The organism is Streptomyces sp. NPDC043878, from assembly GCF_056435735.1.
This window is the reverse complement of the sequence record NZ_JBWKDW010000004.1, coordinates 41,401-272,086: the sequence shown is the minus strand read 5'-3', so window position 1 is coordinate 272,086 and position 230,686 is coordinate 41,401. Positions and strand designations below refer to the sequence as shown.

Below are 230,686 nucleotides of genomic sequence, written 5' to 3'. Positions count from 1 at the left end.
TGGTCATCGAAGAACTGCTGGTCGGTCGTGAGATGCCGGCCGGGATCGGGGACTACATCTCGATCGAGAGTGCCGTCGTGGACGGGCGCGTCACGCATCTGGCGGTGACCGGCAAGTTCGCCCTCGCGGCTCCGTTCCGAGAGGTCGGACAGTTCTGGCCCGCCTTGCTGGACGAGGACATCCGGCGCGCGTCATTGAACCTCGCGACCGCCGGCCTTGCCGCGTTGGACGTGCGTCGGGGCGTGACGCATACCGAGATCAAATTGACACCCGACGGACCTCGCATCATCGAGATCAACGGTCGGCTCGGCGGCCACATCCACGAGCTCGCGCGACGCACCGGCGTCCCATCGCCGATCGAGATCGCGGGGACCATCGCGCTCGGAGGGGATCCGATGCCGTCGATGTTCAGTCCCCCTCCCGGGGTGTATTGGCAATACAACACGCCAGCCCCGCGGAGGCGGGCCCGGTTGGTGGCGAACGCCAATGCGGCCACGGTCACCGCTCTCGAGGGAATCTCGCAATACACGCCCTACTACCAGAAGGGCGATCTGTTGGACCTGGACGTCATGACCAATCCGCTCGATGTCATCTCCGGGTACTCGAAGACCCACGAAGAGATGCTGAAGCAGGTCGACAGGCTCCTCGACCACGTCGTCTATCGACTTGCCATGGACGGCACCGAATCCGCCGTGACAGCGCGGGAGTTGGCTGACATATGAATGGCCATGCAGATTTGGCGGGAGCGACATGACCTTCACCACGCCCGTGGAGCCGGCAGCGGACCTCGCCGATCCAGGATTCCACGCGGGTACAGCCGCGCACGACCACCTTCGGCAGCTCCGGCGCCATGACCCGGTGGCGTGGCAGCCTGCCCGCGATGGCGTTCCGGGATTTTGGAACGTGAGCAGATACTCCGACGTCGTGCAGGTGTGCAGATCGGCCGATGTGTTCGTATCCGGCCGGGGAAACGTGCTGAACACCCTGCTCGCGGGTGGTGATACGGCGGCCCAACAGATGCTCGCGGTCTCGGACGGTCCGCGCCATGCCGCGATTCGCAAGCTGCTGTGGAGGGCCCTTACGCCCGAGGCCCTGAGTCACACGGCCGACCGCGTCCGGGCCAACACCCGCGACCTGATTCGTCGAGCGGTCGCCGACGGGTCGTGCGAGTTCGCGCATGACGTGGCGGCCCATATCCCTCTCATGGCCATCTGTGATCTGTTCGGCATTCCAGCATCGGACCGGGCGTTCATCCTGCGCCACGCGAGTTCGGCCCTCAGCTCGGACACCGAGGAGCACGCGGCCGAGGAGAACTTGCGTTCCAAGAGCGAAATCCTGCTCTACTTCACCCGCTTCGTCGCCTACTGCTCTCGTCAGCCGTCGTCCTCGAGGTCGCCGCTGATGGATGTGCTCATCGACGGGACCATCGACGGCCGGAGTCTCCGGTCTGAGGAGATCATCTACAACTGCTACAGCCTGATCCTCGGCGGAGATGAGACGACGCGACTCGCCATGATCAGCGGGGTTCTGGAGCTCGTCCGTCGTCCCGATCAATGGACGCTGTTGAAGTCAGGGACGCCCATCGATGCGGCGGTCAACGAAGTGCTCCGATGGAGCACACCGGTCATGCACGTGGGGCGCACGGCCGGCGCGTCGGTGACGCTGGGCGCGCGTGACATCGTCGAGGGCGACCTCATCATCGCCTGGCTGTCATCGGCCAATTTCGATGAGGAGGAGTTCGGCGATCCTGCGAGCTTCGACGTGACGCGGGCGCCCAACCGCCACGTGACGTTGTCCCATGGTCCGCACTTCTGTATCGGTGCCTATCTGGCGAAGATCGAGGTGGCAGCCCTGCTGCAGACGATGCGCGAGGAAGTGCGCGAGATGGAACTGAGCGGCGAACCGCTCCCCATTTATTCGAACCTGCTCAGTGGGTATTCGAAGCTTCCCCTGCGGATGCAGTGACGAAGGATGGATATGAACCCTGAATCCAATGGCGCCGTCGACCTCAGCCTGACGGACATACAGCGCGTCTTGTCTCAGGTATGGGCCGACGTCCTCGAGACCGAGTCGATCGGGCCCGACGACAACTTTTTTGCTCTGGGCGGTAACTCCATGCTCGCGGTTCGAGCCATCGTTGATGCCGAGTCGCGCGGGATCGTCGCCACCCTCGTCGACATGCTGGGAAGCCCGACGATCAGGGAGCTCAGTCAGGTGGTGTCAGCGGTCGAGGATGCGCCCGACGGAAATTCGCTCTCCTCGGCACCGGCCATTGCGTCCGAGCTGGTGGCGGACGGCCCGCGGATCGGCCCGGCCAGCCTCTTGCAGCAAGGCCTCCTCTTCGAGTCCGAACTGCGGTCGGGTGCGGTGTACCTGGACGTGGTGTCCCATCGCGTCCGGCTTCCGTTCGATGAGACCGCTCTGCGCTCCGCGCTCGACATCCTCACAGCCCGGCACGAAACCCTGCGGACCGGATTCAATCTGACCGACTACGACGAGGTGATGCGCGTAACGGAGGCGTCGGCGACGATCCCCGTCCACGTGCACGACGCACGGACCGGCCGGCATGAAGTCGATCTCGCCGACGATGTCGCGTGCGCCGGCCAGGAATTCGCGTTCACCACGGCGCCGCTTCTCCGAGTCTGCGTCTCAGTGCCGGACGACAGCTCGTTCTGGCTCACCTACGGATTCCACCACGCCATCATGGATGGCTGGAGCGAGACGGTGTTCGCCTCGGAGCTCATGACCGGCTATGCGTCGATACTGCGGGGAGCGGTCCCGGATCTGCCGCCCACCGTAGCCGGCATGGATGAGCTGGTCCGACGCGAACGGGAGGCCCTGACCTCGCCCGATGCCCAAAAGTTCTGGTCGGCCTATGCCGCGTCCCTGCCCCGGGCACGCCCGCGGCCTGTCGGCGGCCAGACGGTGCGTACTCGCGCTGACGTCGACCCCGAGGTTGTAGCCGACCTCGTGCGCGCCGCGGCGCATACGGGACTTCCCGTCAAGAGCTTCACACTGGCCGCCCACCTCGTGGCGTGGGGTGAGATCCATGCCGTGGATGCCCCGTCGACGGGGGTGGTCATCAACGGGCGCCCACCCGTGCTCGGGGCGGAGCGGGTGATGGGACTCTTCCTGAACCTGCTTCCGCTGCACTGTCGTGCAGACGCCACGGGTACGGAACTGGTGCGGCGGGTCTTCGACGCCGAACGCCAGATCACCGCCTTCGGGAACTTCCCGTATCTGAAGATCAGGGAAATGGCCGGGCATGCGCTTTTCGACGGAGCCTTCAACTACGTCGAGTTCGGGAAGCGCCCGGAGGTCTGGATCGATGAAACCCGCATTGTGGACGCGACGAGTCTGCCCCTCCTGATCGAAGTCGTTCACGAGGCGAGCCGCGGTGCGATGCGGGTGGAAGGCTCGGCCAGCGCTCACTTGTGGACGAACGTGGACCTTGAGGCGATGACGAGTGCCTGCATCACGGCGTTGACCCGGATCGTCAGCGACGCGAAGGGCCCTCGGTGACGTCGGTGGGCGACAGTCAAGAACGCACGTCCACCAGTCGACGGACCATCCTCGTCGTCGACTACGTGGGCTTGAGGTCCGAGCCGCCGTTGACCGCGCTTCGCTTGGAGGACCATGGGTTCCGGGTGGTCGAGATCCTGAAGCCGCCCTATATCCGCGCCTTCGACGCCGCAGGCTACGCGTCCGCGCTCATCGAACCGCACACCGGCGCGGGTTCCGAGGTGGCGGCGGTCGTGACCTACTGCATGGCCGGGTCGATCGCGCAGGAGGTGGCGGCGAGGTTTTCGACCCCTCGCTACGAGGTGCCCCTCGTGGTCCTGGACGGTGAGCCGTCAACGGGCGAGGCGATCCGAGAGCAGTGGGGGACAGCCCTGCGACGTATCGCCCAGATGGTGGGCGCCGACGTCGCCGACGATGTGACACGCGCACTCCCCGATGACGAACTGCTCTCTCGGCCTCGCGAGATCGCCCGGGAGATCCACGACTCGATGACGTCGATCGGTGCGCAACAGCACCCCGACGGAGAGGGCCCCGGCGTCGCCAGGGATGTCGGGATCTTCGCTGAATGGTTCTCCGACTGGCTGGTCTATCTGATTGCCGCTCATAATGCTCAGTGGCCGTATTGGGGCGGGGATGTACTCCAACTGATTTCGAATTCGCATCCGGTGGCGGGTTGGGTGGGAAGCCGCTCGGAGGAAGTCGTCGAAATCCCGACGGACCGAGACGGCTTGGTGCTCGATCCAGGTGTAAAAGCGGCCGTTCTGTCGTTCTTGGCCGAGAGGATCAGGGATGGCAGGGGGTAGAGGATGAGCAGCAATCCGTTCGAAGATGACGAGGCGCAATTTCTTGTCCTGGTCAACAATGAGGGGCAGTACTCACTATGGCCCGCCTTCGCCGACAGGCCGCCGGGATGGAAGCGCGTCCTCGGGCCGGACGGGAGGGAGCCGTGCCTCGCTTTCATCGAACGTGAGTGGACGGATATGAGGCCGCAGTCGCTTCGCGATGTCGTGGACGAAGCGCCGGCGCGTCGGACATGACGTGCCATCGAAGAGTTCTCAACCCTGCAAAGCGCGGGCTTCTCGTGCGTTGCAGTTCGTCGTCTATGAGGAGGATTTCAGATGTCAGATGATCTGATGGAGTCGGACAAAATCAAGAATGACCGCGGCGTCATAGCGGAGAACTATCACGAGTTGCAGAGCATCGGCGCCATCGAGGCGGCTCGTGCGACCATGACGGTTCCGGGCGCCACACCCGAGGCCTTGCTCATCGGGCTCTATCAGTCATCGGAAATCGCCATGTACAACGTGGCCGATCTCCTCACGCGCGCCGGCGCAGATCTGGCATCGGGGGATGTCGATGCATGTGCGATCAAGCTGATGTGGGCCCGGAGCTTCCATCGGCTGCTGGTGCGGTTGAGCGGCGACGCCTTGCGCATCAGCAGCAACTGGCCAGTGACCGCGCCGCGATGGCCACTCCAGGACACGCCTGCTTTCACCGAGTTCACGAGTGCGCTGGAGTCGTTCGACGGCTCCTTGGCCGAGTTCGTCGACCGGGGGGAGCTGGACGTCAGGACCGTCATCTCTGAGGCGTCGTTGACCGACAGCGCGTATGCGATTCTTCACTGCGTGCGCGTCGTGAATCACGACGCGCGCGTGTGGGCCACGAATCTGGCTCGCGCGGTTCACCCCCAGCCAGCAGAGACGCTGGAGGCAGCGCTCGCCTCCTCCCATCTGCATCATGCCGTCCACGAACATCACCTGATCGGTGACACCTACTTCACGCAGTTCCGCGCATTGCATCAGATTCCCGAGCTCTTGGTCAGGGAGATCAACGATCGGCTTGAATTGGCGACCAAGGCACTGCGCGACGGCGATGACGCTCGCGCGCTCGAACTGCTCGACGGCGCCGCGTCGTTGTATCCCGCGATCGAGGCGTCGTTGCCGCCGATCGTGGACAATCTGAGTACGTTCGATTACCACCAGATCCGCGAGAATCTGGGGATGACGAGCGGCAGTCATTCCGTCGCCATGCGATTCCACCTGTTCACGGATCTGTATGAACAGTTCGCGCAGCAGGTCATGGCTCTGGAGGACACCGCCCTCGATGAGAGCGGCATTGCCCGGCTGAGGCGCCATGTCGCCGATCTGCGCGTCTTCATCTTCTCGTGGCGAGACATGCACCTGCACCTTCCGCGGAACAATCTCGGCGGGACGCAGACGAAGTCCTTGACGGGGGCGCCCGACGCGGTCAGGACCGTGCAGAAGATGCGGGACACTGCGGCGTCCGCGGACCCGACGCGCTCGCAGACACACGATCGTCCCGTGGTGGTCGCGGGACCTCTCGACGGCTATCTGGACGGCCCGAAGTCCTCGGACCAGCTACTCCTGTCGATCACCGGCGAAGTGACGCAAGCGAACTTCCGTGATGTTCAGGAGCGGCTGAACTTCTTCTCCCAGAGGCCGTCCTTCACGCGCCCTCCGCGACGTGAAGTCTGACCACCGGTGGCCTCTCAGTCGGCCGCGCCCGAGGAGTGGCCGCGTCATGAAGGGTGGATTCTGTCGTGAGCGCCAGTGAGGCACGAGGGCCCGTGCCGCCGAAGCAGGGGTCCTCCGCCGGGCACGCCGCCTATTGGGCGAAGGAGGTGGCCGACGTGCCTCAGCCCCTGCCCTTGCCGATGGATCGACCGCGCCCGTCACATCGGAGCCCCGACGTCGGGGTCGTCGGCGTGGAACTCACCGCCGACGTTCTGGGCCGGGTCGAGGCGCTGGCCGCTGCGCAGGGGGTCTCCCCGGCCGTCGTCCTGCTGTCCGCATGGGCGATGACGCTTCGGCGCCTCAGCGGGCAGACGACGGTGACGATCGGCGCACGGAACGTGCTCGGCGCCGAGGGGTTTTCGGGCGTGGAGGGCGGATCGAGCGATGACCGCTGGATACTGCGGGCTGACATGCCCGGCGACATCTCGTTCGGGGAGTTGCTCCACGCGGTGCACGACCGGGTCCAGGCGGCCCGACAGCACCGGGGTATGGCGCTGGACGACGTGGTCTCGGTTCTGGTCGTCGACCCGCCGACGGCCCATCTTCCGCTGACGCAGGTGGGGTTCGATTGGCACGACGGGGCCGACGGTCGCGACGGCCGTTCGGCGGAACCCGCTCCACAGCGGCTGGGAACCGCGCCGTTCGACGCGCGGATCGTCGTCTCGCCCCGTGACGGGGCGAGCCTTCGCGTGGACATCGTCTACGCCACGGACGTGTTCGACGCGGACACCGCGCGCCGGCTGGTGCGGTGTCTCGTGCGCGCGGCCACGATCGCAGCCGGCGATCCGACCGTGGCCGTGAACTCCGTCGACGTCATCGACCCGGCCGAGCGCCATCAGGTGCTCGATCTTGTGAATCAGACGCACGCGCAGGTGAACCCCGGCACGATTCCCGAACTCTTCGGACGACGGGTCATGACGAGTCCGGATGCCCCCGCCATCGCGTTCCGTGATGAGACGATCAGCTATCGCGATCTCGACGCCCGGTCCAACCGGCTGGCCCGTCTCCTGATCGAGCATGGTGTACGCACCGAAGTGGTCGTCGCCGTGATGTTGACGCGCTCTCCCGACCTCTGGACGGCGGCGCTGGCGGTCGCCAAGGCGGGCGGCGTCTACATGCCCGTGGACCCCGCGTATCCGGCGGAGCGCGTCGAGTTCATGCTGGAGGATTCGGGTGCGCACGTCATCATCGCCGAATCCGCGACGGCCGCACACGGGGCTGGTCGGTCGACGCCCGTCCTGCGGCTGGACGACCCCGCGCTGATCACCGCTCTCACGCACTGTGAGACGACCGCTGTGACGGACACCGATCGGCTGGCGCCACTGACGATGGCACACACGGCCTACCTCATCTACACGTCGGGATCCACCGGCACGCCCAAGGGAGTGGCGGTCACTCATCGGGGGCTGGCCAGTCTGCTGGCGGCGCAGATCGAGCGGCTGAGCGTCACGCCGGAGTCCAGAGTGCTGCAGTTCAACTCGCCGAGTTTCGACTCCTCGATATGGGAACTGTGCATGGCGCTGTTCTCCGGGGCCACCTTCGTCGTCGACACGCATGAACGGCTCGAACCCGGACAGCCGTTGGTCGACACGATCAGTGCGGCCGCGGTCACCCACGTCCTGCTGACGCCTTCCGTGCTCGCGGCGCTGCCGCTCGGCTCGCTGCCGAGCGTCTCCTGTCTCATCGTCGCGGGCGAACCGATCTCGCCGGAGCTGGTCACCGCTTGGTCTCCGCATCGGCAGATGGCCAACGCGTACGGTCCGACGGAGACCACGGTCATGCCGACCATGTGCGCGCATCTGGCCGACGGCCGCCCGCCGTCTATCGGTCTTCCGATTCAGAACAGTCGCGTGTACGTCCTGGACGAGCGAATCCAGCCGGTTCCCGTCGGCGTCGTCGGCGAGTTGTACGTGGCGGGAGCAGGTCTGGCCCGGGGCTACCTGGGGCGTCCCGCCATGACGGCGAGCCGTTTCGTCGCCTGTCCGTTCGGGGCGCCTGGCGAGCGGATGTATCGCACGGGAGACCTGGTCCGTTGGAATGCCGGAGGAGATCTCGAATTCGTCGGTCGAGTGGACACGCAGGAGAAAGTCCGCGGGTATCGGATCGAGTTGGGCGAGATCGAATCGGCTCTCATGCGGCATCCCGCGGTAGCTCACGCCGTGGTCGTGGTGCGCGATGTCGCCGGGTCGGCGGGTAGCAGGCAGTTGGTTGCGTATGTGGTCGGTTCCGACCCCGTGGGCGAGCCGCATGCGGACGAGACGGCGACCGGGGGCGCACGGCACGATGCGTGGGGCGGCGAGCTGCGGCAGTTCCTGGGCCGGCACCTTCCGGAGTTCATGGTGCCGCCGCTGTACGTGAAGCTCGATCGATTGCCGACGACCCCGAACGGGAAACTCGACCGATCGGCCCTCCCCGATCCCGGATCGCTCGACAGCGCCTACCGCGCCCCGCGTACTCCCGTGGAGCAGATCCTCTGCACGGTGTTCGCGGAGGTTCTCGACCAGCCGTTGGTGGGTGTCAACGACGACTTCTTCGCCCTCGGAGGAGAGAGCATCATGTCGATCAGGGTGGTTTCCAGGGTTCGTGGTCACGGGCTCGACATTTCCCCCCGCGACCTGATGGAGCAGCGGACGGCGGCGAAGCTGGCGCTCCTGGTGACCGACCCTGGGATACCGGTAGTTCGTTGAACTGGGCTTGACGGGCGGTCTGGCTCGCCGTACGACGGCGGTTCGCCGAGCCTGGGGGCGATCATGACTGCGCGTCGTCCGATTCCGGCCACACCGGGGCTGTTGGAGGAGTACGCGGCCCAGGCCAACGCCATCCTCAAGACCTGGCGCACCGCCCGGCGCCCCCGAGCCGCGGTCCGGCGCATCACCGGCCACAGCTTCCATGCCTCGTCAACGGCCCGGCCCGGCGGGCTTTGCACGCCAGGGCCGACACGGCGGCAGTGCTCCCCGCACCTGCAGGCAGGGAGCTGACGAGGGTGTGGACGGCTTGCCAGCGAGTGGATGGGGGCTCCTCAACCTGAAGGGCGGGGTGGTCACGGCGGGGAAGGAGTGGACGAATGACGGTGCAGTTCACGAGGTCCACTCACTGAAGCGACGGGCGGCCAAGGCGACGGGGCCCGTGCCCATCCCGCCTGTGCTGGTGCGCATGCTGCGCGAGCACATAGAGAGTTTCGGTGTTGCGCCCGATGGACGTCTGTTCCGCAATGCAGCCGGAAACTACGTCGATCCTTCCGCGTACGGCATCACATGGGGACGTGCGCGTGAGGTCGCACTGACTCTCGATGAACACGCCCTTGAGCTTGCGAAACGCCCCTACGACCTGCGCCACGCAGGAATCTCATTCTGGCTTGCCTCGGTGTCGACCCGGCAGAGTGTGCGCGCCGCGCCGGAAGGGCGCCTGACAGGTGAAGTGCCTGGTCAGGCGCCCTTTTTTGGCGTCTAGAAGAAGCCCAGTTTCTTCGCCGAGTACGACACCAGCAGGTTCTTCGTCTGCTGGTGGTACACGCTTCACACGTCTCTGACCGGCCAAAATATCCATGGGGGAGGCGGGCTGCGGGGCGCTGGTCCGTGTATGGTCCGGATCTTGGTAGAGCACCATGTCCTCGTAGTCGCCCTCGGGGTCGTGCGCCCCGTGAGCCGTGTTGCGGTGGTGCCTATGGAGCCAATCGCAACCGACATGGGTATTCCTGTTGTCCGCCCACAAGCCCCAATTGGCTGGTCAGGGGCGGTATTGGGTTGCTGACTCGCGCGTCTCGGTCCGGATCCTCGGCGTGGTCCAGGCTGGACGGGCAGCCCGCTTGATACCAAGGCGCGCCCTCGTCAGTGCAGTCCAGAGCTTCGCGGGCCGACGTGTCCAGTGGACTAGCAATTGAAGTGGGTTTTTGGACGGCGGCTTTCTATGCTGGCGTACTCGGGAGAACGGGGGCAAGGTGGGCAAGGGGCGGAAGAAGACCGGACGGACACCTCCTCAAGGGTTGGGCCGAAGACTCGCAGGTATGGACATGGCGAGTATGCAGGCTCTGCTCACTGCGGCGGGCGCCAGTCCCGGAACCCGGCACAGATGGTCGTCGGTCGGGTACCTCCTTCAGCAGCTGCTGGCTGCGCCGCCAACCGGGCGGACTTCCGCCAAGGCGGTGACCATGGGCGGGCTATTGGACGCATGTCGCCGGGAAGCGCCCTGGCTGGCTGGACTTGAGGATTTCGTTCCGGCTGATCCCCGCCAGGTTGTGCTCGCGCGGCTCGGTGACGAGGTGCTGCGGCTGGCTCCTGGCCAGGTGGAGAGGCCACTGGCCGACGTCACGCGGTGGAAGACGGTGGCTCACGCGACGGATTCGGTTCTTGTGCCCGAGCTGGGATTCGGGATCTCCGAATACGTCGAGGTGGGATTGCGGTACGCCGATCTGGCCATTCGGGCACTGGCTTCATCGTGGCCCGATGGGGACGTGCCGACAGAGGGCCCTGCAACGTTGACCGACGAGGAACTCGCGGCAGCACAGGTGCTTCTGAGCATGCCAGTGGACGCGACGGTCGCCCCCTCCGAGACACTGCGGAGCGCGCTCGACTGGGCTACCGCACAGGGGGAGTCGATTTACGACCCCGGTTCCCCGCAGAGCACGTTCGGTAGGTACCTGGCCGTTTCCCGTCAGCAGCCCGACGACGGCACAGCGAGATTCTGGCTCCCACTGGGCTTCCTGCCCGAAAGCCTGGGGCAGGGCGTCATGGATCTCGCTCGGCACGCCGCCACGGCAGAAGCGAACGTTAGCCTGCACTTTGCCCAGCTCACAGCCGAACGCGCACGCCGAGCTCTGTGGCGGTTCTCGGATACGATTGTCGGCCCCCCTGACACAAGCAGCGGCCCGGCTGTCTCCCCTCGCGACGTTGTGCAGTGGGTGGTGATGTTCGGCCCTGCCAGGGCGTTGCTGGTACAGCTCTTCGCGCGCCCTCATCTACAGGACGCTCCCTTCCGGGAGGAACCAGCAGTGCTGCGGATCAGCGAGCGTGCCCGTGCTCATCCGGACGAAGACGTTGTTGTGCCGCTGCCTGGTGGGTCCCTGACCCTTCCCGCAGGGACGGAGGTCGTTCCGCTGCTCCTCGTCGCATCTGCCGGACATCTGGTTGCGCCCCAGCGACCGGGCCTTGCCGCCATGTCTCTTGAGGATCTGCTCTGGGCTTCAACTACCGCGGACAGCGACACGGATCTCTATACCTTTTGCCGTGAGCTTGCCGCGCCGGACAGACCCCACATGATGGTCTGGGAGGCGTTTGACCTATGGGAGTGGTGGCGCGGCAACAGCAAGACGTTCTTCAGTGGTGGCAGGGCTCCGGACTTGATGATGGTCAGCCCTCACCACAGTGCCGCCGAGTGGGAACGCGGCCAGCGCCTGCAGGAGCTGGAGGAGGCGCTTGCCCTGCTCGCCCTGCCGGGAATCGACTCCTGGGATGCCCTGGACCCTATCGGACAGGGTCCATACGGGATCTACGAGTGGCGCCGAGAGCATGCGCATGAGCGGTCCGATGAGGTAACTCGATCGCCGGACCACGACCGACCTGACCTGTACGGCTGGCGGATCCGGGCCGGCACCCCTGCTGTGGCCGTGCGTTCCGCGCACCCGGCTTGGGGCGACGACCATCACCAACTTCTCCACGACCTCGCAGGCTCGTACGCCTTCGGCTTCGCGCAGGTAAATGATGCGTGGGAAGCGGCGCATGACGAAGCCTCGCCGGTCGGCTACATCCTCGAGATGCGGCCCGTTACGCTGGCCGAACGTGATCGCGCCGAATCGATCCGGGTCGGATCTGTCGCAGCACAGTCCAGTGCGTACGGCCAGGTGATCCATGCCGAGTTCCTTGTCGACTGTGAGTTGCTCGCGGAGCAGACTGACCATGACGCCGCAACTACGCGGGATGTCATGGCGCAGACGATCAAGTCGCTACTGGAACAAAGTGATCTGCCGCCGAGGAGGGTCGACACGGTTGCAACGGCTTGGCACGTCGCTCCGCCCACACTTGCAATCCGCATCATGACAGCGCCGGTAAGCCGTCCACACCTTGCCCGCCCGTGGCAGGTAGACGCCCATCTGGTGGCGACGGTGGACCAGGAGGTGGCCCGTGCTGTGCAGGCAGCGGGCGTCGCACCCGAAACGTACGTGGGCGCACAGGCCAAAGCGCTTGACCGTGACGTGCTGGCACCAGCCGCGTTGGACGCTCTGAACCGTCGTCTTGCTCAACACTCCTCCCACGACCTTGTCACCGTCGGGATGCGACAGATCGAACGCGCCTTGGCGACGAAGAATCAGCAATTCCGCGATCTCGAACAGGCCTCCCGCCTTCTCTCGGTGGCCTGGGACCCGCTGGAGCGCCAGGCAGAACTCGAGCAAGAACATCTGTGGCTGAGGCGGAGCAACGAAATCGCGATCGAAGCAGCCCTGCGTGCTCAACCCAATGGAAACCGCCGCGTGGATCAGTACGCATGGATGGAGATCACCGCCGCGGCCTCCGCCTATCTGGCCGCGACGATGCGGAGCGAAGCGATCCATCATCAGGTTCGCCCCACCGGACTGAGAATCAGCGGCGCATACGAGATCACCGTGGTGACCGACCTGGTCGATACCGATGCCGACGTCGAGTCGGGCAGCGCGGGCTCCCGGGTGTTCGATCTGGACCTTGGCGCGTTCAGACGGGCACGAGCGGCTCACATGCTCGCGGCTCCGGCGACGCCCGGCGGTCACGACCAGGGTGACGAGGTTGATTCACCCGCAGAAGTCGTTGACCAGGAACAGATCACCGAACTCGTCGATCCAACTGTTGACGCTGCCATGCTTGCCACGTACGGAGCATCGGTGAGCGATATCCTGCAGGTCTTGTTCTCGTTGGCCCACTGGCCGCTGGCACCTGACGATCCGGATGCTGTGGCCGCATCTGCAGATGTCGTACGGCAGCATCTGCTCGACACGTTGCGTCTCGCGGATGAGTCTAACGGACCTGCCCGTATCGCCGCTGCTCAGGGACTGCTCACCAGTACATCCTCCGCGCTGCGGGCTGTCGACTGGAAGCCGTGGCATGCGCGCAGCAGGCAGAAACGGCTGGTCGTCCAGCCCCTGGCCGAACTCACTGATGGCCGGCTCGTCGTGGGCCCGCAGCTCTGCTATGCGAGTGCAGGTATATACGGCAACTTCGTGGCCCAGGGAATCCTGCCCTGGACACAGCCTCCGCCTCCGCGTCTGGTGGCAGACGCTTTGGAAGCGGTTCGCGACCGCAAGAACAGAGCCCTTGAGGCCGAGGTGGCACAAACGCTCCGGGCAGCCGGCTACGTGGTCCAGGAGCGCATCCGGGAGCAGGATCCGCAGCGTCTTGGAGTCCCGTTGCTCCAGACCGAGATCGATGTAGTCGCTGGGCGCGCGGCCGACTCGGTCATCTGGCTGATCGAGGTGAAGGACCCAGCCGACGTGCACGTGACACCGGAGATTCGACGCCACCTGGACGGCTTCTACGTCGACCACCGAAAACCGTGTTACGCGACACAGCTCCAGCGGAAACTCGACGACCTCGCACCCTACGGTAACGAGGTGGCGTCAGCGCTCGGCTTGTCGCCGTCAGCTGAGGCGCGTGTGGTCAAGGCGATCTTTGTCACCCGTGCGCCGGTGCCAGCGGGATTCGTCGGTGGCCCCTTCCAATTCCACACCTTGAGGGATTTGGCGGCTGCTCTGGACGGCGCCACCAGCCAGCGGCCGGGAGAAGCTACTCCCGGCGGGACCAGTTCACCCAGCTGGGACCAGCCGTGATCACGAAGCGGCCCACAGCGGCAAGTGCCGAACAACTGCGAAGCGGAGGCGCCAGACGGTGATCGGCTCCACGACTAGGGGCACCATCACCGCTGGCCCCGGACGGGCCGGTAGATACTATTCGTCTCGGAAAGGGGGGATCTGGCGCATGGCCAGCACCGTTCCGTCCCGGCTGATTGAGACAACGCCGCCCCAGGTGTGGTCCCAGAACGTGCCGTGCTGTTTGGTCCTCCACGAGTGGACCTGCTGTCGGTAGGCGGCAATGTCGGCGTGCTGTTTGGGCTTGTCCCTGGTGACGAGGGAATTGAGTATGTCGGCTGCGACGCCGGAGAATGCCTGCACCCGGTTGCCGTTGAGCCGAAAGACGTGATCCGTGCCCTCGAACTTCTCGCCCAGCAGGGTGTAGTCCTGGTCCTGGACGCTGCCAGAGGCGGCGTGGGCGAAGCCCTGGAAGAAGTCACTGCCTTGGCGGGTGGTGAGGAGCGCGGCGGTGGATTCGCCGTCCCCGGCGAAGGCCGTCAGGCCGGCGGCTCCGACGCGGGCCAGGACACGCTGGAACCACTCGTAGTCCTTGGGGTCTTTGGGGCCGACTTGGCATCCGGGCTCGGAGGAGTCGGGGTCCTTGCCTTGTCCTGGTTTGAGTATGCCGATGTCCGGGTTCTTGCCGCCTAGGTCCAAGCCGATATTGGCGGTGGGGGTGCCGTCGGGGATGCGCAGCCAGCCGCCCGGGCCGTCGGCGTGCAGGGCGTGGACAGTGAGCGGGTCGGTCAGGGCGATCTCCGTGCTGAACAGTAAGGCCGGGGTTTCGTTCCATGCTCCGATGTGTACTCCGTCGGCGTGGACGGCTGCGGAGGCGAGCTGTTCGTATGCCTTCTGCCGGTCGCTGTGGTTGCCTTTGCAGGCGATGGGGATGACGCGCGAAGACTCGCCCGGCTTCCAGACCTCGGCGAAGAATTGCGGACGGTAGGGGTAGCCGACGGTCTTTGTTTTCGCCTTATCGCGACTGGTCAGCGTCCAGCCGGCCCGTAGCGCGGTGTCGGCACGGACGAACGAGATGCTGTGGTTCGGATAGCGGCGGGTGAGGATCTGTTCGCTGACGGCCAGTGCGAAGGCGTGTCCCAACTCCTCTGACTGCAACGCCTTGTAGTACATGGCGATCCGTTTGCCCTCGTCGGACAGGCCGAGCAGGTTGCCCTCCTGTGACAGGCCGAGCTGGGTTTCGGTATGGGCGCTGAGCGCCTGGCAGTACTTCAGACTGCCCCAGTGCTCGGCCAGTCCGCGTGATGCACCGCGCTGGGACAGTGCCAGCCCGCGGCCCAGGTGGTGCAGGATGTCCCAGAACGTCAATGTAACGGACAGGCCGACCTCCGTGCCGGGGAGCGGGCGCAGGCCTGGTTTGCGTCGCAGGGGCTCGTAGGTCTCTCCCGTCTTGGTCTTGCCCTCCTCCTGCCGCTTTTCGAACGTCTCGCGACGCTCCCGTTCCTTGTCGGCGGCAGCCTCGTCAACCTTGCCTACGAGCTCCCGCGTCGAGTGAACCGACACGGATACCTGCTGCCTGAGACTGTTCAGGACCTCTTCAGTCTGCGGAGTGCTTGCCACGACTGCCCTCCCCACGTCGGATGTCCCGGGCGACCACCGGCGGCCGACCGGTCACTCAGTCGAACAGCGGCGCCAGTGCGTTCGGGCCGGCAAGGATGCGCCAGGCGGGAATACGGACCACGCGCGCGACAGGACCGGCCTTCGCACCCCTACCGCCAGAGGGAAGCCCGACGAGCAGGCCGGCTCGTTCGTGTACCAGCCGAAGGTGTCGTGCCGGATCACGGTCCGGCCCGGGGCCGGTGTCGACGACTACCGCGGTGTTGCCTTCGGACGCGGTGACCAGCAGGTCGACGTGCTGTCCACCGACCAGTGCATCGCGTTCCAGCTCGACAACACCGCGCGAGGCGAGGACCTGCTGCACGGTGTCGGTGAGATCTCTACGGCGACGGTCCTGCCGGAGGCGAGGCTCTGGCGTGGGGGTTGGCTGCACACCGGTGCGCTGTGTTCGGTCCCACAGGAACGAGCGTGAGGACAGCAGGTGAGGGAGCCCTGTCTGCTGTTGCCAGTAAGGGTGGTTGCCTACGGTGATCAACTGGGATTTGGCGCGGGTGATCGCGACGTTCCAGAGGTTGACCTGGCTTTCCACCCAGTGGGCTGTTCGTGGCGGGGTGTTGGCGGTGGCCACCGGGCTGAGGATCATCACATCGCGCTGACCACCCTGGAAGGTGTGCACCGTTCCCACCCGGACCCGGTCGCTGCCGATCATGCTCTCCAGGGCGTCCTTCTGGGCACGGAACGGTGTCACCACGCCTACGGTTGCGCTCTCGGGCAGACGGTGAAGCAGTGCCCGCACGATGTCGGCCACCACAGTCGCCTCGGAAGGGTTGCGCCAGGACTTTCCTCCCGGGCCGCGTGCCGACTCGCCGGAGGGCACATTCGCCCAGGCCAGTACAGGGGCCACTTCTCCGGTGTCCATGAGATCGACCGCGGGTACCTGCTGGCGAACGTCGGTCATGATCTCCAGCGCACCGGAGTAGCAATGGCCATTGACGATGTCGGCGATTTCCGGGTGGCAGCGGTAGTGCTCGTCGAGCAGCAGCGCGGTCTCGCCGTTCTGTGCGGCGGCGTGGTACGAGGAGTGGACGTGGTAGGCGAGCCGCCGGTCCTCCAGCCAGGCCGCGCTCAGCCCCGCCCTGACGCGGGCCTGACGTTCCTGTTCCGGCGAGATGCCGGGGATGTGCGTCAGTTGCATCGGATCCCCGATGATCAGGGCCCTGCGGGCGCGGAACAGCAGGGGCAGCACCGCCGCGATGGAGCACTGGCTGGCCTCGTCGATGACGACCAGGTCGAAGAGTTTCGGATCAGGCCTCAACTGGCGCACCGCATGGGTGGTGATCGCCCACCCTTTCAAATGGCGCAGCAGGTTCAGCTGGCTTCGCTGGGTCCCTTTGCGCTGGCGCAACGTCTGAAGCCGCTGGTCCAACAGCGATCGCCCGCGGTCGAGTGCCTCCGCCGACACGGCCTCGCACAGCTCTGCGGACAGCTGGGCCCGTGTCGTGGCGCAGCCTGAACGCGCCTGGCGCACGGTCTCCTCGTCGTAGGCGAGCTGTGCCGGCGTGAGTTCACGCACCTGGCGATCCAGGCCGGTCAGATCCGCCAGGTCGTCCAGAAGGTCTGAGCCAACGGGCCGTTCCCCCACCCATGGGGGCAGTTGCAGCGCTGCATCGGTACCGGCAGCCGCGACGAGCGCCTTCATGGCGCGCGTCCGGCGCCAGCGCCCCCACCAGCCGCTCGCCGCTGCTGTTCGGCGTGCCCTCATTTCCCAGCGGGCCAGCGCCGAGAGGTCGCCGGATTGCCACAACCGTGACAGGAGCGGCACCGGAAGCTCGACCTTTCCGGCCAACTCGGCGCGCTGCGACAGCACCTGGGCCAGCCGCACCTCACCCTCGACCTGCCGTGCGGCCTGGTCGCGCAGCGCGGCGGCGCGCGAGCGGAGGTTGCGCAGTTCACCTGCCACGGTGGCGGAGCTGCGGCCGGGCTGGGCAGGCGGTGTGGACAGCAGTTGTTCGAGCTTTTCGGCTTCCTTGACCAAGGCGTCGACGTTGCCGGTACGCATCAGCAGGCCGGGAGCGATGTCGTCGCAGCGCTGGGCGACGACGTTCACCGCTTCGTTGTTGGTCGACGCCACCAGAACAGAGTCACCGGCTGCGACGCAGGTGGCCACCACCGAGGTGACGACCTGACTTTTTCCCGTCCCGGGCGGGCCGGTGGCCACGGTCAGCGGCTGCGTCATCGCGGAGACGACCACCTGCTCCTGACTCTCGTTGGAAGGCCCGGCCGCAACCACGAGCACGGGAGCCCCTATTGGCGCGGGGGTGCCGCCGTTCAGGAGCGCGTCCAGTGCCGTACCCGGGATCTCGTCCGTGCGGGTGGAGATGGCCAGGAGATTCTCCACAACGCCGTCGGTGGCGAAGCGCTCCACGCTCGACGGGGCCAGGATCACTGCGGCGTTGTGCGCGCCGGGACGCAGGGCCTCGTGGACCGAGTCCCCGCTCAGAGCGGAGGCGTCGAGCGGTTCAAGCTCCGGAAGTCCCAGGACGTCGAGCAACTCCCGTACGGCTTTGATCATCTGCGCGTCATTGCCGTGCTGCCACGTCGGCTGCCAACGGGCCAGCAACTGGGCAGCCTCGTCATCCGAGAGGAGCTCGGTCACCAGCTTGGTGTGCAGCGACGGAACCCCGCTGGGGCGGAGCACCGCGCGGCCACTCTCGTCCGGAGCCAACCCCATTTGCTGAATCAGCAGCGGGGCGATGCCCACGTCCGTGCGCCGAATGCCCTCGCCGCGGGAAGGGAGCGTGACGGCGGGATACCCGTACCAGTACTCGTGCTGATCGGCGGCGCGCCCTGCGCCATTCTTCGCCGTGGTGCCGCCTGAGCCGTGCGCACCGGGCAGATTCCTGGGAGCCGGCAGTACGGGGCTCAGACCGGATTGAACGGTCTCGGGTCCCTCATCCACCAGGAAGTACTGCGAGTTCCGTCCCGCCCGCCGGTCGGGCAGCATGCTCGCCGCGGCCTGGGCGCTCAGGCACTGTGCGTAATACCGCAGCAGGCGCTGCCAGTCGTTGGCGTTCTCACGGTCAGCCGCGACCCGCTCGCGGGCTTTGAGGTGAGCGGCCGACGGCGGGGGCGGTTCATGGGGCGGGGCGGGGAGATGGACCGGGCGGGCCACGGACCGGGCGAAGTGCAGCGTGTGGGTGGCGCGGATGGTGGACTTCGTCGGGCGTTGCTCCTCCGGCACCCCCTTGCGCACCATCTGCGCGGTCAGATATTCGAAGAGATCCTCCGGCGATATCCAGCCGCTGTCCTTGATCCGCCCGTTCCGCAGTCCTTCGACGATTTCACCGGTGAACCGCGAAGTGCCGAGCGTCGATCCTTCGGGAGCCATGGCGGAGGCGGCCTGCAGCGCGTCCGAGGCGGTGATGAAGTAGACGCCGGTGGGGCGCAACAGGGTGCTGCGCTCAGCCTCGTCCGATTCCGAACTCTCCCGGCCCTTGGCATGCCAGCCCTGGACGACGGAACCGCTTGCGCAGCAGTCGAGCAGCACGATTTTGGACGCGGCGCGGCAGGATTGCAGAGTCCGTTCCAGGAACTCCGCCGACACCGCCGTACGGGGCAGATCAGCAGGGTCGCTGTCGCGAGTGAGGAAGTACAGCTGGTTGTCGGCCTCGCAGAACGCCCCGTGCCCGCTGAAATACAGCATGGCACTCTCACTCTGCTGGCGCTCTTCGAGGAACGACTCGATGGCGTGCAGCATTTCCGCACGCGTCGGGTCCGGCACCATCTCGCAGTCGTTGTACTGGCCGATCTCCGTGCTCTGCAGAACAGCCGGCATGTAGTGCAGATCGGCACGGACCGCCGGAAGGTCGTGATAGTGCTCGCTGTCGTACGCGGAGACGCCGATCAAAAGGGCGTATCGATCGTTGTTTCGCACTCTCGGTCAGTCCGCCGTGGAGGTGTCGTCCCGGCCCGGCGCGCCGTTAGCCGTGCTCCCGTCCGGCGGCAGGGATCCCTCGGCCAGGAACCGTTCGAGGCGTGCGTCGTCCTCACGCGCCTCGCGGCCTGTGATGCGCAGAGTGGCTCCGTCCGGGCGGGTCGCGACGATTGTGCGCTGAGGGACCTTGGCCAGCCATACCTGGACGCAGGCCGCCGCGAACGAACCGGAGCTCAGGATCAGGCCGACGGCCTCAAAGACGTCGCCGCCCTTGTCGGTGCTCACCGAGGGACCGGCCGAGGGCAAGCGCAGGGAGGCCGCCGGATCCGTCTCCGACACCTCGGCCAGCAGTTCGCGGGCGTCGCTGCGAGCCCGCAGTGGATCGTCGTCGACCACGGAGATCAACAGGCGCGGCTGGCCTTTGCCGTCGTTGCTCACGCGTCCCCCTGCGCTGTCAGCTGTCGCCTCAGATGCCTTGGGAACGTACCTGACGGGCTAGCTAAGGAGGTGTGAACTTTCCGGAATCTGCCGGTAGTTGACGCGAAAGCTACTTTGCCCCCGCATACGTCTCAACCGGCGGACGACCGTCTGCCAGGGGCGCTGACCTGTGGCGATGCTCCGTTCGCTGCATCTGACCTGCCGCTATGCGTCTTTCGCTGCCTTTCAGGGTCATTCCGTGTTGGGTAGCTGATGCTTCCCGCATGCTTCCTGAAGCGCGTTGCGCGAGGCCGTGAACAGGGCATCTTCGTTGATATCGCCACTTGCTTCAGCTGGCGGGCATATGGTTCGCGAGGTGGCACTACTTTGGCGGGGCGCGGGAGACGTGCTACCCGGGAGATGGTCAGCAGGGGTATGGCAGTTACCTGGCGGCTGAGGCAGCGGAAGCGGGAAGAGCGGGGAACGTGGCGACGTGGTTTGAGCGAATGGCGGCCCTTCCCGGCATGCATTTCACGGGTAGTCCTGGTGTTGTTCGCGAGGCGCTGCCAGAGGCACGAGTCCGCCCCGAGGTGTCGTACGGATCACCGATGTGGCCGACCGCTGAGGGAAGTACGTCGGCAACGCCGGCCAGTCGGCATGTGCCCATAGAGGCGGACGGAGCGGACCTGGTTGCCCGGGTCTGGGAGGCGCTGGAGCTTCCCGGTGGGGCGATGGACTACCACTTCGTCCTGCAGGGCGCGGTTGACCGTTTGTGGAGCGGTCGGCGCTCATACCCTGAAGGGCTTGAGCTGCTTGAGGTGTTTGCGCTGCTGGACCTGGAGTTGATGGAGGCAGCCCCTCAGGCGGTGTCCTTCGACACCGGTCCCGTCCCGGAGTCGTTCGTGCATGTGACGTCCGTGGCCCGGCTCATTGTGCTGCTGGAACGCGAAGGCGCTCTCGAAGAAGCTCTCGGCGTGGCACAGCGGTTGGCCCGTTTCGGACAAGGAGAGGACGCGGTGGCCCGGCTGTCGGAGAAGGCCGGTGCGTTGCTGCAGGAAGATGCGGTTGGCGGGGCTGCATGAGCACGGGACTGGACCAGCTGATTCCTTCGGCCTCGTATCTGGAAGAGGCGTTCCTGCGCTGGGTGCTCACTCCGGCTGCCGAGCGGGGCATCGTGGCGTACGTGCGCAGCCAGCATCCGGTGACGGTCAACGAACGCACCTACCGGCTGGACTACCTGATCTCAGGCGAGTCGCTGCAACTGGCCGTCGAATTGGACGGGTTCACCTTCCACAGTGACCGGGGCGCCTTCACCTACGACCGGCTACGGCAGAACGACCTGGCCGCCACTGGACTGACGGTGCTGCGGTTTTCCTATGATGCGGTGCGCCTGGACACCGCGCGCTGCGTTGCCCAGCTGCAGACGATGCTGCGCCAGGATGCGGCGCTCGCACCGCTGGTGGTCGCCGTACCGCGCATCGTGGTCCCGGAGATGGCGGGGGATGCCTTGCGGGCGGCCGATCCGCCTCTGGGCGCTCAGCCGTCGGCCGGTGGGTCCTACTTCGCTGGTGTGCGCGCTTCGGTGGCCCGGGAGCCCTTGCGGGCGTGCCAGGACGAGGCTCTGGCCGCGCTGGCCAACTACTACGCGTCCGGAGGACGGCATGCGGCCACGGTGATGGCGGTCGGGGCCGGCAAGACCGCGCTGGGAGTGGCGGCCGCGTTGTCCTTCAGCAGGCGGCGGGCGCTGGTAGTGACTCCGGGCTCGGTCATCCGTGGCACGTTCGCCAAGGCACTCGATCCGGGTATGCCGGGCAACGTTCTGTACGGGCTGACGGGCGGCCCGCTGCTGCCGGGCGCCCGCCCGCCGGCCACGCTGGTCCTGGACAGGGACGACGGGCAGATCAGCCGGGTGAGCCGGCAGCGGCTGCTGGCCGCGGATGTGTTGGTCACGAACTTCCACGCGCTGGGCACCGGCGACAAGGACGGGGACCTGCTGGCCAAGCTGGAGCCGGAGGATGTCGACTTCATCGTCGTGGACGAGGCACACATCGCGGCCAGTGCCTCCTACCAGCGGCTGTTCGCCCACTTCGAGGGAGCACGCACCCTGTTGATGTCGGCGTGCTTCCAGCGCCTGGACGGCAAGCCGATCGACGCCGATGTCGTCTACCGCTACCGGCTGGTGGACTCCGTCGCGGACGGCTCGGCGAAGAACCTGCGTGTGCACCGGTTCGCCCCGGAGGCGGCGACGACGGTGTACGAGGCGGTGTGGCCCGACGGACGCCGCGAACAGATCGTGGGCCGTGATGCTCTGCTGGCCGCCCTGGGAGGCGAGCGGAAGATGGCTCGCATCACGGCGCAGTCCGAGGCATCGATCCGGCACGTGATGACCGTGACGCGGGCCTGTCTGGATGCCCAGGCCAAGCTGCTGGCCCCGGTCAAACCCAGGGCGCTGTTTGCGGCGATGGGTGAGGCCCATGCGCAGCAGATCGCCCGGATCGCCGAAGAGCACGGCATCCCCTGCGGCACGCTGCACCACACCATGTCGGCGTCGACGATCAAAGCCACCCGGCGGCGTTTCGAGTCCGACGCGGGAGACCTGCAAGGCATTGTGCAGCTGCGGATGCTCGGCCAGGGCTACGACTTCCCGCCCATCACCGTGGTGGTGCCGGTGCGCCCCTATGGCAGCTTCGGCGAGTTCTACCAGTTCATCGGGCGTGGTGTGCGCGTACTGAGGCATCCTGGCCTGGCTGTCGACCAGCAGTACCTGGACGTGGTCTGCCATGCCGAACTCGGCCTGGAGGACCATCTGGAGACCATGTGCGCGGACAACGACATGGATCCAGCAGTGCTGCTCGACGTCCCGCTGATCGACCCCACCACCCTGGAACAGGTACAGGACGGTGACGGCACTGGAGAGGCGGCCTCTGATGGCGCAGTCCCAGGCGGGGTTGATGCGTTCGTGCTGTACGAGCAGGGGCGTGTCGAACAGCGGGTGGTGCACGATCTGGGCCGGGTGGAAGCTCGGCGGGCGGAGCGGGAGATGCAGCTGATGGCCCAGCGCTACGCCGTCTACGCACAAAACACCGCGACGCCGATGCCGTTTGAACAGTTCGTCGAGTACATGCGGAGGCTGACCGGTGGCCATTGACGAGCCGCGCTGGTGGCAGCCTGTCATCGGCGCATCCCCCGAAGACGGGCTTGCCTTGGAGGCGGCTGCCGGGCAGCACCAGCGCTTCGCCGAGCTCGACGCGCTCGCGGCCCGGCTGCTGGCCGCTGCACTGAGAGGCCAGCGCGTGGCTTCGGTGATCAGAGGCAAAGGACCACAGGCTGCGGACAGCGTTGAAGTGCTTGGGCTCAGCGGGTCGGAGGAGGCTTGGTGCGTTGAGAAGTTCGGTGTGCGGGAGCAACAGCAACGCGGTGCGTGGTACCTGCCGCAAAAGCTCTCCGTGAAGGCAGGAGCAGTCAACCTGCCGCATCTGTTGCGCGAACGCGCCGCCCACGCGGTGACGTTGGCCACCGATGACACCGCTCGGGTCAGCGTTGTGGAGGGCGCGGACGCGGTACTGCTGTGGGCGCTACTGGTGCCGTTGTTCGAGGCGTTGCTGGAGCCGGTCCGGGTGCGGGCAGCCGGACCGGCCGGGACCGTCGAAGACCAACAGGAACAGTGGGCCGGTATCGAAGAACGCTACCGTCTGCTGGGCCTGGGCCAGGATGCGCTCGAGGAGTTCCGCTTCGGCGGCGGCTGGCACCGGCTGGACCGGCGCGGGCAGCAACGCGCCCGCCTCCGGCTCCTGGACACCCTCACCGCCACTGATCCTCTGCAACTCGTCACCCGCCACCGCATCCAGCAGACGCAGGCACTCATTGCCAGCTTCGTCAAGAAGGCCAAGGCCGGTACCGCTCTGGCCAGACGAGTCCTGACCCGGGCGCTGCAGCCGGTGGTCTCCGGCTACTTCGCTGGCAACTGGCTGACCGTACTGGACTACCTGCAGGCGCCACCGCACCCGGACGAGGAAGTCATCACCGCGCTGCCCGAGCCGCGCCTGTACGTGGGGATGTCCGCCCAGGCAGCTGGCATGGCCGCTGAGGCGGGCATCCCGGAGGACGAAATCCATGCCATGCTCGCGGCCTTCCTCGGTGGCCCGACCTCCCTTTCCCCCGTCGAAGAACGTGTTGCAGCCCTGCGTGGCTGGTGGACAGGCTTCGACCACACGCATGCTGTCCAAAGCCCTGGCATGCGGCCGCTATGGGGACTCGTCGACAACGAGATCATGTCCTTCGCCTGGCAGGACGACCATGGAATCACCCAGCAGCTGTACCGGCAGGTGCTGCCCGCCTCCGTCAACGAGCAGGTGGACCGCCTCTGGCAGTCGGTGACGCTGCAGCGCCACCCTGGCGCCATCGTCAGCAATCCCCGGCCCCACCAGCTGATGGCCCAAACGATTGGCCCCGCCCTGGAGTTCTGGCACGGTGTCGCGCTGACCGCCTGGTTCGTGTGCGAAGGCCCTTACTCCCGCGCCCCTCTGTCTGGTGTGGCTGACTATTACAACCGTCCCCTCACCGCGCTGCATGCCGTCGGCTGTCCTGTCTCGCCGGATCTGTTCGAGGAACTGCGCATTGCTGAGCGGCATTTGGGGCCGGAGGAGGAGATCGTCCGGGAGCGCAGGGAGCTACCGGTGGACACGGCGATCGGTTCCTTCACCCTGACGATGAGTCACAGCAGCGGCAGCCGCCGCGAAGGCTTTGAGCGGGTGCGTGACATCGTCACCCGCCATCGCCGTGCCTGGGCAGAGCAGTATCTCGACGCCTACCTGGAGGGGCGGTGGCGCGCCGCGTTGGAAGACGTTGCCCGTGCCCATCACCGGTTCGTGGCCGCGAAGGGCAAGCCGCCTACCTTGATTCAGTTCGCCCAGTTCGCCACCAACGCTGCCAATCAATGGACCGGTGGTGACCTCGGCGCCCTGTACACCGCGATCGGCGAGCCTGCTGCAGCCCAGCAACAGCGTCCGGCTCGTCTACTGCCGAATGACGGCCACGTCTTCGCCCAGCGCGTTTACACGGCGCTCGGCGGCATTGCCGTCGACAACGACCTCCGCATGAACCAGCCTGAAGAAGCCCAACGGCAGTGGCAGCTCAGCCGCCTGGCCGAGGAAAGCCTGCGCTATGTGCAGCTCTACGAGGCCCTCGGACATCCGCCTACACCTAAACAGTTCGGCGCCCACCGCCTGGCCTGGCCCTGGCCTGGTGAAGAAGCCGAAGGCTGGCCCCTCTTCCAGGACGCCCTCGCCGCGCTAACCGGTACCAGCCGACCCGCAGAGGCATCCGACGCGGATGCGGGCAAGGCTGCCCCAGAGGCACAGCACGAGGCCGGGAACGCGCTAGGCAAGGGCGCTAATGCCCATCTCGCATCCGAGCGGGTAATGGTGCGCGTCACCGCCACCGGTACGCCCGTTGATGTCTCCGCCGTCCTACTTACCCGCCACGGCAAGGTCCGCAGCGACCAGGACCTCGTCTTCTATAACCATCCCCACCACGAAGGAGTCCGCACCGACGGTGACACCATCACCGCGGAGCTGCCCGAGATTCCCGACGACATCCACACCGTGGCAGTCATCGCCAGCATCGACCTCGAATCCCAGCCCATGGCTGTCTTCGACCAGCACTCCACTTGGCGCGCGGACATCACCCAACCCTCCGGTGAAAGATTGTCCTTCGAGGCAGCTCCCTTCGTTTCGCGCGAGACCGTCGCCATCGCTGTGGAGGTCTATCGACATGGTTCGGGCTGGAAGGTGCGTGCTGTCGGCCAGGGCTACGACACTGGGCTGGCGGGCTTGGCCGCGGACTACGGCATCAACGTCGATTCCTAGTGCCGTTTGTCAAGCCGCTCGGGCCATTGGCGGTGTGAGCTCGTAGCATCGTCTGTCGCGCAGGAGAGCGCAGAGAACGTTGACCCTGGCGGCGGGCGAGCGCCATGACGGTCTGGGTGTGGCGTTTGCCTTTGGCACGTTGTGACCGATGGTTACCGAGTCGGGCCTTGGGAGCACGTGCCGCACGCGGTGCGGCCTCCTCTGATGCTGGTCAGAGTGAGTGTGATGTCCGTGTTGCACATGCAGCGGCAGCGCCACCGGTCGGTGGCTTTCCCGGGAGAGGGCTCCAACGGCTCGAACCCGGCGGAGCGCGCCTCCGCGGCGGCTGCCGCGGGATCGGTTCGGCCGCCGGGCGCAAGGCTGGAGGGAGGTCGCTCCACCGTGGCCCGGAGGTCGAGTACGGCCGTCTTGTCGGTGTCTGGGAGAACGAACTGTTGATCGCTGCCGTAGTTCTCGTCGGTGTCTCTGCGGAACCTCTTGAGGAGGAGCGGTAGACCGCACACGGGGTCCACCAAGGCCGCCACGGTGTTGTGCGGCCCCGGGCCCTGCTCGCGGGCATGGGTGGACTGCAGGACCATCCGTGCCAGCCCAGTACGGCTCCTCACGGTCGATCCGGGCCAGGACCATGGTGCGCTCGTCGAGAGAGTCGAAGCCGTGGGCGGCCAGGAGGGCCTGTGCGGTGCGTCTGCGCCTGCCGGGGCGTGCGACGACGGCGGTGGGGTGGGCGGGATGGACGCGAGGAAGACCTGGGCGTCGAGGCGGATGGGGCGTCGGGAGGAATGCCGGGCATGGAAGGCGTACTCGTTTCGGTCCCGGCCCGGTCGGCGGACGGCCGGGCCCGATAGTGGGTCATCGGTGGGCGCGCGGGCTGAGTAGTGCGGGCTGGGGCGGAGGACCGGTCGCGTGGGGCAGTTGCCCGCGGCGTGCCGGCTGGCTTTTGGTGGGAGCGGGCGAGGGTGTTGTGGCGCGCATCCAGCGGGTACGCAGGGAGTTGAGGTCGGCCAGGGCGCGGCGGCTGCCGGTGACGAACTGGTGGGGGGTGTTGGCCAGGTCGTCGGTGTAGGCGGTGATCCGTGCGGCGACCGTCTGGGCGCGGGCGAGGAGAGCGCGTTGGAGGATCTTCTCGCCCCAGTACTCGGGTGAGCCGGCGGGCGTGGAGACCAGGGCCATCAGGTCCTCGGGTGTCAGGGTGCCGGTGAGCACGCCGTGGTGCTGGGCCTCGCCGAGGACGGTGACGGGGTCGACCATGTCGCCGCGGTGGACCAGCGAGGTGATGGACTGCCAGAGCGCGGCGTGTAGCGGCAGCAGGAAGTCCGCCTCGGTCAGCCACCTCATGTGCTGGACCTCCGCCGGGTAGGCGGTGGTGGTCGCAAGGAGGAGGCGTTCTTCGTCGAGGTCCTCCTCGCTGGCTGGCCGTGGGACATCCGCAGGGAGTGGGGTGCGGGGGAAGGAGCCGGGGTGCGAGGCGAACTGTGCGGCGAGGGCGTCCAGGGCGACGCCGATGTCGTCGGCTATGCCGAGCGTCGAGGCGACCGGGTTGGGCAGGCCCGGGTCCGTTGCGGTGGACGCGAGACGCTCGGCGTGGGCGCGCAGAACCCTGCGGGCACTGTCGGCGCGGATCATCCTGGCGTACGCCGCCGCGTGCTTCGGCAGCGGGCAGAACTGGATGAGGACGTGAAGGTAGGAGGCGTTCAGGCCGGGAGCGTGCGGACGCGCCTGGTCCAGCACAGCGTTGAGCCAGGCGGTGTCCTTGGCATGGTCGGCCGGGTCGGGCGGCGGGAGCGTGCGGATCGCGGTGAACAGCGCGGCGTGGGTGTGGCTGTCGAAGAGGTGAGCGATCAGCGGCTCGGTGTCGGCCAGTCGCGCAGGTTCCAGGAGGAGGGCGCCAAGCAGGGCCTGCTCGGCGTAGTGGACCAGCGTCGGCACGCGGTCGAGGTCGTCGTCGGGTTCGGGGGTGTGGGGCATCAGGCGGCGAGCTTGAAGTCGTCGGGGTTGAAGGGCTTGTTGAGGTGCGGGGCGAGCAGGTGGGCTGCCAGGCGCGGGGGGACGGCGTTGCCGATCTGCGAGAAGGTCTGGCCCTTGTTGCCCTGCCACGGGTAGTTGGCGGGGAAGCTCTGCAGCACGCCTGCTTCCCGGGCGGTGATCTTGATTTTGGTCGGCGCCGCTCGCTGCTCGTCGTCCGGAAGGCCGGAGGCGGTGTCGGCGACCCAGGTGCACTCGTTGGCCCGGTGGCCGAAGAACAGGGTGCCGGCGGGCTCGTCGGCCCGGCGCACGGTGGCGTTGGTCTGGTTGTTGCTGCGCAGTGACCACGACCAGCGGTGCGCCTCGGCGGTGAACGTGGATGCCGGAGCATCTTCGGTGTGGTTCTCACCGGGCCGGGAGGCCAGGACGAGTTCGGCGTCGGGGTGTGGTGTCCAGGTGCCGCGGTCGCGGGCGTCGGTCAGGGTCTTGCGTGAGCCGGAGGGGAAGGGTTCGGGGCCGCCTCCCGGGCCGCCGCCAGCGCACACGGTGGGCACAGGACGGTCTGTGGCGCCCCAGCCCAGGGCTTCGGCCATGGGTACCCAGCGGGCGCGGCCGGGCCCGAACAGCGACTCCGGTTCGGCGGACTGTGCGTGGGTGGGCGGCGGAGGTTCGGCGGTGCGGGTGCGGGAGGCGAGCAGGATCGCCCGCTTTCTCGTCTGGGGGACGCCGTAGTCGGCGGCGTTGAGGATGCCGGTCCATACCGAGAATCCCCAGGCCCGCAGGATCGCCGCGTACTGCCGCCACAGGGGCAGGACATCGGGGACTTCTTCCATGAGCACCCACTCGGGCTCGCCCACCGTGTTGAGGGCGTGCAGGTAGCGCATGGGCTCGGCGGCCAGAAGGGAGCGCTGGTCCGCGCACGCGCCGAGCAGTTGCTCGCGGGTGTCGCGTCCGGCGGCAAGGTTGGCGACGGCCTGGTGAACGAGGGGCTGGTCAACGAGGCCGAGGCGCTTGCCCGCCATCGACCATGCCTGACAGGGAGGGGAGGCGATCAGCCCGAGGGTCCGGCCAGAGAAGATCCAAGCCGGATAGACGGCGACGTCGGTCCGGATCGTCAACTGCCCTGCCTGGGCACGGGTTTTGCAGGCCCACTCATCCCACTCCAGGCCCACATCTCGCGCGCCGAGGACGGTGAGCGCGTGGCTCCAGCCGCCGGGCCCGGCGAACAAGTCGAGGATGATCCGCCTCAAGAGGGCAACCCGAAGCAGAGCAGGCCGATGTGCCGGGTGGCGGCGAACAGGCAACTTCCATCACTGGTGATCCGGTGGTCGCGCAGCTCGGCGAGGACGGCATCCACGGCTTCGTGCGGCTCCATGTCGTCCAGGTCGGTGGGCTCGTAGGTGTGAATGGGCGCCTCCGTGGGCGAGTTGAGTGGGGGAAGGCGGGCGCGGACTAGGCGGCGGTGCCGAAGTCGGTCTGCTTCGGGGCGGCCTTGGCGACGGCGCGTTCGGTGATGCCCTTGGACGCGAGGGCGGAGGCGGCGGATAGATCGCCGGCGCCGGGCTCGAGATACCAGGGACGCAGGTCGAGCATGGCCGCGCGCATGCCGGTGGCGAATGCGAGCGCGGTGCCCTTGGGCAGGGCGCGGATGGCGTCGGCAGCCAGGATGCGTTCCTGCCGCATGCTGACGGACGTGGACTTGCCGGACTCGGAGGTCGAGGTGGAGGTGGTCTCGACGTCGTGGTCACCGATCAGGCGGGACAGCTTGTCAGCGAAGTCCGGGTCGTCGATGCCGGACCCGATGACCTTGATCGTGGAGGCGGACCACATGGCGTCCATGCCGGCGTCGCCCCAGACTTTCTGGCCCTGGCGGTAGCTCTGCAGGATCGTGATGGGGATGATCCCGCGGCTGCCGAGGTGGGAGTACAGGTCCGGCAGGTCCGAGATTTTGCAGACGTTGGCGGCCTCGTCGAGGATCGCCAGCATGGGCGGGTCGAGGCGTCCGCCGGCGCGTTCGGCCTGGGCGGTCGCGGCCCGCATCACGGAGTCCGCGCACGCGGCGATGAGGGCCGAGGCGCCGCCACCGCCGTCCTTCGACAGCAGATAGAGCGTGTCCTTCGAGGTGACGAACTCACTCGGCTTGAACTCCGCCACGTCCTTCTGCGGGGTCACCCATGTGGCGATCTCGCTGTTGAGCAGGGCGGCGGCGTACTGGCGGGCGGTCTCGTAGATCCCGTCGCGGGTCTCCGGCGGGCCCTCCACGGTGCCCTTCAACTGCGCGGCGACGGCGGCGAACCCGTGATCGCGCAGGACGTCCAGCGGGGTCCGGTCGGCAGGGAAGGCCAGCCACTGCATCACGTCGGTGATCGGCCGCTCGTCGAGCGCGGCGGCCAGGAACAGCTGCGAGAGGATGTTGGAGCCCGCCTTGGACCAGAAGTCGCCCTGCTGGGAGGCGTCCACGCTGGCGGCGAGGAAGTGGCCGGCGAGGCGGCCGGCGCCGTCGAGGGTCTTGGCGTCGGACAAGGGGTTCCACCACATGGCCCGTTCGGCGTGGGCGATCTGCTGCGGGTCCATCGACCAGGTCCGGCCGACGGCCGCCCGCGCGTCGAGCGTGGCCGTGTAGGCGTCGCCCGCCGCCTTGTTGGAGGTGAGCAGGACCGGGCCGGGTGCGTTGAGGATGGAAGGGATCGCCAGCGACGTGGTCTTGCCGGACCGCGGTGCCATGATCGCGACGGCGACGTCCTCGTACCCCATGCGCACTTCGTGCTTCGTGCCCTGGAGGTTGCCGAGCAGGATGCCGGTGTCAGCCGGCTCGAGGCGCTTGGCGTCCTTCAGACTCGGGCGCAATGATCTTGCCTTGGCGGTGATGGCCTTGGACAGCAGCGGCTCGATGTCCCGCTGCTTGGCCATCCCGGCGACGCGCTTCCTGCGTCCGCCGTTGCCGTCCTTGTGCCGCTTGTACAGCACGACGGCCGTGATCCCGAGTGCGAGTAGCACGGTGCCGGGCAGGATGCGGGTGCCCAGCAGCAGGGAAGTTTCGCCGAGGCGGGGCCACAGCTGGTCGGGATGGAGGAGGGCCTGCACGGGCTGATAGGGCGCGCGGGGACCGGTGTCGGTGGCCCAGGCGGTGAGGTTGCCACCCAGCCGCGCGCCCCGCGAGTCCTGCCCATCGTGATCAGCCTCCAGGAACACAGGGCTCCCGCAGACGATGTCCTCACACCTGCGGACCTGGCGGTGGGGTGTGACGGGCGCCGCATGTACCTGGCCGCCCCCGAGCGGGGCCAGCGCATCGAGGGCGTCGGGTTGCACGCGCTGAACCTCCACACGCACACTCCGCCGCTGGTGCGTTTCCTCACCGAGTTGTGCCGCGCTCAATGCGCGCAGGTCACCGTGTTCGACTGGGGCGCCGCGGTGGCGATGCCGTTCCTGCCGCGCCTGCGGTATGGGCGCACGGTGCTTGCCCCGGCCCGCTGGCGGCTGGAGGCGACCGAGTTGCCGGGCCGCGCATGTCCTTGGGCCGAATGGGACGCCGCCCTCACCGACTGGCGGGCTCGGCGGCGGCTACCTCGGCGGGTCTACCTCGTGGAGGACGACCGGCGTCTCCTCCTTGACCTCGACGAGGCCGGCCACCGGACGTTGCTGCGCCAGCACCTCGACCGAGTGGGCCCGACCGTGCTCGTCGAGGCCGCGGAACCAGGGGCGTTCGGTTGGTGCGACGGTCGCGCCCACGAGGTAGTGGTGCCGCTCAAGGCGATCCGGCCGCCGGCGTGGCCGGCGCTTCCTGTGCCCGCACCGGCTCGCGCCCTCTCCCCAGCCCAGATGCAGACCCCGGCCGCTTCGTCGGTGTTGCTGGCCACCTTGTATGGGGACGCTCGCCGCCAGGACACTCTGCTCTCCTGCCACTTGCCCGATCTGCTCGAACGGCTCGGTGGGCCGCCGTGGTGGTTCATCCGCTTCCGCGACCCCGAGCAGCACTTGCGTCTGCGCATCGTGCTACCCACGCCGGAGGCGTTCGCCGAGACGGCTCGAACCGTGAGTGGGTGGGCCGAGGAGCTGAGCGGCGCCGGTCTGCTGGCGGACTTGCGGTACCCCACCTCCTACCGGGAGATGGGCCGTTGGGGATCCGGCCCTGCATGGGACGCGGCCGAGGAAGTGTTTCGGGCGGACTCGCGCGCCATCCTGGCCCAGCTCTCGCAGCCGCGGCGCCCACACCAGCGCACGCTGGTGGCCGCACACACTGTCTCTATCGCCTCCGCGTTCCTCGGCAGCACTCAAGCCGGGATGCGCTGGCTGATCGACCACATCCCGCCCACAGCGCCCGTACCCGTACCGCGCCCGCAGTTCACCGATGCCGTACGTCTGGCCGACCCTGGCCACGACTGGGCGGCATTGCGCGGCGCACCCGGAGGAGCGGCGATCGTGTCGGCGTGGGCCGATCGCGACGCGGCGCTCGCCGCGTACCGGCGGCACCAGCCAGGTCCCCACACGCAGGGCATCGCCCTCGATGACGCCCTGACCTCACTGCTCCACGTCCACTTCGTACGGCACATTGCGGTGAACTTCCCTGAAGAAGAGGTCTGCCTCTACCTCGCTCGCGCTGCCGCCCTGGCCTGGACCGCCCGCACCACTGGGAGGACACGATGACCGCGCAGGCCGGGCTGGACCTGGCCGACGCCGTTGCCGAGCAGCTCGCCGACCCCCACACGGCGTACCTTGGGCCAGCGGTCTCTCGTCGGCAGCACCTTGCCTATGGCTTGCCCGGCATCGCGCTCCTGCACATCGAGAGGGCTGCGGCAGACCTGGGGCCGTGGCAGCGCGCCCACGACTGGCTCGCCGCCGCATCCCGCGAACCGCTCACCAGCGGCCCCGACAGCCACCCCTTCTACGGGGCGCCCGCCTTCGCGCACGCTCTGGCCTGCGCCGCCGATCACCTGCTCGGCGCCTACCAGCGCTCGCTTGACACTCTCGACCGACAAATGACTGACGACGTGAGGCGCCGCGTCGACGCCGCACACCGCCGCATCGATGCCGGACTCCTCCCAGCGCTCGCGGAGTTCGACACCATTCGAGGCCTGAGCGGATACGGCTCCTACCTCCTGCGCCGCAACCCTGGCAGCGCCGCCCTGCGTGCCGTACTCGACTACTGCGTACGCCTCACCGAACCGATCACACCCGACGGCGAGATCTTGCCCGGTTGGTGGACGGACACGGGGCCCTCGGGCCGCGCGGACGACCGTTTTCGAGGCGGACACGCCAACAACGGCATGGCGCACGGTATCGGCGGCGTGCTCGCGCTCCTGGCGCTCGCCGCCACGCAGGGCACCTTCGTCGACGGCCACGACGACGCACTGGGCCGGATCCTGCTGTGGTTGGACCGATGCCGAGAGGACACCGGCCGAGGCCCGGCGTGGCCGTACTGGGTCAGCCGGGACGAGCTGCGCACCGGCCGCCTCACCTCGTCCACGCCGACGCGGCCGTCATGGTGCTACGGCACCGCAGGCCTCGCCCGCGCCCAGCAACTCGCCGCCCTCGCCCGCGGCGACGACAGCCGTCAGCTGGACGCCGAGAACGCGCTCGTGGCCGCCCTCACCAACTCCGCTCAGCTCAAGGCCACGACGGACAACGCCATGTGCCACGGCTTCGCCGGCCTCGCCCACGTCGCCGCCCGCGCGGCCGACGACGCTCACCCCTCGACCGCCGGACAGCTCCGCGCCACGATCCCGGCACTCCTAGCCGCAGTCCACCCGCCGGACACCGACCCCGCCCACGCCGCCACGACGCTCATGCAGGACGAGGAGCGCGGACCTGGTCTGCTCGACGGCGCAGCCGGTATCGCACTGGCCCTCCTCGCGCCCAGCACCGCCGAACCACCCCGATCCAACTGGGACGCCTGCCTGCTCATCTCCTGACCCCGTCGACCGAAGGACACCCGCATGCCCCCGGACCGCTCCGACCGCTGGCAGCAACACAACATCACCTTCGCTGACCGCGAGAGCGCCCAGCGCGCGATCGTCGAACGCGTCGCACCTGTCCTCCTCGCCGCCGAAACGGACGGGCAGCTCACCGGCTGGTGGTTCATGAACAAGCAGCCCTGGCCGCTGCGTTACCGCGCGGACGAGCCTTCACCCGCCGTCGAAGCGCTGCTGAGCGACCTCGTCCAGGACGGCACGGCCGTGTCATGGCTGCCCTACGTCTACGAACCCGAGACCCACGCCTTCGGCGGGACCCAGGCCATGGGCGTCGCCCACGACCTGTTCCACAAGGACAGCCGCCACCTGCTCACCTATCAACCGGGCCCGGAGCAGCTGGGACGCCGGGAAACCGCCGTGCTGCTGGCAAGCGTGATGACGCGGGCGGCCGGCCTGGACTGGTTCGAGCAGGGCGACGTCTGGGCAAAGGTCGCTGCCCTCCGACCGGCCAACGGCCTTCTGCCTTCTGCGCGGGCCGCCGAACTGGCGCCCGCAATGCGGAAGCTGATGACGGTCGACGCCCAGAGCCTGTGCCGCCCGAACGGTCCGCTCGCCGGGCACAACGAGTGGGTCGCCACTTTCGAGCGGGCGGGCACCGTGCTCGCCGACCTCGCAGGCCGCGGCGCCCTCACCCGCGGTCTGCGAGCCGTCATTGCCCACCACGTGATCTTTCACGCCAACCGCGCCGGTCTCCTCCGGGACGACCAAAGCGCCATGCCCAACATTGCACGAGAGGTAATCATGGGAACGAGTGACAACACCGCGTCGACCGACGAGGCAACGGCCGAGACGGCTAGCGTCAGGGCGGTGAACACCGACACGATGGCCACCCCCACGGCTGACGCCGAACGTCTCCGCAACGCCCTGGTCGACCAGCTTCGCGCGGACGGGCACGCCCGCACGCCCGCCGTCGAGAATGCGCTGCAGACTGTGCCCCGTCACGTGTTCGTGCCTGACGCGTCACTCGAAGACGCCTACGCCAACGCACCAGTGCACATCAAGTACGACACCGGAGGCACATCGATCTCGTGCGCTTCCCAGCCGGGCGTCGTCGCCCTCATGCTGGACCAGCTCGACGCCCAGCCCGGCGAGCGCATCCTCGAACTCGGCGCCGGCACCGGCTACAACGCCGCTCTCCTCGCCCACCTGGTCGGAGAGAGCGGGCACGTGACCACCCTCGATATCGACGACGACCTCGTGCAGGGCGCTCGCGCACACCTGGCCGCAGCCGGTCTCACCAACGTCGAGGTCATGACCCGCGACGGGGCCCTCGGTTACGCCGAAGGAGCGCCGTACGACCGGATCATCGCCACCGTGGGCGCTCACGGCGTGCCACACGCATGGATGCAACAGCTCGCCCCCGGCGGCCGGCTCCTCGTCCCCCAGCGCCTGAAGGGCACCGTCTCCCGGTCCATCGCCTACGAGCAGCGCGACGGCCGATGGGTGTCTCTCGGCAGCGAAATGAACACCTTCATGCCGCTCCGGCGGGGCATCGCCGACGACGACCGCCGCGTCATCCCGCTCAGCGCAGACGGCACCGTCCGGCTTCAGGCCCCCGCTGGGCAGAACATCGACGCCGATGCCCTCGCAGGAGTCCTGGATCAGCCGCGCACCGAGGAGTGGACCGGCATGATGGTCCGCGCCATGGAGTCGCCGGAGTGGATGGAACTGTTCGTCACCTGTTCCCTTCCCTCCGGCCTCATCCGGATGCTGTTCCCCCAGAACGCCAAGGGCACTCTGCTCACGGAGGACCCCTACCCCTCGTCGACCGCAGCCGTCGACAAGGGCGCCATCACCTACCTGGCGCGACGCGTGTCGGAGAAGAAGACCCCCGAGGGCGACAAGCTCTGGGAGTTCGGCGTCATCGGCCACGGCCCCGGCAGCGACGAGCTCGCCACGAAGGTCGCCGACGCCATCCGCACCTGGGACCGCGCATACCGCGGTCGCGAGGCCACGTTCGAAATCCAGCCCCTCGACGCCCCCGCCATCGAGCAGCGCCCCGGACTCTTCGCTCTCGACACCCCGCTGAACCGCATCGCCGTCGACTGGCGGTGACGCCCCTTGCCTAGCGGTCGGTGCCCGCCGACGTATGGCTGGCGGGCACCGTCGCCCCAGCACTTCTCACTCACGCCCGGGGAACTCATGGACCCGCACGGACCCATAGCCCAGCGCTTCCCGCTCGTCGCCCGATTCCGGCCCGCCTGTCTGCCCTTGCCCGAACGTGTGGGCGGTCTCGTCGACCTTGCCGAGACGGCGGTGAAGAAGGGCGACCAAGGGCTCGCATCCGCTGTCTACAACCAGGCCGCGCTCATCGCCTCCGATCTCGGCCTGCCCGACCTGGCCCGCCAGATGTGTCACCAGCACGCCGCCGCCTACTTCGACGCGTGCCCCCTGCCCGGCATGAGCGCAATCCGGGGACTGGAACCGGTCGTCAACCTCGCCCGCCTCCAGATCCGCGCCGGCCACACCGACGAGGGACGTCAGCACCTACTCGACCTGTACAAGGCCGTCGAGGCAGGCACAGCTGCCCAGTTCGAGGGCGTCGCCGTACCGGCGGACCTCACTGCGACCGACGAGGACCGCCGCGAGGTCCGCGCGTGGATGTGGCGCGTGCTCCTCGCCGATGGGACCCGTACCCTCACGACCAAGGGCCGTTGGGCCGAGGCCAAAGCACATATCGAAGTTCACCACGGCGTAGGCAAACGGATGCTCGATGGGCGCCAAGTCGCCGTACTCGCCACCCTCGTCGCGGGTGACACGACATGGGCCGCTGCCCTCCTCGCCGACACTGTGCCCGGCGATCCGTGGGAGCAAGCCGTCACGGCCTGCCTCACCGTCCTGTGCCGCCGAGATGCCGGCCGGCTGGTCGACGGCCACCTGGCGGAATTGGTGACGACCTACTCCGAGCGGAAGGCCGAACCCGGGATGACCGTCTTCGACATCCGGCTCGGCCTGACCATCCTCGACGCGATCGGTTCAGCCGAGGCGCCCGGTGCGCACAACATTGTCGAGCAGCTGCACCGCAGGATGACGGAGGCTGAGGACGGCTACGCGGCCCGCGAGAATCTGCAGCACTCTCTGTTCACCGCGCTTGCTTCGGACCGGCAAGTGCAGGACTGCCGCGTTTTGGTTCGCGCCTGCGCCCTCGGGGCGGGGTCCATCCCCGACAAGCTGCAAGGACAGCTGACGTCGGCTCTAAGCGCCAGCGACATCGTGATCCGGGACGGCCTTGCGCGCCGCTCCAATTCCGGGCGTACAACTCGGTGATCTGCGTGAGTGATCAGCCAGGCACCCCCTTCCCTCAGACAGTTGTGCGCGCCCGGGATTTGGCGCCGACCTCGGTCAGCTGATCACTGCATCGCTTCAGCACTGGACCATCGGCATCGCATGCATCGGTCACCGTCCGGGAAGTCGGCCGCATCCACGGCGAGGATCATCAGGGGCGAGTGGGTCTGTGTGACGAGGCTCCGGGATTCGCCGACGGCAGACGAGGAAATGGCCCACGGGACTGGAACCCAGTCCGGGATCATGTCAACGTACAACGACCCTGAAAACACCAGGTCAGCCACGGGGTGCGGCATTGAAGGGCAGCCTGCGGAGGGGCTGGCCGCTATGGCGGTACGCATCCCGCGCTGCTCGGTCTCACGACCGCGTCCCGCTCCGAGGAGGTCCACCTGCCGAGTCCCGCCTTCCGATTCGCCCTCATCACGCGCCCTATGCCGCTTGGCATTGGCAGGGATTTGCTTGTAACGCGGTTACCCCGTGGCCGAGAGGTGCTTACGTACATCGCTGCGCACCACAGCACCGCAACGCGCCACGGAGCCTGGATTGTTGGCGCTGTGAGGTCGTAGGGCCCGTAACCTCGACCGGCTCACCGGCGGCAGGCTGCCCGTGCTCGTCACAGATGGCCACCCTCGCCCTCCGCTCGTACCGCCTGGCCTCGTGACCTAGGCGGAAACAGGCGCGATGAGCACGCCTTCGCAGTGCAGGGCGATACATAGCAGAAGATCCCCGGTTACCGAAACCGGGGATCTTCCAGAGCATTGATGGTGTTCGCATTCGGCTGTGCTTGGCGGTGGAGCCGTGGCGGACACAGTTGGCAGAGCCGGACGCATACGAGAGGAGATAGTGGGAGGCTGTTGCCAGCTGCTGCTATATCAATGACCAAGCTTTCATGCCCACGGCCACTGCTACTCGCTACACAAGGTCTCCTTCCGGACCGTTCGTATGTGCGCCGAGAAGAAATCATCCGTTGCATCTATACGTGATACCCGGCTGCGTCTTGTCGTCCACTCCGGGACGGCGGCCGCGCAGAAATTGGGATCTCTGCTGCATGCGATGCGCGCCTGGATTTCCGACATGAAGCCTTTCTTAATGTGAAGGTGATATTGCATGGCTCGTCCTCCGGCGCTGAAGCTCACCGAGGTTCTCGCGGAGATTCGTATGAGTCCGTCGGCGTTCTACCGAATGCGCGCTCGTGGGCAAGCGCCCCGCATGATCAAGTTGCCCAATGGTGAACTCCGGTGTCGTCGTGCTGACCTGGATGCCTGGTGGGACATGTGCGAGAGAGATACTGATAATTGGCGATGAGTTACAATGTCCGTTTCTGGGACATACGGGAGCGCCCCGATCGGCGCAAGCCGTTTATGGTCCGGTGGACGGTCAACGGGCGCGAAAAGTCAGAGTCATTCATGACCGTCGGGCTCGCCGACAGCAGGCGGTCAAAGCTGATGACCGCGGCTCGCGATGGTGAGCCCTTCGATGAGCACACAGGGCTGCCAGCGTCCGAGCTACGAGCTATCAAGCAGCGGACGACATGGTATGACCTTGCGCACGAATACCTCGACCAGCGTTGGGACCGCACACCGGGAAACACCCGCCGCACACTGGCCGATGCATTCGCCACCATCACGCCTGCCCTTGTGCGCTCTGGCGCGACCTATCCGGAGCCGCGGGTGCTGCGGCGAGCGTTGTACTCCTGGGCGTTCAACAAGAAGGCGTGGGAGAAAGAGCCAGTTGAGGAATGGCGGCAGGCGCTGGACTGGATGAAGCGGAACTCCCTGCCCGTCAGCGCTCTGGCGGAAGCCGATGTGCTGCGACGGGCGCTGGACGCCCTGTGTCTCAAGCTGGACGGCAAAGAGGCTGCGGCCAAGACGGCACGGCGCAAGCGGGCTGCGTTCAACGAAGTCCTCAACATTGCTGTGGAGAAGGGGTACTTTGCGGAGAATCCCCTCAACGGGCTCAGGTGGCACGCTCCAGCGGTCAACGAGGAAGTGGACCCGGCTGCCGTTCCCAATCCCGCCCAGATTGCCCGGCTGCTCACGGCGGTTGCCCAACAGCGCGGGCGCGGCCCTCACCTGGAGGCCTTCTTCGGCTGCATGTACTACGCGGCGATGCGGCCTGCGGAGGTCATCCATCTCCGGCTCGAACAGTGTCATCTGCCCGAGACCGGCTGGGGGATGCTCAACCTGTCGGGTGGCGTCGTCACGTCAGGCAAAGAGTGGACGGACGGCGGTTCGGTGCACGAGGTGCACTCCCTCAAGCGCCGTGCGGCTACCGCGACTCGGCCTGTGCCCATCCCGCCGCAGTTCGTACGCATGCTCCGCGCACACATCGAACGCTTCGGTGTGGCGCCGGACGGCCGACTGTTCCGGAACCAGGCCGGCAACTACGTGGACGCAGCTGCGTACGGCACAACGTGGGCGCGGGCACGGAAGTACGTGCTGACCCGTACAGAACTCGCCTCCAAGCTGGCAAAGCGGCCCTACGATCTCCGGCACGCCGGGATCTCGTTTTGGCTGTACTCCGGTGTGGACCCCGCCGAGTGCGCTCGTCGCGCGGGCCAAAGCATTGAGGTCCTCTTCCGCCACTACGCCAAGTTCCTGGACGGCGTCCGAGAACAGGCCAACCGCCTCATCGAGCAGTCCATGCAGGAGTGGGACCGCGTCAGTCAGGGCGCGGAGTCTGAAGGGTGAGTCGGCGTTTGGTCCGTGACTGGTCCGGAAGTACTGGTCAGGAGCGGGACAGCGGTGGGAGGAAGTGGGAGTTATGACGTAAGTCGGTCCTTGCCCCGGACGGGTCGAGAGGAAGGCGCCTGACGGGCAAAAGCCCAGGTCAGGCGCCTTTTTTCGTGCCTCTAGAAGAAGCCCAGCTTCCTCGGCGAATACGACACCAGAAGGTTCTTGGTCTGCTGGTAGTGCTCCAGCATCATCTTGTGCGTCTCCCGGCCGATCCCCGACTGCTTGTAGCCGCCGAACGCGGCGTGGGCCGGGTAGGCGTGGTAGCAGTTCGTCCAGACACGGCCCGCCTGGATCGCGCGGCCCGCCCGGTAGGCGGTGTTCATGTCGCGGGTCCACACGCCCGCTCCGAGGCCGTAGAGCGTGTCGTTGGCGATCTTGATGGCGTCGTCGAAGTCGTCGAACGACGTCACCGAGACCACCGGGCCGAAGATCTCCTCCTGGAAGATCCGCATCCGGTTGTCGCCCTCGAAGATGGTCGGCTGGACGTAGTAGCCGCCCTTCAACTCGCCGTCGTGCTCGATACGTTCGCCCCCGGTGAGGACCCTCGCCCCTTCCTGCCGGCCGACGTCCAGGTAGGACAGGATCTTCTCCAGCTGGTCGTTGGAGGCCTGCGCGCCGATCATCGTGTCCGTGTCGAGGGGGTGCCCGGGTTTGATCAGCTCGGTGCGGGCGACCGCCGCCTCCAGGAACTCGGCGTAGTGGCCCCGCTGGATGAGAGCCCGGGACGGGCAGGTGCACACCTCACCCTGGTTGAGCGCGAACATGGTGAAGCCTTCGAGCGCCTTGTCGCGGAAGTCGTCGTCCTGCGCCCAGACGTCGTCGAAGAAGATGTTCGGCGACTTGCCGCCGAGCTCCAGTGTGACCGGCTTGATGTTCTCCGAGGCGTACTGCATGATCAGCCGCCCCGTCGTGGTCTCTCCCGTGAACGCGACCTTCGCCACCCGCGGGCTGGATGCCAGCGGTTTGCCCGCCTCCACTCCGAAGCCGTTGACGATGTTCACCACACCCGGGGGCAGCAGGTCCGAGATCAGGCTCATCCAGTAGTGCAGCGAGGCCGGCGTCTGCTCGGCGGGTTTGATGACGACCGCGTTGCCCGCGGCCAGCGCCGGGGCGAGCTTCCAGGTGGCCATCAGGATGGGGAAGTTCCACGGGATGATCTGCGCCACGACACCCAGCGGCTCGTGGAAGTGGTACGCCACCGTGTCGTCGTCGACCTCGCCGAGGGAGCCCTCCTGCGCCCGGATCGCCCCCGCGAAGTAGCGGAAGTGGTCGATGGCGAGCGGGATGTCGGCCGCCAGCGTCTCACGTACCGGTTTGCCGTTCTCCCAGCTCTCGGCGACCGCCAGCGGTTCGAGATGCGCCTCCATCCGATCGGCGATCTTGCGCAGGATGGCGGAACGCTCGGTGACCGACGTGCGGCCCCACGCCGGGGCGGCCGCGTGCGCCGCGTCGAGCGCCCGCTCCACGTCCTCCGCCGTGCCGCGCGCGACCTCGGTGAACGGCTGCCCGTTCACCGGAGACGGGTTCTCGAAGTACTGACCCCGGGCCGGCGGCACGTACTCCCCGCCGATGAAGTGGTCGTAGCGCGCCTGGTAGGAGACGATCGCGCCCTCGGTGCCGGGAGCCGCGTAACGGGTCATGCTGGTGGCCTCCTTCAGAAGCGCTGCCCGCCGTTGGGCAGCTCTCGGCGCGAGGCTAGGAACCGGGAGGTTGCAGGGACGTTGCGGGTGCAGCGGGTGCAGCGGGCGTCGAGCGAGGGGACGGTGCGCGGGGCACGGACGGCCGGCCGGCCGGATGGACGGATGAATCGTTGGGAGGTTGGGCTGGACAGAGAGGATGAACGGTGGCCGGCTGAAGGGGGACGGATCAACGGGTTGACGACTGCCCGGGCCGGGGGAGCGGAGGCGGGCAGCCGACAGTCGGTCCGCCGATCGGTCAGTCGGCCAACCGGTCTGCCGATCACACTAGGTCGACCGGTCCGCCGCTCGGTCAGTGGTTCGCGGGACCCGGCCGCCGCGGCGGTGCCGTCAACTCGGCTTCCAGGGCGGCCAGCCGGGACCGCACCGAAGCAGTCGGACGCACCGCGGCGAGTGCCCGCCACACGTCGACGTCGTCCTCGCCCCAGGTCGCGTGCGCCCAGTCCGCCAGCAGGTCGGGATCGCGGCGGGCGATCAGCGCCGACCGCAGCCCGTCGGCCAGCCGGCGCCTGAGCCGTACCACGGCCGGGGCCTGGGACGCGGGCAACAGAGGACCCGGGTAGGCCGCGGCCGCCGCGGTGACCGCACCGCTTCGCAGCCGTCGCTCCACGGCGTCGACGTCGGACTCGACCGGCACCGTCAGCCGATAGGGCCGTGAGGCCAGCAGCCCGGCGCCGAGCACCCCGCGCAGCCGGGCCATCTCGACCCGAAGTGTCACCGGCGTCACCGACTCGTCCTCGTACAGCGCGCACAGCAGCTCGTCCCCGGTCAGGCCCTCCGGGTGGCGGGCCAGCAGCACGAGGATCTCGCTGTGCCGCCGGCTGAGTCTGAGCCCTCGGCCGCCAACGGTGAACCGCGCCTCGTCACGGCCCAGCGCGGTCAGCCCCGGACCGTCCGTCGCCTGCCGTACCGGGAGGAGCAGCGCGAGCTGGGACTCGGCGGCCCGCGCCACAGCCTGCACGAATCCCAGACTGTGCGGATGCGCGAGCCCGTCCCCGCCGGTGACGTCCACGGCGCCGAGCACCCGGCCGGTACGCGGGTCGTGCACGGGAGCGGCCGCGCAGGTCCAGGGCTGCACGCGCCGGATGAAGTGCTCGGCCGCGAAGACCTGCACCGGCCGGTCCACGGCGACCGCCGTGCCCGGCGCGTTCGTCCCGACGGCCGACTCGGCCCAGCGCGCGCCCGGCACGAAGTTCATCCGCCCGGCCTCACGACGGGTCGCCGGATGGCCCTCGACCCACAGCAGTCGGCCGTGTTCGTCGCACACAGCGAGCAGGTGCTCCCCGTCGGCCGCGAACGTGCCCATGAGTTCACGGAACAGCGGCATCACCCGCGCCAGCGGATGCTCGGCCCGGTAGGCGCCCAGGTCGCCGTCGGTGAGTTCCACGTCGGCGGTGCCGTCCGGTCCGACACCGGCCCGTGCGGACCGCCGCCACGAGTCGGCCACCACCGACCTGACCGGCCGCGGCACAGTGCCCGCGGCGGCGAACATCTCGTGCGCGCGGCGCAGCATCCGGACGCGCTCGGCGGGATCGGCCCCCGGCTCCAGGGCCACCCATGGCTCGGTCAACTCGGCCTCCCCGACGGCGATGCGGTTGGGGACATCGTCACTCCGGGGCGGGACGCCGACAACCTCTGGGACGCCGCCGTCCGAACGGCTGGACGCTTGTGGTCCGAATGGCTCGACATCGCCCGTTCGAGCAGCTGCACCTCGGCCGTCCACGGTGACGCGACAAGGCAGGCCGGCCCGAGGTGAAGTCGACCGGGCTCAGGCGAAGCCGATCGTCTCAGGCGAAGTTGACCAGTCTCAGGTAACCAACCCAGTCCCAGTTCGGTCCCGGGTCGGTGTGGTCGGAGCCCGGTACCTCGTGGTGTCCGATGATGTGGGCCCGGTCCTTCGGGATGCCGTAGGTCCGGCAGACCGCCGCCGTGAGTCTGGCGGACTGCTCGTACATGGCGTCGGTGAAGTAGGCGGGCTGGTCCACCCAGCCTTCGTGCTCGATGCCGATGCTGCGCGTGTTGTAGGTCCAGTTCCCGGCGTGCCAGGCGACGTCGGCCTCCCGGACGCACTGCGCCACATGCCCGTCCACCGAGCGGACCAGGTAGTGTGCGGACACCTGCTTCTGCGGGTTCTGGAAGATGGACAGCGTGTCGCCGTACGTCTCCTGCGTGACGTGGATGACCACCCGGTCCACGGGATAGGCGCCGGGGCGGTCGGAGACCGTGTAGTTGGACTGCGTGGCCGGCTGCCACTCGGCCGGCGGGTAGTCGACGGCCCGCGTCCCGGCCCCGGCCTTGGCCTCCGGGAGCAGGGCGTACGGGACGGCGGCGAGTGCGGCCCCTCTCAGCAGCAGGCGTCTGGTGAGTTCGGGTCGTGCGCGTTCCATGGACGATTGCCTCTCGACATGGGGAGGACGAGGTCTGTTCAGCGCCGCGGCGCTGCCGCGGTGTCCCGCAGGCGGGCGTGCAGTCCGCGGTGTGTCTCGCGCGAGGGGGAGCCACTCCTTGCGGAGCTTGGCCACGCAGGTGTGATTGGTGTCGGGCACCTTGGCCAACGGGGACTCCACGGTCTGGGTGGCGAACTGGTACGCGTCCATGTCGCTGAATCCGTGGTCGCGCACGAGTCAGTGCACCAGATCGAGCTGGGATATCCGGAACGCGTGCTCCAGTGGGCGCGCCGAACCCGTCGGGATGACGCGGGTGTCCGACTCGATACGCGGCCACGGGGTGGCGAGGCCCTTGAGCAGTTCGATGTTCACCATGGTGTTCATGGCGCACTCGACCGGGACCCCGCAGGTTTCCCCCTCGCCCTGCCGGGCGTGTCCGTCGTCGAGGCCGAGCAGCGCGCCCACGACGTTGACCCCGAGACAGCAGGTGACTCCGGCGCGCGTCTCCGGGGTGTGCAAGTTGCCGCCCTGGGCGTCGGGCATCAGAGCCGAGCGAACCTCCGGGTGCGCGGTGACCAGGCCCACCGTGCCGTGCGTGGGGTCCAGGGGCGGCTCGACCTCGAACTCACTGTCGCGGGCCCGGAACCGCCCGGTGCGGCGGCTCCGGTCGAGCTGCCAGATCCAGACGTGTTCCGGAAGGGCAGGCTGGAGCGTGGCCGTGGTGTACGTCGAGGTGAGGCCGCCGAAGATGCGGGTCACGAACCTGGCGCCGAACGTCCAGGCGTACTCGTGGGATTCGGGCCTCACGGTCAGGACGTGGGGCTCGCTCATCGCCGCACCGCCGCGTTCCGCGCAAGTCCGGTGGTGCGCCGGGAGACGTCCCGTGCGTCTGTCTCCGCCATGTGATTCCCCCTCGTACGCGCGGCACCTGGACGCCGCCGGTCGGACGGGTCGGGTGCGCCTCACGTGAATCACGGTACGGCCACTGCGGGTTGGTCAGAAGGACGTGCCACGCTTCCGTGGACAGCCGGTGGATTGTGGAGAACTTGCTCACCCGATCGGGTGAGCGGCCCGTTCCGCCACCGCCGCCGGATCGTCCAGCACCCCCCGCACCACCGAGTGCGCGGCCCCGAGCAGAGGGCCCTCGGGCCCCAGCCGCGACACGCTCACCGGACAGGCGGGCCCCGCCGTGCGCCGGTCCAACTCGGCCTGCAGGGAGGGGAGCAGCCAGGGTGCCAGCCCGGACAACGCACCGCCGAGCACGACGCTCTCGGGGTCCAGCAGGTTGACCGCCCCGGTCAGAGCGACACCGAACGCCTCCCCGGCGTCGCGCAACGCCCGCCGTACGTCCTCGTCGCCGTCCGCCGCACGCCCCGCGAGGAGTCCGACGCGGTCCTCGCCCGGCGCCAGGCCGGCCGCGCGCAGCACCGCCTCCTCGCCGGCGTACTGCTCCAGACAACCCCGTCCGCCGCACGGGCACGCGGGCCCCTCCGGGCGGACCGGCACGTGCCCCAACTCGCCTGCGAAGCCCCGCGTTCCGCGCAGCAGTCCTCCGCCCACAACGAGCGCCGCGCCGATGCCGATCTCCGCGGACACGTGCAGGAAGTCGCGCGGGGTGCCCTCGCCGAGCCAGAGTTCGGCCAGGGCGCCGAAGTTGGCCTCGTTGTCCACGGTCAGCGGGAAGCCGAACGGCAGCAGGGCGCCGAGGTCCGTGTCGTGCCAGCCGAGGTTCGGGGCGCGCACCACGGTCCGGGCGTCGCGCGCCACCAGTCCCGGCACGGCCACCGCGAGCCCGGCCGGCCACAGACCCTCGCGTTCCGCCTCGGCGACGACCCGGCGCACCAGCCCGGTGAGGGACTCGACCACCGGTTCGGGGGAGCTCCCGCGGTTCGTGCCGTGCCGTACGGCCCTGGCCCGCACCTCACCGCGCAGGTCGACCGCGCAGACCGCGAGATGGTCGACGCCGACCTCGGCGCCTATGCCGGCCGGACCGTGTCCGCTGACGGCGAGTGCCGAACCCGGCCGGCCCACCCTGCCGGGTCGCTCGGGGCCCAGTTCCTCGATGAGGCGCGACCGGATCAGTTCCTCGACCAGGGTGGACACCGCCGCCCGGGTCAGACCTATGCGTGAGGCGACAGCGGCACGCGAGAGCGGCCCCTCCGCGCTGACGGTGTGCATCACGCGCGCGAGGTTGCGGCGGCGCATGCCCTGCTGGGTGTCCGGCAGCGCGCGACCGGGACCGGCCGGGTGGGCCTCGTGTAGCGGTGCGGTCATGCCGGTCAGTCCTCGGTCGGTGTGCGTGTGCGTGCCCGTCAGTGCGTGTCCGTGCCGCGTGCCAGCAGCGGGGCCGCGTCGGAGAGTACCCCGGCGATCCTGGCCAGCGTCGGCTCGTCCCGCTCCACCGCGTCGAGCACGGGGCCGGCGGCCGTGTTCCAGCGCCGGGCGACCGCGGCGGGGTCCTCGCCGGTCAGGAGGGCGGCCGCCTGCGCCGCGGCGCCGAGCGCGACCAGTTCCCGGGCCTCGGGCACCTGCACCGGACGCCCGGAGAGCCGTCGCACGGTCTGCTGCCAGGCCGTCCCGCGGGCGCCGCCGCCGATCAGCAGCAGCGGGACCGAGCGGTCCGCGTCCTCGTCGATGACCAGGTCGAGGGCGCCCAGCAGGGAGTGCACGGCACCGTCGTAGGCGGCCTGGAGGAGCTGGCCGCCGGTCGTGTCGTGGCGCAGTCCGTGCAGCAGTCCGGAGGCGCCGGGCAGAGCGGGGGTGCGCTCGCCGTCCAGGTAGGGGAGCAGGGTCACGTCGGCGGTGGGTTCCACGGCCTCGCGGTCGAGCCCCAGGAGAGCCGCCACGCGGTCCACGGCGAGGGTGCAGTTCAGGGTGCAGGCCAGGGGCAGCCAGTCGCCAATGGCGTCGGCGAAGCCGGCGACCGTGCCGCTCGGATCGGCGGGGCGCCGCTTCGAGACCGCGTACACCGTGCCGGAGGTGCCGAGGCTCAGCACCGGCGTGCCGGGGCGCAGGCCGAGGCCGAGGGCGGCGGCCGCGTTGTCGCCGGTGCCGGCGGCGACCAGGGTGCCCTTGGAGAACGGCAGGTCGTGACTGTCGCGCACGGTGCCCGCCACCTCGCCGGGACGTACCACGCGGGGCAGCAGTGCGGCGTCGAGGCCCACGCGCGCGAGGATGTCGTCGTCGTACGACTCGGTCGCCGACGCCCACCAGCCGGTGCCGGAGGCGTCGCCGCGGTCGGTCGTGCCGAGGCCGGTGAGGCGCTCGGTGAGGTAGTCGTGGGGGAGGCGCACGGCCTTGGTGGCGCGGACCGCCTCCGGCTCGTTCTCGGCCAGCCAGGCCCACTTGGTGACCGTGAAGGACGGGCCGGGCACACTCCCGACGCGCTCGGCCCAGGCCTTCGGGCCGCCCAGTTCCTCGATCAGACGGCGGGCCTGCGGTGCCGAGCGCACGTCGTTCCACAGCAGCGCCGGTCGTACCGGTTCGCCGTGGCCGTCCAGGGTGACGAGGCCGTGCTGCTGGCCGCCGATCGACACCGCCGCCGCCTCGTGCGCCGCGTCGCCGCACTGGTGCAGCGCGTCGCACAGGGCGTCCCACCACTGGCGTGGATCGCTCTCGCGGCCCGCGCCGGTGGAGACGGTGTGCGCCGCCTGGCCGCTCGCCACGACCTGGCCGGTGGACGCGTCGACGACCAGCGCCTTGGTGGACTGGGTGGACGTGTCCACGCCGACGACGAGCGGACCCTCGGCTGCTGACATCGGGCTCTCCCTATTTTTCCGCGGCTCCGCGGGGACCTGACCTGGTGTTTTCGGGGACGCCCGGGCTGCGGTGCCCGGACCTCACTCCTTCAGGGACATCTTGTCCCTTCCCAGGGAAGCGTGGGCATACTAATTTGTAAACTGCCATGACGAAATAGTCGGAGCAAGCAAGGAGCCGCGGCATGAACTACCAGCCCACCCCCGAGGACAGGTTCACCTTCGGCCTGTGGACCGTCGGCTGGCAGGGAAGGGACCCGTTCGGCGACGCCACCCGCCGAGCCCTCGACCCGGTCGAGACGGTGCAGCACCTGGCCGGGCTCGGCGCCCACGGTGTGACCTTCCACGACGACGACCTGATTCCCTTCGGGTCCTCGGACACCGAGCGCGAGGCGCACATCAAGCGCTTCCGTGAGGCCCTCGACGCGACCGGCATGAAGGTGCCGATGGCGACCACGAACCTCTTCACGCACCCCGTGTTCAAGGACGGCGCTTTCACCGCCAACGACCGCGACGTGCGCCGCTACGCCCTGCGCAAGACGATCCGCAACATCGATCTGGCGGCCGAGCTGGGCGCCGAGACCTATGTGGCCTGGGGCGGCCGGGAGGGCGCCGAGTCCGGGGCCGCCAAGGACGTGCGCGTCGCCCTCGACCGCATGAAGGAGGCCTTCGACCTCCTCGGCGAGTACGTGACCGAGCAGGGCTACGACCTGCGCTTCGCGATCGAGCCCAAGCCGAACGAGCCGCGCGGCGACATCCTGCTGCCCACCGTCGGCCACGCCCTCGCGTTCATCGAGCGCCTGGAGCGCCCGGAGCTGTACGGCGTGAACCCGGAGGTCGGCCACGAGCAGATGGCCGGGCTCAACTTCCCGCACGGCATCGCGCAGGCGCTGTGGGCCGGCAAGCTCTTCCACATCGACCTCAACGGCCAGTCCGGCATCAAGTACGACCAGGACCTGCGCTTCGGCGCGGGTGACCTGCGTGCGGCCTTCTGGCTCGTAGACCTGCTGGAGACCGCAGGCTACTCCGGCCCGAAGCACTTCGACTTCAAGCCGCCACGGACCGAGGACCTCGACGGCGTGTGGTCGTCGGCCGAGGGCTGCATGCGCAACTACCTGATCCTCAAGGAGCGTGCGGCCGCTTTCCGCGCCGACCCGGAGGTCCAGGAGGCCCTGAGCGCCTCACGGCTGGACGAGCTGGCGCAGCCGACGGCCGGGGACGGTCTGAAGGCGCTGCTCGCGGACCGTGCGGCCTTCGAGGAGTTCGACGTCGAGGCGGCCGCAGCGCGCGGGATGGCGTTCGAGCGCCTCGACCAGCTGGCGATGGACCACCTGCTGGGCGCCCGCGGCTGAGGGCACGCGAGCGCGGGCGTGCGCCGCGGACCTTTTCGCGGCGCGCGCGGCGGGGGGCGACCCCCGCGTGGAATGCTCCGGAATCATGCGTTCCACGGCATGACTGAGTATCAACTCCCGTGCGGGGGTCGCGCTCTGCCGGATCCACCGCGACGCTTGGCGGTATGGCCATGCCCCCCGTACCGCCTCAGCCGCCCGGGCCACCGGGCGTCACGCCGCCGTCGGGCGGCGGTTTCGGACCGCCTCCGCAGTCGTACGGTGACTGGGCACCAGGTCCGCCCGACGGCCCACCCGGGCGCAGCGGTCGCCGCGCCCCTCTGTTCGTTCTCCTCGGCTTTCTCGTGGCCGCAGCGGCTGTCGTCGTCGTGGTGATGATGGGCTCGGGAAACGACGACTCGCCCCACGGGAAGTCGTCGCCCGGCAACGGGGCGAGCGCGAGCCGCTCTCCCGGATCGTCACCCGCCTTCCCGACCGAACTGCCCAGCAGCCTGCCCTCACAGCTGCCGAGCGGGCTGCCCAGTGACCTGCCGAGCGGCCTGCCCAGTGACCTGCTGAGCGACCTGCCCAGTGACCTGCTGAGCGACCTGCCCAGCGATCTGGAATCGCTCGTGCCGTCCCTACCGACCGACGCGCTGCCGTAGGCCGCCGGCGTCCTGCCGTGCGACGGCCGACGTGCCGCCGTGAGCGCGGCGGGCGTCTTGCCCCGACGCGGCTCCGGGCCTCGGACGCCGTGCGGCAGCCGCACGTAGGTCCCGGTCGTCTCGCTGCCGCTGTCGACCAGCCGGCCCTGCGCGTCGACCGCACGCGCACGATCAGTGGAAGCCGCCCTCCTGGTGACCCGCATCGCGGGCTACGCGACGCTGCTGCTCACGTCCATGTCCCCGCATCTCCGCCTCGTCCACCCTCTGGTGCGCGACCACTGCCAGGAGTTGGATGTCCCGTATGCGGAGACGGGACTCCTCGACTCCTGCAGGCAGGCGCTGCGCCACATGCACGCGGTGGGGCAGCCGCCCCGGGCGGAGTAGGCACCGGGCGGGTGACCGCCCACGAGGCGGGCGAGCGAACCCGGACCCGCGTGCCCCAGTAGGGGTTCATCTCAGGGGCGTCTCAGGGTCGCGGTTCGGAACCATGCGAAGCACGAAGCCGTTTTTCTGAGCAGAGAGCGGCTGTGGCCGCGGAGGAGGCGACGCATATGTCGAAGAACGCGAAGATCGCCGCAGGGGGTGTGGCGGTCGGGCTGATCCTGCTGATCTGGCTGCCCTGGTGGGCCGCGCTCCTGATAATTTTGGGGGTTCCGGCGGCCGCGTACCTCACGCTCGACCCCTCGCAGCGGCGCAGGCTGCGCCGCGTCACACGCAAGGAGCTCGGCCGCTGACGCACCCCGGCCCCGGCGCGCCACCCCGCGCGCGGCGCACCGGCGTCCGGGGCGACGCAAGGCGGGACCGGAAGGTCGTAGGACCGGCAGGCTGGGGGCCGACAGCCGGCACTGCGAACCCCGCCCCGATCCGCACCAGGAAGGATCCCCGCCGCGATCCGCACCGGGAAGGACCGGGGCGGAACCGCAGCGCCGTCAGCTGGGACGTACGGCCATCTTGTCGAGCGCTTCGAGGAGCGCCGGCAGCTTCGGCCCCCGGCCCACCGGCAGCACCTCACCGGGCTCCTCGTCGAGGAGTACGAAGGCGATGTCGTCGGTCCGGGCCACCAGCGACCAGCCGGGACCGTCCGCGCGCAGGATCCGGGCGTCTCCAGAAGCGAAGGAGGACCGGACACGACCGAGGGGCGGCGGAGTGTCCAGGTACGCGCGCGCCTCGGCGAGCACCCGCTGCACGCTGCTGAGGCCCGCCTTGCCGGCAGGGACCTGGTCCGTGTCCGCCGCGGCCCCGGTGGACCGGCCGCCCGGGCCGGGGAAGTCCGCTTCGTCGATCTGGTCCCGCCACACCGACCACCGCAGCGCGATCTCGTCGGCGCCCATGCGGCGCTGGGCCGGACCCCAGACGCTCGTGTCCGGCGGCGACAGCGGCGCCCCGTCCACCAGCTCGGGGCCGGGATCGTGCGGTGCGGGCACCCCCGGAGCCGCGACGGCGACAGCGAGGGGCCAGCCGGGCAGCGCGGCAACAACCGTGTGCTCCTGCGGCGACAGCTCGTGTTCCATGCCGCAGTCCCAGGACGCGATGGCGACCGCGACCAGCGAGACGTCGTCGATGACCACCGTCCAGCGGGCGCCTTCCCCGTCCTGGCCCAGCACCAGGCCGTACCCGTCGGCCAGCGGTGCCAGACCGAGTGCGGCGCAGGCTTCCGGATAGTCGTCGCCGAGGACGCTCGGGAATTTCGCAGGCGTCAGCAGTGCCGCCGTGAGCACATACAGCGCGTCGTCCGCGGCGGCGACGGTTTCCTCTTCCGTCCCTGCCATCCCAGCCTCCCCATCATTCGTCCAACCGCGCGCACCCTAGTGCGACCGGAAGTCGCTTGTCACGACCGTGCAGCACACCCGGAGCTGCGGTTTCCGGCAGGAAGGGACGAATCGACCATCCGCGCGGCGCGGATTCATACCGCCGGTAGCCCAAGGAGTGCTCGAGCCACCGTACGCGGCGACTCCTCCCGCGCCCGCGCGAGGGCCACGATCGCCCGGCACGCCAGCTCGTTCACCCCGAACGACAGCGCTTCCGGCGACACCCAGCCCGCCGCCTCGTCGATCCGTTCCTGGTCGTCCTCCGCGCAGGCCGCGACATAGGCGGCGGCCGCCTCGAACAGGTTGTGCCCATGAGTGTCCGGGCCGGCGTCCGTCCCGGTGCGCAGCGCGTCGAGGAATCCGGCGACGGACCTGCGGACCCTGGCGAGCATGCTGACCACCTTCCCTCCGCGTTACTGAGATCGCTCATCGTCCATGTCCTGTCACCCACCGTAGAGTTGGAGTTCCGGCGGCAGAAGGGGACGGTGCGGTGAAGCGCTACGAACGGCTCCGGCTGATCAGGGCGATGGACCCGGAGAGGGAGGCCTCGGAGATCTACCGGCTCAGTTCCGCCTACGAGTTCCCGTGGGACTACACCCGGGCCCTGGAACTCGCCCTGTACCGCACCTACGCCGTGCCGGGCATCGGCCGACTGCTCGCCGAGACGGCCGAGCTCACCCGGCGGCCCCAGAAACGCTACGACGACACCGCGCTGCTTCTCGACGCCGTCGTCGAGCACGGCTTCGACAGCGAACAGGGCCGTACGGCGATCCGCCGCATCAACCGGATGCACCGCGCCTACGACATCGCCAACGACGACATGCGGTACGTGCTGTGCACGTTCGTCGTGGTGCCCACGCGCTGGATCGACGCCTACGGGTGGCGTCGACTGTCGCGCCACGAGGTCGTCGCCTCCGCCGTCCACCACCGCACCCTGGGACGCCACCTGGGCATCAGGGACATCCCCGCCACCTACGAGGAGTTCGAGGCATGCCTCGACGCCTACGAGGAGGCTCATTTCGGCTGGGACGCGGAAGCACGGCGCGTCGCGGACGCCACGCTCTCCCTGATGGCCTCCTGGTACCCGAGCCCCCTGGCGCCGCTGCTGCGCGCCTCGACCCTCGCCCTGCTCGACGAGCCGCTCCTGCGGGCCTTCCGTTATCGGCCGCGGAGCGCCGTCACCCGCACCCTCGTGCGCCGCGCCGTACGGCTGCGGGGGCGCGCCGTACGCCTGCTGCCGCCGCGCCGGGCACCGCATCACGCCCGGCAGAACCGGCAGATCAGGTGCTACCCCGACGGCTACCGGCTGGACGAGCTGGGCACCCGTCCCACCCCCGGCCTGCGGGGCTGCCCCGTGCGCCACCTGGACGGACCGGCCGTCGACTGAGCTCCGGACCCGGGGCCGGTCCGGCGGTTCAGGTCGCGCGGGTGGCCAGTGCGAGGAACCGGGCGTCCTCGTCGACGTACGAGGTCATGTGCCACCCCGAAGCGGTCAGCAGCGGACGGAGGTTCGGCTCGGCGCGCAGATCGTCCGGGGTGAGCTGCCGGCCCTGGCGTGCCGCGAGCGCAGCCCTGCCGATCGGGTGGAACAGGGCCAGGGTGCCGCCCGGCCGCACCACACGGGCCAGTTCCCGCAGGTTGTCCACCGGGTGCGGCAGATGGGAGACGAGGCCCGCGCCGAACACCGCGTGCAGCGACCGCGACCGCAGCGGAAGGGCGGTGACGTCGGCGAGCAGCAGTTGTCCCTCCCCGCCGCGGCCGGCCTCGGCGGCGGCCCGCAGCATGGCGGGGGTCAGATCGGCGCCGACGACCACTCCGGAGGGCCCCACAGCGGAGCGCAGGGGCGGCAGGGCGCGTCCGGTGCCGCAGCCCGCGTCGAGGACCCGGTCGCCCGCCCGCAGCCCGAGGGCGCCGACCGCGGCCGCGTAGGCGGGGCCGTCGTCGGGGAACCGGCTGTCCCAGTCGGCGGCCCGGGCGGAGAAGAACTCCTGGACGTGTGTGTGGTCGTCGCTCATGCTCCGCATGATTCCTCACCGACAGGGATGACGCCTCGGCGCACACGTTCGAGCGTGCGGCGATCGTTCAGGCGTACAGCTGTGTCATGTTGCAACACCTTTCGAAATGCGCCCCCTTCATGCGCCCCTGACCCCGCTAGCGTCCCGGGGTCATGGGACACCTGGACCACGCCTCCTTCGGCTGGCTGACCCCCGTGCTGTCGTACGTGATGGCCTGCGTCGGCGCCGCACTGGGGCTGCGCTGCACCGTCCGCGCGCTCGGCGCCACCGGGCGCTCGCGCCGCAACTGGCTCGTCACCGCGGCCTCGGCGATCGGCACCGGCATCTGGACCATGCACTTCGTGGCCATGCTGGGGTTCGGCGTCACCGGCACGGACATCCGTTACGACGTGCCGCTCACCATCGTGAGCCTGCTCGTCGCCGTGATCGTCGTGTGTGCCGGCGTCTTCGCCGTCGGCTACGGCAAGGACCGCGCCCGCGCGCTCTTCCTCGGCGGACTCACCACCGGCCTCGGCGTCGCCAGCATGCACTACCTGGGCATGGCGGCGGTGCGACTGCACGGCGCCGTCAGCTACGACCCCGTCCTGGTCGCACTGTCCGTCGTCATCGCCGTCGTCGCGGCGACCGCGGCCCTCTGGGCGGCCCTCAACATCAGGTCGCCCGTCGCCGTCACCATCGCCTCGCTGATCATGGGCGCGGCGGTGACGAGCATGCACTACACCGGGATGTTCGCGGTGGCCGTGCGCGTCACGCCCTCCGGCGCACCCCTGCCCGGGGCCACCGCGATGCAGTTCATCTTCCCGCTCGCGGTCGGCCTCGGTTCGTATCTGTTCCTGACGTCGGCCTTCGTCGCACTCTCGCCGACCTCGCGCGAGCGCGCGGCGTCCGCGTCGGCCCAGCAGTCCGTCCACGGCGCCGTTTCGCAGGGTGCGACGAACGCGTGACGGCTCCGACGGCACGTCCCCGACCCACTTCCGAGCGAGGAGGCCATGCGTACACCGCGTAGGACCCCCACAGCAGGCGGCCAGACACCGTCGTCGCCACCGGTGCGCGGCCGCCGCGCGCACGCCGGACCACCGGCCGACGAAATGCCGGACGACCCCCTGGACGCGTCGCCCGACGACATACCCGCGCGCGTGGGGCACTGGCGGATACGGCCGCGTACCGTCCGAGCCAAGATCGTCTGTCTGCTGATGGTGCCGGTCGTCTCGCTGCTGGCCCTGTGGGCGTTCGCCACCGTCAGCACGGCCCAGGACGTGTCCCGGCTGCGTCAGTTGCAGCGTGTGGACGCCGAGATCCGCTCGCCCGTCGCGCACACCGTGGCCGCCCTCCAGGCCGAGCGCGAGGCCGCGGTACGCCGTGCCACCGACCCCTCAGCCGTCCGCGGCGAGGACCTCAGAAGGCTGGCGCGCGACACCGACCGGGCGGTGGCGGGACTGCGGCTCGGCGACGACACCACCATCGCCGACGGCGGCGAGGCACCCGCCGGGGTGGCCCGGCGCCTGGAGGCTTTCGTCACCGGAGCCGAGCGACTGGGCCCGCTGCGCGCCGCGGTGCTGCAGCGCCGCGTGGGATGGCGTGAGACCTACGGGCGGTACACGACGGCGATCGCGTCCGCCTTCGGGGTGGGTGGCGCCCTCACTGGTATCCAGGACGCCGAACTCGGGTCCGACGCGCGCGTGCTGCTGGAGTTCTCCCGCGCGGGCGAGGCACTGGCCCAGGAGAACGCCGTGCTGTCGGGCGCGCGACTGACCGGGGGTCTCTCCGGCGAGCGGCTGCGGCTGTTCACCGGCGCCGTCGACACGCGCCGCGCCTTCACCGAGGCCGCCGTCGCCGACCTGCGCGGCCCCGAACGGACAGCCTGGCAGACGCTCGCCGTGGGCGACGCCTACACGGCCGTGACCACGTCGGAGGACAGGGTCCTCGCCGGAACCCCGGGCACGCGTGCCCTCGCGGCGGCACCAGAGGCCGCCTGGAACAGCGCTCACGCAGCCGTGCGGGACGGCATGCGGACCATCGAGGCGGACGCGGGCAGCGGGGTCGCCGACCGGGCCGACCCGTTCACCCGGGGTCTGCTCACCCCGGCGGGCGCCGCGGTCTTCTTCGGCCTCCTCGCCGTCGCGGCGTCTCTCGTCATCTCGGTGCGCATCGGCCGGGGTCTGGTCATCGAACTGGTCGCCCTGCGCGACAGCGCGCTGGAGATCGCCCGGCGCAAGCTCCCCGAAGCCATGGGGAGACTGCGCGCGGGTGAGGAGATCGACGTAAGGGCGGAGGCCCCGCCCGGGCCGCCCGCGGAGGACGAGGCCGGGCAGGTCGCCGAGGCCCTGGGCACCGTGCACCGCGCCGCGCTGCGGGCGGCGGTCGAGCGCGCCGAACTCGCCGGCGGCATCTCCGGGGTCTTCGTCAACCTCGCGCGGCGCAGCCAGATCCTCGTGCACCGCCAACTGGGCCTGCTCGACAGCATGGAACGTCGCTCCGACGACCCGAACGAGCTCAGTGACCTGTTCCGGCTCGACCACCTCACCACGCGGATGCGGCGCCACGCGGAAAGCCTGATCATCCTCTCCGGAGCGGCCCCCGGTCGGGCCTGGCGCGTGCCGGTCTCCCTGACCGACGTCGTGCGCGCCGCGGTTTCCGAAGTCGAGGACTACGCGCGCGTGGAGGTACGGCAACTGCCCGACGCGTCCGTCCTCGGCGCCGCCGTCGCCGACCTCACCCACCTCCTGGCCGAGATCATCGAGAACGCGGCACAGTTCTCCCCGCCCCACACCCGGGTGCGCGTCACCGGCGAGCCCGTCGGCAACGGCTACGCCGTCGAGGTGGAGGACCGGGGCCTGGGCATGGGCAAGGAGACCCTCGCCGACGCCAACCGGCGCATCGAGCAGTCCGAGGCACTCGACCTCTTCGACAGCGACCGGCTCGGCCTGTTCGTGGTCAGCAGGCTCGCGGCCCGGCACGGCATCAAAGTGCACCTGCGCACCTCTCCCTACGGCGGCACCACAGCCGTCGTCCTGCTGCCCACCGCGCTGCTGCACGCCGGCCCCCCGGAGCGTTCCACCCGCCGGACGGCCGACGCGGAGCGGTTCGCGGACCACGACCACGCGCGCGTGCCACGCGCGGAACGGGTGCACGAGCCCGTCCCTGCGTCCGCCGGCCGGCCCGCGCTGGTGGCACCCGCGGCCGCCGCGGCCAGGACCACCGGCGACACCCCACCTCCCGGAGTCACCACCTTGCGACTGCATCGCCCGCCGGACGACGCCGGCGAACCCCGGGAGTCCGAGGACCTCCCGCGCCGGGTCCGGCAGGCCAGCCTGGCTCCCCAGCTGCGGAAGCGGCGCGCGGAGGAACCGGCCGACGCAACCCCCTCGCGCGGTGACGACGCGCGTACCCCGGAACTGGTGAGGGACCGCATGACGGCGTACCGCGACGGCTGGACGCGTGGCGGCGGAAGACGGCCTGGCCGCGCCGCCGCCCCGGACTTCCCGGCCGGCACAGACAGCAGTGAAGGAGATCGCGAGTGATCCAGGACCCGAGCATGAGAGCCGCGCAGCCGTCCGGCGAACTGGACTGGCTGCTGGACGACCTCGTGCTGCGCGTACGGGAGGTACGGCACGCCGTGGTGCTGTCCAATGACGGACTGGCCGTGGGCGCCTCGACCGACCTCGAACGCGAGGACGCGGAACATCTCGCCGCGGTGGCCTCCGGCTTCCACAGTCTGGCCAAGGGCGCCGGGCGCCACTTCGGTGCGGGCGGTGTGCGCCAGACCATGGTGGAGATGGACGACGGTTTCCTCTTCGTGGCCGCCGCCGGCGACGGCTCCTGCCTCGCCGTCCTCACCGCTGTGACCGCCGACATCGGTCTGGTCGCCTACGAGATGGCGCGGCTGGTCAAACGCGTGGGTGAGCACCTGTACACCGCGCCGCGGATCGGCGCGCGGCCGCCCGCCGCCGGCTGACGCGGAAGGCGGTCCGCAGACATGACCGAGGGCATGAGCAACGTGCCGCGCGAGCCGGGCAGTCAGTGGTACGACAACGAGGCCGGCCCCTTGGTCCGTCCGTACGCGATGACGGGCGGCCGTACCCAACCCGGCCCCTCGGGGGCGCGGTTCGACCTGATCGCCCTCGTCACACTGGACGCGGGCGGAAGCGGGGAGGACACCGCGCTCGGGCCCGAGCACCGGGCTCTGCTCGACCTGTGCCGCACGGAGACGCAGTCCGTCGCGGAACTCGCCGCCGGCGCGGACCTGCCCGTCGGCGTGGTCCGGGTGCTCCTCGGCGACCTGCTGGAAGGCGGCCGCGTCACCGTGAGCCGCCCGGTGCCCCCCGCACAACTGCCCGACGAACGGATTCTGCGTGAGGTGATCGAAGGGCTACGGGCCCTGTAGATGCACGTTCACGACCACCCCGGCCCGTTTGGCGCCGAGTCGCGCACCCGCCGGGAAACACAAGGGATACGACTCGGTCACATCGGGCAATTTGCGGTCGTACTCACCGCGGGCGGGGCGCAGTTGTCATGATGCTGACTTCGCGTACACACAGCCGGGCCGCGCGCGGACGTTCCGCCGGTGCGCGGCCCCGTACGGACGTCGACCGTTGCCGGCACTCCCGAGAGAAGTGATCGATGGTCTCCGAGCACTCCGAGCACTCCGAGCACTCCGACGCCGCGGACGGCGACACGGCCGCCCTGGCACTGAAGATCCTCGTCGCCGGTGGATTCGGCGTGGGCAAGACCACCCTGGTGGGCGCCGTCAGTGAGATCAGGCCGCTGCGCACCGAGGAACTGCTGAGCGAGGCGGGCCAGTTGGTGGACGACACCGACGGCGTGGACCAGAAGGTCACCACGACCGTCGCGATGGACTTCGGCCGCATCACCATCCGCTCCGGCCTCTCCCTCTACCTCTTCGGTACGCCCGGGCAGGACCGGTTCTGGTTCCTGTGGGACGAGTTGTCGCAGGGCGCCCTCGGCGCCGTGGTCCTCGCCGACACCCGTCGCCTGGAGGACTGCTTCCCCGCGGTGGACTACTTCGAGCACCGGCGCATTCCGTTCGTGGTGGCCGTCAACTGCTTCACGGGCGCCCGGTCCTACGGCTCCCAGGACGTGTCGAAGGCCCTCGACCTCGACCGGGGAACGCCCGTGGTCCTGTGTGACGCCCGTGACCGCGACTCGGGCAAGGAGGTCCTGATCCGCCTGGTCGAGTACGCCGGACGGATGCACACCGCCCGGCTGCTCGACTCGGTCGGCTGACCGGGTGAACCCCGGGTGCTCGGCCCCCTTCGGGGTGGCCTCGTCGTCTTCCACGACAGGGCGCGATCCGGCCGTCGCAGGCCGGATCGCGCCCTTTCCCGGTGACCCCGGAAGTGCTGAACTCCGCTTCGTTGCCGTCGAGTAGCCACCGGATCGGCGCCATCGAGGGGCTCCCACCAGCCCGAACGATCGCCGGGCTCCCGATGCCGGTGCGATGCGGCGAATGAGCCCGCCTCTCCCTCCTCGGTCATCTTCCGTGCCGTGCGCCCGTCCTCCTTGCCCGGTGGCCAGTCGTGGGGAAGGCTGGCCGCACATCCTCCGGCCGGGAGGAGTCGTCACACGGGGAGACGGGATCATGGCGCAGAGCCAAGGACTTGGCTGGTTGCTGGACGACCTGACAGAGCGCGTCGAACACGTACGGCACGCCCTGGTGCTGTCCAACGACGGGCTGGTGGCGGGCTCGAGCACGGGGCTGCGCCGCGAGGACGCGGAACACCTCGCCGCCGTCTCCTCCGGCCTGCACAGCCTCGCCAAGGGCTCGGGACGCCACTTCGGCGCGGGCCGCGTACGGCAGACGATGATCGAGTTCGACGACGCGGTGCTGTTCGTGACCGCGGCGGGAACCGGCAGCTGCCTGTGCGTGCTCAGTGGCGCGGAGGCAGACATCGGCCAGATCGGCTACGAGATGACACTGCTCGTCAACCGCGTCGGCGAGCACCTCGCAGTGGACGCGCGGCATCCAGAGCGCAGCTCGACGAACGACCTCTGACCTGCAGTTATTCTTGTCTCCGGGGAGTTATCCACAGGCCGCCACACGATTCGCCGAACCGGCTACGGTTTTTCCGAGGCGGGCGCACACGGCGCCGGCCACCCACACTCCACGGGGGAGACGACCATGTCCGGTAGCGCCGTCACGCATGCAGACATCACCACGCACGAAGCAAGCGTCTCGCACGAAGCAAGCGTCCCGCACGAAGGCAGTGCCACAGCCGGGGCGCGCGGCGGCACCCTCACCCCGGGGCGAGCGGCTCGTGAACTGGCCCTCAAGCGAACCGAGTTCGACGTAGCCGTGCACCTCGGACGCATCCGGACCGTCCCGGACGACGGAGGTGGGGGCCGGCGCGTGGCCAGGGGCGAGATCGACCGGCTGCGGGCCGAGGAGGGCTTCCCCGAGGCGCTGCGCAGGTCCGTCGAGGCCGTGGGCACGGCCGAGGGGGCCGCCTTGATGCAGGTGAGCATCCCCAGGTTCACGCGCCTCGCACGCCTGGGGCTGATCGTGCCCGTGCACTTCTACCTCAACCGGTACCGAGCCGTCGTCTGGCTCTACCCGGCCGAGGAACTGCGACGGTTCGCGACCGACGAGAAGAACGCCCCGCTGCTCACCGGGCGCATCCCCGAAGGCCTCCGGGACCAACTCGAGGCGGGCCTCGACCTGCGCCCCCGCAACTGGCGCGGCCGCCACCTGGGCCTGAGTCTCCGCCGCACCGACGAACCCTGGGCGCGGGCCGCGGTCGTCGCCTCCCTGCTCGACCCGGCGGAGGTCGCGGAGATCGTCGAGGACCCCGGCGAACGGTCCCGGCTCGACCGGTTGCGGCCGACACCGCCGGCGCACGGGTCACCGGGCTCGCCCGCCGCGTCCGTCGCCGACCAGATCATGACGGCGGACGACCCGGACGAGATCGCGTGGCTACGGGCCGATCTCACCAGCGCACTGGAGGAGGCACGCGAGTGGCGGCCCGCGCCACATCCCGCACCAGACCCAGGCATCCCGGCGCGGACGCCTGCCGCGCCCGCGGGGGAGCGACGCAAACCGTCACCGCAGCCGAGGCTGAATGCGCAGCCGAAGCCGAAGCCGAAGCCCAAGCCGCAGTCACAGGTGAAGCGGCGGCCGGTGGGCCTGCTGGAGCGGCTTCGTCGCGGCAGCCGACGTGAGGCGGTGGCCCGCTGAGCCGGGCTCGTCCAGGAAGCCCGTGACCTACAGCGCCCGGAACAGCCCTTCCTGGACGACGGACACGAGCAGGCGGCCCTCGGTGTCGTAGATCCGCCCGCGGGCCAGGCCCCGTCCGCCTGTCGCGATCGGCGACTCCTGGTCGTACAGGAACCACTCGTCCGCGCGGAACGGCCGGTGGAACCACATGGCGTGGTCCAGCGAGGCCATGTCGAAACCGCGCGGCCCCCACAGCGGTTCGACCGGGATACGGACCGCGTCCAGCAGCGTCATGTCACTGGCGTAGGTCAACGCGCAGGTGTGCACGAGCGGGTCGTCGCCCAGCGGTCCGACCGCGCGCATCCACACGGCGCTGCGCGGCTCGGCGTCCTTGACCTCGTCGACGGTCCAGCGCAGCCGGTCGACGTAGCGGATGTCGAAGGGCTGGCGGCGGGCCATGCGCTCCAGCTGCTCCGGGAGCGCACCCAGGTGCTCCCGGATCTCGTCGGTGACCGTCGGCAGGGACTCGGGGTCCGGGACCTTCCGGGCCGGCGGCAACTGGTGCTCGAAACTCCCCTGCTCAGGCTTGTGGAAGGAGGCGGTGAGATTGAAGATCGTGCGGCCCTGCTGCACGGCGGTGACCCGGCGCGTGGTGAACGACCGGCCGTCCCGTACACGCTCCACCTGGTACACGATCGGCACCCCCGGGCGGCCCGGGCGGAGGAAGTACGCGTGCAGTGAGTGCACCGGTCGGTCGCCCTCGGTGGTGCGGCCGGCGGCCACCAGTGCCTGGCCCGCCACCTGCCCCCCGAAGACCCGCTGGATGGACTCCTGCGGGCTCGGACCGCGGAAGATGTTGACCTCGATCTGCTCGAGGTCGAGCAGGTCGACAAGCCTCTCGGCCGGGTTCGTCATGGGTGCGCTTCTCCTGTGCTCACAGCTGGCCGACATCGGTGATGCGGACGATCGCACGGCCCTCGGCGTCGGAGGCCGTGAGGTCCACCTCCGCGCTGATACCCCAGTCGTGGTCGCCGTTCGGGTCGGCGAAGACCTGGCGAACGCGCCACAGACTGTTCTGCGGCTCCTCCTCGATCAGGAGCAGCTTGGGGCCGCGGGCGTCGGGACCGGTGCCGAGGTCGTCGTACTCGTCCCAGTATCTGTCCATGGCCTCGCCCCAGGCGTCGGCGTCCCAGCCGGACTCGGCGTCCAGCTCGCCGAGCTGTCCGACCTGGTCGAGGGCGGCGAGCTCCACGCGCCGGAACATGGCGTTGCGCACGAGGACCCGGAAGGCACGCGCGTTGGCGGTGACCGGCTTGACCTGGTCGGCCTTCTCCTGGGCCTCCTCCGCCGTCATCACCTCGGGGTTGGCGAGCTGCTCCCACTCGTCCAGCAGGCTGGAGTCGACCTGGCGCACCGTCTCGCCGAGCCACTCGATCAGATCCTGCAGGTCCTCGGACTTGATGTCGTCGGGGACGGTGTGGTCGAGGGCCTTGTAGGCGCCGGCCAGGTACCGCAGCACGATGCCCTCGGTGCGGGCCAGCTCGTAGACGGAGACCAACTCGGTGAAGGTGAGCGCCCGTTCGTACATGTCACGGACGACGGACTTCGGGGACAGCGGATGGTCGCCGACCCAGGGGTGGCTCTTGCGGTAGGTGTCGTACGCGTGGAAGAGGAGCTCTTCCATGGGTTTGGGGTAGGTGACGTCCTGGAGGCGCTCCATGCGCTCCTCGTACTCGACGCCGTCCGCCTTCATCGCGGCCACGGCCTCGCCCCGCGCCTTGTTCTGCTGGGCGGCGAGGATCTGCCGGGGGTCGTCCAGCGTCGACTCCACGACGGAGACCATGTCCAGCGCGTAGGACGGCGATTCGGGGTCGAGGAGTTCGAACGCGGCCAGTGCGAAGGTGGACAGCGGCTGGTTCAGCGCGAAGTCCTGCTGGAGGTCGACCGTCAGGCGGACGATACGGCCCTCGGCGTCCGGCTCGTCCAGCTTCTCCACGATGCCGCCGTCCAGCAGCGAGCGGTAGATGGCGATCGCGCGCCGGATGTGCCGCAGTTGCGCCTTGCGCGGCTCGTGGTTGTCCTCCATGAGGTGCCGCATCGCGTCGAAGGCGTTGCCGGGGCGGGCGATCACCGACAGCAGCATGGTGTGCGTCACCCGGAAGCGGGAGGTCAGCGGTTCCGGGTCGGAGCCGATGAGCTTCTCGAAGGTGCTGTCCGTCCAGCCGACGAAGCCCTCCGGCGCCTTCTTGCGGACGACCTTCCGGCGCTTCTTCGGGTCGTCGCCCGCCTTCGCGAGCGACTTCTCGTTCTCGATGACGTGCTCGGGGGCCTGGGCGACGACGAAGCCCGCCGTGTCGAAGCCGGCCCGTCCCGCCCGGCCCGCGATCTGGTGGAACTCCCGGGCCCGCAGCGTCCGTACCCGGTTGCCGTCGTACTTGGTCAGGGCCGTGAACAGGACGGTGCGGATGGGGACGTTGACTCCCACACCCAGCGTGTCCGTGCCGCAGATGACCTTCAGCAGCCCGGCCTGCGCGAGCTTCTCCACCAGGCGCCGGTACTTCGGCAGCATGCCGGCGTGGTGGACGCCGATGCCGTGCCGCACGTAGCGGGAGAGGTTGCTGCCGAACTTGGTGGTGAAGCGGAAGTTGCCGATCAGGTCGGCGATCTTGTCCTTCTCCTCGCGCGTGCACATGTTGATGCTCATCAGCGCCTGCGCCCGCTCCACGGCCTGCGCCTGCGTGAAGTGCACGATGTACACGGGAGCCTGCCGGGTCTCCAGCAGCTCGGTCAGCGTCTCCGTGAGCGGAGAGAGCCGGTATTCGTAGGACAGCGGGACGGGACGGGTCGCCGAGCGGACCACCGACGTCGGGCGGCCGGTGCGCCGGGTGAGGTCCTCCTCGAACATCGAGACGTCGCCGAGCGTGGCCGACATCAGGATGAACTGGGCCTGGGGCAGCTCCAGGATCGGGATCTGCCAGGCCCAGCCGCGGTCCGCCTCCGCGTAGAAGTGGAACTCGTCCATGACGACCTGGCCCACGTCCGCGTGCTTGCCGTCGCGCAGCGCGATCGAGGCGAGGACCTCGGCGGTGCAGCAGATGACGGGCGCGTCCGCGTTGACCGACGCGTCGCCGGTCAGCATGCCGACGTTCTCGGTGCCGAAGATCTTGCACAGCTCGAAGAACTTCTCCGAGACGAGTGCCTTGATCGGCGCCGTGTAGAAGGTGACCTCGTCCCGGGCCAGCGCCGCGAAGTGGGCGCCTGCCGCGATCATGCTCTTGCCGGAGCCGGTGGGTGTCGACACGATCACGTTCGCACCGGACACCACGTCGATCAGCGCCTCCTCCTGGTGGGAGTAGAGCGTCAGACCGCGCTCCCGAGCCCACGACTCGAAGGCTTCGTAGAGGGCATCGGGGTCGGCGGTCGGCGGCAGTTGATCGATGAGGGTCACGGACCCATCTTGCCTGCCCTCCTGCCCAATGGGGGAATCGGATGCTCGTCCGAAGATCGCGAACGCTACGCTGTGTCGCCGACGGAGCGTCAGCGCACCCGGTCAACTGGACAGCGGCACACGAGGAATGGGGCGGCGAACCGCGATGATGGGACCAGCACACTCACTGTCGGGCGCCGCGGCCTGGCTGGGCGTCGGTGCGGCGGCCGCCGCCGCGGGGCACACCATGCCCTGGCCGGTCCTTCTGATCGGCGCTCTGATCTGCGCCGGAGCCGCTCTGGCCCCGGACCTCGACCACAAGGCGGCCACCATCTCCCGGGCCTTCGGGCCGCTGTCCCGGGGATTGTGCGGGGTCGTCGACAAGCTCTCCTATGCCGTCTACAAGAGCACCAGGAAGCAGGGCGACCCCCGTCGCTCGGGTGGTCACCGTACGCTCACGCACACCTGGCTGTGGGCCGTGCTGATCGGCGCGGGCACCTCGGTCGCGGCGATCACCGGCGGCCGCTGGGCGGTGCTGGCGATCCTCTTCGTGCACTTGGTGCTGGCCATCGAGGGCCTGCTGTGGCGGGCGGCGCGCGGTTCCAGCAGCGACGTCCTGGTCTGGCTGCTGGCCGCGACCAGCGCGTGGATCCTCGCGGGTGTCCTGGACAAGCCGGGCAACGGCTCGCAGTGGCTGTTCACGGAGCCGGACCAGGCCTATCTGTGGCTGGGACTGCCGGTCGTCCTCGGCGCGCTGGTGCACGACATCGGGGACGCGCTCACCGTCTCCGGCTGCCCGGTTCTGTGGCCGATCCCGGTGGGCCGCAAGCGCTGGTACCCGATCGGGCCGCCCAGGGTCATGCGGTTCCGGGCGGGCAGCTGGGTGGAGCTCAAGGTGCTGATGCCCGTGTTCATGCTGCTCGGGGGCGTGGGCTGTGCGGCGGCCCTGAACTTCATCTGAGGGTCCGGGCTCCCTCAGGCCGGGCCGTCCTGGCCGGAGCCCTGTCCCGTACCGCTGCCGTACCTGCGCTCGAACTGGGCGATGCGGCCCTCCGTGTCCACCGTCCGTGCCTTGCCGGTGTAGAAGGGGTGGCTCTCCGAGGAGATCTCCACGTCCACGACGGGGTATGTCTCGCCGTCGTCCCATTCGATGGTCCGGTCGCTGCTCGCGGTGGACCGGGTGAGGAAGGCGTAGCCGGCGGCGCGGTCGCGGAAGACGACCGGGTGGTAGTCGGGCTGCTTGTCCTGCTGCATGAGTGCTCCTTGTACGGCGGGTACGGCCTCGGTGGGGCGGGCGGCTCACGGCGGGCGAAGGGGTCAGCCGGACAGGGAGTCCTCGTCCACGATGTGCATCGCGGCCTCCTCCGCCGACGCGGCCGCACCGTCGATGCCCACGTCGGTGGCGACCAGCGCGCTCTCTTCGTCCTCGTGGGCTCCTTCGTTGGGTGCCACGAGCCGGCCGGAGCGGCGTGCGCCGACCTCGTTGTCCAGGAGTTCCCCGTCGGTGCCGTCCGAGTCACCGATTCCGTCGCCGTCGTATCCCGGGAGGTCCGGCAGCTCCTCGGCCAGGCGCTGGTCCAGCGTCTCGCCATGCAGGCGCTCCGCGGCCGTCACGTCCGTGCGCTCGACCGCCCACGGTCTTTCCGGAGGGGACCAGCCGCGGTCGAGGGGATCGTCCACCCCGTCGTTGTCGAGGGTGTCCTCCGCGTCGAGCAGCCCGGCGTCGTCCTGGATCTCGGATCCGTCGGGTTGGTAGACGTCGTCTCCCCATCCGTCGGCGCTGTTCACGGATACCTCCAGGTGGTGGGGACGAGCCCGTTCGCCTCACGGTCGGCGGGGGGTCGCAGGCCGTCGGGGCACTCGCCGCGCCCGTCTGCGGACCACAAGGTTCGCGGGCGCTCCCCGAGCCGGTGCCGTTGCCCAGCCTTCCATCCCACGTCGCACCCGCGCAACGGCACGGACCCGGGACGGGGGCCGGACGTTCCCGGTCCGGCCCGGGAACGAGGCAACGGCGCAGGTCCGGGCCGGGACCGGCGCGGGGTGCGACCGGCCGGGTCGATCGGTCGCACCGCCCCGACACCGCCCCCTCCGGGAGACCGGCCGCGGCAGGCACGACGCTCAGCCGTGCCAGGACCGCCACAGCGCCGCGTACGCGCCGTCCGCGGAGACCAGCTCGTCGTGGCTGCCCAGCTCGCTGATCCGGCCCTCCTCGACGACGGCGATGACGTCCGCGTCGTGGGCGGTGTGCAGCCGGTGGGCGATCGCGACCACGGTGCGGCCCTCGAGGACCCGGGCCAGGGACCGTTCCAGGTGGCGTGCCGCGCGCGGGTCCAGCAGGGAGGTCGCCTCGTCCAGGACCAGTGTGTGCGGGTCGGCCAGGACCAGCCGGGCCAACGCGATCTGCTGCGCCTGGGCCGGGGTGAGCACCAGCCCGCCCGAGCCGACCTCGGTGTCCAGTCCGGCGACGAGGGCGCGCGCCCACCCGTCGGCGTCCACCGCGCCGAGAGCGGCCCACAGCTCGGCGTCGACCGCGTCGCCGGGGTCCTGCCCGGGCGCGGGCAGCCGGGCGTGGGGGAGCGCGAGCAGGAGGTTGTCACGCAGGGAGCCGACGAAGACGTGGTGCTCCTGGTTGACGAGGGCGACGTGTTCGCGGACGCGTTCGGCGGGCATCCGGGACAGTTCGGCGCCGCCGAGGGTGATCCGGCCGTCCCGGGGCGCGTAGATCCCGGCGAGCAGCCTGCCGAGGGTGGACTTGCCCGCCCCCGAGGGGCCGACCAGGGCCAGCCGGGTACCGGGTGCGACCTCCAGGGACACCTTGCGCAGCACGTCGACGCCCTCGACGTAACCGAAGTGCACCCGGTCCGCGTGCACGTCCCGTCCGTCGGGCGCCAGGGTGTCCTCTCCGGCGTCCGGCTCGATGTCGCGGACGCCGACCAGTCGGGCCAGCGACACCTGGGCCACCTGGAGCTCGTCGTACCAGCGCAGGATCAGGCCGACCGGGTCGATGAGCATCTGGGCGATCAGCGCGCCCGTCGTCAGCTGGCCGACCCCGAGCCAGCCGTGCAGCACGAGGACGCCGCCGACCATGAGGACCGAGGCGAGGACCGTCACATGGGTCACGTTGATGACCGGGAAGAGCACCGAGCGCAGCCACAGCGTGTAGCGCTCCCACGCGGTCCACTCCCGCACTCGCCGGTCCGACAGCGCGATGCGGCGGGCGCCGAGTCGGTGCGCCTCGACGGTGCGCCCCGCGTCCACGGTCTCCGCGAGGGCCGCGGCCACGGCGGCGTATCCGGCGGCTTCGGCCCGGTAGGCGGACGGTGCCCGGCGGAAGTACCAGCGGCAGCCGATCACCAGCAGGGGCAGGGCCAGCAGCACCGCGCCGGCCAGCGGCGGCGCGGTGACGACCAGGCCGCCCAGGAGCAGGGCCACCCACACCACGCTGATGGCGAGTTGGGGCACGGCCTCGCGCATGGCGTTGCCGAGGCGGTCGATGTCCGTCGTGATCCGGGACAGGAGGTCGCCCGTCCCGGCCCGCTCCAGGACCCCCGGGGGCAGGCCGACCGACCGTACGAGGAAGTCCTCGCGCAGGTCGGCCAGCATCCGTTCGCCGAGGGTCGCTCCGCGCAGACGTACCTCCCGTACGAACACCGCCTGGATGCCGAGGGCGAGTACGAACAGGGTGGTGGTGAGCCCGAGACGGAGTTCCGGGGCCCGGTCCGACACGCGCTCCACGAGCCCGCCCAGCAGGTAGGGACCCGCCATCGAGGCGATCACGGAGACGGTGTTGACGGTGATCAGGAGGAGGAAGGCGCGGCGGTGCCGCCTGAACAGCTCGACCACGTAGGCGCGTACGGTCGCGGCCGCTCCGACGGGCAGGGTGTTCGCCGTCGTCGGGGCCGCCGGGTCGTACGCCGGTGGCGCCATGCCGATCATGCCTTCTCCTCGATCTCTTCCAGTTCGCCGGTCCGGCGCACTCCGTCCAGTCCGTCCATCCCGCCGAGACTGTCCCTGACGTTCCTGTCGTCGCGGTCGTCGCGGTCGTCGCGGTCGTCGAGGTCATCCATGGCGTCCAGGTCTTCGAGGTCGTCCAGATCCTGGAGGTCGTCGAGGACGTCGTGCAGCGGTGTCCCGGTGCCGACGGGTGTGGCGGGGCCGGCTTCCTCGTCGGTCTCGCGGGTCACCACCGCCCGGTACCGGGGCTCGTCGCGCACCAGGTCGCGATGCGTGCCCACCGCTGTGACCTCGCCGTCGTGGACGAGGACGACCCGGTCGGCGCGGTCCAGCAGCAGCGGTGAGGAAGTGAGGACCACGGTGGTGCGTCCCGCCCGCAGTTCCTTCACGCCCTCGGCGATCCGGGCCTCCGTGTGCGAGTCGACGGCGGAGGTCGGCTCGTCCAGGACGAGGACGTCGGGGTCGGTGAACAGGGAGCGGGCCAGGGCGAGCCGCTGCCGCTGTCCGCCGGACAGGGAGCGGCCGCGCTCGGTGATCCGGGCGTCCAGCGGGTCCTCGGCCTTCAGCGATCCCTGCACGAGCGCCGCCAGGACGTCCGCGCACTGTGCCGCCGCCAGCGCCGACCGCGCCTCGACGTCACCCGAGGCGGGCACGTCCAGCAGGTCCCGCAGCGAGCCGGAGAGCAGCACCGGGTCCTTGTCCTGGACGAGAACGGCCGCACGCGCGGAGTCGAGCGGCAACTCGTCCAGCGGGACACCGCCCAGCAGGACCGGTGTGCCCCGCTCCGGGGGGTGCCCGCCGAGCCGCTCGGCCAGCCGGCCCGCCGCGTCGGGGTCGCCGCACACCACGGCGGTGAACTGTCCGGCGGGGGCCAGCAGACCGGTGCCGGGGTCGTACAGATCTCCTGAGGGCAGGCCGGCCGTGCGCGACCCGCCGGTGTCCGTGACCCGCTCCAGCGCGAGCACTCCCGCGGCCCGTCTGGCCGAGGGACGCGAGAAGGAGTACGCCATGGCGATCTCCTCGAAGTGGCGCAACGGGTAGGTGAGGACCATCACCGAGCTGTAGACGGTGACCAGTTCACCGACGCTGATGCGGCCCTGCCGGGCCAACTGCACGCCGTACCAGACGACCGTGATCAGCAGCAGGCCCGGCAGCAGCACCTGGATCGCGGAGATCAGGGACCACATGCGGGCGCTGCGCACAGCGGCGTGGCGGACGTCCTGGGAGGCGCGGCGGTAGCGGTCGAGGAAGAGTTCCTCGCCCCCGATGCCGCGCAGGACGCGCAGCCCGGCGACCGTGTCCGAGGCCAGCTCGGTGGCGCGGCCCGACTTCTCGCGCTGGAGGTCGGCCCGCCGGGTCGCGCGGGGCAGCAGCGGCAGGACGGCGAGTGCCAGGACGGGCAGGCCCACGGCGACGACCACGCCCAGGGCCGGCTGGTAGACCACGAGGGCCACACACACCAGCACGACGGTCACCGCCGCGGCGGTGAACCGGGAGACGGCCTCCACGAACCAGCCGATCTTCTCCACGTCCCCGGTGGAGACGGCGACGACCTCTCCGGCGGCGACCCGCCGGGTCAGTGCCGAGCCGAGCTGGGCGGCCTTGCGGGCCAGCAGTTGCTGCACCCGGGCGGCCGCCGTGATCCAGTTGGTGACCGCGGCCCGGTGCAGGAACGTGTCGCCGATCGCGTTGCCGGCGCAGCACACCGCGAGCAGGCCGCCCGCGCGCGCCAGGTCCGCTCCCGAACGGTCGACGGCTGCCTGGACGGCGAGGCCGACGCAGAACGGCAGCGCCGAGACGGACCCGAAGTGCAGCAGTCCCCAGGCCAGCGCCTGGAGTTGTCCGCCCAGCTGGTTGCGGCCGAGCCACCACAGGAACCGGGCACCTGAGCGCGCGTCCGGCACGCCCGGGTCGGGATACGGAAGGTCTTGGATCTTCATGGCGTCCCAGTGGCTCGTGTCAGGGGGCGGGAGGAGGCGCGGAGCGCGGCAGCAAACCGTGAAAGGTTCGCGTCGCGCCCTGGTCGAAAGCAAACGGTTTTCCTCGGCACGGCACACAATCGGAAGCTTCCGGGAAGCCCGTCGCGGGGCCTCCGCGCACCACCCTTCCCGGGCCGGATGTCCGGAACACGGCTCGACCCGCTGTCACTTGGTGCGACGATTCCGTCATGCACGGTAACGGCACACGAAGCACGTCGGCCCGCAGTCCCCTTCTCCGGATGCCCGACAGCCTCGCGGCGAGGGTCCTGCCGGTCCTCGCGCCGCTGACGGCCCTGGCGCTGGTGACCGCGTGCGGCGCCACCCGCCCCGCGGACGGCGGGGGCCGGGGGGCCCGGGGCGTAGCCGCCACCGCCCGCCCGACATCCGCCGTCGCGGCCGAAGCACGTCCAGCTGTGACCGCTCCGTCCCGTATCCCGGGCCTGGGCGACCGGTTGCGGCGGCGGATCCCCGCCGAGTCACGTCAGGTCGTGGCGGTGTACGGCGAGGGCCGCGACTCCGCCCGAGCCAGCGTCGTGCTGTATGTGAAGCACGGCTCCGGTTGGGAGGGCGGCCACGGTTGGGCCGCCCACAACGGGAGGAAGGGCTGGACGACCGACCATCGCGAGGGCGACCGGCGCAGTCCGGTCGGCGTGTTCACCCTCACCGACGCGGGCGGCGTGCTCGCGGACCCCGGGTCAAGGCTTCCGTACACGCGGTCGTCGGCCTTCGCCGCTCCCCGTCAGTGGGCCAAGGCGTACCGGCACGACTTCGACTATGTGATCGCTATCGACTACAACCGGGTCAAGGGCACTCCGCCGAACGACCCGACCCGCCCCGAGGGCCCGTCGAGGGGTGGCGGGATCTGGCTGCACATGGACCATGGCAGCGGTACGTCGGCCTGTGTCAGTTTGTCCGAAACCGCGATGAGACACCTGCTGCGCACCCTCGACCCCGTCCTGCGTCCCGTGGTGGTGATGGGGGACCGGGACACTCTCACGTCATGAAGGAGACAGGGGTGTTGCGGCTGCCTTCCGCGGAGGGCCGCATTGCGGAGTGGGCCGTCCTTCCGTAGAACACCGGCCATGACCAGACGGATTATCATGTCCATGCTCGCCGGAGCGACCTTGCTGGCGAGCACCCTCCTCGGAAGCGCTCCGGCGCAGGCCGCCGACGTCCGGGCGTACTCCCAGAACGCCCACGCCCGCCTCGCCACCGCTCGGCCCCAGCCCCGGGACGCGCAAGCCCGATCCGCCGGCATCCCGGCCGAGTTCGGGTCCGACTGGCACGATCCCCTCACCGCCGCCCCACCGGTCACCAAGCCCGCCGGCAGGTCCTGCCGCGTCACCCTGGCGCAGGCGCGGTTCCGGGACTTCACCCCGTACCGGGGGACGTACGCACCGCCGGAGGGCTGCGGTGACCGCTGGAGCAAGGTCGTGCTGCGGCTGGACGGCAAGGTCAAGGGGCGCCAGTTCGACCGGCTGGGCTATGTGCACGTCGGCGGGGTCGAGGTCTTCCGCACGTCGACGCCGGAGCCCTCGCCCGACGGTGTCGAGTGGTCCGTGGAGAAGGACGTCACGCGCTACAGCGACACGTTCCGCCGCGGCCAGGATGTCGACATGCTGATCGGGAACGTCGTCGACGACACGTACACGGGCGTCATCGACGTCAAGGTCACCCTGACGTTCCACCCGGGCGGACCCGACGCGGCGCGAACCCCCGACCGCGTCCTCACGCTCGCGGACGGAGCCGACGGCACGACCCTCACCACCCCGCGCAACAGCGAGCGCATCGTCGCCGAGGTGTACGCCACCGGATCGGGCGGCGGGTGCGAGGAGTACTGGTACCTGGCGGTGCCGGACTCCGCCCCGTACTCCTGCCAGACCGACGGCGGCCCCTACCGCGAGGTGCAGATCACGGTCGACGGTCAACTCGCCGGAATCGCCGCGCCGTTCCCGACCGTGTGGACCGGCGGCTGGTCCAACCCCTTCCTCTGGTACGTCGTCCCGGGCCCGCGCGCCTTCGACGTCAAGCCGGTCGCGTACGACCTGACGCCCTTCGCCGGAATCCTCAACGACGGCCGGCCGCACCGTGTGGAGGTCTCCGTCGTCGGCGTCCCGCAGGGGCACAGCGGCTGGAGCACTCCCGTGAACGTGCTCGTCTGGCAGGACGACAGGCGCGCCCACGTCACCGGCGAGCTCACCGCGCACCGGGTCGGCGACCTCACCAACTCCTCCACCTACACGCCCGGTTCGGAGCAGCGGGTGGACACCGAGGGCGGTCACCGGTTCACCGTCGCGGGATACGTCGACACCTCGCACGGCAGGGTCACGACGACCGTCGGCCGGACGCTGCGCGACACGTCCGCGCACCGCTGGACCGACGGCGAGGACACGGACGGCCTCGACGCGGCCTGGACGGACGACGAGTGGGTGCGTGTCGACGGGCGCGGGCCGGCGCACACGACCCGCACCCACCGGACGTACACCGTGGACGGCACGACGACGACAGGGGCGGACGACCGGCTGCGCACGGTACTGACCCTCGGCGACCGTGCCGCTGTCACCGAGGCGCGCGGCGGCCGGCGGACCGCGTGGTCGCGGTTCGACGACACCTACACGGGGGACGCGACGTTCACCGTGGGCGTGCCGCGGGACCAGCGGCACGCGGTGGCCACGACGAGCGAGCGCTACCGGTCGTACGGCTCGAAGGGCTGCTACGACCGGTCCCTGACGACCGTTCAGGGGGTGCTCACCGAGGATCGCGGCGGCTGCTGAGGCGCGGGGTGTGTGACGCGTCAGGCGCCGCGTGACGCACTCGGCCGCGACGCACTCGGCCGCGACGCGACGGTCTCGCGCGTCCCGCCGGCGCCGTCGCCCCGCTGCTCGGCGTGGACCGCATCATGGACTCGACGCCCGTCGTCACCAGCCTGCTCGGCGGCTGCGTCGCGGTCCTCGCGTCTCCCGCCGGGAGGGCGCGCTGGACGTCGAACGGGCGAAGAGGGTACTGGCGGCGAGACCGTGTCGGCCCCGCGCGTCCCACACGTGACCTCGCGCCCCAGGAGCGTCACATCACCGGACGCTCCCCGCTCCCCGCTCCCCGCTCCCGCCACCCGCCACCCCTCAGCACCGGCCACCCCCCCTCAGCACCGCCACCCCGCCCCTCAGCACCGCCACCCCCGCTCGGGGGCCCCGTCCACCAGCGTGTCCAGCAGGCTGCCGAGCATCTCGCGCTGCTCGTCCGTGAGGGGGGCGAGGATCTCCTCCGCGGCGGCCCGGCGTGCGCCGCGCAGCTCCCGCAGGGCCTCGTGTCCGTCGTCAGTGAGCTCGATGCGGATCACCCGGCGGTTGGTCGGATCGGGGACCCGGCGCGCCTTGCCGCTCGCCTCCAGGCCGTCGACCAGAGTCGTCACGGCGCGCGGCACCACTTCCAGGCGCTCGGCGAGGTCGGCCATCCGGGGCGGCGCGTCACAGTGCGCCAGGGTGCGCAGGAGCCGGGCCTGGGCCGGGGTGATGCCCAGCCCGCGCTGCTCCAGATGATGCTTCTGGATGCGGTGCACCCGGCGGGTGAGCCGCAGCAGTCGATCGGCGAGCAGGCCGTCGGAATCGGGGGAGCTCATGCGGGAACAATATCAGGACCTAGTTCATTGTGAGCATAGGTAACAATGAGCTATGCTCCGTCCGTCCTCACCCTCTCACCATCCGTAGGAGCCATGCCCCGCGACGACATCAACTGGACCCCGTCTCCCGGCACCTCGACCGACCAGCCTCGGCAGGTGCGCCGCATCCTGAAGCTCTTCAAGCCCTACCGCGCCAAGCTCACCGTCGTCGGCCTGCTGGTCGGCGCCTCGTCCCTGGTCACCGTGGCGACCCCGTTCCTGCTGAGGGAGACCCTCGACGTCGCCATTCCGCAGGGCCGCACCGGTCTGCTCAGTCTGCTGGCCCTCGGCATGATCGTCAGCGCCGTCCTCACCAGCGTGTTCGGTGTGCTGCAGACCCTCATCTCCACCACGGTCGGCCAGCGCGTCATGCACGACCTGCGCACCGCCGTCTACGGCCGGCTGCAACGCATGTCGCTCGCCTTCTTCACCCGCACCCGCACCGGTGAGGTGCAGTCCCGCATCGCCAACGACATCGGCGGCATGCAGGCGACCGTCACCTCGACGGCCACCTCCCTGGTCTCCAACGTCACCAGCGTGGTCGCCACGATCATCGCGATGCTGGCCCTGGACTGGCGTCTGACCGTGGTCTCGCTGCTCCTGCTGCCGGCGTTCGTGTGGATCAGCCGCCGGGTCGGCAACGAGCGGAAGAAGATCACCACCCAGCGCCAGAAGCAGATGGCGGCGATGGCGGCGACGGTCACCGAGTCGCTCTCCGTCAGCGGCATCCTGCTCGGCCGCACCATGGGGCGCTCGGACTCGCTCACGCGGTCCTTCTCCGAGGAGTCGGAGGGTCTGGTCGACCTGGAGGTGCGCTCGAACATGGCCGGCCGCTGGCGGATGGCCGTGATCACCGTCGTGATGGCCGCCATGCCGGCCGTCATCTACTGGACCGCGGGCCTCGCGCTCCAGATGGGCGGCCCGGACGTCTCGATCGGCACCATCGTGGCCTTCGTCTCGCTCCAGCAGGGACTGTTCCGCCCGGCCGTCAGCCTGCTGTCGACCGGTGTCCAGATCCAGACCTCGCTCGCGCTCTTCCAGCGCATCTTCGAGTACCTGGACCTGCCCGTCGACATCACCGAACGGGAGCGGCCCGTCCACCTCGACCAGGTCAAGGGCGAGGTCCGCTTCGAGAAGGTCTCATTCCACTATGACGACAAGAGCGGCCCGATCCTCGACGGCGTCGACATCGACGTGCCGGCGGGCTCCGGCCTCGCGGTGGTCGGCCCGACCGGCGCCGGCAAGTCGACGCTCGGCTATCTCGTGCCGCGGCTGTACGACGTGACCGGGGGACGTGTCACCCTCGACGGGGTCGACGTGCGCGACCTCGACTTCGACACGCTCGCCCGCGCGGTCGGCGTCGTCTCCCAGGAGACGTACCTCTTCCATGCCTCGATCGCCGAGAACCTGCGCTTCGCCAAGCCGGACGCCACCGACGAGGAGTTGTGGGAGGCCGCGAAGGCGGCCCAGATACACGACCACATCGTCTCCCTGCCCGACGGTTACGACACCGTCGTCGGCGAGCGCGGCCACCGGTTCTCCGGCGGGGAGAAGCAGCGCCTGGCCATCGCCCGCACGATCCTGCGCGATCCGCCGGTGCTGATCCTGGACGAGGCGACCAGCGCCCTGGACACGCGTACCGAGGTCGCCGTGCAGGAGGCCATCGACGCGCTGTCCGCCGACCGGACCACGCTCACCATCGCGCACCGTCTGTCCACCGTCCGCGACGCCGACCAGATCGTGGTCCTGGACGCGGGGCAGGTGGCCGAACGGGGCACGCACGAGGAGTTGCTGGAGCGGGACGGCCGGTACGCGGCGCTGGTCCGCGGGGATGCCCGATTGGAGCCGACAAACTGACGATATGCCGGGTTTGGAATGATATGCGGGTTACCGTGCCCGCATGCAGATCAACATTCCGCCACGGAAGACGACCCGACTGACACGGCGGGGCCGGCTCGCTCTCATCGCGACCGGGGCCGTCGTGGCCGGCACCGCCGTGGCGGTGCCGCTGCTGAGCATCGACAGTGACCGGGACGCCAGGCCCGCCTCACTCGTGATTCCGGAGGGCTGGCGTGCGGGTCAGGTCTACGAAGCCGTCGACAAGGCCCTCGCACTGCCCGCCGGCACCACGGAGAGGTCACTCCCGAGAGCCGCGCTGAAGCTGCCGAACGACGCCGAGGGCAACCCCGAGGGCTACCTGTTCCCGGCGACCTATCCCCTTGCCGACAAGGCGACTCCCGAGTCCCTGCTGTCGTACATGGTCGAGACCGCCAACAAGAAGTTCAGGGCCGCCCCGGTCGCCGCCGGCGCGCAGCGCAACGCGATGAACGTCTACCAGGCGGTCACCATCGCGAGCATCGTGCAGGCCGAGGCCGCCACCAAGGCCGACATGAGCAAGGTGGCCCGGGTCGTCTTCAACCGGCTGGAGCGCGGCATGCCGCTGCAGATGGACTCCACCATCAACTACGCGCTGAGCCGGGCCACGCTGAGGACGACGGCCAACGACACCCGGATCGAGAGCCCCTACAACTCCTACCAGCGCATGGGTCTGCCGCCCACACCGATCGACAACCCGGGCGAGGAGGCGATGCGCGCCACGATCGATCCGGCTCCGGGCGACTGGCTGTACTTCGTCACGGTCAAACCGGGCGACACCCGTTTCACGGCGAGCTACGAGGAGCACCGGCGCAACGTCGCCGAGTTCAACGCCCGCCAGAGGAGTCCGCACCCGACGAAGTGACCCGCCGGGGGTGTCATGCGGCGGCCGGCTCCCCGGCGGACCCCAGCAGCCGCCTGATGTCCCGGACGGCGGCGCGGCCGGCGCGGTTGGCGCCGATGGTGCTGGCCGAGGGGCCGTAGCCCACCAGGTGGACGCGTGGATCGGCGCTCGCGCGGGTCCCCTCCACGCGGATTCCGCCGCCCGGCTCGCGCAGCCGCAGCGGCGCGAGGTGGTCGACGGCGGCGCGGAACCCGGTCGCCCACAGCAGGACGTCGGCGTCCACGTGCCGGCCGTCCTTCCAGTCCACCCCGTCGGGTGTGATCCGGTCGAACATCGGCAGCCGGTCGAGGACTCCGTCCCTCAGCCCCTGCCGTACGGCGTCGTTGAGGGGCAGTCCGGTCACCGAGACCACGCTCCTGGGCGGCAGCCCCTGCCGCACCCGCTCCTCGACCAGGGCGACGGCGGCCCGGCCGGCCCCCTCGTCGAAGGGGCCCTCGCGGAAGACGGGCGGCCGACGGGTGACCCAGGTGGTGGCGGCCGCGTGGGGGGCGAGCTCCAGCAGGTGCTGGGTGCCGGACGCGCCCCCGCCCACCACGACCACCCGCCGCCCCGCGAACTCCTCGGGCCCCGGGTACTGCGCGGTGTGCAACTGCCGTCCGCGGAAGGTCTCCTGACCGGGGTAGCGCGGCCAGAAAGGCCGGTCCCAGGTGCCCGTGGCGTTGATCAGGGCCCGCGTCGACCAGTTACCGGCGGAGGTCTCCACGAGCAGCCGGCCGTCGGACCCCTCCCGGACCGCCCGGACGTCCACCGGTCGGCGGACGCGCAGGTCGAAGGCGCTCTCGTAGGCCTCGAAGTACTCCGTGATGATCTCGGCGGACGGCCGCGCGGGATCGGCGCCGGTGAGTTCCATACCGGGCAGGGCATGCATCCCGTGCACCTTGCCGTACGTCAGCGAGGGCCACCGGAACTGCCAGGCACCGCCCGGGCCGGGGGAGTGGTCGAGCACCACGAAGTCGCGGTCCGGCTCGAACCCGGTGCGCCGCAGGTGATGTGCGGCGGCCAGTCCGGCCTGTCCGGCGCCGATGACGACCACTTCGACCTCGTGGGCATTGTTCACGTTTCTACCAACCGCCCCGGCGGCGCGGATCTTCCCGCGCGCGGGCGGATGGCCGCCGGTGTGGAATCCGGCGCGTGGGTGAGGATGGAGTCATGCCAGATGCCTTCACCACCCGAGTCCTGAACGTGGCGACCGGCTCCGCGGAGCAGGTCGTCGATCTCACCCGTGACTGCGCGGATTTCCTCCGGGAGGCGGCGGCCGGCCGTGACGGCCTGCTGAACGTCTTCGTCCCCCACGCCACCGCCGGCATCGCGGTGCTGGAGACCGGCGCGGGCAGCGACGACGACCTCCTCGCCACCCTGCACACCCTGCTGCCCGCCGACGACCGCTGGCAGCACCGGCACGGCAGCCCCGGTCACGGCCGCGACCACGTCCTCCCGGCGATCGTCCCGCCGCACGCGACGCTGCCGGTCCTGGGCGGCCGGCTGGAGCTGGGGACCTGGCAGTCGGTGTGCCTGGTGGACACCAACAGGGACAATCCGAACCGGCAGGTACGGCTGAGTTTCCTGGGGTGACGGCCACCGCGCGGGGCGACCGCCCGCCGGGGACGGGAGCAGGAGCGCGAACTGATCGCGGCGAGTGACCCGGCTCTCATGGCACGGCACCGGCATAGTCGAGACCATGGTGTTTCTCACCGGCAGGCCGAAGGGATCGGGAATGCTCCGCAAGGTACTGGTCGCCAACCGTGGCGAGATCGCGATTCGTGCGTTCCGCGCCGGATACGAGGTCGGCGCGCGGACCGTCGCCGTCTTCCCGCACGAGGACCGCAACTCGCTGCACCGCCTGAAAGCGGACGAGGCCTACGAGATCGGTGAACCGGGGCACCCCGTCCGGGCGTACCTCTCCGTCGAGGAGATCATGCGCGCGGCCCGGCTGGCGGGCGCCGACGCCGTCTACCCGGGCTACGGCTTCCTGTCCGAGAACCCCGAGCTGGCCCGCGCGTGCGAGGAGGCCGGCATCACCTTCGTCGGGCCGAGCGCGCAGATCCTGGAACTGACCGGCAACAAGGCGCGCGCGGTGGCCGCGGCCCGCGCGGCCGGTGTGCCGGTGCTGGGCTCCTCGGCCCCCTCCAGCGACGTGGACGAACTGCTGCGAGCCGCGGCGGACGTCGGGTTCCCGCTGTTCGTGAAGGCGGTCGCCGGCGGAGGCGGCCGCGGCATGCGCCGCGTGGAGGACCCCGCGACGCTGCGCGAGTCGATCGAGGCGGCCGCGCGCGAGGCGGCGTCCGCGTTCGGCGACGCCACGGTCTTCCTGGAGAAGGCCGTCGTCGAGCCCCGGCACATCGAGGTGCAGATCCTCGCCGACGGCGACGGCAACGTCATCCACCTCTTCGAACGCGACTGCTCCGTGCAGCGCCGCCACCAGAAGGTCATCGAGCTCGCGCCCGCGCCGAACCTCGACCCGGCCCTGCGTGAGCGGATCTGCGCCGACGCCGTACGGTTCGCGCGGGAGATCGGCTACCGCAACGCGGGCACCGTGGAGTTCCTGCTCGACCGCGACGGCAACCACGTCTTCATCGAGATGAACCCGCGCATCCAGGTCGAGCACACGGTGACCGAGGAGGTCACCGACGTCGACCTCGTGCAGGCACAGCTGCGCATCGCGGCCGGTGAGACACTCGCCGACCTCGGCCTGTCGCAGGAGACGGTGAAGCTGCACGGTGCCGCGCTGCAGTGCCGGATCACCACCGAGGACCCGGCCAACGGCTTCCGCCCCGACACCGGCAGGATCAGCGCCTACCGCTCACCCGGTGGCTCCGGCATCCGGCTCGACGGCGGAACCACCCACGCCGGTACCGAGATCAGCGCCCACTTCGACTCGATGCTGGTCAAACTCACCTGTCGCGGAAGGGACTTCACCACCGCGGTCAACCGCGCCCGGCGTGCCGTGGCCGAGTTCCGCATCCGCGGTGTCGCCACCAACATCCCGTTCCTGCAGGCCGTCCTCGACGACCCCGACTTCCAGGCGGGCCGGGTCACCACGTCGTTCATCGAGCGGCGCCCGCACCTGCTCACCGCCCGCCACTCCGCGGACCGCGGCACCAAGCTGCTCACGTACCTGGCCGACGTGACGGTCAACAAGCCGCACGGGGAGCGGCCCGACCTGATCCACCCCGTGTCGAAGCTGAAGCCGCTGCCGGCCTTCGAACCGCCCGCCGGTTCCAAGCAGAAGCTCACCGAACTCGGCCCCGAGGGGTTCGCCCGCTGGCTGCGCGAGTCGCCGGCCGTCGGCGTCACCGACACCACCTTCCGCGACGCCCACCAGTCGCTGCTCGCCACCCGGGTGCGGACCAGGGACATGCTCGCGGTGGCTCCCCTGGTGGCGCGGACCCTGCCCCAACTGCTGTCCCTGGAGTGCTGGGGCGGTGCCACCTACGACGTGGCGCTGCGCTTCCTAGCCGAGGACCCCTGGGAGCGGCTGGCCGCACTGCGCGCCGCCGTACCCAACATCTGCCTGCAGATGCTGCTCCGCGGCCGCAACACCGTGGGCTACACCCCGTACCCGACGGAGGTCACCGACGCCTTCGTGCAGGAGGCCGCGGCCACCGGCATCGACATCTTCCGGATCTTCGACGCGCTCAACGACGTCGGGCAGATGCGGCCCGCCATCGACGCCGTGCGGGAGACCGGGACGGCCGTCGCGGAGGTCGCCCTGTGCTACACCTCCGACCTGTCCGACCCGGCCGAGCGGCTGTACACCCTCGACTACTACCTCCGGCTGGCCGAGCAGATCGTGGACGCCGGGGCGCATGTCCTGGCCGTCAAGGACATGGCGGGACTGCTGCGGGCACCGGCGGCGGCGACGCTGGTGTCGGCCCTGCGCCGCGAGTTCGACCTGCCGGTGCACATCCACACCCACGACACGACGGGCGGTCAGCTCGCCACCTACCTGGCCGCGATCCAGGCGGGCGCGAACGCCGTGGACGGAGCGGTGGCGTCCATGGCGGGCACCACCTCGCAGCCGTCGCTGTCGGCGATCGTCGCGGCGACCGACCACACCGAACGGCCCACCGGGCTGGACCTCAGGGCCGTCGGTGACCTGGAGCCGTACTGGGAGAGCGTCCGCCGGATCTACGCGCCGTTCGAGGCGGGCCTCGCCTCGCCGACGGGACGCGTCTACGACCACGAGATCCCCGGCGGCCAGCTCTCCAACCTGCGCACCCAGGCGGTCGCCCTCGGGCTCGGCGACCGTTTCGAGGACATCGAGGCGATGTACGCCGCCGCCGACCGTATCCTGGGCCACCTGGTGAAGGTCACCCCCTCCTCGAAGGTCGTCGGCGACCTCGCCCTCCACCTGGTCGGCTCCGGGGCGACGCCGGAGGAGTTCGAGGCGGCGCCGGACCGGTTCGACATCCCCGACTCCGTGATCGGCTTCCTGCGCGGTGAGCTGGGCACCCCGCCCGGTGGCTGGCCGGAGCCGTTCCGCACCCGGGCGCTGGAGGGCCGCGCCGCGGCCAAGCCGGTGCCGGAGCTGACCGAGGAGGACCGCTCGGGCCTGGAGAAGGACCGGCGAGCCACCCTCAACCGGCTGCTGTTCCCCGGTCCGACGCGGGACTTCGAGGCCCACCGGCAGAGCTACGGCGACACCAGCGTGCTGGACAGCAAGGACTTCTTCTACGGTCTGCGGCCCGGCAACGAGTACACCGTCGACCTCGAACCGGGCGTGCGCCTGCTCATCGGCCTCGAAGCCGTCGGCGAGGCGGACGAACGCGGTATGCGCACCGTGATGTCCACCCTGAACGGCCAGTTGCGGCCGATCCAGGTCCGTGACGTCACGGCGTCCGCGGCCGTGCCGGCGACGGAGAAGGCCGACCGCTCCAACGCCGGCCACGTCGCCGCCCCGTTCGCCGGGGTGGTCACGCTGGCGGTCGCCGAGGGCGACGAGGTGGCGGCCGGTGCGATGGTGGCCACCATCGAGGCGATGAAGATGGAGGCGGCGATCACCGCCCCGAAGGCGGGGCGGGTGTCCAGGCTGGCCATCACCCGCATCCAGCAGGTGGAGGGCGGGGACCTGCTCGTCGAGATCGGCTGAGGTCCCGCGCCTCCGGCCGCCGCCGGAACGGCACCGCCCGGTTCCCTGCCGCGCCTGGCGTTGCCGCCCGGTCCGGGGCGTCCGGGTCGGGACGTACGGGCCGGGCGGCTGGGGGCGTGCACCGCTGTGGGGGCATGGCCGGCGTGCCCAGCGGGCCACGTCGGGTGGGCCGCGTCCGCTTCCGCTGGACGAGGACCTCCCGGTCGAAGAGCGGGCGCGGCCCGCGCCGCGCAGGGAACCCCTGGCATGACGGTCGTCCACGAGATCAACACCCTGGTCCGGCTGGGTGAACTCAGTGGCCGGTGCGGACGCCGGATCACGCTCGGCGAGGTGCCGGGCGAGGTCTGGGACGAGGTGGCCCGGCCGGGCGTCGACACCGTCTGGGCTGCCGCTCCCGTGGGACGGCCTGCGCGGCCACCGGTGCCGCCCGAGTGACCTGCTCGGCGACGGGACGTACGGACCGGGCGGGCGGCGAGCTGGGCGACCCGGGCCTGTTCGTGGTGCTGGTCCCTGGGAGGGGCAGGTCCTCGCCGTGTCGGTGACGGGCGGGGAGCCCGGCTGAGGTGGGGCGGGACCGGGGCGGCGTTCAGCGCCCGGTCGCTCCGGCGCGCAGGCCGTCCATGATCAGGTCCAGCAGCCGGGCGGCCCGCGGCTGCCAGTCGCTGCGGGGGTCGAGCTGCCACAGGCCGCCGATCGCGAGGAAGAAGTCGTCCGCGCTCACACCCGGGCGGACGGTGCCCGCCTCCTCGCCGGCACGCAGCAGCAGTTCGGCCGCCGAGGTCACCGGGCCGTTGCCGGGTTTCGCCGGCGTCCCCGGTGCACTGGTGGCCTGGCGGATCGCGTCCGCCAGCCCGGCCTTGGCCATGGCGAACTGGGCGAGGCGGTCCATCCACTCCCGCAGGGCCCGGTCCGGTGCGTGGGCCTCCAGCAGCTGGGGCGCGGCGTCGGCGACCTGCTGCATCTCGTGGCGGTAGATCTCCAGGACGAGCGACTCGCGGTTCGGGAAGTTGCGGTAGAACGTGCCCTGTCCCACGCCCGCCTTCTTGGCGATGACACTGAGCGGCGCGTCCGCGGAGCGCGTCAGTTCGGCCAGCGCCACGTCCAGGATGCGCTCGCGGTTGCGCTGCGCGTCCGAGCGCAGCGGCCCGTCCTTCTTCTGCTCCACTCGTCCTCCTCACGGGCTCGCGGCCGAAACCCGTTCTTGCTAACCGGACAGTTGTCCACTACGTTCTAACGGTAACGGACAGCTGTCCGGTTGAGTCCACTCTAGCGTCGGCGCCCCGCGCGGAGCACCCCGCCTTCCTCCTGAACCGTCCGGCGGCCGGAGCGCCCTGTGGCGCGCCCCCGAACCCGCGATACGCGAAAGAAGGCTGATCATGACCACAGCCCCTCCATCGACGTACAGCGCCATCACCCTGAACGTCAACGGCGAGAAGCACGCGCTGACCGTCGACCACCGCACCACCCTGCTCGACGCCCTGCGCGAGCGCCTCGACCTGACCGGCACCAAGAAGGGCTGCGACCAGGGCCAGTGCGGCGCCTGTACCGTCCTGCTCGACGGCCGCCGGGCCGTGTCCTGCCTCCAGCTCGCCGTGGCGGCCGAGGGACGCGAGATCACCACCATCGAAGGCATGGCCGAGGGCGACCGACTGCACCCCGTGCAACAGGCGTTCCTCGACCTCGACGGCTACCAGTGCGGCTACTGCACACCCGGCCAGATCTGTTCGGCCGTCGCCGTGATCGAGGAGCACGCGGCGGGCTGGCCGAGCGCCGTCACCGAGGACGTCCGCCCCGAGGCCGGACCACCACCCCTGACCGCCGAGGAGATCCGCGAGCGGATGAGCGGAAACCTGTGCCGCTGCGGCGCCTACGTGTCGATCGTCGAGGCCGTCGCCCGAGCCGCCCGCACCCACGTCGGGGAGAAGACCACGGAGGCCGCCGCGTGAAGGAGTTCACCTACCGGCGCGCGCTCGACGTCTCCGGCGCCCTCGCCCTGCTCGACGCCGACCCGGACGCACGCTACCTCGGCGGCGGCACCAGCCTGGTCGACCTGATGAAGACCGGCGTCGAACGGCCCTCCGGGCTCGTCGACGTACGCGAACTGCCCCTGGACGACATCGAGTCCACCGAGGGCGGCGGTCTGCGCGTCGGCGCGACCGTCACCAACAGCGCGCTCGCCGCCCACCCCGACGTCCGCCGCCGCTACCCTGCGCTGTCGCAGGCCGTGCTGGCCGGTGCCTCCGGACAGCTGCGCAACATGGCCACGGTCGGCGGGAACCTGCTCCAGCGCACCCGCTGCGGCTACTTCACCGACGTCACCAAGCCCTGCAACAAGCGGGTACCCGGCAGCGGTTGCCCCGCCGTCGAGGGAGAGCACCACAACCACGCGATCCTGGGCGCCTCCGACCACTGCGTGGCCGTCCACCCGTCGGACATGGGCGTCGCCCTGACGGCCTTCGACGCCGTCGTCACCTACGAAACACCCGACGGCCCCGGCGAGTTGCCGCTCACCGAGTTCTACCTGCCCGTGGGTGACACCCCGCACCGGGAGACCGCCCTCCCGGCCGGCGCGCTGATCACCGGCGTCACGCTGCCGCCGGCCCCGGTCGCCGCCCGCTCCCGCTACCGCAAGGTGCGCGAACGCGCCTCGTACGCCTTCGCCATCGGCTCGGTCGCCGCCGCGCTCGACGTCCGGGACGGCGTCGTACGAGAAGCACGGCTGGCGTTCGGGGCGGTCGCGTCCCGGCCGTGGCGGGCCCGGACGGCCGAACAGCTGCTGACCGGGGCGCCCGCGGACGCCGAGACCTTCGCCGCCGCCGCGGACGCCGAACTCGCCGCCGCCGACCCGCTGCCCCGCAACGGATACAAGGTGCCGCTGACACGCAACCTCGTGGTGGCCGTGCTCACCGAACTCGCCAGGGAGGACACCCGATGACCACCGCCACCACCGGCACCCCCAGGGTGCGGGGCGCCGTCGGCACCGCGCACACCCGTGTGGAGGGACGCGACAAGGTCACCGGGGCGGCCCGCTACGCAGGCGAGATCCCCTTCGCCGAACTCGCCCACGGGTGGCTGGTGTTGTCCACCGTCGCCCGTGGCCGGATCCGGGTGGTGCAGGACGCCCCCGTCCTCGCGATGCCCGGCGTGCTCACAGTGCTGCACCACGGCAACGCGCCCCGCCTGGAGACCGGCTACGTGGGCCTGCTGGGCACCTCGCCGGACCCCACCTGCGCCGTCTTCCAGAACGACCGCGTCCCGCACCTCGGCTGGCCGGTGGCCCTCGTCGTCGCCGAGACGTCCGAACAGGCCAGGGAAGCGGCCGAGTCGCTGGTGGTGCACTACGACCAGGAGCCGCACCAGGTCGCGTTCTCCGCCGCGAGCCCGGGAGCCTACGCCATCGACGGCCACATGCCGGCGGTGGCGGCCAAGGGCGACCTGGAGTCCGCGCTCGCCGGCTCCGCCGCCGTCGTGGACGCCGAGTACACCACCCCCGAGGAACACCACAACCCGATGGAGCCGCACGCCGCCACGGCCCGCTGGGAGGACGGCAGGCTCGAACTGGTCGACTCCAACCAGGGCAGCGGCTGGGTCGCGGACGAACTGGTGAAGCTGTTCTCCCTCGACCCGGCCTCGGTGCGGGTGCGGTCCGAACACGTCGGCGGCGGCTTCGGCAGCAAGGGCGTCCGCGCCCACCAGGTGGCCGCCGTCATGGCCGCGACTCTCCTGCAGCGCCCGGTGCGGGTCGTGCTGACCCGCCGGCAGATGTTCACCCTGGCCGGCTACCGAAGCCCCACCGTCCAGCGGGTCAGGCTCGGTGCCGACGCCGACGGGCGGCTGCGTGCCCTGGAGCACGACTCCCTGAACCTCACCTCGACCGTCTACGAGTTCGTCGAGCCCGCCGCCGGACCCGCCCGCACGATGTACGACGCCGAGGCCCACCACACGGCCAACCGGCTCGTGCGGCTCGACGTCCCCTCACCGACGTGGATGCGCGCACCCGGCGAGGCGCCGGGATCGTTCGCCCTGGAGTGCGCGTTCGACGAGCTCGCCGAGAAGTGCGGGCTCGACCCGATCGAACTGCGCGCCCGCAACGAGCCCGACCGGGGCCCCGTCTCCGGACTGCCCTTCAGCGGCCGCAACCTGCTCGCCTGCTTCCGCGAGGGCGCCCGCAGGTTCGGCTGGGCGGCCCGCGACCCGCGTCCCGGCCTGCGCCGCGAAGGGCCCTGGCTGCTCGGCACCGGCACGGCGGCGGCCTCCTTCCCCGCCGGAGCGGCGCCGTCCACGGCGGCCGTGACGGCGGAGGCGGACGGCACCTTCACCGTGCGGATCGCCGCCGCCGACATCGGCACCGGGGCCCGCACCGCGCTCACCCTGGTCGCCGCGGACGCGCTGGAGACGGCCCCGGAGATGGTCCGGGTGCGCATCGGCGACAGCGACTTCGGACCGGCGATGATCGCCGGCGGCTCGATGGGCACCCGCTCCTGGGCCTGGGCGGTCACGGCGGCGGCCCGTGAACTGCGCGAACGGCTCACGCCGGGCGCCACCCTCCCGCCCGAGGGCATCACGGTCCGCTCGGACACCACCGAGGCCGTCGGTGCCCTCGCCCGACGCGAACGGCACTCGTTCGGCGCGCAGTTCGCGGAGGTCGCCGTGGACCCCGCGACCGGCGAGGTGCGCGTGCGCCGCATGCTCGGCATCTTCGCGGCGGGCCGCATCGTCAACCCGCTCACCGCGCGCGGCCAGTTCGTGGGCGGCATGACCTGGGGCATCTCCATGGCCCTGCACGAGGAGGCGGTCCGCGACCAGGTCTCCGGCGGCCTCTACGGCGCCGACCTCGCCGGCTACCACGTCGCCACGCACGCCGACGTCCCCGCCATCGAGGCCGACTGGGTGGACGACCCGGACCCGGACGACCCGGTGGGCATCAAGGGCATCGGCGAGATCGGCATCGTGGGCGCCGCGGCCGCCGTCGCCAACGCCGTCTGGCACGCGACCGGCGTACGCCACCGCAACCTGCCCATCCGGCCCGACCGCGTCCTGACGGCGGGCCGGCATGCTTGACATCGCCGCCGAACTCGCCGTCTGGGCCGAGGAGGGCCGGGACTTCGCCGTCGCCACCGTCGTGGCCGTCGGCGGCAGCGCGCCGCGCGGACCCGGCGCCGCCCTCGCCGTCGACAGCGAGGGCACGGTCGTCGGCTCGGTCTCCGGCGGCTGCGTGGAAGGGGCCGTGTACGAGCTGTGCCTGCGGGCGCTCCAGGACGGCGAAACCGTCCTGGAGCGCTTCGGCTACAGCGACGAGGACGCCTTCGCGGTCGGACTGACCTGCGGCGGGATCATCGACATCCTGGTCACGCCGTTCGCCGCGGAGACACCCGCCCGGACGGTGGTCCGCGCCGCGCTGTCGGCCGCCGCCCGGGGCGAGCCCGCCGCCGTCGCCCGGGTCGTCCGGGGCCCGGCCGAACTCCTCGGCACGGCCATGCTCGTTCGTCCCGACGGCTCCGTCGACGGCGGGCTCGGCGGCGCCGCCGAACTGGACCGGGCCGCCGCCGCGGAGGCCGGTGCCGCGCTGGACGCCGGCCGTACGGGCACCGTCGAGCTCTCGGAGGACGGAACGCACTGCCCTGGCGGCCTCACGCTGATCGTCGAGGCGAGCGTGCCACCACCCCGCATGATCGTCTTCGGGGCGGTCGACTTCGCCGCGGCCCTGGTCCGCGCCGGCAAGTTCCTCGGCTACCACGTGACCGTCTGCGACGCCCGGCCCGTCTTCGCCACCCGTGCCCGCTTCCCCGAGGCCGACGACGTCGTGGTCGACTGGCCGCACCGCTACCTGCGGCGCACCCGGACCGACGCGCGCACCGCCCTGTGCGTCCTCACCCACGACGCCAAGTTCGACATCCCCCTGCTGACGGTGGCGCTGCGGCTGCCGGTCGCGTTCGTCGGCGCGATGGGTTCGCGCCGCACCCATGCCGACCGCGACCGGCGGCTGCGGGAAGCGGGGCTGAGCGAGCGGGAACTGTCCCGGCTGAGGTCACCCATCGGCCTCGACCTCGGCGCCCGTACGCCGGAGGAGACCGCCCTGTCCATCGCGGCGGAGATCGTCGCGCTGCGCCGGGGCGGCACGGGCGCCCCGCTGACCGGCTCGGGAGCGCCGATCCACCGCGACGGCGGAGAACGCCAGGCCGCCGCGGCGGCCTGAGGGGCGCGTCTCGCCCAAGTGGTGACGGGCAGCCCCCGGGCGTACGGTCGAACGGTGGACACAGCGGTGGGCGCCACCGTTCACCGACCCCTCGCGAGGGCCCGACCCCCGAGAGTGCGAGATGCCATGAGCAGCAGCCCCCAGCCGACCTCCGCAGCACAGGCCACCGCCGGCGAAACCGGCGGTGGCGGCAGTGCGATGGCGCTGCTCGTCATCGCGTCCTGCCAGCTGATGGTGGTCCTGGACATCACCATCGTGAACATCGCGCTGCCGGACATCCAGCGCTCCCTGGGCTTCTCCACCACCAGCCTCGCCTGGGTGGTCAACGCCTACACCCTCACCTTCGGCGGCCTGCTGCTGCTCGGCGGCCGGGCGGGCGACATCCTCGGCCGGCGGCGCGTCTTCATCTTCGGCGTCCTGCTCTTCGTGCTCGCCTCCCTGCTCGGCGGGCTCGCCCAGAACGAGACCCAACTCCTCGCCGCCCGCGCGCTCCAGGGGGTCGGCGGCGCCATCGCCTCCCCGACCGCCCTCTCCCTGGTCAGCACGACCTTCCGCGAGGGCCCCGAACGCAACCGCGCCTTCGGGGTGTTCGCCGCGGTGTCGGCGGGCGGCGGCGCGATCGGCCTGCTCATGGGCGGGATCCTCGTGGAGTGGCTCAACTGGCGGTGGGTGCTGTTCGTCAACGTCCCCATCGGCCTGCTCATCGCCGTCGCCACACCCCGCTGGATCAAGGAGTCCGAACGCCACCCGGGCCACTTCGACATCACCGGCGCGCTCACCTCCACCGTGGGCATGGTCCTGCTCGTGTACGGGTTCATCCGAGCCGCGCAGGAGGGCTGGCGGGACGCGCTCACGCTGGCCTCGTTCGCCGGAGCCGTCGTCATGCTCGTGCTGTTCGTCCTGGTCGAACGGCGCTCCCGGCAGCCCATCACCCCACTGCACATGTTCGCCGACCGCAACCGCGCGGGTACCTACGGCATCATGCTGTGCCTGGCCGCGGCGATCTTCGGCATGTTCTTCTTCCTGACCCTGTTCGTGCAGAACGTGCTGGGCTTCAGCCCGCTGCAGGCCGGGTTCGCCTTCCTGCCGGTCAGCGCGGTCATCGCGGTGGGCGCCGGACTGGCCTCACGGTTCCTGCCCGTCTACGGCCCCAAACCGTTCATGGTGGGCGGCGCGGTCCTGGCGGCGGCGGGCCTGGCCTGGCTGACCCTGACCGACGTCGACTCCACGTACGCGGGCAGTGTCCTCGGCCCGATGCTCGTCTTCAGCCTGGGCATGGGCATGGAGTTCGTCTCGCTCACCCTCATGGCGCTGTCCAACGTCTCCTCGCGGGAGACCGGCGCCGCCTCCGGGCTCCTCAACGCCACGCAGCAGGTGGGCGGTTCCCTCGGACTGTCGATCCTGGTCACCATGTTCGGCACGGCCAGCACCAACGAGGCGGACAAACAGATCCCACGCTTCCTGGCCCAGGCCACCCCGCTCGAACGGCTGCGTTTCCAGCGCACCGGGCAGCTTCCCCGGCCGTGGTCCGACGAGGTGCTGACCGCCGGCGTCTCGGCGGCCTTCGTCACCGCCGCGATCTTCACCGTGGTCGCCGCGCTGATCGCCGTCGTGGTCATCCAGGTCCGCCCCTCCGACCTGGAACGCCTCAAGGGCGGGGCAGGACAGCCCGGCGCGCTGTGAGCGCGGGCCGGCCGCGGGTCCTCACGGCAGCGGACGGGGAAAGGTCTTCAGGGCTCCGGCGAGACCGACGGTGTCGGTGCCGATCTTGCGGTAGACGGCGGAGAGCAGCTGCCGTACCCCCTGCTCGGTCAGGCGCAGCTCCTTGGCGACCACCGCCACGCTCTGTCCGCGGGTCGTCATCTCGGCGGCCCGGCGTTCGTGCGCGGTGAGGGTGTCGGCCTGCGCGTAGCGCAGCGGCAGCGGCCGCAGTCCGGCGGCGGACAGTTCCTCCCGCGCCCGTCCGGCCACCGCCTCCGCGCCGCAGTGGACGGCCGTCTCCAGCCCCCGGTACAGCCGGTCCGCGGCCTCGTGGAGCCGACCGCCGCGGGACAGCGCCGCGCCGTGGCCGACCAGCGCACGGGCCAGTTCGTACGAGGCCGGGGACTGTTCCAGCTGCTCCACCGCCTCCGCGTGCAGACCGAGGGCCGCGGGGCCGCCGGTCACCTCCGCCTCGACGTGCAGCGCCTGGCCGATCACCGAGGCCGCGCCGAAGTCCCGGGCCCGCTGCACGGCGTCCCGCGCGAGACGGACCGCCCGCTCCGGCGCGGTGGGGGCGAGGGCGGGCGCCAGATCCAGTTGCCAGGGGCACCACGCGGGGTTGCGCCAGGCCCGGGCCTCCAGCCGGTCACCGACGGCCGTCAGCAGCGGCTGCGCCTCGGACCTGTTCCCCTCCGCCAGCAGCAGCTCGGCGTACACCGTGCTGGGGTCGGGGTAGATCACGGCGTTCGGGACGACGTCGCCGTAGTGGTAGCGGTCGGCGAGCCGACGGGCCTCACCGGTCCGCCCGCGGGCCAGCAGGATCTGCAGGAGGATGCCGATGGCGAACCACTGGGCGGGCACCGCCCCCTGCACCCGGTCGGCGATGCGCAGCCCCTCCCGCACCAGTTCCTCGGCCTCGGCGAGACAGCCGCGCCGGTAGCGGATGTAGCCGAGCAGGGTGTGGCCGAGCGCCAGGTGGGAGCCCCGCCACCCCTTCTCCTCGCACTCGGCCATGCCCTTGCCGAAGAGTTCCTCCGCACGCCATGGCTGGTCGCAGTACATGAACACCAGGGCGACCGAGACCGGCACCTCGAAACCCCGGTTCTCGGTGGTCCAGCTCATGCCGCCGCGCAGCGCCTCCTCCGCGCAGGCGAGGACGGTCTGCCGGGGCTCGCCGCGCACGAGGGCGTCCCAGGCCCGCAGGCCCAGGATGTACCGCTCCTCCAGACCGCGTCCGGTCAGCCTGGTGGCCAGTTTCGCCAGCTGCCGGGAGCGTGCGGCGGAGTCGGGCTCGTCCGCGCGGAACGCGCTCCACACGAAGTGATCGGCCTGCATACGCAGCCGGATGCGCGGACCGGTGGCCTGGTGTGCCTCGTCGGCGGCCACGGTCGCCGCCTCGGCCAGCCGGTCGGTGTGGGCCAGCGCCTGCGTGAGCCGGTAGACGATGGAGGCACGCAGGGCGGGGTCGACGCCGGGCTCGGCCAGCGCCTCCCGGAGATGGCTGACCGTGGCCGTGGGCTCGATCAGGAAGGTCGAGCAGGCCAGTTCGTGGAGGATGGCGGCGCGGTCCTCGGGCCGGGGCGGCTCCCGCAGTGCCCGGGTCAGGACCCGCCGGGCGGCCTCGGGGGCACCGGCGCGCAGGTACTCACGCCCGGCCGCCCGGAGACATTCGACCGCCTCGGGCCGCTCGTCGCAGGGGACCTCCAGCAGGTGCCGGGCGGCGGCGGTGGGGCCGAAGCCCGCGGCGCGGACCGCCTCGGCGGCCGCGTTGTGCAGTCCGACGCGCAGACTCGGCGGTATCGACCGGTAGACCGTCGTGGCGATCAGGGGATGGACGAACTCCAGCTCCCCGACCGGTCCGTGACCGTCCGTCAGGATACGGGCGGCGCGCAGCTTCTCCGTCGCCTCGGCGGCCTCCTGGCTGCCGATCACCGCGAGGTCGGCGGCGATCTGCGGCGAGAGGGAACCGCCCAGCACGGAGGCGGCCCACGCGAAGCGCACGGTGGTCGTACCGAGCCGCTTGAGACGCTGGACCAGTCCCGGGCCCTTGACCGCCGCTGCCAGGTCCCGCATCGCCGGCAGGTCGCCGCGGGTGCCCCTGACCCCCCGCTCGGCGAGCCGCAGGGCGAGTTCGACGGCCTCGAAGGGGCTTCCGCCGGTGACCGTCCAGCACTCCTGGCAGAACACGTCCTCCGCCGCGTCCCCGATCTCCTCCCGGACGATCCTGGCCACGCCCTCGGCGCTCAGGCGCTCCAGCAGGCGGGGGCGGTCGCCGTGGGTTTCGACCAGGGTACGGAAGGCGGCCGGTTCCGGGGGTGGTTCGTCGGGCCGGTAGGCGGCGACCACCAGCAGCGGCAGGTCCGCGGTCCGGGACGCGAACGCGGACAACCAGCCCAGGGATTCCGCGTCGGCCCAGTGCAGGTCGTCCAGGAGCAGGACGACGGGCGCCCTCGTCATCGTCAGGCGGGTCATGACCCAGTCCAGGCCGTCGCGGACCCCGACCGGGTCCGGCACATGGGCGGTGTCCGCCGCCTCCAGACCGAGCGCGGCGGCGACGATGTCGTACCAGCTGCCCAGGAACGCCCGGCGCTCGGTCTCGTCCATCGCGGCCAGCGAGGGCTGGAGGAGCTGGCGGACCACGTGGAACGCCAGCCCCTGTTCCTTCTCGCCGCCCTTGCCCGAGAGCACGGTGAGCCCGAGCGCGGTGGCGCGGGCGCGGGCGACCGTGATCAGGGTGGTCTTCCCGAGCCCGGCCGGACCGGCGAAGGCGAGGAACCCGCCGCACGACGGCCGCGGCACACCGTCGTCGCCACCGCGGAGATCCGACACGGCGGTTTCGAGGGCGCGCAGTTCGCTGTGGCGTTCGAGCAACGGACGGTGCCGGCCTATCGGTTGCCGCAGCCCAGGTGCCATGTGCGCTACCGCTTCCTGTCGTTGGGGGCGGGCGCCGAGCGTACGTCCTGACCGCGCCGGATGGCCGTATTGCGACATCAGGACGACAGGAAGGGTGAACTTTCCGCGGGAGCCGCCCACGCCTCCGTCCTGCGGTTAAAATGCCGCGGCCTCTGTCGTGCCGCGGCTCCTCTCACGCCGCGGCCCGGCTCAAGGTGTCGCGGAGGCGGTCGCTGTGTCCGCGTACCGTGGCACCGTGCGGGACCAGTGGTAACACCCCCTGATCCACCCCGCCATCCCCTCGACGTACCCCAGGCCGGCCGGGCTCAGCTCGGCCCGCACCGACTCGTGGAGGTGCTCGAACTCCCTGATGGTGTCGTTGATCAGCCGGATCGCCAGCAGCACCGCGCCCGGCAGCGAACACCGGTGCGCCCGGCGGCAGGCGAGGGCCAGGTTGATCATGCCGCCCGCCCGTTGCTCCTTGACGGCGGAGTACAGGTCGGGGATCCAGACCGCCGCGTCGGCCGACAGCCGCCCCAGCCGCCGTACGACGGGATGGTGCAGCTCACGGGCGTCCAGTTCGGTGTCCTGCGCGGCCTCGCACAGCGGATGGAACGGCTCGACACCCGCGATGAGCGAGCGGATCGACGTGCACAGCCCGGTCGGCGGCGGCGCCGGCTGCGTCTGGGCCACCGCCTCGTACAGCAGGCCGTGCACGTACTCACGGCTGTGCCAGGCCCAGCGGGCCGCCTGCGCGGGCGTGCACCGTTCCCGCACCTGGCGGTGGAGGTCGGTCAGGGCGGCCCCGAGGCGGGTGCTGGGGGGCCGGCCGTCCCGCAGGATGCCGACGCTCTCGGAGAGCATGGGCAGCAGCCGGCCGGGCTCGTGCCGTCCGAGTTCCTCCGCGCGGTCGTCGTAGACGAACTGGTAGGCGATCTGGTTGGCCACGATCTGGAGGAGTCCCGCGTCCACGGTGGGGCTGTTGAACGCCGCGAGTTCGGCGGGGCGGGTACGGGCGATCATCGCCGCCTGCTCCGGATCGTCGGTCAGGCCCCAGGCGCCGAGCCACCGGTCGACACCGGCCGTCGCCTCGGACACGTGCCGATTGCAGGCGAAGGGGAACGGCATGTAGAGGTGGGCGGCGATCAGGTCCCCGAGGCTCTCGGCCGCGGGCGCGTTCCGCGGGCCGACCGCGGCTTCCTCATGCGTCGTCGACACCGTCGTCACCTCCCGTCCGGACGTCGTGCGAGAAGGGCGCCGCGGCCGGCCGGGCGGCGGGCGAACGAACGCGGGACGGCGGTCCGGCCGGCCCGTGTGGTCGTGGGACGCAGGTCATCACGAGCGACCGCGGTCCCAACGTGGCGCCCGGGCGCGGTGGTTCGGCGGGGCCCGGCAGGTGGCGCAGGCGCCAGCGGGCGGCGACGGCCGCGACGGTCACCGTGGCCTCCGCCACCGCGAACCGGTCGCCCAGGCACCTGCGCCCGCCCGAGGCGAACGGCAGCATCGCGCCCGGCGGAACCTCGGCGGCGTGTTCCGGCAGCCAGCGCTCGGGCCGAAACCGCTCCGGGTCGGGGAACGAGGCCGGGTCGTGCTGGAGCAGATACGGGCTGTAGAGGACCGTGGCTCCCGCCGGAAGCCGGTGTCCGGCGAGCAGGGCCGGCCCGGTCGTCACGCGCATGAAGAGCCAGCCGGGCGGGCGACAGCGCAGGGTCTCGCTGACGACGCACCGGGTGTAGGGAAGGTTCGGCAGGTCCTCGGCGTCCGCTCGCCGTCCGCCGAGCACGCTGTCGACCTCCGCGTGCAGCCGGCGTTCCGCCCGCGGGTTGCGCGCGAGCAGGTCGAAGGCCGAGGCCAGGCACAGAGCGGTGCTCTCAGCCCCGGTGAGGAGCAGCGTGACGAGGTGGTCGTGGACCTCCTGCCCGGTGACCGCGGCGGCCCCGCCGTCACCGCACGTGGCCGCCAGCAGCGTTTCCAGCAGGTCGCGACGGCCCTGCGGGTCCGCCGGCCGCGCGGCGCGCCGTCGTTCCTCGACGGCCGCCCCGACGATCGCGTGGACCCGGGCGACGGCGCGGCGGTAACGCCGGTTCGCGGGCGTGGGAATCCGGAACAGGGCGTCGACCGGCACGGCCGTCCGCACGAACAGGCCGCGGACGATGACGGCGAGACAGTCCCGCAGTTCCGCGGCCGGCCCGTCACCGAGCGAGTCGGAGAACAGGACACGGCTGATCACCCGGGTGGTCAGGGCCAGCATCTCCGCACTGACGTCGACCTTCTCCGCCGCCCGCCACCGGCCACACGCCGACTCGGCCTCCCAGCCCATCAGTTCGGTGTGGGCGGCCACCCCGGCCGGGCGGAAGTCGGCCCGCAGCAGCGCGCGTTGCCGCCGGTACACGTCATGGCGGCAGGTGACCAGACCGTCGCCCATGACCGGCCGCAGCCGGTCGTACAACGGACCCCCCTTGTCGAAGGTGTGCGTGTCCAGGAGGACCTGGCGGACGAGATCGGGATGGCACGCCATCCAGGCGCGCAGGGGACCGAGACGTATCTCGACCAGATCCCCGTGGGACGGCAAAGAATTCAGAAAAGCCAGCGGTCGGCGGAACAGGGCGATAGCGTGACCGGCGAAAGGGAATATGCCCGGCGCAGTACCCATCGTCCAGGCGTGCTCTTTTTCAGGCGCGGTACCGTTCATCGAATACCACCTGCCCCCATCGACACACGAAACCGGTGGCTGATCCACCGACCTGCGTTCGTGTCAACTCCTGCCCAGCGCAGGTGCTTTCGGCCCACCGAATCCTCCGTACGCCGGGGCGCACGGGAGCACGCGGAAGCACTGGGTGAGCCCCCTCCGTGGCGCGCGGCATCCACTGGGGCGGTGTTCGCCGACGGATTCACGGGAAAAGCGAAATATCCCGCGCGATCCCTTCTCTCCGCACCGCCCTTTTCGCGCCGGGTTCCCCTGGCGGCAGCATTGCGGCGGGGTCGGGTATCGGTGCGCGGCGACAGGACCGGCCTCTCCCGAGGCATCGCCTTCCCCGGGTTCTACGAGGCCGGCCCTGCGGCAGGTGCCGCCGGGTTCAGGCGAGCCGTACGGCCCCGCGGACCGCCGACTCCCCGGCGAAGTACACCGACTCCTCACGGATGTACGTGCCCGGTCCCGGCGCGTGGATCATCATGCCGTCGCCGGTGTACAGGCCGAGGTGGCTCAGGTTGTCGTAGAAGAAGATCAGGTCTCCGGGCTGGACGTCGCCGAGCGGGATGACCGTGCCGGCGCTCGCCTGGTCGGGCGCGTTGCGCGGCAGGGCCACACCGGCCGCCCGCCAGGCGGCCTGGGTGAGACTGGCGCAGTCGTACGACTCCGGTCCGGTCGCGCCCCACACGCACGGCCTGCCGATCTGCGTGCGGGCGAACTCGAGCGCCCGTACGGCCTTTCCGCCGTTGCCCGGGTCCGCCAGGACGACCGGACCGGAGACGGCGACGGCGGCCGGGTGCCCCGTGTCGAGGACGGTGCTCATGGCCGCGACCGGCATCGGCGCCGGCGCCGGGGCCTGGACCGGCATCGGCGCCGGAGCCGCCTGCATCGGGACCGGAGCCGGGGCCTGCACCGGGGCCTGGAGGGATGCCTGGAACTGGAGGGGGGCCGGTTGCCGCCACGCCTCTTCCTCGGCCGCAGGGAGGGCCGAAAGAGGGGACGGCGCCTGGGTCTGGGTCTGGGCCTGGAGGGGGGCCGGTTGCCGCCACGCCTCTTCCTCGGCCGCAGGGAGGGCCGAAAGAGGGGACGGCGCCTGGGTCTGGGTCTGGAAGGGGACCGGTTGCTGCCACGTCAGCTCCTCGGCCACCGGGAGAGCCGGCGCCGTGCCGACGACGGCGGGAAGGCCGGGGATACCGGTGGAGCCGGGGATACCGGTGGAGCCGGGGATACCGGTGGAGCCGGGGAGGCCGGTGGAGGTTAGCCAGGGTTCCTGGGCCGGCGGCGCCTCGATCGCCGCGGCGGGCGTGCGCTGCCGGACCGCGTACCGCGCCAGCAGGTCACGGGCCTCGGCGAGCTTGCGCCGGTTCTGCTCCTTGGAGGTCAGCAGCGAGGATCGCTGGGTGTCGGCGGCCGGAGCGGCGGCCGTTTCCTGCCGGGGCCCCGGCACGGCCGGCAGCGCGGCGATCGCTCCGCCCGCCGCCGGGGGCAGGGCGGCCGTGGCCGGCCCCGCGGTCAGTTCCAGCGCGGGTCGTGCGGTGGGTCCGGCGGGCAGTTCCGGCACGGCGGGAGCCCGCTCGATCGCCGGCTCCGTTGCGACGAAGGGCCGTTCGGCGGGGCGGGCGGGGGCCGCGGCCTCGGGCGCCCGGTCACGCGGCAGCACCGCGGGGACGGTCGGGCCGAGCCGGGCGCGGGCCCCGTCGAACCACTGCCGGGTGACGGCGTCGAGGGACGGGTCGTCACGCCGGGGCCGGGCGGCGGTGGCCGGCTCGCCCCGGCGGCGCGTCCCCGCCGTCATCGCCCGGGTCGCGTTGTAGTTGCCGGTGGCGTTCTCGGCCTGGTCGTAGAGGGTGTTGACCCGCTGCTGGACCTCGTCGCGGCTGGGGGTGTCCTCCCCCGAGAGGGGTACGGCGTCGGCGGTCTGGGAGAACAGGGCCACCGAGGCGAGCGCGGCCGTCGCGAGGGCGGAACCGCCCATGCCGGGGAGGCCGAGACCACTGGGGCGCGATGTTCGTTCCGGCGCCATGAGAGACGTACTCCTTCCGTACTCCGCCTACCGGGTTAGCTGACGGGTTCGGGCTTCTGCTGCGGAAGGTGTGCCCTACGGCCCTGCCCCGAGAGGCGTCGGGCCGATTCACCCCAGGTCTTCGGTTGGGTCCCCGGCTCCGGCCGCCGTACGGCGCACCGAACTCGGCGGAGGCCGTACGACCCGGCGGGGTCCGCCGGAGCGAGTCGAACGGTCTGGCGTCAACTTAACCAACATGTGAGCCTTGTGTGAAGGTTGAAGTGCGGAATGTCCGATACGTAATTGTGACCTTCGTCGTACGGCGGTGTCCCGGCGCTCAGTTCGCGTGCCGTCGGCCCCGCCAGGACTCGTAGTGATCGAGCAGGGTCTGCTCGATCGGGCGGTAGGAGACGCCCAGTTCGTGCACGCTCCGGCTGTTGTCCACCCGGAAGCGGATGCCGAGGTGCTTGCGGATGTAGTCCTGGCTCAGCCCGAACGCCGGGCCGAGCACCCGCACCGGCCAGTGCGGAAGCGCGGTGCGCGGGAGGCGGAGGTCGAGCGGGTACCGGGTCCGGATGACCCGGGACATCTCGTGGAACGACGTCATGTGCCGCGCGGCGACGATGTAGCGGCCCTTCGCGTCGGGCCGCTCCGCCGCCGCGATGTGCGCCTCGGCCACGTCCCGCACGTCCACCGTCGTGAAGCTGAAGTCCGGTGCGCCGTAGAAGAAGTAGCCCTTGAAGAGTTCGTCCAGCAGGAACAGGCTGCCGGACTCGGACGCCGGTGTGAGGGAAGGGCCCAGGATCAGGCCGGGGTTGACGGACACCAGGCGCCAGCGGTCCTGGGCGGCCTCCGCCTCCCGGGCGGCACGCTCGGCCAGCGTCTTCGCGTAGTGGTAGGGGTTGTTCTCCACCGTGCTGGTGGTGTTGAAGTACCGCTCGGTCAACACCCCCTCGTCCATGTCCAGGACGTCGGCGTAGTCACCGAAGATCGCGCCGACGGTGGAGGTGAGGACCACCCGCTCGACAGTCGGCGCCCGCTCCACGGCGGCCAGCACGTTGCGCGTGCCGAGCAGCGCCGGGTCCACCATGTCCCGACGGCCGTCCCGGATCTTCTCCGGCATGCGGAACGGCGACGCCACATGGAAGACGACCCGGCTGCCGCGCACCGCCTCGCCGAAGGACCCCTCCCGCAGCAGGTCCGCCTCGAACAGCTCCAGCCGGCCGGGGAACGCCTCCCGCATCTCCCGCAGCGGCCGTACCTTCGCCGGGTCGGCGGCGTCGCGCACGGTGGCGCGGACCCGGTAACCGCGCTCCAGCAGCCGCCGTACCAGATGACTGCCGACGAAACCGCTGCCGCCGGTCACCACCACGGTCGTCTCCCCGCCTGCGCCCACGCTCTCACTCCCCGGTTCCGGTCAGGGGATCGCCGGCCCTCCCGGCGATCACGTTCCTGGGGGAAGCCTCGGGCATGGCCGGGCGGAAAGGGAACAGCCGGAGGGCAACAGGGCGTGCGCTCAGGGCTGTTGCGGTGCGGGCCGGTCTCGCCGTCGCGGTGATGCCCGGCCGGTCACCAGCGGGGCAGCCGCGGTTCGAAGGCGGGGTCGATCCGCCGCATGTAGCCCGTGTCGTCGCGGCCCCGCAGACCCGACTCCAGGTACAGCCGGTGCAGACGGTCGAGGGCGGCGTGGTCGAGTTCGACACCGAGACCGGGGCCCGTGGGCACCCGGACCGCCCCGTCGCGCAGTTCCAGGGCGCCCGGGAGGATCACGTCGTCGGCCGCGTTCCAGGGATAGTGCGTGTCACAGGAGTGGTCGAGGCGGGGGAGGGCCGCGGCGACGTGGGTCATCGCGGCGAGGCTGATGCCCAGGTGCGAGTTGGAGTGCATCGACAGCCCCAGTCCGAACGCCTCGCAGACGGACGCCAGTTCCCGGGTGCGGCGCAACCCGCCCCAGTAGTGGTGGTCGGTCAGCAGGACCTGTACCGCGTTCCGTTCGATCGCGGGCCTGAGATGTTCCCAGGCGACCACGCACATGTTGGTCGCCAGCGGCAGCGGCGAGTCCCGCGCCACCTCCGCCATGCCGGGAATGCCCGCGGTCGGGTCCTCCAGATACTCCAGTACGCCGTCGAGTGCGCGCGCCACCCGGGCCGAGGTCTCCACCGTCCAGGCCGTGTTGGGGTCCAGGCGCAGGGGCTGCCCGGGGAAGGCGGCGGCGAGCGCCCTGATCGCGGCGATCTCCTCGTCGGGCGGGAACACCCCACCCTTGAGCTTGAACGAACGGAAGCCGTACCGCTGTTGCATGAGCCGCGCCTGCTCGACGATCCCCGCCGGATCGAGGGCCTCGCCCCAGTCGTCGCCGGCGGCGGGCCGGCCGTCGAGCGCCGGGTGTTCGCTCCACTTGTAGAAGAGGTACGCGGCGAACGGCACGGAGTCGCGGACCGTGCCGCCGAGCAGGTCGCCGACCGGTCGCCCGAGCAGCTTGCCCTGCGCGTCGAGACAGGCCACCTCCACCGCCGACGTGGTCCAGCCGCGCTCGTGAGAACCGGGCACGGCCGGCAGCAGGGCCCGGTCGATCGCGGCGGTGACGGCGGTGGTGTCGAAGACGTCCATGCCGACGACCACCTTCGCGGCGGCCCGCAGCCGCTCCAGCCGGACCTCGCCGCCGGGTGACTCCCCGAGGCCCACCGTGCCGTCCTCCAGCACGAGTTGCAGGACCACGCGAAGCGCGAGGGGCTCGTGGACGCCGCCGGCGTTGAGCAGGGGCGGATCACGGAAGGCGATCGGCGTGACGATCAGTTCGCGGACACGGGTACCGGTACCGGTCCTGCTCATGTGCTGCGCCCCCTCCGGGCCACGATCGGTCGGAACGCCTCCGGGCGTCCGAATGCCGGGCCACGGTAGAAATTCCGTCATTCTTATGTCAATACATATGGGAAGGGCTTCACGGGCTTCACCGAGCCCATGCATCAGGCTGCCGGGCCTCGGGGCGGGTGCACGCTTGAGGCCGTGCCACGGTCTGGACCGGCAACCGGAGACGCAGGGAGGCCCGAGCAGTGCGGCGAGGCGACAGTGCCGAAGGGGCCGGAGCCGCGGCCGCCCGGCTCACCGGGCTCGCGGTGACCGGCGAGCACCGGGGGGCCGGCGGACTCACCGTGGTCACTCTCGACGGCGGCCCGACCGTCGTGGTGAAGCCCGGCGGGGTGCGGGCCGAGGCGGCCGGACTGCGCTGGCTGGCAGCGGCCGGGGCGCGGGTTCCGGCCGTGCGCGGTCTCGACGAGGAGTGGCTGGTCACCGACCGCATCCCGGCCGGACGTCCCGCCGCCCGCGCCGCGCTCCGCCTCGGCCATGAGCTGGCGGCCCTGCACGCCGCAGGCGCTCCCGCCTTCGGCGCCCCGCCGCCCGGCGGTCCCGAGGACGCGTACATCGGCCGCGCCCCGATGCGCAACGTCCCCGGTCGCGACTGGCCGTCCTGGTACGCCGGGCACCGGGTGCTGCCGTACCTGCGCCGAGCGGTCGACGCCGGGACCGTGCGCCCGGCGGAGGCGACCGTCGTCGAGCGGGTCTGCGAGCGGCTGCCCGAACTGGCGGGCCCGGCCGAGCCGCCCGCACGACTGCACGGCGACCTGTGGAACGGCAACGTGCTGTGGAGCGCCGACGGACATGCCTGGCTGATCGACCCGGCCGCACACGGTGGGCACCGCGAGACCGACCTGGCGATGCTCCACCTCTTCGGCTGCCCGCATCTGGAGTCCGTACTGGACGGCTACCGGCGGGCCCGGCCGCTGGCCGACGGCTGGGCGGACCGCGTCGCACTGCACCAGCTGTTCCCGCTGCTGGTGCACACGGTGCTGTTCGGACGCGGCTACGCGGTACAGGCGCTGGACGCGGCACGGACGGCGCTCGCGCGGTGAACGGCACGGGCGGCACTCCGCGCGGTGACGACGCGAGGACGGCGCACTCCGCGCCGTGACGACGCGAGGACGCCGCCCCCGGTGACATGATCAGGCCGTCAGGGCAGCCAGGCGGTCAGCGCAGTCAGGCGGTCAGGAAGCGTCCTGCTCGTCGTTCTTCTGCTTGAGCCGCGCGGCTTCCTTGCGCACCTCGGCCTGCGTGGCGCGCTCCTTCTCCAGCCACTCGGGCCGGTCCTGCTTCAGTGCCTCGATCTGCTCGGTGGTGAGCGCCTCGGTGACGCCGCCGCGCGCGAGACCCGCGATGGACACGCCGAGCTTCGCGGCGACCACCGGCCGGGGGTGCGGGCCGGAGCTCCGCAGCTGCTGGAGCCACTCGGGCGGGTTCTCCTGCAGCTCGCCGAGTTCGGCGCGCGAGACAACGCCCGACCGGAAGTCCTCGGGGGTGGCCGGGAGGTACACGCCCAGCTTCTTCGCCGCGGTGGCGGGCTTCATCGTCTGGGCGCTCTGGTGCGACTTCATGGTGTCAAGACTATCGACCGCCGGAGGGACGTCCGACCACGCCCGGTAGCCTGGCCTGGTGACAGGCTCGCAAGCACCTTCCTCGTTCCGCCTCGCGTACGTCCCCGGCGTGACCCCCGGCAAGTGGGTGCGGATCTGGAACGAGCGCCGGCCCGACGTCCCCCTGGTCCTCGTGCAGGTGCAGGCCGCCGAGGCGTCCGAGGTGCTCCGCGGCGGCGACGCGGACGCGGCCCTGGTGCGGCTGCCGGTGGACCGCGGCGTCCTGAGCGCGATCCCCCTGTACACCGAGACGACGGTCGTCGTGGTTCCCCACGACCACGTGGTGACGGCCGCCGACCAGGTGTCCGCGGCAGAGCTCGCCGACGAGATCCTGCTGCACCCCCTGGACGACGTCCTCGACTGGGAACGCCCGCCGGGCCTGCCCGCCTTCGAACGCCCCGCCACGACCGCGGACGCCGTCGAGCTGGTCGCGGCGGGCATCGGCCTCCTCGCCGTCCCCCAGTCGCTGGCCAGGCTCCACCACCGCAAGGACCTCACGTACCGCCCGCTGGTGGACGCGCCGGAGTCCGGAGTCGCGCTGTCCTGGCCGGAGGACGCGACGACCGACCTGGTCGACGACTTCATCGGGATCGTCCGGGGCCGCACGGTCAACAGCACCCGGGGGCGCGCCAAGCCCGAGGCCCAGACGCAGCAGGAGCGCAAGCGGCCGGAGAAGAGCGGCGCCCGCAAGCCGGCCGCGGGCAAGAGCTCCCGTGGTACCGGGTCGGGCGGCGGCGCCAAGGGGGCCAGGTCCACCAAGGGCGCCCAGCGCGGAAAGCCCCGCCGGCGCTCGTAGCGCGGTGCCGAGGCGGGGGGCGGTGCCCGTCCGACAGGGCGGCGTCGGCAGGACGTGAAAGCGGCAAAGCGACAAAGCGACAAAGGGATCGGGGGCCCAGGGCAACCCTGTCCCGGATCCGCGGCCGCAGGCCCCGGAGCAGCCGGTTCCGTGTGCCGGCGTACGAGTCCCGTGCGTCTGCCGGCCGCCCGAGAACCCCCGGCGCCGGGGCGGTCAGTGGCAGAATCTCACTCGTGGACCTGCCCATCCTCGAGCGCGAGTTCGAGCTGGTGCGACTGGCTGCCGCCGCACAGGAAGCAGCGGACGGGGCCGGGTCGGTCGTGCTCGTCTTCGGCGAGGCGGGGATCGGCAAGTCGAGCCTGGTCAAAGCCATGCCGGAACGGCTGCCCGGGCAGGCCCGGGTCCTCGTCGGCGAGTGCGACGACCTCGCCACCCGACGGCCGCTGGGCCCGTTCCGCGACCTCGTCGGCAGCGTCGGCACCGAGCTGGCCCGTGCCGTCACGGAGGGCGGCGACCGCAACCGCGTCTACGCGGCCCTCCACGAGGAACTGGCCCGGACACCCCATCCCGCCGTACTCGTCGTGGAAGACGTGCACTGGGCGGACGAGGCGTCGCTGGACGCCCTGCGCTTTCTGGTACGGCGCATCGAGCGGCTGCCCGCGCTGCTCGTCCTGACCTACCGCGACGACGAGGTGAGCAGCGGACACCCCCTGCGTCACCTCCTCGGCCAGGTCTCCCGCGCCCAGCGGGTCCACCGGCTCCCCCTGGCCCCCCTCTCCCTGGACGCCGTCCGCACGCTGAGCGCGGCCGGGCGGCTCGACCTCGACCCGGCCGAGGTCCACCAGGTGACCTCGGGCAACCCCTTCTTCGTCGCGGAGGTGCTGGCCGCGGGCGGCACCGGGGTCGTGCCCCCGACCGTCGTGGACGCCGTACTCGCCCGGCTCCGCGGCCTGGACGCCGCGACCGTGGCCGCCCTGGAGCAGCTGGCCGTCGTACCGTCCGCCGTCGAGCGCCCCCTCATCGACGCGCTGCTCGCGGACGGGATGGCCGGGCTGACGGCGGCCGAGCAGCGTGGTCTGCTGGCCGTGGCGCCGGAGCGGGTGGCCTTCCGGCACGACCTGATCCGCCGGGCCGTCGCCGACTCGCTGCCCGCCGCCCGCCGTATCGAACTCAACCGGACCGTCCTCGCGGCGCTCGTCGCCCGCCCGGGGTCCGACGCCGCCCGCCTCGTCCACCACGCGGCACAGGCCGGCGACGAGGACGCCGTCGCCCGCTACGGCCCCGACGCCGCGCGGGACGCCGCGGGCGCCGGGGCCCATCGCGAGGCCGCCGCCCAGCTGCGGCTCGTCCTGCGCGCGCGGCACCGCTACACCCCGGCCGAACTCGCCGACCTGCTCGAACGCTACGCCGTGGAGAGCTACACCATCGCCGACTCGGCCGCCGCCGTCGCCGCCCAGCGGGACGCGGTGGCCCTGCGCCGCACGCTCGGCGACATCCGCGCCCTGGGCGCCGACCTGCGCTGGCTGTCGCGCATCCACTGGTGGGCCGGGGACGCCGCCCCGGCCCAGGAAGCCGCCCGGGAGGCCGTCACCGTCCTGGAGCACGCGGGTGACGACCGGCTGCCCCCGCCAGGAACTGACCGGCTTCACCGGCGAGCTCATCGGCCCCGACGACGCGGGCTACGACGACGCCCGCGCCGTCTACAACGCCATGATCGACAGGCGTCCCGCGCTCATCGCGCGCTGCGCCGACGCGGCCGCGGTCGCCGACGTGATCGGCTTCGCCCGTACCCACGGACTGCGGCTCGCGGTCCGGGGCGGCGGCCACCACGGCGCCGGCCTCGGCACCGTCGAGGGAGGAGTGGTCGCCGACCTGTCCCTGCTGAAGGACATCCAGGTCGACCCGGAGGCCCGCACGGTACGGGTCGGCGGCGGCTGCGTGTGGGGCGAGGTGGACCGCGCCACCAACCGGCACGGCCTCGCCACCCCCAGCGGCATCATCTCCACCACCGGCGTCGGCGGCCTCGCCACCGGCGGCGGGCTCGGCCACCTGACCCGCAAGTGCGGCCTGACCATCGACAACCTGCTGGAGGCGGACCTCGTCCTGGCGGACGGCCAGCGGGTGCGGGCGAGCGGCGACGAGAACACCGACCTGTTCTGGGCGATCCGGGGCGGCGGCGGCAACTTCGGCGTCGTCACGTCGTTCCTGTTCCGGCTGCACGAGGTGAGCACCGTCATCGCCGGCCCCACGTTCTGGCCCGTCGAGGCCAGCGCCGACGTCCTCGCCGCCTACCGCGACTTCCTCCCGAACGCGCCCCGCGAGCTCACCGGCTTCTTCCTGCACGGCACCGTCCCGCCGGCCCCGCCGTTCCCCGAGGAGATCCAGCTGCGCAAGACGGCCGGCGTGGTGTGGTGCTACGTCGGCGACGACACCGAGGCGGCGGCCCGTGAGATGGCCCCGCTGCTCGACGCGCTGCCCACACCGCTGCTGCACGCGGCCGGACCGATGCCGCACCCCGACATGCAGTCCATGTTCGACGGGCTCTATCCGCCCGGTCACCAGTGGTACTGGCGCGCCGACTTCGTCGACGCCATCCCGGACGAGGCCGTGGAACTGCACGCCAAGTACGGCGCGGAGACGCCCACCATGCAGTCGACGATGCACCTCTACCCGATCGACGGCGCCGCCCACGACGTCGGCCCCGACGAGACCCCCTGGGCCTACCGCGGCGCACGCTGGGCGTCCGTGTACGCCGGCGTCGACTCCGACCCGGCGGGTGCCGAACGCGTCACCCGGTGGACCGTCGACTACTTCGAGGCCCTGCATCCCTACTCGGCGGGCGGCGCCTACGTGAACATGATGATGGACGAGGGGCAGGAACGCGTCCGGGCCAGCTACCGCCACAACTACGACCGGCTGGCCCGCGTCAAGGCCGACCACGACCCGGACAACGTCTTCCGGCTCAACCAGAACATCCGCCCGGCACCGAAGCCCCACTTCGAGACCCGCCCCTGAACCGGCGGGCCGACCCCCCCGCTGCCTGTCGACCCGGGCGGACATCCGCCGCCCGGGTTCACTTCCGGCCGGTCCGCCCGATGGACTCCACCAGGGGCAGCAGCCGGTGCGGGACGCGTTCGCGCAGCGCCACCTCGGTGCGGGTGCGCACGACACCTGGGAGGCTGATGAGTTTCTGGATCACGTCCTCCAGGTGGGCGTTGTCACGCGCCACGACCCGCGTCAGCAGGTCCCCGCCGCCGGTGATCGAGAACGCCTCGACGATCTCCGGTACGGCGGCCAGTTCGTCGCCCACGTCGTCGAGGTGGCCCTGGGTGACCTCGATGTGCACGAACGCCAGCACCGGATGACCGAGCGCGGCGGGGGAGAGGGACGGGCCCGTGCCGGTGATCACGCCGTCCCGCTCCAGGCGGTCCAGCCGGGCCTGCAGCGTGCCGCGCGCGACGCCGAGGACCCTGGCGTACTCGCGCACGCTGGTGCGCGGCTGCTCCAGGAGCAGTCGCAGGATGCGGGTGTCGAGCTCGTCCACGGCCACGGCGCGACGGCCTCCTCGTACCTCGGTGATCACCTCCGACTGTACCAATGGCCCAGCGGGGCGCTCCCCGCGCAGACACGGTGACGTGGTCCGTTGGTAGGTGCCCGGCCTTGCACAGGCCAGCGAAACTGTGCCAATGGCCCACCCTTCCTGGTGTCGGTTGAGCCAGGGGCGGGTGGGGTGCTCTCATGGGGGTGTCGATGGCGCTGCGGACTCCGCGGCGCCTTTTCCATGCCGGTGCGCGCGCGGAGACCCGCGAGCGCGTGCGGCCGATCCGCGCCGGGTTTTCGGAGCGGCCTCCGAGGGGGAGCAAGCAGTGCTGAAGAGGGTGTTCGTGGCTCCGGACCCCGGACGGGTGCGCCTGCGCTTCGCCGCGCGGGCCGTCCTGGGCATCGGCGGCGCGGTGGTCGCGTGCGGCCTCGCCGGGCACTCACTCGTCGGGGCCGTCACCGGCGGGCTCGCCGCGCTGCTCGCCCTGTTCACCGTCACGGACCACACGGTCCGGGGCCAGGCGGTCACCACCGCGCTGCTGCCCGCCGTCGGACTGCCCGTGCTGACCGCCGCGGCCACCCTGCACGACCACCCCCTCGCGCGGGACCTGGCCTTCCTCGCCGTGACGGGCGCGGGCGTGTACGCGCGCCGCTGGGGACCCCGCGGGCACAGCCTCGGCGTGTTCGCGTTCATGACCTTCTTCGTGGCGCAGTTCCTGCACGCCACCACCGAGCGGCTGCCCGAACTGTTCGCCGCCGTCGCGCTGTCCGTGCTGACGGCCGCCGCGGTGCGCTTCGGCCTGTGGTGCTACGAGCGCCGCCTGCCCCCCGCCGCCCTGCCCGCCCCCTCCGCGGGCACCGGCCTCGCCCGGGTGACGACACGCCAGGCGGTCCAGGTGACCGCCGGCGCGGGCTTCGCCCTCGTCGTGGGTCAGCTGGTGTCCGGCCAGCGCTGGTACTGGGCCGTCGGCGCGACCTGGTGGATCTTCGTCAACACCAGCTCACGCGGCGAGACCCTGGTCCGCGGCTTCCGCCGGGTCCTCGGCACGGTGATCGGCATCGGCCTCGGCCTGCTCGTCGCCGTTCCGCTGCACGGAGCCCCGCTGCCCACCGCCGTACTCCTCGCCGTCTGCGTCTTCGGCATCTTCTACTCGGCTGCCGTGTCGTACACCTGGATGATGCTCGGCGTGACGCTCCTCGCCGAGCTCCTCTACGGCGTTCTCGGCGTCCTGAACCCCGCCCTGCTCGCGCTGCGGCTGGCGGAGACCGGCGTCGGGGCGCTCGGCGCCGCGCTCGCGGTCGTCCTCGTCCTGCCGGTCACGACCCACGCCACCACCGACGCCTGGATCCAGCGGGCCCTGCGCTGCGTCCACGCGTGCACCGCCGAGGCCGCCGCGCGACTCGCCGGCTCCCGAAGTGCCGACCCGGCGCGGCGCGTGGCCGAACTGGAACAGCTCCTCGGCCGGGTACGGCTGTCCGTGGCGCCGCTGGTGCACCCGCTGAACCCGATGCTCGGCCGCAAGCGCCGGGCCCGGCAGGTGCTCGCCCTGCTCGACGACTGCGCCCGCGAGATCCGCGGTCTGGTGTCCGTGGCCGCCGACCCGGAGGCCTCCCACGACGCCCGCCTCGCCGCCGCGTGCTGGCGGGTGGAGTCAGCGGTGGAGGCCCTCACCGGCGGCTCGGCGAACGTCCCCGCCGCCGCACTCCGGCCGCCCGCGACGGACACCGCCCTGACCCACCTGCACGGCCTGGAGCGCGCCCTCGCGGACCTGGCCGCGCCCCTGCGCACGCCGTCGGGCTCACCACGGGTCGGCGCGTAGCCGGCCACCGGGCTCACCACGGGTCGGCGCGTAGCCGGCCACCGGCACGGTCCCGGGCTTGTGTCCCCGGGTCTGCGGACGTCCCTCTTTTGGTCTAGACCGCCGGTGATCGACTGCTACCGTCGCCCCGAACAGCACTGACGCGAAGGGGACGACGGTGACAGACGGCGGACGACGGCGGCGCGCCTTCATCGGGTCGTTCACGGCGGCCGGCGGCCCCGGGATCGTGACGGCGGCCGTGGCCCAGGACACCGGTGCGCTCACCCTGCTGAGCAGCATGAACGGCCTTCGCGACCCCTCCTACCTGGCCCTGTCGGCCGACGGCGGGACGCTGTACGCGGTCAGCGAGACGGACGAGGGCGCGGTGGCCGCGTACCGCGTCGCCCACGACGTGCCCGAACCGGTGGGCCGGCCCGTCCCGGTCGGCGGCAACGGCCCCACGCACCTCAGCCTGTTCGCCGGACACGTCCTGACCGCCAACTACGGCTCCGGCAGCGTCACCGCCGTACCCGTCCGCGCCGACGGCTCACTCGCGGCCACCGCGTCCGGGGTGCTCACGCACACCGGATCGGGCCCGCACACCCCCCGCCAGCAGGGGCCGCACGCCCACCACGTCCAGCCCGACCCGAGCGGCCGCTGGGCCGTCAGCGTCGACCTCGGCACCGACTCGGTGCGGGTGTGCGGGCTCACGGAGGGCCGCCTCCGCGTCCACCACGAGACCGCGCTGCGCCCCGCCTCCGGACCGCGCCATCTGGCCTTCCACCCCCACGGCCCGTACGCCTACGTGCTCAACGAACTCGCCCCGACCGTCACCGTGTGCCGCTGGGACGCCTCGCCGGGTGTGCTGAAGCCGCTGACGGAGATCCCGGTGCTGCCCGGCGCCCCGGCCGGCGACGCCTACCCGTCGGGCGTGGTCGCCTCGGCCGACGGCCGCTTCGTGTGGACCGCCACCCGCGGCGAGGACGTCCTGTCCACCTTCGCGGTCGAGGAGGACGGCCTGAGACTGCTCGCCACCACCCCCTGCGGCGGACACTGGCCCCGGGCGATCGCCGAGTCGGGCGGGTTCCTCTACGTCGCGAACGAGCGCTCCGGCGACGTCGCCTGGTTCGCCGTCGACCCGGTCACCGGGCTGCCGCGGCACGGCGGCTCCGTCGCCGTCCCCGCCGCGTCGTGCGTGGTGCTCGGCTGACACCGCGCACGGACACCGCGCCGTCGGCGCGGTCGGCTGCGACCCCGGCCCGCCATGGCGTACGGCTCTGGTCCGGCCGGAGGCCGGCCGACCCGCCCCGCACGGCGAAGGGCCCGCTCCTCTGCCTGGAGCGGGCCCTCGGTGTGTACGGGATGCCGGGCGGGTCAGCGCACCGGCGTGCCCTGCGCCTGCTGCGGGGCGATGCCCAGCGCGGTCGTGTACTTGGCCAGGGCGAGCTTGCCGATCGCCGGGTAGGGGCCGAGCGCGTCGGCGGCCGAGCAGCCCGCCTCCCTGGCGGCCTCCGTGACCAGGCCCGGGTCGATCTCGGGCCCTATCAGGTACGGCGCGAGCGCCAGCTGCTGCGAACCCGAGGACCGCAGCTGCTCGGCGACGGAGGCGATCGAGCCCTCCTGGTCGAGCGCCGCCGCCATCACCGGCACGGCCAGGCGCGCGGCCAGCAGCATGCCGGTGATACCGGCCGCCTGCACGGCCTCCTCGCCGCCCACGGAGGCCAGGACGATGCCGTCCGCCGCGGTCGCCACGGTGAACAGGCGGGCGCGGTCGGCGCGGGCGAGGCCGGCCTCCGACAGCCGCACGTGCAGCGCCTCGGCGAGCAGCGGGTGCGGGCCCAGCACGTCGGTGAGGTCCGCGGCGATACGGCTTTCCATCACCGCCTGGCGTATGCGGCGCAGCAGCGACCCGTCGGGGCCGGCGAGCAGCGGCACGACGACGGCGACCGGGCCGTCCGGCTCACGGACGTCCAGGCCGGCGGCCTTGGCCTGCGCATAGCGGGCGGTGCGCTCCTCGGCGGCGCGCGTGAGCACGACCTGGAGCGTGGGGAACTCGGAGTCGTCCCCGTCGAGGTACCCGATCCGCGCGTCGAGGCCGGGCAGCTCGGAGCGGGCGATGCTCACGACCTCCTCGGCGAGACCGCGCGTGGCGGGACCGGGCGTGCCCGGCACCGCGAGGACGAGCGCGGGCGCGCCCTCGGGAGCCGCCAGGGGCTCAGGTCGGCGGTGCCGCCCGGGCTGGCGGGGTCGCGGCATTCGTACTGGCAGGCCGGACGCGGGCCCAGTGGGGGAGCTCATGGCGTCGCATGTTACTGGTTTCCGGGGTTCCCCTGTTCGGGGAGGGTGCAGGTGAGCGGTATCCGTCCGGTTTTGTCTGATGAGTTACGGACGGATCGCGAGTGATCAGCGCGTTCTCCCCGGGGAGGGCGCCGACGGGTGTGTGATGTGTACCACCTTGTCGGACAGGCGCCGTATGACCGTTCAATCCCCCTCTGCGGTCACCACCCGCAGCAGCTTCTCGTCGCCCGGCAGGGTGAGGTCACCCGTCGCCAGCCCGGCCGCGATGCGTACCGCGCCGTACAGCGGATCGCCCTCGGCGGGCACCCGCCGCGCGTGCGGGAGCCGCTTCGCCAGCTCCCGCTCCAGCGGCAGCAGAAGCGGGTCGCCCAGTGCGGACAGGCCGCCGGTCAGTGCGACCAGGGGCCGGCCCTCGGCCGGGCAGACGGCGGCCGCCGCGTCGGCGATGTGCCGGGCCGCGTCCCGCAGGATGCCCGCGGCGACGGGGTCGTCGGCGGCGCGGGCGGCCACCCGGGGCGCGAAGGAGGCGAGTACGGCGGGGCGGTCCGGGCGCGGATACAGCTTGCCGGGCAGTTCCGGCATCGGGCCGAACATCTCCTCGGCGGACGCCAGGAGCGGCTGGGAACCGTCCGCCCGCCCGTCCCAGGCGCGCAGCGCGGCCTCCAGCCCGGCCCGCCCGATCCACGCGCCGCCGCCGCAGTCGCCGAGCAGGTGCCCCCAGCCGTCGGCGCGGCGCCAGCGGGCCAGGTCCGTGCCGACCGCGATCAGTCCGGTGCCGGCGGCGACGACGGCGCCGGGCCGGGACCCGAGCGCGCCGGTGTAGGCGGTGACGGCGTCGGCGGCCAGGGCGACCGTGCGGACACCCAGCTCCCGCCGGAGGGCGGCGGGCAGCTCGGCCCGCAACGCGTCGCCCAGGGTGGCCAGCCCCGCGGCTCCGACGACAGCCGTGTCCAGCCCCACGGTCCCGGTCTCGGCAACCAACGCCCGCACCAGAGGCACCAGTTGAGTCATCAGGTGCTCCGGGTCGAGACCCCGCGGACCGGTGCGCACCGGTTCCCGGGTCTGCCGCCGGCCCAGCTCGCCGCGCTCCGCCGTCCCGACGACGACCCGCAGCCCGGAGCCCCCCGAGTCCACGGCCAGGAATCCGGGCGCGTCCGCCCCCGGCGCGGCCGGTGCGTTGGTCACGGCAGACACCGGTCGCCGCGGGCCGCCGACATCATGGAGGGAGGGCGCTGACCCCCGCGGAGTGGCTTGGGCACTGGACGCACCAAGCTCCCCTTCCTCTCGGTGACCGGCCGGGTGATCTGCTCGGCGACCGTGCCGCGGAGGAAGAGTAGCGGCTGGGGGATGGGCCCGCGCGGAGGATTCCCGTGTATGCGGTACGTCTGTGTGTGCCAGTAGAGTGACGCGCCGTGGCACCACGACCCTTGAACGAACTTGTCGACGCGGGCTGGGCGAAGGCTCTTGAACCCGTGGCCGAACGCATCGCCGCCATGGGGGACTTCCTCCGGGCGGAGGTGGCGGCGGGCCGGACCTATCTGCCGTCCGGGGCGAACGTCCTGAGAGCCTTCCAGCAGCCCTTCGACGACGTCCGCGTCCTGATCGTCGGGCAGGACCCCTACCCCACACCGGGTATGGCCATCGGGCTGAGCTTCGCGGTGTCGCCGGAGGTGCGTTCGCTGCCGGGGAGTCTGGAGAACATCTTCCGCGAGATGCATTCCGACCTCGGACTGCCCAGACCGTCCAACGGTGATCTGACGCCGTGGACGCGCCAGGGCGTGCTGTTGCTCAACAGGGCACTGACGACGGCTCCGCGCAAGCCGGGCGCCCACCGCGGGAAGGGCTGGGAAGAGGTCACCGATCAGGCGATCCGGGCGCTCGCCGCGCGCGGCAAGCCGCTGGTGTCGGTCCTGTGGGGCCGTGACGCGCGCAACCTGCGGCCGCTGCTGGGGGATCTGCCGGCGATCGAGTCGGCGCACCCGTCCCCGATGTCGGCGGACCGCGGCTTCTTCGGCTCGCGTCCGTTCAGCCGGGCCAACGACCTGCTGCTCGGCCTGGGGGCCGCGCCGGTGGACTGGCGACTGCCGTAGGGCATGGCGCGCGTGACTGCCCACCCGACGGGCCTGACCCCCCAACGCCCCGGAAGCAGACGGTCGATGATCCCGGCGAGCGTGTGTGGCGCCACCCGCGCACGGGTTCGCCGAGGCCCGTGGAGTCAGCCGGCCACGGTGTTGTAGTTGACGATTCCCTCCACCATGAGAGCGACCGCACCGGCCAGTGGACTGTCCGCCCCTTTGCTCACCACGTCGGGTAACCGGTGCGCCTCCTCCTCGGTGACTGCCACCATGCCCCAGAACGCGTTGTAGCCCGACGGATCCGCCGGCTTGTCGGTGGCCGCCCCGACCGTCGCCACGCCGTCCCTCTCGACCACGGCCAGTGCGCCCATCTGCTGCAGCGTGCCGGCGTCCCGCTCCTCGGCGGCCACCACGCTCCAACCCGCCACCCCGAGGTGTCGCAGGGCGCTGAGAAGACTGCCGGCACTGCCCGGACCGTTGATAACGATGTCAGGCAGGACAAGGGCGACCGGTCCCAGCGTCATCGGCAGGGCGGAGCGTATCGCGCCGTCGAGACCGGGCTCGAACGACTCGTCCTGATAGACGAAGACCATGTGGAAGAGGTCGGCGTAGCGCGCGAGATAACTCACCGTGTCCAGCTTGTGTGCCCCGAACACGACGACCAGGCGCACGTAGAGTCCGCTCTTCGCCAGTTCGACGACGGCCTCCAGGCTGCGGTCCAGCACGGTGACCCCAGGAGCGAGACAGTGCAGTTCCTTCGGGTAGGGCGCCCTGAAGCGCGTTCCGAACCCGGCGCAGGGCAAGATGATCGAGACATCGGGGATGGGCGCGTACGACCTATGCATGGAGTGGCTCTCAGGTTGTGTGAGGAACGGGAACCTTGCACGCCTCGTCGCGTACGGGCAGCCCGGGGCCGACGCTGCACCATCGGCCAGGAAGGCACGCTGGCGCTCACCGTAGCCACCGGGGACGCCTCACGCGAGAGGGCGTTGATCGACGGGGCCGTCCGCGAGTGGCCGCGTCGTCCGCCTTCAACTCCTCCCCGACGGCGCTCACTTGCTTCCCCGCCCGGTCGGCAGGACGTGCGCGGGCACCGCAGCCCGGTGTTCGGGGACCACCGCCGCGCGCCGCACCACGCGACGTACACTGCTGCCGCACACCCGCTACGGCTGCCGCGTCGCCGTCGATGAGGACCGCTCGACGCCTGGGCGGGCACCGACGGAATCGTCTGCGAAGACAGAACGAAGGAGGACGCGGAATGCGGGTGCTGTTGTCCACATACGGAACGCGTGGCGATGTCGAACCGCTGGTGGCACTCGCGGTACGGCTGCAGGCGCTCGGTGTGGAGGTGCGCATGTGCGCCCCGCCGGACGACGAGTTCGCGGAGCGGCTCGCGGGTCTTCGGGTGCAACTGGTGCCGGTCGGGCCACCGGTGCGGGCGCTGATGCGCGGGACGACTCTTCCGTCGGCGGCGGATCTGGCCCGGTACCGGACCGAGATGGTCGACACACAGTTCGACGTGTTCCCCGCGGCGGCCGACGGATGTGACGTGCTGGTGGCGGCCGGCCTGGCGCAGATCGCCGCACGGTCGGTGGCCGAGGCCGCGGGCATCCGCTACGTGTACGCCAGCTACGCGGCGGTCCACCTGCCGTCGCCGCACCACGCGCCGCCGCCGCGGCCGGGCTGGCCCGCGCCGGAGGCGAACGACAACCGGACGCTGTGGGAGGCGGACGCCCACCACGTGAACGCGCAGTTCGCCGAGTCCCTCAACGGCCACCGGGCAGCGCTCGGTCTGCCACCGGTGGACAACGTCCGCGACCACGTCTTCACCGACCGGCCGTGGCTGGCGGCGGACCCGGTCCTGGGGCCGTGGCGGGAGACCCCCGGCCTCGACGTGACGCAGACGGGTTCATGGGGTCTGCCGGACGAACGCCCGCTGCCGGCCGAACTGGAGGCGTTCCTGGAGGCGGGCACGCCACCGGTCTATGTGGGCTTCGGCAGCATGCGCCCGTCGGCGGACATCGCCGACCGGGCCGTCGAGGCGATCCTCGCGCAGGGACACCGTGTACTGGTCTCCCGTGGCTGGGCGGACCTGGACCTGGCCGACGGCCGGGACGACTGTTTCGCCGTCGGCGAGGTCAACCATCAGCGCCTGTTCGCCAGGACGGCCGCCGTGGTGCACCACGGCGGCGCGGGCACGACGGTGACGGCCGCCCGGGCGGGCGTACCGCAGGTGGTGGTCCCTCTTCAGCTGTCGGACAACCCGTACTGGGCGAGCCGGGTGGCCGACCTGGACATCGGTGTGGCACTCGATGGTCCGACCGCGACCGGCGAGTCCCTGGAGCTCGCGTTCAAGACGGCCCTGGCATCCGAGACCCGGGCGCGGGCGAGGGCCCTGGGCGGCGGGATCCGCACCGACGGAGCGGCCGTGGCCGCGAGCCTGCTGAGCGACGCCCTCCGGTGAGCCTTCGCCGGCTCAGGGAGCCTGTTCCGCAGGCGTTGATCGCGTTGTGACTGCCGCAGGGGTCGACTGCTAGCGTTCGGGCGCATGGAAGACGGCGTGTACGTGGGCAACGCGGGCAAGGACGCGGCGCTCGACCAGGGATGGCTGCTCGGGCACTTCAAGGAGCACGGTGGTCCCCGCCACAGCGAGGCCGTGGAGGTCAAATGGGGCGTCCACCCACGGGGCGAGCGGCGAGCGCGGTGGGTGAAGGGCGAAGTGCGGACAGCCCTCCTGGTGCTCATCAACGGTCGCTTCCGTATGGAGTTCCCCGGTCGTAGCGTGCTGCTGGAGGAACAGGGCGACTACGTGGTCTGGGGCCAGGGAGTGGATCACTCCTGGGTCGCGGAGGACGAGTCCGTCGTCCTGACCGTGCGATGGCCTTCCGTGCCCGGATACGCCGTACCCCGGGAGGAAGAGCGGACGAGCCCTTGACGGCGAGTGTGGCCCTGCCCGCCCCTCACCCGTAGCCAAACCGCCCCGGAGACCGGGCCGTTGGCGGGCTCAGCCCGGTTCGGGGGATTCGTGCGGGGCGTGGTGCACGGCCGTCACCCTGCCGCCGCGCCCGCCTCGCAGATCACGCGCCGCACCCGCCCCGCAGATCGACAGGTGGTCGAGGCCGGGCCTCGACCACCTCGCCTCATCCGGTCACCGACGCCCGCACGCACAGCACGTCCGGCAGGTGCGAGGCCAGGAGCTGCCAGCTGTCGCCGTCGTCCGCGGAGGCGTACAGCTCGCCGTTGCGGTTGCCGAAGTACACGCCCGCCGGGTCGGCGTCGTCCGTGCACAGGGCGTCGCGCAGCACCGTGCCGTAGTGGTCCTCCTGCGGCAGGCCGGCCGTGAGCGGCTCCCAGCTCCTGCCCGCGTCCGCCGTGCGGTAGACACGGCAGCGCCGGTCGGCGGGTACCCGGTCCGCGTCGGCGTTGATCGGGAACACGTACGCCGTGTCGCCGCGGCGGGGATGGGTGGCCGCCGCGAAACCGAACGTGGAGGGGAGGCCCTCCCCGATGTCCGTCCAGTGCCCGCCCGCGTCGTCGCTGCGGTAGACGCCCCAGTGGTTCTGCAGGTAGAGCCGGTCGGGGTCCGCCGCGTCCCGGGCGACCTTGTGCACGCACTGGCCGAACTCCGGGTCGGGGTCCGGCAGGAACACCGCGGACACACCGGAGTTGGAGGGTGTCCAGCTCTCCCCGCCGTCCGTCGTGCGGAACACCCCGGCCGTCGAGACGGCCACGGTGACCGCGCGCGGGTCACGGGCGTCGGTGAGCACGGTGTGCAGGCCCTCGCCGCCTCCACCCGGAACCCACTTCGAGCGCGTGGGGTGCTCCCACAGTGGGCGGACCAGCTCGAAGCTCTCCCCCCGGTCCTCCGAGCGGTACAGCGCGGCGGGTTCCGTGCCCGCGTACACCACGTCGGGCTCGGCCGCCGCCGGGTGCAGCTGCCACACCCGCTCCAGCGACGCCTCGGTGTCCGGCGGGAACTTGACGGCGGGGCGGGCCGGTTCCGTCCAGGTCCGGCCGAGGTCGTCGGAGTGGAACACGGAGGGCCCCCAGTGGGCGCTGTCGCCTCCGGCCAGCAGCCGCGGGCTGTCGCCGCGCGTGTCGATGGCGACCGAGTACACGGCCTGCGCGTTGAAGTAGGGGCTCTCGTCGAACGCCCAGGCGCCACCGCGCCGACGCCCGATGAACAGGCCCTTGCGCGTGCCCACGGCGAGCAGTACTTCGGTCATGCCGATCACCTCCGCGACATCTTTGTCTCAGACACCGGCCAGTCTGCACCCCGCCACTGACAGTACGCGCGAAATGCGCTTCGCCGCAGGTGGGAACGGTGGTGACGACCCGCCTCCCGGTGCCGGGACCACCTCGGGCCGGGGCGCGTGCGGGAGCCGGGAACCCATGGGACGGTGGAGTCACGGGAGCCGCCGTGAGCATCCCGGAGGCGTCTCCCGTATGGGAAGGCGGTCCGGCACGTTCCCGCGCTCATGAGGAGGATGCCTTCGATGGCGTTCCATGGTCCTAAGGTCTGGCTGTGGCGCTGGCGGCGCAACCCGCTCAGGCGCCGCGCGGACGCGGTGGAGGCCTGGGTCGTACTCGGCGCCTGGCTGCTCACCCTCCTCGTCGGAGTCCTGGCCGGTCTGGCGTCGACCCGGTCGGTCGAGGACGGGCTGGCCCGGGAACGCGTGGAGTGGCGTCCCGTCGTCGCCACTCTCACCGGGAGGGCCCCCGGAACGGCGTCCGCGCACGCGGGTTCGGCCAGTGGTGACCGGGTCTGGGCCAAGGTCGCCTGGACGGTCGGGAACACCTCCCACACCGGGCAGGTCCGCGTCCGGCCCGGCAGCGCCCCGGGCGCTCCCGTCACCGTGTGGACGGACCGGCAGGGCCGCCTGGTGACGCGGCCCGCCACCGTCTCCCAGGCCCGGCTGCGGGCCTCCCTGATCGGCGGCCTGGTGGGGGTGAGCGCCGCGGCTGTGCCCTTCGTCGGCGGCCGCATGCTGCGCGGCCGCATGGAACGCCGCCGCATGGACGAGTGGGACGTCGAGTGGTCCCGCTTCGGCCCGCTGTGGGGCCGCACGACCGGCTGACCTGCATCTCCAGCACGAGGGCCCCGGGCGACCCGCGAGACGGGCCGCCCGGTGAGAGGGCTGCTCGGGGAGACCGCCCGCCCGCACCCCGAGACGGCACGTTCGCCCGCCCACCGGCCCCGCCGCTAGGGCAGCGCCCGTTCCAGGATCGGGTTCAGGCCGGCGGTGTCGGGGAGCGTCCCGAAGGCGTGGCCCCAGTCGCCGCCGAGGCGGCTCGCGCAGAAGGCGTCGGCGACCGGGGCGGGGGCGTGCCGGACCAGGAGCGATGCCTGGAGGGTCAGGGCCATCAGTTCCACCAGCCGGCGGGCACCGGCCTCTGCCGTCTCGGACAGCATGCTCCCGAGCCGTGTCACGGCCCCGTCGAGCCGGGCGTCCGCCCCCCGTGCCAGGGCGAGTTCGCCGAACAGGGCGTCCGCGGCGCCCGGTGCCCGGCGCAAGGCCCGCAGGACGTCGAGGGCGTTGACGTTGCCGGAGCCCTCCCAGATCGACAGCAGCGGGGCCTCCCGGTAGTGGCGGGGCATGCCCGACTCCTCGACGTAACCGTTGCCGCCCAGGCATTCGAGGGCCTCCGCCGTGAAGGCCGGCCCCCGCTTGGTGACCCAGTACTTGCCGACGGCGGTGGCGATCCGGCGGAACGCGGCCTCCCCGGCGTCCCCGCGCACCGCCCGGTCGGCAGATCCGGCCAGCCGCAGCGTGAGCGTGGTCGCGGCCTCGGACTCCAGCGCCAGATCGGCCAGTACGTTGCGCATGAGCGGCTGGTCGACCAGCCGGGCGCCGAACGCGCTGCGGTGGCGCGCGTGGTGCCCCGCCTCCACGAGCGTCTTGCGCATCAGGGTGGCCGACATCATCACGCAGTCCAGACGCGTGCAGTTGACCATTTCGATGATCGTCTTGACGCCCTGCCCCTCGGGACCGACCAGCCAGGCGACCGTTTCGTCGAACTCGGGCTCGGAGGAGGCGTTCGACCGGTTGCCGAGCTTGTCCTTGAGCCGCTGGATGCGGAAGGTGTTGCGGGTGCCGTCGGGCAGGACGCGGGGCACCAGGAAGCAGGACAGGCCGTCCGGCGCCTGGGCCAGCACGAGGAACACGTCGCACATCGGCGCCGAGGTGAACCACTTGTGCCCGCGCAGGGTGTACACCCCGGGTTCGGCGCTGGGCGTCGCCACGGTGGTGTTCGTACGGACGTCGGAGCCGCCCTGCTTCTCGGTCATCCCCATGCCCGCCAGAAGGCCGGGTTTCTCGGTCGGCACCCGGAGTCCGGGCTCGTACTCGCGGCCGGTCAGCAGGGGTTCGTAGATCTTCGCCAGGTCGGGCTGTCTGCGCAGCGCGGGTACGGCCGCGTACGTCATCGACGTCGGGCAGCCGTGCCCGGCCTCGGTATGGCCCCACACCAGTCCGCCGGCGGTGCGGGCGACATGGGCGCCGGGCCGGTCGTCTGCCCACGGCGCGCCCGCGAGGCCCTCGGCGACCGCGACCCGCATCAGGTGGTGCCAGCTCGGATGGAACTCGACCTCGTCGATCCGGTTGCCGTAACGGTCGTGCGTGCGCAGTTCCGGCTCGTGCCGGTTCGCCAGCTCGCCCCACTCCTGCGCCTCGGCGCTGCCGGCCGCCAGCCCGAGCCGCCGGACGTCCTCCTCGGCCCAGCCGGCACCCTCCCGCCGGAGCCCTTCGAGCAGGGCGGTGTCCTCGGCGGCGTCGTACGGCGCCGACGGAGGGGGCTGGTTGGTGACGTCATGGGTGGTGTGGTGCTGGGGCGCGGGTGTCGGGGCCATGGACCCATGTTGCACTCTCGCTGCGGTCGCAGCAATAGTGCAACATCGGGAAGGGCCGTACAGTACGTGACCATGCCGAGGAACGTGTCCGTGCGGGCCGCCGAGGCCGGCCTGCGGCCGTTGTCCGCACGGTCGGTCGTGCTGAGCCTGTTGCTGGGAGCGCACCCGCCGGAGCTGTCGGCCGGGGAGCTCGTCCGGGCCGTGGAGCCCTTCGGCGTGGGCGCGTCCACGCTGCGCGCCGCGCTGAGCCGGATGGTGGCGGCCGGCGATCTGCGCCGCGCCGAGACCCGCTACCGTCTCAGCGACCGGTTGCTCGCCCGGCAGCACCGGCAGGACGAGGCCGTTCACCCGCACACGCGCGCGTGGGGCGGCGACTGGGAGATGGTCGTCATCACGGCCACGGGGCGCGGCCCCGCCGAACGCGCCGACCTGCGGGCCCGGTTGGCCGCCGGCCGACTCGCCGAACTGCGTGAGGGCGTGTGGCTGCGGCCCGCGAATCTGCGCCGCCCGCTGCCGGAGCGGCTCGACGAGGTGGCGCAGCACTACACGGCTCGGCCGGACCGGCCGGCCGGTGAACTCGCCGCCGCGCTGTGGCCGTTGGAGGACTGGTCCGCTTCCGCCCGGTCCCTGCTCGCCCGCGCCGGCCGGACCCGGCGTCCGGCCGACCGCCTGGCGACCTTCGCCGCCGTCGTACGCCATCTGCTCGCCGACCCGGTGCTGCCCCCCGAACTCCTCCCGCGCGACTGGCCGGGCGCGGACCTCCGCACCGCTTACGAGGGCTACCGGCAGGAGTTGGCAGACACGGTCCCGCAGCACGAGCACGAGCACGAGCACGAGCACGAGCACGAGCACGGCGGGGTGTGAGAGTGCGGCCGTACCCGGCGCCCCGCGTGACACCGGATACGGCCGCCTGCACCGTGCCGCGATCAGGGGAGTGCGTCACGGGAACCTGACGCCCACCGCCCGTTCGCGGCCCGGCACCCGAGCCCTCACCCGAGCTCTCACTTGTAGGTGATGTCCGACGCCGCGTACTTGCAGTACGTGCCGTCGGGGCCGGAGCCGTTGGTGGTCGGCTCCTTGCCGGTGTTGTTGCCGATGTACTTCTGGCACGGAACGATCTTCTTGTTGCTGTCCCCGACGATCGTGATGGCCTTCAGGGTCGCGCTGTCGCCGTAGTTGGTGTTGATGCCGACGAGCTTGTTGCCCTTGTAGGTCGCCTCGATCGTGTTGAGGTTGATCGTCCGCTTGTACTGGGCGCTCTTGCAGTTGCCGCACGAGCGGACGAACGTGCCGAAGTTCTTCACCGCGAAGTTCGAGACGTTCAGCGTGCCGGCGCCGTTGAACTGGAACACCTTGTCGCTGGCTTCCTTCGCGCCACCGCCGGAGACCGTGTAGACGTTGGACGACGAGGAGCCGAGGAACGTCGCCGCGTCCTCGCCGACGTCCTCCCACCACACGTTCTGCAGCGTGCAGCTGCCCAGGCAGTGGATGCCGTCCGCGGCGGGGGCGCCGATGATGACGTTCTTGAGGACCGCGCCGGCGGCCAGTTCCAGGATCGGCCCCTGGTCCTCGTCCTGGCTGCCGCTGCCGAGGTCTCCGGTGCCGTAGAGGCGCTTCATCCCGTAGTCCTTGGTGCCGGACACCGAGATGGTGGAGGAGACGGCCTGGCTGCCGTTCGCGGTGGGCCAGGTGGCGGCGGCGGCCGGAGTGAGAGCGCTTTCTGTCATGATCATGGCAACCGAGAGGCCGAGTGCGGCCATGGCGCCGGTCAGTGCGCGCGTGCGGGCGCGCGGCCGAGCTGCAGAAGTCATGTCCCGATTCCTTCTGTTGGTCAGTCTGTCCGTCTGGGGTGGGCCTGTCGTGCCTGCCGTGTCCGGAACGCCGGCCGGGAGCGTCAGAGCTTCCCGGCGCCGGCGCCGCCCGTCACCGAGGCGACGACGGTCGAGGCGGGCTCGGCGGTGTAGCTGTACGGAGGGGTGGTGAAGGTGCCGACCCGCGAGATCTCGGTGGCGGCTCCGCCGAGGTCGTTTCCGCGCAGGTTGGCGTAGCCGTCCACGTCGCTGTCGCGGCTGGTGGTGACCGCGACCACCGTCGAGCGGAAGACGTTGTTCTCCACGAGCATCTGGGCGCCCATGCGGGAGTGCACGGCGGTCTCGGCGCCCACGACGTAGTTGTCGTAGAAGTGACCGGTGCCGAAGCGCAGGCTGGGGATGCGGGAGTAGACGTTGCTGAACTGGTTGTGGTGGTACGTCACCCGCAGGTGCCCGGTGTCCTCGCTCGCGTTGTTGTCGCTGTGGCCGACGAGCGAGCCCTTGAAGTGGTCCTTGAAGGTGTTCCAGGACACCGTGACGTAGTCGGAGCCGTGGTTGATGTCGAGCAGACCGTCGTAGTAGTCCTTGTCGTGATTACGGTCCGCGGAGAAGGAGTTGTGGTCGATCCACACCTTCGTCGACGCCTGGACGGTGATGCCGTCGGCCGGCGCGACTGGCTTGCTGATGTTCAGGTTGCGGACGACGACGTTGGTCACCTTCTTCAGGCGCAGCCCGCCACCGGTGAAACCGGAGGACGAACCGACGCCCAGGACCGTCGTGTTGGAGCCGATGTCGACCTGACCGCTCAGCGAGATCAGGCCGTTGACCTTGACGACCTTGGCCGTGCTGCCGGTGACGGCTGTCTTGAAGGCGCTCAGGGTCGAGACGGTGACGGCCGAGGCGCTGCCGCCTCCGGTGGTCCCGGCGCCGAAGCCGACCGGCGAGGTCTCCGCCGCGGCTGCCGACTGCGGGAGGACGAGGACGGCCGTCGTGGCGAGCGCGACGGCGGCGGCCGCCACCAGGGGGGATCTTTGCGGAGGTGTACGCGGGAGGGGACTACGCATGCGGGGTGCGTTCCTTCCGGGTGCGAGTGGGGTCGTGTACGTGAATGCCGTACGCCATGTTGAACGCCATGCGAGGGCAGTGCGGTCCATTGGGGGGTCACTTGCGCCCCTCGGTCACACTGCTGAACGGAACGTAGGGGGTAAGCGCTTTCTAGTCAACGCTTTGCGCAGACGACATTCGGCCACGCGCAAGGCGGCCGAGCTCAGGGGATCCGGTGCCGTGGGAGCGCTTCCATGGTGGCCTCGCCCGTGCCACGATGCTCGGCGGACGCCTCCCTTCCGAAGGGAGCGCTCCGACGGGAACCCCGGCGCGTCCCGGTCTGCCGACGGGACGCCAGCCGCCGAACCACGCCCGTGAAGCCGTGACCGGAAGGTTCGAGAACGTGTCCCCCACACCCCGCAACACCGCGCGGAGCGCGCCGCGTTCGCTGCTCCTGACGCTCCTCGCAGCACTGGTTCCGTTACTCGCGGCCACCCTGGTCGCCGCCCCCGCCGCCGCGCGGACCCAGGCGCCCGGCGCCGTCCCCGCCGCCACCCTGACCGAGGTCACCGGCTTCGGCGACAACCCCAGCAACCTCCAGATGTACGTCTACGCCCCGGCGAACGTCACCGCCCGTCCGGCGATCGTGGTGGCCGTGCACTACTGCACCGGGTCCGGCCCGGCGATGTACTCGGGCACCGAATGGGCCTCGCTGGCCGACCGGTACGGGTTCGTCGTCGTGTACCCGTCGGTCACCCGCGCGAGCAAGTGCTTCGACGTCTCCTCCCCGCAGGCGCTGAAGCGCGGCGGCGGCAGCGACCCGGTCGGCATCAAGTCGATGGTCGACTGGACCACCCGCACCTACGGCGCCGATCCGGGCCGCGTCTTCGCCACCGGCATCTCCTCGGGCGCGATGATGACGAACGTCCTGCTGGGCGACTACCCGGACGTGTTCGCGGCGGGCGCCGCGTTCTCCGGCGTACCGTTCGGCTGTTTCGCCACCACCGACGGCTCGGAGTGGAACAGCGCCTGCTCGGGCGGCACCGTGACCCACACCCCGCAGCAGTGGGGCGACCTGGTGCGCGGTGCCTACCCCGGATACGCCGGGCCCCGGCCGCGCATGCAGCTGTGGCACGGCACCGAGGACGACGTGCTGCGCCACCCGAACCTCGGGGAGGAGATCAAGCAGTGGACCAACGTGCTCGGCGTCGGGCAGGCCCCGGCCGCCACCGACTCGCCCGCCGCCGGCTGGACCCGCACGCGCTACGGCTCCACCGGTGACCAGGCGCCCGTGGAGGCCATCAGCCTCCAGGGCGTGGGCCACAACCTGTACAGCTACGGCATGGCGTCCCGCGCGCTCACGTTCTTCGGGCTGGACGGCTCCGGCTCCGGCCCGGGGCCCCAGCCGGGCGCCTGCCGGGTGGCCGCCACGACCAGCGCCTGGAACACGGGCCTGACCGCCTCGGTCACCCTCACCAACACCGGCACGAGCGCGGTCTCCGGCTGGCAGCTCGCCTTCACCCTGCTCGCCGGCCAGACCATCACCAACGGCTGGGGCGCCACCTACGCGCCCGCCTCCGGTGCGGTCACGGCAACGAACGCCTCGTACAACGGGACACTGGCGCCGAACGCGAGCGTCACCATCGGCTATCAGGCCGGTCACACGGGCAACAGCACGGCACCGGCGGCCTTCACACTCAACGGGAAGGCGTGCACAACCGGTTGACGTGCTCGAACCGGCGGTGGTCCGGGGGAACCCCTCGGGCCGCCGCCGGCCGTGGCGACGTCAGTACGGCAGCAGGCGCCCCGAGGGCGTCCTGCGGTCGATCGTCTGGTCACGGGACGGGACGGGCCGACGGCTGACACGAATGCGGATCTGGCGGTTCATGACGCCCTCCTCATGCCTGGTGCGACCAGCCTGGTCGCCGGCTCGGGCGCGCGCATCGTGCCCGGGAGGGATCTACCCCGATCTTGCCGGAGCACTCATCAGGGTCGCCCGTACTTCTCCGGGAGTACCTGCTCGTCGGCGGGTGCATGTTTTTTCCGGGGGCCTTTCCGGCATCACACGCTCCCGCGGACCCCCTCGCGCCCCCGTCGCCGGGCTCAGACCGAGCGGTGGTACTGCTCCGGCACCCGTACCCCGGCGCCGAGTTCGCGTGCCGCCTGCCGCGCCCACGACGGGTTGCGCAGCAGCTCGCGGCCCAGCAGGACCGCGTCGGCCTCGCCGTTCGACAGGATCTTCTCGGCCTGCTCGGCGTCCGTGATGAGTCCGACGGCGGCCACCGCCATCGGTGATTCGGCCTTCACGCGGGCGGCGAAGGGCACCTGGTAGCCCGGGCCGAGCGGAATACGCGCGCCGGATGCGTTGCCGCCGGTGGAGACGTCGAGGAGGTCCACTCCGTGGCCGTGCAGTTCGTGGGCGAGGCGGACCGTGTCGTCCGCCGTCCAGCCGCCGTCCTCCAGCCAGTCGGTCGCCGAGACCCGGAAGAACAGCGGCTTCTCATCCGGCCACACCTCCCGTACGGCGTCGACGACCTCCAGGGCGAAGCGGGCGCGGTGGGCGAACGAGCCGCCGTAGCCGTCGGTGCGGTGGTTGGAGTGCGGGGAGAGGAACTCGTTGATCAGGTAGCCGTGGGCGCCGTGGATCTCGGCGATCTCGAAGCCCGCGGCCAGGGCGCGGCGGGCCGCGTCGGCGAACTGCCCGACGATGTCCTGGATCTGAGCGACGGTCAGCTCCTCCGGTACCGGGTGCCTTTCGTCGAACGCCACCGGGCTCGGTGCCACCGGCTGCCATCCGTGGGCCTCCGGTCCGACGGGCGCGCCGCCCTTCCAGGGACGGTCGGTCGAGGCCTTGCGGCCACTGTGGGCCAGCTGCACGGCGGGCACCGTGCCCTGGCCGGCGAGGAAACGCGTGATCCGGCGGAACGCCTCGACCTGGGTGTCGTTCCAGATCCCGAGGTCGTAGGGGGAGATGCGCCCCTCGGGCGACACGGCGGTGGCCTCGACGACGATCAGTCCCGTGCCGCCGGCCGCGCGCGCCGCGTAGTGCGCGAAGTGCCAGTCGGTGGGCGCGCCCGCCGCCGGGCCCTGTGGAGCGGCCGAGTACTGGCACATCGGGGGCATCCAGACCCGGTTCGGGACGGTCGTGTCACGCAGGTCGAAGGGCTGGAAGAGTGAGCTCATGGCGAGCTGCTCCGTTCGTCGCGGGTCCGGTGGACGACTCGTACGATAGACTTCGTAGTACGGTGAATGTCAAACTACGAGAGATCTCGTACCAAGCCCCGTAGGCTGGGGTTCCCCCCAGTACGGGGAGCCCCCGGACGAACTGGAGCCAGCCGTGACCACCTCCGTCCCCGCCGCAGGCAGCCGCGACCTTCCGCACCCGGCGCGGGACGAGATCCGGCTGGAGGCGGTGCTGCACGCGCTGTCCGACCCGATGCGGCTGCGGATCGTGCGCGAGCTCGCCGCCGAGGGCGGCGAGCTCTCCTGCTCGCACTTCGTCCTGCCCGTCACCAAGTCCACCACCACGCACCACTTCCGGGTGCTGCGCGAGAGCGGGGTGGTGCGGCAGACCTACCGCGGCACGGCCAAGATGAACGCACTGCGCCGCGCTGCCCTAGACGACCTCTTCCCGGGACTTCTCGGCAGCCTGCTCGCCGCCGCCGAGCGGCAGGCCGCCCGCCTCGGCGGCTGAACCCGCCGCATCGGCCGTACCGGCGGAACCCGCCCCGCCGGGCAGATGGTTGAAGAGCAGGTTCAGGGCGATCGCGGTCAGGCAGCCGGCGCTGATGCCGCTGTTCATCACCGTCTGGAACCAGTCGGGGAACTTCGCGTAGACGGTCGGCACACCGACCGGCAGCACGCCGACCGCGACCGAGACGGCGACCACCGTCAGGTTGTGGTTGCCCCTGAAGTCGACCACGGACAGGGTGCGCAGGCCGCTCGCGGCCACCGTCCCGAACATCACCAGACCCGCGCCGCCCAGCACCGGCGCCGGTACCGCCGCGACCACCGCGCCCAGCTTGGGCAGCAACCCGAGCAGCACCAGGATGCCGCCCGCGGCCGCCACCACCCACCGGCTGCGGACCCGGGTCATCCCGACGAGACCCACGTTCTGCGCGTACGCCGTGTACGGGAAGGTGTTGAAGACCCCGCCGAGGACGGTCGACAGGCCGTCGGCCCGCAGCCCGTCCGAGAGGGACCCCGGCTCGACCTTCCGCCCGGTCATCTCGCCGACCGCGATCAGGTCACCGGTCGTCTCGGTCATCGTCACCAGGGCCACCACCAGCATCGACACGATCGCCGGCACCTCGAAGACGGGCGCCCCGAAGTGGAACGGCGTACTGATCCCGACCCAGCCGGCGTCCCCGACCCCGCCGAAGTCCGTGAACCCGAACGGCACCGCGACCGCGAGCCCCACCACGATGCCGGTCAGCACGGCGACCCGGCTCAGGAACGCCGGCGCGAACCTCTGCACGCCCAGCACCACCGCGAGGACGGAGCCCGCGAGGGCCAGGTTCTTCGGCTCCCCGAAGTCCTTCGCACCCGCGCCGCCCGCCGCCCAGTTGCCCGCGACCGGCAGCAGCGAGAGGCCGATGATCAGGATCACCGTGCCCGTGACCAGCGGCGGGAAGAACCGCAGCAGCTTCCCGAAGACCGGCGCGAGCAGCATGATCGCGAGCCCCGCCACGATCACCGAGCCGTAGATCGCGGGCAGTCCGCCGCCCGTCGTGCCGATCAGGACCATGGGCGAGACGGCCGCGAACGTGCAGCCCTGCATGATCGGCAGCCGCACCCCGAAGCGCCAGAAGCCGACGCACTGGATCAGGGTGGCGACACCGCACACCAGCAGATCGGCTGTGATCAGGTACGCCAGGTCCGCGGGCGACAGTTTCATCGCGCCGCCCACGATCAGTGGAACGGCGACCGCGCCCGCGTACATCGCGAGCACGTGCTGAAGGCCGAAGGCGGCCAGGTGCCGTACGGGCGGAATCTCGTCGACGGGATGGACGGGCGCGGTCGTTGCCATGGGCACTCCAGAGCGGCGGGAAGGGGAGACTTCCGGACTGCACGTGACCGTAGGCGCCTTGAACATTTTGTTGATTTCCGGGCTGTTGCCGCTGTGTGACCTGCCCGCCCGGCACCGCCGCATCCGCTACGAGCCCGTCCGCCGGGCCGCCGTCAGCAGCGACTCCCAGTCGGGCAGCTTGACGACGCCCCGCCCGAGTGAGGCCCCGAGCCGCGCCTCCGCCCGCTCGATCGCCTGCCACCCCGGCCACTCGACGGGATCGAACCCCTCGGCCCGCAACACCGCGAGCGGATCGCCCGGAATCTCCTGGCGTAGGACGGCGTCGGCGTCCTCGAGGAGCGACAGCACCGTCTCCTTCGCACAGGGCCGGTTGGTGCCGATGACGCCCGTCGGGCCCCGCTTGATCCACCCGGCCACGTACTCGCCCGGCGCGACCACCCCCTCGCGCAGCACCCGCCCGGCCAGATGGGGGACCGTGCCGCTCGCCGCGTCGAACGGCAGCCCCTCCGGCGCCACCCCGCGATAGCCCACCGAACGCAGCACCAGCTGCGCCTCGATGTCCTCGTACCGCCCGGTGCCCGTCACCCCGCCCCCGCCGTCCGGCCGAGTCCGCTCGAAGCGCACCGCGCCCACCCGGCCGCCGTCGGGGAGGAGGGCGACCGGACGCAGGAAGAAGCGCAACCGCATGCGGCGTGGCGCGCCGGTCGCCGCGATCCGCGTCCAGTCCCGCAGCACCTCCACGTTGCGCCGCTGCGGGGCGGGCAGGGCCGAGGGGTCCAGATAGGCCGGATCCAGCGCGAGCTCCGCCGGGTCCGCGCTCACGTCCGTCAGCGGAAGGGCGCCGAGTTCGCGCAGCTCCTTGGTGGTGAAGCGGGCCTGGGAGGGGCCGCGCCGGCCCGCGATGTGGATGTCGGTCACCCGGCTGGCGGCCAGCGCGGACAGGGCGGGCTGCGGCATGTCGGTGGGGCTCAGCTCCGCCGGGCCCCGCGCCAGCATGCGGGCCACGTCGACGGCCACGTTCCCGACGCCGATGACCACCGCCGAACGGACGCCGAGCACGAAGTCGCCGGCCTCGGCGTCCGGGTGGGCGCTGTACCAGGACACGAACTCGGTGGCCGACCAGCTGCCCGGCAGGTCCTCACCGGGGATGCCGAGATGCCGGTCGGTGGCGGCGCCCACGCAGTACACCACCGCGTGGTACAGCTCCCGCAGCCGGGCGCCGGACAGCCCGCCGGGTCCGATCCGGACACCGCCGAGGAAACGCACCCGCTCGTGCTCCAGCACCGTCCGCAGGTTCCCCTGCAACGACTTGATCTTCTCGTGGTCCGGGGCCACGCCGTACCGCACCAGGCCGTACGGGCACGGCAGCCGGTCCAGTACGTCGACACGCACCTCGGGATCGAACTGGACCAGGCTCTGGGCGGTGTAGCACCCGCTCGGCCCGGAGCCGACGACGGCGACACGCAGCACGGCGGAACTCCTTACCCGGAGGATTCAGCGGAGATCGCTCACGGCTCCAGGATGGCACCGCCGCCGCTCCGCTGACAGGGTGTGGCGGCCGGTCGGGGCGCGCGTGTCCTTTCGTACGGAATGTGATCATGAGGTTACGTTGCGTGTGTGCTAGAAGCATCCTTTCTTAATCTTTCTGACCGTTGTCCGACGGACGGCGCGGTGTCCGTGTGGCCCGCGTGGGAGGTGCGGGAGGACGGCGACGCCACCTCGTGGTTCAACGTGCGGCTGGCGTTCACCGACGGCGCCCGGGTCGACGCACTCGCCGTGGTGTCCGGGGGTGGGCTGTGCCTGGAGGACGTACGGGCCCGGCCGGCGCTGTCCCTGGACGACCTCGCCGTGCTCGCCGACTGGATCGAGGCGCCGCTGTCCGAGACGTGCGGAGCGGAGCCCGGGCCCGGCGAGCGGACCGGATCCGGCCGGGCCCGGCCGCCGTGGCCGTGCGGGGTCGAGGGGCGCTGGCTCGTCGCGCAGGAGTACCGCGCCGCACAGGAGGGAGGTGTCGATCCGGTGCTCGCGGTGATGTGCGCGACCGGGCACAGCCGCCGCAGATCGCTCAGGCTGATCGCCCAGGCGCGTGACGCCGGCTTGCTGGCACCCGGCCACGCCCGGCGCTGAGCGCGGCGAGGGGTCCCGCGGCAGCCGAGGACCAACGGCCCTATGGAGCAACTCCGTTACCGCATCTCCCGCATCCGGGTGATCTCGCTCGTCTGCTGGGCGACCACGTCGTCGGCCATCTCCTCGATGCGGATGTTGTTGCCCTGCCCCTTCACCTCGGCGGCCATGGTGAGCGCGCCCTCGTGATGCGTGACCATCAGCTTCAGGAAGAGCGCGTCGAACGCCTTCCCCTTCGCCGCCCGCAACCGGCTCAGCTGGGCCTCGGTCGCCATGCCGGGCATCCTGGTGTGCGTGTGACCGCCGCCCGCCGCGTCCTCGCCGTACGTCCGCAGCCAGCCCCGCATGCCGTCGATCTCCGGGCCCTGCGCGGCGGCGATCCGCTCGGCGAGCCGCTTGAGCTTCGCCGACTCGGCACGGTCCGGGACGAGTTCGGTCATCTCCAGGGCCTGCGTGTGGTGCTCGATCATCCCGCGCGCGTACGCCAGGTCCGCCGCGTTGGGGGAGTCGTCGTCGGCGCGCTGTTCGGCGGCGTCCGCGGCGGACAGGGTCCGGTTCGCCTCACCCGGACTGCCCGGCACGAGGACCGACGGGCCGGTCGCCGCCGGCGGATCCGCGTCGGACGAGGAGTCGCAGCCGCTCACCCCGAGGGCCGCCAGAGCGACCAGCGCGGCCGTGGCCAGGGGCGCGCGCGACGCGCGGCGTGGGAGCACAACGACCTCCGGTGTCAGGGGGGGGTGGGGCACACCTCGTGGGTGCCGAGGACCGTCCTAACACGCTTCCGCCCGCGAGTGATCAAAAACCTTCATTACGTCTTCGTTGCCATCTGTTGATATGTGCATGGTGAAGACGATACTGCGGGGGTGCGTGAACCGTTCCGACGCGGAACGGACCAAGGGAGGAAACAGTGATCCTGTCAAGCGACCCCCGAACGCGGCGCAGACGGCTGGGAGCGGCCGCCGCCGCGGCCGGACTCCTGGCGGCGCTGCTGACGGCCGGCCCCGCCGCCGCGACCCCCGACCCCGGGGACGGCACGGGTGCGGCGAAGGAGACGTCCCGGAGCGCCGAGGCCGAGGTGAGAGCGGCCATCTCCGACGGCGCGATACCCGGGCAGGACGAGATCGTCCACTCGGCGAACATCGAGCACCTCGCCAACGTCCCCAAGGAGGCCCTCGCGGGCTTCAACTCGGACCTCGCCTTCCAGGGCAGGTACGCCTTCGCCGGCAACTACGACGGCTTCCGCATCTTCGACATCAGCGACCCGAAGGCCCCGAAGACGATCGCCCAGGTCCTGTGCCCCGGCTCGCAGAACGACATCTCCGTCTCCGGTGACCTGCTGTTCCTTTCCACCGACTCCTCGCGCAGCGACAGCAGTTGCAACAGCACCGCGCAACCGGTCACCGAGAAGTCGTCGTGGGAGGGCATGAAGGTCTTCGACATCAGCGACAAGACGAACCCGAGGTACGTCGCCGCCGTCGAGACCGCCTGCGGCTCGCACACCCACTCGCTGGTGCCCGAGCGCAAGAACGTCTACATCTACGTCTCCTCGTACTCACCGAACGCCGCCTACCCCGACTGCCAGCCCCCGCACGACGGCATCTCGGTCATCAAGGTGCCGCGCAAGGCCCCCGAGCAGGCGGCCGTCGTCGGCTTCCCGGTGCTCTTCCCCGGTGAGGGCCCGGACGGCGGCGGCAACCCCGGCGCACCCACCAACCCGGGCGTCTCCAAGACGACCGGCTGCCACGACATCACGGTGCTGCCCTCCAAGGACCTGGCCGCGGGCGCCTGCATGGGCGACGGCATCCTCTTCTCCGTCGAGGACCCCGAGCACCCGAAGGTCATCGACCGGGTCCAGGACAACGTCAACTTCGCGTTCTGGCACTCCGCGACCTTCAACCAGAAGGCCAACAAGGTCGTGTTCACCGACGAGTTGGGCGGTGGCGGCGCCGCCACCTGCAACGCGGCGATCGGCCCGAACCGCGGCGCCGACGGCATCTACGACATCGTCGGCAAGGGCGACAAGCGCAAGCTCGTCTTCCGCGGCTACTACAAGATCCCCCGCCACCAGGCCGACACCGAGAACTGCGTGGCCCACAACGGCTCGCTGATCCCGGTCAAGGGCAAGGACATCATGGTCCAGGCCTGGTACCAGGGCGGCGTGTCGGTCTGGGACTTCACCGACTCCACCAGCCCGAAGGAGATCGCCTACTTCGAGCGCGGCCCGCTCGCCACCGACGCGCTCTCGGTCGGCGGCGCGTGGTCGGCGTACTACTACAACGGCTACATCTACTCGAACGACATCGTGAAGGGCTTCGACGTCCTGAAGCTCAGCGACCGGCGCACCGACCCCGCCCGGCGGGTGCACGTGCGGGAGCTCAACGTCCAGACGCAGCCGGACTACTTCGACTGACCGGACGCCTGCTCACCCGTCGCGAAGAACCGTGACAGATCGGTCTCGCACGTCCCGCCGGACGCGTCGCCGTCCGGCGGGACCCCCAGCTCCGGGGCCAGCCCGTAGCGCCGGAACAGATCGGCGCGCAGCGTCGGCACGGGCATCGGGACTCCCGGGACCAGGGCGGCGAAGACCGCGCCCATGAGCGCGGCGCGCAGCATCGGGTAGTCGGTGCCGACGTTCTGCGAGCCGCAGCGGGAGACGGTGTCCCCGAGCAGCTCGGACAGCCGCTGCTGCTCCGGGCACTGCACGAACCCCTCCGCCTGGAGCAGGCCCGCCATGTGCTGGCGCATCAGCACCGGCCGGTCCAGGGCCAGACCCAGGATCGCGTCGATGGCCCGCGCCAGGCGTTCCCGCCCGTCCTCCGTGCGCGGCTCACGCTCCAGGGCCTCCTCCAGCGTGCGGTGCATCAATCGGTGCACGGCCGACTGCACGAGCTGGCGCTTGCCGGGGAAGTAGTACGACACCAGACCCCGGGCCGAGCCCGCCCGGTCCGCGATGTCGCCGAGCGTCGTCGCGTCGTAGCCGCGCTCACCGACCAGCTCGACCGCCGCCTGCAGGAGCCGCTCCCGGGAACGCCGGCGCAACTCTTCATTGACCGAGGCGCTGCGCGGGGACATGCTGTAACTCCTGCGTTGACTGGTTGCCAGCCAACTATACTCAACGCGACCGGACCGGCCCGTCCCGGGCTCTGTCCGGGCTGCTGCCTGCCCTGGGCGGCGCGGGGGATCGTCCAGGGCGGGTGAGCACATCCGGGGCCGTCGTCCCGGGCCGGTGCCGCGACGGGCAACGTCTGCCCGTGAAGGAGCCGCGCCCGGTGCGTGCTCACGGCGTACCGGGCGTCGCGACGGGGCGAACGTCGCCTGTCGCGGCGCTAGTTCCTGGCCGGGTCGGGTTCCACCAGGTCCAGGACCGGCAGCAGTGCGTCCGGCCGCCGGGACACCGGCAGATGGTCCACGAAGTGCAGACGGCAGCCGAGGGCCGCCGCACCGCCGTCCGCACGCCGGTCGTCACCCACCATCAGGGTCCGGCGCGGATCGGCGCCGAGCGCGTCGCACGCGGTCGCGAACAGCCGCGTGTCCGGCTTCTGGACGCCGTGCTCGAACGACAGGACGTAGGTGCCGACGTAGGCGTCGAGGCCGTGTTCGCGGAAGACGGGCCGCAGGTCCCAGCCGATGTTGCTGACCACGCCGACACCGATCCCGCGCTCGCGCAGAGTCCGCAGCACTTCGGCGGCGTCGGGATACGGCGCCCAGGCGGCCGGCGTCATGTGGCGGTCGTAGAGCGCGTCGTGCAGTCGGGGGTCGGGCAGCGGCACCTGTCGGGAGAGGCCCGTGTAGGCGGCCCGGTGCAGCGCGGCGCTCTCGTCGCGGACGCGCCAGATGTCGGCGACCGCCTCGGGGATCTTCTCGGCGGGGGCACCGCCCGGCAGGGCACCGGTGCTTTCCAGGGCTCGGGCGCTCTCTCTCAGCTCTGTTTCGCCGAGGCGGAGCCCGAGGTCGTCCAGGACGGCGCGCAGCCAGGACTCGGCGGACTCGATGCGGAAGAGGGTTCCGGAGAAGTCGAACAGCACGGCAGACATGCGCCGGACTGTACCGGCGCCCTTCACCGGCGAACGTCCCGCCGGGTGGGGGTTCACGCCGCTCACAGCGGCAGCCGTCGGCGGTCGGGCAGGCGGTCGTACACCGCCACGGCCAGCGCCACCACGAGCCCGCCGAGCAGCCAGCCGCCCACCACGTCCGAGGGCCAGTGGACGCCGAGCCACACCCGGGTGAGTCCGACACCCAGGACGGAGAGCAGGGCCGCGGCCAGGGCCGTACGCCACAGGGTGCGGCCGGCGCCGTGGTGGTGGAGCAGCCACAGGAGCAGCCCGCACACGACCGTGGCCGTCAGGGCGTGGCCCGAGGGGAAGGCCGTGTAGTGGGCGGAGTCGACCGGGTCCGGCCAGACGGGCCGCGGCCGGTCCACCGCGGCCTTGAGGCCCTGCTGCAACAGTGTGGCCAGCGCACATGTGGCTGCGAGCCATAGTGCCGTCCACCATGCCGAGCGCCGCCACACCAGCCACACTATGGCGACCGCACACACGATGCGGAGGGTCAGGGGGTCCCAGACCCAGTCCGTCAGAACGCGGAACACATGCGTGGTGCCGGGTTCGTCGACCGCCCAGCGGTGGGTGGTGCGCGCGATGGCGCCGTCGACGGCGATCAGGGGGTGCCAGTGCACCGCCACCAGGGTGAGCAGCAGCGCGGAGCACACGACCAGAACGCAGGCGGCACGGGCGGCGGCGCGCTGCTCGGCCTGACGGGGCGGGGAGTCGACGGAGGGCGGGTGCATGCTGCGATCCTCGCCGACCTGCGGGGCGGGAGGCCAGTTCCGGGGCGGGCGACGGGCATCGGGGTGCGCGTGTGGGCGTCGCGTGCGGGGGGTTCGGGGTGCGGGGCGGTATCCGGGGGGCGGGGTTTTCAGGGTGCGGTGCGCTGGGGTCTTCGGGGGTGCGGGTTTTCAGGTGCGCGGGGTCGTCGGGTGCGCGGCGGTCTCCCGGGGCGTGGGATGGTACGGCCCGCGCGGCGGTCCTGGGGGTGTGCGGCGGTCTTGGGGAGCGCCGGAGTGCCGGGGCTTTCCGGGTGCGCTGCGGTCCCCGCGGCCGACCCGGTCGCCGCCACCGTCGGGCGGCAGGTCCGCCGTTCCAGCGCCCTGTCCCGGCGCCTATCCCAGCGCCCTGAGCCCCGGTACGAAGGCCACCAGCACCGGCACCACCGGCACCAGCGCGGCCGCCGCCGTCAGGCGCAGTCGGCGGCCCGCCGTGAACCGGTCGGGCGGAGCGAGCAACCGGTCCACCCGCCGCGGTACATGGGCCTGCGGCGTCGGGCCGGGACCGAAGACGCCCCGGTCCTCGTTGACCTCCACCAGCGCGAGCGCCGTCGTCAGCCGGCCGAAGCGGCGGGAGGCCATGTCGTCGGCGGCGAGTTCGACCAGGCGGTGCATCTCGTCGCGGAACGCGGCGAACACCGGTACCCGCGGGAACCCGTCGGCCAGCGCGGCCGAGCAGTGCAGCAGCCAGTCGTGCCTGGCCTGGGCGTGGCCCTCCTCGTGGGCGACCAGGGCGTCCACCTGCCGCGCCTTCAGCCGGCGCAGCGCGGCCGTCGTGATCACGAGCCGGGGCACGGTGCCCGACAGCCACCAGGCGTCGGACCGCTCACCCTCCAGGACCACGAGCCGGCCCGCCGGGCCCTCGCCGGGCAACCGCGGGGCCCTGACGAGGAGTTCGGCCCGCCGCAGCCGACGCCGGCTGCGTGCCCGTATGACTTCGCGCACCAGCATCGCCGCGGTCCACACGCCTCCGCAGGCGAGTGCCACCGCCGTCGCCGCCGCCCAGGGGCCCGCCGTCGCACCGGTCGCGTAGGCCCGTACGACGGACCGCGGTGCCGGGGCGAACAGGTGGCCGTGCAGCGCCTGCCAGGAGGCCGCCGCGCTGAGCGTCATCGACAGCGCGCAGCACAGCAGGACGGCCGCCACCACGCACTGCCACACCCACAGGGCGAGCACCGGCTCACGGTCCGGCCAGTCGGCCCGGGCGAGCAGCCGTGGGGCCACGACGGCGGCGAGCGCGCCGAGCAGCAACAGTGCCGCGGGGACCATCATGAGGGCAGCCTATGAGCGGGGAGCGGCCCCGGTGCGGCCTGCCGCGGCAAAGTGACGCAGACAACGGCCGCGCGCGGCGCGGTGCTCGTCGCGGGTCGTGTCGCCTTGACGTGCGTTTGCCGGGGATGCTCCGGGAGCGTCGGACGACGGCGAGGGCGTCGACCTGCCGACCGGAGCGGTACAGCGCCAGGGCGAGCGACCGCCTCGGCGACGGAACCGAGGGCGATCCGAGCCCCGGCCCGGCGTTCCACGGCGGTCAGCCGGAGTTCCGGTGCGCGGGCCCGGACGGCGGACGCCGGTGATGTCGCCGACCGCCGGCCACGGCGATGCCCCGGCGGGCACGGCGATGCCCCGGCGGGCACGGCGATGCCCCGGCGGGCACATGGCTCGGGCGGCTGCCGGGGCGGCTGCCGGGGCGGCGGACCCCCTCACTCCGTCAGTGGCCGGGGCGCTTGCTGGGGGCGGCGGACCCTCACCCTGTCAGTGGCTCGGGCGCCTGCCGGGGCGGCGGACCCTCACCCCGTCGGCGGCCCGGCGGCAACCCGGTTCCCCCGCCGCGACGCCCCGCCGCCCGTGCCCCGCATCCCGCGCCGGTCACAGGGTCAGCAGCATGGCCACCATGGCGATGCCCATCGCGAGTCGGCAGGCACGGGCCAGTTCCGGGCGGTCGCCCCAGGCGGCGGTGCCCGCGCCGGCCGTGGCGGGTACCAGGCGGGCGCCGGAGAGCAGGACGTAGGCGGTGAAGTACAGGAGAAGTACCGCCGTGAGCGGGGGAAAGCCGGGGCCGCCGTGCCCGGCGTGTCCGCCGGGCGGTGCGGGCGCGGCGCCCATCGCCACCGCCATGTAGACCATGGCGCAGGCCCCCACCAGGTGGTGCAGGTGGTGTCCGCCGGCCCGGGCCGCCCACAGGGCGTGCACGGTGGCCGCGCCGAAGACGGCCAGGTAGCCGGGCCAGGCCCAGGAAGGCGGGGTGAACGCGGTCGCGGGTACGGCCATCGCGGCCATCCCGAAGCCCATCACCGCCTCGCCCCCGGCGGCGCGGCGTTGTTCCTCGACGGTGCTGCGCATCCGCAGCAGACAGTAGGCGCCGGTGGCCGCGCACAGTGCCACCAGCAGCCAGCCGGGCGAAGCCGGTCCGTGCACGCCCACCTCCGCGCTCGACGGTCGGTCCGACGATCGGTCAAGGGATGCCCGGGCCGCGCGGCGCGCACGCGAGCGCAGGGATGTACACGGGGAGCGTTCGAGGGGGCACAGCAGGTGACCGGAGAGGGGGCGAAATTATTCACGAGTAAAACACCTGTTAAGGTGTTGGTCATGAGCAGCGCGCCCCCCACCCCCGGTACTCCGCCCGCCCGACGTCTCCCGCTGGCCGGCGTGCTGCGCCTGGGCCGGCCCTCCGACATCTGGTTCAAGCCCGCGCTGAGCGTGGTCGTCGCGGTCGCCCCGCCGAACCTGACCCTGCTGGCGCTGGGCCGGCTCGATCTGGCGATGTACACCATCGCCGGCTCCCTGTGCGCGCTCTACGCCCACAACCGCCCCTACGCCTCCCGCGCCCGCGCGCTGGCCTGGGTCGTGCTCGGCATGCTGGGCGGCCTCGCCGTCTCCCTGGTCACGGCGTCGCTCACGGGCAGCGCCGTCGTACTGGTCACCGTCGGCGCGCTGCTCGCGGCGGCCCAGAAGGTGGTGTGCGACGCGACCCGTGTCGGTCCGCCCGGGAACGTGATCCTGACCTTCGTCACCTCCGCCTCCCTCTTCGCCCCGCAGACCGTCGGCCAGGTCCCCGGCCACCTGGGACTCGCCGCCGCGGCGGGCGTCTGGGCCTGGCTCGTCTGCATGGCGCCCGGACTGCTGCGCCCGCACGGCCCCGAACGCCGGGCCACCGCCCACGCCCTGAACGCCGCCGCCGCGTACGCCACCACGCGCGGCACCGGCGAGGGCCACGCCCGGGCCCGCGCGGGCGCCGCCGCCGCCGTACACGCGGCCTGGCAGTCGCTGCTGTCGGCCGCGCCGCGCGACACCACCCGGCGCACCCTCGAACGGCTCGTCGTCCGCGCCGAGGTCGCCCTCGCCGCGCCCGCCGACACCGACCCGCAGCGGCTGTCCGCCTGGGCCCGCCAACTGCGCGGCAACGGCCCGCTCCCGCGCCCCGGACACCCGGCGGCCGACGACGACGAACTGCTCGGCGTGGACGCCGAACTGGCCGCCGCGCCCCGCCCGTGGTGGACCAGGCTCGGGCCGCTCACGCCCCTCGCCGTGCGGACGGCCCTCGGCTGCGCCCTCGCCGGCTACGTCTCCCTCGCCCTCGGTGTGGGCCGCCCCTACTGGGCCCTGGTCACCGCCGCCTCCCTCTACCAGGCCAACCTCACCCTGACCTGGAGCCGCGGCGTCCAGCGCGTCGTCGGCAACCTCGTCGGCGTGCTGCTGTTCGCCGCCGTCGCCCCGCTCGCCCACCTCGGCGGGGCGGCCCTCGTGCTGTGCTGCCTGGCCTTCAACTTCGGCGCCGAGGCGCTGATGGGCCGCAACTACTGGCTCGGCAGTGTCTGCGTGACGCCGATGGCGCTGCTCATCTCCGAGTTCGCCGGGGCGCAGGATCCGGGGCGGCTGATCACCGAGCGGGTCGTGGACACCGTGGTCGGCGCGCTGGTCGGCTTCGTCGCCGCCGTCGCGGTCACCAACCGGCGCGCGGGCGACCGCATCGAGTGCGCCCTGACCGTCGTGGAGGGGGCCCGCGCGGAGGCCGCCGCCCTGCTGGCCGGGGCGCGTCCCGCCCCCGTGGCGCTGGAGGCCGCCCGCCGGCGCCTGGCCGCCGCTCTGGTCGAGCTGCGCGTCACCGCGGAGGCCGCGTCCGGCGAGTGGTGGCAGCGGGCCCTGCCGCAGGAGCGGGTGGTGCTCACCGAGCAGGCCGCACACCGTACGCTCGCCGCGACGGTACGGCGCCAGGGGCTGCTCCTGGACCGGCGTGAGGGCAATACGACGGAGGGTGTACGGCCATGACGGCACCGAACGGGCGGCGGGCGGGCGCGACCAGGGACGACACGGTCGCCGCGGTCGTCCGGCAGTGGCAGGCCGTCCATCCCGAACTCGACACCGGGCCCATGGAGATCATCGGCCGCGTCAACCGCTGCGCCGCCCTCCTCCAGCAGGCCGAGGACGCCCCGCTGCGCCGGGCCGGTCTCAGTCGCGCCGAGTTCGACCTGCTGGGCGCGTTGCGCCGCACCGGCCACGAACTGACCCCGGGGGACCTGGCCCGGGAGACGTTCTCCTCGGGAGCGGCGGTCACCAAACGCCTCAAGGTGCTGACCGAACGCGGTCTGGTGGAGCGCCGGGGCGACACCCGCGACCGCCGCGTCGCCCACGTCCGCCTCACGGACGCCGGGCGGGACCTGGTGGACGGCATCCTGCCCGCCCAACTCGCCTACGAGACAGCCGTACTGTCCGGCCTCGACCCGGCCGGGCAGGACGAACTCGCCGGACTGCTGGGCGGCCTGCTGGAACAGCTCGAAGGACGCCTCGGGACCCTGCGCGGCTGAACCGGGACCGGCCGGGATCCGGAAGTCCCGGCGGGTGACCGGCCATTGACGCGACCGGCACCTCCTTCCTACGTTCGAGCCGACCGGTTCGGATCTCCGGCCGGTGTACGAGATGTCGGACGAAGGATGTGTGCCGTGGCATCAGCCGAGACCCCCGCGACCACCGTCACGCCCGCCTCCGTTCCCGAGCGGCTCACCGTCGACCTCGGGGCCGGGACGGGCCCCTTCCACGGCGGCGCGAGCGGAACGCTCTACGGCCTGTACGGCGACGGTGTACCCAGTCGCGCCGTGGTCGAGGGCATGTACGTCCGCACGGTCACCACCAAGGCCCAGGACGGCGCCCAGCATCCCGGCGCCGACGCCCTGGAGATCCTGCCGTCGTTCGTCGCGGCGGGCGGCAGGGACCTGTACCTCTACCTGACCGACATCCACCGCGGCTTCCCCTACGAGTGGCCCGGCCCGACCGGCGCGGAACGGCTCGCCGGGTACCGGGAGAGCGTCCGCCGGCAAGTCGAACAGGTGTTGTCCCTGGGCGAGTTGGCATCCCATGTCGTGTACGTGCCGTTCAACGAGCCCGAGGGCAACATGTTCGGCGAGGGGGAGTGGAGCCACGACCGGGTCTCCTGGCGCACGGACCCCCGGCACTACTTCGCGGCCTGGGCGGACTTTCACCGCCTGATCAAGGGCCTCCATCCCGGCGCGCGGGTCGCGGGCCCGAACACCTGCGTCCTCTACCCGGAGGTGCGCGACTTCCTGGAGTTCGCCCGGGACCACGACGTCCTGCCCGACGTGGTCACCTGGCACGAACTGTCCTCGCCCGCCGAGGTGCGGACCAATGTCGCCTGGTACCGGTCCCTGGAAAGGGAGTTGGGTATCGGCCCGCTGCCGGTCAACCTCAACGAGTACGCGCACAACTACCACCTGTCGGTCCCCGGGCAGATGGTCCAGTGGATCGCCGCCGTCGAGGAGTCGAAGGTCGACGCCGACATGGCGTACTGGAACATCGCGGGCAACCTGAACGACTCGGCGGTCGAGGCGAACAAGGGCAACGGCCAGTGGTGGCTGTTCAACGCCTACGGGCAGCTGACGGGCGACACCGTGCGCGTCACCGCGCCGCACCCGGGCGCGCAGTACACCCTGCAGGGCGTCGCCGCGCTGGACCGGACGAAGCGGCAGGCCCGGCTGCTGTTCGGCGGCGCGGGCGGAGTAGCGGACCTCGTCTTCGAGCACATCGACCCGGAGGTCTTCGGCGAAGCCGTCCACGCACGGCTCCTGGAGATCCCCTGGACCGGCCAGGTCGGCTCCTGCGCGCAGCCGCCGGTGCTGCTCGACACGCGCGTGCCCGTCCGGGACGGCCGGGTGACCCTCCGCGCCCACGACCTGCGGGAGATGTCGGCCTACCAGCTGATCCTCGCGCCCGGTGGCGGTGGCCCGGTCACCGCCCGGGCCACCGCCGGGTGGCGGCGGACGTACGAGGCCGAGGACGCCACGTACACCGGCGGCGGTCGCCGTCTGAACGGTCCCGAGGGATCGCCGGCGAACGTCGACCGGTTCGCCACGTCCGGCGGGTACCACGTGGGCGGGCTGCGCACCGGCTCCGACGGCGTGCTCACCTTCGACGTCGAGGCCCCGCAGGACGGCACGTACGTCGTCAGTGTCCTCGCCAACTCCCACAACCTCGCCGACCTGGTCCGCGAGCAGGGCCCCACCAACGTCTTCCTGCGCGTCGACGGCGGGCAGGCGCGCGAGCTGAGGCTGCCCCTCGGCTACAAGTGGGCCGTGTGGGGCCACACCGACACCGAGGTGACGCTCACCGCCGGCCGGCACCGGATCACCCTCGCCGCCCAGGACCCCGACCTGGGGGTCACCCGGGGCGACGCGGTCGTCGACCGGCTCGACGTGACCCTGCGCGAAGCCGACCCCACCGCCTACTACGACGCCGAGTACGCCGATCTCGGCTCGGGCGCGCACCCCGCCTACGACCACCGCGGCGCCTCGGGCCCCGGCGCCGCCGTACTGCCGCCGGGCGGCACCGCCACCTTCTGGGTGCACGCCGCCGAGGACGGCGAGGCCGCAGTGACCGTCGACCTCCTCGGCCCCGGCCGGGGACGGATCGCGGTCAACGGCGAGGACCTCGGGGCTCTCGCACCCGGTCCCCGCGCCCTGTTCCTGTCCGGAGGCATCAACAAGCTGACGATCACCGGGAGTTCGGAACTCCTGGTGCTGGACCGGGTGCAAGTGGGCCCGTCCCTGGGGCAGTTGCCCAGCACGGTGTACGCCGCCGAGGAAGGCACCGTCACCGGTGCCGCGACGGTGACCGGCGCCCACCCCTACGCCACCGGCGGCAAGGCGGTCGACGGCATCGGCGCCGGGCCCGGCAACGCGCTCACCCTGACGGTGGGCGCCGAGCGCGCCGGACGGCACGCGCTGACCGTCCGCTACTCCAACGGCGAGCAGGCGCCCGCGACCCACTACAACCCCGACCCGGTCTGCCGGCACGCAGACATCTCCGTCAACGGGGCCGCGCCGGTGCGCGTCCTGTTCCCCACCACCTTCCACTTCAACAACTTCTGGAGCCTGTCCGTCCCCGTCACCCTGGTGCGGGGAGCCAACACGGTCATCTTCACCGCCGAGGAACTTCCCGACTTCGACGGCGAGACGTACAACAGGTTCGGGCAGCGCTCTGCCTATGCCCCGGTGATCGACCAGGTCACGGTGACACCACTCGCCTGACGGGTGGGCGGCGGCCTGCCGGGCGGCGGCCGGGGGCGCCGGCCGGGGGCGCCGGCCCCGGTCACTGCTCGTCGCCCGCCCGGTACACGCCGAACACCGCGCCCTGCGGATCGCGCAGCACCGCGATGCGTGGTCCGTCGGGCACGGAGGTCGGCTCCATGAGGACGGTGCCGCCGGCGCCGGCGGCCACGCTCGAGACGGCGTCCACGTCCGCGGCGGCGAAGTACGGCAGCCAGTGCGGCGGCACCTCGGGCGGGAACTTGTCGTCCATCGTGACCATGCCGCCGAAGTCGGCGCCGTCGATGCCCCACTGGGTGTAGTGCGCCGAGGAGTTGACGCTCCAGCCGAACACCGTCGTGTAGAAGGCCGTGGCCCGCTCGGGGGCACGCGTCATCAGTTCCACCCAGCCGAGCGCGCCGGGCGCGTTGAACAGGCCGGCGCCCGGGAAGGCGCGCGCCTGCCACATCTGGAAGGCGGCGCCGCCCGGATCGAGCGCCACCGTGAAACGGCCCGCGTCGAACACGTCCATCGGTCCGACCAGCACGGTGCCGCCCGCGCCGGTCACGTCGCGCGCGGCGGTGTCCGCGTCCGGCACCGCGAAGGACACGTTCCACGCCACGGGCTGCGCCTCCTGGTACAGCGGGGACAGCGCGGCCACCGCCGCGTCCCCCAGGTGCGCGACCGTGTAACCGCCCGCCTCCTGGCGCGGGTCCGTCTCGGGACGCCAGCCGAACAGCTCCGCGTAGAACCCCTTGGCCGCCGCCACGTCGCTGGTCCCCAGCTCGGTCCAGCAGGGCCCGCCGGGCACCGGTTTCTCAAGCTTCATGGCGTTCCTTCCGCAGGGACGAACCCCTTCAGCACGCCAGTGCCGCGACAGGCGACGTTCGCCCCGTCGCGACGCCGGCACGCCCTCTCGCCGCACCGGCCGAAAGCCCCGGTACGTCCAGTATGAGCGCTTCCGGCCGGGGGGACTCCCAGAGCGCGCTCCCGGACGCCGCTCACTAACGGGCAGACGTCGCCTGTCGCGCCACTTGTCCCCGGCACAGCCGTGGGCCATCCGGCGCCCGGCCCGCGCCGTCGCCGTACGCCCACACCCGCACCGCGGCCGGGAGGACCACGCCCGGGAGCCCGGCGACCCGGGTGCCGGCGGCTCAGATGCCCGGCCGGTAGCGCAGCGGGTGGTCCGCCGGGATCTCCACCAGGACGATCCGTGTGCCGTCCGGATCGGCGGTCCACATCTCGATCAGCCCCCAGGGCTCCCGTACCGGCGGCCGCACGATCTCCACACCCCGCTCGCGCAGTTCGTCCTCCGCCGCGGTGACGTCCTCGACCTGGAGCCACAGCCGCAGGGCCGGGGGCGGCGGGGTGTCGGACCGTCCGGACACCTCCAGGAAACCGCCGCCGAGGAAGTAGACGATCCCGCGCTCCGGCCCGGTCCCGAACTCGCGGTGGACGGCGAGCCCCAGCTGCCGGCCGTAGAAGTCGTGCGAACGCTCGGGGTCGGTGGGGCGCAGCAGGATCCTGCCGCTCAGTACGTGGACCATGCACCCGGAGCTTAGGGCCTCACCGGTGCGGCGTTACCCTCATCCGTGCCGAGCCGTGCCGCAGATCGGAGCCTTCCCTCATGGACACCACCACCGCCGGACTGACCTTCCGTGACGCCGTCGACGCCGACGTGGACGCCCTGGTCACGTTGATCGAGTCGGCCTACCGCGGGGACGACAGCCGGGCCGGATGGACCACCGAGGCGGACATCCTGGAAGGGCAGCGGACCGACCCGGAGGGTGTGCGGGACGTCGTCAGGTCGCCCGACAGCCGGCTGCTGACCGTCGAGCGGGACGGGCGGATCGTCGCCTGCTGCCAGCTCGAACACCGCGGCGACCACGCCTACTTCGGGATGTTCGCGGTCAGCCCGGCCCTCCAGGGCGCCGGTCTCGGCAAGGTCATCATCGCCGAGGCCGAGCGGGCGGCCCGGGAGAGCTGGGGCGCCACGGAGATGCACATGACCGTCATCTCGGTGCGCGAGGACCTGATCGCCTGGTACGAGCGGCGCGGTTACCGCCGTACGGGCCGGATGACCCCGTTCCCGTACGGCGACGAACGCTTCGGCGTCCCGCAGCGCGACGACCTGCAGTTCGAGCTCCTGGTCAAGGAACTCGCCTGACCGGCACGCCCCTCACCGACCTCACGCCGTGAAGCGGCCGGTGCGCTTGATCTCCGGGTAGTCGGTGGTCGCGCCGTCGAGCTCCAGGGCCCGGACCAGACGCAACTGCTCCTGCGTGTTCACCACCCAGCCGATGATCTTGAGGTCGGCCTTCCGCGCGTGCTCGACGACCTCCAGGGTCAGCCGGCGGATGTTCAGGCACACGGTCGCGGCGCCCGCCTCCACGGCACGGTCCACGATGTCGGGGCCGAACCGGCTGCCGATGAGCGCGGTCCGCACACCGGGCACCAGGCGGGCGATCTCGGCGATCGCCTCGTCGTGGAAGGAGGACACCTCCACCCGGGAGACCAGGTCCCGCCGGACCATGACCTCGGCCAGCGCACGGGCCGCCGCCACGTCCTTGATCTCGGCCTGGAGCGGCGAACGCACGCCGTCCAGGACCTCCTCGAAGACCGGGACGCGTTCGCCGTGCCCGGCGTCCAGGGCGCGCAGTTCGGCGAGGGTCTTCTCGGCGATCGGGCCGGTGCCGTCGGTCGTGCGGTCCACGTCCGCGTCGTGCATGACGACGAGGGCGCCGTCCTTGCTCAGGTGCAGATCGAGTTCGATGACGTCGAGGCCGGCCTGCTGGGCGGCGACGAAGGAACGGAGGGTGTTCTCGGGCTCCAGGCCCATGACTCCGCGATGACCGATGGTAAGGAAGTTCAAGGTACAACTCGCTTCCGTCGACGGCGGCTCGGTCGCACGCGCGACCGGTGGCGGACGGCCGCGCGAACAGAGCCGCAGCCTAACGGCCACGTCCCCCGATGAACCCGCGCGTACACCGGGGATCCGGCCGGCGACCGTGCCGACCTGCCCCGCACGGCGCGAGGCCGTCACCCGGGGGTGGGCGAGTCCCGCCCGGATTGACCGGTAGCGGCCTCCGGGTGCGACCTCGCGTGTGACCGGGCGGAGCCTGGGTAGGAACCCTGCTGGTTTCCGGCAGGAAAAAGTGAGGTGACAACCACGCTGTGCAGGATAATCTCCCGAGTCTCCACTTGCTGGGAGGAAGCTCGTGTGTATACGGTCTCCACACGCTAGCTTCTCCCGTGAAGGATGGGACATGACGGAAATTCTTGTGCAGGTGGGTTCGGGGGAACGGATTCCTCCCGCGGCCAGGGTGGTGGAGCACCCGGCCTGGCCCGTCCTCAAGGATGCCGTGGAACAGATCCGGCCATGGCAGTCCAAGGACGGGTCCATAGACTTCGGGGCCGAGGGTGCCCCGGCCCCGGCGGACGCCGATCGCGCCGTCCGGCGTGTCGTACAGGCCGTCGAGGAGCTCTCCCCGCTGCTGCCGCACGACGGCGCCTACCACGAGGCCCTCGCCAAGGACCTGCGCCGCTGGGCCGACGACGGTTTCCAGGTGCCCGACTTCCTGGACTCGCTGCTGGCCTTCCAGCCCGCCGCGCACCGCGAGGACGGCCTCCAGCACCTCGTCCTGTTCCCGATGTACACGCAGAACGGCAACCCGGACCGCAACCTCGAAGCGGTCGTCCTGCGGATGGTCTGGCCGGAGTGGCTGGCCGAGCTGGAGCGCACCCGCTACGACAACCCGCTCTTCTGCGGGATCGCGTTCGAGGACTTCACGGCCGGCTACGACACCAACTCCGCCGTCCTCTTCCCCGAGACGATCGCCGTGCGCGAGGCGCCCGAGCGTTTCACCTGGGGCGGCATCTTCTGCGACCGCGAGGCGGCCCGCTTCCGCCGGGTCACCGACGCCGCCGTGGACGTCCTGGGCCTCCAGCTGCCCGAGGACATCGCCGCGATGGTCCACGACCAGAAGCGGTGCGAGGACGCCTTCGTCCTGTGGGACATGGTCCACGACCGCACCCACAGCCACGGCGACCTGCCCTTCGACCCGTTCATGATCAAGCAGCGCCAGCCGTTCTGGATGTACGGCCTCGAAGAGCTGCGCTGCGACCTCACCGCCTTCAAGGAGGCCGTGAAGCTCGCCGAGGACGGCGTCCCGCAGGCCCGTGACGTGCAGTACGCGGTGCTGTTCGACCGCATGTTCCGCTTCCCGGTCACCGGCGACCGCGTGCGCAACTACGACGGCCTGGGCGGCCAGCTCCTCTTCGCCTACCTGCACAAGCACGACGTCGTCCGCTGGACCGACAACAAGCTCCACATCGACTGGGAGCGCGCCCCGCAGGTCACCAACCAGCTGTGCGCCGACATCGAGCGGCTCTACCGCGACGGCATCGACCGGCCCAAGCTCGTCCACTGGTTCGCCGGCTACGAGCTCGTCTCCACCTACCTCGCCCCGCACCCCGGTTCCCGCTGGGCCAAGGGCCCCGACGCCCTCGACCTGAGCCTGCCGCCGCGGAAACTCGTGGACGACGTGCTTCCCGACGAGTTTCCGCTGAGCATGTTCTATGAGGCACTCTCCAAGAAGCTGAAGGACGTGATCGCCTCCACTCGGGGCATCACCGCGGAGAGCGCCGAACCGGTGGCCGCGTGAGCGACCGCGCACAGAACACTGCTCAGGAGGCGAGGAACATGGTGGGGAACGGGGCTCTCAGCGGTGCGGTGATCGCGGTGGCCGGCGCGGGCGGACCCGCGGGACGGGCGGCACTGGTCCGGCTCGCGGAGGCGGGCGCGACCGTCGTCGGCGCGGACAACGATCCCGAGCGGCTGGCCGAGGCCGTGGACGCCGCCCGCTACGGCCACGGCGGCGCCACCGTGGTCGGCGAGACGGTGGACCTGCTGGACCTGGAATCGACCCGTGACTGGGCGGTCCGCGTGGAGAAGGAGTTCGGCCGCGTCGACGGTGTGGTCCACCTCGTCGGCGGCTGGCGCGGCAGCGAGACCTTCGCCAAGACCAACCTGCACGACTGGGACCTGCTGGAGATGCTGCTCATCCGCACCGTGCAGCACACCTCCCTCGCCTTCCACGAGGCGTTGCAGCGCAGCGACCGCGGCCGTTACGTCCTGATCAGCGCGGCGGGCGCGAGCAACCCGACCGCGGGGAACGCGGCCTACTCCGCCGCGAAGGCCGCCGCCGAGGCCTGGACGCTCGCCCTCGCCGACTACTTCCGCAAGGCGGGGATCTCCGAGGGCGCGGACGGGGCGACGTCCGCGGCTGCGATCCTGGTGGTGAAGGCGCTGGTGCACGACGCGATGCGTGCCGAGCGCCCCAACGCGAAGTTCGCGGGCTTCACCGACGTCAAGGACCTGGCCGAGGCCATCGTCGACGTCTGGGCGAAGTCCGCGTCAGAAGTGAACGGAAACCGTCTGTGGCTGACCGAGAAGCCGTGAACCCTCCCAGGACCGACGCCCGGCGTCACCACGACCCGGGCCTACGGGGCTTCGCCAGCGACAACTACGCAGGGGCCCACCCGGAGGTGCTCGCCGCCCTGGCCCTGGCCAACGGCGGGCACCAGGTCGCCTACGGTGAGGACGACTACACCGACAACCTCCAGCAGATCGTCCGCAGCCACTTCGGGGCCACGGCCGAGGCGTTCCCGGTCTTCAACGGCACCGGCGCCAACGTCGTGGCGCTCCAGGCGGTCACCGACCGCTGGGGCGCGGTGATCTGCGCGGAGAGCGCGCACATCAACGTCGACGAGGGCGGCGCCCCCGAGCGCATGGGCGGACTGAAGCTGCTCACCGTGCCCACCCCCGACGGCAAGCTCACCCCCGAGCTGATCGACCGGCAGGCCTGGGGCTGGGAGGACGAGCACCGTGCGATGCCGCAGGTCGTCTCCATCACCCAGACTACGGAGCTGGGCACCCTCTACACGCCCGACGAGATCCGCGCGATCTGCGACCACGCCCACGGGCACGGGATGAAGGTGCACCTCGACGGCTCGCGGATATCGAACGCGGCCGCCTCCCTGAACGTGCCGATGCGCACGTTCACCAACGCGGTCGGCGTCGACATCCTGTCCCTGGGCGGAACGAAGAACGGCGCGCTGTTCGGTGAGGCCGTCGTGGTCATCGACCAGGACGGCGTCCGGCACATGAAGCACCTGCGCAAGCTGTCCATGCAGCTCGCCTCCAAGATGCGTTTCGTGTCGGTGCAGTTGGAGGCCCTGCTCGCCAGGGACCTGTGGCTGCGCAACGCCCGCCACGCCAACGAGATGGCCCAGCGGCTGGCCGAGGGCGTCCGCGCCGTGCACGGCGTCGAGATCCTCCACCCGGTGCAGTCCAACGCCGTGTTCGCGCGACTGCCGCACGATGTGAGCGAACGCCTGCAGAAGCGGTTCCGCTTCTACTTCTGGGACGAGGCCGCCGGTGACGTCCGCTGGATGTGCGCCTTCGACACCACCGAGGACGACGTCGACACGTTCGTGGCCGCCCTCAAGGAGGAGATGGCCCGCTAGGGCGCTTGCATAGGTATGCGGTCACTCGAAAAGTCATTGACTGTCGAGTGGCCGCTTTCCTATGCTCCACCGGTATGGAGCTGATCCAGGACACGCCCGACCTGTCTGCCTATCTGGCCGCCGACGAGGTCATCGACCATGACCATCCGGTCGTCCGCGAGGTGGGCGCCCGGCTCGCCGACCGTGCACAGGATTCGTATGACTATGCGCGGGCCGCGTACGAGTTCGTTCGCGACACGATCCCGCACTCCGCCGACAGCGGTGACCCGAGGGTCACCTGGCGCGCCTCGGACGTCCTGGAGCGGCGCACCGGCATCTGCTTCGCCAAGGCCCACGCGCTGGCCGCGCTGCTGCGCGCGGAGGACATCCCCACCGCGCTCTGCTACCAGCGCCTGGCGCACGACGACGGCAGCGGCCATGTTCTGCACGGGCTGGTCGCGGTGCGCTTCGACGGGTCATGGCACCGACAGGACCCCCGCGGCAACAAACCGGGTGTGGACGCCCGTTTCTCCCTCGACGGGGAGCGGCTGGCCTGGACGCCGGAGCCCGGGTCCGGTGAGCGGGACTGTCCGGTTCTGTACGCGGCACCCCACCCGGTCGTGCTGACGGTGCTCCGGGCCGCACCCGACCGGCCGCACCTGTGGAAGACGCTTCCCGCCGAACTGTGAGAACGGCTGGGGTACCGGGCGCCGACCCGGCCTGTACGCACAGGTGTTGGGGCGCGGCCTCACGCCGGCCGCGCCCGACTCTGCGTACGTCAGCGGGTCTCGGCCTCGCGGACCTGCTCCGGTGTCGGTGCCGTACCGCCGAGGTGGGCCGGCATCCACCAGGTGTCGTCGGCGTCCCTGGGGCGCACCGGATAGGCGCGCTGCGCGGCTTCCAGGAGTTCCTGTACGCGCTCGCGCAACTGCCGGGTGATCACGCCCGCGTACTTGTCGCGGGACGCCTCGATCGCCTCACCCACGCGGATGGTGACCGGGATGTGGCTGCGCCTGAAGTTGCGCGGCTGGCCCTTGGTCCACAGCCGCTGCGTGCCCCACACCGCCATCGGGATCAGCGGGACGCCCGCCTCCTGGGCCAGGCGCGCGGCACCGGACTTGAAGCTCTTGAGCGTGAACGAGGGCGAGATCGTGGCCTCGGGGAACACGCCGATGATCTCGCCGGCCCGCAGTGAGTCCAGCGCGTGCGCGTAGGCCGCCTCGCCCTGCTTGCGGTCCACCGGGATGTGCTTCATTCCGCGCATCAGGGGACCCGAGATCCTGTGCCGGAAGACGGCCTCCTTCGCCATGAAGCGAACGAGGCGTTTCTGCGGAAGCGCGGCCAGCCCGTCGAAGATGAAGTCCAGATAGCTGATGTGGTTGCTCACCAGCACGGCTCCGCCCGAGCGCGGGATGTTCTCCGAACCCTTGAGGTCGATCTTGAGGTCCCACGCCTTGAACAACGTGCGGGCGAGACCGACGACGGGACGGTAGACAAGCTCTGCCATGGACGGAGTGGACCCTTCCTTCTCTGCCGGGGAGGTGCCCCCAGCGAAAAGTTACGCAGCCGTAGGTTTACGGCATCCCGCAGATCGTGCCCCAAGAACGGGCGGGGAGCCAGTCCTGTCACCCGGGAACGGCGAGATTCTCGTCACGTCGGCCAGTGATCCACCTCGGGCTTTTACGCCGCCTTTACTCGGCGCGTACCGTCATCCGACGCACGAGCAGGTACATCTCGCAACCCAGGCAGTACCCGAAAGCGGCATTGAGGAACGCGGCCGCGAGCGCGGCCCCGGTGGCCGCGAGTCCCAGCCAGCCGGGCCCCAGCGTGAGGCCCACCAGTCCGACGCCGGCGAAGGCCAGCCCCACCGCCTGCGCGAACCGCGGGGGTTCGGGCGACTCGAACCGCGTCGGCGGCCCGATCCGGGGGCGTACGAGGGTGCGGAACAGCCAGCCGTAGGGCGAGCGGCCCACCCCGCCCGCCGCCCCCAGCGCGAAGGCCAGGGTCTGCCAGGCCAGCAGCCAGGCACTGCCCGTGATCAGCACGACGGCCAGCACCAGGGCCGTCACGGCCGCTCCGAAGCGCGGACCCCTCACATCGATGTCCATGAATCAAGCATTCCGCATGGGTACGTCTTCGGGGGCCGGGAATCTTTGCAGTCTCGTGAACGCTGGAGCAACTGATGAGTGGACTGGTGGTGTGCGTGGCGGTGCTCGCGCTGGCGAGCGCCTACGGAGTGCTGCACCGGCGGCGGAGCGGGAGGGTGCGGGTGCGTGGGCGTGACGACGGCAAGCGGCTGGGCACGGCCCAGTTGGGCCGGGAACTCGGGGAGCGGGCCACGCTCGTCCAGTTCTCCAGCGCCTTCTGCGCGCCCTGCCGGGCGACCCGGCGGGTACTCGGCGAGGTGGCCGGCATGGTGCCCGGCGTGACCCACGTCGAACTCGACGCCGAGGACCACCTGGACCTCGTCCGCGAGCTCGACATCCTCAAGACCCCGACCGTGCTGGTCCTCGACGCCGACGGCCGGGTCGTACGGCGTGCGACCGGGCAGCCGCGCCGGGCCGACGTGATCGCCGCGCTGGGGGAGGCGGTTTGACGAGTCGTAGGGGAAACGGCGGAAGGCTCCGTACGCGAGTCGGCGGGGGTGCCCTCACGGGAAGCGGGACAGGGGCGCGTACCGGAATCGGCCCAAGCGGCCCCGGCGCCGACGGCCGGCCGTCGGGCGGGCCGACGGTGAGGCAGCTCCCATATCCCGGAACGTACTTGACTGCGCGCACCACGTATCGTCAGCCTGACCGTATGCCTTCACCACTCCTTCTCGTCGGACGGGTCCACGTCGACCTGGCCCGCACCGCGAGCGCGCGCTGTCCGGGCTGTTGAGCAGCCACGGACCAGCTCGTCACCTCCCGCAGAAGGACAAGTCCATGACGGCCACACCCGGCCTCGGCACCCCTCAGCTCGCCTCTCCCGAACTGTTGCGCTCCGTCTTCCGGCGGCACGCGGCGGGAGTCGCCGTGATCACCGCCGCCGGCGACACCGGCCCGGTCGGCTTCACGGCGACCTCTCTCACCTCCGTCTCCGCCGAGCCGCCGCTGCTCTCCTTCGGCGTCAGCACCGGCGCTTCCAGCTGGCCGGCGATATCCGGCGCCGAGCACGTCGGCGTCCACATACTCGGTGAGCACCAGCAGGACCTGGCCGGCGTCTTCGCCCGCAGCGGCGCGGACCGCTTCGGCGCGCCCACCGCCTGGCGTGAGGGCCCCGAGGGCGTCCCCGTCCTCGACGACGTCCTCGCCTGGCTGGTGTGCCGCGTGGTCGGGCGGGTGCCGGCCGGGAACCACCGCATCGTCGTGGCCGAGGTCGTGGTCGGCGACCCCGCCGGACCGGGGCGCCCGCTCCTCTATCACCAGGGACGGTTCAACGGCCTCCGGGACTGACCCGCGGGCCGCTTCGCCGGGAACTCTCCCCCTGCGAAGCGGCCGGGTTCCGATTACGCTGCGTTGCACAGGTCACAGTTCAAAGCGCTTGCTTAGCGGGAAAGAACTGGGTGTACTGACGAGTAATATTCCGGTCGGAGCGCAGGCCGCCCCGACCGGGATCGGCCGCTTGAGGCGCCTATGCTGCCTGCAAGAGGCAGCCGAGAAATGACGATGCAGTAGGAGAGCCGGCGTGAGCTTGAGGATCGTTGTCACTGTGAAGTACGTGCCCGACGCCACCGGCGACCGGCACTTCGCCGATGACCTGACCGTCGACCGGGACGACGTCGACGGTCTGCTCTCCGAGCTGGACGAGTACGCGGTCGAGCAGGCGCTGCAGATCTCGGAGAACTCCGACGACGACGTGGAGATCACCGTCCTGACGGTGGGCCCCGAGGACGCCAAGGACGCGCTGCGCAAGGCGCTGTCGATGGGCGCGGACAAGGCGATCCACGTCGAGGACGACGATCTGCACGGCACCGACGCGATCGGTACCTCCCTCGTGCTGGCGAAGGCCGTGGAGAAGGCCGGCTACGACCTGGTGATCTCCGGCATGGCCTCCACCGACGGCACCATGGGCGTTATCCCCGCGCTGCTCGCGGAGCGCCTGGGTGTCCCGCAGGTGACGCTCCTGTCGGAGGTTTCGGTCGAGGGCGGCACGGTCAAGGGCCGCCGCGACGGCGACAGCGCCTCGGAGCAGCTGGAGGCATCCCTGCCCGCCGTGGTGTCGGTCACCGACCAGTCGGGTGAGGCCCGCTACCCGTCCTTCAAGGGCATCATGGCGGCCAAGAAGAAGCCGGTGGAGTCCTGGGACCTGTCGGACCTCGACCTCGAGGCGGACGAGGTCGGCCTGGAGGGCGCCTGGACCGCGGTCGACTCCGCGGCCGCCCGTCCGGCCCGCACGGCCGGCACGATCGTCAAGGACGAGGGCGAGGGCGGCAAGCAGCTCGCCGAGTACCTCGCGGGCCAGAAGTTCATCTGAGCCCGACACGCCGACCGCCCCTCCCCTTCGTTTCGCAGGAGATCAATCCCATGGCTGAAGTTCTCGTCTACGTCGACCACGTGGACGGCGCCGTCCGCAAGCCCACCCTGGAGCTGCTGACGCTGGCCCGCCGCATCGGCGAGCCCGTCGCCGTCGCCCTGGGCAACGGCGCCGCCGACACCGCCGCCGCCCTCGCCGAGCACGGCGCGGTCAAGGTCCTCACCCACGACGCCCCGGAGTACGCCGACTACCTCGTCGTACCGAAGGTGGACGCCCTCCAGGCCGCCGTCGCCGCCGTGTCCCCGGCCGCCGTGCTGGTGCCCTCCTCCACGGAGGGCAAGGAGGTCGCCGCCCGGCTGGCGCTGCGCATCGGTTCCGGCATCATCACCGACGCCGTCGACATCGAGGCCGGCGACGAGGGCCCGGTGGCCACCCAGTCGGTGTTCGCCGCGTCCTTCACCACGAAGACCCGGGTCGCCAAGGGCACCCCGGTCATCACGGTCAAGCCCAACAGCGCCGCCGTCGAGGCCGCCCCGGGCGCCGGCACCGTCGAGGCCCTCGACGTCACCTTCTCGGCGCAGGCCACCGGCACCAAGGTGACCAGCCGCACGCCGCGCGAGTCGAGCGGGCGTCCGGAGCTGACCGAGGCCGCGATCGTGGTCTCCGGCGGCCGAGGCGTCAACGGCGCCGACAACTTCGCGATCATCGAGGCCCTCGCCGACTCCCTCGGCGCGGCCGTCGGCGCGTCGCGTGCCGCGGTGGACGCCGGCTGGTACCCGCACACCAACCAGGTCGGCCAGACCGGCAAGGCCGTCTCCCCGCAGCTGTACATCGCCAACGGCATCTCCGGCGCCATCCAGCACCGCGCCGGCATGCAGACCTCGAAGACGATCGTGGCCGTCAACAAGGACGCCGAGGCCCCGATCTTCGACCTCGTCGACTACGGCGTGGTCGGCGACCTCTTCGACGTCGTCCCGCAGCTCACCGAGGAGATCAAGTCCCGCAAGGGCTGATCGCCAACCGGCATGCGAGGCCCCCGCGACCACCACGGTCGCGGGGGCCTCGCGCACGTTCAGCGCAGGGTGAGCGAAGCCTGTACGGGCAGGTGGTCGCTCGGGAACTGTCCGTCGCGCGAGAACGTGTTCGCCCGCGCGCCGTGCACGGTCACGCCCGGCGTGGCCAGGATCCAGTCGATGCGGTCCCCGCCCGGGACGAGCGGCCGGTAGCCGTGGAAGGTCCCGTACGACGGCCCCCGCTCGGCCGCCGCGTCCCAGGTGTCGACCAGGCCGATGCCCAGCATCGCGTCGTAGACGGCGTCGCGGTGGGCGGGGGCGTTGAAGTCACCGGTGACCAGCAGCGGCAGGGTCGGGTCCAGCCGCGCCGTCCGCCGGGCGATGAGGGGCACCGAGCGCAGGCGGGCGTCCGGGCTGCCGCTGTCCAGGTGGGTGTTGAGCAGGTAGAACTCCCGCTCCCCGTCCCGGAGATCGCGGAAGCGCACCCAGGTGACCATGCGGATGTTGGAGCCGCCCCAGGTGTTCGAGCCGATCACCTCGGGGGTGTCGGAGAGCCAGAAGTGGTCGTACTCGGCGGGGGCGAGGCGCCGGGTGTCGTAGAAGACCGCCGTGAACTCGTCGCGGCTGCCGCCCGCACGGCCGGTGCCGATCCAGTCGTAGTGCTCGCCGAGGTCGGACTCGATGTCCCGCAGCTGGTGGTAGAGGCCCTCCTGGGTGCCGAGGACCGCGGGGGCCTCGCGGCGCAGGAGTTCGCGCATCACCGGGCGGCGGACGGCCCAGCTGTCGGGTTCGGTGGCGGCGGCGAAGCGGAGGTTGAAGCTCATCACCTCCAGCCGCCGGCTGCGGCCGCGCGGCGTGGAGGCGGATGCCGTGCTGAACAGGGGGAGGGCCAGCACCGCGGCCACCGCCGTCCGCAGGCCCGCCCGGCGGGTCACCCGGCTCAGGTCCGTCACGCGCATCCCTCCCTCACGGGCCAGGATGAGGGCTGTGCCCGGTCGTGCGGAAGAAGGCGTGGGGGAAGAAGTGACGGACGGGCCGGGCCGTGGACGGGTGTTGACCGGCGGGAAGCTCCCCGGATAGCTTCGCTCTACGGATTGTTGATTCCGTAGAGCGGAAAATTGGAGGGTGTGGGATGGGTCAGGGCCAGCAGGAGAAGGTCGCGACGAGCCTCGCGGGCGCCGTGAGCGAGGAGATCAGTGCCTCCCTCGCGCCGGTCGACGCCGAACTGGAGCGCCGCTACCCGGGAGACCCCGGCACCCGCCAGCCCGTCCACACCGTCTACGTCCCCGCCGACGTCTTCAGCGCCGGCACCGTGCGCTCCTGGGGCGACCAGGCCCTCGCCGCGCTCGACGAACACGCCCCCGAGGCCGCCTCCTTCGCCGCGGTGCTCGGTCTGTCGGACGAACTCGCCGGGCCGGTGTACGACCGCGTCCGCGCGAAGCTGGAACGCGAGCCGGTGGAGGACCTGCGGGTCGACTTCGAGGACGGCTACGGCAATCGGCCCGACGCCGAGGAGGACGCGGCGGCCGCCCGCGCGGCCAGGCTCATCGCCGAGGCGTACCGCGACGGCACGGCGCCGCCGTACATGGGTATCCGCATGAAGTGCATGGAGGCCCCCGTGCGTGAGCGCGGCATCCGCACCCTCGACATCTTCCTCACCGGCCTCACGGAGGCCGGCGGCCTGCCCGAGGGCCTGGTCCTCACGCTGCCGAAGGTGACCTACGCCGAGCAGGTCGCCGCCATGGTGCGGCTCCTGGAGGCCTTCGAGAGGGCACGCGGCCTCGAACCCGGCCGGATCGGCTTCGAGATCCAGATCGAGACCAGCCAGTCCATCCTCGCCACCGACGGCACCGCCACCGTCGCCCGCATGATCCAGGCCGCCGAGGGCCGCGCCACCGGCCTGCACTACGGCACCTTCGACTACAGCGCCTGCCTCGGTGTCTCCGCCGCCCACCAGGCCAGTGACCACCCTGCCGCCGACCACGCCAAGGCGGTCATGCAGGTCGCGGCGGCGGGCACCGGCGTACGCGTCTCGGACGGCTCGACCAACGTCCTGCCGGTGGGCCCCACGGAGAAGGTCCACGACGCCTGGCGCCTGCACTACGGCCTCACCCGCCGCGCCCTGGCCCGCGCCTACTACCAGGGCTGGGACATGCACCCCGGCCACCTCCCCACCCGCTACGCGGCCGTCTTCGCCTTCTACCGCGAGGGCTTCGCCCGCGCCGCCGCCCGCCTCGCCCGCTACGCCAACCGGACCACCGGCGACGTCATGGACGAGCCCGCCACCGCCAGGGCCCTCGGCGGCTATCTGCTGCGCGGCCTGGACTGCGGCGCCCTCGACATCGCGGAGGTGGCCCGCCTGAGCGGACTGACCCGCGCCGACCTGGAGGCGTTCGCCTCGCCGCGGCGCGCCGATCTCACGGTCCCGGCGGCGAGCCGGGGCTGAGCGGGCAAAGGCGCGGGCGGGTTCCTCACCGGCCCGCACGCGTCAGTCGGCGAGCGGTGGCGAGGGCGCGCCGGGGCCCGGAACCCCGGTGGGCCGTGTCGTCACGCAGTGCTCCAGGCCCGATGCCGTCACCCGCTTCTCCTCGGCGAACAGCCGCGTGCCGCGCTCGCACAGACGGTGGTCGGCGCGGGCGCGGGCGCAGAACTCCTCGGGCGTGACACCGAACAGCTCCCGCCAGCGCGCCGAACCGAGCAGGAGTTCGGAGATCAGCTCCCGCTGGCCCGGGTGGGTGCGCGGGACGCCGGTGCCGTCGTGCAGGACGCCGTGCCGGTTGACGTACGCGTAGGCGCCCGGCAGCGGCACGCCGTCCGCCGCCTCGATCCGCACCTCGGACGCCGGGAGCCAGGCCCGGCCGAAGTTGCCGCCGGGCAGCGGCACCCCCTCGCTGGCGTCGACCACCGCGAGCTGCTCGTCGTCGAGCCAGATGACGAACAACTCCCGCACGGACGCGGGCGCGTGGAACGGGGACGCCGACACGTAGCCCAGGCGGCTCACATGCGCGGACACGCCCACACCGACGCCCGTCACCCGGGAGCGCACCATCGGGATCGGCGAGGTGATCCCGGACTCGGCCATTTTGTCCCGCAGTTGACCGGGGTTGGCGTTGGAGCCGACCGCGAGGACGGGACTGCGACCCTCGTGCACCGGGCCGTCCAGGGGCAGCAGCCGGTTCCCGTGCAGGATCCCCGACTCCCGCGGCCAGGCCCCCGGATACAGCAGCGGACGGTCGCGCGGGGCCTCGGCGAGACCCAGCGTCTCCAGCGTGCGGCCGGTCACGGTCGGCTCACTCCGCCGGCGGCAGCTCGCCCGAGCCGCGGGTGATCAGCCGGGTCGGCAGCTCGATCCGCTCCGGCGCCAGCAGGGTGCCGTCCAGCTGCCGGAAGAGGCGCTCGGCGGCGGTCCGGCCCAGGGCCGCCGCGTCCTGGGCGACGACGGTGACGCCCGGCTGCAGCAGATCGGCGAGCTCGATGTCGTCGAAGCCGACCAGCGCGACCTGCCGGCCCCGCTCGGCGATGACCCGGATCACGGTGACCGTCACCCGGTTGTTGCCGGAGAAGACGGCCGTGACGGGCGAGGGGCCGGACAGCATCTCCTCGGCCGCCGCGCGCACCCGCTCGGGGTCGGTGACGCCGAGCGACATCCAGGCGTCCTCGACGGGTATGCCCGCGTCCTCCATCGCCGCCCGGTAGCCGCGCAGCCGCTCGGCGGCCGTGTGGATGCGGGGCATGTCGCCGATGAAACCGATCCGGCGGTGGCCGTGGGCGATGAGGTGGGCGACGCCGTCGCGGGCGCCGCCGAAGTTGTCCGACAGGACGACGTCCGCGTCGATCTGCCCGGCCGGGCGGTCGACGAACACCGTCGCCACCCCCGCCTTGAGCTCCGGTTCGAGGTAGCGGTGGTCGTCCCCGGCGGGGATGACGACCAGCCCGTCCACCCGCCGCGCGCACAGGGCCAGCACCAGTTCCTGCTCGCGCTCCGGGTCCTCCGCGCTGGAACCGTTGATCAACAGGGCGCCGTGGGCGCGGGCCACCTCCTCGACCGCGCGGCTGAGCGGGCCGTAGAACGGGTCCGCGAGGTCCTCGAGGACCAGGCCGATGCTCGCTGTGCTGCCCTTGCGCAGGACCCGGGCGCTGTCGTTGCGGCGGAACCCCAGCGCCTCGATGGCGTCCTGGACCCGGCGTTCCGTCTCCGGTGTGACGCCCGGCTCGGCGTTGACCACACGCGACACCGTCTTGAGCCCGACGCCCGCACGCGCCGCCACGTCCTTCATGGTCGGACGGGTGCCGTAGCGGCTCCCGGGGAGGCGGTCGGCTCGGCGATGGGTCTCGGGCACGGTACGGCGTCCTGTCCTGTCGTCCACGGGAATGCGGCGGTCCGTGATGGGGATGCGGCGGTCCATGATTTATATGAAGATGTGGCGTCGAGCATAGAGCCTGGACAACGTTGTCAGATGCGCGAGACACTGTCCACCGCAATCTCCGGACCGCGCCCCCCGCTGCGACCGGCCCCCCTTTTTCTCATGCCTGACGGGGAGATCCGACACTGATGCACACCGACCTAGTGGCCGCGCTCGACATCGGCGGCACCAAGATCGCCGGAGGGCTGGTCGACGGCCACGGCAGAATCCTGGTCCGCGCGCAGCGCGCCACGCCCGCGCAGCAGGACGGTGAGACCGTGATGCGGGCCGTCGAGGAGGTGCTCGGCGAGCTGACCGCCGCGCCCCGGTGGGGAAGTGCCACAGCCATCGGCATCGGCAGCGCCGGCCCGGTGGACGCCTCCGCGGGCACGGTGAGTCCGGTGAACGTGCCGGGCTGGCGTGACTATCCGCTGGTCCGGCGGGTCCAGGAGGCGGCCGGCGGGCTGCCCGTCGAGCTGATCGGTGACGGGGTGGCCATCACGGCCGCCGAACACTGGCAGGGCGCTGCGCGCGGACACGACAACGCGCTGTGCATGGTGGTCTCCACGGGTGTCGGCGGCGGCCTGGTCCTCAACGGGCAGCTCCATCCGGGCCCGACCGGCAACGCGGGCCACATCGGGCACATCAGCGTCGAACTCGACGGCGACCCCTGCGCGTGCGGCTCGCGCGGCTGTGTGGAGCGCATCGCGAGCGGCCCGAACATCGCCCGGCGCGCGATCGAGGGCGGCTGGCTGCCCGGCCCGGACGGTGACACCTCCGCCGAGGCGGTGGCCGCCGCGGCCCGCGCCGGCGACCCGGTGGCCGTCGCCTCCTTCGAGCGCGCCGCGCGGGCGCTGGCCGCGGGCATCGCCGCCACCGCGACCCTCGTCGAGATCGACATCGCCGTCGTCGGCGGGGGAGTGGGCAAGGCCGGCGACGTCCTGTTCGCCCCCCTGCGGGAGGCGCTGACCGACTACGCGACCCTGTCCTTCGTCCGCCGGCTGACGGTGACACCCGCGCAGATGGGCACGGACGCCGGTCTGGTGGGAGCGGCCGCCGCGGCACTCGCGGGACGCGAGTCCGCGGCCGCGGTCTGAACGGAGGGGTCCGGAACCAGGCGGCAGGAACGTTCAGGCGGGGCCTGTGGGGTGTCCCGGTGGGTCGGGGGGCCGGGGGCCGGGGGCCGGGGGCCGGGGGGCCTGGTCGACCGGCGGTCCCGCCTTCATGCGGGCCCCGCGCGGTGCGTGGGGAACCCCGGTGGGGCTGCCCGCCACGGGGCGGGTGGCCGAGATCGGCGTGCTCGTGCTGCGCTCGGACACCGAGCTCCTGCCCAAGAACCGCCGTGGCGTGCCCGGCTGGCTGTCCGGCGGCGGTGGCCGTGTTGTGCCCGGCCGTATGTTCGACGCCTGTCGCCGTGTTCTGCCCGGCTGGCTGTCCGGCTGGCTGTCCGGCGGCGGTGGCCGTGGCATGCCAGGCCGCATGCTCGACGCCCGTCGCCCTGTCGTGCCCGGCAGCCTGCCCGGGCCGCCTGTTCGGCGCAGGCTCCGCCTTCGAGCACCCGCGGGGGCCGGACGCCGCCGCCGAGCTCGTGGCGCGGGCCCGTGACCCGGTCGGCGGCCCGGGCGTGACCCACGCGCCGTTTCCCAGTTGAACCGGTCATGAAGAAGCGCAGCATGCTCGCCATCGCCTCCCTGGCCACCGGTTTCGTCGTCGCGGCGATCACCCCGTCCCACGCCGCGGTGTCCGACCTCGGCGACCTCGACGTCGGCGACACCCTCAGCAGCGTCGACCACACCGCGGCCGGCGACAGCCTCGCCGTCGACGAGAACGCCCTGGGCCGGAACGGCTGACGGCCACTCCGCACGACCGTGGCGCCGGTGCTCCGAAGAGGGGGCCGGCGCCACAGTCCTGCGCCCTCAACTGGAGCTGGTTTCCGTGGCAGGGTGGAGCGGGCAAGCCACAGGGGGCCAACAGAAGAGGGGGAACCGTGATCGTCTGGATCAACGGTGCGTTCGGTGCGGGGAAGACCACGACCGCACGGGAACTGATCGACCTGATCCCGAACAGCACGCTCTTCGACCCCGAGGTCATCGGCGCGGGGCTCACGCACATGTTGCCGGCCAAACGCCTCACCGAGGTCGGTGACTTCCAGGACCTGCCGATCTGGCGGCGTCTCGTGATCGACACGGCGGCCGCGCTGCTCGCCGAGCTCGGCGGGACCCTCGTGGTTCCCATGACCCTGCTCCGCCAGGAGTACCGCGACGAGATCTTCGGTGGGCTGGCCGCACGCCGGATCACGGTCCGGCATGTGCTTCTCACCCCGGCGGAAACGATCCTGCGGGAGCGCATAGCCGGGCGGAAGATCCCGCCGGACGCGCCCGACGGCGAGATACGCGTCCGGCAGTGGTCCTACGACCACATCGAGCCGTACCGCGCCGCCCTCGCCACCTGGCTCACGGCCGACGCCCACCCCGTCGACAACGGCGCGCTGACGCCGTACGAGACCGCGGTCCGGGTCGCCGAAGCCGTGAGGGCCGGTGCCGTGCCGGTCTGCGACATCGTCCAGACCCCGGAACCCACCGCCGAGACGCTCGCCGCCGGAGTGCTCCTGTTCGACGAGCAGGACCGGGTGCTGCTGGTGGACCCCACCTACAAGGCGGGCTGGGAGTTCCCCGGCGGCGTGGTCGAACGCGGTGAGGCACCCGCCCGCGCGGGGATGCGCGAGGTCGCCGAGGAGACCGGGATCACGCTGGCGGACGTACCGCCGCTGCTCGTCGTCGACTGGGAGGCTCCCGCGCCGCCCGGCTACGGCGGCCTGAGACTGCTCTTCGACGGCGGCCGGCTCGACTCCGCCGCGGCCCGCCGGCTCCTGCTGCCCGGACCCGAACTGCGCGGCTGGCGGTTCGTCAGCGAACAGGAGGCCGCGGACCTGCTGCCCCCCGTCCGCTACGAGCGGCTGCGCTGGGCGCTCCGGGCGCGGGAGCGCGGCGCGGCGCTGTATCTGGAGGCGGGGATACCGGTCGGCTGACGCCCCTCACTGGCTCGGCCGGCGCCGCCCCACCCGCCGTGCGCACCCATCCGTCGGGCGCGCGGGCTGTGCGACGCCGGAAGTGTGGAGGCCCCCGTCGCGCGATGGGGGCCTTCGCCGGGCAGCGCCCCGGCCGGGCTCAGACGGCCGCGTAGTTGCTCAGGAACAGGGCCTCGGCGACCGACAGCCGCTCCAGCTCCTGCGGGGACACGCTCTCGTTCACGGCGTGGATCTGGGCCTCCGGCTCACTGAGGCCGATGAGGAGGATCTCCGCGTCCGGGTAGAGAGCGGCGAGGGTGTTGCACAGCGGGATGGAGCCGCCCTGGCCGGCGTACTGCATCTCCTGGCCCGGGTAGGCCACCGTCATCGCCTCCGCCATCGCCGCGTACGCCGGGCTGGTCGTGTCGGCGCTGAACGCCTGGCCCTGACCGATCTGCTCGGTGTGGACCCGGGCACCCCACGGGGTGTGCGCCTCCAGGTGGGCCTGGAGCAGCTTGGTGGCCTCGGCCGCGTCCACACCCGGCGGCACCCGCAGGCTGACCAGCGCGCGGGCGCCGGCCTGCACGGACGGCGTGGCGCCGACGACCGGCGGGCAGTCGATGCCCAGGACGGTGACCGCCGGGCGCGCCCAGATGCGGTCGGCGACGGTGCCGGAGCCGATCAGTCCGACGCCGTCGAGCACCCTGGCGTCCTTGCGGAACTGCTCCTCGTCGTACTGCAGCCCCTCCCACCGGGTTTCGGGGGTGAGGCCGTCGACGGTCGTGGAACCGTCCTCGGCGCGCAGCGAGTCCAGGACGCGGATCAGCGCGCCGAGCGCGTCGGGCGCCGCGCCACCGAACTGGCCCGAGTGCAGGTTCCCTTCGAGGGTGTCGACCCGCACCCGGACGAGGGTCATGCCGCGCAGCGTGGCGGTGACCGTGGGCAGGCCGACGCGGAAGTTGCCCGCGTCGCCGATGACGATGGTGTCGGCCCGGAGGAGGTCGGGGTGCTCCTCGGCGTACCGCTCCAGTCCGCCCGTGCCCTGCTCCTCCGAGCCCTCGGCGATCACCTTCACGTGGACCGGCACCCCGCCGTTGGCCTTGAGGGCGCGCAGCGCCAGCAGGTGCATGATCACGCCGCCCTTGCAGTCTGCGGCCCCGCGCCCGTACCAGCGGCCGTCGCGCTCGGTCAGCTCGAACGGCGGGCTCGTCCAGGCGGCCTCGTCCAGCGGCGGCTGCACGTCGTAGTGCGCGTAGAGCAGGACGGTCTTCGCGCCCTCCGGGCCGGGCAGGTAGCCGTACACGGACTGCGTGCCGTCAGGGGTGTCGAGCAGGGCGACGTCCTGGAAACCCTCCGCCGTCAGCGCGTCCGCGACCCACCGCGCCGCTCCCTCGCTCTCGCCGCGGGGGAACTGGTCGAAGTCCGCCACCGACTTGAAGGCCACCAGCTCGGTGAGCTCCGCCCTCGCTGTGGGCATCAGCGAGGCGACGGTCTCGGCGACCGGATGCGACGACATGGGCACGCTCCTTGTGGGTGCGACGTTGTACGAGTGAGTGCTGCAGATCCTCCCACAGCGGTCTGCGGCGACACCCGCCGTAGGATGCGGGAGACAGGTGCGGCAGCGGCTTGATCGGGAGCAGTAGACCATCGTGAGCAGCGAGAACTCTTCGGCGGACGACTCTTCGGCGGACGGCGACCAGCAGGTGTGGGATGTCGTGGTGGTGGGCGCGGGACCCGCGGGTGCCTCGGCCGCCTACGCGGCGGCGGTCGCGGGGCGGCGCGTACTGCTGCTCGAGAAGGCCGAGTTGCCCCGCTACAAGACATGCGGAGGCGGCATCATCGGCCCCTCGCGCGACTGTCTGCCGCCCGGCTTCGAGCTGCCGTTGCGGGACCGGGTGCACGCGGTGACGTTCTCCAACAACGGCCGCTTCACCCGCACCCGCCGCTCCAGGCAGATGCTGTTCGGGCTGATCAACCGCCCCGAGTTCGACCACCAGCTGGTCGAGCACGCCCAGAAGGCCGGCGCCGACCTGCGGACGGGCGTGACGGTGTCGCGGGTGGAGCAGCACGGCTCGGCGGTGCCGGACCGGCGCTGCGTGGCCGTCGTGCTCCAGGGCGGCGAGACACTGCTCGCGCGGGCCGTCGTCGGCGCCGACGGCAGCGCCGGCCGGATAGGAGCACACGTCGGGGTGAAGCTCGACCAGGTGGACCTCGGCCTCGAGTCGGAGATCCCGGTCCCGGAGACGGTCGCCGAGGACTGGCGGGGGCGGGTGCTCATCGACTGGGGCCCGATGCCCGGCAGTTACGGCTGGGTCTTCCCCAAGGGCGACACGCTGACCGTCGGCGTCATCTCGGCGCGCGGCGAGGGCGCCGCGACCAAGCGCTACCTGGAGGACTTCGTCGCCCGGCTCGGGCTCGCCGGCTTCGAGCCCGCCGTCTCCTCCGGCCACCTGACCCGCTGCCGTGCCGACGACTCCCCGCTGTCGCGCGGCCGGGTGCTGGTGTGCGGCGACGCGGCGGGGCTCCTGGAACCGTGGACCCGCGAGGGCATCTCGTTCGCGCTGCGCTCGGGACGGCTCGCGGGGGAGTGGGCGGTGCGGATCGCCGAGGCCCACGACGCGGTGGACGCCCGGCGCCAGGCCCTCAACTACGCCTTCGCCATCAAGGCGGGCCTCGGCGTCGAGATGAGCGTCGGCAAGAGCATGCTGGCGGCGTTCGAGCGCCGTCCCGGTCTGTTCCACGCGGCGCTCACCGGCTTCCGCCCCGCGTGGAACGCCTTCCGGGACATCACGCGCGGTTCCACGTCGCTGGGGGAGCTCGTGCGCACCCATCCGATGGCGCAGCGCGCGCTGACCGCCCTGGACCGGCGCTCGGCTGACGGCGGGGTCAGTTCTCGACCGTGATCCGGTGAACCGGGTGGTCCAGGTGGTCCGGGCCGACGCGCCGCAGGTCGGCATCGGCGGAGTCGGGGCCGACCCCGTTGAAGAAGACGCCTACCTCGGCCTTCCAGCGCGTGAGGTAGGCGCGCAGGAGCGGCACCTTGTCGTCGTCGCCCGTCTCGGCGGCCGTGAACACCTCCACGGGGGAGTCGGTGACGCTGCTGAGGGCGGGAAGGTGGGTGGCGCGGCTGAGGGCGAGGGGGCGAGGAAGGCGGCGGCGCGGCCCGGCGCTCACGGCCGCCCCACCCGTGCGCCGAGGCCGCTTCCCGTGCGCGTGCTGCTGAGGCCGCTTCCCGTGCGCGTGCCGTCGATGTCGCCTCACGTGCGCGTGCCGTAGATGTCGCCTCCCGCACGTGTGTCACCAAGGGGCGTACTCCCCGCACGCGTGCCGCCGAGGGCGTACTCCCCGCACACGCGCCCCCGAGGACGTACTCCCCGCACACGCGCCCCCGAGGACGTACTCCCCGCACACGCGCCCCCGAGGACGTACTCCCCCAGGAGTACACGTGATCACCGCTTCCGGCTGACGCCCGTCGCGTCGGTCGGCGTCTAGCGTGGCGGGCATGGACGAGGAGCACGTGCGCGGGGCGGCCGGTCCGCCCCGGCGGTGGCAATACGGGCCGCCGTGGCGGAACGGCTGGGACGCCGCCGGGGAGCGGCCCGTCCGGTGGCCGTGGCGCTCCACGGCGCTGTTCACCGCTTTCGTCCTGGTCGGATCGAACGCGGCGGCCCACCTGCAGCAGGGCGACCGGGCCGCTCCCGACGGGTTCGCCCGCGTCCTGCTGGTCGTCGGCTCGGGTCTGCTGCTGTGGCGGAAGCGCCACCCGGTGGCCGTGGTGTTCGGCACGGCCGCCGCCGCCCTGGTCTACCTGGGCGCCGGATACGCGTACGGGCCGGTCTTCCTCACCGTCGCCGTGGCCTGCTTCAGCGCGGTGGTCGCCGGGCACCGGCGGGCCGCATGGAGCGCGCTGGGCATGCTCTGGGCCGGGCACGTGCTGGTGACCCACTGGCTGTACCGGTGGCTGCCCGCCTCCCGCGACCCGTCCGCCTCCTGGGCGCGAGAGATCGTCATCGCCACCTGGGTCGTGGCGATCGTCGCGGTCTCGGAGCTCGTCCGCGCGAAACGGGAGCAGTGGGCCCGCGACCGTGCCGAGCGCGCGCAGGCGGCCCGGCGCCGCGCGGACGAGGAGCGGCTGCGCATCGCCCGCGAGCTGCACGACGTCCTCGCGCACAGCATCTCCGTCATCAACGTGCAGGCCGGCGTCGGCCTCGCCCTCCTCGACACCGACCCGGAGCAGGCCCGCACCGCGCTCACCACGATCAAGGCCGCGAGCAAGGAGGCGCTCGGCGAGGTCCGCCAGGTCCTCGACACGCTGCGTGCGCCGGGTGCCGCGCCGCGCACCCCGGCGCCGGGCCTGGACCGGCTGCCGGAGCTGGTGGAGCAGGCGGCGGCCGCGGGTCTCACGGTCGAGGTCGAGGGCCGGCCGCCCGGCCTCGCCCCCGGCATCGACCTCGCGGCCTTCCGCATCGTGCAGGAGGCCCTCACCAACGTCGTACGGCACTCCGGCTCCCGGCACGCGCGCGTGCGCCTCGAACACGGCGGCAGGGCGCTACGGCTGCGGATCGACGACGACGGACCCGCGACCGGCGGCCACCTGGGCGGCAGCGGCAACGGGCTGGCCGGGATGCGGGAGCGGGCCGCCGCGCTGGGTGGCACGATCGAGGCGGGCCCGCGCCCCGACGGCGGCTTCGAGGTGCTCGCCGTCCTGCCGCTCACGACCGAGGAGGACCGGTGATCCGCGTGCTGCTCGCCGACGACCAGGCACTGGTGCGGGCCGGCTTCAGGGCACTGCTCGACGCGCAGCCGGACATCGAGGTGGCCGGCGAGGCCGCGGACGGCGAGGAGGCACTGCGCAAGGCACGCGAACTGCGCCCGGACGTCGTCCTGATGGACATCCGCATGCCCGCGCTCGACGGACTCGCCGCGACCCGCCGTATCTCGGCCGACGCGGCGCTCGCGGAGGTCAGGGTCGTCATGCTGACCACCTTCGAACTCGACGAGTACGTCTTCGAGGCGATCCGCTCGGGTGCCTCCGGTTTTCTGGTGAAGGACACCGAGCCCGAGGAACTCCTGCGCGCCGTAAGGGCGGTGGTCGGGGGCGACGCGCTGCTCTCCCCGGGGGTGACCCGTCGGCTGATCGCCGAGTTCGCGGCCCGTTCGAAGGAGCCCGCGGCCCACGGCGTTCTCGCCGGGCTGACCGAGCGGGAGCGGGAGGTGATGGCCCTGGTCGGCATCGGTCTGTCCAACGAGGAGATCGCCCGTCGACTGGTGGTCAGCCCGCTCACCGCCAAGACCCATGTGAGTCGCACGATGGTGAAGCTGGGCGCCCGCGACCGGGCCCAACTGGTGGTGCTGGCCTACGAGTCGGGGTTGGTACGGCCGGGCTGGCTGGGCTGAGACCCGGGCCGGAAGCGCATCAGCACACTGATCGTACGGACCGCGAACAGAGCGGGGGCGAGGACGAGACCGGCGCGCAGCGTCAGGCGGCTCACGGTGTCCGGCAGCTCGAACAGCAGCGCGGGGCCGGCGACCGCCCCGAAGACGACCGCAGCCGCGAACAGCGCGCTGCACAGGGCGTATCCGATCTCGACGGTGATCGCGTCCCGCTCGGCCTGACCACGCCGTCCCCCGTAACTCTCCATGGGCCGAGTGTCACAGCCGTGTGCCCGGCGGGGCAAGCGGGCCCCGCCGGGCACACGGTGTCGGAGGCGTTCCCCCGGACCGGGTCCGGCGGCCGTCGGGCCGTCGGCCGGATCGCGACGCACTCCTGGCGAGGTGATCGGCGCCTGGCGGGGCGCCTCACACCGGGTCGGTACGGGCCGGTGATCCGGCCGCGGCCGATGTTCTCTAGTCGCGCACCGTCACCCGCTCCACCTCCGGGGACGGCGCAGCGGCCGAAGAGGCGACGGAAGTGACGGTCGGCGTGGTGGTCGAAGTCGCCGTCGGAGACGGCGACTTGGCGACCACGACGGACTGCCGCGGGCGCCCGGTGCGCAGCCCGGTGAGGCTGATCAGCAGGCCGGCGACCGCGATTCCGGTCACCACCACCAGGCCGGGCCGGTAGCTGTCGAGGACGGCCTGCGGCCCCGCGTTCTCGGGGGTGCCGGCCGTCACCACGGCGGTCACGACGGCCAGGAAGATCGCCCCGCCCACCTGCACGGAGGTGTTGAGCAGCCCCGAGACCATGCCCTGCTCGTGGTCCTCGACGCCGTTCGTGGCCTGGATGTTGAGCGAGGGGAAGACCAGCGCGCAGGCCGCGCCGATGAGCAGCATGGACGGCAGCACGACCACGGCGTACACGGGGTCGAGGTTCACCCGTAGGAACAGCGCGTACCCGACGACCATCAGCGCGAAGCCGGCCGCGATCAGCCGCTGGGTGCCGAAGCGGTCGACGATCGAGCCCACCTTGGTCGACGACACGGCCACCAGGGCGCCCGCCGGCAGGAACGCCAGCGCCGTGTGCAGCGCGGACCAGCCGAGCAGCGACTGCATGTACAGGGTGACCAGGAACTGGAAGCCGACGTACGACCCGAAGAAGGCCATGGCGCCGAGCTGGGCGCGGACCTGGCTGCCGGAGCGCAGCACGCCGAGCCGGATCAGCGGACCCGCCGAGCGCCGCTCGACCGCGACGAACACGGTCAGCAGCACGGCGACGGCCAGGAAGGACAACAGCGTGCGGGCCGATGTCCAGCCCTCCTGCGGGGCCTGTACGACGGTGAAGACCAGCAGCAGCATCGACGCGGTGCCGAGGACCGCGCCGGGGACGTCGTACCCGTTGTGGTCCTTCTCCCGCTCGCTGCGCGGCAGCAGCTTCAGGCCCGCCACCAGGGCGATCAGGGCGATCGGCGCGGGCAGCAGCATGGTCAGACGCCAGCTGGCCTCGGTCAGCAGTCCGGACAGCACCAGGCCCATGGAGAAGCCGGTGGCCGCGCAGGTGGTGTAGATGGACAGGGCACGGTTGCGCAGCGGGCCCTCGGCGAAGGTCGTGGTGATGATCGAGAGGCCGGCGGGCGCCGTGAAGGCGGCGCTCAGGCCCTTGACGAAGCGGCTGGCGATCAGCAGCGGCCCGGAGTCGACGAGCCCGCCGAGCAGGGAGGCGAGCGCGAAGACGCCGAGGGCCACCAGGAAGACCTGACGCCGGCCCAGCAGGTCAGCGGTGCGTCCGCCGAGCAGGAGCAGACCGCCGTAGCCCAGGATGTAGCCGCTGACGATCCATTGCAGCGTCGAGGTGGAGAGATCGAGCTCGGTGCCGATGGACGGCAGGGCGACGCCGACCATCGACACGTCCAGCGCGTCCAGGAACATCGCGGCGCACAGCACCAGGAGAGTGCCCCACAGCCGGGGCGTCCAGCGTCCCTCGGGAACGGGGTGGGTGAGCGGAGAGGTCATGCGGGAGACACTACATGCGCATGCATCCAATGCAAACGCATTTAATGCTGATGCAATAAATTTCCGGCTCTGCTACGGTGCGGCCATGGCGGCGAAGAAGGCCGAGCAGGCGCTCGTGGACCAGTGGCGGGACATCCTGGCGCTGCACGCGCGCACCCAGTGCGAACTCGACCGCGTGCTGCATCAACACGGCCTGTGTGGCAGCGACTTCGAGGTTCTCGACGTGCTGGCCGAGGCCCGCTCCGCGGACGGCGCCCGCACCTACCGCGTCCAGGAGATCGCCGAACGGGTCCACCTCAGCCAGAGCGCGCTGTCCCGGCTCATCGCCCGGCTGGAGAAGGACGGCCTCGTCGAGCGGAAGATGTGCCCGGAGGACCGGCGGGGCGTGCGGGTGGCGCTCACGGCGAAGGGGCGCACGGTGCACGGCGACGTCCTGCCGGTGCAGCGCGAGGTCCTGACCCGCATGCTGGCGACCTGACGAGGCGCCCGCCACCCGGCCTTTTTTAGATGCTGGTGCCCGGTGCCCGGTGCCCGGTGCCCGGTGCCCGGTGCCTGTGCGGCTCGGCTCCGGGTTGCGGCGCCCCTCGCGCTCAGCTCCAGGTGACCGCGGACCTCTCGCGCCACAGGTCGGCGATCCCGCGGTCGCCGGTCACCTCCGGGAACGGCAGCCGGTTCCACAGCGCCAGGTACATCTGGGCGGCCGGTCCGGCCACTTCGCAGTCGGCGTCGCCGTCCTCGCCCCGGACGGCCGTGGGCGGCTCCGAGGACAGGCGCATCGTCCACACGGCGTCGTCCGCGTCCGTCGCCCGCACCCTCAGCACCCGGGGCCGGTCGCTGCGTAGCCGGCTCTTCGCGCGGGCGTGGAAGCCGCGCAGCAACTCGTCCATGCCGTCGGCCGCGAAGCCGGGGACGACGGTGTCGGGGGTGCCGCCGCGCGCCGCCTGCGCGTCGAACCGGTGCACGGTCGTCTCGTGCGCCTGTCGCCGAGCCCAGAACGCCAGCGGGGAGGGCGCGGGCAGGAACGACCAGCACTCCCGGCCGGGCGAGGCGGAGCGGAGGCTGTCCACCAGGTGGCGATGCCCCTCGCGGAACCAGGCCAGCAGCCCGGCGCCGTCGAGGTCGGGCAGGCCACCGTCCGGCTGCCAGGTGGTGTACCCCTCGGTGACGAACGAGGCTGCCCAGCGGTGCACCAATCCGGTGTGCCGCAGCAGGTCGCGTACCTGCCACTCCGGGCAGGTGGGCACCTTGGCGTCGCTGCCGGCCGCCTCGGCGGCCACGGCCAGCGCGCGGCCCTCCCGGTCCAGTATCTCGACGAACTCGGCAGTGTCCATGCGGGTGAGTCTGCCGGACGGAGCGGGGGCCCGGCGATGGTGGTGGGGTTGAGGCGGACGAGGACGCGTCGCCGGGCTGGGCCGGGCTGGGCCACGCCGCGCCGGGCTGCGCCGGATCGCGCCGCCCTGCGCCGGATCGCGCCGGGCCGTTGCCGCGCCGCACTGGGTCGGCCCGCACTGGGTCGCGCAGCACCGCGCTGCGCTGAGCCGCGCTGAGCTGAGCCGGGTCACGCCGCGCTGGGCCGGGAGGCCCCGGATCGCGCCGAGCCGGGCCGCGCCGCGCCGGATCACGCCGGACCACAGCGACCACGGCGAACGCGGCCACCACAGCCACCGCGGCCACCGCGCCAAAGATTGTCGGACCACGTTGGGCGGCGTGAGTCCGCGCGAGTTCGCGCGAGTCCGCGTCAGAACACGTCACACCCCGTCAGTCGGGTGCGTCCGGTGGATGGTGAGGCCCACGAGCGCGGCGACGGCCGCGAGCGCCGCGACGCTGGTGAGGGCGACGGGCAGGGAGAACCAGTCGGCCATGAAACCGATGGCCGGCGGTCCCAGCAGCATGCCTCCGTAGCCGAGGGTGGAGGCGATGGCGACACCGGTGGGGCCGGCCGCCGTGCCGGCGCGTTCGATCGCCACCGGGAAGATGTTGGCGAGACCGAGTCCGGTGACGGCGAAGCCCAGCAGCACCAGCCAGACCGTGGGGGCGAGCGAGCCGGCCAGCATGCCCAGGGCGGCCGTGGTGCCGCCCGCGACGACGGTACGGGTCCGGCCCAGACGTTCGAGGAGCCTGGTACCACCCAGTCGGCCGACTGTCATGGCCAGTGCGAAACAGGAGTAGCCCGTGGCCGCGAGACCGGGGGAGGCGTCGAGGTCCTGCTGCAGGTGCAGCGCCCCCCAGTCGGCCAGGGCGCCCTCGCCGTACGCGGTGCACAGCGCGATGAGGCCGAACACGATGACGAGACCACGGGTACGGCTGTCGAGGCGGCGAGGTGCGCCCTTCCGCCGAGGGGTGTCGTCCGCGGGCGCCGGCGATTCGCTGCGCAGGAGGAGGCGACCGGCCACGGCGGTCACCGCCAGGCCGACGAGGGTGAGCCCGAACAGGTGGCGGGTGGGCGACAGTTGACCGGCGACCAGTCCGCCGAGGCCCGCGCCTGCCATCCCGCCCAGGCTGAACGCGGCGTGGAAACTGGGCATGATCGGTCGGCCGAGGGCGTTCACCAGGTCCACGGCCGCGCTGTTGAAGGCCACGTTGATGCCGCCGTAGCCCGCGCCGAGCACGAAGAGCGCCGCGCCGAGGGCGGGTGCGGAGTGGGTCAGAGGTGGCAGCGCGACGCTGAGCGAGAGAAGGACGGCGCAGGCGACGGTGACGGGGTGGCTGCCGTAGCGTCGGCAGAGCCGTCCGGTGAACACCATCGTGAGGACCGCGCCGGCGGAGACCCCCAGCAGTGCCAGGCCCAGGGCGCCGGTGGAGCTGTGCGTCTGCTGCTTGACGGCGGGGATGCGGACGACCCAACCGGCGAAGAGGAAGCCGTCGAGGGCGAAGAAGACGGTGAGGACCACCCGGAGCCGTGTGAGGGCACGGTCCCGGGCGGGGGCGCGAGCCCCGGTTTTGTTTATGAGCGGCACAAAATCAGGCTAAGCCGCGGCCGGGGAGGGGACAAGGAGGCCGCGGCAGGGGCTCTACGGGGGCAAACTCCCCGGACCTCTACGGAGGCTTCCCGGACCTGCGGGCGCGTCTCACACCTCGATCACCTCGCCCCCTCCGCAGCGGATGCAGGTCCTGCCCGTCGGCCCAGCGCTGCTCACCACGACGTCGAGGTCCTCCGGCCCGCACACCCGGGCCGTCCCAGTGCCGGGGAACTTGTCCGCGTCGGCCAGGCGGATGGACCTCTTCGACTCGCTGACGGCGTTCGCCTTCGCCAAGTACGACTTCGCCGGGAAGTAGTCCCTCTTCGGCGTCCTGCTGGCGATGTGCATCCTGTTGACCCAGCTCGCGATCATCCCGCAATACGACATCATGGTCTGACCGGGCTGGCCTGGCACCCTCAACGCACTGATCGTCCCGGCCGCTGCGAACGCCTTCGGCAGCTTCTGGACGCGCCAGTACACCGGCAGCAGTGTCCCCGACGAACTGCCGGACGCCGTCCCGTCGAGGGCGCCGGCTCCTTCTGCCTGTACTCGTGGTGCCACCGTGTGTCCGCCCGGCCCTGGCGTTCCTCGGCATCCACACCTTCATCGCCGCCTGGAACGACTACGTCCTGCCGTTGGTGGCGCTGGTCAACTGTGTACGTGGTGCCGTGGCGAGGGCCGCCGGGCGCGTACGGCGGTGCCGCGACGAGGGCCGCCCCGGCGCGTACGGCGTCAAGGCCGGGGCCAACCGCAGCCGCGCCGCGCCGTCAACACGGCCGCCCGGTAAATTCGTTGGCGACTGCAAAACCCGACGCACCGCCAACCTCCCGGTGAACCTTGCCGCCGCCCCCGGCGAACCCCGGCCCGCCACCGCCCGGCGAGGCATGCCCCGGGGCCGTACAGGCGTCGCCCCCTCCGCGCCCTCGATCCGACGACGCGGCGGATGTTACGCGTGGGAAACCTTGACGGTCGCTGGGGCGGGTGCCACGATGCCGACGCCTCGACGTTTACGTAAACATCCCCGCCCCGCGGGCCCCCCGGCCCGGAAACAGGCCCCCACCTGTCCGAGGGATGTTTACGCAAACATGACGGGGCGGTCGACAGTGCGGGGAGGAGCGGCGCGGATGGTTGCCAGCGGTGCGGTCGGGAACGCACCCGCCGGCAGGGGCCGCCCGTCCGGCCCGGTACACGTTCTGACGGCGGCTCGTCCACGCGCTACCCCCCTGCGCCGGGCCGCCACTTCTGAAAGGGCAAGCTGATGCGCAAGACCCCCACCGGAAGCCGGATCACCCCCCGGCTGCGTGCCGCCTTCGTGGCGGTCGCGATCGCCGCGATCGGCGGTACGACCATCGCCGGCAGCCCCGCCTCCGCCGCGCCGAGGCATGACACCACGCAGTTCAAGGGCGTCAACTGGGCCGACCCCCGCGACAACTTCGCCGACGACCCGGTCGTGCTGTCCGGTCTCTCCCTCTCCGACAACTACGCGCGGACCTACGCCAAGGCGAGCCGGATCATCTCGGCGTTCCGCGCCAACCTCGGCGCGAACACCGTGCGGCTGCCCATCAACCCGTACACGGTCAACGGCGCCTACTGGAAGTCGTACCGCGGGGTCATCGACGCGGCCTCGGCCAAGGGCTTCAAGGTCATCGTCTCCTACTGGGAGGGCACGGGCGCCCAGAAGGACGGCTTCATCGACGACCAGGCCACCTACTGGCCCATGTGGAACACCGTCGTCAAGGCCTACAAGAACGACAGGCACGTCTACTTCGAGCCGATGAACGAGCCCCACGGCTACACCGAGACCGAGTGGGCCGACATCGCGGCGAAGTGGCTGCAGACCTACCCGTCGGTCCCGCGGGACCGGGTGTTCGTCAGCGGCGCCGGCTACAACGACCACGTCACCTCCGTGTGCGCCGACCCGCGCCTGAAGGGCACGTATCTGTCGCTGCACCACTACGGGTTCTGGAAGGAGTACGCGACCTACGACCAGTGGGTGGCCGACCTGAAGGAGCGCATCGGTGACTGCGCCGACCGGACCGTGGCCGACGAGTTCGGCGCCCCGATGACCACCGGCCTCGACTACGACAAGCCGGCTCCGTCCGACAACTTCGTCAACTACGTCCAGGCCGTGACCGACACCTTCCGCGAGCTCAAGATGGGCTCCGTGTACTGGCCCGGCCTGCGCACCGACGACATCTACTCGATACAGACCCTGACGGGCCCCGCCTCCCGGCCCCGGCTGGCCACCACCAACCAGTCCGGCGCCGACCGGCTCGCCTGGGCGTGGGGACGCGGCAAGCCCGTCCGGCCCTGAACGGCCGCGGTCCGCTGCCCGGACACACCACCTGAGGCACGGCCGGCCGCGGCACCCGCGCCGCGGCCGGCCGCCGTGCCCGCCAAGAACGTCACAGGAGCGGAGCCGGAGGCGCGGCCCGGTCGCCCTCCCCGCGTCCTTCGGACGGGACTTTTCCTTCCGTCGCCGTGGAGGGGTTGTCCTGACATTCGGGACTCACTTAGGGTCGCCTGCGAGAGCAAGCGCTTTCTCCATGCCTTGTCCGCGGCTGTCCCGGGAGGACCGCATGCCCGCACGCCCAGTCCGTCGCCGCGCCGCCGTGGTCGGCACCGGCGCCATCGTCGGCGGCAGCCACCTCCCCGCGCTCCGGGCCCACGCCGAGCGGGTCGAACTGGTCGCCGCCGTCGACGTGGACGAGGAGCGGCTCGGCGCCTTCCGGGAGCTCGCGGGCGAGGAGGTCGCCGGGTACACCTCGGTCGACGCGATGCTGGACGCCGTACGTCCTGATCTGGTCCTGATCGGCACGCCCCCGTCCCTGCACCGCGAGCAGACGGTGGCCGCGCTGAAGGCCGGCGCCTGGGTGCTGTGCGAGAAGCCTTTGTGCCTGTCGCTGGCCGAGTACGACGAGATCGCCGCCGCCGAGGAGGCGTCCGGGGCCTACGCGGCCGTCGTCTTCCAGCACCGCTACGGTTCCGGCGCCGTGCACGCCCGCGACCTGATCGCCGGTGGTGAACTGGGCGCCCCGCGGGTCGCGCACTGCCAGACCACGTGGCACCGCGACACCGGTTACTACGCGGTGCCGTGGCGCGGGCGGTGGGCCACCGAGGGCGGCGGGCCGACGATGGGTCACGGCATCCACCAGTACGACCTGCTGCTGCACCTGCTCGGCCCGTGGACGGAGGTGCGGGCGATGGCGGCACGCCTGGTGCACGACACCGAGAGCGAGGACGTCTCGACGGCCCTCGTCCGCTTCCGCAACGGCGCCCTCGCCACCGTCGTCAACAGTGTGCTGTCCCCCGACGAGGTGAGCCGCGTCCGCATCGACTGCGCCGACGCGACCGTCGAGCTCACCCACCTCTACGGCCACCGCAACGACGACTGGGTCTACACCCCCGCGCCCCACGTGCCGGCCGAACGGGCCGCCGCCTGGCGTGTCCCCGCGGCGGACGTGCCCAGCTCGCACACGGCGCAGCTCGGAGCCCTCCTCGACGCGTACGACAGCGGGGCGCGGCCTGCGGGCAGCGGAGCGGACGCCCGCGCCACCCTGGAGTTCGCGGCGGCCCTCTACAAGTCGGCCTTCACGGGACTGCCCGTGCACGCGGGGGAGATCGGCCCCGGCGACCCGTACTACCCGGCCATGCACGGCGGCCACCCCGACTGGGCCCCCAAGGAGCGCGCATGAGCATCCGAGTCAGCCACACGCACGGCGAGCACATCGCGGTCGCGGCGGCGGACGGAACCGAGATCCTCCGCTACGTCTACCGCCCCGACCCGGAGGCGTTCGAGTCGCGCAAGCCCTACGCCCACCCCGTGCGCACCCTGGCCGGACGGACGGTCACCGGCTACCGCCCCAGTGACCACCGCTGGCACAAGGGTCTCCAGCTGACGGCAAGTCACCTCTCCGGACAGAACTTCTGGGGCGGCAACTCCTATGTCCACGGCCGGGGTTACCTCCCCCTGCCCGAGCGGATCGGCTCCATGCGGCACGACGGCTTCCCCGCGTTCACCGTCGAGGAAGACCGGCTCGCCTTCACCGAGGAACTCACCTGGGTGGAGAACGGGGGCGACGCATGGGCGCGCGAGGCCCGTGGGCTGACCGTCCACTCCATCGACCGCGAGGCCGGCGCCTGGGTCCTCGACTGGTCGGTCCACCTCACCAACCTCCGCGCCGAACCCCTGGTCTTCGGTTCCCCGACCACCGCGGGACGCGAGTCGGCCGGCTACACCGGCCTCCAGTGGCGCGGCCCGCGCGACTTCACCGGCGGCACCGTCTTCGGGCCCGACATCGACGGGGGAGCGGGCGCGGACGCCGGCAAACTGATGGGCACCCAGAGCGAGTGGCTCGCCTTCACCACCGAACACGACGACGTCGACGCGCACTCCACGCTCGTCTTCGCGCACGCGCCCGAGAACCTCGACGAGCGGACGGCGATCCACGAGTCGCACTGGTTCGTGCGCTCCGAGCCGATCCCGTCGGTCGCCTTCTCCTGGGCGTTCAACGAGGAGTTCGCGCTGCCGCCCGGCGAGTCGTTCGCCTACCGCTACCGGATCGTCCTCGCCGACGGCGCGTGGGACCGCGACCGCGTCACCGCCCACCTGGCGGGTCTGCCGTGGTGAGCGTCCCCGGGCCCACCCCGCCGAGTCCGCTCCCCGGCGCCGTCGGCCTGTCCCACCTCAGTGCCTACGACTGGGAGGCCGCCGACGGCCTGTGCGGCGGCAGCCCGCACCTGCACCTGGTGTGCACCGAGGCATACGTCGTCACCGGCGGCCGCGGAGCGGTGCAGACCCTGAGCCCCGACGGTTACCGGGACATCCCCCTGGAGCCCGGCTCCGTCGCCTGGTTCACGCCGGGCACCGTGCACCGCATGGTGCAGGGCGGCGACCTGCGCGTCACCGTGCTCATGCAGAACAGCGGCCTGCCCGAGGCGGGGGACGCCGTCTTCACCTTCCCTCCCGAGGTGCTCGCCGACCCCGCCGGCTACGCGGCCGCCGCCGCGCTTCCACCCGGCACGGGACCGGACACGGCGGCCGCCGCCCGGCGCCGCCGCGACCTCGCCGTCGAGGGGTACCTCACCCTGCGCGAGGCGCTCGTCGCCGGGGACGACGGCCCCTACCTGGCGTTCCAGCGCGCCGCCGCCCGGTTGGTGCGTGACAGGGTCCCCGCCTGGCGTGGGCTGTGGCGGGCCGGCGCGCTCGCCGCCGCGCAACGCACCGGCGCGCAGCTGGACGCCCTGGAGCTCGGTGAGCCGGCCTATCTGGACGAGGCGACCGCGCACGAGGCCGCGCCCACCCGGCTGGGCGGCTTCGGGATGTGCGGGCGCCGCGACGAGTACGCGCTGCCGGGGAGCACGCTGCCGTACGGCGGCGAGTAGCCGCGAGCACCCCTCAGCCGGCCGGCGGCCCGGTCAGCCGAGGGCGCGGTCCAGGTTGAAGGCCGCGCTGATCAGGGCGAGATGGGTGAACGCCTGCGGGAAGTTGCCCTGTTGCTCACCGGTGTGGCTGATCTCCTCGGCGTACAGGCCCAGATGGTTGGCGTAGGTGAGCATCTTCTCGAACGCCAGGCGGGCCTCGTCGACCCGTCCGGCGTGCACCATGGCCTCGACGTACCAGAACGAGCAGATGGAGAAGGTGCCTTCGTCGCCGCGCAGTCCGTCCGGGCTCGCCAGCGGGTCGTAGCGGTAGACCAGGGAGTCGGACACCAGCTCCTGGGTGAGCGCGTCCAGGGTGGACAGCCACTTGGGGTCGGTCGGCGCGATGAACTTGGACAGCGGCATCATCAGGACGGCCGCGTCCAGCACGTCGCCGTCCTCGTGCTGGACGAACGCCTGGCGGCTCTCCGACCAGCCCCGGGTCATGATCCGCCGGTAGATCGTGTCCCGGGCCTCCTGCCAGCGGGGCAGTTCGGCGGGCAGGCCGCGCCGGTTGGCCATCCGGATGGCGCGCTCGATCGCCACCCAGCACATCAGGCGGGAGTACAGGAAGTTCTTGCGGCCGCCCCGGGTCTCCCAGATGCCCTCGTCGGGCTGGTCCCAGTTCTCGCACACCCAGTCCACCAGGGAGCAGACGTCGTCCCACTGGTCGCTGGAGATGGGCTTGGCCCACTTGTCGTAGAGGTAGATCGAGTCGATGAGTGCGCCGTAGATGTCTAGCTGGAGCTGGTCGGCGGCGGCGTTGCCGATCCGTACCGGCGCGGAGCCCTGATGGCCCTCCAGATGGGGGAGTTCGCGTTCGGTGAGATCGGTGCGGCCGTCGATGCCGTACATGATCTGCAGCGGGCCGGAGGGCTTGCCGTCGCCCGGACTGACGTGCCGCGTCACGAACTTCATGAACGCCTCGGCCTCGCCGGTGAAGCCGAGGCGCAGCAGCGCGTACACGCAGAACGCGGCGTCCCGCACCCACACATAGCGGTAGTCCCAGTTGCGTTCGCCGCCGAGCTGCTCGGGCAGGCTCGTGGTCGGAGCCGCCACGATGGCACCGGTCGGCGCGTAGGTGAGCAGTTTCAGGGTGAGGGCCGAGCGGTGCACCATCTCCCGCCAGCGGCCCCGGTACTTGGACGCGGACAGCCAGTGCCGCCAGTACGCCACCGTCGTCGCGAACTGCTCCTCGGCCTCGGTCCTGGCGCAGCGGCGCGGACTCACCTCACCCCCGACCTGGTCCAGCGCGAACACCGCCGACTCGCCCTCGGAGAGCTTGAAGTCGGCCCGCGCGTCCAGGCCGTCGGCCTCCAGCGGCACGGTGGCGGTCAGCGCCAGGGACAGCTCCGCGGACTCGAACACCGCGACCTCGCCGGCCATCCGCACGATGTGCGGCCGGGTGCCGTAGTCGAACCGCGGCGCCACGCGCGTACGGAACGGGATGGAGCCGCGCACGCACAGGACGCGCCGGATCAGCCGGTGGCGTTCGGACTCGGCCGACTCGCCGTCGACGGGCATGAAGTCCTGCACCTCGCCGACACCGTCCTCGGTGAAGAAGCGGGTGATCAGGACGTTGGTGTCCGGGAAGTAGAACTGCTTGGTCTTCGCCGGGACGGTCGCCGCGAGCTCGAAGCGGCCGCCGCGCTCCGCGTCCAGGATCGACGCGAACACGCTCGGGGCGTCGAAGGACGGGCAGCAGTACCAGTCGATCGTGCCGTCGGTCCCGACCAGGGCCACGCTGCGCAGGTCGCCGATCAGGCCGTGCTCGGCGATCGGCAGATAGCGGGAGGTGTCCGGCTCGTCCCTGTCGTTCGGTGTTCCGCTCATCGCAGCCTCCCTGGTCCCCCGACGCCGTTCGACACTCAGCCTAGGCCGGAACGGGGGCCGAGGCGCCGAAAACGCGATCAGACTGCCAGGACGCGAATGCCGGCGTCCTCGAAGCGCCGCAGGGTCTCCGGCTCCGCCGCGCTGTCCGTGACCAGTGTGCCGACCGTCTCCGCGGCGCAGATCCGGGCGAACGCCCGCCGCCCGAGCTTGCTCGAGTCGGCGGCGACGATCACCCGCTCGGCGCGCTCGCACAGCAGCCGGTTGACCGCGGCCTCCGCCTCGTCGTGCGCGGCGGCCCCGTCGAGGACGTCGAAGGCGACGACGCCGAGCACCGCCACATCCATCGTGACCTGGCCGAGCACGCCGTCCGCGAGGGGCCCGACGAGTTCGTAGGACTGCGGGCGGGCGACCCCGCCGGTCAGCACGATCTTGAACTGGGGGCGTACGGCGAGCTCGTTGGCGATGTTCAGCGCGTTGGTGACGACGGTCAGCGCGGGGGTTCCGGCGGCCAGGTCGCCGCGCACGGCCAGGGCCCGTGCCACTTCGGTCGTGGTCGTGCCGCCGGTCAGCCCGACCGCCTCGCCGGGCGCGATCAGCGCGGCCACCGCCTTGGCGATGCGCTGCTTCTCGGTGGCGTGCCGGGCCGTCTTGTAGCGCAGCGGCAGCTCGTACGACACCCCGTGCACGACCGCGCCGCCCCGGGTGCGCACCAGCATCTGCTGCTCGGCGAGCTGGTCGAGGTCACGCCGGATCGTCGCGGCAGAGACCGCAAGTTCCACGGCCGCCTCCTCCACGTCCAGCCGGCCGCGCTCGACCAGCAGGTCCAGCAGGGTCTTCCAGCGGGCGTCGCGCGACATCCGCGCCCTCCGTTCCTCGATCTTCCGGCGACCCTAGCGCACACGCGTACTCCACCAGATGCTTGATTCTGCTTGAAAGTCCGCTCTATCTTGCAAGAACAAGCATCAAGATGAGGTGCCGCGGCTGCACCCACAGGGAGGGGGTCCGGCATGACCCATGTCGAGGACGAACTGGCGGCTCAGCCCGACTGCTGGACACGGGCCGCCGCGGAGGCGGCCCGGCACCGAGAGGCACTGCCGGCGCCGGGGGAGCGGGTCGCCGTCGTCGGCTGCGGCACCTCGTACTTCATGGCCCAGTCGGCGGCGGCGCTCCGCGAGGGCTCCGGCCAGGGCGAGACGGACGCCTTCGCCGCCTCGGAGTTCCCGCACGGCCGGCCCTACGACCGGGTCGTCGCCCTCACCCGTTCCGGCACCACCACCGAAGTCCTGGAACTGCTCGGGCGCCTGAGGGGCCGCACCCGGACGACAGCCGTCACCGCCGACCCGGACACACCCGTCATGGCGGCGGCCGACGACCACGTCGTACTGGACTACGCCGACGAACAGTCCGTCGTCCAGACCCGGTTCGCCACCACCGCGCTGACCCTGTTCCGCGCGCATCTGGGGCTGCACACCGAGGACGCGGTCACCGACGCCCGCACCGCCCTCGCGTCCGCCCTGCCCGAAGGGCTCGTCACCCGCACGCAGTTCACCTTCCTCGGCCGCGGCTGGACGGTGGGCCTGGCCAACGAGGCGGGGCTGAAGATGCGCGAGGCGTCGCTCGCCTGGGCCGAGGCGTATCCGGCGATGGAGTACCGGCACGGACCGATCAGCGTGACGACGCGGGGGAGCGCCACCTGGATGTTCGGTCCGGCACCGGACGGGCTGGCCCAACAGGTACGCGACACCGGCGCGTTGTGGGTGGCCGGCGACCTCGACCCGCTGGCCGAACTGGTCCGCGCGCAACGCCTCGCCGTCGCCCTGGCCACCGCCCGCGGCCTCGACCCCGACCGCCCACGCCACCTCACCCGCTCGGTGATCCTCACGCAGTGAGGCATGCGACCACCCGCCGACCTGGCCGGGGCGCCAGCCCCCCGACGGGCCGGGCCACCGTCCCCGACGGGCCGGGCCACCGTCCCCGACAGGGCTGGGGCACCCCCCGACCTGGCCGGGCCACCGTCCCTGACAGGGCCGGGCCACCGTCCCCGACGGCCGGGGCGCCACCCCCGACCGGGCCGCAGAGCCATCCCCGACCTGGCCGGCTCACCATCCCCGAGCGGGGTGGGGCTGTCCCTCCCCGACCGGGCCGGGGTACCCCAGCCCCCAACCGTGTCAAGCCGCCCCGGGGCCTGATCGTGCCCCGACCCGGACCCGATCGGCGCCCGGCCCCGCCGTGGCCCGGACTTCCGGAAAGGACAGCCGTGCCTCTCGCTACCACCGGCGAACTCGTCACCCGTGCCGCCGCGGCCCGTTCCGCCGTCGCCGCGTTCAACATCATCACGCTGGAACACGTCGAGGCCGTCGTCGCGGGGGCCGAGAGCGAGGCCACGCCCGTCGTCCTCCAGGTCAGCGAGAACGCGGTCGTGTTCCGGCAGGGGCGGCTGCTCCCGCTCGCCCGTGCGGCGGTCGCCGCCGCCGAACGCGCTGCCGTACCCGTCGCGTTGCACTTCGACCACGTGCGGAGCGAGGACCTGCTGCGGCAGGCGGCGGACGCCGGGTTCAGTTCCGTGATGTACGACGCGTCCCGCCTGGCCTACGCGGACAACCTCGCGGCGACCCGGGCGGCCGTCGACCGGGCGCACGCCCAAGGGCTGTGGATCGAGGCCGAGTTGGGGGAGGTCGGCGGCAAACACGGTGAGCCGGCGCTGGACGCGCACGCGCCCGGCGCCCGTACCGACCCGGCCGAGGCCCGCGCGTTCGTCGCGGACTCCGGGGTGGACGCCCTCGCCGTCGCCATCGGCAGCGCCCATGCCATGACCACCCGTACCGCCGCCCTCGACCACGGTCTCCTCGCACGCCTCACCGCGACCCTGGACGTACCGCTCGTGCTGCACGGCTCGTCGGGTGTCCCGGACGGCGAACTGGCCGCCGCCGTCGCGAACGGCATCGCGAAGGTGAACGTCGGCACCGCCCTGAACATCGCCATGACCGGCGCCGTCAGGGAGTTCCTCACCGCCCACCCCGAGGCGGTCGACTCACGCACGTATCTCGGGGTGGGCCGGGAGGCGATGGTGCGGGCGGTGGCCGGAATCATCCGGGTGGTCGGCCGCCCGGACGTCCGGCGCACCGCCCCGGTTACTCCCTGACCGCCCTCAGGACCACGAACTTCGGGTCACTGGCGATCACTTGACTGTTGCCGAACAGGCGCCGCAGCTTCACGTGGTAGCCGAGGTGCCGGTTGCCGACCACCCACAGCTCACCGCCCGGAGCGAGCGCGCGCCGGGCGCCGGTGAACATCCGCCAGGCCGTCGCGTCGGTCGTCGCCTGGTGCGAGTGGAACGGCGGGTTGTTGAGCACCAGGTCGGCGCTGCCGTCCGGCACCCCCTCCAGCCCGTCCCCGACCCGGAACTCCGCGTGTCCGGGCGCGCCGTTCGCCTTGTACGTGGCCTCGGCCGAGGCCACCGCCTGGAACGACTCGTCCACGAACAGCACCTCGGCACCGGGTTCGGCCAGCGCCACGGCCGTACCGACGACACCGTTGCCGCACCCCAGGTCCACGACCCGCCGGGCGCCCCCGCCGGCCGGCAGGTGGCGCAGGAAGAAACGGGTGCCGATGTCGAGCCGCTCGGCGCAGAAGACGCCCGCGTGGTTGACGACGGTGCGGCCCGAGACAGGACCGACGTCCTCGGGGAGCCGGTAGCTGTGCGGCCACGGGTTGGTCCCCCGCGGCCGGCGGGGGTCCGGGGCGCAGAAGATCAGCCGGGCCTTCTTCTCGGCGAGCGAGGTGCGGGTCGGGCCGAGGATCCGCTCGAACAGCTTCAGCGTCGAGGTGTGGATCTCCTTGGCCATCCCGGTGCCCACCACGACCGTGTCCGCGTGCACGGCGGGCGCCAGCCGCAGCAGCTGGTCCTCCAGCAGCGCCAGGCTCTTCGGCACCCGGACCAGAAGCACGTCGATCCGGCCGGGCGGCGGGTCCTGCGTGGTGAGCAGCGTCGCGGCGCCGTCCGCCCCGGCCCGCGCGAGGTTGGCGCGGGTCGCCTCCCGGGTGAGGTACGAGTCGGTGATCTGCACCGGCCGGTGCGCGGCGAGCGCCGTGACCAGTGCGCCCCAGCGGTCGCCGAGCACCACGACCGTGCCGTCCAGCGGAACCTCCTCGCCTGCCAGATACCGCAGCAGGTACTCGTCGGAGGCGTCCCAGGCGCGCAGCCGCTCACGCGGGTCCTCGGGGAAGCGGGTGGGCTCCAGCTCGCCCCAGGGCGTCGTCATTCGGTCGTTCATCGTGCGCCCAGGCTAGCCGAGCCGGGCCCCCCGCCCCCGCGCGGCGGGTCGGGCAGGATGGAAGGCATGGACGCCGAGCTGTTCCCCCGCGCCCGCGCGCAGGTCGCCCCCGGTGCGGTGCACCTGCCGGACTGGCTGGACGCCGGCCGGCAACGGGAGCTGCTGGCGGCCTGCCGGGAGTGGGCACGCCCGCCGGCCGGACTGCGTACGGTCCGCACACCCGGCGGGGGCACGATGACCGCCCGCCAGGTCTGCCTGGGCCGCCACTGGTATCCGTACGGCTACGCCCTCACCGTGGTCGACGGCGACGGCGCCCCGGTCAAACCGTTCCCGCCGTGGCTGGCCGAACTGGGCCGCCGCGCGGTCACCGACACGCTCGGGGAGCGGGCGGCGCCGCCGGACCCGTACGACATCGCACTGATCAACTTCTACGACGGTGACGCCCGCATGGGCATGCACCGCGACAGCGACGAGAAGTCCCCCGCGCCGGTGGTGTCCCTGAGCCTGGGCGACACGTGCGTCTTCCGCTTCGGCAACCCCGAGACCCGCGGCCGGCCGTACACGGACGTCGAACTGCGCAGCGGCGACCTGTTCGTGTTCGGGGGACCGTCCCGGCTCGCCCACCACGGCGTGCCCCGGGTGCACGCGGGCACCGCGCCGCCCGAGTTGGGGCTGACGGGACGGCTGAACATCACCCTCAGGGTGAGCGGACTGTAGGACGCGGCGGCGGCCACGGAAACTTCGGATCATGGGAGACTCGCCCTCATGAGCGGCAAGGCGGACCCCCGGACACCGGGGGAAAGGACCACCTCGAGGGCGCGGTTGGACCGGGGGCGAGGCGCCCTCGGTCCCGCGTTGGAGCTCGTGCACACCGGGCGCGCGCCGACCCGTGCCGTCCTCACCGCCGAGTTGGGGGTGACCCGGGCGACGGCCGGCGCCGTGGCCGCCGAGCTGGAGGCGCTCGGCCTGATCCGGGTCGACGCCCGGCCCGGCGCGGCCGCCGGGTCGCAGGGGCGGCCCTCGCACCGGCTGTCCGTCGCCGAGGACGGCCCGGTCGTGCTCGCCGCGCAGGTGCACGCCGACGGGTTCCGGGCCGCGCTGGTCGGCCTGGGCGGCAGGATCGTCGCCACCGCGCCCGGCTGCGAGACCGTCGACGCCGACCCGGCGAAGGTCCTCGGCTCCGTCGTGGAGGCCGGCGCCGGACTGCTCCGCGCGACCGGGCGGCGCTGCGTCGGCGCCGGCCTCGCCGTGCCGTCCGCCGTCGCCGAACCCGACGGGCTGGCCCTCAACCCGCTGCACCTGGCGTGGCCCGTGGGGGCGCCGGTGCGCCGGATCTTCGCCGAGTGCGTGCGCGAGGCCGGGATCACGGGTCCCGCCTTCGCGGGCAACGACGTCAACCTCGCCGCGCTCGCCGAGCGCCGGCACGGCGCGGGCCGAGGCGCCCGTGACCTGCTGTGCGTGGCCACCGGGCACCGCGGGGTGGGCGGCGCGCTGGTGCTGGACGGGCGCCTGCACACGGGAAGTTCGGGCCTGGCGCTGGAGGTCGGCCACCTCACCGTCAACCCGGAGGGCCGCCCCTGTCACTGCGGCAGCCGCGGCTGCCTGGACGTCGAGGCGGACCCGCTGGCCCTCCTCACGGCCGCCGGACGCGACCCCGGCCCCGAACCGTCCCTGCTCCAGCAGGCCGACGACCTGATCCGCGACCGGTTCGACGATCCGGCCGTGCGTGCCGCAGTCGAGGCCCTGATCGACCGGCTCGGCCTCGGACTCGCCGGCCTGGTCAACATCCTCAACCCCGACCGCATCATCCTCGGCGGGCTGCACCGCACGCTCCTGGACGCCGACCCGGACCGCCTGCGCGCGGTCGTCGCCGACCGCAGCCTGTGGGGGCAGAGCGGCGGCGTTCCCATCCTGGCGTGCACGCTGGACCACAACAGCCTGGTCGGGGCGGCCGAGTTGGCGTGGCAGCCGGCGCTGGACGATCCGCTGGGGGCACTGAGCGGTGGGTGAACAACCGCCGCCATCCGACGGCTTGGCCCTGCTGGAACCCGAACGGCTGCGCCTGGTCGAGGTGATGGCGCCGTTGCTGCGGAAGGGGGAGCGGGCGGCCATGAACCGAGCGTGGGCGGACGCGGTCGCGGCCAACCCGAGTCTGTTCGACGGCCCGGTGGTGGTCTGCGCCGGCCTGGACCGCGACGGGCCGGGCGGGCTGGTCGTCTCCTGGTCCCGGACCACCTACCGGTACCTCGCCCTGCGCCGGGTACCGGGCTCCACCCCGCTGCCGTCCCTCTTCGTGAGCGTCGTACAGCCCACCGACGACGGACGGGTCGTGGTGGGGCGGATGTCCTCCTCCACCGCCGCCCCCGGCCGCTGGCAGCTGCCCGGCGGGTCCGTCGAACCGCCGGCCGGCCGGGAGCCCCTGGACGAGGCCGCACTGCGCGGACACGCCGCCCTGGAGCTGGCCGAGGAGACGGGCCACGCCACACAGCCCGCGGAACTCACCCGCTGCCTGGTCACGCAGGCGGCGACCGGCCAGATCGGCGTCCACTACCTCGCGCCGCGCAGACCGGCGTCACTGCTGAGCGAACGGTTCGCGGCCCTGGTGGCCACCGAGACGGCCCAGGGACGGGACCCGGAGTTCGACGAGATCGCCCTGATCGGCTCCCCGGCCGAACTACGCCGCCTCACCGGCCCGCACGTCGTCTACCTCGAAGCGGTCGTCAGCCGCCACACCCGCCCGCTGCGGCGCCCTCCCGGCGGGAGCCGTGACGTGCGCGAGGGGTGAAGCATCCGTCTCGCCGCGTGATCGGCCCGCGCGTCGCCTGCGTGGCTGCCGCTGTCCCGGAATGCGGGCCCGGTGTGCGGGCCTCTCGGCGGGGGCGGTGACCGGCGTGCGGGGGTGAAGCGGTGGTCCCACCGCCGGGGCCCGCGCGTCGCCTGCTTCGCTGCCGTTGCCAGCCGGTATCCGGGCCCGGTGCCGGGGCCCGTCGGCGGGACCGTGACCGGCGTGGCGGGGTGAACCGGCGGTCTCACCGCGTCCGGCCCGCGTCCGGAGTGGACCGGTGATCCCGTCACACCGGCCCGCGTCCGGGGTGGCGGTGTGTCGCCCCGAGTACGCTCGCCCCATGCGGATCTCCGTTTCCTCGGACATGGACGAACCAGTGGCCCGCTCTCTGGTCGCCGACCTGCGCGACCGCGGTCACGAGGTGACGACGCACGGGGCGCTGAACCCCGGCGACGACCCCCGGTGGGCCGTCTGCTCCCGGGCCGCGGCCGCCGAGGTCGCCGCCGGGACGGCGGACCAGGCGGTCGTGTGCTGCTGGACCGGCACCGGCGCCTCGATCGCCGCCAACAAGGTGCCGGGCGTGCGCGCGGCCCTGTGCACGGACGCGTACACGGCGGACGGCGCCCGCCGCTGGAACGACGCCAACGTCCTGGCCCTCGGTCTGCGCCTGACGTCCGAGCCCCTGCTCAAGGAGATCCTCGACGCGTGGTTCGCCGCCCAGCCGAGCCAGGACAGCGAGGACCGGGCGAACGTGGCGCACGTCGGACGGCACGACCTCGCCCGGCGCCTTCCGTGACCCACCGCCGGTAGCCGGCGAGCTCCGGGCGCGTTCGGGCGCGTACCGGCGGGCCGGGGCCGCGGCGGGGAGCAGCCGCGCGAAGCCGCCGTACTCCCCGGGAGGTACGCGTACTGCCGCCGGACACACGACGACCCGGACCCCTGTCCGGCGCGAGTCTCGAGACAGCACCAGAAGACCCACCTGGGAGATGACTCGAGATGCTGACACTTGCCCACTGGGACGGCGGCCCCGGCCCGTGGATCCTCCTCTTCCCCCTGGTCTGGGCGGCCGTCGTGGCCGGCGCCGTGACCGTCCTGCGCCGGACCGGCCCGCGCGTCCGCCGCGGACCGTGGCGGACGCCCGACGACCCCCGCCCGAGCGGCGACTCGCCCCTGGCCGTGCTCGGTCGCCGCTTCGCCTCCGGCGAGATCGACGAGGACGAGTACTGGCGCCGGCTGTCCGTCCTGGACGAGCAGTTCGGCCGTACGTCCGGAAAGGGCGGCGCGCTGTGACGACCCCGGCCGCCACGACCCGGCCGCCACGTCCACGTCGGGATGTGTCCGTCTACGGCGGGACGCGACGTCGGGATGTGTCCGTCTACGGCGGGACGCGACGGCGGGATGTGTCCGTCTACGGCGGGATGTGTCCGTCTACGTCGGGACGCGCCCGTCAACGTCGGGACCCGCCCGTCAACGTCGGGACCCGCCCCCAGCCCCAGGACCCGCCCGGGGACGGGCGGGCGGGCTCTTTCGGGCACCGCCCGGTCAGCCGGCCACGGCCGACCGGGCGGGGGCGTGTTCGGGCCTGCGCAGGTCGAAGTCGTGCTCGACCTCCGCGAAGACGTGCACCGGTTTCTCCGTGGTGACCCGGCGTGGCGGGCGGGCCGCCGCGGGCCGTGGGGCCGTGGGTGTCGGCAGCGTGAACCAGACGACCTTCCCCGATTCGCCGTCCGGTCGCACACCCCAGCTCTCGCTGACCGCCGCGACCATCGCCAGCCCGCGTCCGCGGGTGGCGAGCGCGTCGGTGTCCGCTGCGTCCGCGAGGTCCTCCACGACCGGCAGACGCGGGTCGTGGTCGTGCACCGAGACCATCAGCCGGTCGAGCAGCAGCTCGATCTCCACGGTGCACGTCTTGTCGGGCTGGGCATGGCGGTGGACGTTGGTCAGCAGCTCTGTCACACCGAGCGCGGCCCGGTCGATCAGAGGGTCCAGATGCCAGTAGCGCAGCTGCGCCGATACGATTCTGCGGACCTGGCCGATCCGCGACGGCAGGGCTTGGAGCTCCACCGCGCAGTGCCTGTTCGGATGAGTGATCACGGCTGCGACTCCCCGACTGAAGAGGCCCGGAAGAACACGGAGTAGGGATCCAGCAGGACGTGTGCGTGGCATGGCCGCCTGCTGTCGTGGCCGGCGGGCTGGTTCGCAGCGTTATCGCCGGTAAACCCAGAGTGACGTGACAACAGCGTGACGCAGGGGGCGATGCCCCGCAACTCGCGCCGTTCAGCCGCCCCGGCCGGCCGCCTTGCGGACGGCCTCGATGAACCGGCGCGCGGCGGGCGGGCCGGGCTCGCCGGGGGCGGGGTCGTGGTCGCCGAGCGTCAGCAGGTAGCGGTTGCCGTTGAGGTCGGCCTGTGCCCGGTCCTCGGTGGCGAACCACGGCTTGGACGCGCGCACCGCCTGCACCGGCGCGCTGTCGATCTCGCTGCCGTAGCTGGTGAGCAACTCCAGCCTGCCGTCACTGATCCGGACCTGCCCGGCCCGGGTGAGCGACCGCAGCCGCTTCCCGATCCGTACGCCCGTGGCCGTGAACTCCGGCTCCGCCATGCCGTTGCGCCCCCTTGCCCGTCGCTCCGCCGGTTCCCCGCCGCGGGCCGGGATACGGCTCGCGGAGCGGTCCGGTCGCGTGGTCCGGTCTCCTGATCCAGTGTGCGCCCCGGACGGAACCTTCGTCCCGCCGGGCAGTCTGCCCGCCCGGGAGGCCGAGCACCAGTGCGCACGGCGTCCTGAGAGCGGGCGTCCGGAGCACTCGCGTGAATGCGCCCCCCATCCGTGCGCCGTTCCGCCCCAGGCTCGGCTTTGGGCTGCCCAAAGGAGTGTTTATGCAGGTGAGAAGCGTGCGGCAGGTGTCTATGATCGGTATGTCGGCCACGCGACGCGTCGTCGGCGCGAAGCCTTAAGGAGCCCCGCCGTGAGCACCACCCAGCAGACCCGGACCGGCGCCACCCTCGATGTCGACCACAGTGACAGCGCCTACCGGGGCTGGCTGAAAGAGGCCGTCCGAAAGGTCCAGGCGGACGCCAACCGCTCGGCCGACACGCATCTGCTCCGGTTCCCCCTGCCGGACGACTGGGGCATCGACCTGTACCTGAAGGACGAGTCGACCCACCCTACCGGCAGCCTCAAGCACCGGCTGGCCCGCTCCCTGTTCCTCTACGGCCTGTGCAATGGCTGGATCAGGCCGGGCCGCCCGGTGATCGAGGCGTCCAGTGGCTCCACCGCCGTGTCCGAGGCGTACTTCGCGAAGCTGATCGGCGTGCCCTTCATCGCCGTGATGCCGCGAACGACGAGCGCCGAGAAGTGCCGTCTCATCGAGTTCCACGGCGGGCGGTGCCATTTCGTGGACGACCCGCGCAGGATGTACGAGGCGTCCGCGGCACTCGCGGCCGACACCGGCGGCCACTACATGGACCAGTTCACCTACGCCGAACGGGCCACGGACTGGCGCGGCAACAACAACATCGCCGAATCCGTCTTCAGGCAACTGGAGTTGGAACGTTTCCCGGAACCCGCTTGGATCGTCGCCACGGCCGGCACCGGCGGCACCTCGGCGACCATCGCGCGCTATGTGCACTACATGCAGTACGACACCCGTATCTGTGTCGCCGACCCGGAGAACTCGTGTTTCTTCGAGGGCTGGACCACCGGCGATCCGGACGTCACGTGCGACTGCGGCTCACGCATCGAGGGCATCGGCCGGCCCCGGATGGAGCCCAGCTTCGTGCCCGGCGCCGTCGACCGCATGATGAAGGTCCCGGACGCGGCGAGCGTCGCCGCCGTGCGGGCCCTGGAGCAGGCCATCGGCCGCAAGGCGGGCGGTTCCACGGGCACCGGGCTGTGGAGCGCGCTGAAGATCGTCGCCGAGATGGTGGCCGAGGGGCGCACCGGGAGCGTGGTGACCCTGCTGTGCGACCCGGGGGACCGGTACCTCGACAAGTACTACTCCGACACCTGGCTCGCCGAACAGGGCCTGGACATCGAGCCGTACGCGGCGGCGATCCGCTCCCTGCTGAGGACGGGCGTCTGGCCCGCCTGACTCACCGTGCGGCCAGCCGCCGCTCCAGCGCCGTCACCGCGCCCCGGAAGGTCCGCCCCATGCCGCCGCGCGCGAGCCGCAGGACGAGCCGCAGCGGGGCCGCTGCGTCGGCCGCGAACGTCCACCGTACGAGCGTGCCGGTGCCCGCCGGGGTGAGCCGCCACTCCTCGACCAGGGCCCGGAGGCCCGGCGCGTTGGTGGCGTCCACGCGGTAGGCGTACACCTCCGCCTCCTTCGCCACGAGCACCGTCTCCTCGAAGCGGGTACCGCCCCTGAGCCGGATCTCCCGCCGGCCGTCGTCACCGAGCGGCCGGGCGAGCGTCACGGCCGAGAACCACTCGGCCCAGCCGGGTACGTCCTCGGCGAGGGCGTGGAAGACCGCCTCGGGGGAGACGGAGACCTCCCGGGCGAAGACGAGCCGTACGGGAGCGTGCTCGAGGAACTCGGTTCCCACCGGTCGCAGCGGACGAGCCATGGACACAACCCCCTGGTGTGCGGCCCGGCGCGGGACGGGCGGGCGGACACGGGCGGTACCCCGCCGGCGCCCGTCACCCTAGCTGACGGTCAGTCAGCTGTCTGCTCCTCGTCGGTCTCGCCCGCCACCACCAGCCGCCGCAGATGCTCGGAGACCTCCGCGCGCGCCCCCGCCGGCAGCCCGGCGTCCGTCACCAGGGTGTCGACCTGCTCCAGGGCCGCGAACGAACTCAGGCCCACCGTGCCCCACTTGGTGTGGTCCGCGACCACGACGACCCGCCGCGCCGACTGCACCAGGCGCCGGTTGGTCTCGGCCTCCGCGAGGTTCGGCGTCGACAGGCCGGCCTCGACCGATATCCCGTGCACACCGAGGAACAGCATGTCGAAGTGGAGCGCGGCGATCGCCTGGTCGGCCACCGGGCCCACCAGCGAGTCGGACGGGGTGCGCACGCCACCGGTCAGCACGACCGTGGCCGCTCCCTGCCGGGGGCCCGTGGTGCGCTGTGCCGCGTGGAAGACGTCGGCCACCCGGACCGAATTGGTGACGACGGTGAGGTCCGGCACCTCCAGCAGGTGATGGGCCAGCGCGAAGGTCGTCGTACCGCCCGACAGTGCGATGGCACTGCCCGGCGCGACCAGTTCGGACGCCGCCCGCGCGATGTCCTCCTTGGCGGTCAGCTCCAGCCCCGACTTCGCCTCGAAGCCCGGCTCGTGCGTGCTCGCCTCGACCACCGGCACGGCGCCGCCGTGCACCTTCTCCAGGACGCCCTGCCGGGCGAGCGCGTCCAGATCGCGCCGCACCGTCATGTCCGACACGCCGAGCTTGCGGGTCAGCTCGTTGACCCGGACGCCCCCACGGCGCCGGACCTCGTCCAGGATCAGGGCGCGCCGCTGCTCCGCGAGGAGGTTCTGATTCTCACTCACGTACGCTCCGGTCCTTTCGCCTCAAGCCGTCCGACACGCTCCGCGCACCCCCCGCGACAAGGACATTCCTCCCGCTTCCGGTGCGCGGGCGTCCCATCCTTGCACGGGTCGCCGCCGGTGGCGCCACCGACTGCCGGACGCGCGCATGTCATCAACGCGTCATCCCCCGCCCGCGTGTCGCACGGATCGGGGAGATTCCGTGTCGGGAGGTGTGCGCCCCCGCTCCGGTGGAGATCCTTGTGCCCGCACGGCAGATGCCGACGGAGCGTCACGGGGGAAGTGCGAACAGTGGAACGTGCACGTGAACATGGCCCGACCCGCGGACCGGGCGACCGCGCCGAGCCGGCCGGGGAGACCGGAGCCGCCCTGGAACTCCTGGTCCACGGCGTGGGCGGCACCACGCCCGAGAAGATGCTCGGTGATCCGCGCACCGTGCGGATCACCGGCGACGACACGGCGGCCGTCTTCCGGCGAGCCGGGGACGCCGACGCGGAGTCCCGACCGGGTGCCCGCCGCGGCCGCCCGGTACCCGAGGCGTACGTCTGGTGCAACCTCACCTCCGGCAACGGCACCCGCGCCCTGTGGCTGGTGCTGCTGCCCTTCATGGTCGTCAACCTCGCCCACTGGATGCGCCCCACCGCGCGCGGCCGCACCCGGACGGTGCGTCTGTACGGGCTGCTCGTGCGGCTCGCCGCCCTGACCCTGACCGTGCTGCTGGTCGCCGCCGTCTGCGAGGTCGCCCTCGACCTGACCGCCTGGCAGTGCGCGGGCACCCGCGCGTGCGCCGGGCGCCACTCCTGGCTGGGCTTCCTGTCGCCCGACTCCTCCGACGGCGGCTGGTGGAGCCGCCCCGGCCGCCGGCTCGCCCTCGCCGCCCTGCTGCCCGCAGGGCTCACCGGCCTGTTGTGGTACCTCTCCCACCGCACCTGGAGCGCCTACGAGTCCCAGCGGCCGCTGCCGCGCCGGCCCGAACCCGACGAGGAGACCGTCCGCACCGCCCTGAGCAGGCCCGGCTTCTGGTACGGCCGCCGACTGGTGGCCCGGCTGCGCGCCGCCCACACCGCCGCGGGCCTGCTCACGGTCGCCGCCGCGGTCTGCTCCGCCGCGGCCCGCTTCGACCGCCGGCCCGGCGGCCCCGCCCTGCTCGACACCGTGGGCCGGCTCCTGGACGCGGCCCTGGTCGCGGGCGCCTTCGCCGTGGTGTGGGTGGTCTGCCGCCGCGGCCGCAGCGAGCGGCGCCCCGACCAGGAACTCGACCGGCACCTCGTACGACGGCTGCCGCTCGCCGCCGTCGTCCTGCTCGCCTGCTCCCTGGTGTACGCCGGCTGGGAGCGTCCGGGCTGGGAATCGACCGGCCGGTTGCCGGGGGACGCCACCTTCGGCGCCCTCGCCGTGGCCCAGGGCGTCGTGGTCCTCGCCCTCGCCGTGGTGGCCCGCCTGCTGCAGCGCACCCACCCCGACCCCCGCGCGGCGCTGCGCGGCCTGGGCGGACCCGCCGTCGCCCTGCTGGCCTGCGCGCTGGGCGGCGTGATGTCCGCGGGCGTCGCGCAGCGGACGTCGGACTGGCTGGACGGCACCGGGACCTCCCTCGACGGCCCGCCGGTCCTGCTGACCTGGCAGGCGTCCGTCCTTCCGCCGCTGCTCGCCGTGCTCCTCGTGTTCTGCGGCCGACTGGCCCGGCGGACCTGGCTGCTGCGCCGCGCGGAACTGCCCGCGGTGGAACGGGACTATCCCGGCGAACCCCGGGACCCGCAGCGCACCCGCCATATCGCCAGGGCACGGGCCATGGCCACCCTGACCGACCGGGCGCCGCTCATCACGGCCGTCACGTCCACCGCCACACTGCTCCTGGGCGCCGGAGCGCTCGTGGGCGCCCTGACGACCGGCCGGGCACCCGCGGGCGCCGCCCGGCACGCCCACCCCTTCGTCCACGGCGCCGCCGCGACCGCGCAGGCCCTGGGCTCCTGGCTGATCGGCGTCGGCTTCGTCCTGTTCGTCACCTGGGGCCGGCGCGCCTACAAGGACCCCGCCGCCAGGCGCACCATCGGCATCCTCTGGGACGTGGGCACCTTCTGGCCGCGCGCCGCCCACCCCTTCGCGCCCCCCTGCTACGCCGAGCGCGCGGTGCCCGACCTGACCTGGCGGATGGACACCTGGACGCGCGCCACCGGCGGGCGGCTCGTCCTGTCCGGCCATTCGCAGGGCAGCGTCCTCGCCGCCGCGGCGGCCTGGCAACTGCACCCCTCCGTCCGCAGACGGGTCGCGCTGCTGACGTACGGCTCCCCGTTGGAACGCCTCTACGGCCGCTGGTTCCCGGCCCACTTCGGCCCGGCCGCCCTCAGCTCGCTGCACCACGAGGTCGACTGCTGGCGCAACCTGTACCGCCTCACCGACCCGATCGGCGGCCCCGTCCGCCTGTCCGGTGACTGCGGACCCGAGGTGGACCGCGAGGCACTCAAAGACCCCCTCGCCCACGGCCGCACCGCGCTGCATCCCCTGCCGGCGCCGATCCTCGGCCACTCCGACTACCAGGCCGACCCGGCGTTCGCCGAGGAACGCGAACGCCTGCTCGCCCGGCTCCGCCCGGACCTGCCGGGCCCCCGGCACCGGGCGGTTCCCGACGGGGGCACGAGCGAGGGGAGTCAGGGAAGCTCGGGCAGGTCCTCGGCGTAGAGGAGCGTCAGGTCGTCCGTGCTCGGGTCCTCGAACTGCGCGACCCGGCTCGCGTGCCGCTCCACCATGGCCTCGAAGGTCTGGCGGGCGGTGCGGCCGTTGCCGAACGCGGGGCCCTTGGGCAGCGTCGTGAAGTACTTCAGCAGGCCCTCGCCGGCGCCGGGCGCCAGCCGGTACTCGTGCTCCTCGGCCTGCTGCTCCACGATCCGCAGCAGTTCCTCGGGCCGGTAGTCACTGAACGTGATCGTCCGTGAGAAGCGTGAGGCCACACCCGGGTTGATCGACAGGAAACGCTCCATCTCGGCCGTGTAACCCGCGACGATCACCACGACCGCGTCGCGGTGGTCCTCCATCAGTTTCACGAGCGTGTCGATGGCCTCCTTGCCGAAGTCGCGGCCGGAGTCCTCCGGGGACAGCGCGTACGCCTCGTCGACGAACAGCACCCCGCCGCGCGCCCGGTCGAAGGCCTCCTGGGTGCGGATCGCGGTGGAGCCGATGTGCTCGCCGACCAGGTCGACGCGGGACACCTCCACGAGATGGCCCTTGTCCAGCACGCCGAGCGAGGCAAGGATCTCGCCGTAGAGACGGGCCACGGTCGTCTTCCCGGTGCCGGGGGAGCCGGTGAAGACCAGATGGCGCTTGACCGAGGCCGCCTTGAGGCCGGCCTGCTGGCGGCGCCGGCCCACCTCGATCATGTCGGTGAGCGCCCGCACCTCACGCTTGACGCTGTCCAGCCCCACCAGCGCGTCGAGCTCGCCGAGGACGTCCTTCGAGCTGCGCGCCGGCTCGGGGCCGGCCGGTCCCGCGAGCGGCTCCTGCTCGGTGGTGCGCTGACCGGGGATCGCGCCCAGCAGCCCGGGCGTCTGCGCGGTCGTCTGTACGGCGGTCTGCGGCGCCGCCGGCGGCCGTGGCCCCGCGCTCTCGTCGCTCGTGCAGTCCTCCACGACGGGGCCCACACCGGACGCGCCGTCCGGGCCGGCCTCCGCGAACTCGTACCCGCCGCGCGCGCAGCGCTCGGTACGGCACTTCTTCAGCGTCGTACGGCAGCCGTCGAGGACGTGGAAGCCGTACCCGCCGCTGCCGGTGACCCGGCAGTTCAGGAAGCTGCCGCGGCCGCCGGCCGAGACGTAGAAGCCCGCTTCGGCGGGGGCGTCGACCGTGCACCGCTCGATCGTCGGGTCGGCGCCCTTGGTGACGATCACTCCGGTCTGGGTGCCGTCGACACTGCAGTTGCTGAGGGTGCCGCCACTGCCGTGGTCGCGGAACCAGGCACCCGTGGCCGCCTCCCGGATACGGCAGTCGTCGAGCTGGGCGGTGGCGCCGTCGCTCACCGACACCGCCGTGTTGCGCACCTGGGACAGGTCGCTGTCGACGACGTCGACGCGGGAGCCGCGGTCCAGGACGAACAGGGCGTCCGGCACGTCGTGCACCCGGCAGGACTCCAGGACCGCGGTGGCGCCGTCGCTGACCCAGACCGCGGGGTAGTCGCCCGTGCTGTCGAAGATCTCGCACTGGTTGGCGTCCACACGGGTGCCCGGGTCCCACACCGACAGTCCGTTGCGGCCGAACTGACGCACCGTCGTCCTGGTCAGTGTGAGCACCGAGCGGGAACGCAGGTCCACCGCGTTCTCCGGGATGTCGTGGATGCGGCAGTCGGCCAGCGTGAGGACCGCGTCGGTGTCGAGCGTGACGCCGTCGGCGGTGGTGCGGTGCACGTCGCAGTCGGTGAGGTGCGCGGTGGCCCGTCCGGTGATCTGGACGCCGCTGCCCCTGACCTCGTAGATCTCGCAACCCACCGCTTCCAGCGCCGAGTTCTCACCGGTCACCGTGAGACCCGCGCCCGAGGTGTGGTGGATCCGGCAGCGCTCCAGGCGGGGATGCGCGCCGCCGCGCACCGCGACCCCCGACTGGCCGGCCGCGACCACCTCGCACTCCTCGAACACCCCGCCGCCGCCGTCGAGTACGGCGATACCGATGCCGGCCGGATTGTCGACCGTGCACCGCCGCACCGTCGGGCGGGCGCCCGACCGCACCTCGATGCCGGCCGCGGACCGCGTGACGATCCGCACGTCCAGAAGCTCCGGTGTGCCCGCCTCCACCAGCAGCGCGGGGGCGGCCGAGTCCTGGCCCTCCACGTGCAGGTCCTGCACCACCGCGGAGGCGCACACGGTCAGCGGCACTCCGTCCACGGGCGCGATCCGCACCGAACCGGCGGAGCCCTCGGGGCCGCGCAGGGTCACCGCACGCTCCACCACGAGGTTCTCGCGGTACGTGCCGGGCGCGACGGTGAGGACGTCGCCGTCGGCCGCGGCCTCCAGGGCGGCGGCGAGCGATGCGTACTCACCTGTGCGGCGGCGCCACCGCGATGTGCCGGTGTGCGTCACCTGGACCGTGCCCTGTGCCATGGCGTTGCCGTGCCCCCACCTCGTGGTACGCGGGTTGATGCCGAAGAACTCGGCCGGTCCACCGTAGCGTGCGCGCGGGCGGTGGGTTGACCAGAGTGGGAAGGCCGTCAGCTGCCGGTGCCGGTCCGGCCCCAGTCGGGGCCCGCCCGCTCCCAGGCCTGGTCCCAACGGGCGTACCGGCGGCGGATTATGTGCCACAGGACCAGCCGTCTGCACCCCTCGACCAGGGCCACCACCAGCAGGGCCGTGCCCACCCCGGCGAGGACGGCGTGGGTCGTCGCCGTCGCCGAGTCCAGCGGGCGGGCCACCAGCCGGCCGTGCGGGTCGGTCCACAGCGTGAAGTGGTCACCGCGGTGCGGGGACTTGAGCTCGGCCATGGCCGGTCCGTGCTGCCGGGTGCCGTCCGGCGCGGTCCACCCGGCGAGGACCCGGCTGCGCACGTCCCGCCCGGAGGAGGTCTCCGGATCCGCCTCCAGCGGGGAGCGGTCGAGTCGGCGGAGCACGGTGGCGGTGACCAGATGGCGGGAGTGGGTCTGCTCCCGCACGGACCGCTGCAGGACGCCCTGGGCGACGGTGCCCACCAGGGAGCCCAGCACCGGTGCCACGACCAGGATCAGCAGCAGGGCGAGCAGTGCGACCCAGGCCTCGGCCAGGTCGGTCGTACGGCGCAGCGGATTGTGCCGCCAGCGCCAGAGTCCGCTGATCGCTCGCACCGGCCCGCACCCCCTTCCCGCTCCGTGATAACCCGTCGCGGAGTCGTTCCGCCGTGGGACCGGTGAAGAGAGAGCGAAGTCACCGGACCGGGACCATGGCGGACCCCGCACGGATCCCAACGAGCGGGCCCCCGAAAGGGGTTCCCGCGGGCCCGGCCCGGACAGGGGCGGCCGGCCGGGAACCGGAGAGCCCCTCGCGGGTGCCTCAGCCGAGGACGGTGACCGGATCGCCGACGCGGATGGTGCCGGAGGACTCGGGGACCAGGTTCTGCCCGAAGACCAGCATGCTTCCGAACCGGCGGTGGCGCCCCAGGGTGCGCAGGGGCTCCTTGCCGCGTCCGGCGGTGGCCTGGTCGGTCGTGGTGACGACGCACCGGCCGCACATCTTGGCGACCCGGAAGGTGACGTCGCCGACGGCGACCCGTGACCAGTCGTCCTCGGCCCAGGGGTCGGTGCCCGCCACGACCACGTTCGGCCGGAACCGGTTCATGGGCAGCGGGCCCTCTTCGGCGTGGTCGCCCTCCGCGATCAGGGAGTTGAGCGCGTCGAGTGAGGCGGCCGTGGTGAGCAGCAGCGGGTAGCCGTCCGCGAAGGAGACGGTCTCACCGGGCAGCGCGTGCCCGGGGTCGACGGGCCGCCGCGTGGCGGGGTCGTCCATGTGCACGAGGCGCACCTGCGCGCCGGTGTACTCGCTGCACCAGGCGTGCGCGGCGGCGGCCTGTGCGGGCACTGCCTCTACCTTGTCGCCGAAGATGTCCACCCACACCGTGGCGGCCGCCTCCGGCACGGGCACGGCGAGCGGCTCCATACCGGGCGCGGACAGACGGAGGCCGCCGTCGGGCAGGAGCTCGGCGGCGGCCAGTGCCAGATGCGCCTTCTGACGTTGTGTGACGACCTTTCCCCCGTCGTCGATCAGTACCCAGCGCCGGTCTCCGGCCAGCCCCCAGGGCTCCACGACGGCCTCCCGGGGCGCCAGGCCCCGGAACGCCTTGACCGGGTGAAGATGAATCGACTGCAGCTGCGCGTTCCCCATGGCTCCATCGTGCCAGGCGGCGCCGTCGGTGCCGAGGGCCGATCAGTAGCCGCGATACTGCTGCTGGTTGCCGTACGGATCCTGGTAAGGGGCTGGAGCGGGCCGGGGAGCAGCGGGGCGCATCGCCTCGTAGCCCGTGCCGGGACCCGGCTGTCGCGGCTGCTGTTGCTGCGGGCCGGGGTAACCGCGCGGTGCGGCGGCCTGCTGCGGGATGTACGCGGCGGGCGCCTGCTGGAGCGGGGCGACCTGCTGCACCTGCTGGTAGCCGTAGGAGGGCTGGGAGGGAGCCGCCGGGAGGGCGGGCAGTGCCGACGGCAGCGCGGGCAGGTAACCACCCGTGTCGTACGCGGCGGGGACCCGGATCGGAGCGATCTGCGGGGTGCCCCGCTCGGCCACGAGCGAGTCGTAGATCGGGGTGTCCGGGAAGGAGGCGGAGTAGTAGCCGCCGCCATAAGTGGAGCGGGGGGAGGTCATGGCACATAAGTTAAGCCCACGATGTGCTGGTTGGGGAGACCGATAAGAGGGTTGTTTTCCGTGTCCGGCGTGATGTGGGATCCCCAATGCGAGCGAACTTGGCAAAAAGGGGCGCTGAGCTGCGTTCGGATCATGTAAATGCCCGGTTCCCGAGTGGTTACCGGCGGTTGACCACTGCTTCCTCCGCGTTCTCTTTGCGCCTCTCATGGGAGTTCGCCGTCGCTGCGAATAGGTTGGGCGGCGGAAGTAAACCGAAGGGCAGCCGTCACCGGGCCGGCCCGGTGACCCGTGATGGGGGCGGACATGTCAATGCCGAAGGGATCCAACGCTCCGGTGCCGACGACGGCACTGCGCGTCGAAATGGGCTGGCGCACCGCACCGGGCGTGCCCGACGCGGACGCCTCGGCCCTGGTCCTGGTCGGGGGGAAGGTCCGCTCCGACGGTGACTTCGTCTTCTACAACCAGCCCGCGCACTCCTCCGGCGCGGTCCGGCACGAGGGCAAGCGCGTCGACGCCGGCAGGGTGACCGACACCCTCCTCGTCGACCTCGCGCGCGTGGAGCCCGCCGTCGACACGGTGGTCCTCGCCGCCTCCGCGGACGGCGGTACGTTCGCGCAGATCCCCGAGCTGTACATCGAGGTCCGGGACGCCGCGCGGGACACGGTCGCCGCACGTTTCGACAGCACCGGCGCCACGGTCGAGACGGCCTTCGTGCTCGGCGAGTTCTACCGCCGCCAGGGCGCCTGGAAGTTCCGTGCCGTGGGCCAGGGCTACGACAGCGGACTGGAGGGCCTGGCCAGGGACTTCGGGATCACGGTGGACGAACCGCAGCACGCGGCCCCTCCCGCACCGGCGCCCCCGGCCCCCCGGCCGGCGACCGCACCGGCGCCCCCGGCCCCCCGGCCGGCGACCGCACCGGCGCCCCCGGCCCCCCTTCCACCGCCGGCGGCACCCCCGGCGACCGTGCCGCCCGTGGCACCGCCGCCGACCACGCGGCCGCCCGTGGCACCGCCGCCCCCGCCGCAGGCACCCCCCGCCGCACCCGTGCGGCTGACCAAGGTCACGCTCACCAAGGCCGCGCCCTCCGTGTCGCTGACCAAGCAGGGCGGTACCTCGGGCGCCCTGCGCGTGAACCTCAACTGGGAGGTGCGCAAGCAGTTCTCGGGATGGGGCAGCAAACGCGGCCGGGCCGTCGCCATGCACGCCGACCTCGACCTGGACCTGTGCGCGTTGTACGAACTCTCCGACGGCCGCAAGGGAGTCGTCCAGGCACTCGGCAACGCCTTCGGGTCGCTCCAGCACCCGCCGTACGTCCATCTCGACGGCGACGACCGCACCGGAGCGGTGGCCGACGGCGAGAACCTGACCGTCAACCTCGACCACGCCCGGGACTTCCGCCGCATCCTCGTCTTCGTCACCATCTACGAGGGCGCCCGCTCCTTCGCCGACCTGCACGCCACGGTCACCCTCCAGCCGCAGTACGGCGCCACGGTCGACTTCTCGCTCGACGAGTGCACGGTCCCCTCGACCGTGTGCGCGCTCGCCCTGATCACCAACACCGGCAGCGACCTGGTCGTACAGCGGGAGGCCCGCTACCTGGTGCCCGAGCGCGGGGTGAGCCCGCAGCGCACCGTCGACCGCGTCTACGGCTGGGGCATGAACTGGACACCCGGCAGGAAGTGAGCGCTCAGACCTCGTCGCCGGCGACCGCGTCCGGGCGGGCGTAGGTGCGGCCCTTCCAGGCCGCCCCGCGCCCCCGGTGGTGCTGCACCGCGGAATCCACCGTCATCAGGAGGTAGAGGAAGGCGGTGAACGGCAGCAGGGGCGCGAGCCACAGCGGCTGCCGGTAGTAGCGGACCATCGGGACGTACGTCGCCGTCATCACCAGCCAGGCCGACCCCCCGACCGCGGCCGCCGTCGCGTCTCCGGCGGCCGCACCGGCCACCAGCGCCACCGGCGGCACCAGGTAGACCAGCGCCAGCCCGGCGACCGTCCCGGCCAGCAGCAGGGGACTGTGCCGCAACTGCGCGTACGCGCTGCGCGACACCATCCGCCACAGGTCGCCCAGCCGCGGGTAGGGCCGCACGCTGTCCACCCGCTCGGCCAGCCCCAGCCACACCCGGCCACCGCCGCCCTTCACGGCCCGCGCGAGCGCCACGTCGTCGATCACGGCCTGCCGGATGGCGTCGGGAATCCGCGCGCGCTCGGCCGCCCGCGCGCCGAGCAGGACGCAGCCGCCCGCCGCGGCCGCCGTCCGGGTCCCCACCCTGCCGATCCGGCGGAACGGATACAGCTGGGCGAAGAAGTAGACGAACGCCGGCACGACCAGCCGTTCCCAGCCGCTCTCCACCCGCAGTCGGGCCATCTGGGAGACGACGTCGAAGCCGCCGGTGTCCGCCGCCGCGACCAGTTCCCGCAGGCTGTCGGGCGCGTGCGCGATGTCGGCGTCCGTCAGCAGCAGGTACTCGGGGTCCCGCGCCCGGGCGAGGCCCATGCCGTGCCGCACCGCCCAGAGCTTGCCGGTCCAGCCCGCGGGCGGCTCGCCCGGAGACGCCACGGTCAGGGGCAGCCCGCCGGTGCGCCGCGCCAGTTCCCGCGCGAGGTCCCCCGTGCCGTCGGCGCTGCCGTCGTCGACGAGGAAGACCTCCGCCCGCCCCGGGTAGTCCTGCGCCAGCAGCGAGGGCAGCGAGGCCGGCAGCACCTCCGCCTCGTCGCGGGCCGGTACGACCACACAGACCGAGGGCCACCGCGCGGGCTCGCCGCGGGGTGGCAGCCTGACGTCAGTGCGCCAGAAGAAGCCCTGGCAGAGCAGCAGCCACAGCCAGGCGGCGAGTGATCCGGCGGCGATCCACACGATGGCGCTCACGCGCGCAGTCTGCCCCACGAGGGCTGCCCGGAAGGGGCCATCGTCTATGGTGGCCGGGTGAAGATCGCGCTCATGGACTCCGGAATCGGTCTGCTGGCGGCCACCGCCGCCGTTCGGCGCCTGCGCCCCGACGCCGATCTGGTGCTCTCCCTGGACCCCGACGGGATGCCCTGGGGACCGCGCACCCCGCAGGACCTGACCCGGCGCGCCCTGGCCGTGGCCGAGGCCGCCGCCGCCCACGCTCCGGACGCCCTGATCATCGGCTGCAACACCGCGACCGTGCACGCCCTGTCCACCCTGCGCGACCACCTCGAACCCGCTCTGCCCGTCATCGGCACGGTCCCGGCGATCAAGCCGGCCGCCGCCGGCGGCGGACCGTTCGCGATCTGGGCGACGCCGGCCACCACGGGCAGCCCCTACCAGCGCAACCTCATCGACGAGTTCGCCGACGGCGTGCCGGTCACCGAGGTGCCCTGCCACGGGCTCGCCGAGGCCGTGGAGCACGCGGACGAGGGTGCGATCACCGCCGCCGTCGCCGCGGCCGCCGCGCTGACCCCCGAGGACGTCACGACCGTCGTCCTGGGCTGCACCCATTACGAGCTGGTCGCCGAACGCATCCGCGCCGCCGTGCAGCGCCCCGGCTTCCCGCCGCTCGTCCTGCACGGCTCGGCGGGCGCGGTGGCCGCCCAGGCCCTGCGCCGGCTCGGCGAGCCGACCTCGCCCCGATCCGCCGCCGACGGCGGTCTGACGGTCCTGCTGAGCGGACGCGAGGGCGCGCTGCCCGCCGCCGCCCTGGCCTACGAGGAAGGCCGGCTCCTCCAGGCGGTCACCCCCGCCCGCTGACCGAGCGTCACCCCGCCGGGGCTCCCTGCGGCAGCGGCGGCACGGAAAGCGTCACTCTCCGCGAGGTACTGCCCGCAGAGCGAAACCTGAGTACTGTCGTAGGCATGAGGGACCACCCCCACGGCGAGCACCTCCCCGGCACCCACCCCCGCGGTGAGCACGCCCCCCACCCCGACGTCTGGACCGGCCGCGCCACGAACCGGGTCCAGTGGCTGCTCGCGCTCGTCGGCGCCGCCTGCCTGGCGCTCGGCGTCGAACTGGCCGTCGACTCGACATGGACCTCGGGCATCGCCCCCCTGGTCATGTCCGTCGTCGGCTGCATCGCGGCCGGAGTGCTGGTGCTGTTCGGCACCCTCGCCTTCGTCCATGTCGCGCTCAAGGTCGACCGGGACTGCCTGGAGGTGCGCTGCGGCCACATCGGTGTTCCGCGCCGCCGCATCCCGCTCGCCCAGGTGACCGGCGCCGAGTTCGTCGCGCTCGTCACCCCCCGCCACTGGGGCGGCTGGGGCTACCGCTGGCTGCCCGAGAAGGGCACCGCGGTCGTCGTACGGCGGGGCGAGGGCCTGATGCTGAGCCTGTGGGACGGGCACACGTTCACGATCACGGTGGACGACGCGGAGGCCGCCGTACGCGTCATCAGGGACCGACTGCGCCCGAGCACGCCCGGCGCCACGCACTGACCGTGCCCGGCCGGCCGCCGCGTCTCCTCCCGGCTCAGAGGGGCGGACGATCACCGTGACCGAGGCTCCGGCGCCACGGTAGCCGCCGATGGGCGGTTTGTGGATGCGTTGGACCGGGCCGCGCGGGAACGACGCGCCGGCGGCACGGACACCGGCCACCGCCTGCCCCGTGGACGTCGCTGTCGGCGCCAAGGTCACCGGCCGTACACTCCCGGAGTGACCGTCACCGCAACCTCCGTGGACGAATCGGACCAGCTGGAACCGTCGAGCGAGCCCGCGACACGCGGGTCGCGGCTCACGCGGTTCGTCCCGGCCGCCGTCGCGGCGCTCTCCGGAGTGCTGCTCTACGTCAGTTTCCCGCCCCGCACCCTCTGGTGGCTGGCCCTGCCGGCCTTCGCCGCCTTCGGCTGGGTGCTGCGCGGCCGGAGCTGGAAGGCGGGCCTCGGTCTCGGCTACCTCTTCGGCCTCGGCTTCCTGCTGCCGCTCCTGGTGTGGACCGGGGTCGAGGTCGGCTCCGGTCCCTGGCTGGCGCTCGTGGCGGTGGAGGCGGTCTTCATCGCGCTGGTCGGCGCGGGTATCACGGCCGTCTCGAAGCTGCCCGGCCGGCCGGTGTGGGCGGCCGCGGTGTGGATCGCCGGCGAGGCGGCGCGCGCGCGGGCGCCCTTCAACGGCTTCCCCTGGGGCAAGATCGCGTTCGGTCAGGCCGACGGCGTCTTCCTGCCGCTCGCCGCGGTGGGCGGCACCCCCGTGCTCGGTTTCGCCGTCGTCCTGTGCGGGTTCGGCCTGTGCGAGCTCGTCCGGCTGGCGGTGCGGGCGCGCCGCACCCGCGTCGTCCGGCGCTCGGCCGCGGCGGTCGCCCTGCTGAGCGTCGCCGTGCCGGTGGTGGGAGCCGTGGCCGCCCGCGGCCTGGTCAGCGACAAGGCCCAGGACGGCACCGTGACCGTCGCGGTCATCCAGGGCAACGTGCCCCGCTCCGGGCTGGAGTTCAACGCCCAGCGGCGGGCCGTGCTCGACTACCACGCGCGGGAGACGCGGCGACTGGCCGCCGAGGTCGCGGCGGGCCGGGTCGCCCGGCCCGACATCGTGCTGTGGCCCGAGAACTCCTCCGACATCGACCCCTTCGCCTATCCCGACGCGCGCGCGGTCATCGACGGCGCGGCGAAGGCGATCGGCGCTCCCGTCTCGGTCGGCGGAGTCGTCGAGAAGCACGGCAAGCTGTACAACGAGCAGATCCTGTGGGACCCGGCGAAGGGGCCCGTGGACACCTACGACAAGCGGCAGATCCAGCCCTTCGGCGAGTACCTCCCGCTGCGCTCCCTGCTCGGCGCGATCAACAAGAACTGGACCTCGATGGTCCGCCAGGACTTCAGCCGGGGCACCGAGCCGGGTGTCTTCGACATGGACGGCGCCAAGGTCGGCCTGGTCACCTGCTACGAGGCCGCCTTCGACTGGGCCGTGCGCTCCGAGGTCACCGACGGCGCGCAGCTGATCTCCGTGCCGAGCAACAACGCGACCTTCGACCGCAGCGAGATGACCTACCAGCAGCTCGCGATGTCCCGGGTGCGTGCGGTCGAGCACAGCCGGACCGTGACGGTGCCGGTGACCAGCGGCGTCAGCGCGATGATCATGCCGGACGGCAGGATCACGCAGCGGACCGGCATGTTCGTGGCCGACTCGCTGGTGCAGAAGGTGCCGCTGCGGTCGTCGCAGACACCGGCCACCCGGCTCGGGATCCTGCCGGAGATCGCCCTGGTGCTGGTCGCCGCCGGCGGGCTGGGCTGGGCGATCGCCTCCGGCGTGCGCGGGCGGCGCGCCCGCGACGCGTAGCCGTACGCCGGGCGAACGCCCCCAGCGCTGTGACGGGGGCGGCCCGACCGGCCGGTTAGGGTCGGGGGCATGGCTACCCCCGACTTCATCCAGACGCTCCGCGCCTACGCCGGGCATCAGTTGCTCTGGCTCCCCGGTGTCAGTGCCGTCGTCTTCGACGACGAGGGCCGCGTGCTGCTGAACCGCCGCTCCGACACCGGACAGTGGGCGCTGATCGGCGGTATTCCGGAGCCGGGGGAGCAGCCGGCGGCCTGCGCCGTGCGCGAGATCCACGAGGAGACCGGGGTGCGGGCCGTCGTCGAGCGGGTGATCGTCGTCCAGGCGCTCAAGCCCGTCACCTACGACAACGGCGACATGTGCCAGTACATGGACATCTCGTTCCGCTGCCGGGCCGTCGGTGGGCAGGCCCGGGTCAACGACGACGAGTCGCTGGAGGTGGGCTGGTTCGAGGTGGACGCGCTGCCGGACCTCAACGACTTCGGGCGCCAGCGGATCAAGCAGGCACTGTCTGACGCACCCACATGGTTCGACCCTACGAGTTCCAGCTGAAGTATGGGCTGTGACCACATGTGGTCCGGCCGGGGTGCTGCCTAGGCTCGATCCATGACCCCGAGCAGCCCCCACCCGGCCCCCCACACCCCCTCGCTCGACCTCGACGGCCGTACCGCCCTGGTCACCGGTGCCGCCGGCGGTATCGGCCGGGCCTGCGCGCTGCGGCTCGCCGCCGCCGGTGCCAAGGTGAGAGCGGTCGACCGGGACGCGGCCGGCCTGGCGGAACTCGCCGGAGCCGCCGGCGGTCTCGCGGGCGTCGTCGAGCCGCACGTGCTCGACCTGACCGACCTCGAGGCCGCCGAACTCGCCGCCGCGGGCACCGACGTCCTGGTCAACAACGCCGGGCTGCAGCTGGTGCGGCCCATCGAGGAGTTCCCCCCCGAGGTCTTCCACACGGTGCTCACCGTGATGCTGGAGGCACCGTTCCGCCTCATCCGCGGCGCCCTGCCCCACATGTACGGCCAGCAGTGGGGCCGCATCGTCAACGTGTCCTCCGTCCACGGGCTCCGCGCCTCGGCCTACAAGTCGGCCTATGTGGCGGCCAAACACGGCCTGGAGGGGCTGTCGAAAACGGCCGCCCTCGAAGGCGCCCCCCATGGCGTGACGTCGAACTGTGTGAACCCCGCCTATGTGCGCACCCCCCTGGTCGAGAAGCAGCTCGCCGATCAGGCCCGCACCCACGGCATCCCGGAGGAACGGGTGCTGACCGAGGTGCTGCTCCAGGACACCGCCGTCAAGCGGCTCATCGAACCGGAGGAGGTGGCCGAGGCCGTGGCGTACCTGTGCGGCCCGCACGCCTCGTTCGTGACCGGAACCTCCCTCGTCCTCGACGGCGGCTGGACCGCCCACTGAGGCGGCCGCCGGGGTGGCCCGCCGAAGTTGTCCACAGGGCTGACGGGCCGAGCGAGGGATGGGTGATCCTGTGAGCATGTCCAGCGATCACGTGCAGTCCGCCGAGCGTCTCACCACCCGCGCCGCGGCCCCCGTCCCGGCGCCCGCGGCCCGGGTCCGGGCGCTGACCGGCGCCGAACCGGTGCCCGGTGGCGCCGAGACGCCCTTCCTCGAACTGCTGGCCCGCGGCGCGTCCGCCGAAGCCTACGAGCAGCCGGTGCTGCTGGCCCGCGCCGAGGGCCGGCCCGCCGAACGGATCGCCGCGCTGGAACAGGCCAAGCTGCTCGCGCTGCGCGTCCGCGCCGAGCTGGAGGGGCGGCGCCGGCGGGAGGCGGAGCTGTCCGCGCTGTTCGAGACCGCCCACGACCTGGCCGGCCTGCGCGACCTGGACGCGGTGCTCCAGGCGATCGTGCAGCGGGCCCGCTCCCTGCTCGGCACGGACGTCGCCTACCTCAGCCTCAACGATCCGGCGCGCGGCGACACCTACATGCGGGTGACCGAGGGCTCGGTCGCCGCCCGCTTCCAGCAGTTGCGGCTCGGCATGGGCGAGGGGCTCGGCGGCCTCGTCGCCCAGACGGCCCGCCCGTACGTCACCGACGACTACTTCAAGGACGACCGCTTCCAGCACACCCTGCCCATCGACTCGGGCGTACGGGACGAGGGACTGGTCGCCATCCTCGGCGTGCCGCTGACGCTGGGGCACCACGTCATCGGCGTCCTGTTCGCGGCCGACCGGCGGGCCCGGGTCTTCGAACGCGAACAGATCGCCCTGCTCGGTTCGTTCGCCGCGCTGGCCGCGGCCGCCATCGACACCGCCAACCTGCTGACCGAGACCCGCTCCGCCCTGGCCGGCCTGGAACGGGCCAACGAGATCATCCGGGACCGCAGCGGTGTCATCGAGCGCGCCTCCGACGTCCACGACCGGCTCGCCGAACTGGTCCTGCGCGGCGGCGGCGTGCACGACGTGGCCGCCGCGGTCTCCGCGGTCCTGGACAGCACGGTCGAGTTCACCGAGGCGGACACCGCGCCCGCGCGGGCCCTGGAGGCGTCCCGCGCCGAAGGACACGCGGTGCGGCACGGCCACGACTGGATCGCCGCCGTGGCGGCCGGCGGGGAACTGCTCGGCGCGCTGGTGCTGCGCGGTCACCCCGAGCTCGACCCCGTCGACCAGCGCACGCTGGAGCGGGCCGCGATGGTCACCTCGCTCCTCCTGCTCGCCAGGCGGTCCGCCGCCGAGGCCGAACAGAGGGTGCGCGGCGAGCTGTTGGACGACCTGCTGGACGCCCGCGACCGGGACCCGCGCCTGCTGCGCGAACGCGCCGCCCGGCTGCGCGCCGACCTCGACGCCACGCATGTGGTGCTCGCCGCCCGGCTCGACGGCGCGGCCGCGGACGCCGACCAGGAGGCGGCGGCCCGCAGACGTCTGTGGTCGGCCGCCTCGCACCTCGCCGCGACCCGGCGGGGCCTGGCCGCCGCGCGGGACGGCGGCACCGTCCTGCTGCTGCCCCTGCCCACGGGAGACAGCGCGACGGAGCTGGCGCGCGCCACCGCCCGCCGGCTCGGCACCGCCGTCCACGAGCCGGTCACCGTCGGCGCCTCCGCCCCCGTCGGGAGACTCGCCGACCGGCCGGACGCCGTGGCCGCCGCCTACGAGGAGGGCCGGCGCTGTCTGGACGCCCTGCGGCTGCTGGGCCGCTCCGGCGACGGGGCCGCCGCCGAGGACTTCGGCTTCCTGGGGCTCCTGCTGGCCGGTGACCGGGACATCTCCGGCTTCGTCGACCGCACGATCGGCCAGGTCGTCACCTACGACGAGCGGCGCGGCACCGACCTGGTCCGCACTCTCGACGCGTACTTCGCCTGTGGGATGAGCCCCGCCCGCACGAAGGACGAGCTGCACGTCCACGTCAACACGGTCGCACAGCGCCTGGAGCGGGTGGGACGCCTGCTCGGTGACGACTGGCAGAGCCCCGCCCGCGCCCTGGAGATCCAACTCGCTCTGCGTCTGCACCTGGTGTCGGGTCCACCGCGCCACTGACCCCGTACGCGCGGGCGTACGGGGGCCGGGCGCTGAGTGGTGTGATCAGACGGGGCGCGCGTCCGCGGAGCGGGCCCGCGCGGGCTCCGGGGCGTCAGCGGGCTCGACACCGGCCAGGTCCCGGTGACGGGTCTCCTCGGCCACCGCGACGGCGACGACCGTCACGACGGCGGCGGCGATGACGTACAGGGCGATGGGTGTGGAACTGCCGTAGTCGGCCAGCAGCGCGGTGGCGATCAGGGGCGCGGGCGCGCCGGCCGCGACGGAGGCGAACTGAGCCCCGATGGAGGCGCCGGAGTAGCGCATCCGGGTTGCGAACATCTCGGAGAAGAAGGCGGCCTGCGGCGCGTACATCGCCCCGTGCAGCGCCAGGCCGACGGTCACGGCCAGGATCAGGAAGCCGAAGCCGCCGGTGTCGACGAGGGAGAAGAACGGGAACATCCACAGGCCGATGCCGACGGCGCCCAGCAGGTAGACAGGGCGGCGGCCGACCCGGTCCGACAGCGCGCCCCAGGCCGGGATGACCGCGAAGTGCACGGCCGAGGCGATCAGCACGGCGTTCAGCGCGGTCTGCCTGGACACTCCGGCCGAGGTGGTGGCGTAGACGAGGATGAAGGCCGTGATGACGTAGTAGCTGATGTTCTCCGCCATACGGGCGCCCATCGCGACCAGGATGTCGCGCCAGTGGTGCCGCAGGACCGAGACGAGCGGCAGCTTCTCCGTCTCGGCCGGCCGGGCCGCCCTGCGTGCCTCCGCCTGCGCCAACGCCTCCTTGAAGACCGGCGATTCGTCGACGGACAGACGAATCCACAGACCGACGGCCACCAGCACACCGGAGAGCAGGAAAGGTATCCGCCAGCCCCAGGAGACGAAGGCCGCGTCGGACAGCACGGCGGTGAGGAACGACAGCACCCCGGTCGCGAGGAGTTGTCCCGCGGGTGCGCCCGTCTGCGGCCAGGAGGCCCAGAAGCCCCGGCGCCGGGCGTCGCCGTGTTCGGACACCAGCAGGACGGCCCCGCCCCACTCGCCGCCGAGCGCGAAGCCCTGCACCAGGCGCAGGGCCGTCAACAGGACGGGCGCGGCCGTTCCGACGGTGGCGTGGGTCGGCAGCAGTCCGATCGCGAACGTGGCAGCGCCCATCAGCAGCAGGCTCAGCACCAGCAGCTTCTTGCGTCCGAGCCGGTCGCCGTAGTGCCCGAAGACGAGGGCACCGAGCGGACGGGCGGCGAACCCGACCGCGTACGTGAGGAACGACAGCAGGGTGCCGACGAGCGGGTCGGAGCCCGGGAAGAACAGCTTGTTGAAGACGAGGGCGGCCGCGGAGCCGTAAAGGAAGAAGTCGTACCACTCGACGGTGGTGCCGATGAGACTGGCGGCGACGATGCGCTTGAGGCCGGCGGGGACGGGGGGCGTCGGTGGAGCGGTTGCTGCGGAGGCCATGTGCGCCACTTCCTCGTGTGCGGTGGGGACGGTGGGTGTCGGCACACCGTAGGAAGACGCACGTCACGGGCACATGTGGTGGGGCACCATACTTCGGGGGCGGGGTGTGCGTGCCGGCCCCATGACTGACCTCGGCCGACGGAGACGGGGACCTGTCGGGACGCGGGACGGGGGACGGGGGACGGGGAAGGTCACCCAGCTAAGACGTGAGTTGTTCGCTCATGGGCTTGTGCGAGGCGCTGACCCGCTGGACGGCGGCCGTCGAACGCGAACAGGACCACATCGTCACCGCTCTCGGCGTCGAGGAGACGGTCCTGCTGCGGACGTTGCTAGAGCGGGCGTCGCGCCGACTGGGCCGAGGGGGAAACGCCGTCGAGCGGCCGGTCTCGTCAGTCGGCCGGCGTGCCCGGAGCGCCTGGCGTGCCCGGAGCGCCGGGCAGGGGGGCGCCGTTCGTCCGGGCTTCGAGGGCGTGCAGTACGGCCACCATGTCCTCACCCCCGTGGCCCCGCGCCACCGTCTCGCCGAACAGGGCGTGGCAGACGTCGAGAAGGGGTGAGGCCGCACCGGACCCGCGGGCGGCCTCCGCGATCAGCCGGTTGTTGTACAGGACGTCGGCGGCGCTCGCCTGGACGGCGAAGTCGCGGGCCAGGAGCTTGGGTGCCTTCATGCGGGAGACGGCGCTGGCCATCGGGCCCGCGTCCAGGACGTCGAGGAACCGGTGCCGGTCCAGGCCGTGCCGGTCGGCGAAGTGGAACGCCTCGGTCAGTCCGGTGACCAGCGTGATCAGGAACAGGTTCACCGAGAGCTTGGTGAGCAGGGCGTCCGGGACGGCACCGCAGACGAAGGTCTGCCGGCACATCGGGGCCAGCAGGGGGCGTACGGCGGCCACCGCCTCGTCGTCGCCCGCCAGCATCGCCACCAACTCGCCCTGTTCCGCCGGGACTCGGGAACCGGAGACCGGAGCCTCGACGTAACTCCCGCCCGCGGCACGCACATCGGCCTGAAGACTCGCGGAGTACTCGGGCGAGGTCGTCCCCATCGGGACGACCGTGCGGCCGGCGACCCGCGCGGCGAAGTCCGGTGTTCCACGCCCCAGAACGGCGTCGAGGGCGGACCCGTCGGCCTGCATGAGGACCACGGTGGCGGCCCGTTCGAACACCTCGGCCGGGCTGTCCGCGACCTCGGCCCCGGCGGCACGCAGAGGTGCGCACCTGGCCGGGGTGCGGTTCCAGACGACCAGGGGCGTTCCCGCGCGGGCCAGGTTGAGGGCCATGGGCTGCCCCATGACCCCGAGGCCGACGAAACCCACGTACGCCACGCCGCACCGCCGTTTCTGCCCGCGCCCGGGCGCGGGGCGGGATCGTTCCGTCCGCCGCCAACCGACTATGACAGCGGTCATAGTAGCCGCCTCTATGACGACGGTCATAGGGTGCGGGACAGGGGCTCACGAACGTGCGGGAGGTCGGGATGGCGGTGCCCGAACGGGGGCCACGCGAGCGGATGGTCTTCAGCGCGGCCCAGCTCATCCGGCGCGACGGCGTCGCCGCCACCGGCATGCGCGAGGTCGCGGCGCACGCCGGCGCGCCCCGCGGCTCGCTCCAGCACTACTTCCCCGGCGGCAAGGAACAGCTGGTCAACGAGGCCGTGGGGTGGGCGGGACGGTACGCGGGCAACCGTGTCGCCCGCTTCCTCGCCGCGCTGCCCGAGCCCACACCCGGCGGCCTGTTCATGCAGATGGTGCGCCAGTGGACCGACGAGTACCTCGCCGACGGCTTCGCGGGCGGCTGCCCGGTCGCGGCCGCGACGGTCGACTGCGCGGAGTCCACCGCGTCCACGCGGGAGGCTGCGGCCGGCGCCTTCTCCGTGTGGACCGCGTCGGTGGCCGGCGCCCTGGTGGACATGGGCGTGCCCGAGGAGCGAGCCCATCCGCTCGCGACCCTCATGATCAGCTCCCTCGAGGGGGCGATCCTGCTGGCCCGCGCCGAGCAGGACGTCCGCGCCCTCACGGCCGTAGCCCGGGAACTGGGGCCCCTCCTCGACGCGGCGGCGAGTCGGCCGCCCACGGGCTGAGGGCCGCGGGGCTGGTGCCGGTGGGGCTGGCGCCTGCGGGGCTGGCGTCCGTGGGGCTGGCGCCCGCCGCCGGCCGAGGCCGGCACCTGTGGTGCCCCCGAGGCCGGCACCTGTGGTGCCCCGAAGGCGGGGCCGCCGTACGGTCTGTCGGCGCGGCAGGCAGCCGAGCCGGTCCGTCGGCGGGTGTCATCCGGCGACAGGCCCCCCGATCCTCCGTTCGTCGCACGCCAGGCCGCGTCCACCGGCCCGTCTGTGGCTACCGCTGGTGACAACAGGTGCATCTGTATCGGCTGTGCACTCACGGGACCGCGGCCTCGCGGTCAGACCTCGGGACTCGGCAGGAGGCGAGGGTGGCGGCAGAGCATGCTCACCACCGGCCACGCCGACGGGCCGGAGACGGCGCGGCTGGAACTACTGGCCTCCGCCGCCGAGGTGTGACCGGCACCGAGGCCCTGGCGCTCGCCGTGCGGCAGCCCATGGCGGCCTCGGCGGGCCTCGGCGGCCTCGGCGGGCCTCGGCGGCCTCCGCGGCCTCGGCGTGCGGCAGGCCACGGCAGCCCTCGGCGGCCCGGTACACCGACGCGACCCCACGACGGCCTGCTGCGCCTGGTGGGGCGGTCTGCGGGCTGACACCGGAGAGCACCGGAGGGTGGGTCACTCTCCGCGACGACTGTCACGTCCCTGATGATCACGATGTACATGACGTTGAGGGGATGTGGTGACCGCCCATGCCCGCAAGGGAGGCGTGGGAGGGACGCCGTCGGGCGCCCGCGGTCGGGCCGGTCCCGGTCGCTTCGCCGGGCGCGTATCAGGTCAAGCGTCCCGGACCCTTGACTCGGACCGCTCCAGTGGCGATCCTCGACCCATATCTTGCGCTGGTCATGACAAGTCGGGTCCTCGGTGTCCTCGTCGGACTCCGGACGGTGGCCCGGCCTCGTCGGCCGCGCGATCCGCCGACCGAGGGACGTGGGCCGTGACCGTGACCGGACGCCCGTACCGCCGACGCAGGAACGTCACCGTCGTCTCGCTGCTGCTGCTCGTGCTGGCCATGGCCCTGGGCCCGGCGCCGAGTTCGGCGGCCGCGACCGACTGGTGGGTGCCGACCGCGCGGCCCGCGCCGGACTCGCAGATCAACGTCACGGGCGAGCCGTTCACCGGCACCGACGCCACGGGCGACGTACGCGGGTTCGTCGACGCGCACAACCACCTCTTCGCCAACGAGGGCTTCGGCGGCCGGCTCATCTGTGGCAAGACGTTCTCCGAGGCCGGAATCGCCGACGCGCTCAAGGACTGTCCCGAGCACTACCCCGACGGCTCGCTCGCGATCTTCGACTACATCACCCGCGGCGGCGACGGCAAGCACGACCCGGTGGGCTGGCCCACCTTCAAGGACTGGCCCGCACACGACTCCCTGACACACCAGCAGAACTACTACGCCTGGGTGGAGCGGGCCTGGCGTGGCGGGCAGCGCGTGCTCGTCAACGACCTCGTCACCAACGGCGTGATCTGCTCGGTGTACTTCTTCAAGGACCGCAGCTGCGACGAGATGACCTCCATCCGCCTTCAGGCCAGGCTGAGTTACGACCTCCAGGACTACATCGACCGGATGTACGGCGGAACCGGCAAGGGCTGGTTCCGGATCGTCACCGACAGCACGCAGGCCCGACAGGTCATCGAACAGGGCAAGTTGGCGGTGATCCTGGGAGTGGAGACCTCGGAGCCGTTCGGCTGCAAGCAGGTCCTGGACGTCGCGCAGTGCAGCAAGGCCGACATCGACGCGGGACTGGACGAGCTGTACTCGCTCGGCGTGCGCAGCATGTTCCTGTGCCACAAGTTCGACAACGCGCTGTGCGGCGTCCGCTTCGACGAGGGCGGCCTCGGAACGGCCATCAACGTCGGCCAGTTCCTGTCGACCGGCACGTTCTGGAAGACGGAGAAGTGCGCCGGCCCCCAGCACGACAACCCCATCGGCACCGCGCCCTCCGCGGCCGAGGCGGACCTGCCGTCGGGTGTGGCCGTCCCCTCCTACGACACGGACGCCCAGTGCAACACCCGCGGGCTCACCGACCTCGGCGAGTACGCCGTACGCGGCATGATGAAACGCAGGATGATGCTGGAGATCGACCACATGAGCGTCAAGGCCGCCGGCCGCGCGCTCGACATCTTCGAGTCGGCGTCCTACCCGGGCGTGCTGTCCTCGCACAGCTGGATGGACCTGAACTGGACCGAGCGGGTGTACGGCCTCGGCGGCTTCGTCGCCCAGTACATGCACGGCTCCGAGGAGTTCAGCGCGGAGGCCAAGCGCACCGACGCCCTGCGCGACAAGTACCACGTGGGCTACGGCTACGGCACCGACATGAACGGTGTCGGCGGCTGGCCCGCCCCGCGCGGCGCGGACGCCGCCCACAAGGTGACCTACCCCTTCAAGAGCGTCGACGGCGGCTCCCTCATCGACCGGCAGACCACCGGCGAACGCACGTGGGACCTCAACACGGACGGTGCCGCGCACTATGGACTCGTCCCGGACTGGATCGAGGACATCCGGCTCGTCGGCGGCCAGGACGTCGTGGACGACCTCTTCCGGGGCGCCGAGTCCTACCTCGACACCTGGGGCGCCACCGAACGGCACCAGGCCGGCGCCAACCTCGCCAAGGGCGCCTCGGTGAGCGCCAGTTCGGCCGAGTGGAACCCGTTCACCAGTTACGCGCCCGGCCGCGCCGTGGACGGCGACACGGGCACCCGGTGGGCCAGCGACTGGAGCGACGACCAGTGGCTGCGGATCGACCTGGGGTCCACGAACCTGGTCAGGCGGGTCACCCTCGACTGGGAACGCGCGTACGGGAAGTCGTACCGGGTCGATCTGTCCACCGACGGCGTGAACTGGCGGTCCGTCTGGTCCACCGGCTCCGGCGACGGCGGACTGGACACCGCGCTGTTCACCGGCACCCCGGCCCGTTACGTCCGGGTGCAGGGCCTGGGCCGCGGTACGGACTGGGGATACTCCCTGCGCGAGGTGGGCGTCTACAGCAGCTGACGGCCTTCCCGACCCGGCCTGCCCCCATCCCGGCGGGCAGGCCGGTACGAGCACGAAGGGCACGAGGATGGCACGGATGCCGTCGGCCGAACGGCGCCGGCAGCTCACGGAGGCGGCGATCAGGGCGATGGCCCGGGACGGCGTGGCCGCGACGACGACCCGGTCCATCGCCGCCGAGGCGGGCGTGTCCCTGAGCGTCTTCCACTACTGCTTCGACTCCAAGCAGGAACTGGTCGAGTCGGTCATCACGACGATCACCGACCACTCGGTGACGACGGTCCGGGAGGCCCTGCGGCCCGGGGACACCCTCGAGGAGGCCGTCCGGGCCGGCTTCCAGGCGTACTGGGACCACGTCCGCGCCCACCCCGACGAGCACATGCTGACCTACGAACTCACCCAGTACGCCCTGCGCCGACCCGGGTTCGAGCATCTCGCGCGACGGCAGTACGAGCTGTACGGCGAGGCGTACGGCGAGCTCATCGAGCAGCTGCGGAGTGACATGGACCTCCGGCTGCGGGTGCCGGTGTCCGTGCTGGCCCGCTATCTGGCCGCCATGACGGACGGGCTGACCCTCAACTACCTGGTGCTCGGCGACGCGGCCGCCTGGACCGACATCCTCGACACGGTCACCGCCCACATCGCCGGACTCGTCCGCCACGACGACACCCCGACCCCCCACCCGCAGGCCCCACAGGCGCCCACCCCGTAACCGCGGCCCGATCCACAGGCGCCCGCCCCATAGCCGCGGCCCCTACAGGCGCCCGCCCCGTAACCGCGGCCCGTTCACAGGCGCCCACCCCGTAACCGCGGCCCAACCCACGGGCGCCCGCCCCATAGCCGCGGCCCCTACAGGCGCCCGCCCCGTAACCGCGGCCCGTTCCACAGGCGCCCACCCCATAGCCGCGGCCCCCTACAGGCGCCCGCCCCACAGGTGCGTACGGGCGGCCGGGCGCCTGCTTTCGGATGACCCCGCAGCCTGTCGCCGGGGCGCTGAGGCCGGTGTGACCGACGATCGGGAGCCCGCCGGGTCACCGTGCCCGACCCTTCGCACGCCGGGAGGCAGCCGTGCGCATCCTGCTCGTGGCCAGCGCGTTCAACAGCCTCACCCAACGTGTCCACGCCGAACTGCGCGACCGCGGCCACACCGTGGCGGTGGAACTCGCGCTGCCCGGCCACGATCTCGCCGAGGCGGTACGGCGGCATGCCCCGCGGCTCGTCCTGGCGCCGATGCTGAAGACGGCCATCCCCCGGGAGGTGTGGTCGGCACACACCTGCCTGATCGTCCACCCGGGCCCCGTGGGTGACCGGGGTCCGTCCTCCCTGGACTGGGCGATCCACGAGGAGGCCGACCGGTGGGGGGTGACGGTGCTCCAGGCGGACGAGGAGATGGACGCGGGAGACGTGTGGGCGTCCGCCACCTGTCGCGTGCCTCCTGTGTCGAAGAGTGACCTGTACCGGGGCGAGATCGCCGACGCGGCGCTGGAGGCCGTCCTGTGCGCCGTGGACCGCTTCGCCACCGGAACCCACCGGCCCCTCGCGCAGGACGCGGCGGCCGGGGCCGGTGCCCCGCCCCGCGTCCGCCCGTATCTCGACCAGAGCGTCCGGCGGATCGACTGGGCCGAGGACTCCACACGGAGCGTCGTCCGCAAGCTGCGGGCCGCCGACTCGCAGCCCGGGGTGCTGGACGAACTGCTCGGCGGCCAGTGGTACCTCCACGGCGGTCACCCCGACAGCGAGCTGCGGGGCCACCCGGGCGAACTGCTGGCCACCCGGGCCGGCGCGATCTGCCGGGCGACCACGGACGGCGCCGTGTGGATCCCCGAGCTGCGGGCCAGGCGCCGGCCGGGCGGGCCGCCCACCTTCAGGCTGCCGGCCGTGCAGGCCCTCGGCGACCGGCTGCCCGCCCTGCCCGAACTCGCCCTGCCGCCGCTCCCCGGAGCCGGTGGCTCCACCTGGACGGACATCGGCTACCGGGAGGACGGGGACGTGGGCCTCCTGTCGTTCTCCTTCCCCGGCGGCGCCATGAGCACGGCACAGTGCCGGCGCCTGCTCGACGCCTACCGTGAGGCGTGCACCCGCCCCACCTCCGTGCTGGTGCTGGGCGGCCGGCGGGACTTCTTCTCCAACGGCATCCACCTCAACGTCATCGAGGCCGCGGACGACCCCGGCGCCGAGTCCTGGGCGAACATCGACGCCATCGACGACCTGGTCGAGGCGGTGCTGACGACGACCGGCCGCCTGGTCGTCTCGGCGATCGGGGGCAACGCCGCCGCCGGCGGGGTGATGCTGGCCCTGGCCGCCGACGAGGTGTGGTGCCGCTCGGGCGCCGTACTGAACCCCCACTACCGGCTCATGGGCCTGTACGGCTCGGAGTACTGGACGTACACCCTGCCGAGCCGGGTGGGGCCGGCGGTGGCCGAGCGCCTCATGCGCGAAGCCCTGCCGGTGAGCTCGGCGGGCGCCCTGCGCATGGGACTCGTCGACCGGGTCGTCGACTGCGGCCCGCAGGACTTCACCGCGCGGACCGCAGCCCTGGCCGCCCATCTCGCCGCGCTGCCGGCGACGGCCTCCCGCATCGCGGCGAAGAAGAGGGACCTGGACGGGCGGCGTGGCGAGGACCCGGCCGCCTTCCGGGAGCGGGAGCTGACCCGGATGCGCAGGACCTTCCAGGACCCGGACGCCCCCTACCACGCTCTGCGCCGGGCGTTCGTCCGCAAGGAGACACCGCACCGCACCCCACCTCACCTCGGCCCCGTCACTGGAACGGCCCAACATGGCGTCCCATCGGAAGCGGGTGACTGGTACCAAGAAGGCTGATGGTCCGAAATGAACACCTTCATCCCATACCTCCCCAGGAGGCGGTCCCATGACTGAGGCGACGCCGGACACGGTCGGCGCTGCGGACGCCGGAGACGCGCCCGCCGACGAGACACCCACGATCCACATTCTCTGGATCAACGCGGGGCTGAGCTGCGACGGCGACTCCGTCTCGCTCACGGCGGCCATGCAGCCGAGCATCGAGGAGATCGTGCTCGGGGTGCTGCCGGGGCTGCCGAAGATCGCCGTCCACTGGCCGCTCATCGACTTCGAATGCGGCCCGATCGGCGGCGCGGACACGTTCATCGAGTGGTTCTTCAAAGGAGAGCGGGGCGAGATCGACCCGTTCGTGCTGGTCGTCGAGGGCTCCATCCCCAACGAGGCGATCAAGCCGGAGGGCTACTGGTGCGGCTTCGGGGACAACCCGGAGACCGGCCAGCCGATCACGACCAGCGAGTGGATCGACCGGCTCGCGCCCAAGGCGCTCGCGGTCGTCGCCATCGGCACCTGTGCCACGTACGGCGGTATCCACGCCATGGCCGGCAACCCGACCGGCGCCATGGGCCTGCCGGACTACCTGGGCTGGGACTGGAAGTCCCACGCCGGGATCCCGATCGTGTGCGTCCCGGGCTGTCCGATCCAGCCCGACAACTTCTCCGAGACGCTCACGTACCTGCTCTACCAGGCGTCCGGACAGGCCCCGATGATCCCGCTGGACGACAAGCTGCGCCCGACCTGGCTGTTCGGAGCCACCGTCCACGAGGGCTGCGACCGCGCCGGCTACTACGAACAGGGCCAGTTCGCCCTGACGTACGACTCGCCGAAGTGCCTGGTCAAGCTCGGCTGCTGGGGTCCCGTCGTGAAGTGCAACGTGCCCAAGCGCGGCTGGATGAACGGTATCGGCGGCTGTCCGAACGTCGGCGGCATCTGCATCGCCTGCACGATGCCCGGGTTCCCCGACAAGTTCATGCCGTTCATGGACGAGCCCCCCGGCGGACGGGTGTCCAGCACCGCCAGCGGCGCCTACGGCGCGGTGGTCCGCAGGCTGCGGACCATCACGGCCCGGACCGTGGACAAGGAGCCCAAGTGGCGCCACACCGGCGACAAGATCACCACCGGATACCGCCCGCCGTGGTGACGTCCCGCCCCGCCTGACCCGTCAGCCTGACCCCCACCGGGCGATCACCTCTGCGATCACCCCTGGCGATCACTCCGGAGCGATCACCCTGGCGTTCCGCCCCGCGGTCGCCCGGCCGCGGGGCCCCGCGCACAGCGCACCCCGATTCCTGCACCCCCACCTCCCCGCGCAACGAAGGGCACGGCATACACGATGGCACCGACAACGAAGGCGGCCGGCGACGGCAGCGGCCTGGTGGAGATGGCCTGGGACCCGATCACCCGGATCGTGGGCAGTCTCGGCATCCACACGAAGATCGACTTCAAGCAGAAGCGGGTCGCGGAGTGCTACAGCACCTCGTCGGTCTTCCGCGGCTACAGCGTCTTCATGCGCGGCAAGGACCCCCGCGACGCCCACTTCATCACCAGCCGCATCTGCGGGATCTGCGGCGACAACCACGCCACCTGCTCGGTGTACGCGCAGAACATGGCGTACGGCGTGAAGCCCCCGAACCTCGCCGAGTGGATCATCAACCTGGGCGAGTCCGCGGAGTACATGTTCGACCACAACATCTTCCAGGAGAACCTGGTGGGGGTCGACTACTGCGAGAAGATGGTCAAGGAGACCAACCCGGGCGTCCTCGAACTGGCCGAACGCACCGAGGCACCGCACGCCGGGGAGCACGGCTACCGCACCATCGCCGACATCATGCGGTCGCTCAACCCGATCGAGGGCGAGTTCTACCGCGAGGCGCTCCAGGTCAGCCGCTACACGCGGGAGATGTTCTGCCTCATGGAGGGCCGCCATGTGCACCCCTCCACGCTCTACCCGGGCGGCGTCGGCACCATCGCCTCCGTGCAGCTGTTCACCGACTACCTCAGCCGCCTCATGCGGTACGTGGAGTTCATGAAGCGGGTCGTCCCGCTGCACGACGACCTCTTCGACTTCTTCTACGAGGCGCTGCCGGGCTACGAGGAGGTCGGCCGGCGCCGCGTGCTGCTCGGCTGCTGGGGGGCGCTCAACGACCCGGAGTACTGCGACTTCACCTACGCCAACATGACGGACTGGGGCCGGCGCATGTTCGTCACCCCCGGCATCATCGTGGACGGCAAGCTCGTCACCAACGACCTCACCGAGATCAACCTCGGCATCCGCATCCTGTTGGGCAGCTCCTACTACGAGGACTGGCAGGGCCAGGAGCAGTTCGTCACCCACGACCCGCTCGGCAACCCGGTGGACCCGCGCCACCCGTGGAACCAGCACACCATCCCCGCCCCGCAGAAGCGGAACTTCGACGACAAGTACAGCTGGGTGATGTCCCCGCGCTGGTTCGACGGCAAGGACCACCTCGCCCTGGACACCGGCGGCGGCCCCATCGCCCGGCTGTGGTCCACCGCGCTGTCCGGGCTCGTGGACACCGGCTACGTCAAGGCCACCGGCCACAGCGTGGTCATCAACCTGCCCCGCACGATGACCAAGCCCGAGACGACCTTCGAGTGGAAGATCCCGCGCTGGAGCAACGCCCTGGAGCGCAACCGCGCCCGCACCTACTTCCAGGCGTACACGGCCGCCATCGCCCTGCACTTCGCGGAGAAGGGGCTGGAGGAGGTCCGGGCCGGACGCACCCAGACCTGGGAGAAGTTCGAGGTGCCCGACGAGGGTCTCGGCGTCGGCTTCACCGAGGCGGTCCGCGGTGTGCTCTCCCACCACATGGTGATCCGCGACGGCAAGATCGCCAACTACCACCCGTACCCGCCCACCCCCTGGAACGCCAGCACCCGGGACACCTACGGCACCCCCGGCCCGTACGAGGACGCCGTGCAGAACACCCCGATCTTCGAGGAGAACACCCCGGAGAACTTCAAGGGCATCGACATCATGCGCGCCGTGCGCAGCTTCGACCCCTGTCTGCCCTGCGGTGTGCACATGTACGTCGGCGGCGGCAAGACCGTGCAGAAGATGCACGTGCCCACCGGCCTGAGCGGACTGGGCGGATGAGCGCGGCGCCGGCCGGGCGGCCGGTGAGCGCGGAGGAGACCGGACGCCGGGTCGAGGAGATCCTCGACCGGCTGGCCGCCGCCGGCGACCCGGCGGCGGCCGCCGCGGCGGAGGAACTCGTCCGCTCCCTGATGGACTTCTACGGCGCCGGACTGGCCCGCGTCCTCCAGCTGCTGTCCGCCCCCGGTGAGGGGCGGACACCCGGCGACCCGCTCGCGCGTCTGCTCGGCGACGACCTGGTCGCCGGCCTGCTCGTCCTGCACGACCTCCATCCGGAGGACCGCGACAGCCGTATCGCCCGGGCCCTCGACAGCGTGCGGGACCACGCCCTGGAGGTGGTCGGCTTCGACGAGCGGAGCGGCACCCTGCGCCTGCGCGCCTCCGCGGGCGGCGGCTGCGGCCGCGCCGGGTCGGGTGCGGGCGCCCGGCAGGCCGCCGAGGAGGCGCTCGCCTGCTTCGCGCCGGAGGTCACGAGCGTCGACGTACAGGCCGCCGCCGGCGAGCCCGCCCTCCTGCAGATCGGTACCGGTCCCGGAGCCGGCCCGAGGACGGCCGCGGCGGCCGGCCCGGCGACGGCGAAGACCCGATGAGCGGCTCCCCGCTGCCGCTGCGCACACCCGGTGCGAGGCCGGGTGTCCCCGGCCTGCGCCGGTTCCTGGCCGAGCGGCCGCCCGCGCGGGAGCGGTGCGAACTGTGCGCGGTGACGCTGACCGGCACGGACCACCGCCACCTCGTCGACGTCGACCGACGCGCCCTCGTCTGCGCCTGCGTGCCCTGCGCGCTGCTGTTGGAACAGCCGGGCGCCTCGGCGGGCCGCTTCCGCGCGGTCCCCGCCCGCTACCTCACCGACCCCGGCCATCACCTCGACGACGGCGCGTGGGAACGGCTCCAGATCCCGGTCGGTGTCGCCTTCTTCTTCCACAACGCGGCGCTCGACCGGCTCGTCGCGCTCTACCCGAGCCCCGCCGGAGCCACCGAGAGCGAGCTCGACCCCGCCACCTGGACCGAGGTCCTCGGCGACAGCCGCCTCGCCGGAATGCTGGAGTCCGACGTGGAGGCGCTGCTGCTGCGCCGCGTCGACGGCCGCTGCGTGTGCTACCTCGTCCCGATCGACGTCTGCTACGAACTGGTGGGCCGCATGCGGCTGTTGTGGCAGGGGTTCGACGGCGGCGCCGAGGCCCGCGCCGCCCTCGACACGTTCTTCGAGAACGTCGTACGGCAGGCCCGGCCCGTCCGTGAGGCGGAGGCACCGTGACGGAGCTGTCGTTCACCTGCACCGGTGTCCGCGCCGACCGCTACGCCGCCGGACCGACCCTCGTCTTCCGGCTGCGGGTCACCGCGGCCGGCGACGCCCGCGTGCACGCGCTCGCGCTGCGCTGCCAGATCCGGATCGAACCCGCCCGCCGCGGCTACGAGAGAGCCGAGGCCGACGGCCTGGCCGACCTCTTCGGCGAACGCTCCCGCTGGGGCAGCACCCTCCAGCCCGTGCAGTTCGCCCAGGTGCCGCTGATGGTGCCCGGCTTCACCGGCGAGACCGAGACCGACCTCGTGGTGCCCTGCACCTACGACCTGGACGTCGCCGCCGCCCGCTACCTGGACGCCCTCCGCGGCGGCGAGGTCCCCCTGCTGATGCTCTTCTCCGGTACGGCGTTCACCGGAGCGGGCGGCTTCCAGGTCGAGCCCGTGCCCTGGGACCGGGAGGCCGTCTTCCGCATGCCGGTCGCCGTGTGGCGGGAGATGGTCGAGCAGCACTTCCCGGGGTGCGGCTGGATCCGGCTGCCCCGCGACACCATGGACGCCCTCCTCGCCTACCGCTCACGGCGCGCACTGCCCTCCTGGGAGGCCACCCTGCGCGCCCTGCTCGACGACAGCTCCGCCGCCGAGCCGCCCGGGACGGACCCGTTCCTCGCCCTCACCGGCACCCACCCGACCTCCGCCGGAAGGACCGATCAGTGACCGTGACCGCGTTCGCCCCGGAGACGGAGGCGCGACTCGACCTGGCCCGGCAGGTGGCGGACGCCGTCCTGTTCGAGGGCTATGTGCTCTACCCCTACCGGGCCTCGGCCGCCAAGAACCGGCTGCGCTGGCAGTTCGGAGTGCTCGTGCCGCCCGCCTGGGGCGCCGAGTGCGAGGAGCACGGCTTCCAGCACACCGAGTGCCTGATGGAACCGAAGGCCGGCGCGACCCTCTCGGTCGAGCTGCGTTTCCTGCGCGCCCGGCGGCGGACCGTGGAGTGCGTCCGTCCCGACGGCGCCTTCGAGACGGTGCGTGAACTCCACCTCGACGACCGGGTCCTGGTGCCCTGGGACGAGGGCGCGGAGGAACGGGTCGAGGTCGTGACCGCGGTGGACGCACTGTCGGGTGACGGCATCACGGTCCCCTTCGAACGGCCCGCACGCGAGGACGTCGCCCCGGTGCTGGACGCGGCAGGCCGCGCCGTGGGCCGCACGGTCCGCCGCTCCGAGAAGATCAGCGGCGCGGTGCGGCTGTCCGCCCGCGAACTCGACGGCCCCTACCGGGTGCTGCGGCTGACCGCCGTGGTCGAGAACACCAGCGCGTGGACGCCCCCCGAGGGCCACGCCGCCGACCGGGACGCGGCCCTGCCGCACTCCCTGGTGGCCTCGCACCTGCTCATGGCGCTCGACGCGGGCTCGTTCCTGTCGATGACCGATCCCCCCGAGTGGGCGAAGGGCGCCGTCGCCGCCTGCCGCAACCTGCACACCTGGCCCGTGCTCGCCGGTGAACCCGGCCGCGCGGACCTGGTGCTGTCCTCGCCGATCATCCTGGAGGACCACCCGGCCATCGCGCCGGAGAGCCCCGGCGCGCTCTACGACTCGCTGGAGATCGACGAGATCCTCGCGCTGCGGACCGCCGCCCTCACGGACGAGGAGAAACGCGAGGCCCGCGGCACCGACGAGCGGGCGGCCGCGGTGATCGACCTCGCGGACTCGATGCCGCCGGAGGTGCTGGAGAGACTCCACGGGGCGGTACGGAGCCTGCGCGAGGTGACCGGCGGGGTGAGCGCCCCGGGGCCGGCCGCCGGCGCCTTCCCCGACGAGTTCGGTGTGCCCCGCCCCGACACCCCGTGGTGGGACCCGGCGAGCGACGCCGGCTTCGACCCCGCACGGGACCGCGTCGTCGTGGACGGCCGGTCGCTGGGCGCCGGCGACCGGGTCGTGCTGCGACCGGGCCTGCGGCGCTCCGACGCCCAGGACCTGTTCCTCCAGGGCCGTAGCGCCAGGGTCGAGGCGGTCCTGCACGACGTCGACGGCGCGGTGCACCTGGCCGTCACCGTCGAGGGCGACCCGGGCGCCGACATCCGCCGCGAACAGGGCCGCTTCCTGTACTTCCAGCCGGACGAGGTCACCCCGCTGGACGACGGGGAGGGCGACGCGTGAGCCCGCCCGCGCCGGCCGCCACGACAACCCTCGTCGCCGGCATCGGCAACATCTTCCTCGGCGACGACGGCTTCGGGGTGGAGACCGCGCGCCGCCTCACGGAGCGGCGACTGCCCGCCGACGTCGAGGTGGTGGACGTCGGCGTGCGCGGGGTGCACCTCGCCTACCAGCTCCTCGACGGCTACGACACCCTCGTCCTGGTGGACGCCACGGCACGCGGCGAGGACCCCGGGACGCTGTACGTGATCGAGCACGACGGACTCGCCGGCCCGGCCGACGGCGCCCCCGCGCTCGACGGCCACCGGATGACCCCGGACACCGTCCTGGCCCTGCTCGGCACGCTCTGCGCCGGGACCGGCGGGCAGCCGCCCCGGCGCACGCTGATCGTCGGCTGCGAACCGGCCTCGGTGGAGGAGGGCATCGGGCTCAGCCCGCCGGTGTCCGACGCCGTACCGCGGGCCGTACGGCTGATCGAGGAGCTGCTGCGGGACGGCCGGCCGGCCCAGGCCGTACCACCGCCCCACACCCAGACCGTCGCACCGGCCGTCACCACCCAGTCCCCCTCACCGGCCGCGGCCGGTGAGGGCTTCCCGGCCGGCGAGTCGAACCGGCACCGCACATGAGGAGACACGGTATGAAGAAGACGCTCGTGAGTGGCGCGGCACTGGTCGCCGCGGCCGCTCTCTTGACACAGATCCTGCCCGACATCAGGCGCTACCTGCGCATCCGAAGGATGTGACCCGGGCCCCGGCCGCCCGCCGCGCTGGGTTGCGTCGAACGGCGTACCCGCCGGCGGGTGACGGCGTGCCGGGCCCGGGGGCCCGCACCCCTCGCCTCTAATGGGACCCACCGAGGCCGGCGCGGGCCGGCCCTGGGAGGACTGAGACCGATGCACGAGATGTCCGTGGCGCTGGCCGTGATCGACCAGGTCGAGCAGGCCGCCGCACAGGCCGGTGACGTCACGGCCGTCCGGTCGGTGCGGCTCCAGGTGGGTGAGCTGGCCGGTGTGGTGGCCGACTCCCTCGCCTTCTGCTTCGAACTCGCCTGCGCCGGGACCGTGCTGGCGGACGCCGAACTGGTCACCGAGACGGTGCCGGGGCGGGCCCGCTGCACGGACTGCGCGCACGAGTGGGCCGTCGGCATGCCACCCCGGCTGAGCTGCCCCGCGTGCGGCGGGACGAGCACCGACCTGCTCGCGGGCCGGGAACTGCAGATCGTCAGCGTGCACTGGGAGGACGGCCGAACGCACGCGTAAACCCGCGAACCGATCCCCGAGGAGCGCTGAACCATGTGCCGTGTCGTCGACCTGCAACAGGCCGTACTCGCCAAGAACGACGCGACCGCGCACACCCTGCGCGCCGAACTGGCCGCCCGGGGCACCGCGATCGTCAACCTGCTGTCGAGCCCCGGCAGTGGCAAGACCGCGCTGCTGGAACGCGAACTGCTGCTGGCGCGCGAGCGGTCGGTGCCCGTCGCCGCCCTCACCGCCGACCTCGCCACCGAGAACGACGCGACACGCCTGGCCCGCTCGGGCGTTCCGGTCAAGCAGGTCCTCACCGACGGGCTGTGCCACCTGGAGGCCGGCATGCTCGGAGGACACCTCCGGGCCTGGCTGCCCGACGACACCCGGCTGCTGTTCGTGGAGAACGTCGGCAATCTCGTCTGCCCGGCCTCCTACGACCTGGGGGAGACCCTGAGAGTCGTCCTGGCCTCCGTGACCGAGGGCGAGGACAAGCCGCTGAAGTACCCCACCGCCTTCGGCCTCGCCCACCTCGTGGTGGTCACCAAGACGGACATCGCCGAGGCCGTCGAGTTCGACGAGGCCGCGTTCCGCGCCAACGTCGAGCGGATCAACCCGGGAGTGGAGATCGTGTCGACCTCGGCCCGCCGGGGACGGGGCATCGGCGAACTGCTCGACCGGGCGCTGGCGGCCGCGGACGGCGCGCCGGTCCACACGCCCGTCATGGCCCGCCGCCCGGCCGCGCCCGGCCCCCAGCACGGACACCCGCACCCGCACGGGCCGGGGCACGACCACGAACACGCGCACGGGCCCGGCGAGGTGAGCGCCCATCACCACGCCGACGGGCCCACCCGCCCGGACGGTGTCGGCGCGATGACCCGCGCCCGCTCGTGAGCGGTCCACCACCGGCCGCCGTCGCCGATGACACGCCGTCGCGCCGCCGCGTCACCGTCCGGGGCGTCGTACAGGGCGTGGGGTTCCGGCCGTACCTGTACGGCCTCGCCACCGAACTCGCCCTGGCCGGACACGTGACGAACACCCCGGAGGGCGTCGTCGCCGAGGTCGAGGGGGACTGCGCCGCCGTCGAGCGGTTCTGCGACCGGATCGCCGCGCAGGCACCCCCGCTGGCCCGCGTGGAGTCCGTCCACCAGGTGGAGCTGCCCGCCACCGGAGACGCCCGCTTCAGCATCCTCGCCTCCCGGACCGACGGGCCGGTGCGCACCCTGGTCTCGCCGGACACCGCCACCTGCGCCGACTGCCTCGCCGAACTGGCCGACCCGGCCGACCGGCGACACCGCCACCCCTTCGTCAACTGCACCCACTGCGGGCCGCGCTTCACCATCGTCACCGGCGTGCCCTACGACCGGGCGCACACCACCATGGCCGGCTTCCCGATGTGCGCCGAGTGCGCCCGCGAGTACGCCGATCCGGCCGACCGGCGCTTCCACGCGCAGCCGGTCGCCTGCCCCGCCTGCGGGCCGCGGCTGCGGCTGCTGGGACCGCGAGGCCCCGAGGGAGCGCTGGAGGGTGTCGCGGGCGCGGACGCGGTCGCCGCGGCCCGCGCGCTCCTCGCCCGCGGGGCCATCGTCGCCGTCAAGGGACTGGGCGGCTACCACCTGGCCTGCGACGCCGGCGACCCCGCGGCCGTCGCGCTGCTACGGCGCCGCAAGGGCCGTGGAGACAAGCCGTTCGCCGTCATGGCCCGGACCGCGGACGACATCGCGCACCTCGTACGGCTGGGCCCCGAGGAGCGCGGCCTGCTGGAGAGCGGAGTCCGGCCCGTCGTACTCCTGCGACGCCGGACCGACCCCGACCCCGACCCCGGCCACGGGACCGGGGCCGTGCGTCCGGCCGCCGCGGTCGCGCCCGGCAGCCCGGACCTCGGCGTCATGCTGGCGTACACGCCCCTGCACCACCTGCTGCTCGGGCTGCCCGGCGATCCCGAGGGCCCCCGACTGCTCGTCATGACCAGCGGCAACCTGGCCGGTGAGCCCATCGTCACCGACGACAACGACGCGCTGGAGCGGCTCGCGGCCCTCGCCGACGCCTGGCTCACACACGACCGGGCGATCCACGTCCCCTGCGACGACTCCGTGGTCCGCGTCCAGGACGGGAAGACGCTGATCATCCGCCGGGCGCGCGGCTACGCCCCGCTGCCGGTCAGCCTGCCGCTTCCGGTGGCCCCGGCGCTCGCCGTCGGCGGCGACCTCAAGAACGCGTTCTGCCTCGGGGAGGGCCGGCGGGCCTGGCTGTCCGCGCACATCGGCGACATGGACGACCTCGGCACCCAGCGGGCCTTCGAACGGGCCGCGCGACAACTGGAGTCCATCACCGGAGTACGGCCCACGACCCTGGTCGCCGACCGGCACCCCGGCTACCGCTCGGCCGGCTGGGCCGAACGCAACGCGGCCGGTCGGCCCGTGGTCCGCGTCCAGCACCATCACGCCCACATCGCCGCCGCGATGGCCGAACACGGCCTGGACGGCAGCCGGCCGGTGATCGGCGTCGCCTTCGACGGCACCGGGCACGGCGACGACGGCGCCGTGTGGGGCGGCGAGATCCTGCTCGCCGACTACGACGGCTTCACCCGGTTCGGGCACCTCGCGTACGTCCCGCTGCCCGGTGGCGACGCCGCCGTACGCCGGCCGTACCGCATGGCGCTGGCCCACCTGCGCGCGGCCGGGATCGACTGGTCGGCCGACCTTCCGTGTGCCGCCGCTTGTCCCCCCGACGAACAGCGGGTACTGGCACGGCAGTTGGAGCGAAACCTGAACTGTGTCCCCACCTCCAGCATGGGCCGGCTCTTCGACGCCGTGTCCTCACTCGCGGGCGTCTGCCACCGGGTGGGCTACGAGGCCCAGGCGGCCGTCGAACTGGAGGCGGCCGCCCTGGAAGCGCCCGCCGGGGACGAAGGCACCTACCCGTTCGCCCTCCGCACCCAGGCGCCGGACGGCGGTGGTGCGCTACGGGCCGATCCGGCACCCGTCCTCGCGGCGATCGCCGGCGACCTGCGGACCGGGACCCGGCCGGCCGTGATCGCCGCCCGCTTCCACCGCGCCGTCACCGGCCTGGTGCACGGCATGTGCGTGCGGGCCCGCGAGCGCCACGGACTGGACACGGTGGCCCTGACGGGCGGCGTGTTCGCCAACACCCTGCTCTCCTCGGCCTGCGCCACGGCCCTGCGCGAGGACGGCTTCACCGTTCTGCGGCACCACATGGTCCCGCCCAACGACGGCGGCCTGGCCCTCGGCCAGCTCATGATCGCCGCCCGTGCCACGACGGCCCCGACCGAGGCCGCCGACTGAGGACTGTCCCGGCAGCACCGGGCAAACGCGCGACCCACAGCAAGGAGAGGCACATGTGCCTGGCGGTACCCGGCAGAGTGCTGGACATCGAGGAACGTGACGGCACCCGCATGGCCACCGTCGATTTCGGCGGCGTGGTCAAGGAGGTGTGCCTGGAGTACCTGCCCGACCTCCGGGTCGGCGAGTACGCCATCGTGCACGTCGGGTTCGCGCTGCAGCGCCTGGACGAGGAGTCGGCGAAGCAGACACTCGAACTCTTCGCCGAACTCGGCCTGCTCCAGGAGGAGTTCGGCGACGCCTGGGAGGCGGCCGCCGAAGCCGGCGGTGGCCAGGCGACCCCGTTGGCGGACGAGGACGCCGTCGAGGAGGTGCGGAAGTGAAGTACATCGACGAGTTCCAGGACCCCGAGCTGGCCCGCCGGCTCCTCGACGACATCCACGCCACGGTGACCAGGCCCTGGGCGCTGATGGAGGTGTGCGGCGGCCAGACGCACAGCATCATCCGGCACGGCATCGACCAACTGCTCCCCGACCAGGTCGAGTTGATTCACGGCCCGGGCTGTCCGGTGTGCGTGACCCCGCTCGAGGTCATCGACAAGGCCCTGGAGATCGCCTCCCGGCCGGGGGTGATCTTCTGTTCGTTCGGCGACATGCTGCGGGTGCCCGGCACCGGCCGGGACCTGTTCCAGGTCCGCAGCGAGGGCGGCGACGTCCGCGTCGTCTACTCGCCGCTCGACGCCCTGCGGATCGCACAGCAGAACCCGGACCGCGAGGTGGTGTTCTTCGGCATCGGCTTCGAGACGACCGCGCCGCCCAACGCCATGACGGTCCATCAGGCACGCCGGCTGGGCATCGGGAACTTCAGCCTGCTGGTGTCGCACGTGCGCGTGCCCCCGGCCATCGAGGCCATCATGAGCTCACCGAGCTGCCGCGTGCAGGGCTTCCTCGCGGCCGGCCACGTGTGCAGCGTGATGGGCGTGGGGGAGTACCCGGAACTGGCCGAACGCTTCCGGGTGCCCATCGTCGTCACCGGCTTCGAGCCGCTGGACATCCTCGAAGGCGTGCGCCGCACCGTCCGCCAGCTGGAGCGCGGTGAGCACACCGTCGACAACGCCTACGCCCGGGCCGTGCGCCCGGAGGGCAATCCGGCGGCCCGGGCGATGCTGGAGGACGTCTTCGAGGTCACCGACCGTGCCTGGCGCGGTATCGGCGTGATCCCCGACAGCGGCTGGCGACTGGCCGCGAAGTACCGCGACCACGACGCCGAACACCGGTTCTCGGTCGACGGCATCCAGACGCGCGAACCGGCCGAGTGCCGCAGCGGCGAGGTCCTCCAGGGGCTTCTCAAGCCGCACGAGTGCGAGGCCTTCGGCACGCTCTGCACACCCCGCAACCCCCTCGGCGCCACCATGGTCTCCAGTGAGGGCGCCTGCGCCGCGTACTACCTCTACCGGCGTCTCGACCTCACCACCGCGCCCCGGGAGGCGAGCCCCGTTGTCTGACACCACCGATCTCCGCGGGCCCGCGCTCGACGTCCAGGGCCTGACCTGTCCCGCACCGCTGCGCGACCGTCCCCGCGTGGTCATGGGCCACGGCGGCGGAGGGGCGCTCTCCGCCGAACTGGTGCAGCAGATCTTCGCGCCCGCGTTCGGCGGCGAGGTGCTCGCCCAGATGGGTGATGCCGCCGCGCTCACCCTGGGCGGCGCCCGGCTGGCGTTCTCCACCGACTCCTTCGTGGTGCGGCCGCTGTTCTTCCCCGGCGGCAGCATCGGCGACCTCGCCGTCAACGGCACCGTCAACGACCTCGCCATGAGCGGCGCCCGGGCCGCCTACCTGTCCTGCGGGTTCATCCTGGAGGAGGGCGTCGAACTCGACGTCGTCTCCCGGGTGGCGAAGGCGCTGGGCGCGGCGGCACGCACCGCCGGCGTCGAGGTGGCCACCGGCGACACCAAGGTGGTGGAGGCGGGCCACGGTGACGGGATCTTCATCAACACGGCCGGCATCGGCCTGATCCCGGCGGGTGTCGACCTGCGGCCGGCCCGGGTCGTCCCCGGCGACGTGGTGATCGTCAGCGGCGCCGTCGGAGTCCACGGGGTGGCGATCATGAGCGTCCGCGAGGGACTCGAGTTCGGAGTGGAGATCGAGAGCGACTGCGCGGCGCTCGGCTCCCTGGTCGACGCCATGCTGGCCGTCACCCCGGACCTGCACGTGCTGCGCGACCCCACACGGGGCGGGCTGGCCGCCGCGCTGAACGAGATCGCGGCGGCGTCCGGCGCGGGCGTCGTCATCCGGGAGCGCGAGGTCCCCGTCCCGGCGGCGGTGGCCAACGCCTGCGCCATCCTGGGACTCGACCCCATGTACGTCGCCAACGAGGGCAAGCTGGTCGCCTTCGTGCCGCGCGAGCACGCCGACGCGGTGCTGGAGGCGATGCGCAGCCATCCGCTGGGAGCGGACTCCGCGATCATCGGCGAGGCCGTGGCGGACCATCCCGGCATGGTGGTGGCCCGCACCGGGCTCGGCGGTACGCGGGTGGTGGACCTGCCGCTCGGGGAGCAACTCCCGCGCATCTGCTGAGACCGGGGTTCCGGCCGGCGGCCGGTCCGCAGGCCAGAGCCCCGGCCGGAGGCCAGAGCCGGGAAGGAGCCGTGCGGCCCGCGCGCGAGGGGGGGAGGGGGGGGGGGGGGGGGGGGAGAAGCGGAGGGGGGTTCGCATAACAGTAGCAGTGGAGAGGGGGGCCCGTTGGCCAGATC

General features: G+C 72.0%; 189 protein-coding genes, 6 pseudogenes and 1 riboswitch (1 of these 196 cut by a window edge). Of the genes and pseudogenes, 117 read left to right on the top strand and 78 right to left on the bottom strand.

Annotated features, from left to right (window positions below; all coding sequences use genetic code 11):
• The 9 genes from AC07AZ_RS08885 to AC07AZ_RS08845 form a co-directional block, all read left to right on the top strand.
• Positions 1–722: the 3' portion of an ATP-grasp domain-containing protein gene (locus AC07AZ_RS08885; RefSeq protein WP_478845306.1), read on the top strand. It extends 544 nt beyond the left edge of the window; 722 of the gene's 1,266 nt are visible here — the last part of the coding sequence; the start codon falls outside the window, past its left edge; its stop codon occupies positions 720–722.
• A gap of 28 nt (positions 723–750) precedes the next feature.
• Positions 751–1,965 (top strand): cytochrome P450, encoded by a 1,215-nt coding sequence (locus AC07AZ_RS08880; RefSeq protein WP_478845304.1) that lies wholly within the window; start codon positions 751–753, stop codon positions 1,963–1,965.
• 12 nt (positions 1,966–1,977) lie between these two features.
• A complete protein-coding gene (locus tag AC07AZ_RS08875; RefSeq protein ID WP_478845302.1) occupies positions 1,978–3,522 on the top strand; it encodes a condensation domain-containing protein in 1,545 nt (514 codons plus the stop codon).
• Complete coding sequence (locus AC07AZ_RS08870; protein ID WP_478845300.1) at positions 3,519–4,325, top strand: hypothetical protein; 807 nt, start codon at positions 3,519–3,521, stop codon at positions 4,323–4,325. Before AC07AZ_RS08875 ends, AC07AZ_RS08870 begins: the two co-directional genes overlap by 4 nt.
• Positions 4,326–4,328: 3 nt before the next feature.
• Positions 4,329–4,559 carry an MbtH family protein gene (locus AC07AZ_RS08865; protein ID WP_478845298.1) on the top strand — a complete coding sequence of 77 codons (231 nt, stop codon included), beginning with the start codon at positions 4,329–4,331 and terminating at the stop codon, positions 4,557–4,559.
• A gap of 81 nt (positions 4,560–4,640) precedes the next feature.
• A complete protein-coding gene (locus AC07AZ_RS08860) occupies positions 4,641–6,017 on the top strand; it encodes a hypothetical protein (protein WP_478845296.1) in 1,377 nt (458 codons plus the stop codon).
• A gap of 53 nt (positions 6,018–6,070) precedes the next feature.
• Positions 6,071–8,743: a non-ribosomal peptide synthetase gene (locus tag AC07AZ_RS08855; RefSeq protein WP_478845294.1), complete on the top strand. Its 2,673-nt coding sequence runs from the start codon at positions 6,071–6,073 to the stop codon at positions 8,741–8,743.
• 466 nt (positions 8,744–9,209) lie between these two features.
• Positions 9,210–9,506 carry a hypothetical protein gene (locus tag AC07AZ_RS08850; RefSeq protein ID WP_478845292.1) on the top strand — a complete coding sequence of 99 codons (297 nt, stop codon included), beginning with the start codon at positions 9,210–9,212 and terminating at the stop codon, positions 9,504–9,506.
• Between the two features lie 553 nt (positions 9,507–10,059).
• Positions 10,060–13,845, top strand: coding sequence for a hypothetical protein (locus AC07AZ_RS08845; RefSeq protein WP_478845290.1), 3,786 nt, complete (start codon positions 10,060–10,062; stop codon positions 13,843–13,845).
• Positions 13,846–13,962: 117 nt separating this feature from the next.
• Here the strand turns inward: AC07AZ_RS08845 and AC07AZ_RS08840 are convergent, their stop codons facing one another.
• The 3 genes from AC07AZ_RS08840 to AC07AZ_RS08830 are packed head-to-tail and all read right to left on the bottom strand — an operon-like array spanning position 13,963 to position 19,813.
• Positions 13,963–15,444, bottom strand: a complete 1,482-nt coding sequence (locus tag AC07AZ_RS08840) for a hypothetical protein (protein WP_478845288.1) — start codon at positions 15,442–15,444, stop codon at positions 13,963–13,965.
• A 55-nt stretch (positions 15,445–15,499) separates the two neighbouring features.
• A complete protein-coding gene (locus AC07AZ_RS08835; protein WP_478845286.1) occupies positions 15,500–19,375 on the bottom strand; it encodes a caspase, EACC1-associated type in 3,876 nt (1,291 codons plus the stop codon).
• Positions 19,376–19,381: 6 nt separating this feature from the next.
• Positions 19,382–19,813, bottom strand: a complete 432-nt coding sequence (locus AC07AZ_RS08830; protein ID WP_478845284.1) for an effector-associated constant component EACC1 — start codon at positions 19,811–19,813, stop codon at positions 19,382–19,384.
• Between the two features lie 638 nt (positions 19,814–20,451).
• Between AC07AZ_RS08830 and AC07AZ_RS08825 the strand changes: the two genes are divergently transcribed.
• The 3 genes from AC07AZ_RS08825 to AC07AZ_RS08815 are packed head-to-tail and all read left to right on the top strand — an operon-like array spanning position 20,452 to position 25,659.
• Positions 20,452–20,874: a hypothetical protein gene (locus AC07AZ_RS08825; protein WP_478845282.1), complete on the top strand. Its 423-nt coding sequence runs from the start codon at positions 20,452–20,454 to the stop codon at positions 20,872–20,874.
• On the top strand, positions 20,871–22,940 hold the full coding sequence (locus AC07AZ_RS08820; protein ID WP_478845280.1) for a DEAD/DEAH box helicase family protein: 2,070 nt from the start codon (positions 20,871–20,873) through the stop codon (positions 22,938–22,940). The genes AC07AZ_RS08825 and AC07AZ_RS08820 overlap by 4 nt, the downstream gene beginning before the upstream one ends.
• Positions 22,930–25,659, top strand: a complete 2,730-nt coding sequence (locus tag AC07AZ_RS08815; RefSeq protein WP_478845278.1) for a TerD family protein — start codon at positions 22,930–22,932, stop codon at positions 25,657–25,659. The genes AC07AZ_RS08820 and AC07AZ_RS08815 overlap by 11 nt, the downstream gene beginning before the upstream one ends.
• A gap of 849 nt (positions 25,660–26,508) precedes the next feature.
• Here AC07AZ_RS08815 and AC07AZ_RS08810 read toward each other — a convergent pair.
• The 4 genes from AC07AZ_RS08810 to AC07AZ_RS08795 form a co-directional block, all read right to left on the bottom strand.
• Entirely contained in the window at positions 26,509–27,624 is a 1,116-nt protein-coding gene (locus tag AC07AZ_RS08810) for a DnaB-like helicase N-terminal domain-containing protein (RefSeq protein ID WP_478845276.1), read from the bottom strand.
• Positions 27,624–28,862: a DNA cytosine methyltransferase gene (locus AC07AZ_RS08805; protein WP_478845365.1), complete on the bottom strand. Its 1,239-nt coding sequence runs from the start codon at positions 28,860–28,862 to the stop codon at positions 27,624–27,626. The genes AC07AZ_RS08810 and AC07AZ_RS08805 overlap by 1 nt, the downstream gene beginning before the upstream one ends.
• 5 nt (positions 28,863–28,867) lie before the next feature.
• Positions 28,868–28,996, bottom strand: a complete 129-nt coding sequence (locus tag AC07AZ_RS08800) for a hypothetical protein (RefSeq protein ID WP_478845274.1) — start codon at positions 28,994–28,996, stop codon at positions 28,868–28,870.
• Between the two features lie 77 nt (positions 28,997–29,073).
• On the bottom strand, positions 29,074–30,813 hold the full coding sequence (locus tag AC07AZ_RS08795) for a type IV secretory system conjugative DNA transfer family protein (RefSeq protein ID WP_478845272.1): 1,740 nt from the start codon (positions 30,811–30,813) through the stop codon (positions 29,074–29,076).
• Here AC07AZ_RS08795 and AC07AZ_RS08790 point away from each other — a divergent pair.
• The 6 genes and pseudogenes from AC07AZ_RS08790 to AC07AZ_RS08765 form a co-directional block, all read left to right on the top strand.
• Positions 30,769–32,265: pseudogene (locus AC07AZ_RS08790) on the top strand (thiopeptide-type bacteriocin biosynthesis protein); the annotation flags it as partial. The gene AC07AZ_RS08795 and the pseudogene AC07AZ_RS08790 overlap by 45 nt on opposite strands.
• Positions 32,262–33,530, top strand: coding sequence for a lanthionine synthetase C family protein (locus AC07AZ_RS08785; RefSeq protein WP_478845270.1), 1,269 nt, complete (start codon positions 32,262–32,264; stop codon positions 33,528–33,530). The pseudogene AC07AZ_RS08790 and the gene AC07AZ_RS08785, both read left to right, overlap by 4 nt.
• 24 nt (positions 33,531–33,554) lie before the next feature.
• Complete coding sequence (fxlM, locus tag AC07AZ_RS08780; protein ID WP_478845268.1) at positions 33,555–35,645, top strand: methyltransferase, FxLD system; 2,091 nt, start codon at positions 33,555–33,557, stop codon at positions 35,643–35,645.
• 87 nt (positions 35,646–35,732) lie between these two features.
• Positions 35,733–36,857, top strand: coding sequence for a hypothetical protein (locus tag AC07AZ_RS08775; RefSeq protein ID WP_478845266.1), 1,125 nt, complete (start codon positions 35,733–35,735; stop codon positions 36,855–36,857).
• 1,125 nt (positions 36,858–37,982) lie between these two features.
• Positions 37,983–38,180, top strand: a complete 198-nt coding sequence (locus tag AC07AZ_RS08770; protein WP_266586917.1) for a helix-turn-helix transcriptional regulator — start codon at positions 37,983–37,985, stop codon at positions 38,178–38,180.
• Entirely contained in the window at positions 38,177–39,565 is a 1,389-nt protein-coding gene (locus AC07AZ_RS08765) for a tyrosine-type recombinase/integrase (protein ID WP_478845263.1), read from the top strand. The genes AC07AZ_RS08770 and AC07AZ_RS08765 overlap by 4 nt, the downstream gene beginning before the upstream one ends.
• 161 nt (positions 39,566–39,726) lie before the next feature.
• Here AC07AZ_RS08765 and exaC read toward each other — a convergent pair whose 3' ends face one another.
• The 6 genes and pseudogenes from exaC to xylB form a co-directional block, all read right to left on the bottom strand.
• Positions 39,727–41,250, bottom strand: a complete 1,524-nt coding sequence (gene exaC / locus AC07AZ_RS08760; RefSeq protein WP_478845261.1) for an acetaldehyde dehydrogenase ExaC — start codon at positions 41,248–41,250, stop codon at positions 39,727–39,729.
• A 349-nt stretch (positions 41,251–41,599) separates the two neighbouring features.
• Positions 41,600–42,877: a winged helix-turn-helix domain-containing protein gene (locus tag AC07AZ_RS08755; protein WP_478845259.1), complete on the bottom strand. Its 1,278-nt coding sequence runs from the start codon at positions 42,875–42,877 to the stop codon at positions 41,600–41,602.
• Positions 42,878–43,094: 217 nt separating this feature from the next.
• Entirely contained in the window at positions 43,095–43,694 is a 600-nt protein-coding gene (locus tag AC07AZ_RS08750) for an N-acetylmuramoyl-L-alanine amidase (protein ID WP_478845257.1), read from the bottom strand.
• A 38-nt stretch (positions 43,695–43,732) separates the two neighbouring features.
• Positions 43,733–44,525 (bottom strand): annotated as a pseudogene (locus AC07AZ_RS08745) (acetamidase/formamidase family protein).
• 219 nt (positions 44,526–44,744) lie between these two features.
• A complete protein-coding gene (locus tag AC07AZ_RS08740; RefSeq protein ID WP_478845255.1) occupies positions 44,745–45,968 on the bottom strand; it encodes an ROK family protein in 1,224 nt (407 codons plus the stop codon).
• 38 nt (positions 45,969–46,006) lie between these two features.
• Complete coding sequence (gene xylB / locus AC07AZ_RS08735) at positions 46,007–47,452, bottom strand: xylulokinase (RefSeq protein WP_478845253.1); 1,446 nt, start codon at positions 47,450–47,452, stop codon at positions 46,007–46,009.
• 182 nt (positions 47,453–47,634) lie between these two features.
• On the opposite strand from xylB, the gene xylA reads away from it, so the two are divergent.
• The 4 genes and pseudogenes from xylA (at position 47,635) to AC07AZ_RS08715 (ending at position 50,176) form a co-directional block, all read left to right on the top strand.
• Positions 47,635–48,801: a xylose isomerase gene (xylA, locus tag AC07AZ_RS08730; protein ID WP_478845251.1), complete on the top strand. Its 1,167-nt coding sequence runs from the start codon at positions 47,635–47,637 to the stop codon at positions 48,799–48,801.
• A gap of 341 nt (positions 48,802–49,142) precedes the next feature.
• Entirely contained in the window at positions 49,143–49,442 is a 300-nt protein-coding gene (locus AC07AZ_RS08725; protein ID WP_478845249.1) for a hypothetical protein, read from the top strand.
• A 240-nt stretch (positions 49,443–49,682) separates the two neighbouring features.
• Positions 49,683–49,826, top strand: a pseudogene (locus tag AC07AZ_RS08720) (acyl-CoA desaturase); the annotation flags it as partial.
• A gap of 167 nt (positions 49,827–49,993) precedes the next feature.
• The gene (locus tag AC07AZ_RS08715) at positions 49,994–50,176 is read left to right on the top strand and encodes a hypothetical protein (protein ID WP_478845247.1); all 183 of its coding nucleotides are present in this window, start codon (positions 49,994–49,996) and stop codon (positions 50,174–50,176) included.
• Positions 50,177–50,371: 195 nt separating this feature from the next.
• On the opposite strand, the gene AC07AZ_RS08710 is transcribed toward AC07AZ_RS08715, so the two are convergent.
• Together AC07AZ_RS08710 and AC07AZ_RS08705 are read right to left on the bottom strand one after the other, a co-directional pair.
• Complete coding sequence (locus AC07AZ_RS08710; protein WP_478845245.1) at positions 50,372–51,211, bottom strand: hypothetical protein; 840 nt, start codon at positions 51,209–51,211, stop codon at positions 50,372–50,374.
• A gap of 134 nt (positions 51,212–51,345) precedes the next feature.
• Entirely contained in the window at positions 51,346–51,642 is a 297-nt protein-coding gene (locus AC07AZ_RS08705; protein ID WP_478845243.1) for a hypothetical protein, read from the bottom strand.
• A 98-nt stretch (positions 51,643–51,740) separates the two neighbouring features.
• Between AC07AZ_RS08705 and AC07AZ_RS08700 the strand changes: the two genes are divergently transcribed.
• Complete coding sequence (locus AC07AZ_RS08700) at positions 51,741–52,637, top strand: oxygenase MpaB family protein (RefSeq protein ID WP_478845241.1); 897 nt, start codon at positions 51,741–51,743, stop codon at positions 52,635–52,637.
• A gap of 28 nt (positions 52,638–52,665) precedes the next feature.
• On the opposite strand, the gene AC07AZ_RS08695 is transcribed toward AC07AZ_RS08700, so the two are convergent.
• Positions 52,666–53,265 (bottom strand): class I SAM-dependent methyltransferase, encoded by a 600-nt coding sequence (locus AC07AZ_RS08695; RefSeq protein ID WP_478845239.1) that lies wholly within the window; start codon positions 53,263–53,265, stop codon positions 52,666–52,668.
• A gap of 152 nt (positions 53,266–53,417) precedes the next feature.
• Between AC07AZ_RS08695 and AC07AZ_RS08690 the strand changes: the two genes are divergently transcribed.
• From AC07AZ_RS08690 to AC07AZ_RS08660, 7 genes are all read left to right on the top strand, one after another.
• On the top strand, positions 53,418–54,209 hold the full coding sequence (locus AC07AZ_RS08690; protein WP_478845237.1) for an MHYT domain-containing protein: 792 nt from the start codon (positions 53,418–53,420) through the stop codon (positions 54,207–54,209).
• Positions 54,210–54,254: 45 nt separating this feature from the next.
• Positions 54,255–56,786, top strand: coding sequence for a sensor histidine kinase (locus AC07AZ_RS08685; protein ID WP_478845235.1), 2,532 nt, complete (start codon positions 54,255–54,257; stop codon positions 56,784–56,786).
• On the top strand, positions 56,783–57,220 hold the full coding sequence (locus tag AC07AZ_RS08680; RefSeq protein WP_478845233.1) for a roadblock/LC7 domain-containing protein: 438 nt from the start codon (positions 56,783–56,785) through the stop codon (positions 57,218–57,220). The genes AC07AZ_RS08685 and AC07AZ_RS08680 overlap by 4 nt, the downstream gene beginning before the upstream one ends.
• Positions 57,221–57,241: 21 nt before the next feature.
• Positions 57,242–57,649, top strand: coding sequence for a DUF742 domain-containing protein (locus AC07AZ_RS08675; RefSeq protein WP_478845231.1), 408 nt, complete (start codon positions 57,242–57,244; stop codon positions 57,647–57,649).
• A 236-nt stretch (positions 57,650–57,885) separates the two neighbouring features.
• Complete coding sequence (locus AC07AZ_RS08670) at positions 57,886–58,509, top strand: GTP-binding protein (protein ID WP_478845229.1); 624 nt, start codon at positions 57,886–57,888, stop codon at positions 58,507–58,509.
• Between the two features lie 355 nt (positions 58,510–58,864).
• The gene (locus AC07AZ_RS08665) at positions 58,865–59,278 is read left to right on the top strand and encodes a roadblock/LC7 domain-containing protein (RefSeq protein ID WP_478845227.1); all 414 of its coding nucleotides are present in this window, start codon (positions 58,865–58,867) and stop codon (positions 59,276–59,278) included.
• Between the two features lie 126 nt (positions 59,279–59,404).
• On the top strand, positions 59,405–60,457 hold the full coding sequence (locus AC07AZ_RS08660) for a DUF6397 family protein (protein WP_478845225.1): 1,053 nt from the start codon (positions 59,405–59,407) through the stop codon (positions 60,455–60,457).
• Positions 60,458–60,484: 27 nt separating this feature from the next.
• On the opposite strand, the gene AC07AZ_RS08655 is transcribed toward AC07AZ_RS08660, so the two are convergent.
• On the bottom strand, positions 60,485–61,351 hold the full coding sequence (locus AC07AZ_RS08655) for an acyl-CoA thioesterase (RefSeq protein WP_478845223.1): 867 nt from the start codon (positions 61,349–61,351) through the stop codon (positions 60,485–60,487).
• Between the two features lie 19 nt (positions 61,352–61,370).
• Positions 61,371–63,884, bottom strand: a complete 2,514-nt coding sequence (locus tag AC07AZ_RS08650) for a DEAD/DEAH box helicase (RefSeq protein ID WP_478845221.1) — start codon at positions 63,882–63,884, stop codon at positions 61,371–61,373.
• A 145-nt stretch (positions 63,885–64,029) separates the two neighbouring features.
• Between AC07AZ_RS08650 and AC07AZ_RS08645 the strand changes: the two genes are divergently transcribed.
• A complete protein-coding gene (locus tag AC07AZ_RS08645) occupies positions 64,030–64,824 on the top strand; it encodes a metal-dependent hydrolase (RefSeq protein ID WP_478845219.1) in 795 nt (264 codons plus the stop codon).
• Between the two features lie 14 nt (positions 64,825–64,838).
• Here AC07AZ_RS08645 and AC07AZ_RS08640 read toward each other — a convergent pair whose 3' ends face one another.
• The 4 genes from AC07AZ_RS08640 to AC07AZ_RS08625 all read right to left on the bottom strand — a co-directional run bounded on the left by AC07AZ_RS08640 (position 64,839) and on the right by AC07AZ_RS08625 (position 69,757).
• Positions 64,839–65,117 (bottom strand): type B 50S ribosomal protein L31, encoded by a 279-nt coding sequence (locus AC07AZ_RS08640; protein ID WP_478845217.1) that lies wholly within the window; start codon positions 65,115–65,117, stop codon positions 64,839–64,841.
• Between the two features lie 63 nt (positions 65,118–65,180).
• Complete coding sequence (locus tag AC07AZ_RS08635) at positions 65,181–65,651, bottom strand: DUF5709 domain-containing protein (protein WP_478845215.1); 471 nt, start codon at positions 65,649–65,651, stop codon at positions 65,181–65,183.
• Between the two features lie 330 nt (positions 65,652–65,981).
• Entirely contained in the window at positions 65,982–67,799 is a 1,818-nt protein-coding gene (locus AC07AZ_RS08630; protein WP_478845213.1) for an ABC transporter ATP-binding protein, read from the bottom strand.
• Positions 67,796–69,757 (bottom strand): ABC transporter ATP-binding protein, encoded by a 1,962-nt coding sequence (locus AC07AZ_RS08625; protein ID WP_478845211.1) that lies wholly within the window; start codon positions 69,755–69,757, stop codon positions 67,796–67,798. Before AC07AZ_RS08625 ends, AC07AZ_RS08630 begins: the two co-directional genes overlap by 4 nt.
• Before the next feature lie 278 nt (positions 69,758–70,035).
• On the opposite strand from AC07AZ_RS08625, the gene AC07AZ_RS08620 reads away from it, so the two are divergent.
• From AC07AZ_RS08620 to AC07AZ_RS08610, 3 genes and pseudogenes are all read left to right on the top strand, one after another.
• Positions 70,036–70,800: a hypothetical protein gene (locus tag AC07AZ_RS08620; RefSeq protein WP_478845209.1), complete on the top strand. Its 765-nt coding sequence runs from the start codon at positions 70,036–70,038 to the stop codon at positions 70,798–70,800.
• Positions 70,801–70,878: 78 nt separating this feature from the next.
• Positions 70,879–72,570 (top strand): peptide-N4-asparagine amidase, encoded by a 1,692-nt coding sequence (locus tag AC07AZ_RS08615; RefSeq protein ID WP_478845207.1) that lies wholly within the window; start codon positions 70,879–70,881, stop codon positions 72,568–72,570.
• 83 nt (positions 72,571–72,653) lie between these two features.
• Positions 72,654–72,802 (top strand): annotated as a pseudogene (locus AC07AZ_RS08610) (C4-dicarboxylate transporter DctA); the annotation flags it as partial.
• 154 nt (positions 72,803–72,956) lie between these two features.
• On the opposite strand, the gene AC07AZ_RS08605 reads toward AC07AZ_RS08610, so the two are convergent.
• On the bottom strand, positions 72,957–73,412 hold the full coding sequence (locus AC07AZ_RS08605) for a MarR family winged helix-turn-helix transcriptional regulator (RefSeq protein WP_478845205.1): 456 nt from the start codon (positions 73,410–73,412) through the stop codon (positions 72,957–72,959).
• Positions 73,413–73,505: 93 nt separating this feature from the next.
• On the opposite strand from AC07AZ_RS08605, the gene AC07AZ_RS08600 reads away from it, so the two are divergent.
• A complete protein-coding gene (locus tag AC07AZ_RS08600) occupies positions 73,506–75,308 on the top strand; it encodes an ABC transporter ATP-binding protein (protein WP_478845203.1) in 1,803 nt (600 codons plus the stop codon).
• A 43-nt stretch (positions 75,309–75,351) separates the two neighbouring features.
• Entirely contained in the window at positions 75,352–76,191 is an 840-nt protein-coding gene (gene mltG, locus AC07AZ_RS08595; RefSeq protein WP_478845201.1) for an endolytic transglycosylase MltG, read from the top strand.
• A 13-nt stretch (positions 76,192–76,204) separates the two neighbouring features.
• Here mltG and AC07AZ_RS08590 read toward each other — a convergent pair whose 3' ends face one another.
• Complete coding sequence (locus AC07AZ_RS08590) at positions 76,205–77,287, bottom strand: NAD(P)-binding domain-containing protein (RefSeq protein ID WP_478845199.1); 1,083 nt, start codon at positions 77,285–77,287, stop codon at positions 76,205–76,207.
• A 92-nt stretch (positions 77,288–77,379) separates the two neighbouring features.
• Here AC07AZ_RS08590 and AC07AZ_RS08585 point away from each other — a divergent pair, with 92 nt between their 5' ends.
• From AC07AZ_RS08585 to AC07AZ_RS08575, 3 genes are all read left to right on the top strand, one after another.
• Positions 77,380–77,802 carry a YjbQ family protein gene (locus tag AC07AZ_RS08585; protein WP_478845197.1) on the top strand — a complete coding sequence of 141 codons (423 nt, stop codon included), beginning with the start codon at positions 77,380–77,382 and terminating at the stop codon, positions 77,800–77,802.
• Between the two features lie 142 nt (positions 77,803–77,944).
• Positions 77,945–81,319 carry a pyruvate carboxylase gene (locus AC07AZ_RS08580; protein WP_478845195.1) on the top strand — a complete coding sequence of 1,125 codons (3,375 nt, stop codon included), beginning with the start codon at positions 77,945–77,947 and terminating at the stop codon, positions 81,317–81,319.
• 246 nt (positions 81,320–81,565) lie between these two features.
• Entirely contained in the window at positions 81,566–81,754 is a 189-nt protein-coding gene (locus AC07AZ_RS08575; protein WP_478845193.1) for a hypothetical protein, read from the top strand.
• Between the two features lie 151 nt (positions 81,755–81,905).
• Here the strand turns inward: AC07AZ_RS08575 and AC07AZ_RS08570 are convergent, their stop codons facing one another.
• Entirely contained in the window at positions 81,906–82,484 is a 579-nt protein-coding gene (locus tag AC07AZ_RS08570) for a TetR/AcrR family transcriptional regulator (protein ID WP_478845191.1), read from the bottom strand.
• Between the two features lie 211 nt (positions 82,485–82,695).
• Between AC07AZ_RS08570 and AC07AZ_RS08565 the strand changes: the two genes are divergently transcribed.
• The 5 genes from AC07AZ_RS08565 (at position 82,696) to AC07AZ_RS08545 (ending at position 89,198) form a co-directional block, all read left to right on the top strand.
• A complete protein-coding gene (locus AC07AZ_RS08565) occupies positions 82,696–83,265 on the top strand; it encodes a (2Fe-2S)-binding protein (RefSeq protein ID WP_478845189.1) in 570 nt (189 codons plus the stop codon).
• Positions 83,262–84,254, top strand: coding sequence for an FAD binding domain-containing protein (locus tag AC07AZ_RS08560; protein ID WP_478845187.1), 993 nt, complete (start codon positions 83,262–83,264; stop codon positions 84,252–84,254). Before AC07AZ_RS08565 ends, AC07AZ_RS08560 begins: the two co-directional genes overlap by 4 nt.
• The gene (locus AC07AZ_RS08555; RefSeq protein WP_478845185.1) at positions 84,251–86,380 is read left to right on the top strand and encodes a xanthine dehydrogenase family protein molybdopterin-binding subunit; all 2,130 of its coding nucleotides are present in this window, start codon (positions 84,251–84,253) and stop codon (positions 86,378–86,380) included. Before AC07AZ_RS08560 ends, AC07AZ_RS08555 begins: the two co-directional genes overlap by 4 nt.
• Positions 86,373–87,515, top strand: coding sequence for an XdhC family protein (locus AC07AZ_RS08550; RefSeq protein WP_478845183.1), 1,143 nt, complete (start codon positions 86,373–86,375; stop codon positions 87,513–87,515). Before AC07AZ_RS08555 ends, AC07AZ_RS08550 begins: the two co-directional genes overlap by 8 nt.
• Before the next feature lie 198 nt (positions 87,516–87,713).
• Positions 87,714–89,198 carry an MFS transporter gene (locus AC07AZ_RS08545; protein WP_478845363.1) on the top strand — a complete coding sequence of 495 codons (1,485 nt, stop codon included), beginning with the start codon at positions 87,714–87,716 and terminating at the stop codon, positions 89,196–89,198.
• Positions 89,199–89,219: 21 nt separating this feature from the next.
• Here AC07AZ_RS08545 and AC07AZ_RS08540 read toward each other — a convergent pair whose 3' ends face one another.
• From AC07AZ_RS08540 to AC07AZ_RS08515, 6 genes are all read right to left on the bottom strand, one after another.
• On the bottom strand, positions 89,220–92,129 hold the full coding sequence (locus AC07AZ_RS08540) for an ATP-binding protein (RefSeq protein ID WP_478845181.1): 2,910 nt from the start codon (positions 92,127–92,129) through the stop codon (positions 89,220–89,222).
• Between the two features lie 189 nt (positions 92,130–92,318).
• The gene (locus AC07AZ_RS08535) at positions 92,319–93,326 is read right to left on the bottom strand and encodes a (-)-alpha-amorphene synthase (RefSeq protein WP_478845179.1); all 1,008 of its coding nucleotides are present in this window, start codon (positions 93,324–93,326) and stop codon (positions 92,319–92,321) included.
• Positions 93,310–94,680: a cytochrome P450 gene (locus tag AC07AZ_RS08530; protein WP_478845177.1), complete on the bottom strand. Its 1,371-nt coding sequence runs from the start codon at positions 94,678–94,680 to the stop codon at positions 93,310–93,312. The genes AC07AZ_RS08535 and AC07AZ_RS08530 overlap by 17 nt, the downstream gene beginning before the upstream one ends.
• 505 nt (positions 94,681–95,185) lie before the next feature.
• A complete protein-coding gene (locus AC07AZ_RS08525) occupies positions 95,186–96,823 on the bottom strand; it encodes a C40 family peptidase (RefSeq protein WP_478845175.1) in 1,638 nt (545 codons plus the stop codon).
• An 8-nt stretch (positions 96,824–96,831) separates the two neighbouring features.
• Positions 96,832–97,003, bottom strand: a riboswitch (cyclic di-AMP (ydaO/yuaA leader).
• Between the two features lie 136 nt (positions 97,004–97,139).
• Positions 97,140–98,198, bottom strand: coding sequence for an NAD-dependent epimerase/dehydratase family protein (locus tag AC07AZ_RS08520; RefSeq protein WP_478845173.1), 1,059 nt, complete (start codon positions 98,196–98,198; stop codon positions 97,140–97,142).
• A 173-nt stretch (positions 98,199–98,371) separates the two neighbouring features.
• The gene (locus tag AC07AZ_RS08515) at positions 98,372–99,634 is read right to left on the bottom strand and encodes a glucarate dehydratase family protein (protein ID WP_478845171.1); all 1,263 of its coding nucleotides are present in this window, start codon (positions 99,632–99,634) and stop codon (positions 98,372–98,374) included.
• A gap of 221 nt (positions 99,635–99,855) precedes the next feature.
• Here AC07AZ_RS08515 and AC07AZ_RS08510 point away from each other — a divergent pair, with 221 nt between their 5' ends.
• Complete coding sequence (locus AC07AZ_RS08510) at positions 99,856–100,713, top strand: fructosamine kinase family protein (protein ID WP_478845169.1); 858 nt, start codon at positions 99,856–99,858, stop codon at positions 100,711–100,713.
• A 132-nt stretch (positions 100,714–100,845) separates the two neighbouring features.
• Here the strand turns inward: AC07AZ_RS08510 and AC07AZ_RS08505 are convergent, their stop codons facing one another.
• Positions 100,846–101,232, bottom strand: coding sequence for a DUF5997 family protein (locus tag AC07AZ_RS08505; RefSeq protein WP_478845167.1), 387 nt, complete (start codon positions 101,230–101,232; stop codon positions 100,846–100,848).
• 58 nt (positions 101,233–101,290) lie between these two features.
• Here AC07AZ_RS08505 and AC07AZ_RS08500 point away from each other — a divergent pair, with 58 nt between their 5' ends.
• The 3 genes and pseudogenes from AC07AZ_RS08500 (at position 101,291) to AC07AZ_RS08490 (ending at position 105,082) form a co-directional block, all read left to right on the top strand.
• Positions 101,291–102,067, top strand: a complete 777-nt coding sequence (locus AC07AZ_RS08500; RefSeq protein ID WP_478845165.1) for a LysR substrate-binding domain-containing protein — start codon at positions 101,291–101,293, stop codon at positions 102,065–102,067.
• 152 nt (positions 102,068–102,219) lie between these two features.
• A pseudogene (locus AC07AZ_RS08495) lies at positions 102,220–102,678 on the top strand (ATP-binding protein); the annotation flags it as partial.
• Between the two features lie 997 nt (positions 102,679–103,675).
• Complete coding sequence (locus AC07AZ_RS08490; RefSeq protein ID WP_478845163.1) at positions 103,676–105,082, top strand: FAD-binding oxidoreductase; 1,407 nt, start codon at positions 103,676–103,678, stop codon at positions 105,080–105,082.
• Between the two features lie 58 nt (positions 105,083–105,140).
• Here AC07AZ_RS08490 and AC07AZ_RS08485 read toward each other — a convergent pair whose 3' ends face one another.
• Positions 105,141–105,617, bottom strand: coding sequence for an Lrp/AsnC family transcriptional regulator (locus AC07AZ_RS08485; RefSeq protein WP_356038484.1), 477 nt, complete (start codon positions 105,615–105,617; stop codon positions 105,141–105,143).
• A gap of 316 nt (positions 105,618–105,933) precedes the next feature.
• On the opposite strand from AC07AZ_RS08485, the gene AC07AZ_RS08480 reads away from it, so the two are divergent.
• The gene (locus AC07AZ_RS08480; RefSeq protein WP_478845160.1) at positions 105,934–107,427 is read left to right on the top strand and encodes an FUSC family protein; all 1,494 of its coding nucleotides are present in this window, start codon (positions 105,934–105,936) and stop codon (positions 107,425–107,427) included.
• A 157-nt stretch (positions 107,428–107,584) separates the two neighbouring features.
• A complete protein-coding gene (locus AC07AZ_RS08475; protein WP_478845158.1) occupies positions 107,585–108,616 on the top strand; it encodes a lactonase family protein in 1,032 nt (343 codons plus the stop codon).
• Between the two features lie 164 nt (positions 108,617–108,780).
• Here the strand turns inward: AC07AZ_RS08475 and AC07AZ_RS08470 are convergent, their stop codons facing one another.
• Both AC07AZ_RS08470 and AC07AZ_RS08465 read right to left on the bottom strand, forming a co-directional pair.
• Positions 108,781–109,704 (bottom strand): sirohydrochlorin chelatase, encoded by a 924-nt coding sequence (locus tag AC07AZ_RS08470; protein WP_478845156.1) that lies wholly within the window; start codon positions 109,702–109,704, stop codon positions 108,781–108,783.
• Positions 109,705–109,887: 183 nt separating this feature from the next.
• Positions 109,888–110,898 carry an N-acetylglucosamine kinase gene (locus AC07AZ_RS08465; protein WP_478845154.1) on the bottom strand — a complete coding sequence of 337 codons (1,011 nt, stop codon included), beginning with the start codon at positions 110,896–110,898 and terminating at the stop codon, positions 109,888–109,890.
• Positions 110,899–111,116: 218 nt separating this feature from the next.
• Between AC07AZ_RS08465 and AC07AZ_RS08460 the strand changes: the two genes are divergently transcribed.
• Positions 111,117–111,794, top strand: a complete 678-nt coding sequence (locus AC07AZ_RS08460; RefSeq protein WP_478845152.1) for a uracil-DNA glycosylase — start codon at positions 111,117–111,119, stop codon at positions 111,792–111,794.
• A gap of 125 nt (positions 111,795–111,919) precedes the next feature.
• On the opposite strand, the gene AC07AZ_RS08455 is transcribed toward AC07AZ_RS08460, so the two are convergent.
• Positions 111,920–112,504, bottom strand: coding sequence for a glycosyltransferase family protein (locus AC07AZ_RS08455; RefSeq protein WP_478845150.1), 585 nt, complete (start codon positions 112,502–112,504; stop codon positions 111,920–111,922).
• 533 nt (positions 112,505–113,037) lie between these two features.
• Between AC07AZ_RS08455 and AC07AZ_RS08450 the strand changes: the two genes are divergently transcribed.
• A complete protein-coding gene (locus AC07AZ_RS08450; RefSeq protein ID WP_478845148.1) occupies positions 113,038–114,243 on the top strand; it encodes a glycosyltransferase in 1,206 nt (401 codons plus the stop codon).
• 84 nt (positions 114,244–114,327) lie between these two features.
• Positions 114,328–114,714 (top strand): cupin domain-containing protein, encoded by a 387-nt coding sequence (locus AC07AZ_RS08445; protein ID WP_478845146.1) that lies wholly within the window; start codon positions 114,328–114,330, stop codon positions 114,712–114,714.
• A 205-nt stretch (positions 114,715–114,919) separates the two neighbouring features.
• Here AC07AZ_RS08445 and AC07AZ_RS08440 read toward each other — a convergent pair whose 3' ends face one another.
• Positions 114,920–116,005 carry a WD40/YVTN/BNR-like repeat-containing protein gene (locus tag AC07AZ_RS08440; protein WP_478845144.1) on the bottom strand — a complete coding sequence of 362 codons (1,086 nt, stop codon included), beginning with the start codon at positions 116,003–116,005 and terminating at the stop codon, positions 114,920–114,922.
• 270 nt (positions 116,006–116,275) lie between these two features.
• Between AC07AZ_RS08440 and AC07AZ_RS08435 the strand changes: the two genes are divergently transcribed.
• On the top strand, positions 116,276–116,857 hold the full coding sequence (locus tag AC07AZ_RS08435) for an Rv1733c family protein (protein ID WP_478845142.1): 582 nt from the start codon (positions 116,276–116,278) through the stop codon (positions 116,855–116,857).
• A gap of 125 nt (positions 116,858–116,982) precedes the next feature.
• Here the strand turns inward: AC07AZ_RS08435 and AC07AZ_RS08430 are convergent, their stop codons facing one another.
• Positions 116,983–118,629 carry a DNA alkylation response protein gene (locus AC07AZ_RS08430; RefSeq protein ID WP_478845140.1) on the bottom strand — a complete coding sequence of 549 codons (1,647 nt, stop codon included), beginning with the start codon at positions 118,627–118,629 and terminating at the stop codon, positions 116,983–116,985.
• 72 nt (positions 118,630–118,701) lie between these two features.
• On the opposite strand from AC07AZ_RS08430, the gene AC07AZ_RS08425 reads away from it, so the two are divergent.
• Positions 118,702–119,493, top strand: a complete 792-nt coding sequence (locus tag AC07AZ_RS08425) for a PaaX family transcriptional regulator C-terminal domain-containing protein (RefSeq protein WP_478845138.1) — start codon at positions 118,702–118,704, stop codon at positions 119,491–119,493.
• Positions 119,494–119,630: 137 nt separating this feature from the next.
• Here the strand turns inward: AC07AZ_RS08425 and AC07AZ_RS08420 are convergent, their stop codons facing one another.
• Together AC07AZ_RS08420 and AC07AZ_RS08415 are read right to left on the bottom strand one after the other, a co-directional pair.
• Positions 119,631–120,440: a pectate lyase gene (locus tag AC07AZ_RS08420; RefSeq protein ID WP_478845136.1), complete on the bottom strand. Its 810-nt coding sequence runs from the start codon at positions 120,438–120,440 to the stop codon at positions 119,631–119,633.
• An 83-nt stretch (positions 120,441–120,523) separates the two neighbouring features.
• Positions 120,524–121,504 (bottom strand): pectate lyase family protein, encoded by a 981-nt coding sequence (locus AC07AZ_RS08415; RefSeq protein WP_478845134.1) that lies wholly within the window; start codon positions 121,502–121,504, stop codon positions 120,524–120,526.
• 383 nt (positions 121,505–121,887) lie between these two features.
• Between AC07AZ_RS08415 and AC07AZ_RS08410 the strand changes: the two genes are divergently transcribed.
• On the top strand, positions 121,888–123,210 hold the full coding sequence (locus tag AC07AZ_RS08410) for an extracellular catalytic domain type 1 short-chain-length polyhydroxyalkanoate depolymerase (RefSeq protein ID WP_478845132.1): 1,323 nt from the start codon (positions 121,888–121,890) through the stop codon (positions 123,208–123,210).
• A 377-nt stretch (positions 123,211–123,587) separates the two neighbouring features.
• Here AC07AZ_RS08410 and AC07AZ_RS08405 read toward each other — a convergent pair whose 3' ends face one another.
• Positions 123,588–124,667 carry an NADH:flavin oxidoreductase/NADH oxidase gene (locus AC07AZ_RS08405; protein WP_478845130.1) on the bottom strand — a complete coding sequence of 360 codons (1,080 nt, stop codon included), beginning with the start codon at positions 124,665–124,667 and terminating at the stop codon, positions 123,588–123,590.
• Positions 124,668–124,821: 154 nt separating this feature from the next.
• Here AC07AZ_RS08405 and AC07AZ_RS08400 point away from each other — a divergent pair, with 154 nt between their 5' ends.
• Positions 124,822–125,178: an ArsR/SmtB family transcription factor gene (locus tag AC07AZ_RS08400; RefSeq protein WP_478845128.1), complete on the top strand. Its 357-nt coding sequence runs from the start codon at positions 124,822–124,824 to the stop codon at positions 125,176–125,178.
• On the opposite strand, the gene AC07AZ_RS08395 is transcribed toward AC07AZ_RS08400, so the two are convergent.
• Both AC07AZ_RS08395 and AC07AZ_RS08390 read right to left on the bottom strand, forming a co-directional pair.
• Entirely contained in the window at positions 125,101–126,513 is a 1,413-nt protein-coding gene (locus AC07AZ_RS08395; protein ID WP_478845126.1) for a nucleobase:cation symporter-2 family protein, read from the bottom strand. The genes AC07AZ_RS08400 and AC07AZ_RS08395 overlap by 78 nt on opposite strands.
• Positions 126,514–126,639: 126 nt before the next feature.
• Complete coding sequence (locus AC07AZ_RS08390; protein WP_478845124.1) at positions 126,640–127,983, bottom strand: FAD-dependent oxidoreductase; 1,344 nt, start codon at positions 127,981–127,983, stop codon at positions 126,640–126,642.
• A 201-nt stretch (positions 127,984–128,184) separates the two neighbouring features.
• Between AC07AZ_RS08390 and AC07AZ_RS08385 the strand changes: the two genes are divergently transcribed.
• Positions 128,185–128,640: a DUF6214 family protein gene (locus AC07AZ_RS08385; protein ID WP_478845122.1), complete on the top strand. Its 456-nt coding sequence runs from the start codon at positions 128,185–128,187 to the stop codon at positions 128,638–128,640.
• Positions 128,641–128,696: 56 nt separating this feature from the next.
• Here AC07AZ_RS08385 and AC07AZ_RS08380 read toward each other — a convergent pair whose 3' ends face one another.
• Complete coding sequence (locus AC07AZ_RS08380) at positions 128,697–129,350, bottom strand: DUF305 domain-containing protein (protein ID WP_478845120.1); 654 nt, start codon at positions 129,348–129,350, stop codon at positions 128,697–128,699.
• 194 nt (positions 129,351–129,544) lie between these two features.
• Between AC07AZ_RS08380 and AC07AZ_RS08375 the strand changes: the two genes are divergently transcribed.
• Entirely contained in the window at positions 129,545–131,047 is a 1,503-nt protein-coding gene (locus AC07AZ_RS08375) for an LVIVD repeat-containing protein (protein WP_478845118.1), read from the top strand.
• On the opposite strand, the gene AC07AZ_RS08370 is transcribed toward AC07AZ_RS08375, so the two are convergent.
• The 5 genes from AC07AZ_RS08370 to AC07AZ_RS08350 all read right to left on the bottom strand — a co-directional run bounded on the left by AC07AZ_RS08370 (position 131,035) and on the right by AC07AZ_RS08350 (position 135,874).
• Positions 131,035–131,709, bottom strand: coding sequence for a TetR/AcrR family transcriptional regulator (locus AC07AZ_RS08370; RefSeq protein ID WP_478845116.1), 675 nt, complete (start codon positions 131,707–131,709; stop codon positions 131,035–131,037). The genes AC07AZ_RS08375 and AC07AZ_RS08370 overlap by 13 nt on opposite strands.
• 254 nt (positions 131,710–131,963) lie before the next feature.
• Positions 131,964–132,671 (bottom strand): HAD family hydrolase, encoded by a 708-nt coding sequence (locus AC07AZ_RS08365; RefSeq protein WP_478845114.1) that lies wholly within the window; start codon positions 132,669–132,671, stop codon positions 131,964–131,966.
• Between the two features lie 62 nt (positions 132,672–132,733).
• Positions 132,734–133,423: a phosphatase PAP2 family protein gene (locus AC07AZ_RS08360; protein WP_478845112.1), complete on the bottom strand. Its 690-nt coding sequence runs from the start codon at positions 133,421–133,423 to the stop codon at positions 132,734–132,736.
• Positions 133,424–133,795: 372 nt separating this feature from the next.
• Positions 133,796–134,731 (bottom strand): M56 family metallopeptidase, encoded by a 936-nt coding sequence (locus AC07AZ_RS08355; RefSeq protein WP_478845110.1) that lies wholly within the window; start codon positions 134,729–134,731, stop codon positions 133,796–133,798.
• A 594-nt stretch (positions 134,732–135,325) separates the two neighbouring features.
• Positions 135,326–135,874 (bottom strand): DUF5134 domain-containing protein, encoded by a 549-nt coding sequence (locus AC07AZ_RS08350; RefSeq protein ID WP_478845108.1) that lies wholly within the window; start codon positions 135,872–135,874, stop codon positions 135,326–135,328.
• A 171-nt stretch (positions 135,875–136,045) separates the two neighbouring features.
• Between AC07AZ_RS08350 and AC07AZ_RS08345 the strand changes: the two genes are divergently transcribed.
• From AC07AZ_RS08345 to AC07AZ_RS08335, 3 genes are all read left to right on the top strand, one after another.
• Entirely contained in the window at positions 136,046–137,725 is a 1,680-nt protein-coding gene (locus AC07AZ_RS08345; protein ID WP_478845106.1) for an FUSC family protein, read from the top strand.
• On the top strand, positions 137,722–138,261 hold the full coding sequence (locus tag AC07AZ_RS08340) for a MarR family winged helix-turn-helix transcriptional regulator (protein ID WP_478845104.1): 540 nt from the start codon (positions 137,722–137,724) through the stop codon (positions 138,259–138,261). Before AC07AZ_RS08345 ends, AC07AZ_RS08340 begins: the two co-directional genes overlap by 4 nt.
• A gap of 126 nt (positions 138,262–138,387) precedes the next feature.
• Positions 138,388–140,994: a cellulosome protein gene (locus AC07AZ_RS08335; protein WP_478845102.1), complete on the top strand. Its 2,607-nt coding sequence runs from the start codon at positions 138,388–138,390 to the stop codon at positions 140,992–140,994.
• 61 nt (positions 140,995–141,055) lie between these two features.
• On the opposite strand, the gene AC07AZ_RS08330 is transcribed toward AC07AZ_RS08335, so the two are convergent.
• Both AC07AZ_RS08330 and AC07AZ_RS08325 read right to left on the bottom strand, forming a co-directional pair.
• On the bottom strand, positions 141,056–141,820 hold the full coding sequence (locus AC07AZ_RS08330; protein WP_478845100.1) for a VOC family protein: 765 nt from the start codon (positions 141,818–141,820) through the stop codon (positions 141,056–141,058).
• A gap of 325 nt (positions 141,821–142,145) precedes the next feature.
• Positions 142,146–142,538, bottom strand: coding sequence for a VOC family protein (locus tag AC07AZ_RS08325; RefSeq protein ID WP_478845098.1), 393 nt, complete (start codon positions 142,536–142,538; stop codon positions 142,146–142,148).
• 80 nt (positions 142,539–142,618) lie between these two features.
• On the opposite strand from AC07AZ_RS08325, the gene AC07AZ_RS08320 reads away from it, so the two are divergent.
• Entirely contained in the window at positions 142,619–143,158 is a 540-nt protein-coding gene (locus tag AC07AZ_RS08320) for a GNAT family N-acetyltransferase (RefSeq protein WP_478845096.1), read from the top strand.
• A gap of 21 nt (positions 143,159–143,179) precedes the next feature.
• Here AC07AZ_RS08320 and AC07AZ_RS08315 read toward each other — a convergent pair whose 3' ends face one another.
• Positions 143,180–143,863 (bottom strand): glycerophosphodiester phosphodiesterase, encoded by a 684-nt coding sequence (locus tag AC07AZ_RS08315; protein ID WP_478845094.1) that lies wholly within the window; start codon positions 143,861–143,863, stop codon positions 143,180–143,182.
• Between the two features lie 394 nt (positions 143,864–144,257).
• Here AC07AZ_RS08315 and AC07AZ_RS08310 point away from each other — a divergent pair, with 394 nt between their 5' ends.
• The 4 genes from AC07AZ_RS08310 (at position 144,258) to AC07AZ_RS08295 (ending at position 148,187) form a co-directional block, all read left to right on the top strand.
• Positions 144,258–145,655 carry a DUF6421 family protein gene (locus tag AC07AZ_RS08310; RefSeq protein WP_478845092.1) on the top strand — a complete coding sequence of 466 codons (1,398 nt, stop codon included), beginning with the start codon at positions 144,258–144,260 and terminating at the stop codon, positions 145,653–145,655.
• Between the two features lie 41 nt (positions 145,656–145,696).
• A complete protein-coding gene (locus AC07AZ_RS08305; RefSeq protein ID WP_478845361.1) occupies positions 145,697–146,452 on the top strand; it encodes an SDR family NAD(P)-dependent oxidoreductase in 756 nt (251 codons plus the stop codon).
• Positions 146,449–147,519 carry a threonine aldolase family protein gene (locus AC07AZ_RS08300; RefSeq protein WP_478845090.1) on the top strand — a complete coding sequence of 357 codons (1,071 nt, stop codon included), beginning with the start codon at positions 146,449–146,451 and terminating at the stop codon, positions 147,517–147,519. The genes AC07AZ_RS08305 and AC07AZ_RS08300 overlap by 4 nt, the downstream gene beginning before the upstream one ends.
• A gap of 74 nt (positions 147,520–147,593) precedes the next feature.
• Positions 147,594–148,187: a transglutaminase domain-containing protein gene (locus AC07AZ_RS08295; RefSeq protein WP_478845088.1), complete on the top strand. Its 594-nt coding sequence runs from the start codon at positions 147,594–147,596 to the stop codon at positions 148,185–148,187.
• 89 nt (positions 148,188–148,276) lie between these two features.
• On the opposite strand, the gene AC07AZ_RS08290 is transcribed toward AC07AZ_RS08295, so the two are convergent.
• Both AC07AZ_RS08290 and AC07AZ_RS08285 read right to left on the bottom strand, forming a co-directional pair.
• Positions 148,277–149,005, bottom strand: coding sequence for a lysophospholipid acyltransferase family protein (locus AC07AZ_RS08290; RefSeq protein WP_478845086.1), 729 nt, complete (start codon positions 149,003–149,005; stop codon positions 148,277–148,279).
• Positions 149,006–149,189: 184 nt separating this feature from the next.
• The gene (locus AC07AZ_RS08285) at positions 149,190–149,606 is read right to left on the bottom strand and encodes a DUF4395 domain-containing protein (protein WP_478845084.1); all 417 of its coding nucleotides are present in this window, start codon (positions 149,604–149,606) and stop codon (positions 149,190–149,192) included.
• A 74-nt stretch (positions 149,607–149,680) separates the two neighbouring features.
• Between AC07AZ_RS08285 and AC07AZ_RS08280 the strand changes: the two genes are divergently transcribed.
• The 4 genes from AC07AZ_RS08280 (at position 149,681) to AC07AZ_RS08265 (ending at position 152,966) form a co-directional block, all read left to right on the top strand.
• Positions 149,681–150,094, top strand: coding sequence for a TlpA family protein disulfide reductase (locus tag AC07AZ_RS08280; protein ID WP_478845082.1), 414 nt, complete (start codon positions 149,681–149,683; stop codon positions 150,092–150,094).
• Positions 150,095–150,422: 328 nt separating this feature from the next.
• Positions 150,423–150,932, top strand: coding sequence for a flavin reductase family protein (locus tag AC07AZ_RS08275; protein WP_478845080.1), 510 nt, complete (start codon positions 150,423–150,425; stop codon positions 150,930–150,932).
• Between the two features lie 232 nt (positions 150,933–151,164).
• Positions 151,165–151,953, top strand: a complete 789-nt coding sequence (locus tag AC07AZ_RS08270) for an electron transfer flavoprotein subunit beta/FixA family protein (protein ID WP_478845078.1) — start codon at positions 151,165–151,167, stop codon at positions 151,951–151,953.
• 50 nt (positions 151,954–152,003) lie between these two features.
• On the top strand, positions 152,004–152,966 hold the full coding sequence (locus AC07AZ_RS08265; RefSeq protein WP_478845076.1) for an electron transfer flavoprotein subunit alpha/FixB family protein: 963 nt from the start codon (positions 152,004–152,006) through the stop codon (positions 152,964–152,966).
• A 59-nt stretch (positions 152,967–153,025) separates the two neighbouring features.
• Here AC07AZ_RS08265 and AC07AZ_RS08260 read toward each other — a convergent pair whose 3' ends face one another.
• On the bottom strand, positions 153,026–153,925 hold the full coding sequence (locus AC07AZ_RS08260) for an endonuclease/exonuclease/phosphatase family protein (RefSeq protein WP_478845074.1): 900 nt from the start codon (positions 153,923–153,925) through the stop codon (positions 153,026–153,028).
• A 173-nt stretch (positions 153,926–154,098) separates the two neighbouring features.
• Between AC07AZ_RS08260 and AC07AZ_RS08255 the strand changes: the two genes are divergently transcribed.
• Entirely contained in the window at positions 154,099–155,412 is a 1,314-nt protein-coding gene (locus tag AC07AZ_RS08255; RefSeq protein WP_478845072.1) for a DUF6986 family protein, read from the top strand.
• Positions 155,413–155,454: 42 nt separating this feature from the next.
• Here the strand turns inward: AC07AZ_RS08255 and AC07AZ_RS08250 are convergent, their stop codons facing one another.
• Complete coding sequence (locus AC07AZ_RS08250) at positions 155,455–156,249, bottom strand: hypothetical protein (RefSeq protein ID WP_478845070.1); 795 nt, start codon at positions 156,247–156,249, stop codon at positions 155,455–155,457.
• Positions 156,250–156,256: 7 nt separating this feature from the next.
• Positions 156,257–157,372 carry a LacI family DNA-binding transcriptional regulator gene (locus tag AC07AZ_RS08245; RefSeq protein ID WP_478845068.1) on the bottom strand — a complete coding sequence of 372 codons (1,116 nt, stop codon included), beginning with the start codon at positions 157,370–157,372 and terminating at the stop codon, positions 156,257–156,259.
• A gap of 146 nt (positions 157,373–157,518) precedes the next feature.
• On the opposite strand from AC07AZ_RS08245, the gene AC07AZ_RS08240 reads away from it, so the two are divergent.
• The 3 genes from AC07AZ_RS08240 (at position 157,519) to AC07AZ_RS08230 (ending at position 160,397) form a co-directional block, all read left to right on the top strand.
• Positions 157,519–158,466, top strand: a complete 948-nt coding sequence (locus AC07AZ_RS08240; RefSeq protein ID WP_478845066.1) for an ROK family protein — start codon at positions 157,519–157,521, stop codon at positions 158,464–158,466.
• 561 nt (positions 158,467–159,027) lie between these two features.
• Positions 159,028–159,219, top strand: coding sequence for a hypothetical protein (locus AC07AZ_RS08235; protein WP_478845064.1), 192 nt, complete (start codon positions 159,028–159,030; stop codon positions 159,217–159,219).
• A 137-nt stretch (positions 159,220–159,356) separates the two neighbouring features.
• A complete protein-coding gene (locus AC07AZ_RS08230; protein ID WP_478845062.1) occupies positions 159,357–160,397 on the top strand; it encodes an NUDIX hydrolase in 1,041 nt (346 codons plus the stop codon).
• A gap of 139 nt (positions 160,398–160,536) precedes the next feature.
• Here the strand turns inward: AC07AZ_RS08230 and AC07AZ_RS08225 are convergent, their stop codons facing one another.
• The gene (locus AC07AZ_RS08225) at positions 160,537–161,892 is read right to left on the bottom strand and encodes a M20/M25/M40 family metallo-hydrolase (protein WP_478845060.1); all 1,356 of its coding nucleotides are present in this window, start codon (positions 161,890–161,892) and stop codon (positions 160,537–160,539) included.
• 133 nt (positions 161,893–162,025) lie between these two features.
• On the opposite strand from AC07AZ_RS08225, the gene AC07AZ_RS08220 reads away from it, so the two are divergent.
• Complete coding sequence (locus AC07AZ_RS08220; protein WP_478845058.1) at positions 162,026–163,279, top strand: geranylgeranyl reductase family protein; 1,254 nt, start codon at positions 162,026–162,028, stop codon at positions 163,277–163,279.
• Here AC07AZ_RS08220 and AC07AZ_RS08215 read toward each other — a convergent pair.
• Positions 163,263–163,457: pseudogene (locus AC07AZ_RS08215) on the bottom strand (deazaflavin-dependent nitroreductase); the annotation flags it as partial. The gene AC07AZ_RS08220 and the pseudogene AC07AZ_RS08215 overlap by 17 nt on opposite strands.
• Before the next feature lie 421 nt (positions 163,458–163,878).
• On the opposite strand from AC07AZ_RS08215, the gene AC07AZ_RS08210 reads away from it, so the two are divergent.
• Both AC07AZ_RS08210 and AC07AZ_RS08205 read left to right on the top strand, forming a co-directional pair.
• Entirely contained in the window at positions 163,879–165,111 is a 1,233-nt protein-coding gene (locus AC07AZ_RS08210) for a sensor histidine kinase (protein ID WP_478845056.1), read from the top strand.
• On the top strand, positions 165,108–165,773 hold the full coding sequence (locus AC07AZ_RS08205; RefSeq protein ID WP_478845054.1) for a response regulator: 666 nt from the start codon (positions 165,108–165,110) through the stop codon (positions 165,771–165,773). Before AC07AZ_RS08210 ends, AC07AZ_RS08205 begins: the two co-directional genes overlap by 4 nt.
• Here the strand turns inward: AC07AZ_RS08205 and AC07AZ_RS08200 are convergent.
• Positions 165,734–166,018: a DUF6332 family protein gene (locus AC07AZ_RS08200; RefSeq protein WP_478845052.1), complete on the bottom strand. Its 285-nt coding sequence runs from the start codon at positions 166,016–166,018 to the stop codon at positions 165,734–165,736. The genes AC07AZ_RS08205 and AC07AZ_RS08200 overlap by 40 nt on opposite strands.
• 205 nt (positions 166,019–166,223) lie before the next feature.
• On the bottom strand, positions 166,224–167,765 hold the full coding sequence (locus AC07AZ_RS08195) for an MFS transporter (RefSeq protein WP_478845049.1): 1,542 nt from the start codon (positions 167,763–167,765) through the stop codon (positions 166,224–166,226).
• Positions 167,766–167,850: 85 nt separating this feature from the next.
• On the opposite strand from AC07AZ_RS08195, the gene AC07AZ_RS08190 reads away from it, so the two are divergent.
• Positions 167,851–168,243: a MarR family winged helix-turn-helix transcriptional regulator gene (locus AC07AZ_RS08190; RefSeq protein WP_478845047.1), complete on the top strand. Its 393-nt coding sequence runs from the start codon at positions 167,851–167,853 to the stop codon at positions 168,241–168,243.
• Between the two features lie 112 nt (positions 168,244–168,355).
• On the opposite strand, the gene AC07AZ_RS08185 is transcribed toward AC07AZ_RS08190, so the two are convergent.
• From AC07AZ_RS08185 to AC07AZ_RS08175, 3 genes are all read right to left on the bottom strand, one after another.
• Positions 168,356–169,096 carry a maleylpyruvate isomerase family mycothiol-dependent enzyme gene (locus AC07AZ_RS08185; protein WP_478845045.1) on the bottom strand — a complete coding sequence of 247 codons (741 nt, stop codon included), beginning with the start codon at positions 169,094–169,096 and terminating at the stop codon, positions 168,356–168,358.
• Between the two features lie 417 nt (positions 169,097–169,513).
• The gene (locus AC07AZ_RS08180) at positions 169,514–170,722 is read right to left on the bottom strand and encodes an MFS transporter (RefSeq protein ID WP_478845043.1); all 1,209 of its coding nucleotides are present in this window, start codon (positions 170,720–170,722) and stop codon (positions 169,514–169,516) included.
• Positions 170,723–170,833: 111 nt separating this feature from the next.
• On the bottom strand, positions 170,834–171,286 hold the full coding sequence (locus AC07AZ_RS08175) for a hypothetical protein (RefSeq protein WP_478845041.1): 453 nt from the start codon (positions 171,284–171,286) through the stop codon (positions 170,834–170,836).
• Positions 171,287–171,983: 697 nt separating this feature from the next.
• Here AC07AZ_RS08175 and AC07AZ_RS08170 point away from each other — a divergent pair.
• The 4 genes from AC07AZ_RS08170 (at position 171,984) to AC07AZ_RS08155 (ending at position 176,110) form a co-directional block, all read left to right on the top strand.
• A complete protein-coding gene (locus AC07AZ_RS08170) occupies positions 171,984–173,039 on the top strand; it encodes a glycoside hydrolase family 5 protein (protein ID WP_478845039.1) in 1,056 nt (351 codons plus the stop codon).
• 265 nt (positions 173,040–173,304) lie between these two features.
• The gene (locus AC07AZ_RS08165; RefSeq protein WP_478845037.1) at positions 173,305–174,420 is read left to right on the top strand and encodes a Gfo/Idh/MocA family protein; all 1,116 of its coding nucleotides are present in this window, start codon (positions 173,305–173,307) and stop codon (positions 174,418–174,420) included.
• Positions 174,417–175,355, top strand: coding sequence for a DUF6807 domain-containing protein (locus AC07AZ_RS08160; RefSeq protein ID WP_478845035.1), 939 nt, complete (start codon positions 174,417–174,419; stop codon positions 175,353–175,355). The genes AC07AZ_RS08165 and AC07AZ_RS08160 overlap by 4 nt, the downstream gene beginning before the upstream one ends.
• Complete coding sequence (locus tag AC07AZ_RS08155; protein WP_478845033.1) at positions 175,349–176,110, top strand: cupin domain-containing protein; 762 nt, start codon at positions 175,349–175,351, stop codon at positions 176,108–176,110. The genes AC07AZ_RS08160 and AC07AZ_RS08155 overlap by 7 nt, the downstream gene beginning before the upstream one ends.
• A 33-nt stretch (positions 176,111–176,143) precedes the next feature.
• Here AC07AZ_RS08155 and AC07AZ_RS08150 read toward each other — a convergent pair whose 3' ends face one another.
• Entirely contained in the window at positions 176,144–177,979 is a 1,836-nt protein-coding gene (locus tag AC07AZ_RS08150) for a glycoside hydrolase family 15 protein (protein ID WP_478845031.1), read from the bottom strand.
• A gap of 77 nt (positions 177,980–178,056) precedes the next feature.
• A complete protein-coding gene (locus AC07AZ_RS08145) occupies positions 178,057–178,836 on the bottom strand; it encodes a DeoR/GlpR family DNA-binding transcription regulator (protein WP_478845029.1) in 780 nt (259 codons plus the stop codon).
• A 150-nt stretch (positions 178,837–178,986) separates the two neighbouring features.
• On the opposite strand from AC07AZ_RS08145, the gene AC07AZ_RS08140 reads away from it, so the two are divergent.
• Both AC07AZ_RS08140 and AC07AZ_RS08135 read left to right on the top strand, forming a co-directional pair.
• Positions 178,987–179,868: an SIS domain-containing protein gene (locus AC07AZ_RS08140; RefSeq protein ID WP_478845027.1), complete on the top strand. Its 882-nt coding sequence runs from the start codon at positions 178,987–178,989 to the stop codon at positions 179,866–179,868.
• A gap of 368 nt (positions 179,869–180,236) precedes the next feature.
• Entirely contained in the window at positions 180,237–181,121 is an 885-nt protein-coding gene (locus tag AC07AZ_RS08135; protein WP_478845025.1) for a class II fructose-bisphosphate aldolase, read from the top strand.
• On the opposite strand, the gene AC07AZ_RS08130 is transcribed toward AC07AZ_RS08135, so the two are convergent.
• On the bottom strand, positions 181,111–182,253 hold the full coding sequence (locus tag AC07AZ_RS08130) for a methyltransferase (RefSeq protein ID WP_478845023.1): 1,143 nt from the start codon (positions 182,251–182,253) through the stop codon (positions 181,111–181,113). The genes AC07AZ_RS08135 and AC07AZ_RS08130 overlap by 11 nt on opposite strands.
• Positions 182,254–182,319: 66 nt before the next feature.
• On the opposite strand from AC07AZ_RS08130, the gene AC07AZ_RS08125 reads away from it, so the two are divergent.
• From AC07AZ_RS08125 to AC07AZ_RS08105, 5 genes are all read left to right on the top strand, one after another.
• Complete coding sequence (locus tag AC07AZ_RS08125) at positions 182,320–182,970, top strand: alpha-ketoglutarate-dependent dioxygenase AlkB family protein (protein ID WP_478845021.1); 651 nt, start codon at positions 182,320–182,322, stop codon at positions 182,968–182,970.
• Positions 182,971–183,018: 48 nt separating this feature from the next.
• Positions 183,019–184,263, top strand: a complete 1,245-nt coding sequence (locus AC07AZ_RS08120) for an ROK family protein (RefSeq protein ID WP_478845019.1) — start codon at positions 183,019–183,021, stop codon at positions 184,261–184,263.
• A gap of 64 nt (positions 184,264–184,327) precedes the next feature.
• Complete coding sequence (locus tag AC07AZ_RS08115) at positions 184,328–185,038, top strand: NUDIX hydrolase (RefSeq protein ID WP_478845359.1); 711 nt, start codon at positions 184,328–184,330, stop codon at positions 185,036–185,038.
• A gap of 340 nt (positions 185,039–185,378) precedes the next feature.
• Positions 185,379–185,834, top strand: coding sequence for an RpiB/LacA/LacB family sugar-phosphate isomerase (locus AC07AZ_RS08110; RefSeq protein WP_478845017.1), 456 nt, complete (start codon positions 185,379–185,381; stop codon positions 185,832–185,834).
• 200 nt (positions 185,835–186,034) lie between these two features.
• On the top strand, positions 186,035–186,328 hold the full coding sequence (locus AC07AZ_RS08105) for an SHOCT domain-containing protein (RefSeq protein WP_478845015.1): 294 nt from the start codon (positions 186,035–186,037) through the stop codon (positions 186,326–186,328).
• 252 nt (positions 186,329–186,580) lie between these two features.
• Here the strand turns inward: AC07AZ_RS08105 and AC07AZ_RS08100 are convergent, their stop codons facing one another.
• Entirely contained in the window at positions 186,581–187,132 is a 552-nt protein-coding gene (locus AC07AZ_RS08100) for an ATP-binding protein (protein WP_478845013.1), read from the bottom strand.
• A gap of 183 nt (positions 187,133–187,315) precedes the next feature.
• The gene (locus tag AC07AZ_RS08095; RefSeq protein WP_478845011.1) at positions 187,316–187,639 is read right to left on the bottom strand and encodes a hypothetical protein; all 324 of its coding nucleotides are present in this window, start codon (positions 187,637–187,639) and stop codon (positions 187,316–187,318) included.
• A 364-nt stretch (positions 187,640–188,003) separates the two neighbouring features.
• Between AC07AZ_RS08095 and cds1 the strand changes: the two genes are divergently transcribed.
• On the top strand, positions 188,004–189,128 hold the full coding sequence (gene cds1 / locus AC07AZ_RS08090) for an L-cysteine desulfhydrase Cds1 (protein ID WP_478845009.1): 1,125 nt from the start codon (positions 188,004–188,006) through the stop codon (positions 189,126–189,128).
• Between the two features lies 1 nt (position 189,129).
• Here cds1 and AC07AZ_RS08085 read toward each other — a convergent pair whose 3' ends face one another.
• Positions 189,130–189,603: an SRPBCC family protein gene (locus AC07AZ_RS08085; protein WP_478845007.1), complete on the bottom strand. Its 474-nt coding sequence runs from the start codon at positions 189,601–189,603 to the stop codon at positions 189,130–189,132.
• Positions 189,604–189,692: 89 nt separating this feature from the next.
• On the bottom strand, positions 189,693–190,526 hold the full coding sequence (locus tag AC07AZ_RS08080) for a DeoR/GlpR family DNA-binding transcription regulator (RefSeq protein ID WP_478845005.1): 834 nt from the start codon (positions 190,524–190,526) through the stop codon (positions 189,693–189,695).
• Positions 190,527–190,814: 288 nt separating this feature from the next.
• Here AC07AZ_RS08080 and AC07AZ_RS08075 point away from each other — a divergent pair, with 288 nt between their 5' ends.
• Positions 190,815–193,199 (top strand): hypothetical protein, encoded by a 2,385-nt coding sequence (locus tag AC07AZ_RS08075; protein ID WP_478845003.1) that lies wholly within the window; start codon positions 190,815–190,817, stop codon positions 193,197–193,199.
• Here AC07AZ_RS08075 and AC07AZ_RS08070 read toward each other — a convergent pair.
• From AC07AZ_RS08070 to AC07AZ_RS08055, 4 genes are all read right to left on the bottom strand, one after another.
• A complete protein-coding gene (locus AC07AZ_RS08070) occupies positions 193,169–195,604 on the bottom strand; it encodes a right-handed parallel beta-helix repeat-containing protein (protein ID WP_478845001.1) in 2,436 nt (811 codons plus the stop codon). The genes AC07AZ_RS08075 and AC07AZ_RS08070 overlap by 31 nt on opposite strands.
• A gap of 107 nt (positions 195,605–195,711) precedes the next feature.
• Positions 195,712–196,317, bottom strand: a complete 606-nt coding sequence (locus AC07AZ_RS08065) for an Rv1733c family protein (protein WP_478844999.1) — start codon at positions 196,315–196,317, stop codon at positions 195,712–195,714.
• Between the two features lie 205 nt (positions 196,318–196,522).
• Complete coding sequence (locus AC07AZ_RS08060; RefSeq protein WP_478844997.1) at positions 196,523–197,350, bottom strand: MOSC domain-containing protein; 828 nt, start codon at positions 197,348–197,350, stop codon at positions 196,523–196,525.
• Between the two features lie 42 nt (positions 197,351–197,392).
• Complete coding sequence (locus tag AC07AZ_RS08055) at positions 197,393–197,824, bottom strand: DUF6643 family protein (protein WP_478844995.1); 432 nt, start codon at positions 197,822–197,824, stop codon at positions 197,393–197,395.
• 309 nt (positions 197,825–198,133) lie between these two features.
• On the opposite strand from AC07AZ_RS08055, the gene AC07AZ_RS08050 reads away from it, so the two are divergent.
• Entirely contained in the window at positions 198,134–199,507 is a 1,374-nt protein-coding gene (locus tag AC07AZ_RS08050) for a TerD family protein (protein WP_478845356.1), read from the top strand.
• A gap of 4 nt (positions 199,508–199,511) precedes the next feature.
• Here the strand turns inward: AC07AZ_RS08050 and AC07AZ_RS08045 are convergent, their stop codons facing one another.
• A complete protein-coding gene (locus AC07AZ_RS08045) occupies positions 199,512–200,708 on the bottom strand; it encodes a glycosyltransferase (RefSeq protein ID WP_478844993.1) in 1,197 nt (398 codons plus the stop codon).
• A gap of 39 nt (positions 200,709–200,747) precedes the next feature.
• Between AC07AZ_RS08045 and AC07AZ_RS08040 the strand changes: the two genes are divergently transcribed.
• From AC07AZ_RS08040 to AC07AZ_RS08015, 6 genes are all read left to right on the top strand, one after another.
• A complete protein-coding gene (locus AC07AZ_RS08040; protein ID WP_478844991.1) occupies positions 200,748–201,533 on the top strand; it encodes a glutamate racemase in 786 nt (261 codons plus the stop codon).
• Between the two features lie 104 nt (positions 201,534–201,637).
• The gene (locus AC07AZ_RS08035; RefSeq protein WP_478844989.1) at positions 201,638–202,213 is read left to right on the top strand and encodes a hypothetical protein; all 576 of its coding nucleotides are present in this window, start codon (positions 201,638–201,640) and stop codon (positions 202,211–202,213) included.
• 216 nt (positions 202,214–202,429) lie between these two features.
• Positions 202,430–204,040, top strand: coding sequence for an apolipoprotein N-acyltransferase (gene lnt / locus AC07AZ_RS08030; protein WP_478844987.1), 1,611 nt, complete (start codon positions 202,430–202,432; stop codon positions 204,038–204,040).
• 69 nt (positions 204,041–204,109) lie between these two features.
• Positions 204,110–204,589 (top strand): NUDIX hydrolase, encoded by a 480-nt coding sequence (locus tag AC07AZ_RS08025; protein ID WP_478844985.1) that lies wholly within the window; start codon positions 204,110–204,112, stop codon positions 204,587–204,589.
• A gap of 54 nt (positions 204,590–204,643) precedes the next feature.
• Positions 204,644–205,444: a 3-hydroxybutyrate dehydrogenase gene (locus tag AC07AZ_RS08020; protein WP_478844983.1), complete on the top strand. Its 801-nt coding sequence runs from the start codon at positions 204,644–204,646 to the stop codon at positions 205,442–205,444.
• Positions 205,445–205,520: 76 nt separating this feature from the next.
• Positions 205,521–207,518 (top strand): helix-turn-helix domain-containing protein, encoded by a 1,998-nt coding sequence (locus tag AC07AZ_RS08015; protein ID WP_478844981.1) that lies wholly within the window; start codon positions 205,521–205,523, stop codon positions 207,516–207,518.
• Between the two features lie 45 nt (positions 207,519–207,563).
• Here the strand turns inward: AC07AZ_RS08015 and AC07AZ_RS08010 are convergent, their stop codons facing one another.
• A complete protein-coding gene (locus AC07AZ_RS08010) occupies positions 207,564–208,958 on the bottom strand; it encodes an MFS transporter (RefSeq protein WP_478844979.1) in 1,395 nt (464 codons plus the stop codon).
• A gap of 389 nt (positions 208,959–209,347) precedes the next feature.
• Complete coding sequence (locus tag AC07AZ_RS08005; RefSeq protein ID WP_478844977.1) at positions 209,348–210,277, bottom strand: NAD(P)-dependent oxidoreductase; 930 nt, start codon at positions 210,275–210,277, stop codon at positions 209,348–209,350.
• Positions 210,278–210,426: 149 nt separating this feature from the next.
• On the opposite strand from AC07AZ_RS08005, the gene AC07AZ_RS08000 reads away from it, so the two are divergent.
• The 18 genes from AC07AZ_RS08000 (at position 210,427) to hypE (ending at position 230,510) form a co-directional block, all read left to right on the top strand.
• Positions 210,427–211,029, top strand: coding sequence for a TetR/AcrR family transcriptional regulator (locus tag AC07AZ_RS08000; RefSeq protein ID WP_478844975.1), 603 nt, complete (start codon positions 210,427–210,429; stop codon positions 211,027–211,029).
• Positions 211,030–212,001: 972 nt separating this feature from the next.
• On the top strand, positions 212,002–214,062 hold the full coding sequence (locus AC07AZ_RS07995) for a discoidin domain-containing protein (protein ID WP_478844973.1): 2,061 nt from the start codon (positions 212,002–212,004) through the stop codon (positions 214,060–214,062).
• A 67-nt stretch (positions 214,063–214,129) separates the two neighbouring features.
• Entirely contained in the window at positions 214,130–214,771 is a 642-nt protein-coding gene (locus AC07AZ_RS07990) for a TetR/AcrR family transcriptional regulator (RefSeq protein ID WP_478844971.1), read from the top strand.
• Between the two features lie 356 nt (positions 214,772–215,127).
• Complete coding sequence (locus tag AC07AZ_RS07985) at positions 215,128–216,879, top strand: hydrogenase maturation protein (RefSeq protein ID WP_478844969.1); 1,752 nt, start codon at positions 215,128–215,130, stop codon at positions 216,877–216,879.
• Between the two features lie 49 nt (positions 216,880–216,928).
• Complete coding sequence (locus tag AC07AZ_RS07980) at positions 216,929–218,017, top strand: NADH-quinone oxidoreductase subunit B family protein (protein WP_478844967.1); 1,089 nt, start codon at positions 216,929–216,931, stop codon at positions 218,015–218,017.
• Positions 218,018–218,209: 192 nt separating this feature from the next.
• Positions 218,210–219,994 (top strand): nickel-dependent hydrogenase large subunit, encoded by a 1,785-nt coding sequence (locus AC07AZ_RS07975; RefSeq protein ID WP_478844965.1) that lies wholly within the window; start codon positions 218,210–218,212, stop codon positions 219,992–219,994.
• Positions 219,991–220,584 (top strand): hypothetical protein, encoded by a 594-nt coding sequence (locus tag AC07AZ_RS07970; RefSeq protein ID WP_478844963.1) that lies wholly within the window; start codon positions 219,991–219,993, stop codon positions 220,582–220,584. Before AC07AZ_RS07975 ends, AC07AZ_RS07970 begins: the two co-directional genes overlap by 4 nt.
• Positions 220,581–221,249, top strand: coding sequence for a DUF5947 family protein (locus AC07AZ_RS07965; RefSeq protein ID WP_478844962.1), 669 nt, complete (start codon positions 220,581–220,583; stop codon positions 221,247–221,249). The genes AC07AZ_RS07970 and AC07AZ_RS07965 overlap by 4 nt, the downstream gene beginning before the upstream one ends.
• Positions 221,246–221,950 (top strand): DUF6084 family protein, encoded by a 705-nt coding sequence (locus AC07AZ_RS07960; protein ID WP_478844960.1) that lies wholly within the window; start codon positions 221,246–221,248, stop codon positions 221,948–221,950. Before AC07AZ_RS07965 ends, AC07AZ_RS07960 begins: the two co-directional genes overlap by 4 nt.
• Positions 221,947–223,392 (top strand): hypothetical protein, encoded by a 1,446-nt coding sequence (locus AC07AZ_RS07955; RefSeq protein WP_478844958.1) that lies wholly within the window; start codon positions 221,947–221,949, stop codon positions 223,390–223,392. The genes AC07AZ_RS07960 and AC07AZ_RS07955 overlap by 4 nt, the downstream gene beginning before the upstream one ends.
• Positions 223,389–224,015 (top strand): hydrogenase maturation protease, encoded by a 627-nt coding sequence (locus tag AC07AZ_RS07950; protein ID WP_478844956.1) that lies wholly within the window; start codon positions 223,389–223,391, stop codon positions 224,013–224,015. Before AC07AZ_RS07955 ends, AC07AZ_RS07950 begins: the two co-directional genes overlap by 4 nt.
• Before the next feature lie 11 nt (positions 224,016–224,026).
• Positions 224,027–224,131 carry a DUF6893 family small protein gene (locus AC07AZ_RS07945; protein ID WP_478844954.1) on the top strand — a complete coding sequence of 35 codons (105 nt, stop codon included), beginning with the start codon at positions 224,027–224,029 and terminating at the stop codon, positions 224,129–224,131.
• Positions 224,132–224,281: 150 nt separating this feature from the next.
• Positions 224,282–224,647 (top strand): hydrogenase maturation nickel metallochaperone HypA, encoded by a 366-nt coding sequence (gene hypA, locus AC07AZ_RS07940; protein ID WP_478844952.1) that lies wholly within the window; start codon positions 224,282–224,284, stop codon positions 224,645–224,647.
• 33 nt (positions 224,648–224,680) lie between these two features.
• Positions 224,681–225,526: a hydrogenase nickel incorporation protein HypB gene (hypB, locus tag AC07AZ_RS07935; protein ID WP_478844950.1), complete on the top strand. Its 846-nt coding sequence runs from the start codon at positions 224,681–224,683 to the stop codon at positions 225,524–225,526.
• On the top strand, positions 225,523–227,937 hold the full coding sequence (hypF, locus tag AC07AZ_RS07930; RefSeq protein WP_478844948.1) for a carbamoyltransferase HypF: 2,415 nt from the start codon (positions 225,523–225,525) through the stop codon (positions 227,935–227,937). The genes hypB and hypF overlap by 4 nt, the downstream gene beginning before the upstream one ends.
• A 53-nt stretch (positions 227,938–227,990) precedes the next feature.
• Positions 227,991–228,317, top strand: coding sequence for a HypC/HybG/HupF family hydrogenase formation chaperone (locus tag AC07AZ_RS07925; protein ID WP_478844946.1), 327 nt, complete (start codon positions 227,991–227,993; stop codon positions 228,315–228,317).
• A complete protein-coding gene (gene hypD / locus AC07AZ_RS07920; protein ID WP_478844944.1) occupies positions 228,314–229,438 on the top strand; it encodes a hydrogenase formation protein HypD in 1,125 nt (374 codons plus the stop codon). The genes AC07AZ_RS07925 and hypD overlap by 4 nt, the downstream gene beginning before the upstream one ends.
• Complete coding sequence (hypE, locus tag AC07AZ_RS07915; protein WP_478844942.1) at positions 229,431–230,510, top strand: hydrogenase expression/formation protein HypE; 1,080 nt, start codon at positions 229,431–229,433, stop codon at positions 230,508–230,510. Before hypD ends, hypE begins: the two co-directional genes overlap by 8 nt.
• Positions 230,511–230,686 lie beyond the last annotated feature (176 nt).

Bases quoted from the DNA above. Each gene is read 5' to 3' on its own strand.
- AC07AZ_RS08615 (WP_478845207.1), top strand. From the start codon at position 70,879: ATGACCAGACGGATTATCATGTCCATGCTCGCCGGAGCGACCTTGCTG.
- AC07AZ_RS07965 (WP_478844962.1), top strand. From the start codon at position 220,581: ATGAGCGGCTCCCCGCTGCCGCTGCGCACACCCGGTGCGAGGCCGGGT.
- AC07AZ_RS08505 (WP_478845167.1), bottom strand. From the start codon at position 101,232: ATGAAGTCGCACCAGAGCGCCCAGACGATGAAGCCCGCCACCGCGGCG.
- AC07AZ_RS08865 (WP_478845298.1), top strand. From the start codon at position 4,329: ATGAGCAGCAATCCGTTCGAAGATGACGAGGCGCAATTTCTTGTCCTG.
- AC07AZ_RS08540 (WP_478845181.1), bottom strand. From the start codon at position 92,129: ATGGCACCTGGGCTGCGGCAACCGATAGGCCGGCACCGTCCGTTGCTC.
- AC07AZ_RS07990 (WP_478844971.1), top strand. From the start codon at position 214,130: ATGGCACGGATGCCGTCGGCCGAACGGCGCCGGCAGCTCACGGAGGCG.
- AC07AZ_RS08430 (WP_478845140.1), bottom strand. From the start codon at position 118,629: ATGGCCCCGACACCCGCGCCCCAGCACCACACCACCCATGACGTCACC.
- AC07AZ_RS07945 (WP_478844954.1), top strand. From the start codon at position 224,027: ATGAAGAAGACGCTCGTGAGTGGCGCGGCACTGGTCGCCGCGGCCGCT.
- AC07AZ_RS08640 (WP_478845217.1), bottom strand. From the start codon at position 65,117: ATGCAGCAGGACAAGCAGCCCGACTACCACCCGGTCGTCTTCCGCGAC.
- AC07AZ_RS08325 (WP_478845098.1), bottom strand. From the start codon at position 142,538: ATGGTCCACGTACTGAGCGGCAGGATCCTGCTGCGCCCCACCGACCCC.
- AC07AZ_RS08555 (WP_478845185.1), top strand. From the start codon at position 84,251: ATGACCACCGCCACCACCGGCACCCCCAGGGTGCGGGGCGCCGTCGGC.
- AC07AZ_RS08860 (WP_478845296.1), top strand. From the start codon at position 4,641: ATGTCAGATGATCTGATGGAGTCGGACAAAATCAAGAATGACCGCGGC.
- AC07AZ_RS08445 (WP_478845146.1), top strand. From the start codon at position 114,328: ATGGAAGACGGCGTGTACGTGGGCAACGCGGGCAAGGACGCGGCGCTC.
- AC07AZ_RS08775 (WP_478845266.1), top strand. From the start codon at position 35,733: ATGGACCCGCACGGACCCATAGCCCAGCGCTTCCCGCTCGTCGCCCGA.
- AC07AZ_RS08095 (WP_478845011.1), bottom strand. From the start codon at position 187,639: ATGGCGGAGCCGGAGTTCACGGCCACGGGCGTACGGATCGGGAAGCGG.
- AC07AZ_RS08415 (WP_478845134.1), bottom strand. From the start codon at position 121,504: ATGCGTAGTCCCCTCCCGCGTACACCTCCGCAAAGATCCCCCCTGGTG.
- AC07AZ_RS08585 (WP_478845197.1), top strand. From the start codon at position 77,380: ATGCCAGATGCCTTCACCACCCGAGTCCTGAACGTGGCGACCGGCTCC.
- xylB (WP_478845253.1), bottom strand. From the start codon at position 47,452: ATGTCAGCAGCCGAGGGTCCGCTCGTCGTCGGCGTGGACACGTCCACC.
- AC07AZ_RS08340 (WP_478845104.1), top strand. From the start codon at position 137,722: ATGACGGCACCGAACGGGCGGCGGGCGGGCGCGACCAGGGACGACACG.
- AC07AZ_RS08235 (WP_478845064.1), top strand. From the start codon at position 159,028: ATGAAGAAGCGCAGCATGCTCGCCATCGCCTCCCTGGCCACCGGTTTC.
- AC07AZ_RS08580 (WP_478845195.1), top strand. From the start codon at position 77,945: ATGCTCCGCAAGGTACTGGTCGCCAACCGTGGCGAGATCGCGATTCGT.
- AC07AZ_RS08515 (WP_478845171.1), bottom strand. From the start codon at position 99,634: ATGAGCAGGACCGGTACCGGTACCCGTGTCCGCGAACTGATCGTCACG.
- AC07AZ_RS08105 (WP_478845015.1), top strand. From the start codon at position 186,035: ATGCTGACACTTGCCCACTGGGACGGCGGCCCCGGCCCGTGGATCCTC.
- AC07AZ_RS08470 (WP_478845156.1), bottom strand. From the start codon at position 109,704: ATGAGCTCCCCCACTGGGCCCGCGTCCGGCCTGCCAGTACGAATGCCG.
- AC07AZ_RS08275 (WP_478845080.1), top strand. From the start codon at position 150,423: ATGACGGCCACACCCGGCCTCGGCACCCCTCAGCTCGCCTCTCCCGAA.
- AC07AZ_RS08165 (WP_478845037.1), top strand. From the start codon at position 173,305: ATGCCCGCACGCCCAGTCCGTCGCCGCGCCGCCGTGGTCGGCACCGGC.
- AC07AZ_RS08120 (WP_478845019.1), top strand. From the start codon at position 183,019: ATGAGCGGCAAGGCGGACCCCCGGACACCGGGGGAAAGGACCACCTCG.
- AC07AZ_RS08545 (WP_478845363.1), top strand. From the start codon at position 87,714: ATGGCGCTGCTCGTCATCGCGTCCTGCCAGCTGATGGTGGTCCTGGAC.
- AC07AZ_RS08785 (WP_478845270.1), top strand. From the start codon at position 32,262: ATGACCGCGCAGGCCGGGCTGGACCTGGCCGACGCCGTTGCCGAGCAG.
- AC07AZ_RS08185 (WP_478845045.1), bottom strand. From the start codon at position 169,096: ATGGACACTGCCGAGTTCGTCGAGATACTGGACCGGGAGGGCCGCGCG.
- AC07AZ_RS08035 (WP_478844989.1), top strand. From the start codon at position 201,638: ATGAGGGACCACCCCCACGGCGAGCACCTCCCCGGCACCCACCCCCGC.
- AC07AZ_RS08525 (WP_478845175.1), bottom strand. From the start codon at position 96,823: ATGGCGCCGGAACGAACATCGCGCCCCAGTGGTCTCGGCCTCCCCGGC.
- AC07AZ_RS08050 (WP_478845356.1), top strand. From the start codon at position 198,134: ATGCCGAAGGGATCCAACGCTCCGGTGCCGACGACGGCACTGCGCGTC.
- AC07AZ_RS08190 (WP_478845047.1), top strand. From the start codon at position 167,851: ATGGCGGCGAAGAAGGCCGAGCAGGCGCTCGTGGACCAGTGGCGGGAC.
- AC07AZ_RS08625 (WP_478845211.1), bottom strand. From the start codon at position 69,757: ATGAAGATCCAAGACCTTCCGTATCCCGACCCGGGCGTGCCGGACGCG.
- AC07AZ_RS08355 (WP_478845110.1), bottom strand. From the start codon at position 134,731: ATGATGGTCCCCGCGGCACTGTTGCTGCTCGGCGCGCTCGCCGCCGTC.
- fxlM (WP_478845268.1), top strand. From the start codon at position 33,555: ATGCCCCCGGACCGCTCCGACCGCTGGCAGCAACACAACATCACCTTC.
- AC07AZ_RS08240 (WP_478845066.1), top strand. From the start codon at position 157,519: ATGCACACCGACCTAGTGGCCGCGCTCGACATCGGCGGCACCAAGATC.
- AC07AZ_RS08605 (WP_478845205.1), bottom strand. From the start codon at position 73,412: ATGAGCTCCCCCGATTCCGACGGCCTGCTCGCCGATCGACTGCTGCGG.
- AC07AZ_RS08750 (WP_478845257.1), bottom strand. From the start codon at position 43,694: ATGGAACGCGCACGACCCGAACTCACCAGACGCCTGCTGCTGAGAGGG.
- AC07AZ_RS08060 (WP_478844997.1), bottom strand. From the start codon at position 197,350: ATGGGGAACGCGCAGCTGCAGTCGATTCATCTTCACCCGGTCAAGGCG.
- AC07AZ_RS08130 (WP_478845023.1), bottom strand. From the start codon at position 182,253: ATGAACGACCGAATGACGACGCCCTGGGGCGAGCTGGAGCCCACCCGC.
- AC07AZ_RS08085 (WP_478845007.1), bottom strand. From the start codon at position 189,603: ATGGCTCGTCCGCTGCGACCGGTGGGAACCGAGTTCCTCGAGCACGCT.
- AC07AZ_RS08010 (WP_478844979.1), bottom strand. From the start codon at position 208,958: ATGGCCTCCGCAGCAACCGCTCCACCGACGCCCCCCGTCCCCGCCGGC.
- AC07AZ_RS08140 (WP_478845027.1), top strand. From the start codon at position 178,987: ATGACCCATGTCGAGGACGAACTGGCGGCTCAGCCCGACTGCTGGACA.
- AC07AZ_RS07975 (WP_478844965.1), top strand. From the start codon at position 218,210: ATGGCACCGACAACGAAGGCGGCCGGCGACGGCAGCGGCCTGGTGGAG.
- AC07AZ_RS08440 (WP_478845144.1), bottom strand. From the start codon at position 116,005: ATGACCGAAGTACTGCTCGCCGTGGGCACGCGCAAGGGCCTGTTCATC.
- hypA (WP_478844952.1), top strand. From the start codon at position 224,282: ATGCACGAGATGTCCGTGGCGCTGGCCGTGATCGACCAGGTCGAGCAG.
- hypB (WP_478844950.1), top strand. From the start codon at position 224,681: ATGTGCCGTGTCGTCGACCTGCAACAGGCCGTACTCGCCAAGAACGAC.
- AC07AZ_RS08015 (WP_478844981.1), top strand. From the start codon at position 205,521: ATGTCCAGCGATCACGTGCAGTCCGCCGAGCGTCTCACCACCCGCGCC.
- AC07AZ_RS08360 (WP_478845112.1), bottom strand. From the start codon at position 133,423: ATGCACCCGCCCTCCGTCGACTCCCCGCCCCGTCAGGCCGAGCAGCGC.
- AC07AZ_RS08025 (WP_478844985.1), top strand. From the start codon at position 204,110: ATGGCTACCCCCGACTTCATCCAGACGCTCCGCGCCTACGCCGGGCAT.
- AC07AZ_RS08690 (WP_478845237.1), top strand. From the start codon at position 53,418: ATGGGACACCTGGACCACGCCTCCTTCGGCTGGCTGACCCCCGTGCTG.
- AC07AZ_RS08245 (WP_478845068.1), bottom strand. From the start codon at position 157,372: ATGGACCGCCGCATCCCCATCACGGACCGCCGCATTCCCGTGGACGAC.
- AC07AZ_RS08810 (WP_478845276.1), bottom strand. From the start codon at position 27,624: ATGCCCCACACCCCCGAACCCGACGACGACCTCGACCGCGTGCCGACG.
- AC07AZ_RS08675 (WP_478845231.1), top strand. From the start codon at position 57,242: ATGACCGAGGGCATGAGCAACGTGCCGCGCGAGCCGGGCAGTCAGTGG.
- xylA (WP_478845251.1), top strand. From the start codon at position 47,635: ATGAACTACCAGCCCACCCCCGAGGACAGGTTCACCTTCGGCCTGTGG.
- AC07AZ_RS08715 (WP_478845247.1), top strand. From the start codon at position 49,994: ATGTCGAAGAACGCGAAGATCGCCGCAGGGGGTGTGGCGGTCGGGCTG.
- AC07AZ_RS08000 (WP_478844975.1), top strand. From the start codon at position 210,427: ATGGCGGTGCCCGAACGGGGGCCACGCGAGCGGATGGTCTTCAGCGCG.
- AC07AZ_RS08310 (WP_478845092.1), top strand. From the start codon at position 144,258: ATGACGGAAATTCTTGTGCAGGTGGGTTCGGGGGAACGGATTCCTCCC.
- AC07AZ_RS08110 (WP_478845017.1), top strand. From the start codon at position 185,379: ATGCGGATCTCCGTTTCCTCGGACATGGACGAACCAGTGGCCCGCTCT.
- AC07AZ_RS08630 (WP_478845213.1), bottom strand. From the start codon at position 67,799: ATGATCGGCATGGCGCCACCGGCGTACGACCCGGCGGCCCCGACGACG.
- AC07AZ_RS07925 (WP_478844946.1), top strand. From the start codon at position 227,991: ATGTGCCTGGCGGTACCCGGCAGAGTGCTGGACATCGAGGAACGTGAC.
- AC07AZ_RS08740 (WP_478845255.1), bottom strand. From the start codon at position 45,968: ATGACCGCACCGCTACACGAGGCCCACCCGGCCGGTCCCGGTCGCGCG.
- AC07AZ_RS08820 (WP_478845280.1), top strand. From the start codon at position 20,871: ATGAGCACGGGACTGGACCAGCTGATTCCTTCGGCCTCGTATCTGGAA.
- AC07AZ_RS08695 (WP_478845239.1), bottom strand. From the start codon at position 53,265: ATGAGCGACGACCACACACACGTCCAGGAGTTCTTCTCCGCCCGGGCC.
- AC07AZ_RS08800 (WP_478845274.1), bottom strand. From the start codon at position 28,996: ATGGAGCCGCACGAAGCCGTGGATGCCGTCCTCGCCGAGCTGCGCGAC.
- AC07AZ_RS08265 (WP_478845076.1), top strand. From the start codon at position 152,004: ATGGCTGAAGTTCTCGTCTACGTCGACCACGTGGACGGCGCCGTCCGC.
- AC07AZ_RS08070 (WP_478845001.1), bottom strand. From the start codon at position 195,604: ATGGCACAGGGCACGGTCCAGGTGACGCACACCGGCACATCGCGGTGG.
- AC07AZ_RS08655 (WP_478845223.1), bottom strand. From the start codon at position 61,351: ATGACGAACCCGGCCGAGAGGCTTGTCGACCTGCTCGACCTCGAGCAG.
- AC07AZ_RS08125 (WP_478845021.1), top strand. From the start codon at position 182,320: ATGGACGCCGAGCTGTTCCCCCGCGCCCGCGCGCAGGTCGCCCCCGGT.
- AC07AZ_RS08225 (WP_478845060.1), bottom strand. From the start codon at position 161,892: ATGTCGTCGCATCCGGTCGCCGAGACCGTCGCCTCGCTGATGCCCACA.
- AC07AZ_RS08620 (WP_478845209.1), top strand. From the start codon at position 70,036: ATGCCCGACAGCCTCGCGGCGAGGGTCCTGCCGGTCCTCGCGCCGCTG.
- AC07AZ_RS08335 (WP_478845102.1), top strand. From the start codon at position 138,388: ATGTGTGCCGTGGCATCAGCCGAGACCCCCGCGACCACCGTCACGCCC.
- AC07AZ_RS08370 (WP_478845116.1), bottom strand. From the start codon at position 131,709: ATGTCCCCGCGCAGCGCCTCGGTCAATGAAGAGTTGCGCCGGCGTTCC.
- AC07AZ_RS08450 (WP_478845148.1), top strand. From the start codon at position 113,038: ATGCGGGTGCTGTTGTCCACATACGGAACGCGTGGCGATGTCGAACCG.
- AC07AZ_RS08660 (WP_478845225.1), top strand. From the start codon at position 59,405: ATGTCCGGTAGCGCCGTCACGCATGCAGACATCACCACGCACGAAGCA.
- AC07AZ_RS07980 (WP_478844967.1), top strand. From the start codon at position 216,929: ATGACTGAGGCGACGCCGGACACGGTCGGCGCTGCGGACGCCGGAGAC.
- AC07AZ_RS08705 (WP_478845243.1), bottom strand. From the start codon at position 51,642: ATGCTCGCCAGGGTCCGCAGGTCCGTCGCCGGATTCCTCGACGCGCTG.
- AC07AZ_RS08150 (WP_478845031.1), bottom strand. From the start codon at position 177,979: ATGAGCGGAACACCGAACGACAGGGACGAGCCGGACACCTCCCGCTAT.
- AC07AZ_RS08875 (WP_478845302.1), top strand. From the start codon at position 1,978: ATGAACCCTGAATCCAATGGCGCCGTCGACCTCAGCCTGACGGACATA.
- AC07AZ_RS08665 (WP_478845227.1), top strand. From the start codon at position 58,865: ATGGCGCAGAGCCAAGGACTTGGCTGGTTGCTGGACGACCTGACAGAG.
- AC07AZ_RS08395 (WP_478845126.1), bottom strand. From the start codon at position 126,513: ATGGCAACGACCGCGCCCGTCCATCCCGTCGACGAGATTCCGCCCGTA.
- AC07AZ_RS08210 (WP_478845056.1), top strand. From the start codon at position 163,879: ATGGACGAGGAGCACGTGCGCGGGGCGGCCGGTCCGCCCCGGCGGTGG.
- AC07AZ_RS08600 (WP_478845203.1), top strand. From the start codon at position 73,506: ATGCCCCGCGACGACATCAACTGGACCCCGTCTCCCGGCACCTCGACC.
- AC07AZ_RS08145 (WP_478845029.1), bottom strand. From the start codon at position 178,836: ATGTCGCGCGACGCCCGCTGGAAGACCCTGCTGGACCTGCTGGTCGAG.
- AC07AZ_RS08550 (WP_478845183.1), top strand. From the start codon at position 86,373: ATGCTTGACATCGCCGCCGAACTCGCCGTCTGGGCCGAGGAGGGCCGG.
- AC07AZ_RS08195 (WP_478845049.1), bottom strand. From the start codon at position 167,765: ATGACCTCTCCGCTCACCCACCCCGTTCCCGAGGGACGCTGGACGCCC.
- AC07AZ_RS08425 (WP_478845138.1), top strand. From the start codon at position 118,702: ATGCCGAGGAACGTGTCCGTGCGGGCCGCCGAGGCCGGCCTGCGGCCG.
- AC07AZ_RS08115 (WP_478845359.1), top strand. From the start codon at position 184,328: ATGGCGCCGTTGCTGCGGAAGGGGGAGCGGGCGGCCATGAACCGAGCG.
- AC07AZ_RS08330 (WP_478845100.1), bottom strand. From the start codon at position 141,820: ATGAAGCTTGAGAAACCGGTGCCCGGCGGGCCCTGCTGGACCGAGCTG.
- AC07AZ_RS08345 (WP_478845106.1), top strand. From the start codon at position 136,046: ATGAGCAGCGCGCCCCCCACCCCCGGTACTCCGCCCGCCCGACGTCTC.
- AC07AZ_RS07970 (WP_478844963.1), top strand. From the start codon at position 219,991: ATGAGCGCGGCGCCGGCCGGGCGGCCGGTGAGCGCGGAGGAGACCGGA.
- AC07AZ_RS08405 (WP_478845130.1), bottom strand. From the start codon at position 124,667: ATGAGCTCACTCTTCCAGCCCTTCGACCTGCGTGACACGACCGTCCCG.
- AC07AZ_RS08770 (WP_266586917.1), top strand. From the start codon at position 37,983: ATGGCTCGTCCTCCGGCGCTGAAGCTCACCGAGGTTCTCGCGGAGATT.
- AC07AZ_RS08055 (WP_478844995.1), bottom strand. From the start codon at position 197,824: ATGACCTCCCCCCGCTCCACTTATGGCGGCGGCTACTACTCCGCCTCC.
- AC07AZ_RS08850 (WP_478845292.1), top strand. From the start codon at position 9,210: ATGCTGCGCGAGCACATAGAGAGTTTCGGTGTTGCGCCCGATGGACGT.
- AC07AZ_RS08670 (WP_478845229.1), top strand. From the start codon at position 57,886: ATGGTCTCCGAGCACTCCGAGCACTCCGAGCACTCCGACGCCGCGGAC.
- AC07AZ_RS08200 (WP_478845052.1), bottom strand. From the start codon at position 166,018: ATGGAGAGTTACGGGGGACGGCGTGGTCAGGCCGAGCGGGACGCGATC.
- AC07AZ_RS08290 (WP_478845086.1), bottom strand. From the start codon at position 149,005: ATGGCAGAGCTTGTCTACCGTCCCGTCGTCGGTCTCGCCCGCACGTTG.
- AC07AZ_RS08280 (WP_478845082.1), top strand. From the start codon at position 149,681: ATGAGTGGACTGGTGGTGTGCGTGGCGGTGCTCGCGCTGGCGAGCGCC.
- AC07AZ_RS08160 (WP_478845035.1), top strand. From the start codon at position 174,417: ATGAGCATCCGAGTCAGCCACACGCACGGCGAGCACATCGCGGTCGCG.
- AC07AZ_RS08685 (WP_478845235.1), top strand. From the start codon at position 54,255: ATGCGTACACCGCGTAGGACCCCCACAGCAGGCGGCCAGACACCGTCG.
- AC07AZ_RS08320 (WP_478845096.1), top strand. From the start codon at position 142,619: ATGGACACCACCACCGCCGGACTGACCTTCCGTGACGCCGTCGACGCC.
- AC07AZ_RS08170 (WP_478845039.1), top strand. From the start codon at position 171,984: ATGCGCAAGACCCCCACCGGAAGCCGGATCACCCCCCGGCTGCGTGCC.
- AC07AZ_RS08255 (WP_478845072.1), top strand. From the start codon at position 154,099: ATGGGTCAGGGCCAGCAGGAGAAGGTCGCGACGAGCCTCGCGGGCGCC.
- AC07AZ_RS08645 (WP_478845219.1), top strand. From the start codon at position 64,030: ATGATGGGACCAGCACACTCACTGTCGGGCGCCGCGGCCTGGCTGGGC.
- AC07AZ_RS08575 (WP_478845193.1), top strand. From the start codon at position 81,566: ATGACGGTCGTCCACGAGATCAACACCCTGGTCCGGCTGGGTGAACTC.
- AC07AZ_RS08435 (WP_478845142.1), top strand. From the start codon at position 116,276: ATGGCGTTCCATGGTCCTAAGGTCTGGCTGTGGCGCTGGCGGCGCAAC.
- AC07AZ_RS08880 (WP_478845304.1), top strand. From the start codon at position 751: ATGACCTTCACCACGCCCGTGGAGCCGGCAGCGGACCTCGCCGATCCA.
- AC07AZ_RS08845 (WP_478845290.1), top strand. From the start codon at position 10,060: ATGGACATGGCGAGTATGCAGGCTCTGCTCACTGCGGCGGGCGCCAGT.
- AC07AZ_RS08260 (WP_478845074.1), bottom strand. From the start codon at position 153,925: ATGCGCGTGACGGACCTGAGCCGGGTGACCCGCCGGGCGGGCCTGCGG.
- AC07AZ_RS08420 (WP_478845136.1), bottom strand. From the start codon at position 120,440: ATGACTTCTGCAGCTCGGCCGCGCGCCCGCACGCGCGCACTGACCGGC.
- mltG (WP_478845201.1), top strand. From the start codon at position 75,352: ATGCAGATCAACATTCCGCCACGGAAGACGACCCGACTGACACGGCGG.
- AC07AZ_RS08565 (WP_478845189.1), top strand. From the start codon at position 82,696: ATGACCACAGCCCCTCCATCGACGTACAGCGCCATCACCCTGAACGTC.
- AC07AZ_RS08285 (WP_478845084.1), bottom strand. From the start codon at position 149,606: ATGGACATCGATGTGAGGGGTCCGCGCTTCGGAGCGGCCGTGACGGCC.
- AC07AZ_RS08295 (WP_478845088.1), top strand. From the start codon at position 147,594: ATGGAGCTGATCCAGGACACGCCCGACCTGTCTGCCTATCTGGCCGCC.
- AC07AZ_RS08365 (WP_478845114.1), bottom strand. From the start codon at position 132,671: ATGTCTGCCGTGCTGTTCGACTTCTCCGGAACCCTCTTCCGCATCGAG.
- AC07AZ_RS08020 (WP_478844983.1), top strand. From the start codon at position 204,644: ATGACCCCGAGCAGCCCCCACCCGGCCCCCCACACCCCCTCGCTCGAC.
- AC07AZ_RS08710 (WP_478845245.1), bottom strand. From the start codon at position 51,211: ATGGCAGGGACGGAAGAGGAAACCGTCGCCGCCGCGGACGACGCGCTG.
- exaC (WP_478845261.1), bottom strand. From the start codon at position 41,250: ATGACCCGTTACGCGGCTCCCGGCACCGAGGGCGCGATCGTCTCCTAC.
- AC07AZ_RS08765 (WP_478845263.1), top strand. From the start codon at position 38,177: ATGAGTTACAATGTCCGTTTCTGGGACATACGGGAGCGCCCCGATCGG.